This is a genomic window from Arthrobacter sp. FW306-05-C (assembly GCF_021801725.1).
Lineage (GTDB): Bacteria > Actinomycetota > Actinomycetes > Actinomycetales > Micrococcaceae > Arthrobacter.
In genome coordinates this window covers 847,536-1,076,144 of the sequence record NZ_CP084556.1, presented here as the reverse complement: position 1 = coordinate 1,076,144, position 228,609 = coordinate 847,536, and the positions used below count along the sequence as shown (strand labels likewise).

Annotated in this window: 208 protein-coding genes, 3 rRNA genes and 1 pseudogene (2 of these 212 running past the window's edge); 100 read left to right on the top strand and 112 right to left on the bottom strand. The window is 65.6% G+C overall.

Annotated features, from left to right (window positions below; genetic code table 11):
• Both LFT44_RS05050 and LFT44_RS05045 read left to right on the top strand, forming a co-directional pair.
• Positions 1-132, top strand: the final stretch of a protein-coding gene (locus LFT44_RS05050; protein WP_236801426.1) for an alkaline phosphatase D family protein. Its footprint begins 1,458 nt before the window's first position; the window shows 132 of its 1,590 coding nt (coding positions 1,459-1,590); its start codon lies beyond the left edge, outside the window; the stop codon is at positions 130-132.
• A gap of 68 nt (positions 133-200) precedes the next feature.
• The gene (locus LFT44_RS05045) at positions 201-926 is read left to right on the top strand and encodes a hypothetical protein (RefSeq protein ID WP_236801425.1); all 726 of its coding nucleotides are present in this window, start codon (positions 201-203) and stop codon (positions 924-926) included.
• Positions 927-1,029: 103 nt separating this feature from the next.
• On the opposite strand, the gene LFT44_RS05040 is transcribed toward LFT44_RS05045, so the two are convergent.
• Positions 1,030-2,289, bottom strand: a complete 1,260-nt coding sequence (locus LFT44_RS05040; protein ID WP_236801422.1) for a S8 family peptidase — start codon at positions 2,287-2,289, stop codon at positions 1,030-1,032.
• A gap of 117 nt (positions 2,290-2,406) precedes the next feature.
• On the opposite strand from LFT44_RS05040, the gene LFT44_RS05035 reads away from it, so the two are divergent.
• The 4 genes from LFT44_RS05035 to LFT44_RS05020 all read left to right on the top strand — a co-directional run bounded on the left by LFT44_RS05035 (position 2,407) and on the right by LFT44_RS05020 (position 5,536).
• Positions 2,407-2,871, top strand: a complete 465-nt coding sequence (locus tag LFT44_RS05035) for an alpha/beta fold hydrolase (RefSeq protein ID WP_236801421.1) — start codon at positions 2,407-2,409, stop codon at positions 2,869-2,871.
• Entirely contained in the window at positions 2,872-3,264 is a 393-nt protein-coding gene (locus tag LFT44_RS05030) for an alpha/beta fold hydrolase (protein ID WP_236801420.1), read from the top strand.
• 193 nt (positions 3,265-3,457) lie between these two features.
• Positions 3,458-4,099: a hemerythrin domain-containing protein gene (locus LFT44_RS05025; protein ID WP_236801419.1), complete on the top strand. Its 642-nt coding sequence runs from the start codon at positions 3,458-3,460 to the stop codon at positions 4,097-4,099.
• Positions 4,100-4,252: 153 nt separating this feature from the next.
• Positions 4,253-5,536 (top strand): right-handed parallel beta-helix repeat-containing protein, encoded by a 1,284-nt coding sequence (locus LFT44_RS05020; RefSeq protein WP_236801418.1) that lies wholly within the window; start codon positions 4,253-4,255, stop codon positions 5,534-5,536.
• Positions 5,537-5,569: 33 nt separating this feature from the next.
• Here LFT44_RS05020 and LFT44_RS05015 read toward each other — a convergent pair whose 3' ends face one another.
• From LFT44_RS05015 to LFT44_RS04980, 8 genes are all read right to left on the bottom strand, one after another.
• Positions 5,570-6,853, bottom strand: coding sequence for a S8 family serine peptidase (locus tag LFT44_RS05015; RefSeq protein WP_236801417.1), 1,284 nt, complete (start codon positions 6,851-6,853; stop codon positions 5,570-5,572).
• 67 nt (positions 6,854-6,920) lie between these two features.
• Positions 6,921-7,763, bottom strand: coding sequence for an esterase/lipase family protein (locus tag LFT44_RS05010; RefSeq protein ID WP_236801416.1), 843 nt, complete (start codon positions 7,761-7,763; stop codon positions 6,921-6,923).
• Positions 7,764-8,199: 436 nt separating this feature from the next.
• Entirely contained in the window at positions 8,200-8,952 is a 753-nt protein-coding gene (locus LFT44_RS05005; protein ID WP_236801414.1) for a GntR family transcriptional regulator, read from the bottom strand.
• Positions 8,933-10,564 (bottom strand): dipeptide ABC transporter ATP-binding protein, encoded by a 1,632-nt coding sequence (locus LFT44_RS05000; RefSeq protein ID WP_236801413.1) that lies wholly within the window; start codon positions 10,562-10,564, stop codon positions 8,933-8,935. Before LFT44_RS05000 ends, LFT44_RS05005 begins: the two co-directional genes overlap by 20 nt.
• On the bottom strand, positions 10,548-12,368 hold the full coding sequence (locus LFT44_RS04995; protein WP_236801412.1) for a gamma-glutamyltransferase family protein: 1,821 nt from the start codon (positions 12,366-12,368) through the stop codon (positions 10,548-10,550). The genes LFT44_RS05000 and LFT44_RS04995 overlap by 17 nt, the downstream gene beginning before the upstream one ends.
• A 2-nt stretch (positions 12,369-12,370) precedes the next feature.
• Entirely contained in the window at positions 12,371-13,267 is an 897-nt protein-coding gene (locus tag LFT44_RS04990; protein WP_236801411.1) for an ABC transporter permease, read from the bottom strand.
• Positions 13,267-14,217, bottom strand: a complete 951-nt coding sequence (locus LFT44_RS04985; RefSeq protein ID WP_236801410.1) for an ABC transporter permease — start codon at positions 14,215-14,217, stop codon at positions 13,267-13,269. Before LFT44_RS04985 ends, LFT44_RS04990 begins: the two co-directional genes overlap by 1 nt.
• Before the next feature lie 10 nt (positions 14,218-14,227).
• Complete coding sequence (locus tag LFT44_RS04980) at positions 14,228-15,898, bottom strand: ABC transporter substrate-binding protein (protein WP_236801408.1); 1,671 nt, start codon at positions 15,896-15,898, stop codon at positions 14,228-14,230.
• Positions 15,899-16,001: 103 nt separating this feature from the next.
• Here LFT44_RS04980 and LFT44_RS04975 point away from each other — a divergent pair, with 103 nt between their 5' ends.
• From LFT44_RS04975 to LFT44_RS04940, 8 genes are all read left to right on the top strand, one after another.
• Positions 16,002-16,730, top strand: coding sequence for a YoaK family protein (locus tag LFT44_RS04975; RefSeq protein WP_236801407.1), 729 nt, complete (start codon positions 16,002-16,004; stop codon positions 16,728-16,730).
• Positions 16,731-16,922: 192 nt separating this feature from the next.
• Positions 16,923-17,912 (top strand): 2-keto-3-deoxygluconate permease, encoded by a 990-nt coding sequence (locus LFT44_RS04970; RefSeq protein ID WP_236801406.1) that lies wholly within the window; start codon positions 16,923-16,925, stop codon positions 17,910-17,912.
• A complete protein-coding gene (locus tag LFT44_RS04965) occupies positions 17,909-19,114 on the top strand; it encodes a four-carbon acid sugar kinase family protein (protein WP_236801405.1) in 1,206 nt (401 codons plus the stop codon). The genes LFT44_RS04970 and LFT44_RS04965 overlap by 4 nt, the downstream gene beginning before the upstream one ends.
• Positions 19,114-20,115 carry a 4-hydroxythreonine-4-phosphate dehydrogenase PdxA gene (gene pdxA / locus LFT44_RS04960; RefSeq protein WP_236801404.1) on the top strand — a complete coding sequence of 334 codons (1,002 nt, stop codon included), beginning with the start codon at positions 19,114-19,116 and terminating at the stop codon, positions 20,113-20,115. Before LFT44_RS04965 ends, pdxA begins: the two co-directional genes overlap by 1 nt.
• Positions 20,116-20,243: 128 nt before the next feature.
• Complete coding sequence (locus tag LFT44_RS04955) at positions 20,244-21,017, top strand: DeoR/GlpR family DNA-binding transcription regulator (protein WP_236801403.1); 774 nt, start codon at positions 20,244-20,246, stop codon at positions 21,015-21,017.
• Between the two features lie 60 nt (positions 21,018-21,077).
• Positions 21,078-21,380 (top strand): YciI-like protein, encoded by a 303-nt coding sequence (locus tag LFT44_RS04950; protein ID WP_236801400.1) that lies wholly within the window; start codon positions 21,078-21,080, stop codon positions 21,378-21,380.
• Between the two features lie 58 nt (positions 21,381-21,438).
• Complete coding sequence (locus tag LFT44_RS04945) at positions 21,439-21,867, top strand: HNH endonuclease (protein ID WP_236801399.1); 429 nt, start codon at positions 21,439-21,441, stop codon at positions 21,865-21,867.
• A gap of 246 nt (positions 21,868-22,113) precedes the next feature.
• On the top strand, positions 22,114-23,202 hold the full coding sequence (locus LFT44_RS04940) for an IS110 family transposase (RefSeq protein WP_141160439.1): 1,089 nt from the start codon (positions 22,114-22,116) through the stop codon (positions 23,200-23,202).
• Positions 23,203-24,240: 1,038 nt separating this feature from the next.
• On the opposite strand, the gene LFT44_RS04935 is transcribed toward LFT44_RS04940, so the two are convergent.
• Positions 24,241-24,630 (bottom strand): hypothetical protein, encoded by a 390-nt coding sequence (locus tag LFT44_RS04935; RefSeq protein WP_141160440.1) that lies wholly within the window; start codon positions 24,628-24,630, stop codon positions 24,241-24,243.
• A gap of 91 nt (positions 24,631-24,721) precedes the next feature.
• Here LFT44_RS04935 and LFT44_RS04930 point away from each other — a divergent pair, with 91 nt between their 5' ends.
• The gene (locus LFT44_RS04930) at positions 24,722-24,916 is read left to right on the top strand and encodes an HNH endonuclease (RefSeq protein WP_236801398.1); all 195 of its coding nucleotides are present in this window, start codon (positions 24,722-24,724) and stop codon (positions 24,914-24,916) included.
• Between the two features lie 29 nt (positions 24,917-24,945).
• On the opposite strand, the gene LFT44_RS04925 is transcribed toward LFT44_RS04930, so the two are convergent.
• The 9 genes from LFT44_RS04925 to LFT44_RS04885 all read right to left on the bottom strand — a co-directional run bounded on the left by LFT44_RS04925 (position 24,946) and on the right by LFT44_RS04885 (position 33,721).
• Entirely contained in the window at positions 24,946-25,782 is an 837-nt protein-coding gene (locus LFT44_RS04925) for a class I SAM-dependent methyltransferase (RefSeq protein WP_236801397.1), read from the bottom strand.
• Positions 25,783-25,877: 95 nt separating this feature from the next.
• Positions 25,878-26,198, bottom strand: a complete 321-nt coding sequence (locus LFT44_RS04920) for a putative quinol monooxygenase (protein ID WP_236801396.1) — start codon at positions 26,196-26,198, stop codon at positions 25,878-25,880.
• 65 nt (positions 26,199-26,263) lie between these two features.
• Positions 26,264-27,436: a Gfo/Idh/MocA family protein gene (locus LFT44_RS04915; RefSeq protein ID WP_236801395.1), complete on the bottom strand. Its 1,173-nt coding sequence runs from the start codon at positions 27,434-27,436 to the stop codon at positions 26,264-26,266.
• 65 nt (positions 27,437-27,501) lie between these two features.
• Positions 27,502-28,323 (bottom strand): sugar phosphate isomerase/epimerase family protein, encoded by an 822-nt coding sequence (locus LFT44_RS04910; RefSeq protein WP_236801394.1) that lies wholly within the window; start codon positions 28,321-28,323, stop codon positions 27,502-27,504.
• Positions 28,320-29,474 carry a Gfo/Idh/MocA family protein gene (locus tag LFT44_RS04905; RefSeq protein WP_236801392.1) on the bottom strand — a complete coding sequence of 385 codons (1,155 nt, stop codon included), beginning with the start codon at positions 29,472-29,474 and terminating at the stop codon, positions 28,320-28,322. Before LFT44_RS04905 ends, LFT44_RS04910 begins: the two co-directional genes overlap by 4 nt.
• Positions 29,475-29,479: 5 nt before the next feature.
• The gene (locus LFT44_RS04900) at positions 29,480-30,466 is read right to left on the bottom strand and encodes an ABC transporter permease (protein WP_236801391.1); all 987 of its coding nucleotides are present in this window, start codon (positions 30,464-30,466) and stop codon (positions 29,480-29,482) included.
• Positions 30,467-30,469: 3 nt separating this feature from the next.
• Positions 30,470-31,978, bottom strand: coding sequence for a sugar ABC transporter ATP-binding protein (locus LFT44_RS04895; RefSeq protein WP_236801390.1), 1,509 nt, complete (start codon positions 31,976-31,978; stop codon positions 30,470-30,472).
• A gap of 53 nt (positions 31,979-32,031) precedes the next feature.
• Entirely contained in the window at positions 32,032-33,192 is a 1,161-nt protein-coding gene (locus LFT44_RS04890) for a substrate-binding domain-containing protein (protein WP_236801389.1), read from the bottom strand.
• A gap of 46 nt (positions 33,193-33,238) precedes the next feature.
• Positions 33,239-33,721, bottom strand: coding sequence for a hypothetical protein (locus LFT44_RS04885; protein ID WP_236801388.1), 483 nt, complete (start codon positions 33,719-33,721; stop codon positions 33,239-33,241).
• Between the two features lie 211 nt (positions 33,722-33,932).
• On the opposite strand from LFT44_RS04885, the gene LFT44_RS04880 reads away from it, so the two are divergent.
• Both LFT44_RS04880 and LFT44_RS04875 read left to right on the top strand, forming a co-directional pair.
• Positions 33,933-35,000: a LacI family DNA-binding transcriptional regulator gene (locus LFT44_RS04880; RefSeq protein ID WP_236801387.1), complete on the top strand. Its 1,068-nt coding sequence runs from the start codon at positions 33,933-33,935 to the stop codon at positions 34,998-35,000.
• A gap of 157 nt (positions 35,001-35,157) precedes the next feature.
• Positions 35,158-35,940: a GntR family transcriptional regulator gene (locus LFT44_RS04875; protein WP_236801386.1), complete on the top strand. Its 783-nt coding sequence runs from the start codon at positions 35,158-35,160 to the stop codon at positions 35,938-35,940.
• 4 nt (positions 35,941-35,944) lie between these two features.
• Here LFT44_RS04875 and LFT44_RS04870 read toward each other — a convergent pair whose 3' ends face one another.
• Positions 35,945-36,730, bottom strand: a complete 786-nt coding sequence (locus LFT44_RS04870) for an IclR family transcriptional regulator (protein ID WP_236801385.1) — start codon at positions 36,728-36,730, stop codon at positions 35,945-35,947.
• A 169-nt stretch (positions 36,731-36,899) separates the two neighbouring features.
• On the opposite strand from LFT44_RS04870, the gene LFT44_RS04865 reads away from it, so the two are divergent.
• Positions 36,900-37,718 carry a maleate cis-trans isomerase family protein gene (locus LFT44_RS04865; protein ID WP_272910880.1) on the top strand — a complete coding sequence of 273 codons (819 nt, stop codon included), beginning with the start codon at positions 36,900-36,902 and terminating at the stop codon, positions 37,716-37,718.
• Positions 37,719-37,730: 12 nt separating this feature from the next.
• Positions 37,731-39,113, top strand: a complete 1,383-nt coding sequence (locus tag LFT44_RS04860) for an SLC13 family permease (RefSeq protein ID WP_236801384.1) — start codon at positions 37,731-37,733, stop codon at positions 39,111-39,113.
• A 94-nt stretch (positions 39,114-39,207) separates the two neighbouring features.
• On the opposite strand, the gene LFT44_RS04855 is transcribed toward LFT44_RS04860, so the two are convergent.
• Positions 39,208-39,828 carry a flavin reductase family protein gene (locus tag LFT44_RS04855; RefSeq protein WP_236801383.1) on the bottom strand — a complete coding sequence of 207 codons (621 nt, stop codon included), beginning with the start codon at positions 39,826-39,828 and terminating at the stop codon, positions 39,208-39,210.
• Positions 39,829-39,870: 42 nt separating this feature from the next.
• Between LFT44_RS04855 and LFT44_RS04850 the strand changes: the two genes are divergently transcribed.
• A complete protein-coding gene (locus tag LFT44_RS04850) occupies positions 39,871-40,617 on the top strand; it encodes a haloacid dehalogenase type II (RefSeq protein ID WP_236801382.1) in 747 nt (248 codons plus the stop codon).
• Between the two features lie 31 nt (positions 40,618-40,648).
• Here LFT44_RS04850 and LFT44_RS04845 read toward each other — a convergent pair whose 3' ends face one another.
• Complete coding sequence (locus LFT44_RS04845) at positions 40,649-42,151, bottom strand: helix-turn-helix domain-containing protein (RefSeq protein WP_236801381.1); 1,503 nt, start codon at positions 42,149-42,151, stop codon at positions 40,649-40,651.
• A gap of 161 nt (positions 42,152-42,312) precedes the next feature.
• Between LFT44_RS04845 and LFT44_RS04840 the strand changes: the two genes are divergently transcribed.
• The 4 genes from LFT44_RS04840 to LFT44_RS04825 are packed head-to-tail and all read left to right on the top strand — an operon-like array spanning position 42,313 to position 45,552.
• Complete coding sequence (locus LFT44_RS04840) at positions 42,313-43,359, top strand: amidohydrolase family protein (protein WP_236801379.1); 1,047 nt, start codon at positions 42,313-42,315, stop codon at positions 43,357-43,359.
• A complete protein-coding gene (locus LFT44_RS04835) occupies positions 43,356-44,177 on the top strand; it encodes an iron-sulfur cluster assembly protein (RefSeq protein WP_236801378.1) in 822 nt (273 codons plus the stop codon). Before LFT44_RS04840 ends, LFT44_RS04835 begins: the two co-directional genes overlap by 4 nt.
• Positions 44,174-45,208: an NAD(P)-dependent alcohol dehydrogenase gene (locus LFT44_RS04830; RefSeq protein ID WP_236801377.1), complete on the top strand. Its 1,035-nt coding sequence runs from the start codon at positions 44,174-44,176 to the stop codon at positions 45,206-45,208. Before LFT44_RS04835 ends, LFT44_RS04830 begins: the two co-directional genes overlap by 4 nt.
• 26 nt (positions 45,209-45,234) lie before the next feature.
• Positions 45,235-45,552 carry a putative quinol monooxygenase gene (locus LFT44_RS04825; protein WP_236801376.1) on the top strand — a complete coding sequence of 106 codons (318 nt, stop codon included), beginning with the start codon at positions 45,235-45,237 and terminating at the stop codon, positions 45,550-45,552.
• Between the two features lie 240 nt (positions 45,553-45,792).
• Here LFT44_RS04825 and LFT44_RS04820 read toward each other — a convergent pair.
• A pseudogene (locus tag LFT44_RS04820) lies at positions 45,793-46,431 on the bottom strand (MFS transporter); the annotation flags it as partial.
• A 150-nt stretch (positions 46,432-46,581) separates the two neighbouring features.
• Between LFT44_RS04820 and LFT44_RS04815 the strand changes: the two are divergent.
• Together LFT44_RS04815 and LFT44_RS04810 are read left to right on the top strand one after the other, a co-directional pair.
• Positions 46,582-47,451 carry a ribokinase gene (locus tag LFT44_RS04815; RefSeq protein ID WP_236801375.1) on the top strand — a complete coding sequence of 290 codons (870 nt, stop codon included), beginning with the start codon at positions 46,582-46,584 and terminating at the stop codon, positions 47,449-47,451.
• Positions 47,448-47,942 carry a GNAT family N-acetyltransferase gene (locus LFT44_RS04810; protein ID WP_236801374.1) on the top strand — a complete coding sequence of 165 codons (495 nt, stop codon included), beginning with the start codon at positions 47,448-47,450 and terminating at the stop codon, positions 47,940-47,942. Before LFT44_RS04815 ends, LFT44_RS04810 begins: the two co-directional genes overlap by 4 nt.
• A gap of 277 nt (positions 47,943-48,219) precedes the next feature.
• Here LFT44_RS04810 and LFT44_RS04805 read toward each other — a convergent pair whose 3' ends face one another.
• Together LFT44_RS04805 and LFT44_RS04800 are read right to left on the bottom strand one after the other, a co-directional pair.
• Positions 48,220-51,684, bottom strand: a complete 3,465-nt coding sequence (locus LFT44_RS04805) for an ORC-CDC6 family AAA ATPase (RefSeq protein WP_236801373.1) — start codon at positions 51,682-51,684, stop codon at positions 48,220-48,222.
• A 47-nt stretch (positions 51,685-51,731) separates the two neighbouring features.
• Positions 51,732-52,894 (bottom strand): IS3 family transposase gene (locus LFT44_RS04800; RefSeq protein ID WP_236800145.1). Its coding sequence is split into 2 segments (ribosomal slippage): positions 51,732-52,613 and positions 52,616-52,894, totalling 1,161 coding nucleotides; the frame shifts between segments, so codons are not numbered across the junction.
• A gap of 230 nt (positions 52,895-53,124) precedes the next feature.
• Here LFT44_RS04800 and LFT44_RS04795 point away from each other — a divergent pair.
• From LFT44_RS04795 to LFT44_RS04775, 5 genes are all read left to right on the top strand, one after another.
• On the top strand, positions 53,125-54,453 hold the full coding sequence (locus LFT44_RS04795; protein WP_236798899.1) for an ISL3 family transposase: 1,329 nt from the start codon (positions 53,125-53,127) through the stop codon (positions 54,451-54,453).
• A 497-nt stretch (positions 54,454-54,950) separates the two neighbouring features.
• The gene (locus LFT44_RS04790) at positions 54,951-56,609 is read left to right on the top strand and encodes a thiamine pyrophosphate-binding protein (protein ID WP_236801371.1); all 1,659 of its coding nucleotides are present in this window, start codon (positions 54,951-54,953) and stop codon (positions 56,607-56,609) included.
• Positions 56,610-56,630: 21 nt separating this feature from the next.
• Positions 56,631-57,380 carry an SDR family oxidoreductase gene (locus tag LFT44_RS04785; RefSeq protein ID WP_236801370.1) on the top strand — a complete coding sequence of 250 codons (750 nt, stop codon included), beginning with the start codon at positions 56,631-56,633 and terminating at the stop codon, positions 57,378-57,380.
• 85 nt (positions 57,381-57,465) lie between these two features.
• Entirely contained in the window at positions 57,466-58,215 is a 750-nt protein-coding gene (locus LFT44_RS04780) for a hypothetical protein (protein WP_236801369.1), read from the top strand.
• A 50-nt stretch (positions 58,216-58,265) separates the two neighbouring features.
• Positions 58,266-59,813, top strand: a complete 1,548-nt coding sequence (locus tag LFT44_RS04775) for an HD domain-containing phosphohydrolase (RefSeq protein WP_236801368.1) — start codon at positions 58,266-58,268, stop codon at positions 59,811-59,813.
• A gap of 140 nt (positions 59,814-59,953) precedes the next feature.
• On the opposite strand, the gene LFT44_RS04770 is transcribed toward LFT44_RS04775, so the two are convergent.
• Complete coding sequence (locus LFT44_RS04770; RefSeq protein ID WP_236801367.1) at positions 59,954-60,202, bottom strand: hypothetical protein; 249 nt, start codon at positions 60,200-60,202, stop codon at positions 59,954-59,956.
• A gap of 534 nt (positions 60,203-60,736) precedes the next feature.
• Complete coding sequence (locus LFT44_RS04765) at positions 60,737-61,957, bottom strand: virginiamycin B lyase family protein (protein ID WP_236801366.1); 1,221 nt, start codon at positions 61,955-61,957, stop codon at positions 60,737-60,739.
• Positions 61,958-62,154: 197 nt separating this feature from the next.
• Between LFT44_RS04765 and LFT44_RS04760 the strand changes: the two genes are divergently transcribed.
• Complete coding sequence (locus tag LFT44_RS04760; RefSeq protein ID WP_236801364.1) at positions 62,155-62,643, top strand: hypothetical protein; 489 nt, start codon at positions 62,155-62,157, stop codon at positions 62,641-62,643.
• A gap of 121 nt (positions 62,644-62,764) precedes the next feature.
• Positions 62,765-63,256, top strand: coding sequence for a hypothetical protein (locus LFT44_RS04755; protein WP_236801363.1), 492 nt, complete (start codon positions 62,765-62,767; stop codon positions 63,254-63,256).
• A gap of 39 nt (positions 63,257-63,295) precedes the next feature.
• On the opposite strand, the gene LFT44_RS04750 is transcribed toward LFT44_RS04755, so the two are convergent.
• On the bottom strand, positions 63,296-63,616 hold the full coding sequence (locus tag LFT44_RS04750; RefSeq protein ID WP_236801362.1) for a GYD domain-containing protein: 321 nt from the start codon (positions 63,614-63,616) through the stop codon (positions 63,296-63,298).
• A gap of 202 nt (positions 63,617-63,818) precedes the next feature.
• Between LFT44_RS04750 and LFT44_RS04745 the strand changes: the two genes are divergently transcribed.
• From LFT44_RS04745 to LFT44_RS04725, 5 genes are all read left to right on the top strand, one after another.
• Positions 63,819-64,136 (top strand): hypothetical protein, encoded by a 318-nt coding sequence (locus LFT44_RS04745; protein ID WP_236801361.1) that lies wholly within the window; start codon positions 63,819-63,821, stop codon positions 64,134-64,136.
• A 4-nt stretch (positions 64,137-64,140) separates the two neighbouring features.
• On the top strand, positions 64,141-64,593 hold the full coding sequence (locus tag LFT44_RS04740; protein ID WP_336885640.1) for a PEP/pyruvate-binding domain-containing protein: 453 nt from the start codon (positions 64,141-64,143) through the stop codon (positions 64,591-64,593).
• Positions 64,590-64,817: a PEP-utilizing enzyme gene (locus LFT44_RS22065; protein WP_336885639.1), complete on the top strand. Its 228-nt coding sequence runs from the start codon at positions 64,590-64,592 to the stop codon at positions 64,815-64,817. Before LFT44_RS04740 ends, LFT44_RS22065 begins: the two co-directional genes overlap by 4 nt.
• Before the next feature lie 671 nt (positions 64,818-65,488).
• Entirely contained in the window at positions 65,489-66,208 is a 720-nt protein-coding gene (locus tag LFT44_RS04730) for a DUF998 domain-containing protein (RefSeq protein ID WP_236801360.1), read from the top strand.
• 167 nt (positions 66,209-66,375) lie between these two features.
• Positions 66,376-66,669 carry a hypothetical protein gene (locus tag LFT44_RS04725; RefSeq protein WP_236801359.1) on the top strand — a complete coding sequence of 98 codons (294 nt, stop codon included), beginning with the start codon at positions 66,376-66,378 and terminating at the stop codon, positions 66,667-66,669.
• Here the strand turns inward: LFT44_RS04725 and LFT44_RS04720 are convergent.
• Both LFT44_RS04720 and LFT44_RS04715 read right to left on the bottom strand, forming a co-directional pair.
• Complete coding sequence (locus tag LFT44_RS04720; protein ID WP_236801356.1) at positions 66,663-66,962, bottom strand: hypothetical protein; 300 nt, start codon at positions 66,960-66,962, stop codon at positions 66,663-66,665. The genes LFT44_RS04725 and LFT44_RS04720 overlap by 7 nt on opposite strands.
• A gap of 8 nt (positions 66,963-66,970) precedes the next feature.
• On the bottom strand, positions 66,971-67,525 hold the full coding sequence (locus LFT44_RS04715; RefSeq protein ID WP_236801355.1) for a hypothetical protein: 555 nt from the start codon (positions 67,523-67,525) through the stop codon (positions 66,971-66,973).
• A gap of 384 nt (positions 67,526-67,909) precedes the next feature.
• Here LFT44_RS04715 and LFT44_RS04710 point away from each other — a divergent pair, with 384 nt between their 5' ends.
• Positions 67,910-70,549, top strand: coding sequence for a PEP/pyruvate-binding domain-containing protein (locus LFT44_RS04710; RefSeq protein WP_236801353.1), 2,640 nt, complete (start codon positions 67,910-67,912; stop codon positions 70,547-70,549).
• 36 nt (positions 70,550-70,585) lie between these two features.
• Here LFT44_RS04710 and LFT44_RS04705 read toward each other — a convergent pair whose 3' ends face one another.
• Positions 70,586-71,095, bottom strand: coding sequence for an AAA family ATPase (locus tag LFT44_RS04705; RefSeq protein WP_236801352.1), 510 nt, complete (start codon positions 71,093-71,095; stop codon positions 70,586-70,588).
• 154 nt (positions 71,096-71,249) lie between these two features.
• Between LFT44_RS04705 and LFT44_RS04700 the strand changes: the two genes are divergently transcribed.
• Together LFT44_RS04700 and LFT44_RS04695 are read left to right on the top strand one after the other, a co-directional pair.
• Positions 71,250-72,176 carry a phosphotransferase gene (locus LFT44_RS04700; protein WP_236801351.1) on the top strand — a complete coding sequence of 309 codons (927 nt, stop codon included), beginning with the start codon at positions 71,250-71,252 and terminating at the stop codon, positions 72,174-72,176.
• A gap of 368 nt (positions 72,177-72,544) precedes the next feature.
• Positions 72,545-73,156, top strand: coding sequence for a TMEM175 family protein (locus LFT44_RS04695; protein WP_236801350.1), 612 nt, complete (start codon positions 72,545-72,547; stop codon positions 73,154-73,156).
• A 69-nt stretch (positions 73,157-73,225) separates the two neighbouring features.
• On the opposite strand, the gene LFT44_RS04690 is transcribed toward LFT44_RS04695, so the two are convergent.
• Both LFT44_RS04690 and LFT44_RS04685 read right to left on the bottom strand, forming a co-directional pair.
• On the bottom strand, positions 73,226-73,522 hold the full coding sequence (locus tag LFT44_RS04690; RefSeq protein ID WP_236801349.1) for a hypothetical protein: 297 nt from the start codon (positions 73,520-73,522) through the stop codon (positions 73,226-73,228).
• A gap of 66 nt (positions 73,523-73,588) precedes the next feature.
• A complete protein-coding gene (locus LFT44_RS04685) occupies positions 73,589-73,981 on the bottom strand; it encodes a nuclear transport factor 2 family protein (RefSeq protein ID WP_236801348.1) in 393 nt (130 codons plus the stop codon).
• 213 nt (positions 73,982-74,194) lie between these two features.
• On the opposite strand from LFT44_RS04685, the gene LFT44_RS04680 reads away from it, so the two are divergent.
• Complete coding sequence (locus tag LFT44_RS04680) at positions 74,195-74,596, top strand: YybH family protein (protein WP_236801346.1); 402 nt, start codon at positions 74,195-74,197, stop codon at positions 74,594-74,596.
• Positions 74,597-74,648: 52 nt separating this feature from the next.
• Here the strand turns inward: LFT44_RS04680 and LFT44_RS04675 are convergent, their stop codons facing one another.
• The gene (locus tag LFT44_RS04675; protein ID WP_236801344.1) at positions 74,649-74,915 is read right to left on the bottom strand and encodes a hypothetical protein; all 267 of its coding nucleotides are present in this window, start codon (positions 74,913-74,915) and stop codon (positions 74,649-74,651) included.
• 426 nt (positions 74,916-75,341) lie between these two features.
• Between LFT44_RS04675 and LFT44_RS04670 the strand changes: the two genes are divergently transcribed.
• Positions 75,342-76,403 (top strand): glycerophosphodiester phosphodiesterase family protein, encoded by a 1,062-nt coding sequence (locus tag LFT44_RS04670; RefSeq protein ID WP_236801343.1) that lies wholly within the window; start codon positions 75,342-75,344, stop codon positions 76,401-76,403.
• Between the two features lie 99 nt (positions 76,404-76,502).
• On the opposite strand, the gene LFT44_RS04665 is transcribed toward LFT44_RS04670, so the two are convergent.
• The 3 genes from LFT44_RS04665 to LFT44_RS04655 form a co-directional block, all read right to left on the bottom strand.
• Positions 76,503-77,360 (bottom strand): GmrSD restriction endonuclease domain-containing protein, encoded by an 858-nt coding sequence (locus tag LFT44_RS04665; protein WP_236801342.1) that lies wholly within the window; start codon positions 77,358-77,360, stop codon positions 76,503-76,505.
• Between the two features lie 211 nt (positions 77,361-77,571).
• Positions 77,572-78,606, bottom strand: coding sequence for a TerC family protein (locus tag LFT44_RS04660; RefSeq protein WP_236801341.1), 1,035 nt, complete (start codon positions 78,604-78,606; stop codon positions 77,572-77,574).
• Positions 78,607-78,824: 218 nt separating this feature from the next.
• A complete protein-coding gene (locus tag LFT44_RS04655; protein WP_236801340.1) occupies positions 78,825-79,694 on the bottom strand; it encodes a DUF1295 domain-containing protein in 870 nt (289 codons plus the stop codon).
• A gap of 136 nt (positions 79,695-79,830) precedes the next feature.
• Here LFT44_RS04655 and LFT44_RS04650 point away from each other — a divergent pair, with 136 nt between their 5' ends.
• From LFT44_RS04650 to LFT44_RS04640, 3 genes are read left to right on the top strand one after another with little or no spacing between them, the layout of a single operon-like run.
• Positions 79,831-80,292: a MarR family winged helix-turn-helix transcriptional regulator gene (locus tag LFT44_RS04650; RefSeq protein WP_236801339.1), complete on the top strand. Its 462-nt coding sequence runs from the start codon at positions 79,831-79,833 to the stop codon at positions 80,290-80,292.
• Positions 80,289-82,181, top strand: a complete 1,893-nt coding sequence (locus tag LFT44_RS04645; protein WP_236801338.1) for an AMP-dependent synthetase/ligase — start codon at positions 80,289-80,291, stop codon at positions 82,179-82,181. The genes LFT44_RS04650 and LFT44_RS04645 overlap by 4 nt, the downstream gene beginning before the upstream one ends.
• A gap of 20 nt (positions 82,182-82,201) precedes the next feature.
• Entirely contained in the window at positions 82,202-82,585 is a 384-nt protein-coding gene (locus LFT44_RS04640; protein WP_236801337.1) for a DUF2177 family protein, read from the top strand.
• Here LFT44_RS04640 and fdhF read toward each other — a convergent pair.
• From fdhF to LFT44_RS04615, 5 genes are all read right to left on the bottom strand, one after another.
• Positions 82,536-85,295, bottom strand: a complete 2,760-nt coding sequence (gene fdhF / locus LFT44_RS04635; RefSeq protein ID WP_236801336.1) for a formate dehydrogenase subunit alpha — start codon at positions 85,293-85,295, stop codon at positions 82,536-82,538. The two genes, LFT44_RS04640 and fdhF, sit on opposite strands and share 50 nt — an antisense overlap.
• Positions 85,292-87,040 carry an NAD(P)H-dependent oxidoreductase subunit E gene (locus tag LFT44_RS04630; RefSeq protein WP_236801335.1) on the bottom strand — a complete coding sequence of 583 codons (1,749 nt, stop codon included), beginning with the start codon at positions 87,038-87,040 and terminating at the stop codon, positions 85,292-85,294. Before LFT44_RS04630 ends, fdhF begins: the two co-directional genes overlap by 4 nt.
• Before the next feature lie 223 nt (positions 87,041-87,263).
• Complete coding sequence (locus LFT44_RS04625) at positions 87,264-87,407, bottom strand: MFS transporter small subunit (RefSeq protein ID WP_236801333.1); 144 nt, start codon at positions 87,405-87,407, stop codon at positions 87,264-87,266.
• Between the two features lies 1 nt (position 87,408).
• Complete coding sequence (locus LFT44_RS04620) at positions 87,409-88,794, bottom strand: OFA family MFS transporter (RefSeq protein ID WP_236801332.1); 1,386 nt, start codon at positions 88,792-88,794, stop codon at positions 87,409-87,411.
• A gap of 173 nt (positions 88,795-88,967) precedes the next feature.
• Positions 88,968-89,777, bottom strand: coding sequence for a slipin family protein (locus LFT44_RS04615; protein ID WP_236801331.1), 810 nt, complete (start codon positions 89,775-89,777; stop codon positions 88,968-88,970).
• Positions 89,778-89,938: 161 nt separating this feature from the next.
• Here LFT44_RS04615 and LFT44_RS04610 point away from each other — a divergent pair, with 161 nt between their 5' ends.
• A complete protein-coding gene (locus LFT44_RS04610; protein ID WP_236801330.1) occupies positions 89,939-91,615 on the top strand; it encodes an FAD-binding dehydrogenase in 1,677 nt (558 codons plus the stop codon).
• Between the two features lie 215 nt (positions 91,616-91,830).
• Here the strand turns inward: LFT44_RS04610 and LFT44_RS04605 are convergent, their stop codons facing one another.
• A complete protein-coding gene (locus LFT44_RS04605) occupies positions 91,831-92,331 on the bottom strand; it encodes a GNAT family N-acetyltransferase (RefSeq protein ID WP_236801329.1) in 501 nt (166 codons plus the stop codon).
• Between the two features lie 60 nt (positions 92,332-92,391).
• Between LFT44_RS04605 and LFT44_RS04600 the strand changes: the two genes are divergently transcribed.
• Together LFT44_RS04600 and LFT44_RS04595 are read left to right on the top strand one after the other, a co-directional pair.
• Positions 92,392-93,282, top strand: a complete 891-nt coding sequence (locus LFT44_RS04600) for a potassium channel family protein (protein WP_236801328.1) — start codon at positions 92,392-92,394, stop codon at positions 93,280-93,282.
• A 44-nt stretch (positions 93,283-93,326) separates the two neighbouring features.
• The gene (locus tag LFT44_RS04595; RefSeq protein WP_236801327.1) at positions 93,327-93,833 is read left to right on the top strand and encodes a DinB family protein; all 507 of its coding nucleotides are present in this window, start codon (positions 93,327-93,329) and stop codon (positions 93,831-93,833) included.
• 38 nt (positions 93,834-93,871) lie between these two features.
• Here LFT44_RS04595 and LFT44_RS04590 read toward each other — a convergent pair whose 3' ends face one another.
• Together LFT44_RS04590 and LFT44_RS04585 are read right to left on the bottom strand one after the other, a co-directional pair.
• Positions 93,872-94,789 carry a CPBP family intramembrane glutamic endopeptidase gene (locus LFT44_RS04590; RefSeq protein ID WP_236801326.1) on the bottom strand — a complete coding sequence of 306 codons (918 nt, stop codon included), beginning with the start codon at positions 94,787-94,789 and terminating at the stop codon, positions 93,872-93,874.
• A gap of 16 nt (positions 94,790-94,805) precedes the next feature.
• A complete protein-coding gene (locus LFT44_RS04585) occupies positions 94,806-95,855 on the bottom strand; it encodes a helix-turn-helix transcriptional regulator (protein ID WP_236801324.1) in 1,050 nt (349 codons plus the stop codon).
• A 181-nt stretch (positions 95,856-96,036) separates the two neighbouring features.
• On the opposite strand from LFT44_RS04585, the gene LFT44_RS04580 reads away from it, so the two are divergent.
• Positions 96,037-96,471, top strand: a complete 435-nt coding sequence (locus LFT44_RS04580) for an ester cyclase (protein WP_236801323.1) — start codon at positions 96,037-96,039, stop codon at positions 96,469-96,471.
• A gap of 84 nt (positions 96,472-96,555) precedes the next feature.
• Here LFT44_RS04580 and ppsA read toward each other — a convergent pair whose 3' ends face one another.
• From ppsA to LFT44_RS04555, 5 genes are all read right to left on the bottom strand, one after another.
• Entirely contained in the window at positions 96,556-98,985 is a 2,430-nt protein-coding gene (gene ppsA, locus LFT44_RS04575; protein WP_236801322.1) for a phosphoenolpyruvate synthase, read from the bottom strand.
• 146 nt (positions 98,986-99,131) lie between these two features.
• Positions 99,132-99,965 carry a pyruvate, water dikinase regulatory protein gene (locus tag LFT44_RS04570; protein WP_236801321.1) on the bottom strand — a complete coding sequence of 278 codons (834 nt, stop codon included), beginning with the start codon at positions 99,963-99,965 and terminating at the stop codon, positions 99,132-99,134.
• Positions 99,966-99,974: 9 nt separating this feature from the next.
• The gene (locus LFT44_RS04565) at positions 99,975-100,613 is read right to left on the bottom strand and encodes a LutC/YkgG family protein (RefSeq protein ID WP_236801320.1); all 639 of its coding nucleotides are present in this window, start codon (positions 100,611-100,613) and stop codon (positions 99,975-99,977) included.
• Positions 100,613-102,121, bottom strand: a complete 1,509-nt coding sequence (locus LFT44_RS04560; protein WP_236801319.1) for a LutB/LldF family L-lactate oxidation iron-sulfur protein — start codon at positions 102,119-102,121, stop codon at positions 100,613-100,615. Before LFT44_RS04560 ends, LFT44_RS04565 begins: the two co-directional genes overlap by 1 nt.
• Positions 102,118-102,921: a (Fe-S)-binding protein gene (locus LFT44_RS04555; protein ID WP_236801318.1), complete on the bottom strand. Its 804-nt coding sequence runs from the start codon at positions 102,919-102,921 to the stop codon at positions 102,118-102,120. Before LFT44_RS04555 ends, LFT44_RS04560 begins: the two co-directional genes overlap by 4 nt.
• 196 nt (positions 102,922-103,117) lie before the next feature.
• On the opposite strand from LFT44_RS04555, the gene LFT44_RS04550 reads away from it, so the two are divergent.
• From LFT44_RS04550 to LFT44_RS04530, 5 genes are all read left to right on the top strand, one after another.
• A complete protein-coding gene (locus tag LFT44_RS04550; protein WP_236801317.1) occupies positions 103,118-104,866 on the top strand; it encodes an L-lactate permease in 1,749 nt (582 codons plus the stop codon).
• A gap of 82 nt (positions 104,867-104,948) precedes the next feature.
• Positions 104,949-105,701, top strand: coding sequence for a FadR/GntR family transcriptional regulator (locus LFT44_RS04545; RefSeq protein WP_236801316.1), 753 nt, complete (start codon positions 104,949-104,951; stop codon positions 105,699-105,701).
• Between the two features lie 17 nt (positions 105,702-105,718).
• Positions 105,719-108,547: an FAD-binding and (Fe-S)-binding domain-containing protein gene (locus tag LFT44_RS04540; RefSeq protein ID WP_236801315.1), complete on the top strand. Its 2,829-nt coding sequence runs from the start codon at positions 105,719-105,721 to the stop codon at positions 108,545-108,547.
• Positions 108,548-108,652: 105 nt separating this feature from the next.
• Positions 108,653-109,291, top strand: coding sequence for a hypothetical protein (locus tag LFT44_RS04535; protein ID WP_236801314.1), 639 nt, complete (start codon positions 108,653-108,655; stop codon positions 109,289-109,291).
• Positions 109,284-109,445 (top strand): hypothetical protein, encoded by a 162-nt coding sequence (locus LFT44_RS04530; protein WP_236801313.1) that lies wholly within the window; start codon positions 109,284-109,286, stop codon positions 109,443-109,445. The genes LFT44_RS04535 and LFT44_RS04530 overlap by 8 nt, the downstream gene beginning before the upstream one ends.
• 4 nt (positions 109,446-109,449) lie before the next feature.
• Here the strand turns inward: LFT44_RS04530 and LFT44_RS04525 are convergent, their stop codons facing one another.
• From LFT44_RS04525 to LFT44_RS04505, 5 genes are all read right to left on the bottom strand, one after another.
• Positions 109,450-109,752 (bottom strand): hypothetical protein, encoded by a 303-nt coding sequence (locus LFT44_RS04525; RefSeq protein ID WP_236801312.1) that lies wholly within the window; start codon positions 109,750-109,752, stop codon positions 109,450-109,452.
• 208 nt (positions 109,753-109,960) lie between these two features.
• Complete coding sequence (locus tag LFT44_RS04520; protein WP_236801311.1) at positions 109,961-111,058, bottom strand: DUF2891 family protein; 1,098 nt, start codon at positions 111,056-111,058, stop codon at positions 109,961-109,963.
• Positions 111,059-111,093: 35 nt separating this feature from the next.
• Positions 111,094-112,065, bottom strand: a complete 972-nt coding sequence (locus LFT44_RS04515; protein WP_236801310.1) for a DUF979 domain-containing protein — start codon at positions 112,063-112,065, stop codon at positions 111,094-111,096.
• The gene (locus LFT44_RS04510) at positions 112,062-112,775 is read right to left on the bottom strand and encodes a DUF969 domain-containing protein (protein ID WP_142130864.1); all 714 of its coding nucleotides are present in this window, start codon (positions 112,773-112,775) and stop codon (positions 112,062-112,064) included. Before LFT44_RS04510 ends, LFT44_RS04515 begins: the two co-directional genes overlap by 4 nt.
• A gap of 210 nt (positions 112,776-112,985) precedes the next feature.
• Positions 112,986-113,663 carry a GntR family transcriptional regulator gene (locus LFT44_RS04505; RefSeq protein WP_236801309.1) on the bottom strand — a complete coding sequence of 226 codons (678 nt, stop codon included), beginning with the start codon at positions 113,661-113,663 and terminating at the stop codon, positions 112,986-112,988.
• 68 nt (positions 113,664-113,731) lie between these two features.
• On the opposite strand from LFT44_RS04505, the gene LFT44_RS04500 reads away from it, so the two are divergent.
• The gene (locus LFT44_RS04500) at positions 113,732-114,715 is read left to right on the top strand and encodes a prenyltransferase/squalene oxidase repeat-containing protein (protein ID WP_236801308.1); all 984 of its coding nucleotides are present in this window, start codon (positions 113,732-113,734) and stop codon (positions 114,713-114,715) included.
• Positions 114,716-114,721: 6 nt separating this feature from the next.
• On the opposite strand, the gene LFT44_RS04495 is transcribed toward LFT44_RS04500, so the two are convergent.
• The 5 genes from LFT44_RS04495 to istA form a co-directional block, all read right to left on the bottom strand.
• Entirely contained in the window at positions 114,722-116,470 is a 1,749-nt protein-coding gene (locus LFT44_RS04495) for an acetyl/propionyl/methylcrotonyl-CoA carboxylase subunit alpha (protein WP_236801307.1), read from the bottom strand.
• On the bottom strand, positions 116,463-118,142 hold the full coding sequence (locus LFT44_RS04490) for a 5-oxoprolinase/urea amidolyase family protein (RefSeq protein WP_236801306.1): 1,680 nt from the start codon (positions 118,140-118,142) through the stop codon (positions 116,463-116,465). The genes LFT44_RS04495 and LFT44_RS04490 overlap by 8 nt, the downstream gene beginning before the upstream one ends.
• Before the next feature lie 2 nt (positions 118,143-118,144).
• On the bottom strand, positions 118,145-118,903 hold the full coding sequence (locus LFT44_RS04485) for a LamB/YcsF family protein (RefSeq protein WP_236801305.1): 759 nt from the start codon (positions 118,901-118,903) through the stop codon (positions 118,145-118,147).
• Between the two features lie 434 nt (positions 118,904-119,337).
• Complete coding sequence (gene istB / locus LFT44_RS04480) at positions 119,338-120,126, bottom strand: IS21-like element helper ATPase IstB (RefSeq protein ID WP_236801304.1); 789 nt, start codon at positions 120,124-120,126, stop codon at positions 119,338-119,340.
• Positions 120,123-121,676, bottom strand: coding sequence for an IS21 family transposase (gene istA / locus LFT44_RS04475; RefSeq protein ID WP_236801303.1), 1,554 nt, complete (start codon positions 121,674-121,676; stop codon positions 120,123-120,125). The genes istB and istA overlap by 4 nt, the downstream gene beginning before the upstream one ends.
• A gap of 414 nt (positions 121,677-122,090) precedes the next feature.
• Between istA and LFT44_RS04470 the strand changes: the two genes are divergently transcribed.
• Positions 122,091-123,419, top strand: coding sequence for an ISL3 family transposase (locus LFT44_RS04470; RefSeq protein WP_236798899.1), 1,329 nt, complete (start codon positions 122,091-122,093; stop codon positions 123,417-123,419).
• A 170-nt stretch (positions 123,420-123,589) separates the two neighbouring features.
• Here LFT44_RS04470 and rrf read toward each other — a convergent pair.
• The 3 genes from rrf to LFT44_RS04455 form a co-directional block, all read right to left on the bottom strand.
• A 5S ribosomal RNA gene (rrf, locus tag LFT44_RS04465) occupies positions 123,590-123,706 on the bottom strand.
• A gap of 168 nt (positions 123,707-123,874) precedes the next feature.
• Positions 123,875-127,004 (bottom strand): 23S ribosomal RNA (locus LFT44_RS04460).
• A 506-nt stretch (positions 127,005-127,510) separates the two neighbouring features.
• Positions 127,511-129,033 (bottom strand): 16S ribosomal RNA (locus LFT44_RS04455).
• The 16S, 23S and 5S rRNA genes sit together here, the layout of an rRNA operon.
• A gap of 1,142 nt (positions 129,034-130,175) precedes the next feature.
• Here LFT44_RS04455 and LFT44_RS04450 point away from each other — a divergent pair.
• Positions 130,176-131,371, top strand: a protein-coding gene (locus LFT44_RS04450; RefSeq protein WP_236801255.1) for an IS3 family transposase whose coding sequence is annotated in 2 segments (ribosomal slippage) — positions 130,176-130,443 and positions 130,443-131,371 — 1,197 coding nt in all. Because the reading frame shifts where the segments join, the coding sequence is not laid out codon by codon here.
• Between the two features lie 184 nt (positions 131,372-131,555).
• On the top strand, positions 131,556-132,026 hold the full coding sequence (locus tag LFT44_RS04445; RefSeq protein ID WP_236801302.1) for a hypothetical protein: 471 nt from the start codon (positions 131,556-131,558) through the stop codon (positions 132,024-132,026).
• A gap of 173 nt (positions 132,027-132,199) precedes the next feature.
• Here LFT44_RS04445 and LFT44_RS04440 read toward each other — a convergent pair whose 3' ends face one another.
• Together LFT44_RS04440 and LFT44_RS04435 are read right to left on the bottom strand one after the other, a co-directional pair.
• Positions 132,200-132,961 (bottom strand): PASTA domain-containing protein, encoded by a 762-nt coding sequence (locus LFT44_RS04440; protein ID WP_236801301.1) that lies wholly within the window; start codon positions 132,959-132,961, stop codon positions 132,200-132,202.
• A gap of 66 nt (positions 132,962-133,027) precedes the next feature.
• The gene (locus LFT44_RS04435) at positions 133,028-134,413 is read right to left on the bottom strand and encodes a GmrSD restriction endonuclease domain-containing protein (RefSeq protein WP_236801300.1); all 1,386 of its coding nucleotides are present in this window, start codon (positions 134,411-134,413) and stop codon (positions 133,028-133,030) included.
• Between the two features lie 286 nt (positions 134,414-134,699).
• Here LFT44_RS04435 and LFT44_RS04430 point away from each other — a divergent pair, with 286 nt between their 5' ends.
• Positions 134,700-135,092 carry a VOC family protein gene (locus LFT44_RS04430; protein ID WP_236801299.1) on the top strand — a complete coding sequence of 131 codons (393 nt, stop codon included), beginning with the start codon at positions 134,700-134,702 and terminating at the stop codon, positions 135,090-135,092.
• On the opposite strand, the gene LFT44_RS04425 is transcribed toward LFT44_RS04430, so the two are convergent.
• Positions 135,089-135,685 (bottom strand): SOUL family heme-binding protein, encoded by a 597-nt coding sequence (locus tag LFT44_RS04425; protein ID WP_236801298.1) that lies wholly within the window; start codon positions 135,683-135,685, stop codon positions 135,089-135,091. The two genes, LFT44_RS04430 and LFT44_RS04425, sit on opposite strands and share 4 nt — an antisense overlap.
• A 65-nt stretch (positions 135,686-135,750) precedes the next feature.
• The gene (locus LFT44_RS04420) at positions 135,751-136,200 is read right to left on the bottom strand and encodes a DUF3592 domain-containing protein (protein ID WP_236801297.1); all 450 of its coding nucleotides are present in this window, start codon (positions 136,198-136,200) and stop codon (positions 135,751-135,753) included.
• A 193-nt stretch (positions 136,201-136,393) separates the two neighbouring features.
• On the opposite strand from LFT44_RS04420, the gene LFT44_RS04415 reads away from it, so the two are divergent.
• Both LFT44_RS04415 and LFT44_RS04410 read left to right on the top strand, forming a co-directional pair.
• Positions 136,394-136,855: a MarR family winged helix-turn-helix transcriptional regulator gene (locus tag LFT44_RS04415; RefSeq protein WP_236801296.1), complete on the top strand. Its 462-nt coding sequence runs from the start codon at positions 136,394-136,396 to the stop codon at positions 136,853-136,855.
• The gene (locus tag LFT44_RS04410) at positions 136,852-138,123 is read left to right on the top strand and encodes an MFS transporter (RefSeq protein ID WP_236801295.1); all 1,272 of its coding nucleotides are present in this window, start codon (positions 136,852-136,854) and stop codon (positions 138,121-138,123) included. Before LFT44_RS04415 ends, LFT44_RS04410 begins: the two co-directional genes overlap by 4 nt.
• A gap of 350 nt (positions 138,124-138,473) precedes the next feature.
• Here LFT44_RS04410 and LFT44_RS04405 read toward each other — a convergent pair whose 3' ends face one another.
• The 6 genes from LFT44_RS04405 to LFT44_RS04380 form a co-directional block, all read right to left on the bottom strand.
• Positions 138,474-138,824, bottom strand: coding sequence for a cupin domain-containing protein (locus LFT44_RS04405; RefSeq protein WP_236801294.1), 351 nt, complete (start codon positions 138,822-138,824; stop codon positions 138,474-138,476).
• Positions 138,825-138,961: 137 nt separating this feature from the next.
• On the bottom strand, positions 138,962-139,348 hold the full coding sequence (locus LFT44_RS04400; protein ID WP_236801293.1) for a VOC family protein: 387 nt from the start codon (positions 139,346-139,348) through the stop codon (positions 138,962-138,964).
• 237 nt (positions 139,349-139,585) lie between these two features.
• On the bottom strand, positions 139,586-139,909 hold the full coding sequence (locus LFT44_RS04395; protein WP_236801292.1) for a hypothetical protein: 324 nt from the start codon (positions 139,907-139,909) through the stop codon (positions 139,586-139,588).
• A 71-nt stretch (positions 139,910-139,980) separates the two neighbouring features.
• Positions 139,981-140,325 carry an iron chaperone gene (locus tag LFT44_RS04390; protein ID WP_236801291.1) on the bottom strand — a complete coding sequence of 115 codons (345 nt, stop codon included), beginning with the start codon at positions 140,323-140,325 and terminating at the stop codon, positions 139,981-139,983.
• Between the two features lie 8 nt (positions 140,326-140,333).
• Positions 140,334-140,801 (bottom strand): SRPBCC family protein, encoded by a 468-nt coding sequence (locus LFT44_RS04385; protein WP_236801290.1) that lies wholly within the window; start codon positions 140,799-140,801, stop codon positions 140,334-140,336.
• A gap of 43 nt (positions 140,802-140,844) precedes the next feature.
• Positions 140,845-141,762, bottom strand: coding sequence for a 2-hydroxyacid dehydrogenase (locus tag LFT44_RS04380; RefSeq protein ID WP_236801289.1), 918 nt, complete (start codon positions 141,760-141,762; stop codon positions 140,845-140,847).
• Positions 141,763-142,048: 286 nt separating this feature from the next.
• On the opposite strand from LFT44_RS04380, the gene LFT44_RS04375 reads away from it, so the two are divergent.
• The 3 genes from LFT44_RS04375 to LFT44_RS04365 all read left to right on the top strand — a co-directional run bounded on the left by LFT44_RS04375 (position 142,049) and on the right by LFT44_RS04365 (position 144,842).
• Complete coding sequence (locus LFT44_RS04375; RefSeq protein WP_236801288.1) at positions 142,049-143,290, top strand: MFS transporter; 1,242 nt, start codon at positions 142,049-142,051, stop codon at positions 143,288-143,290.
• Between the two features lie 253 nt (positions 143,291-143,543).
• Complete coding sequence (locus LFT44_RS04370; protein WP_236801287.1) at positions 143,544-144,197, top strand: hypothetical protein; 654 nt, start codon at positions 143,544-143,546, stop codon at positions 144,195-144,197.
• Positions 144,198-144,293: 96 nt separating this feature from the next.
• Positions 144,294-144,842: an RNA polymerase sigma factor gene (locus LFT44_RS04365; protein ID WP_236801286.1), complete on the top strand. Its 549-nt coding sequence runs from the start codon at positions 144,294-144,296 to the stop codon at positions 144,840-144,842.
• An 835-nt stretch (positions 144,843-145,677) separates the two neighbouring features.
• On the opposite strand, the gene LFT44_RS04360 is transcribed toward LFT44_RS04365, so the two are convergent.
• The gene (locus LFT44_RS04360; RefSeq protein ID WP_236801285.1) at positions 145,678-146,013 is read right to left on the bottom strand and encodes a cupin domain-containing protein; all 336 of its coding nucleotides are present in this window, start codon (positions 146,011-146,013) and stop codon (positions 145,678-145,680) included.
• A gap of 137 nt (positions 146,014-146,150) precedes the next feature.
• Here LFT44_RS04360 and LFT44_RS04355 point away from each other — a divergent pair, with 137 nt between their 5' ends.
• The 3 genes from LFT44_RS04355 (at position 146,151) to LFT44_RS04345 (ending at position 148,686) form a co-directional block, all read left to right on the top strand.
• Positions 146,151-146,558, top strand: coding sequence for a DUF1304 family protein (locus tag LFT44_RS04355; protein WP_236801284.1), 408 nt, complete (start codon positions 146,151-146,153; stop codon positions 146,556-146,558).
• Positions 146,559-146,630: 72 nt separating this feature from the next.
• On the top strand, positions 146,631-147,878 hold the full coding sequence (locus LFT44_RS04350) for a mechanosensitive ion channel family protein (protein WP_236801283.1): 1,248 nt from the start codon (positions 146,631-146,633) through the stop codon (positions 147,876-147,878).
• Between the two features lie 55 nt (positions 147,879-147,933).
• Positions 147,934-148,686: an ArsR/SmtB family transcription factor gene (locus tag LFT44_RS04345; protein WP_236802796.1), complete on the top strand. Its 753-nt coding sequence runs from the start codon at positions 147,934-147,936 to the stop codon at positions 148,684-148,686.
• Positions 148,687-148,768: 82 nt separating this feature from the next.
• Here the strand turns inward: LFT44_RS04345 and LFT44_RS04340 are convergent, their stop codons facing one another.
• Positions 148,769-150,112 (bottom strand): alpha-L-fucosidase, encoded by a 1,344-nt coding sequence (locus tag LFT44_RS04340; RefSeq protein WP_236801282.1) that lies wholly within the window; start codon positions 150,110-150,112, stop codon positions 148,769-148,771.
• A complete protein-coding gene (locus LFT44_RS04335; protein WP_236801281.1) occupies positions 150,105-150,920 on the bottom strand; it encodes a FadR/GntR family transcriptional regulator in 816 nt (271 codons plus the stop codon). Before LFT44_RS04335 ends, LFT44_RS04340 begins: the two co-directional genes overlap by 8 nt.
• 131 nt (positions 150,921-151,051) lie before the next feature.
• Between LFT44_RS04335 and LFT44_RS04330 the strand changes: the two genes are divergently transcribed.
• From LFT44_RS04330 to LFT44_RS04295, 8 genes are all read left to right on the top strand, one after another.
• Positions 151,052-152,437, top strand: a complete 1,386-nt coding sequence (locus tag LFT44_RS04330) for an L-fuconate dehydratase (protein ID WP_236801280.1) — start codon at positions 151,052-151,054, stop codon at positions 152,435-152,437.
• Complete coding sequence (locus LFT44_RS04325; RefSeq protein ID WP_142130903.1) at positions 152,434-152,862, top strand: RbsD/FucU family protein; 429 nt, start codon at positions 152,434-152,436, stop codon at positions 152,860-152,862. The genes LFT44_RS04330 and LFT44_RS04325 overlap by 4 nt, the downstream gene beginning before the upstream one ends.
• 20 nt (positions 152,863-152,882) lie before the next feature.
• Positions 152,883-153,755, top strand: a complete 873-nt coding sequence (locus LFT44_RS04320; protein ID WP_236801279.1) for an amidohydrolase family protein — start codon at positions 152,883-152,885, stop codon at positions 153,753-153,755.
• A 1-nt stretch (position 153,756) separates the two neighbouring features.
• Positions 153,757-154,728, top strand: a complete 972-nt coding sequence (locus tag LFT44_RS04315) for an aldo/keto reductase (protein WP_236801278.1) — start codon at positions 153,757-153,759, stop codon at positions 154,726-154,728.
• A 37-nt stretch (positions 154,729-154,765) separates the two neighbouring features.
• A complete protein-coding gene (locus LFT44_RS04310) occupies positions 154,766-155,611 on the top strand; it encodes a fumarylacetoacetate hydrolase family protein (RefSeq protein WP_236801277.1) in 846 nt (281 codons plus the stop codon).
• Positions 155,612-155,629: 18 nt separating this feature from the next.
• The gene (locus LFT44_RS04305; protein ID WP_236801276.1) at positions 155,630-156,388 is read left to right on the top strand and encodes an SDR family NAD(P)-dependent oxidoreductase; all 759 of its coding nucleotides are present in this window, start codon (positions 155,630-155,632) and stop codon (positions 156,386-156,388) included.
• A 54-nt stretch (positions 156,389-156,442) separates the two neighbouring features.
• A complete protein-coding gene (locus LFT44_RS04300; protein ID WP_236801275.1) occupies positions 156,443-157,738 on the top strand; it encodes a hemolysin family protein in 1,296 nt (431 codons plus the stop codon).
• Positions 157,739-157,979: 241 nt separating this feature from the next.
• Complete coding sequence (locus LFT44_RS04295; protein WP_236801274.1) at positions 157,980-158,420, top strand: hypothetical protein; 441 nt, start codon at positions 157,980-157,982, stop codon at positions 158,418-158,420.
• A gap of 66 nt (positions 158,421-158,486) precedes the next feature.
• On the opposite strand, the gene LFT44_RS04290 is transcribed toward LFT44_RS04295, so the two are convergent.
• The 5 genes from LFT44_RS04290 to fdhA all read right to left on the bottom strand — a co-directional run bounded on the left by LFT44_RS04290 (position 158,487) and on the right by fdhA (position 163,606).
• The gene (locus LFT44_RS04290; RefSeq protein WP_236801273.1) at positions 158,487-159,230 is read right to left on the bottom strand and encodes a dienelactone hydrolase family protein; all 744 of its coding nucleotides are present in this window, start codon (positions 159,228-159,230) and stop codon (positions 158,487-158,489) included.
• A 65-nt stretch (positions 159,231-159,295) separates the two neighbouring features.
• Positions 159,296-160,657 (bottom strand): MFS transporter, encoded by a 1,362-nt coding sequence (locus LFT44_RS04285; protein ID WP_236801272.1) that lies wholly within the window; start codon positions 160,655-160,657, stop codon positions 159,296-159,298.
• A 68-nt stretch (positions 160,658-160,725) separates the two neighbouring features.
• Entirely contained in the window at positions 160,726-161,676 is a 951-nt protein-coding gene (locus LFT44_RS04280; RefSeq protein ID WP_236801271.1) for a serine hydrolase, read from the bottom strand.
• A gap of 259 nt (positions 161,677-161,935) precedes the next feature.
• Positions 161,936-162,289 (bottom strand): GNAT family N-acetyltransferase, encoded by a 354-nt coding sequence (locus tag LFT44_RS04275; protein WP_236801270.1) that lies wholly within the window; start codon positions 162,287-162,289, stop codon positions 161,936-161,938.
• Positions 162,290-162,394: 105 nt separating this feature from the next.
• Positions 162,395-163,606, bottom strand: a complete 1,212-nt coding sequence (fdhA, locus tag LFT44_RS04270) for a formaldehyde dehydrogenase, glutathione-independent (RefSeq protein WP_236801269.1) — start codon at positions 163,604-163,606, stop codon at positions 162,395-162,397.
• 302 nt (positions 163,607-163,908) lie between these two features.
• On the opposite strand from fdhA, the gene LFT44_RS04265 reads away from it, so the two are divergent.
• The 4 genes from LFT44_RS04265 (at position 163,909) to LFT44_RS04250 (ending at position 171,914) form a co-directional block, all read left to right on the top strand.
• The gene (locus tag LFT44_RS04265) at positions 163,909-164,883 is read left to right on the top strand and encodes an aldo/keto reductase (RefSeq protein ID WP_236801268.1); all 975 of its coding nucleotides are present in this window, start codon (positions 163,909-163,911) and stop codon (positions 164,881-164,883) included.
• A 197-nt stretch (positions 164,884-165,080) separates the two neighbouring features.
• Entirely contained in the window at positions 165,081-166,817 is a 1,737-nt protein-coding gene (locus LFT44_RS04260) for a RecQ family ATP-dependent DNA helicase (RefSeq protein WP_236801267.1), read from the top strand.
• 37 nt (positions 166,818-166,854) lie between these two features.
• Positions 166,855-168,060 (top strand): TerC family protein, encoded by a 1,206-nt coding sequence (locus tag LFT44_RS04255; RefSeq protein WP_236801266.1) that lies wholly within the window; start codon positions 166,855-166,857, stop codon positions 168,058-168,060.
• 161 nt (positions 168,061-168,221) lie between these two features.
• Positions 168,222-171,914: a TM0106 family RecB-like putative nuclease gene (locus LFT44_RS04250; protein ID WP_236801265.1), complete on the top strand. Its 3,693-nt coding sequence runs from the start codon at positions 168,222-168,224 to the stop codon at positions 171,912-171,914.
• Positions 171,915-172,016: 102 nt separating this feature from the next.
• Here the strand turns inward: LFT44_RS04250 and LFT44_RS04245 are convergent, their stop codons facing one another.
• From LFT44_RS04245 to LFT44_RS04235, 3 genes are all read right to left on the bottom strand, one after another.
• Positions 172,017-172,328 carry an acylphosphatase gene (locus tag LFT44_RS04245; RefSeq protein WP_236801264.1) on the bottom strand — a complete coding sequence of 104 codons (312 nt, stop codon included), beginning with the start codon at positions 172,326-172,328 and terminating at the stop codon, positions 172,017-172,019.
• 96 nt (positions 172,329-172,424) lie between these two features.
• Positions 172,425-173,378: a pullulanase X25 domain-containing protein gene (locus LFT44_RS04240; RefSeq protein ID WP_236801263.1), complete on the bottom strand. Its 954-nt coding sequence runs from the start codon at positions 173,376-173,378 to the stop codon at positions 172,425-172,427.
• 261 nt (positions 173,379-173,639) lie between these two features.
• Entirely contained in the window at positions 173,640-174,701 is a 1,062-nt protein-coding gene (locus LFT44_RS04235; protein WP_236801262.1) for an adenosine deaminase, read from the bottom strand.
• A 311-nt stretch (positions 174,702-175,012) separates the two neighbouring features.
• Here LFT44_RS04235 and LFT44_RS04230 point away from each other — a divergent pair, with 311 nt between their 5' ends.
• Positions 175,013-175,669: a LysM peptidoglycan-binding domain-containing protein gene (locus tag LFT44_RS04230; RefSeq protein ID WP_236801261.1), complete on the top strand. Its 657-nt coding sequence runs from the start codon at positions 175,013-175,015 to the stop codon at positions 175,667-175,669.
• A gap of 183 nt (positions 175,670-175,852) precedes the next feature.
• Here the strand turns inward: LFT44_RS04230 and LFT44_RS04225 are convergent, their stop codons facing one another.
• Entirely contained in the window at positions 175,853-176,440 is a 588-nt protein-coding gene (locus tag LFT44_RS04225) for a hypothetical protein (protein WP_236801260.1), read from the bottom strand.
• A gap of 156 nt (positions 176,441-176,596) precedes the next feature.
• On the opposite strand from LFT44_RS04225, the gene LFT44_RS04220 reads away from it, so the two are divergent.
• From LFT44_RS04220 to LFT44_RS04185, 8 genes are all read left to right on the top strand, one after another.
• Entirely contained in the window at positions 176,597-177,517 is a 921-nt protein-coding gene (locus tag LFT44_RS04220; protein ID WP_236801259.1) for an MSMEG_6728 family protein, read from the top strand.
• A gap of 3 nt (positions 177,518-177,520) precedes the next feature.
• Entirely contained in the window at positions 177,521-178,381 is an 861-nt protein-coding gene (locus LFT44_RS04215) for an SDR family oxidoreductase (protein ID WP_236801258.1), read from the top strand.
• Between the two features lie 70 nt (positions 178,382-178,451).
• Positions 178,452-178,847 (top strand): DUF1622 domain-containing protein, encoded by a 396-nt coding sequence (locus LFT44_RS04210; RefSeq protein WP_236801257.1) that lies wholly within the window; start codon positions 178,452-178,454, stop codon positions 178,845-178,847.
• A 74-nt stretch (positions 178,848-178,921) separates the two neighbouring features.
• A complete protein-coding gene (locus LFT44_RS04205; protein ID WP_236801256.1) occupies positions 178,922-180,025 on the top strand; it encodes a DUF222 domain-containing protein in 1,104 nt (367 codons plus the stop codon).
• Positions 180,026-180,058: 33 nt separating this feature from the next.
• Positions 180,059-181,254 (top strand): IS3 family transposase gene (locus LFT44_RS04200; RefSeq protein ID WP_236801255.1). Its coding sequence is split into 2 segments (ribosomal slippage): positions 180,059-180,326 and positions 180,326-181,254, totalling 1,197 coding nucleotides; the frame shifts between segments, so codons are not numbered across the junction.
• Between the two features lie 15 nt (positions 181,255-181,269).
• Positions 181,270-182,106: an HNH endonuclease signature motif containing protein gene (locus LFT44_RS04195; RefSeq protein WP_336885637.1), complete on the top strand. Its 837-nt coding sequence runs from the start codon at positions 181,270-181,272 to the stop codon at positions 182,104-182,106.
• A gap of 34 nt (positions 182,107-182,140) precedes the next feature.
• A complete protein-coding gene (locus LFT44_RS04190; RefSeq protein WP_236801254.1) occupies positions 182,141-182,920 on the top strand; it encodes an isocitrate lyase/PEP mutase family protein in 780 nt (259 codons plus the stop codon).
• Positions 182,921-182,983: 63 nt separating this feature from the next.
• Entirely contained in the window at positions 182,984-183,790 is an 807-nt protein-coding gene (locus tag LFT44_RS04185; RefSeq protein WP_236801253.1) for a YqjF family protein, read from the top strand.
• Here the strand turns inward: LFT44_RS04185 and LFT44_RS04180 are convergent.
• Positions 183,787-184,140, bottom strand: coding sequence for a hypothetical protein (locus LFT44_RS04180; protein WP_236801252.1), 354 nt, complete (start codon positions 184,138-184,140; stop codon positions 183,787-183,789). The genes LFT44_RS04185 and LFT44_RS04180 overlap by 4 nt on opposite strands.
• 46 nt (positions 184,141-184,186) lie before the next feature.
• Entirely contained in the window at positions 184,187-186,673 is a 2,487-nt protein-coding gene (locus LFT44_RS04175) for a Tex family protein (RefSeq protein WP_236801251.1), read from the bottom strand.
• Positions 186,674-186,802: 129 nt separating this feature from the next.
• Between LFT44_RS04175 and LFT44_RS04170 the strand changes: the two genes are divergently transcribed.
• Positions 186,803-187,120: a hypothetical protein gene (locus tag LFT44_RS04170; RefSeq protein ID WP_236802795.1), complete on the top strand. Its 318-nt coding sequence runs from the start codon at positions 186,803-186,805 to the stop codon at positions 187,118-187,120.
• Positions 187,121-187,375: 255 nt separating this feature from the next.
• On the opposite strand, the gene LFT44_RS04165 is transcribed toward LFT44_RS04170, so the two are convergent.
• The 4 genes from LFT44_RS04165 to LFT44_RS04150 form a co-directional block, all read right to left on the bottom strand.
• Positions 187,376-188,446, bottom strand: a complete 1,071-nt coding sequence (locus LFT44_RS04165) for an alkene reductase (RefSeq protein ID WP_236801250.1) — start codon at positions 188,444-188,446, stop codon at positions 187,376-187,378.
• A gap of 122 nt (positions 188,447-188,568) precedes the next feature.
• A complete protein-coding gene (locus tag LFT44_RS04160) occupies positions 188,569-189,177 on the bottom strand; it encodes a PKD domain-containing protein (protein WP_236801249.1) in 609 nt (202 codons plus the stop codon).
• A 329-nt stretch (positions 189,178-189,506) separates the two neighbouring features.
• Positions 189,507-190,040, bottom strand: a complete 534-nt coding sequence (locus LFT44_RS04155; RefSeq protein ID WP_236801248.1) for a DUF6318 family protein — start codon at positions 190,038-190,040, stop codon at positions 189,507-189,509.
• A gap of 347 nt (positions 190,041-190,387) precedes the next feature.
• A complete protein-coding gene (locus tag LFT44_RS04150) occupies positions 190,388-192,115 on the bottom strand; it encodes a purine-cytosine permease family protein (protein WP_236801247.1) in 1,728 nt (575 codons plus the stop codon).
• A 187-nt stretch (positions 192,116-192,302) separates the two neighbouring features.
• Between LFT44_RS04150 and LFT44_RS04145 the strand changes: the two genes are divergently transcribed.
• Together LFT44_RS04145 and LFT44_RS04140 are read left to right on the top strand one after the other, a co-directional pair.
• Entirely contained in the window at positions 192,303-192,737 is a 435-nt protein-coding gene (locus LFT44_RS04145) for a pyridoxamine 5'-phosphate oxidase family protein (RefSeq protein WP_142130942.1), read from the top strand.
• Positions 192,738-192,756: 19 nt separating this feature from the next.
• Entirely contained in the window at positions 192,757-193,200 is a 444-nt protein-coding gene (locus LFT44_RS04140; RefSeq protein WP_236801246.1) for a very short patch repair endonuclease, read from the top strand.
• 166 nt (positions 193,201-193,366) lie between these two features.
• On the opposite strand, the gene LFT44_RS04135 is transcribed toward LFT44_RS04140, so the two are convergent.
• On the bottom strand, positions 193,367-194,548 hold the full coding sequence (locus LFT44_RS04135; protein ID WP_442863688.1) for a glycosyl hydrolase: 1,182 nt from the start codon (positions 194,546-194,548) through the stop codon (positions 193,367-193,369).
• Positions 194,549-194,827: 279 nt separating this feature from the next.
• On the opposite strand from LFT44_RS04135, the gene LFT44_RS04130 reads away from it, so the two are divergent.
• Positions 194,828-195,238 (top strand): Hpt domain-containing protein, encoded by a 411-nt coding sequence (locus LFT44_RS04130; protein WP_236801244.1) that lies wholly within the window; start codon positions 194,828-194,830, stop codon positions 195,236-195,238.
• Here the strand turns inward: LFT44_RS04130 and LFT44_RS04125 are convergent.
• On the bottom strand, positions 195,211-195,975 hold the full coding sequence (locus LFT44_RS04125) for a response regulator transcription factor (protein ID WP_236801243.1): 765 nt from the start codon (positions 195,973-195,975) through the stop codon (positions 195,211-195,213). The genes LFT44_RS04130 and LFT44_RS04125 overlap by 28 nt on opposite strands.
• 94 nt (positions 195,976-196,069) lie before the next feature.
• Here LFT44_RS04125 and LFT44_RS04120 point away from each other — a divergent pair, with 94 nt between their 5' ends.
• Positions 196,070-197,725, top strand: coding sequence for a sensor histidine kinase (locus tag LFT44_RS04120; protein WP_236801242.1), 1,656 nt, complete (start codon positions 196,070-196,072; stop codon positions 197,723-197,725).
• 82 nt (positions 197,726-197,807) lie between these two features.
• Here LFT44_RS04120 and LFT44_RS04115 read toward each other — a convergent pair whose 3' ends face one another.
• The 10 genes from LFT44_RS04115 to speB all read right to left on the bottom strand — a co-directional run bounded on the left by LFT44_RS04115 (position 197,808) and on the right by speB (position 211,801).
• The gene (locus LFT44_RS04115; RefSeq protein ID WP_236801241.1) at positions 197,808-199,061 is read right to left on the bottom strand and encodes an McrC family protein; all 1,254 of its coding nucleotides are present in this window, start codon (positions 199,059-199,061) and stop codon (positions 197,808-197,810) included.
• Positions 199,048-201,279 carry an McrB family protein gene (locus LFT44_RS04110; RefSeq protein WP_236801240.1) on the bottom strand — a complete coding sequence of 744 codons (2,232 nt, stop codon included), beginning with the start codon at positions 201,277-201,279 and terminating at the stop codon, positions 199,048-199,050. Before LFT44_RS04110 ends, LFT44_RS04115 begins: the two co-directional genes overlap by 14 nt.
• 69 nt (positions 201,280-201,348) lie before the next feature.
• Positions 201,349-201,606 (bottom strand): PLD nuclease N-terminal domain-containing protein, encoded by a 258-nt coding sequence (locus tag LFT44_RS04105; RefSeq protein ID WP_236801239.1) that lies wholly within the window; start codon positions 201,604-201,606, stop codon positions 201,349-201,351.
• Between the two features lie 79 nt (positions 201,607-201,685).
• Positions 201,686-202,102 carry an acyl-CoA thioesterase gene (locus LFT44_RS04100; RefSeq protein ID WP_236801238.1) on the bottom strand — a complete coding sequence of 139 codons (417 nt, stop codon included), beginning with the start codon at positions 202,100-202,102 and terminating at the stop codon, positions 201,686-201,688.
• 38 nt (positions 202,103-202,140) lie between these two features.
• Entirely contained in the window at positions 202,141-204,204 is a 2,064-nt protein-coding gene (locus LFT44_RS04095; protein ID WP_272910879.1) for an ABC transporter ATP-binding protein, read from the bottom strand.
• Positions 204,201-205,934, bottom strand: a complete 1,734-nt coding sequence (locus tag LFT44_RS04090; RefSeq protein ID WP_236801237.1) for an ABC transporter ATP-binding protein — start codon at positions 205,932-205,934, stop codon at positions 204,201-204,203. The genes LFT44_RS04095 and LFT44_RS04090 overlap by 4 nt, the downstream gene beginning before the upstream one ends.
• A 226-nt stretch (positions 205,935-206,160) precedes the next feature.
• Positions 206,161-208,410, bottom strand: a complete 2,250-nt coding sequence (locus LFT44_RS04085) for an MDR family MFS transporter (protein WP_236801236.1) — start codon at positions 208,408-208,410, stop codon at positions 206,161-206,163.
• The gene (locus LFT44_RS04080; protein WP_236801235.1) at positions 208,403-208,897 is read right to left on the bottom strand and encodes a MarR family winged helix-turn-helix transcriptional regulator; all 495 of its coding nucleotides are present in this window, start codon (positions 208,895-208,897) and stop codon (positions 208,403-208,405) included. The genes LFT44_RS04085 and LFT44_RS04080 overlap by 8 nt, the downstream gene beginning before the upstream one ends.
• A 146-nt stretch (positions 208,898-209,043) precedes the next feature.
• Complete coding sequence (locus LFT44_RS04075) at positions 209,044-210,732, bottom strand: thiamine pyrophosphate-binding protein (RefSeq protein WP_236801234.1); 1,689 nt, start codon at positions 210,730-210,732, stop codon at positions 209,044-209,046.
• Positions 210,733-210,736: 4 nt separating this feature from the next.
• Positions 210,737-211,801 (bottom strand): agmatinase, encoded by a 1,065-nt coding sequence (gene speB, locus LFT44_RS04070; RefSeq protein ID WP_236801233.1) that lies wholly within the window; start codon positions 211,799-211,801, stop codon positions 210,737-210,739.
• Positions 211,802-212,111: 310 nt separating this feature from the next.
• Between speB and LFT44_RS04065 the strand changes: the two genes are divergently transcribed.
• Positions 212,112-212,942 carry a DUF559 domain-containing protein gene (locus tag LFT44_RS04065; RefSeq protein WP_236801232.1) on the top strand — a complete coding sequence of 277 codons (831 nt, stop codon included), beginning with the start codon at positions 212,112-212,114 and terminating at the stop codon, positions 212,940-212,942.
• A gap of 116 nt (positions 212,943-213,058) precedes the next feature.
• On the opposite strand, the gene LFT44_RS04060 is transcribed toward LFT44_RS04065, so the two are convergent.
• Positions 213,059-213,634, bottom strand: coding sequence for a helix-turn-helix domain-containing protein (locus LFT44_RS04060; protein ID WP_018769601.1), 576 nt, complete (start codon positions 213,632-213,634; stop codon positions 213,059-213,061).
• Between the two features lie 261 nt (positions 213,635-213,895).
• Here LFT44_RS04060 and LFT44_RS04055 point away from each other — a divergent pair, with 261 nt between their 5' ends.
• Positions 213,896-215,416 carry a sodium:solute symporter gene (locus LFT44_RS04055; RefSeq protein ID WP_236801231.1) on the top strand — a complete coding sequence of 507 codons (1,521 nt, stop codon included), beginning with the start codon at positions 213,896-213,898 and terminating at the stop codon, positions 215,414-215,416.
• Positions 215,417-215,518: 102 nt separating this feature from the next.
• On the opposite strand, the gene LFT44_RS04050 is transcribed toward LFT44_RS04055, so the two are convergent.
• Complete coding sequence (locus tag LFT44_RS04050) at positions 215,519-215,746, bottom strand: hypothetical protein (RefSeq protein ID WP_236801230.1); 228 nt, start codon at positions 215,744-215,746, stop codon at positions 215,519-215,521.
• A gap of 265 nt (positions 215,747-216,011) precedes the next feature.
• Here LFT44_RS04050 and LFT44_RS04045 point away from each other — a divergent pair, with 265 nt between their 5' ends.
• On the top strand, positions 216,012-217,157 hold the full coding sequence (locus tag LFT44_RS04045) for a VIT1/CCC1 transporter family protein (protein WP_236801229.1): 1,146 nt from the start codon (positions 216,012-216,014) through the stop codon (positions 217,155-217,157).
• Positions 217,158-217,197: 40 nt separating this feature from the next.
• Here LFT44_RS04045 and LFT44_RS04040 read toward each other — a convergent pair whose 3' ends face one another.
• Positions 217,198-218,334, bottom strand: a complete 1,137-nt coding sequence (locus LFT44_RS04040; RefSeq protein WP_236801227.1) for an LOG family protein — start codon at positions 218,332-218,334, stop codon at positions 217,198-217,200.
• Positions 218,335-218,610: 276 nt separating this feature from the next.
• On the opposite strand from LFT44_RS04040, the gene LFT44_RS04035 reads away from it, so the two are divergent.
• Both LFT44_RS04035 and iolB read left to right on the top strand, forming a co-directional pair.
• Positions 218,611-219,351 carry a GntR family transcriptional regulator gene (locus tag LFT44_RS04035; protein WP_236801226.1) on the top strand — a complete coding sequence of 247 codons (741 nt, stop codon included), beginning with the start codon at positions 218,611-218,613 and terminating at the stop codon, positions 219,349-219,351.
• 17 nt (positions 219,352-219,368) lie between these two features.
• Complete coding sequence (iolB, locus tag LFT44_RS04030; RefSeq protein ID WP_236801225.1) at positions 219,369-220,262, top strand: 5-deoxy-glucuronate isomerase; 894 nt, start codon at positions 219,369-219,371, stop codon at positions 220,260-220,262.
• A 6-nt stretch (positions 220,263-220,268) separates the two neighbouring features.
• Here iolB and LFT44_RS04025 read toward each other — a convergent pair whose 3' ends face one another.
• Complete coding sequence (locus tag LFT44_RS04025; RefSeq protein WP_236801224.1) at positions 220,269-221,477, bottom strand: MFS transporter; 1,209 nt, start codon at positions 221,475-221,477, stop codon at positions 220,269-220,271.
• A gap of 168 nt (positions 221,478-221,645) precedes the next feature.
• Here LFT44_RS04025 and LFT44_RS04020 point away from each other — a divergent pair, with 168 nt between their 5' ends.
• On the top strand, positions 221,646-222,095 hold the full coding sequence (locus LFT44_RS04020; RefSeq protein WP_236801223.1) for a MarR family winged helix-turn-helix transcriptional regulator: 450 nt from the start codon (positions 221,646-221,648) through the stop codon (positions 222,093-222,095).
• Between the two features lie 88 nt (positions 222,096-222,183).
• Here the strand turns inward: LFT44_RS04020 and LFT44_RS04015 are convergent, their stop codons facing one another.
• The 5 genes from LFT44_RS04015 to iolD form a co-directional block, all read right to left on the bottom strand.
• Positions 222,184-223,620: a sugar porter family MFS transporter gene (locus LFT44_RS04015; RefSeq protein ID WP_442863766.1), complete on the bottom strand. Its 1,437-nt coding sequence runs from the start codon at positions 223,618-223,620 to the stop codon at positions 222,184-222,186.
• A 235-nt stretch (positions 223,621-223,855) separates the two neighbouring features.
• A complete protein-coding gene (locus tag LFT44_RS04010; protein WP_236801221.1) occupies positions 223,856-224,869 on the bottom strand; it encodes a Gfo/Idh/MocA family protein in 1,014 nt (337 codons plus the stop codon).
• A gap of 56 nt (positions 224,870-224,925) precedes the next feature.
• Entirely contained in the window at positions 224,926-225,837 is a 912-nt protein-coding gene (locus LFT44_RS04005) for a sugar phosphate isomerase/epimerase family protein (protein WP_236801220.1), read from the bottom strand.
• A 25-nt stretch (positions 225,838-225,862) separates the two neighbouring features.
• A complete protein-coding gene (locus LFT44_RS04000) occupies positions 225,863-227,377 on the bottom strand; it encodes a CoA-acylating methylmalonate-semialdehyde dehydrogenase (RefSeq protein ID WP_236801218.1) in 1,515 nt (504 codons plus the stop codon).
• Between the two features lie 31 nt (positions 227,378-227,408).
• On the bottom strand, positions 227,409-228,609 hold the 3' portion of the coding sequence (gene iolD / locus LFT44_RS03995; protein ID WP_236801216.1) for a 3D-(3,5/4)-trihydroxycyclohexane-1,2-dione acylhydrolase (decyclizing). The gene runs 749 nt beyond the window's last position; only the last 1,201 of its 1,950 coding nucleotides appear in the window; its start codon lies beyond the right edge, outside the window; its stop codon occupies positions 227,409-227,411.

Below are 228,609 nucleotides of genomic sequence, written 5' to 3'. Positions count from 1 at the left end.
CGCATTACCCGCGACGCGATGACGGCCGACTTCCGGGTGCTGGACCACGTCACGACGCCGGGCGCGGCGGTTTCGACCAAGGCCTCCTTCGAGATCCGCGACGGCGTTCCCGGGCTTCAGGCGCGCGCCTGACCTTTCGCGAGGCCCGGCGGGACCTTCGGCACTTTTAGTGTCGAAGGTCCCGTGGCATTTTGGCGGCTATGGCTGGACGGCTACTTTCCAGGCGGGCAGGCCGCGGAACGGGCCGCCAGAGGCGGTGGCAGTTCCTGGCGGTATCGCTCTGCGCCCAGATGATGGCTTATCTCCTGTGGCGCCCGGCCATGCTGCGGTGGGGAACCGAGGGGACGGAAGCTGTGGAGTCCCTGCCCGGCGACAACCTCCAGCCCCGCCCTGCATTCCAGAGCACCCGTGCCATCAGCATCGACGCACCGCCGGAACGCGTGTGGCCCTGGATCGTGCAGATGGGAATTTACCGGGCAGGGTTCTACACGCATGACCGGGTTGAGCGGGCCCTGTTCCACGCCCGGTACGTCGAGGGGAAGCATTCGGCGACTCGGATCCACCCGGAGCTGCAGGACCTTAAAGTGGGCGACAAGGTCCCGTACGGCGCCGGTGTTTTCGCCACCGTCTCCGAGCTTGAACCCAACAAACATCTGGTGGCGGGAGAGCAGTTCATCCTGCGGCCGCTGCCGGGTGACCGCACCCGCTTCATCATCCGGTACCGCGGCCCGGGATACCTCAGTGCCGCAGTCCGCGGCGCCGGTCCGGATGCTCCTGCGGTGACCCGGGCCCTGGCGTTCGCCCTCGAAAAGGTGCCCGGCGCGATGCTGCTGGCCCGCGCCGTCGACCTTTTCATCGGTGACCCCCTGCACCACTACATGGAGGTCGGCGTGCTCCGCGGGGTCAAGCAGCGGGCGGAGTCCTGAGGAACTCCAGGGCCTTGCCGGCCAGGACGTCGGGCCGGGGGTCGGCGATGAAGTGCCCCTCCCGCGCACCTGATCTACTACTTAGGCGGTGGCGACGTCTGCACTACTGCACCGCCTTTTGCGCGTTCACCCGGCCATAGGCCCAATACGTTCCGGTGCCTGCAACCTTGTCCGCCGTGGTTTCCAGGTCTGCCCTGATGGAGGTGTTCGAGGCCCCGGGATGCGAGCTCCACGCGAGCGCCGCCGCTCCTGAGACGATGGCCGAGGACATCGAGCTTCCGTTGCCCACGTCGTAACCCTGGGACCGGTTGTTCTGCGTGCCCAGCACGAAGGGATGGTTGGGGAAGGTGGAGTAGACATTGACGCCGGGAGCGGCGATATCCACCCAGCTGGCGCCGTACGTGGAGAACGACGCTTTGGCGTCGTTGTTGTCAGTGGCTCCCACCGCGATGACATGGGTGTACGCGCCCGGGTAGATCTTGGTCTGGTTCCCGCCGTTGCCGGCGGCCGCCACCAGCACCGCGCCCTTGTTCCAGGCGTTGTTGACCGCGGTTTCCAGTGTCCGTGATGCCCGCACACCCAGGCTCATGTTGATCACCTTGGCGCCGTTGCTGACCGCCCAGTTGATGCCGTTCGCCAGGCCGGAGCTGGAGCCGACCCCGTTGTCGTCCAGGACCTTGCCGGCCAGGATGGTGCAGCCCGGGCAGACCCCGGCCACGCCGATGGTGTTGTTGACAGTGGCCGCGACGTTGCCGGCCACGTGCGTGCCGTGCCCGTAGTAGTCCTCGGCCACGGGGTCCCCCGCTTTTGTGGCCGAGCCGCTGAAGTTGGCGCGGGCCACCACTTTGGGGGCGATGTCCGGGTTGTCGCTGGCCACCCCGGAATCCAGCACCGCGACCTTGATGCCGGTGCCGGTGGTCACGTTCCACGCTTCGACGGCGTCCACGTCCGCGTCCGGTGTGCCGGCGGGGATGGTGATGTCGCCTGCAGTGTTGGTGAATGACTGCCCGGTGTTCTGCAGCGCGTACTGGCGCGGGAAGTACTGGTCGGAGGTGAAGGCGGCCACCGGCTGGTCCGCTTCGGCGTACTCGACGGCGGGATCCCGGCTGAGCGCGTCGATGAGCCGGCCTTCGCTGCCGGCAGGCACACTGACCAGCCTGGCGCCCGTACTACCGACGTCCGCGCCGGCCTCCAGGCCGCGCCGGTGCAGGGCGCCGGCGGCAGCACCGTCGTCGTGGAACTTTACGAGGATGTGCCCGGGCTGAGTGGACGTGCCTCCCGCAGCATTGGCGGGAAGGGCAAACGGGACGGGGCCAAGCATCATCAGTGCTGCCGTGAGGCCGGCGGTGAAGAGTTTTCTCATGCGGGCCATCTTGGCCCCACATGCTCGAACCCGGTAGGGGCGGGAGCCTCGAAAGTGCTCCGTTTCCTGCCAATGACGGCTCTGGCCCACGGTCCCGGCCGAACCTACACTGGCGGGATGGAAGCGGTGGTGAGGGGTGTGCCCGTCCATTTCGTTGAACACGGCAGCGGAACGCCCGTCCTTGCGCTGCACGGCGCCGGCGTGGACCACCGGGAGATTGCCGGCGGCCTGGAACCGATGTTCGGCAACATCCCCGGGTTCCGGCGCCTGTATCCGGACCTCCCGGGGATGGGCCGTACCCCGGCTCACCGCTCGCTCAACAGCAACGACGATGTGCTGGACCTCCTGCTGCACTTCATCGACAGCACGATCGGTGATGAACCGTTCCTCATCATTGGCCAGTCGTACGGCGGGTACCTGGCGCGCGCGGTTGCCCATTTGCGGCCCCAGGCGGCCGGGCTTGCCCTGATCTGCCCGGTCGGCGCGCATGCCGGCAGCGTGCCCAAGCACCAGGTCCTGGTGTCGTCGGCCCATCCCGCCGGCCTCGACGCGGAGATCGAAGCCTCTTTCCGCAGCTATTAAGTGGTCCAGACGGACGGGACGCTGAACCGGTTCCGGCAGCTTGTGGCTCCTGCGGCATCGCTCGTCGACGAGCCGGGGTTGGCCCGTATCTTCTCGCGCTGGGAGTTGCGGGATCGTCCGGAGTCGGCAGCGCGGTATCCGCATCCCGTGCTGGTTCTGGTGGGGCGGCAGGACGCCACCGCCGGATACGCCGATGGGTGGGCACTGGCGCGGGACTACCCGCGGGGCACCTTTGCCGTGCTGGACCGCGCCGGCCACGCCCTGCTGCACGAGCAGCCCGCGCTCGTCCAGGCCTTCCTCGCCGAATGGATTGAGCGGGTGCGCGAAGACGAGGCCGTGGTGCAGGGCGTCGCCCGTTTCCCCTGGCCAGGACGACGTCGGGCACCTCGGTGAGTGCCGCCGTCGTACTTACGCAAAGCCGTTGTGCGCCGTGGTGGCCGGGGCTACGATGCTCGCGGGGAGAGGTCCTTCGTCTCAGTGACAGACAAAAATAGGGGCCCACAATGACTGACTTCTTCACCATGCAACCAGGCGAGACCGCGCCTCCGCTCCCATCAGGACCTGTCCTGTGCGCAGGGACGGCCCGATGCGGCGCATCCACCGCTTTTTCCTCTGGGCCTACGGTGAGGCCCCGGGGCTGGTGAGTTCCGTCCGTGCCGGTGACACTGCCCGGGCCGCCTATGTGGGGGAAGTGCTGGGGAACTTCGACAAGGTGCTCCACATCCACCACGAAGGCGAGGACCTGCTCATGTATCCGCAGCTGAAGGAGCGGGCGCCGGCCTGTGCGCTGCATGTGGGGCAGATGCTGGAGCAGCATCGGCAGGTGACGCAGCGGCTTGGGGCGATTGAGCCGGTGCGGCTGCGCTGGATGGACCGGGCGGATGAGGAGTCAGCGTCGGAGCTGGCCGCGCTGTATGAGGACCTGTCCCGTGTCCTCAACGTGCATCTGCGCCGCGAGGTAACTGAGATGATGCCCGTGGCGGACCGGGTGATGACCGAGAAGGAAATGAACGAGACGGGGCAGCACGGCATCCGGCAACTCGACAAGAAATTCCTGGTGGGCTACCTCGGGATGGTGCTGGCCACGAACCCGCCGGCGGACCGGAAGGAGCTGTTCAAGGAGATCCCTCCCCCGGTCCGGCTCGGCTACAAGCTGGTGGGGCGCCGGATGTACCGGAAGCAGTACGCCACCCTGTTCCCGGGGCGGCCGGTGCCGGAGACGCTTTAGCGAAGGAATATTACTCCGCTTGATGCCCATGCAGCCAGAGCAACACGGATCTAGTAAAATCTTTGGGTGCCTTCTCCAAGAAACCTCCCCTTTGGGCGCCGGCGCTTTTTGGAGTGGATAGGGGCAGCGGCCGTAACTGCCGGCCTGCCCAGCATGATTGCCCGTGCAACTGATCCGTTCCCCGCCGCCGCACCTGCCCCCGAGCCTTCCCCTGCCTACGCGAACTCCCGCTTCGTGAGCAGCAGCGGTAATGACGCCAGCCCGGGCACCCAGGACGCGCCCTGGCAATCGCTCGCGCGCGTTCGGTCGGCGCTTGAGGCCGGCGAAGTGGGCCGCGGCGACGCGGTCCTGCTCCGGCGCGGCGACGTGTTCCCGGGCTCGCTCCAAATGCCTGCCGTGAAAGGTCCCGCCGGGGTCTTCACGCTCAGCTCATACGGCACCGGGGCGCTGCCGCAGATCAACGGCTACAAGGTGAGCAGCGACGCCTGGACGCTGCACAGCCCCCAGGTGTGGAAGCTCAACCTGCGGCCAGGGTCCGGGCAGTTCAGCGGCAACACTGACGGAGCCTCCACCAACGTCGGCTTCCTGAAGGCCGGCGGTGAGATCCGCGGCTGGAAACGGTGGAGCCTGTCCGGGTTGGTGCAGGACTGGGACTTCTACAGCGACGACACCTTCGTGTACGTGAAGCTACCGGCATCTCCGGGTGCCGGGGTGGAGATCGCTGTCAAGCAGGAGGGGTTGCGGCCGGCCTCCAACACCGTCACCTCCGGGGTACACATCCTTGGCCACGGCGGCCACGGCGTCAGGACTTACGGCATCCAGGACGCAGAGATCAGCGGCTGCCTGATTGAGGAAATCGGCGGGTCGCGGCTCAAGGACACAACGCGTTACGGGAATGGCGTTGAGGTCTGGATTGGCTGCTCGAACGTGCTGGTCCAGGGCAACACCATCCGGCAGACGTACGACACGGCCACCACGATGCAGGGCAATATCGAGGGGCCCAGGGTTGCCTGGACGGACTGCCGGTTTGTGGGCAACACCATTGAGAACTGCAACCAGAGCTTTGAGATCTGGTCCCACGGAACGCCGGCTGCGGGCACCGGACACATCCGGTGCGCCTTCACCGACAACCAGTGCCGCGACGCCGGGTACTCCTGGGCGGCCAATATCCGTCCGGACCAGGCGGGGATGGGCACCCACCTGCTGACCTACGACGTGCAGCTGCCCTGCGACGTCGAGATCGCCCGGAACCAGTTCATCGGCGCCAAGGACAACTTCGTGCGCTCCAGCGGCAGCGGCCGGCAGATCCCGGCGGGCATCAGGATTCACGGCAACACCATTGCGCTGGCCAGCGGCCAGAAGATTGCGTACCAGAACCCTGAAACCATCGAGCAGCTCGATGCGTGGCGCTCGCGCACCGGCAACAGCCAGTCCTGACACCCGCCGGTACCCATTGAAGACGCGGCAGGCTCAGGGCGCTGTGCACCCCACTGCCTTGCAGGCGTTCACCCGGCCGTGGGCCCAGTAGGAACCGGTGCCGGAGATGGGATCGGCCGTGGATTCCACCTTGGTGCGCACGGATGCATTGGACGTGCCCGACGGCGTACTCCACACGAGTGCGGCAGTGGCGGCAACGATGGGCGAGGCCATGGAAGTGCCGCTGAGGATGTCATAGCCGGGTGACAGGTTGTTCTGCGTGCCCAGGACCGACGCATAGTTCGGCAGGGTGGAGTAGACCCTGACCCCCGGGGCGGCGACATCCACCCACCTGCCGTAGGTGGAGAAGGATGCCTTGGTGTCGTTGTTGTCAGTTGCTGCCACGGCGATGACGTTCGCATATGCACCTGGGTAGACCTGCGCCTGGGTACCGGCGTTGCCAGCCGCGGCGACGATCACCACGCCTTGGTTCCAGGCGTTGTTGACGGCAGCTTCGAGGGTTCGTGATGACACCTTCTGTCCAAGGCTCATGTTGATGACCTTGGCGCCCTTGCCGACAGCCCAGTCGATGCCCTTGGCAATGCCCGAGGAGGAGCCGGAGCCGCTGCTGTTCAGGACCTTGGCATCGAGGATGGAGCAGTCGGGGCATACACCTGCCACCCCAAGGGAGTTGTCCGCGGTGGCGGCCACGATGCCGGCTACGTGGGTGCCATGGCCGTACTGGTCGTAGTCCTCCGGGGTGAGGATTTGGGTGTCACTGAAGTTTGCCCGGTCCACCACCTTGGACGAGATGTCCTCGTGGTTGATGGCCACGCCTGAATCGACGATGGCAACCCTGACACCGGCCCCCTTGGTGACGGCCCATGCTTCAACCGCATCCACATCCGCATCGTTCTTGCCAGCGGGCACCGTTACCGTGCCGGCGGTGTTCGTAAAGGACTGCCCCACGTTCTGGAGCGCGTACTGGCGGTCAAAGTACGGGTCTGCTGTAGTGGCGGTGACCAATTCGTCCGGTTCGGCGTATTCGACGGCGGGGTTGCGGCTTAGTGCGGCGACGAGTTGGAGTTCCCTGCCGGCCGGGACCTTGATGAGGTGCGCGCCGGTGCTGCCGATCGGCGGGCCGTCGCTCAGCCCATGCTGGCCGAGCACCCCGGCCGCCGCGCTGTTGTCCCGGAATTTGACCATGATTTGTCCTGCTATGGGCGAGGACGGCACGGACACGTTGCCGGGAACGGCAGCGTTGCCCGGAACGGCGATCGTGATGGCGCTGAGCACCATCACGATCGCTGCGAGACCGGCTATGAGTACTTTTTTCATGCCGTCATCATGCGCCCCATGCGTAACAGCTGCATAGGGGGCAGCCCAAGACGGCTACTGCTGCGCCTTAGAGGCAGACGGGCTGGTAGGCCGGGTCCGCCGGGCCGGACGGCTGGGCCAGGGCGTTGCCCACGAGCTGGTGCACCACGGGATCGTTGGGCGTCTGGTCGTGCTCGATCACGTCCGCCGGGCACTTGTCCTGGATGGTGATGTTGGTGACCTGCCGCGTGGAGCCGTTCAGGAACTGGCTGTTGTACGGGATCACCACCTCGTCGTGGATGGTGGAGATGACGGTGTAGGCGGGGCCGGCAACCGTATCGCCGATGGAGTTCAGCTCCTGCATGAACGGCGATCCCGCCTGCTGGTCTGCACAAGCGGCACAGCCGGCGGCGGTGTAGTCCGGCGTGGGCACCAGATCCGGAGGCGGAAGGATCACGCCCTCAGTGCCGTGGTTGGATGGGGCGATGCCGACGAGTTGATGGACGTACTTCGCCCCGCCCAGGAAGCCCATGTAGTACCGGGGCATCATGCCGCCCTGGCTGTGGCCCACCAGGTCCACCTGCTTGGCACCCGTGGCGGAGCGGACGGCGTCCACGAACGGTGCAAGTTCCTTGGCGGAATCTTTGACGGGAGCCGTGGCGTAGACGCCGTTGGTCTGGCCATAGTTCAGGGCGAAGACGCAGTACCCCTGGCTCTTGAGGTACGGCGACATGGTGGACCAGTTCTTCTCCATGCTCTCGAACGTGCCCGGCACCAGGACCACGGGATACGGATGTGCTGCTGACGGTTTACAGGACCAGTCGTTGGCTCCCGGCGGCGAGACGTCAACGGCATGGGCGGGAGCGGTTACCAGGGACGTGGCGAGGAGTGTACCGGCCGCGATGGAAAGGGCCCGGGTAAGGAGTGACATGGAAACCTCTTTGTTCGTCTGTCTTCGGGGACGGCCGGAGCTGATGTTTTTGGGGGTGTCCATCAGTTCCGGCCCGGGTTTTCCATGCTGGCAGCGCTGCGGCTCCTCTGCAGCGGAAGTGCACGAACGTGCGGCGGAAAAGGTGTGGTGCTGCAGCGGCTGTCACGACTCGTTTGTGACTCGGAACACAGCGTTGTTACTGGTGAGTAGGTAGTTTGGGTAAGGCCCTGCGTTGGTCACCCTCCCACAGGCGCTTTGCACAAACGTGCACGCCGCGGCCGACCGGACGATACCTCAACCGCGAGGCAGGAGAGCTTGGCACCGGCGAAGTCGCCGGATCAGCGCGAAAGCGCCGGAACGTTCCGGCGAGCCGGTACCGTTCCGGCGATTCGAGTCCCGGCGAAGCCACCTTGAGGTGTGAGAGGCAAGCCCGGAATCAAGCCGTAGTTTCCGCGGCGTGACCATCCGACGGCGCTGCTGGCGTTGCGGGTGATGGGTCCTTTTCCTTGAACCGGCTCAGGTAGCCGGACCTGGACCCGTGGACGTGGGCTGCCATCCCCTGCTCGGCAGCCTCCGCGTTCCCGGCATCGATCGCTGCCATGATGCCCCGGTGCTCGGCCCAGGACCGGATGCCGCGGGAGTCCACATCGGAGGCGTAGAGCCACTCGATCTTGCCCGAAATCTGGCGCAGCAGCGCCGTGAGGGACGCGCTCCGGCTCAGTTCAGCGACCCCCAGATGAAAACGGATGTTCAGCTCGGGCAGCAGCTCAACCTGCCCGTTTGCCACCGCCCGATCGCCCTCGTCCAGGATCGCGGCCAGTGCGCGCCGCGTCTCCCACCATTGGGTATCCGGGCCGCCCGCGGAGAACTGGGCGGCCGCCCGCCGGGCCGCCCGGCGGGCGGTGGCAGCTTCCAGGGCCTCGCGCACCGCGAAGAGGTCGTCGGCGTCGTCCACCGGTATCTCTGACACCGTGGACCCGGCGAAGGGCTTCGACTCAACGAAGCCCTCCACCTCAAGGGCCCGCAGCGCTTCCCGCACCGGAACCCGGGAAATCCCGTATTTCGCGGCCAGGGAGGACTCGGTGATCCGTGTCCCGGCCGGGAGCTTCCCGAAGATGATGTCCCGCCGGATTTTATCCTGGACGCGGGCCCGTGGGGTGGGATCACCGCTAGCTAGCGAAGGCTGCACCGGGTATCGCTCCAAGTAGTTCCCTGGTGTAGTCGGCCGAGGGTGCCATGAAGACCTGCTCCACGCTGCCGGTTTCCACCACTTTTCCTGTTTTCATGACCACCACGTTGTGCGCGATCTGGCGGACAACGGCCAGGTCGTGCGTGATGAAGAGGTAGGTCAGGCCCAGCCTATCCTGCAGGTCCCCCAGCAAAGTGAGAATCTGCTCCTGGACCAGCACATCCAGGGCTGAGACGGCCTCGTCCAGGATCAGCAGTTCCGGTTCCAGCGCCAGGGCCCGGGCGATGGCCACCCGCTGGCGCTGCCCGCCCGACAGTTCGTGCGGCCGGCGCTGCGCCACGATGCGCGGCAGCGCCACCTGGTCCAGGAGTTCGGCAACCCGTTCACGCCTGCTCTCACGCGTCCCTACCTTGAAGATCCGCAGGGGCTCGTCGATCAGCCGCTCAATGCTGAAGGTCGGGTCCAGGGATCCGTACGGGTCCTGGAAGACGGGCTGCGCGATGCGGCGCAGGGCACGGCGCGTCTGGGGATTGCTGGTGGCGATGCTCTCCCCCTTGATCAATGCCGACCCGGAAGTGGGTGTCTCCAGGCCCAGGATGATCCGGGCAACCGTTGACTTCCCGGATCCGGATTCACCGACCACCGCCGTGGTGGTTCCCCTGTGCACGTCGAAGGAGACGTCGTCCACGGCCTGGATCCTGCGCCCGCCCTGGCCACGGAGCTTGAATTCCTTGGCCAGGTTCCTGACCGACAGCACGGGAGCCGGCCGGTCCTCTTCAGCAACTATTGGACCGGAAGCGGCGTCGGCGGAAAGGCTGGCCGACGGCGCCGCGGCCACCAGGCGCCGAGTGTAGTCCTCCTGCGGATTCAGCAGCACCTCCCATGGCGTGCCGGTCTCCACAATCCGCCCCTCGGCCATGACGATGATCCGGTCCGTGCGGTCCCCCGCGAGCCCCAGGTCATGGGTGACGAACAGCAGCGAGGTGCCCCGCGCATCCACCAGCGTCTGGAGGTGGTTCAGGATCTGCCGCTGGACAGTGACATCCAGGGCCGACGTCGGCTCATCCGCGATCAGCAGGTCCGGCTCCCCCGCAAGGGAGATGGCGATCAGGACGCGCTGCCGCATGCCGCCGGAGAACTCGTGCGGGTACTGGTTGTACCGGCGTTCGGCGTCCCGAATGCCGGCTTCCGTCATGAGCTCAACGGCGCGCTGCTTGATGGCATCCCGGCCACGCATGCCGTTGCTGGCCAGCGCGTCGGCAATCTGCGCGCCCACCTTCATGGAAGGATTGAGGTTGGACATCGGATCCTGCGGGACCAGGCCGATCTTCTTGCCCCTGATGCCACGCAGCTCTTTTTGGCTGGCATCCGCCAGGTCTGCCCCGTCGAGCAGGATGGATCTGTGGGTGATCCGGCCGGAGCCGGACAGCAGGCCCAGGATGGCGCCCACCACGGTGGACTTGCCCGATCCCGACTGGCCCACGATCGCCACCCGCTCGCCCTTCTTCAGGTCGAACGAGACTTTGTCCAGGACCGGGGTGCCGCCGTAGCTGACCTCAAGTTCGCGGACCGACAGCAGGATGTTTCCGTCGTTCCTAGCGTCCTGCTGCATAGCCCTGCGCTCCCCTCGGGTTGGCGGCGGCCTTGAGGACACCGGTTTCGGGGTCACTGACCACCGATGACAGGCGGCCGAGCGCCCAGTCCCCGGCCCGGGTCACCACGTGGCCTCGCTCTTCCAGTTCAGCGATCACGTCCTCGCCCAGGCGGTCTTCAACAACCGCGCCGCCCGGCGTCCAGGTGCGGGGCCAGAAGGATCCGGGAATGGAGGTGGTGTGGAGCGAGGGTGCGTCAACGGCCTGCTGGGGCTCGTAGCCGCCCACGATGGTGCGCAGCAGGTACAGCAGTTGCCATTGGTCCTGCTGGTCGCCGCCCGGGGAACCGAGGGCGGTCACCGCTTTGCCGTCCTTCAGCACCAGCGTGGGCGTCAAGGTGGTCCGGGGGCGCTTGCCGGGGGTGAGCGTGGACGGCGCGCCGTCCTCCAGCCAGGTCATCTGCAGCCTGGAACCGAGGCAGAAGCCGAGTTCGGGAATGGCCGGGGAGGACTGGAGCCAGCCGCCGGAGGGCGTTGCGGAAACCATGTTTCCCCATTGGTCCACGACGTCGATGTGGCAGGTATCCCCGCGGGTTTCCCCCGTGGGCATGACGGTGGGTTCGCCCACGCCGGCAAAGGCAAGCTGGCCGTTTTCCGCGAGCGACGGCGGGAGGTACTCCGTGCGCAGCGGCGGAACGAAGGGGTCGTGGCCGGGGACGTTGCCGGGCCGGAATTCGTGCGAGGCCTTTTCGCCGATCAGCTTCCGGCGCTCCGCTGCGTACTCGGGGCTGAGCAGGTAATCCATCGGCACCTCGGCGTCGCCGTAGTAGGCCTCGCGGTCCGCGATGGCGAGCTTCTGCGCCTCAAGAATGGTGTGCGCGCCGATGGCCGTGGACGGGTCCAGCCGCTCGTCGTCGAACCCTTCAAGGATGGCGAGGGTCTGCAGCAGTGCCGGCCCCTGCCCCCAGGGCCCGGTCTTGGCGATGGTGTGGCCGCGGAACTCGATGGTGGTGGCGGGTTCGTAGCCGGCCGAGAATCCGGCGAAGTCAGCTTCGGTCATGACGCCAGCATGATCGGCGCCGGACGAGTGGCGGTGGGGCGTGGCGAGGAATTTGACCGCTGCCTTGGCCACAAATCCCTCGCCCCATTCCCGGCGGGCGGCGTCGATGCGTGCTTCCCGCGACGCTGCCGCGTCCGTTTCTCCGGCGGCGACGAGCCGGTCCAGGACGCTCGCGTACGCCGGGTTCTTGATGATGTGTCCGGCGGCGGGAATCTTCCCCTCCGGCATCCAGAGGGCGGCCGACGTCGGCCAGTGCTCGGTGAAGAGGTCGGCGACGGTTTCGATGGTGGTCCCCACGCGGCCCACAATCGGGTGCCCGTTGCGGGCATAGCCGATGGCGAAGGCCAGCACGTCCGCCAGATCCCAGGTGCCGTGGTCACGGAGGAGCAGCAGCCAGGCGTCGACGGCGGCCGGCACCGCGGCGGCGAGCGCGCCGGCGCCGGGCACCAGTTCCAGCCCTTCGGCCAGGTAGTGCTCGCGGGTCGCGGCGGCCGGGGCAGGGCCCTGTCCCATGAGCACAACCGGTTCGGACGGGTTCTCCGCCGTGACGAACACGCCGGTCATGTCCCCGCCGGGGCCGTTCAGGTGGGGTTCGACGACGTGCAGGACGAAGGCGCCGGCGACGGCGGCGTCGAAGGCGTTACCGCCGCGTTCCAGCACGGCCTGCGCGGAGGCGGTGGCGAGCCAGTGGGTGGAGGCGGTCATGCCGAAGGTGCCCTGGAGGGTGGGGCGGGTGGTGAAGCTGTCTGCAGGGGTGTAAGTCATGGTTATTTCTTTCGGCTGGTGGCGGCAGGGTCCAGGGCGTCGCGCAGGGCGTCGCCGAACAGGTTGAAGGCCAGGCAGATCGCGGCGATGCCCAGGCCGGGGACGATGGCCGCTGTGGGTGAGCGGAAAAGGTACTGCTGGGCGTCGGAGAGCATGATGCCCAGGCTGGGTGCGGGCGGTTGGATGCCCAGGCCCAGGAAGGACAGCACCGCTTCGCCGATGACGGCCGCGGGCATGATCACCGTGGCCTGCACGATGAGGGAGGAGGCGGTGTTGGGCAGGATGTGCTGGAAGATGATCCGCCCGCCGGAGGCATCCATGGTCTTGGCGCCAATGACGAAGTCGCTTTCCTTGATCCGCAGGGTTTCGCCGCGGATGATCCGGATCATGGCGGGGATGTGTGCGATGCCGATGGCCACTGCGGCGTTGCCCAGGCTGGGGCCGGTGATGGCCACGAGGCCCACCGCGATGATCAGGAAGGGGAAGGCCAGGGTCACGTCGTTGAGCCGCGAAATGATGGCGTCCAGCCAACGCCAGTAGCCGGCGAGCAGCCCCAGCGGGGTTCCGATGACCACCGAGAGCAAGACCGCGAGCACCCCGACCTCGAGGGAGGAACGGATACCGAAGACCAGCCGGGAGAAGATGTCCCGGCCCAGGTCGTCGGTGCCCAGCAGGAAGCCCACCGTGCCGGGCTTCTGGAACGGGGTGGCGAAGTGGACCTGCGCCGGATCGTACGGCGCCAGGAGCGGTGCCAGCAGTGCGACCAGGACCACGAGGGCCAGCAGGATACCGCCGGCCAGGCCCAGGGGGTTTCGCCGGAGCGACTTCCAGATGCGTCCGCGGTCGGAGCCCAGGCTGGTTGCGCCCGGGGCTGCAGGGCGGATGTCGGTGACGGCCATCAGTTGCTTCCTACTCGGATTCGCGGGTTGATCACGGAGTACAGGATGTCCACCGCAAGGTTAATGAGGATGTACCCAACGGTGATGACCAGCACCACGGCCTGGATCACGGGGTAGTCGCGGGTGAAGACGGAGTCCAGGGTGAGCTTGCCGAAGCCGGGCAGGGCGAAGATGCGCTCCGTGACCACGGCGCCGGAGATCAGTCCGCCCAGCTGCAGGCCCACGATGGTGACCACCACGATCAGGGAGTTCCGGAGCCCGTAGCGGAACAGGATCCGGCCGCCGCCCAGGCCCTTGGCGCGGGCGGTTCGGACGTAGTCCGTGCTCATGGTTTCGATCATGGAGGCCCGCGTCTGGCGCAGGATGACGGCGGCGAGGCCGGTGCCCAGGATCACCGCCGGCAGCGTCAGGTAGTACAGGCCGCGCACGGGGTTCGTAGCGACGTCGACATAGCCTGACGCGGGGAACCAGCCAAGGTTGACGGCCAGGTAGAGGATGGCCAGCAGGCCAAGCCAGAAGCTGGGAACGGACGGGCCGATGAGGGCAAAGCCGTTGGAGAGCCATTCCGGCCAGCGGCCGCGGTACCGCTCGGCCACCACGCCGAGCAGGACGCCGACGACGACGGCCACCACGATTGCGTAGGCGGCAAGCCACAGCGTCACGGGCAAGGTGCCGGCGAGCAGGTCCGTGACGGGTGTTCCGGTGCGGGTGGACTTTCCCAGGTCTCCCTGCAGCAGCCGGCCGATGAAGGAGAAGTACTGGACGGGGAGGGGCTGGTCCAGGCCGAGCTGGGAGCGGATGGCGTCGAGCTGTTCAGGACTGGCCTCCTCCCCCGCCATGGCAATGGCCGGGTCACCGGGGAGTTGGCGGATGCCAATAAAGATGACCACGGAGGCGAGCACCAGGGTGATGGCTGAGTGCCAGAGACGGGTCGAGAGGTATCGGATCATGGTGGAGTCCTTATTTCTTCACGAAGGCCGCGTTGCTGAGGTGGACCACACCGTCCGCGAACGTTTCCACTCCGGCCACTTTGTTGGAGTAGGCCGTGAGGCTGTGGATCCGGTAGAGGTAGATGATCGGGTCGTCGGCCTGCACCTGCTGGACGGCTTTCCCGTAGAGGGCCGCGCGGGCTGCCTGGTCTGTGGTGGTGGAGGCGTCGGTGAGGAGCTTGTCCACGGCAGGGTTGCTGTAGCCGGAGTAGTTGTTGCCGCCGCCGGTGGCCAGGAAGTTGTACATGTTCCCGTGCGGGTCCACGCGTCCGGACCAGCCCAGCAGCAGGGCTTCGAAGCTGCCGTGGCTCTGGACGTCCAGGAGCGTGGAGTACTCAACGGGCGCGATGGTCAGGGCGAATCCGCCGTCCGCCGCGGACGCCTGGAGCGCCTGCGCATACCGCAGCGAGTCCGGCGAGTTGGTGACCTGGACCTTGATGGGGAAGGGCACCGGAACCCCGGCGTCCTTCAGCATCTGCTTGGCCTTCGCCGGATCGTAGGCCGGGCAGCCTTGGGCGGCGTCCGAAGAGAAGGGGCTGGAGGGTGCCACGGGGGAACAGGCAGGCTCGTACCAGTTGTTGAAGAGCGTGCTCACCAGGGCTTTGCGGTCGATCGACATGGACAGCGCCTGGCGGATGGTGGCGTTCTTGGCCAGTGGCGTGTTGAGGTCCCCCACCGGTTTGCCCACGCCGTTGGTGTTGCCCAGGTTGATGGTCAGGCCCTGGTAGCCCAGGGATCCCACCTGGAGCACGCCGACGCCGCGTTCCTTGGCGAGCGCGTCCACGTCCTGGGGTGCGATGGAGTCCGCCACCTGGACGTCGCCGGAGCGCAGGTTGGCGGTCCTGATATTGGAGTCGGTCATGATCCGGTACGTCACCGTGTCCAGGTGGACGTTTTTGGCGTCGTAGTAGAGCGGGTCCCGTTCCACCTGGATGGAGGTTTGCGGGATGCGCTGCTTGAACTTGAACGGTCCCACGCACACGGGGTGGTCTCCAAAGGTATCCCCTGCCGCAGCAACCGCCGTGGGCGAGAGGATCATGCCGGCCCGGTCCGCGAGCGCCGCGGTGAGGGGGGCGAACGGCTTCTTGTAGCTGATCTGGACGGTGGTGGGGTTCAGGGCCGTGATGCCGCTGATAGGGCCAAGTTCGCTCTTGCGGGCGGAACCTTTCATGGTCAGGTCCCGGTCCAGGGTGGCGCGGACGGCTTCGGCGTCGAACTTGGTGCCGTCGGCAAACACGGCGTCGTCCCGCACCTGGATGGTCACCGTCTGCCCGTTGTTGCTCACCTCGGGAAGCTTGGTGGCAAGCTGCGGAACGATCTTGCCCTCGGCGTTGATGTCGTACAGCTTCTGGCACATCGTCTGCATGACATACCGGGTGTAGAGGGACGACGACGTTGTGGGGTCCAGGCGGTCGGGTTCAGCCGAGAGGGCCATCACCAGGTCGCCGCCTTCCACCACTTTCTGGTTGCCGATGGGGGCGGAGGTCACGTCGTTATGCACTACCGCCTCGGGCAGGGGCTGGATGGGTGCGCAGGCGGTCATCGCCAGTGCCAAGGCGGCCACGCCGCCGCCCAAGGCAGCGCTTCTCGCCCTGAATGGAGTGCCGTCCGGAAGGGCCCGGGGGCGGAACGGGAGTCTCATACAAGTCCTATGATCGAGCACGGAATGTGAGATTGAATACAATCGCTGAACGAACATATCCTTGGTATACGTTTCGATTCAAGGGTGTATTGGAGAATTTACGGTGAGGAAACATTTTTTCGGCTCAGCTGAGCGACTGCATCTGGTGCTGATGCTGGCCCTGACGTTTTCCACCGGCGTGGTGGACGCGATGGGATACCTTGGCCTGGACCGCGTGTTCACCGGGAACATGACCGGCAACGTGGTGCTGCTGGGCATGGCCATGGCGGGCGGAACAAGCCTCCCCGTGCTGCGGCCGGCGTTGGCGCTGGCCTTCTTCATGCTTGGCGCGGCCCTGGCAGGGCGGCTTCTTCGGCGCAATGGCGAAGGCTGGTCGCCGCAGACCTCCGCGGCCCTGCTCGCGGTGTCGCTGGGCCTGTGGGCACTGACGGTCTTCGTGCTCCTGGCCCCCGTGCAGGCGGACCCCACGCTTGGCAGCATCGTCACCAGCGCACTCGCCCTACTCATGGGCACCCAGGCCGCGACGGCGAAACGCCTGAAGGTCGCGGAGATCACCACCGTGGTGGTCACCTCCACCATCACCGGCCTCGCGTCGGATTCGCGGCTGGCCGGCGGCAAGGGAACGTTCTGGCAGCGGCGCGCCCTGGCCATTGCCCTGATCATGCTGGGAGCCCTGGCCGGAGCGGCTGCGCTGCATGTGCACCTGGCGCTTGCACTGTCCATGGCTGCGGTGATCGCTACGGCAGTCACGGTGACAGGGCACGCCGCACATCGCCGCGCTGCCGCAGAGGCAAAGGCAGACTCGGAGAGTCCCTCGCTGGCCCGGGACTGAGGCGGCGCTGACCGGAGACTAAACCGGTCAGTGGGGCGGGACGGCGGGCACGTCTGTAACGGCCGCCGTCGGAGGGCTGCGCGATTCGCGCATCAAGCCTTGCGCTAATCGCGCATCAGTAGCTATGATCTACATCATGCTTCGGGCCCGCAGCCCGACCTCCCTCTCCCCCACACAACAATGAGGTTGCACATGTCTGTCCCCATCAAGGCCACCATGGAAAAGGTTCCTGGCGGCATGATGCTGATCCCCCTGCTCATCGGCGCCTTGCTCGGCACCTTCGCCCCGGATTCCGCAAAGTTCTTCGGGTCCTTCACCGGCGCCCTCTTCACCGGCGGCACCACGATCCTCGCGGTGTTCTACGTCTGCATGGGCGCCAGCATCGACATCAAGGCCACCCCGTACATTTTGAAAAAGGGCGGAGTCCTCTTCGGCAGCAAGGTCCTGTTCGCCATCATCATCGGCGTCATCGCAGGCCGGTTCATGGGTGAACTTCCCATCGACGGCGGTTTGCTGTCCGGCCTTTCCGTGCTGGCGATCCTGGCCGCCCTCAATGACACCAACGGCGGCATGTACATGGCACTCATGGGCCAGTACGGCAAGCCCAAGGACGTTGCTGCCTACTCCGTGATGACGCTGGAATCCGGCCCCTTCCTGACCATGGTGACCCTCGGCGTCGCCGGTTTGTCCGCCTTCCCGTGGCAGGCCTTGGTGGGTGCCATCATTCCCCTGCTCCTCGGCGCCATCCTGGGCGCCCTGGACCCGGCCATGCGCAAGTTCCTGTCCTCCGCGGCACCTGTCCTGATCCCGTTCTTCGCCCTGGCACTGGGCTTCGGCCTGAACCTGGGCCAGGTCCTGAACGCCGGGCTGCTCGGCGTGGCCCTGGGCCTGTTCGTCCTCATTGCCGGCGGCGCCGTGCTCTTCTTCGCGGACAAGCTCACCGGCGGCTCGGGCATCGCCGGCCTCGCAGCAGCCACCACCGCAGGCAACGCAGCCACCGTTCCCATGCTGGTGGCCGCCGCCAACCCGGCCTATGCCCCGGCAGCGGGCCCGGCAACCGTGCTGGTGGCCGCGTCCGTAGTGGTGACCGCCATCGGCTGCCCGCTCATGGTCGCTTGGTACGCTAAGCGCCTGAAAGCCAAGCAGCCCGTGGAAACCCCCGAGGTGGCCCCAGCAGTATGAGCACCCCCGCAGCCAAGCGCTGGGCAATCATCGCCGACGACCTGACGGGGGCGGCCGATGCCGCCGCAGCCTACGGACCCACCCACAGCAGCTCCGTCATCCTGGACCTGGACTCCATGTGGCCCGAAGCGGACATCCTGTCGGTCAACACCGAGAGCCGCTACCTTTCAGCGGAAGATGCAGCGGCTGCCGTCACCGCGGCTGTGGCACGCGCCCTGGAACAGGACCGGCAGGTTTTCAAGAAGATCGACTCGCTGCTTCGCGGCAACGTCGGTGCCGAGGTTGCCGCAGCGCTGGGCCGCGTCAGTGAAGGCCGCAGCAGGGGCCTGGCCCTTGTGGCCCCCGCCTTCCCGGCTACGGGAAGGACCACCGTACGCGGGTTGGTCCACGTCAACGGTGCGCACAACGCGCAGGGAAGCTTCGACGGCGACGTCGCGGCGGCGCTTGCCGCCGGCGGTCTTTCGACTGAACTCGTGGAGCGGGAAACGCACCCCACCCCGGAGGAACTGGCCGCGCGCCTGCGCAACGTGCAGGAACGCGGGCGTGACGCCGTCGTACTTGACGCTGTTTCCGACGACGACCTGAAACGCGTGGCTGCCGCGGCAGCCCTGCTGGACTTCCCCGCACTCCTGGTGGGCTCCGGCGGACTGGCCGGGCACGTTGCCCCTCGTGGAGAAGGGCAGGATGTTCTTCAGGAGCACGCGAGGTGCGTGACACGGACGCTGACCGTGATTGGCAGCTATTCCGGCCTCGCCCGGCAGCAGACGGACGCGCTGGTCGCCGCAGGTGCCCGGCACATCACGCTGGACCACCAGACGCTCGAGGATCCGGCAGTCGCGCGCGAAGTTGCGGCGGCGATGCTGCGGACGGACGTGGTGTTGACGCCGGATCCCATGGGCGCCGTGGATAAATCGCAGGCGCTGGTGGTGGCGGAGGCGCTGGCACGGGCCACTGCGGCCGGCGTCGAGCACTGCGAGGCGCTGGTCCTGACGGGCGGGGAAACCGCCACGGCCGTCCTAAAGGCCCTCGGCGCCGGCAGCTTCACCGTCATCGGGGAGATTGAGCCCGGAGTGGTCATGAGCCTGCTTCCGGAGCCCCTCCCCCTGCTGGTCACCAAGGCCGGTGCATTCGGGGACGCCGGCACGCTGGCCAGGACCAAACAGTTTTTCACTAGCACTACGACTGAAATGAGTAGCAAATAATGGGACGCCCGATTGTAGCCATCACCATGGGCGACGCGGCCGGCATTGGCCCGGAGATCATCGTCAAGGCCCTGGCGGACAGCGAACTCCGGTCCAAGGCGCGGATGCTGGTCATCGGCGATCTGCGCCGGATGCAGCTCGCCGCGGACATCGTGTCCAGCCCGCTGACCCTGCGCAAGGTCACCGAACCGTCGGAGGCATTGTTCCAGGAAGGCACCATCGATGTGCTGGACATCGACTGCATTCCGGAGGACCTGGCCTGGGGCGAGCTGTCCGCCGCCGCCGGACACGGTTCGTACCTCTTCATCGAGAAAGCCGTGCAGCTGGCAATGGATCGCCAGGTGGATGCCATCTGCACTGGACCGCTCAACAAGGCGGCCCTGCACGCGGCCGGACACAAGTTCCCGGGCCACACGGAACTCCTCGCCGAACTGACCGGCACCGAGGAAGTGTCCATGATGCTGACCGCGCCCAAGATGCGCGTCATCCACGTGACCACGCACATCGGCCTCATCGACGCCATCGCCAAGATCAACGGCGACCTGGTCTACCGGACCATCAAGCGCGGGTATGAGCTGCTGCGCACCTCCGGGATCGAGAACCCGCGGATTGCCGTGTGCGCCATTAACCCGCACGCGGGCGAGAACGGTCTGTTCGGCTACGGCGAAGAGGCGGAGAAGATCCAGCCGGGCATCGAGAAGGCCCAGGCGGACGGCATCAACGCGTTCGGCCCGCTCCCGGCGGACACCCTGTTCTTCCTGGCCGGCCGCGGCGACTTCGACCTGGTGGTGGCCCAGTACCACGACCAGGGCCACGGACCCGTCAAGGTCCTGGGCCTGGAGAACGGCGTCAACATCACCGTGGGCCTCCCCGTGGTGCGGACGTCAGTTGACCATGGCACGGCCTTCGACATCGCCGGCAAGAACATTGCCGACCACGAGTCGCTGCTCGAGGCGCTGCGGCAGGCAGTGGACCTGGCACCAGCGCGCGACGAGGCCTGAACGCTTCAGTAGTGAAACGGCCGGTCAGCGTAGAATTGCTGGCCGGCCGTTGCCGTCCCTGATTCGTTAGAGCCGGAACTAGCATGGGTAGCACTGCCACTGCCATACCCACGGGAAGGAGACCGGGAATGCTCAGCGCAAACGCGCGCCGCGAGGAGATCTACCACCTTGCCGTGACCACCGGCCTTGCCTCCGTGGAGGAGCTCTCCGCCAAGTTCGAGGTGACCGCGTCCACCATCCGCCGCGACCTGGCGCTGCTGAATTCGCAGGGCCGGCTGGCCCGTACGTACGGCGGGGCGATGGCGCTGGGCGCGCACCCGGAGGCGTCGCTGCGGCAGCGCACGGGTCAGGCGTTCGAGCAAAAGCATGCCATAGCCCGGTGGGCGGCGTCGGTGATCCAGCCCGGGGAGAGCATCCTGCTCGACGCCGGCTCCACGGCGGGTGCCCTGGCGCACGAACTGCGCGGGTTTGATCGGTTGTCCGTGACGACGCCGGGCCTGAATACTTTGCAGGAGCTGGCCGATTCGGAGGGCATCGAGGTGGACTGCCTGGGCGGCCGGCTCCGGGGCGTCTCGCAGAGTTTCGTGGGCCCGCTGGCCGAGGCGGCGCTGGAGCGGATGAGCTTTGACCGGGTGTTCCTGGGCGCCGACGCCGTCACCGCCGAGGACGGCATCTGCGAAGCCGACCACGCCCAGACCCGCCTCAAGGAGCTGATGGCCCGGCGGGGGCGTTTGGTTTATGTTTTGGCCGACTCCTCCAAGCTCGGACTGCGGCCGTTCCACGCCTGGGCGCGGCTGGCACTCCCCTGGACCCTGGTGACGGACGACGGCGCCGACCCCGCCCAGGTGCAGAAGTTCCGCGGCGCGGGGGTACAGGTTGAGGTGGCCTCCGTTTCCGGGTAAGTCCCGGTGGGTAGGCTATTTCTACAACGAACGAAACCCCTGAACGATATGGAGACGCGCATGCACGCCGTGCTGGAATACACCTACGCAGACGACTACCTCGAAAGCCGCGAACAGTACCGCGCAGACCACCTCCGGGCGGGGTGGGAGGCAGTCGAACGCGGCGAGCTCCTGCTGGGCGGCGCCGTTGGCGAAGTCCCCTTCAAAGGCTTGTTGATCTTCACCGGCCAAAACGCAGTGGAAGCCGCCAAAGCTTTTGCAGCCGCCGACCCCTACGTCCTCAACGGCGTGGTCACGGAGTGGACCGCCAACCCGTGGACAACGGTGCTCGGAAACGAAGCGGCGACGCCGATTCACCCCTAGATCCAATAACGTAAAGCCCAGGCCGGAAGCCTGGGTCGAACTGAAAATGGGGGAATCAATGCCGGAACTCGGCCGCATCTACTGGACCCGGTTGGGGCTTCGTTTGGCCTACTCAGCTGTGCTGGTGTGGCTTGCGGTAGCAGTGATGTCAGCGCTCATGGGGAAGGCAATACCGGCTGTCGGAGCGGGGCCGGCATCGGCGGCCGGGGTATTGCGAGGACTGTTCGACGGCGTCGTCGCTGCCGCCGCGTTTCCCGGTATTGCCGCCATCGTTCTGATCATCGCCGCGGCCGTAGTGGCGGGCCGGGACGTCCGGCGTCGCGACCCCGTCCGCCGTTTCACCCGCCAGCAGCGCCGTGAGGGAATGGCCCGCGCCGACGGCCGGTGCGAGTTGGAGTCCGGGTTCGGGCGCCGCTGTGGCCGGCCCGCCGAGCACGGCGACCACTTTTACCCATGGTCTGTAAGTCTTTACCCGGTTGCTCAGTGAGCGGCTGGCAGGCTGGTGCTGTGGCCGGGCTGGGGTGTGACTCACCCATGGGTTTGCCTCCGAGCTCAGTATTTCGGAGTGCGCTTTCTTGGATATGTCCGCCCTGGCCGGGCCCAGCATCGGTTGTGTCTACAGCGCTGGCCTGATTAGAAGCATGCCCACCCGTGCACCGGGTGTGGCCCATTACAGACCTGCCACGCCGTAACCCACCGACGCGTTTCCATTCTCGGAACTCAGGAGGAAAAGATGATTGTGGCAGAGCACTTCGGTTTCGTCGTCGGCATCGATACCCACGCCAAAACGCATACATTCGCCATCATCGAAACCGGCAGCGGTGGAGAAGTCGCGAACGAAACATTCCCGGCCACCGCAGCCGCAGGCAGTCGCGCACTGTCCTGGGTCCTGCGCCGCACCGAAGCTTCTCCTGGACAGGTTCTACTCTCTATGGAGGGAACGGGTTCGTACGGTGCCAAACTCCGGCAGCAGGCCACAGACGCCGGATTTCAAGTCACCGAAGCGCCCGTCCCGAACCAACGGCTCGGGAGATATCAGGGAAAATCCGATTCCATCGACGCAGCGCGGGCAGCACGAGGGACGCTGAGCATACCTATGGACCGCCTCCGAGAACCCCGGTCCGGGCAGAACCACATGGCACTACGGATCCTCTCCAACGCACGCCGCACCATGGCACGAGAACGCACCGCAGCCATCAACGCACTCACGGCTCTCCTACGCGTCGTAGACCTCGGCATGGACGCCCGGAAACCATTGACCGTCACCCAGACCCGTACCATCGCAGGATGGCGGGAAAGAGACGAAGAATTCGGAGTCCAAACCTGCCGCCGCGAAGCAATACGCCTCGCAAAGCAGATCCTCACACTGCAGGAGCAAATGACCAGGAATCACGCAGAACTTGAGATCCTTGTGAAGCAAGTCCAGCCGTGTCTCCTCGATGTCTACGGCGTTGGTCCGGTCCTGGCCGCAATCATCCTCACAGCCTGGTCACACACCGGAAGAGTGCGCTCCGAAGCCGCATTCGCAGCTCTTGCCGGCACCTGCCCGGTCCCGGCCTCATCAGGCGGCACCACACGATTCCGACTAAACCGCAGCGGCGACCGCCAACTCAACAAAGCGATCTACACTATCGCCCTCATCAGAATGAACCGGGACCCTGCCACCAGAGGTTACGTGACGAAGCGAACAAGCCAAGGCAGAACTAAGAAGGAAATCATCCGAAGCCTCAAGCGCTACATAACGCGGCAAATCTATCGAACCCTAAATGCCGCACAGGAATCCTTACCTGCAGCGGGATGCCCGCGGCAGGGAGTCTCTTAGATCTGCTAAAGGTCTAAAAGAAAAGGGGTCCTCGCCGCTTTCCTGAGTTGTGTCCGTCTCGACTTGAAGCCGGCGGCTTAGCCTTCGAAGCGACCGCAGCTGCAAGCCCAACGAAAGCGGCGATCAGCAGTAGATTAAAAAGTAATTCAGTAACCTCCGAACCGCGACCAAGCGCCACCAATGTGACTATAATAAAGATGACGCCACATGCAAGGCAGGAAAGACATAGAATCTTCGCCCAAACAGGCAAAAGGTTAATTCGACTTAGCATTTCTCCCCCTATTTAGTAAATAGATCTTAGCCCCCAATGGACGAGAAATCTAGGTTTACCTGGGACTGTCCGCGGGTTTGTCGCACATCGGACTGGCCCAAGTTCTCCACTCCCCTAGCCGCGGAAAGGGCTGACAGAAGCCAAGTTGGGAGCCACGCGGCAGGCGGCCCCCAACCATGGATCCTCCTCGGGCTACGTCATCCGGAACTGCAGGTAATACTCTCCGAAGGCACCGCCCACATGGGTACAGGGCGTGACGATCACCGCGTAATTGTTGAGCAACTGCTGGTACCGATCCTGACAATTGCGCTCGGCCCTGAATCTTTCGGTTTGGAGAACCCCTACCACATCAGGGGAAGGCGAAGCGGCGCTGGCGACTGCCATACCGGAGAACGCGGACCCTCCTATAATCGTGACTATGGCAGCGGCGCGCGTGATTGCATTTCTCATGATTCCCCCCAGGGTTGTTCACCGATATGGCAATGAGTTTTTGTCCGTAAGACTTCTCCGTCAAAAAATGAGACCTATATCGGAGCCCTTTGAAGGGTTTGTCCTGCGAAGTGATAAAAGCCTATCGGTAGAACACCTTAAGTCAAGAGGGATTTCGTCCCTTTTCTTGGCATTTCGGGATTGTTATTGAGCAAGGAACTTCGCCTCGTGGTCGGTCTGCCCTCGCCGTGTTCGATCTGAATACTTTGGAATGCGAGCCTGGTTTCCCCCGCGCAGGGCTGCTTGATCACCTGCCGATATCTAGAGGCCAGGCCCCACTAACCTTGTCCTCGTTGCCACCGCCAAGCGTGCCAGAACATGAGTGCGATAACGGTAGTGACGCCGATGAAGACACTTTGCGGTGCGAAGGTGAAGAGGATGTCGGCCATACTGACCCGCTGGGTCATGCTCACCTCCAAAGAGCCATTCAGAAGTGCCAACAATCCGCCCAGGATCAATACTCCTGACAACGCCCACAGGATGATGATGAAAGGATTTTTTGTCCGGGGCGAAGGCCCGATCTCTTCGGCCGCTGCCGCGGTCATGGTCGCCGGTACCGTACCGTCCCCATTGCTCACCTCACGGAAACCAATGCCTTCATGCTGCCCGCTTCCCAAGCCCGTCCCCCTATTGTTTGGCCGCAGTTCCTTTGACTGCTCGAAGCCCAAGCCTAGCTCCACAGGATGCACGGGGTGCTGGGCGCACGTTCCGGTCCTTCCCCTGCGCGTTGGGACTCCTCGGATGGAATCCAGCCGCTGCTTGACGAATATAGAAGCATCCAAGGGCGGCTCAACGAGTCTGCAGAACTTTGTTGCAGCCTGTGCCAGGTGCAACCGCGCCAAGCGCGCCCGGATCCCGTCACCCGACCAGCAGCGCCGGATTGAACGACGACGGCGGGAGTACCTGCCGCCGTCGTCCGCCTTCAGCGTTGGCGAACGCCGGCCACTTCCCTAAGGCCTGCCGGTTCAGTTGAGCGCACCGAACTACTGAGTCTTTGACAGCGTGAATATCCCGTAGCGCATCGCGCCGGTGCGGTAGGCCAGGATCATGCGGGGAATGCTCCAAAAGGAGTCACGGTTCCGGGCGCCAAGGGCGAGGCGACGGATCTTCGGATCGACGATCACGGCCTTCATCAGCCGGGCGGTACAGATTACCCAGGTGCGGGCAACGCGGCGGCTCACATCCTCGTAGCCCACGACCGCAAAGCCCGCCGCCAATGCCATCGCCTCATAATCCTCGCGCGTGCCCATCGAGGGCAGGCGCCCTTCCCGGCAGATCGGCTCCAGCAGGTGCCGGACCTTCCAGCCCCTGGCATCGGTCCCGGCGAGCCAGGCACACACGACCAACCGACCGCCGGGCGCCAGCACTCGGTGCGCTTCTGCGAAGAAGCCGGGCTTATCGACCATGTGCTCGCTTGACTCGATCGCCCAGGCCGCATCGGCCGAGGCATCGGGCAGCCCGTTGAAGAGCCAATCACGCACCTGGATGTCGACGCCCGCCGCTGGATGGGCGGCGGCATAGGTGCCCTGCTCAGCGGACAGCGTGAAGCCAGTGACCCGGACCTTGCGCGTCATGGCGAGCCGCCGTGCAGTGGCACCGTAGCCGCAGCCGATATCCACGCACACATTTCCGGGCTCCAGGTTCAGCCGGTCGGCGACGGCGTCGACCAGCGCCTCGACGGCCTCTTCGGCTGTCTCGCGGCCCGTCACCCACAACCCGTGATGAACATGGTCCCCCCACACCTGGCGGTAAATGGGATCGAGCTCGTCGTAGTGGTCCGCGACCGCCGCGGCATCCTGGGAAATATCTGGGACGATCACGGCACGACACTACAACGGCGCTCCACCGCGAAGGAAGGGAAAGGACGACGGCGGCACTTGCGTCCCGCCGTCGTCCTCCCCCACGTTGGCGGGTATCAGACCAGGGGCGTAATCGGAGATACAGAGAAGGGTACGGCCAGCAGGGACTGCACCCCGTCCACGAAGTCCTTAACATGGACTTCCTCGTTGTGGGCCTCCAGGTCCCCGCGGCGGGCCCATCCCTCAATGAGGACGTACGTACCTGGCCTTTGATCGTCTGCGAAGACCGTATATTCCAGGCATCCGGTGTCCTTCCGGCTCAGCGACTGCAGTCCGAGGAGTGCTTCCTGCAGCATGGCTTCGTGCCCTGCTTTTGCGGTGAACACCGGCATTAACCAGACTTGCGTTTCGTCTTGGCTGACTGTTGTGTGTGGCATTTTTCGTCCTCGGGTGGTCCTGGGCTTGCGGGAGGGGCGGATTCGTCGCCGCCCCTCCCCTTACGTCATGCGTTGATCTGCGGAACGTCGACCCAGGATTCTTTTGCCGCCGACTCGACAATTGCGTCGTCGATGAGGGCTACCTGATATCCGTCGGCAAAGTTCGGGCTGACGCTGCCGCCTTCTGCGATGGCCTTGAAGAAGTCGTAGGCCTCGATGATCTTCGTTTCGCCGTATCCGATGCCGAGCGCAGGGATGGGCCAGAGTGCATCTCCATGCGGGTGTGCGGGCCCGGTGTAGACGGTGCGGAATCCGCGGCGGTCGGCCTGGTCGGACGCGAAGCAGACCTGCAGTTCGTCGCGCCGCTCGTAGTTGAAGACGATGCTGCCTTCGGTTCCGTGGATTTCGAAGGTGATGTAGTTGTTCCTGCCGTGGGCGTTGCGGGTTGCTTCCACGGAACCCACGGCACCGTTGGCAAAGCGGATCATGGTCATGACTTCGTCGTCCACGTCGACCTGGCCACGGGGGCCTTCTCCGCCCCGTACGGTGCCGAGTGCGTCAGCACCTCCGGCTTGGAGCGGCCGCTCGGGGATCCAGGTGGACAGGAGGGCGTTGACGGCGCTGAACTCGCCTACAAGGTAGCGGGCCATGTCAATGACGTGCGTTGCAATGTCGCCAAGGGCGCCGGAGCCTGCGATGGATTTCTGGAAACGCCAGGAGAGCGGGGAGTTGGGGTCGGCGCTCCAGTCCTGCAGGTAGGTGCCCCGGAAGTTGAGGATTTGTCCGATGGCCCCTTCCTCGATGTATTTCTTTGCCAGTGCAACGGCCGGAGTCCGCCGGTAGTTGAAGGCGACCATGTGGACGAGGTTCTTGTCTTTCACTGCGTCGTACATGGCCTTGGATTCTTCGCCGGTACGCGCCAGGGGCTTTTCGCAGATGATGTGCTTGCCTGCTTCGGCGGCGGCGATGGCGATCTCGGCGTGGAGGTGGTTTGGCGTGGCGATGTCGACGACGTGGATGTCCGGATCATCGATGATGCTGCGCCAGTCTGAGGTGGAGTTCTCGAAGCCGAAGCGGCGGGCAGCTTCCGAAGCAAGGTCTTCGGTGGCTTCGGCAATGACTTTTCGAACCGGCATGGCTGGTGCGGGCCAGAAAAACATGGGCATGGCGGCGTAAGCCAGCGAGTGGGCCTTGCCCATGAAGCCGCCTCCGATGAGGCCGACGTTGAGGTTCTGCATGTGAATCGTGTTCCTTCCGGAAGGCAGGGCAGTTGCCGTCTGTGGCAGTCCCCGCGGTTGAAAAATTAGTGAGAGAGGAGCTTTTCGAGGTACTTCTTGCTGAGGGCCGCGGCTTCCCGGGGGTCACCGTCGTAGTTGTCGAGTTCGACCATGAGCCAGCTGTCATAGCCGCTCTCGCGGATGGCTGCGATGATGTCGGGGAAGTCGAGCTCACCCTGTCCAAGCGGCAGGAAATTGAAAGGGTCCTTCTGGAAGTCCTTGAGGTGGACATGCCGGATCCTGTCGGGGTACTTCCGGATGACTGCGGCCGGGTCCGCTCCTCCGGCTGCAAGGTGTGCGGTGTCCGGGCAGAAGCCGATCCGGGTGAGCGGCATGAGCCTGTCCAGTTCTTCCGGGCTTTCCACAATGGTGCTCAGGTGCGGGTGATAGCTTGCCGACAGGCCGAAGCTTTCCGCGATGTCCGTCACGCTGTCCAGGGCCTCACCGAGGCGGTGGTAGTCCTCGTCAGTGGTTCCGGCGGCGCGGCGTGCCCCGCCTCCCACTACCAGCCGTTCTGCTCCAAAGTTGGCAGCCAGTTCGGCGGCACGGTGGATCCGGTGCAGCTCGTCGGGAAGGATGTCAGCGTAGATGAAGTTCGCGCCGGTATAGACACTGGTTAGCTCGATGTTGTTGCTGCTGAGGATCTCTTTAAGTTCTTCGGGCTTGTCGGCGTATTCGGCCAGGTTGCCGTCGAACATCTCCACGCCCTGATAGCCAACGGAGGCGATGTCCTGGACCGCTTGCTGCATGGACCCGTGGGTCATGTAGAAAAGGTCCTTCACGCTCGTCACACCTTGCGGGTGGCCGACGACGCCGCCCCAGGTGATGGAACAGTAACCGAGTTTCATTGCTTCTGCCTTTCAGCTGCGGGGGAAGAGGTGAGTGATCCGGTGAGGTTGTCCGTTTGCGGAACCTCGACCCAGGTCTGGTGCGCGGCCGAGGTTACGACTGCATCCGTAAGGAGGGCTGCCCGTAGGCCGTCCCGGAAGGTGGGCATGCCGTCCGGTTCCTGGCCGTGGACGGCCGCATACACGTCCGCGACGAACGCGTTGAAGCTGTCCTGGTAACCCTGGGGGTGGCCCGGGGGAAGTTTGGCGTAGCGCCGGCCGCCCGGCGTCGTGAGTGTTTGCGGGCCGACCGGGATCTCGGAACTTGAGTCGCTGCGGCCGACGTGCAGGGTGTCGGGCCGTTCCTGGTTGAAGCTGAATGACGCTTCGGTTCCGTCGAAGGAGAACCAGAGTCGGTTCTTCCTGCCGGGACTGACTTGGCTGACCACCACGGAGCCGGTGGCACCCTGGTCCGTCTCGAACAGGAGCGTGGCGCCGTCCTCGGTAGCGACGGAGGACAACCGGCCGCCGGTTTCGCGTTCGTCGTATGCCCTGCTGGTCTGGGCCACAAGCCTGGTGATTCTGTGTCCGGTGGTGAACTCCATCAGGTCACACCAGTGGACGCCGATGTCGCCGAACGCCCTGGACGCTCCGCCGATCGTTGAATCGACCCGCCAGTTCGTGGCTTCCGCGCCGGCCAGCCAGTCCTGCAGGTAGGAGCCGTGCAGGAGCCAAAGCCGGCCGGCGTCGCCGCGCTGGATGCGGTCGCGGGCCTCGCGGACGGCCGGATAGAACCGGTAGACGAAGGGCACGCCGGTGACGACCCCGGCCTGGGCCGCGAGGGTTGTCAGTTCCAACGCGTCCCCAACGTTCGTGGCCAGTGGCTTTTCGCAGATGACTGCCTTTCCTGCCGCAATGGCCTTGCGGGCAAGGTCGGCGTGAGTGGCGTTCGGGGTGCAGATATGGATGACATCCACATCTGCCCGTGCGATCAGTGCTTCAGGCGATTCGGCTGCGGTTCGGGCGCCGAGAGCGGGTGCTGCGGCTTCGGCGGAAGCCTGGCTGCTCCCGGCGACTGCGACGACTTCACCGCCTGCTGCGCGGACCGCATGGGCGTGGACAGAGCCCATGAATCCTGTTCCGATGATTCCGGCCCGTAGCTGGGAAGTCACGGGTGCTACTTCTTCCGGGCGAGGGCGACGGCCAGGATGATGATCGCGCCGCGGACCACCTGCTGCTGGCTGCTGTCGAGTCCGGCGAGGATCAGCCCGTTGTTGATCAGGCCGATCAGAAGGGCGCCGAAGAGTGTGCCGATGATGGAGCCGAACCCGCCGAAGAGGCTGGTTCCCCCCAGGATGACGGCGGCGATGGCGGAGAGTTCGTCTCCCGCTCCCCACTGGAACCGTCCGGACTGCAGCCGGCCCGCGTAGAGCATGCCGGCGACGCTTGCCACCATGCCCGAGATGAGGAGCACCTGGAACTTAATGCGCTTGGTATTGATGCCGGTGAACTCCGCGGCGTTGCGGTTGCCTCCTGTGGCCAGGACCTGGCGGCCGAACCTGGTGCGGTTCAGCACGACGGCGCCGATGGCCACGAAGATGGCGCTCCAAACCACCAGGCCCGGAACAGGACCGAAGTTGCCGGATCCAAACACGATGTTGAACGTGTCGTTGAGGATGGGCTGGGGCGCCGACGCCGTGATCCACTGGGCAACGCCGACGGCTATGCCCAGCATGCCGAGTGTCACCAGGAAGGACGGGATGCCCAGGAGGCTGACCAGGGCGCCGTTGATCGATCCGACGACGAGACCGACAGCGAGGCCGGCGAGGATGCCGGGCACCAGGCCCCACTGGGAGAGCGCCATCGCAGTGCACACACTGGACAGGCCCGCCACGGATCCGACGCTCAGGTCGATTTCTGCGCACGCGATCACGTACGTCATACCGACGGCGATGACGGTGATGGTGGCGGTCTGCCGGAAGATGTTCAGCAGGTTGTTCGGCGACAGGAAGCCCTGGTCGCGGAGCAGAACGGCGAAGAAGAGGAAGACAACGACGAAGCCGATGTAGATGACGTAGCGCCGCCAGTCCAGTTCCTTGAGGATAGTGCCGAAATTACGGGGTGCCGCGGTATCCCGCGGCGCGATGGTGTTTGCCTTGCTCACTTTTCAGACTCCCTGCACTGCAAGTTGGAGATACTCCTCGTCAGCAATCTCGCTGCGGGGGATATCGCGGATGATGGAGCCGTCCTTAAGGACGAGGACGCGGTCGCTGACCGCGAGTAGTTCGGGGTACTCGGAGGAGATGACAATGACGGCCTTGCCCGCACTTGCCAGCTCACGGATCATGTCGAGGATTTCGCTTTTGGTGCCGATGTCGACGCCGGCCGTTGGCTCGTCAAGGATCAGGATGTCCGGATCGGTGCCCAGCCACTTGGCGATGACCACTTTCTGCTGGTTGCCGCCCGAGAGAAGCCGCACCGGGCGGTGGGGATGGGCTACCTTCACAGCGAACCTCTTGATCAGTGACGAGGACAATTCCTTCCCCTTCGCGCCGTCCAGGAGGGGTCCCCGCTGGATCTGGCCGAGGAGGGGAAGCAGCAGGTTGTCCTGGACGGAGTGCTCCAACACCAGGCCCTGGGCCCTGCGGTCTTCCGGGATAAGGGCAACTCCAGCGTTGATGGCCTGCTGCGGAGACCCAAGGTTGACCTTTTTGCCCCGCAGGAGGACTTCACCGCTGTCCAGCTTGTCAATGCCAAAGAGAGCACGGGCGAGCTCGGTTCGTCCGCTGCCCATCAGCCCTGCCAGGCCGAGGATTTCGCCAGGCCGGAGCGCGAACGAAACGTCCCGCACCCGCTGCCCCGCGTTAAGCCCCCGGACTTCCAGCAGCGGCGCCCCGTCGTGGGCCACATGGTCACGCGCACGATAGGAAAGCTGGCCCTCGATCTTCTTGCCGACGATGCCTTCCACGATCTGTTCGGGGGTGACGTCCGTCAGCGGCGCGGTAAGGAGGTGGCGGCCGTCGCGGAGGATGGTAATCCGATCCGCGAGCCTGTACACCTCGTCCATGCGGTGGGAAATGTAGATGATTGAGATGCCACGCTCTTTGAGGCGGTCGATCAGTTCGAAGAGCGCTTCGGACTCATGCCGGGCAAGGCTGGCGGTGGGCTCATCCATAATGAGCACCTGGGCATTCTGGGCGAGTGCCTTGGCGATCTCCGTCAGTTGCCAGTATGCGGTGCCTAAGCGTGCGACCCCGGCGCGCGGGTCGACGTCGACTTCCATCTCACTGAAAACTTCCTTGGCACGGCGCACCGCAGCACGATCGTCGATGAGCCCGCCCTTGCCGAGCGGTTCGGCGGCGAGGAAAATGTTCTGCGCAACGGTCAGGCTCGGTACCAGGCTGAACTCCTGGAAGACCATTCCGATCCCGGCGGCCTTCGCGTCCTGGATCGAGTTGATGGCGGTCGGCTTGCCTCCAATAAGGACTGTGCCGGCGTCTGCCTGGTACACGCCCTGGAGGATCTTCATGAGCGTGGACTTCCCGGCGCCGTTGCCGCCCGCCAGCGCGTGGACCTCACCCTTGCGGACATCGAAACTGACGTCTTTCAATACGGGAACGCCGTTGAAGCTCTTTGATATTGAGCGCATCTCGACGACATTGTCTGCGGTATTCATCGTTGCCCTTTCGGCGCGGTGCGGGGGCGGACCCCCGCACCGCCGGTTCTTGCCTACTTCTTGTAGGAGTCCTGGATGTCCTTCGGGGCGTCCTCGTGGTAGACCTGCTTCCACGCATCCAGGACGTTGGAGTGGTCAACCGGAAGGGCGCTCAGCGCCACATAAGCGGGTGCTTTCTTGCCGATGAGCGCTCCGGCGGCCAGCCGCGCTTCCGTGACACCCTGATCGAACGGAACCTGCGCTCCAAGGCCGACGACGAGTTCGTCCTTGGCAAGGGCAATGGCCACGTTCTTGCCAAGGTCTTCCGTGGCAATCTTCAGGTCAGGCCGGCCGGCGGCCCGGGCGGCAGCCATGACACCTTCTGCAGGAACGTCCCAGACCGCCCAGATTCCGGAAAGGTCGGCGTACTTGCTGAGCATGGCGTTCGCGGCTGCCTGGGCATCTCCAGCGAAGTCAGGGCCGGCGATTCCCTTTTCCTCGACAATCTTGATGTCCGGGTATTCCTTCGTAATCGTTTCCTTGAATCCCTGGTAGCGCTGCTTGGTCACGAAGAAATCGGCCTGGTGGAAGACAAGCCCGATCTTCCCCTTGCCACCGAGCGCTTTAGCCATCTGGTGGGCGGAGACGACGCCGTTGCCGTAGTTGTCGGCAGAAACAACAGAGACATAGTCCTGGCCGGCGGTCAATCCCTGGGGGACGTTGTCCATGAAGACGAGCTTGGTGCCGGCAGCCGCGGCTTTCTTGTAGGCGGAGGCCGTAGCCACGGGATCCGTGGGGATCGAGACGATGACGTTCGGGTTCTGCGACATGACCGTCTCGATGTCCGAGACCTGCTTGTCCGGCTTGAAGTTCGCGTCGGTGGTGGCGATGACTTTGATGCCGAGCTTTTCAAACTCGGACTTTAGGCCGTTGATCTGGGCGTTGGCCCAGTCGTTGCCGCCGTAGTGCATCACAATGGCTGCCTTGGCGTTGAGCGCCTTGACCTTTTGGATCTCGTCCGGAGTGAGGTCTGCTGCGGACGCCGGCGAGGGCGTCTCGCCGTTGGGCCCCTTGCTCAGGACCTGTCCCTTGATCTGGTCAAGGGCCTGCTGGGCCTTGCTGGACACACCGGCGTCGGGAGCATTGGACGTGGCCGTGGTCGAACTGCTGCAGGACGCGACCGAAAGGGACAGGACTGCGGCAAGGGCCACGAGGGGAAGCCTGCGGATCATCATTGTTCTCCAGTGCTTGGGGTGGGTGGGGGTGGATGCCTGGGATGGTTCAGGCGAGGGCTATAGCCAGGGCCGGCGGAACCGGGGACAGGACGAGCCCGCCGGAGGCCGAGGCTGTGCGGACGGCAGTGGCCTTGTCTGAAGCTGCCAGCAGCGCCTCTGCGTGTATTTTGTCGACGAAGAAGCCCAGGGAACACGGTCCGTGGTGGGCTTGAACCCACTTCACCGCTTCGTTGGCCGCCTTCGTCATGTCTTCGCCCGCTTCCCGGACCGGGCCGGGGATGGTGGACGCGGACGCGGGTTTGCCCGAATTGTCGACGGAGACCACCAGGCTTGCCCAGAGGCGATCCTCATCGAAGACTCCGACGACTGCCGAAGAGCCGGCAGAGACAAAGGTGCGGACAGCAGCTGCCAGATCGCCGGGCGCCGCATCTTTCAGGAGCACTTCGAGATTTGCCCACTGGGTTTGGTCGGCATCCCGAAGTCCGGCGTTCGGATCGAGCGCGAGTGCGTGGACGATCGTGTCGGGCATCGCGCTCCCTTTCTTCATTGAAATGTGTGGCTGCGTAAACGTTCACGAAGCGTTCGTAAACGTTTACGGACATCATCGTAAACGTTTACGGTGTTACGTGTCAACGGTCACATGGACAGTTATTCCAACGGATACCGGGGTACGGTCCGACGTAAGATCGAAAGGCACGGAACCCGAAAGGTTCCAACCAACGTGCAAGACAGGAGTGGGCATGGCAGGCACAACTGTTCCCCGTGAGGCGAACGGGAGAATGCCGGAAGCCTCACGGCGCCGGAAGCCCACCATCAACGACGTGGCGAGCATGGCCGGCGTCTCCTTCGGCACAGTCTCGCGGGTCCTCAACGACGCACCGGACGTAAGTGCGGCAACGCGGCAACGGGTCCTGCATGTGATCAAGGACATCGGGTACCGCAGGAACCGGGCCGCCACGGCGCTCGTCACCAGCCGGTCCACCTCCATAGGCATACTTTCCGACGGCTCCCCGCGGTTCGGCCCGGTGGGGACGCTCATGGCCCTCGAGAACATTGCACGCAGGAAGGGTTACGCCACAACCGTCATCAGCGTTGAGCGGCCCTACGGAGAGTCGGTCCAGGCCGCCCTGGACACCCTGGACGACACCGGCGTGGGGGGAATCATCGTCATCGCCCCCGTGGTGGAGATGGCCGCAGCCGTATGGAATGCCTCGTGCCGTGTACCGGTGGAGATGATCGCGGCAGGAGCATCATCGACTCCCAACGTCTTCTCATACTCGGAGAACCAGGAGTTGGGCGCACGGCTGGCCACCCAGCACCTGATAGACCTCGGCCACACCGACATCGCGCACTTCGCGGGCTCCATGGACTGGTTCGACGGCCGGGTCCGCAAACGCGGATGGGAAGCCGCGCTGCGCGACGCCGGGCTTACACCAAGGCTGTGCCTCGAAGGCGATTGGAGCCCCCGGTGGGCCTACGAGACCGCGCTCCAACTCGTGCGGGAACAAAAGGTGCCCCAGGCGATCTTCGCTGCCAGCGACCACACGGCTCTCGGGCTGATACGGGCCTTCGCGGAAAATGGGATCAGGGTCCCGGACGACGTGAGCGTGGTCGGTTTCGACGACATCGAAGGTTCAGACTATTTCCTGCCTCCCCTGACCACTGTTCGCCAGGACTTCACGGCCTTAGCGCTCATGAGCATGGAAGTTCTCCTTGGTGCCATGGAAGGGCGGGAGGTGGACCGCACCCCGATCGCGCCCACCCTTGTTGTCCGCGACAGCGCCCGCCAGGCCACCTCCCCCAAGTAGGAGGGGGACGACGGCGGCACCCGCCTCCCGCCGTCGTCCTCCACACGCACTGGTACCAGCAGCGCTAAGACCTGCGGACGCCGCTTGTCCAACAAACGGATCAGACGCTGAAGTAGGCTGGAATCCCAGAAGAAACCAACCAAAAGCGAGGCTAAACGTGCACCAGGACGCCGTCCGGTTCCTGTCCCAGCCGGTGGCCGCCCAGCCCGGCGCTCCCCTGCGCGTCGCCGTGTACTCGCGGATCGCCGAAGCGATCCGCAACGGCCTCCTCACGCCCGGCTCCATGATCCCCACCGAAACCGAACTCGGCACGGACATGAAGGTCAGCCGCACCGTGGTCCGCGAAGCCCTCATGCTGCTCGAGGAGGACGGCCTGATCAGGGCCAGGCGCGGCGTCGGACGCTTCGTCTCGGACACACTCCCCCGTATCGGCATCGAACGCATCCAGCCGTTCGAGGACGTCCTCGCCAGCCCCGGCCAGACGCTGGAGGTCAAGCGCATCCAGGTGGTCCGGCAGGCGGCCTCCGAATTCGTCGCCCCCGGCATCGGCGTCGAGCCCGGGACCGACTGCTGGCTCTGGGAATCCGTCGTCATCCGCGACGGCGAAGCGATCGCCCACCTGCAGGAAAACGTTACCGCCCAGCCGGTCAGCCTCGGCAAAGGTGCCGCCGCGCCCCTTGAGATAGAGGACGACGGCGGCGCCACCCTGCTTGCCGCGCTCACCAAGCAGCTGGGCAGGCTGGCCGGGCCGGGCGAGTGCCAGATCAGCGTCAGCCAGGTGGGGCCCAGCGGGGCGAAGCTGCTGGATCTGCGCCCGTCGGACCCGGTGCTGGTCCTGACGCAGTACGTCCGGAACGCCAACCGGCCGTTCTACCTGGCCAAGTGCCTGGTTCCGGCCCGGGCCGGGCACCTATCGGTGATGCAGCAGTTCCAGTCCTAGCCGGTCACCCGGCGGCTTGACTGCTGTCGTACCCCAATGCACGGCTGGCTTCCAGTCCCGCCCGGGCCACCACCGGCCCCAGCCGTTCAACGTCGGCAGGCCCGATCCGCTGGGTAGGGAACCCCAGGCCCACGGCGCATGCAAGCCTTCCAGTATGGTCGAAAACGGGCGCGCTGATGGAGCCCACGTCCTGGTTGCGTTCCCCGAAGGCCGCAAAGAAACCCTGCTCGCGTGCAACGGCCGCCTGCTGCCTGAGCGTCTCCATTGACACCGGCGTATCGGCCGTAAAGCCCTCGAGCCCCTGCTGGTCCAGGTCATCCCAGGCTCCGGGGTCGAATGCCAGGAAAATCTTGCCGGGGGCGCCGGCGTGCAGCGGCATGACCATGCCCACCATGAATGGCCGCATCACCACGTGCCGGGTCTCGGCCACTGCGACGATGGTCCGGAAGGCCCCGTCCCGGGCGTACAGGCAGGCAGTTTCGCCGGTTTCGTCGCGCAGCTGCTGCAGGACCGGCTTCACCAGCCGGACCACGTCCAGCCCGAACGTCCCGGGGGTAGCCCAGCGGACCAGGCCGATGCCGATCCGGTACCGGTCGCCGTCGCGGTCCAGGAATCCCTCGCGGAGCATGTTCTGGACCAACCGCTGGCAGGTGCTGGACGGCAGCCCGGTTTTGCGGATGATCTGCTGCAGCGTCGGCTCGGGCTCCTCCACGGAAAAGCAGTCCAGAATCTCCGCCACCTTGTGCAGGACCAACAGGGGCGAGGCCCCAGCTCCCGGTTCCTTCGCCACTGTCCGAACACCCTTTCACTCTGTTTCTGCCAGCCTCCAGCTTAGTGAGCAGGGAGCCGTCCCAGCATGTGATCCATTTGACATCCCATCAGAGGGACCCACATCATGGGATCAGAACCCACTTTATGGGTTTACTCGCAAATCCCCAACACAACGACGTGGAGAATCCATGAGCACCCCCGCAATCACCTGTGAAACAGCCCCCGAGCCCAAGCGCCCCGGGATGAGCCGGGTGGGACTGATCGTCCCCAGCTCCAACACCACCATGGAGACCGAACTGCCGGAACTGTTCCGGCGCCAGGCCGAGGCGACCGGCCACAAGTACACGTTCCACTCCGCCCGCGCCGGCATGAAGAAGGTCACCAGGGAAGAACTGCTGGCCATGGTGGGCAAGGCAGCCCAGTGCGCCGAAGCGGTCTCCGATGCCGATGTGGACGTCATCGCCTACGCCTGCCTGGTGGCCGTCATGGCCCAGGGCCCCGAAGCCCACGAGGGCTCCGAAAAAGTCATTGCCGACGCCGCCGCCGGCAACGGACACCCGGCCCCGGTCACCAGCAGCGCCGGCGCCCTGGTCCGGACCCTGCACGAAATCGGTGCCCGGAAGGTCGCCATGATCACCCCCTACATGAAGCCGCTGACCAAGATGGTGGTGGACTACATCGAGGGCTCGGGCATCACGGTGCTGGACGCCATCAGCCTCGAAGTTGCGGACAACCTCGAAGTCGGCTGCCTTGACCCGCAGAACCTGCCCGCACTGGCCCGCAGCCTGCAGCGCGAAGGCGCAGACGCCGTCGTCCTTTCCGCCTGTGTCCAGATGCCGTCGCTCGCCGCGGTCCAGGCAGTGGAGGACGAGCTGGGGCTTCCGGTCATCACGGCGGCCACGGCCACCACCTACGAGATCCTCAAGGCCTTGGGCCACCAGCCCGCCATCACCGGAGCGGGCAGCCTGCTGTCCGGCGCCGGCGTCCCCGCCCCGGCGCACGCATAGGCGGCGGGCACCATGTCGCTCTCACTCATAGCGTTCCTGGTGCTGGTGGCGGCCTTCGCCGTCGGCTCCTTCACCAAGATCAACGCCGGACTGCTGGCCACCGTCGCCGCCTTCGGCGTGGGCACCCTCCTGGCCGGGATGTCCATCAAGGATGTCATCGGACAGTTCCCCGCCGGACTGTTCTTCATCCTGGTGGGCGCCACCCTGCTCTTCGCCATCGTGCGGATCAACGGCACCATCGACCTGCTCGCATACTGGGCGGAACGGCTCGCCGGCGACCGGAAAATCCTGGTCCCCATCCTGATGTTCCTGCTGACCGCAGCCCTGGCTTCCGCCGGCGCCTTCACGCCGGCCGCCATCGCCATCGTCGCCCCGGTGGGCCTGGCACTGGGCGCGCGGTTCGGCATCAGCACCCTGGCCATGGGCCTGGTCATCGTCCAGGGCGCGAACGCCGGCGCGTTCTCTCCCGTCAACCCCTTCGGCGTCCTGGGCAACAAAATGCTGGACGGTGCCGGCGCTTCTGGCGAATCCTTCAAGCTCTATGCGTACTGCTTCATCTTCAACGCCATCCTGGCCGTGATCGCCTACGCCCTGGTGCAGACCATCATGAAGCGCCGGGCAGCCAAGGCGGAGGCGCGTCAGGCGGACGGCGGCAATGCCATGAAGAACGACGACGGCGCTGACGCCCCCTCAGGCGGCAGTGTTTCGGGTCCCGGCAGCGCCGGAACGGCCGTCCTCACCGCACCGCCACAGACCATTGCGGCCACCGGAACCAAAACCCGCCCGGTGAAGGTGGCCGCAACCCCCATGCGTATCCTCACGCTGGTGGGCATTGCCTCCCTGCTGGTGCTCACCACCGTCCTGGGACTCGATGTGGGAGTCGCCTCGCTGGTCATCGCCGCGGTCCTGATCGTCCTGGACTCCAACGTGCAGAAGCCGGCGGTGGAAAGCATGCCGTGGTCGGCCATCATCCTAGTCACCGGCATCGTCACCTACGTGGGCATGCTGGAGAAGATGGGTGCGCTGAAGGAGCTCCAGGAAGGCATCGCAGGCCTGGGCAACAGCTCCCTCGCTGCGCTGATCGCCAGCTACGTGGTGGCCATCGTGTCAGCGTTCGCCTCCACCACCGGAACCCTCGGTGTCATCAGCCCCGTGGTCGTGCCCATCGCCATGGATCCGCTGCTCACCCCCGTGGGAGTGGTGACGGCCATCGCCATCAGCTCCTCCGTGGTTGACGTCAGCCCCATGTCCACCAGCGGGGCCCTGCTGATGGCGAGCGCCCAGCCCAAGGACGAGCGGATGTTCTTCCGTGCCCTGCTGCTGTGGGCCATCGCGATGATCGGTGTGGTGCCGCTCCTCGTCTGGTTCGTCTTCGTCCAGCTCGGCCTCGGCTAAGAGCCCCGGGCGGACAAGGGAAAGGGACGTCCTCGCCGGGGCGTCCCTTTTCCTTTGTCTTTCCCCTTGCACGGGCAGGGCGGGCCGGCCGGCCCTAGTCCTTGGGCCGGAAGTCGCCCGGCCAGTCCTTCAGCCGGATCCGGCCGAGGTCCTGGATTTCGCCGAGGGTACCCCACTCATCCAGGCCCAGCCGGGCCAGTGGCTCCAGCAGGTCGATGCGCGGGTGGCTGCCGTCCAGCACGGCATCGCTCACGGCGGCATGGGTGACTTCGCCGAAAACCAGGGTCGAGTCCCCTATCGGCAGCACGGAGTGGAGATGGCATTCAAGCACCGCCGGTGATTCCTTGACCCGGGGGGCGGCCACGGTGAGGCTCTGCTCCCGGGTCAAGCCGGCGGCGTCGAACTCGCTGATCTCCGGCGGGAAGTTGGTGCCGGTGGCGTTGACCTCTTCCAGGAGTGCGGCGGGGGCCAGGTTGACCACGAATTCGCCGGACGCGGTGATGTTGCGGAGCGAATCCTTCTCCCCCACCGACGTGAACTGCACGATGGGCGGATTGGTTGACGCTACGGTGAAGAAGGAGTGCGGGGCCAGGTTGTCGATGCCTTCCGGGGAGACACTCGAAACCCACGCGATGGGCCGGGGCACCACCACAGCGGTGAGCAGCCGGTAGAAATCACGGGCGGACGTCGCTGAGGGACTGAAATCAGTTCGCATGCTGCCAGACTAACCGGCGCCGCAGACAGGAAGGACACGCACATGAGGTTCCAGCCGTACCGTTCACCCTCAACCGGGCGCCCGGTGCGCGCCGTCCTCTTCGACACCTTCGGGACCGTGGTGGACTGGCGCACGGGTGTGGCAAGGGAGGTGGCAGCTTTCGCGGCAGCACACGCGCATACGCTCGACGCCGAGGCCTTCGCCGACCACTGGCGGGCTCTCTACCAGCCGGCCATGGAAGCCATCCGCTCCGGAAAGCGCGGCTTCACCAAGCTGGACACCCTCCACCGCGAAAACCTTGACGAGGCACTCCGCCGGCACGGCATCGATCCGGCACAGGTGCCCAGGGAAACCCTGGAGGAGCTGAACAAATCCTGGCACCGGCTGCAGGCGTGGCCGGACAGCGTGGAGGGCCTCGCTGCGATCCGCCGCCACTACATCGTGGGCCCGCTATCCAATGGCAACACCTCACTGTTGCTGGACATGGCCAGGAACGCCGGCCTGCCGTGGGATGTGATCATCGGTTCGGACATGACGGGCACCTACAAGCCGTTGCCCCAGGCCTACCTCCGGACAACGGAGTTCCTGGACCTTGAGCCGGGTGAGGTAATGCTGGCGGCGGCCCATAACAATGACCTGCGGGCGGCGCGCGAGGCTGGGCTGGCCACGGCGTTCATCGCCCGCCCCACCGAACACGGCCCCGGCCAGTCGGCGGACCTGGCCCCTCAAGGCGACTGGGACCTGGTGGCGTCAAGCATCACGGAACTGGCGGAGCTGCTAGGGGCCTGACCGCTCTTTGGCAAGGGGACCCGAACCGGGCCTACTTCGGCGCGGTAATTCCGAGGCGGGCCATCCGGCGGTAAATGGTGGCCCTGCTCAGTCCCAGTTCGTTGGCGGCCGCGGCCACCGTGATGCCCGGCCGGGAAAGGCACCGGATGATCTCGTCCCTCTCGACGGCTTCGATCCGGGTGAGGTGTGGCCCGGCGCGTCCCACAAGCCGGGAGGGCAGATGCCGCACATCGATGGTTTCCGTCCGCATGGCCGCGTCATTGACCATGGTGAAAAGTTCGTCCACGTTGCCTGGCCACCCGTAGCCGGTCAGCGCGTATTCGGCAGCGGCCGTGAAATCCACGTCACGCATACGCGATTGGCGGGCGGCGTACCTGGCCAGGGGCATTACATCGGTGGGGCGTTCGCGCAGGGCAGGCACCGGCACCACGGTTTCCACCGAGGCGGCCAGTGGCTGCGGGACGGCGCCCAGGTCCTCCGCGGTCATGGCCCAGGTAATGGAGGCTGGGCTTCCGGCCGGTGCAGGCAATGTCTTAACCGCGGCGGCAGCCCGGGTGCTCAACTCCTGCGCTGCCCAGGCGGGCAGGAGGTCAACGTTTTCGACGATCACGGCGGTATCGGGCTTGGTCAGCTCGGGGGTCCAGAGCGACAACCACGCCTCCACGTCCTCAGGCTCCGGAGCTGCTGCACACAGGATGCGGCTCCCGGGGTGCGCCTGCCGGATAGCCTGCCCCAGCAAGGTGGCGCGCCCGGAGCCTGGTTCTCCGACGGCGGCCACGACTCTGTTTGTCGCAAGGGCCAAGGCCGCACGGTCCAGTGCCTCCGTCCAGTCCGGGGACATGGCGCGCAGCGTTCCCGCACCCGGTTCAACCCGGCCCCGCTGGACCCGGAAGACGCCGCCCTTGGGTCCCGCTTTCGGCCTGTGGCCACCCGATTTTGCGAGCATGAGGGCAGCGGTATTGCTCGCTGCCGACTGGGCCAGGGCCAAAAGCAACTCCGGTGACGACTTGGACCAGGTGGTGATGTTCACGCTGCCCTCGAGGCGTCCGCTGAGGGGATCGATCACCGGCACGGCAGCGCAGGTGTACGTCCGGAGGCTTGCGCTGAAGTGTTCCTCGGCACGAACCAGGCTCGGCGTCCGGTCCGCCAGCGCCATACCCAGCCCGCTGGTTCCCGCTTCCCGCTCGGAAAACGCGAAACCGGGAGCCAGATGGACCTTGTCGAGCGCCCGCAGCAGTGAGGTATCGCCGCTGAACCGGTTGAGGACCAGCCCGTTGGCGTCGGTGAGCATCAGGCTCAGAGGCTCGTTGGCCAGCGTCTGGTGCAGGCTGGTGAGCACCTCCTGGCCGCATTGGTAGAACAGCGAGTCACCGGCCACGGACCCGGCCCAGACGGGGTCGATGGCCTCGGCCGAGACGCCGTATTCTTCACTGCGCTGCCATGAGGCGAGAAGGCGTCTTGAGACAGTCGTCATCATGCCTTCCGGCCCGCCGGCCGGTGGCCGCGGGACGGGAACGTTCTGGTCCGGCACCATCGCCGCCCTCCTTGTCCTGGTCATTCGAGATTACGGCGTTGTGCCTCGAAAGGCGATGCCGCCCTGTCTCAAAATGAGACACCGGTCACAGGTTGACGGCGGTCTTTTGGCCATAGCGTCGTCTCTGTCGCGACTATGGCAGTCGCGGGGAGGAGAACGATATGTACAGCAAAGACGGCGAGAACTACTTCATCGTCGACGCGCACGTCGCGTTGTGGGACGCCCGCCCGGAGAACCAGCGGAATATCCAGGGCAAGCAGTTCATTGATTGCTTCTACGACTACCACCGCAACCTCGGTCCCGAGGAGGAACACTGGTCCTACGAGGAGTTCCTGTACCAGGGCGGCGAACGCCTCATGAAGGACCTGTTCCAGGACGGCTACGTGGACCACGCGATCTTCCAGCCGGCCTATCTCGGCGCGTTCTACAAGAACGGCTTCGCGCAGGTGGAGGAAGCCTATGGACTGGCCGCCGCGCACCCGGACAAGCTCACGTACAACCACTGCTATGACCCCCGGGAGGGTGAGGCAGGCCTTGACCGGCTCCGCGCCGACCACGAGAAGATGAAGTTCAAGGGGGTCAAGCTCTACACCGCCGAATGGCGCGGCGAATCCCGCGGGTACAAGCTCTCCGATCCCTGGTCCTACCGGTATTTCGAGGAGTGCCGCAAGCTCGGCATCAAGAACATCCACATCCACAAGGGCCCCACAGTCCGCCCGCTGGACCGGGACGCTTTCGACGTTGCCGACGTCGACCACGCCGCGTCCGATTTCAACGACCTGAACTTTGTGGTGGAGCACGTCGGCCTGCCCCGGCTGGAAGACTTTTGCTGGATCGCCACCCAGGAACCCAACGTCCACGGCGGCCTCGCCGTCGCGATCCCCTTCATGCACACGCGGCCGCGGTACTTCGCCCAGATCATGGGCGAGCTCATCTACTGGATTGGCGAGGACCGCATCCAGTTCTCCAGCGACTACGCCATCTGGTCACCCCGCTGGCTGATCGAGCGGTTCGTTGACTTCCAGATCCCGGAAGACATGACCGAATACGCCCCGCTCACCGTGAACCAGAAGAAGAAGATCCTGGGACTGAACGCCGCCAAGATGTATGACATCCCGGTGCCCGCAGAGCTCCAGCTCCCCAACGCGGACGAGACCAAGACGGGACCGCGGCAGCCGGAACGGGCGGACCTGGCAGGCGCGGCATGACGGCGGCGTTGACGGAGCGCACGCTCCGGCAACGGGACGAGTCGGTGACAGCAGAGGACGTCCGGCATGCGCTGGGGGCCGTGCTGGATCCCGAACTGGACGAGCCCATCACGGATCTGGGCTTCGTCCGTTCCCTCCAGATCACCGGCTCCCCGGCGGGCGCGATAGTGGTGCTGCACCTGCGGCTGCCCACGTCATTCTGCTCGCCGAACTTCGCCTACCTGATGGCGTCCGACAGCAAGGACGTGGTCTCGGCGCTGCCAGGGGTGGCGGCGGTAATGGTTGAACTCGATGACCACCACGACTCCGACCTCATCAACGCAGGCCTCGCGGCCGACGCAGGATACCAGGGCACCTTCGGCCACGAGGCCGAGCACAGCCTGGAGGAGCTGCGGTGGACGTTCCGCCGCAAAGCGCACACCGCCGCGATGGAGCGCTGCCTCACCGAACTGCTGCGGGCCGATCCCACGCTGGCGGAAGAAAGCGTCGGGACGGTGCGGCTGGGTGACTTGCCGGCCGGCCGGACCAAGGATGCTTTAGTACGACGGCGGATGGCGCTTGGGCTGCCGGCGGAACCTGCCGCCGTCGTCCTCGTAGACCATGACGGCGTACCCTACCCGCCCGACAACGTGCCGATGGCGCTGCGGCGAGCGCGCTCCACCCGCATTTCGATCGACGGCAATGCGCACTTCTGCCGCGGCCTGCTGCGGACACGCTACGCCGGCTCCGGCGTCGACCAGACGGACCGGCCCGAGGGAGCCGAGCCTGCCGACCAGCACCATCTGCTTCCGTTCACAGTCAAGGAGATCCACCCATGAACACCATGCGAGCCGTCCAGGTGGTCGGCTACCACGAAGGCCTGAAGATGACCGAGGCGCCCATTCCGGAGGTGGCCGGGGCCTGGGACGTCGTGGTCAGGATCGGCGGAGCCGGCGTGTGCCGGACTGACCTGCACATCCTCGAGGGACAGTGGGCCGAAAAGTCCCAGGTGCAACTGCCCTACACCATCGGGCATGAGAACGCCGGGTGGGTGCACGCCGTCGGCAGCGCCGTCACTAACGTCAAGGAAGGCGACAAGGTGATCCTGCACCCGCTGATCACCTGCGGTTTGTGCCGCGCCTGCCGCTCCGGTGACGACGTGCACTGCGAGAGCAGCAAGTTCCCGGGTATCGACACGCACGGCGGGTACGCCGAGTACCTCCTCACCTCCGCCCGGTCGGTGGTGAAGATCGACGATTCACTGGAACCTGCGGACGTGGCGGCCCTGGCGGACGCCGGCCTGACGGCCTACCACGCTGCGGCGAAGGCGGCCAAGCGGCTGACGCCGCGGGACAACTGCGTAGTGATTGGCGCCGGCGGGTTGGGCCACATCGGGATCCAGGTGCTGAAGGCCCTCACCCCGAGCCGGATCATCGTGGTGGACCGCAACCCGGCCGCCCTGGAGCTGGCGAAGTCGATCGGTGCCGATGAAGGGGTGCTTGCGGACGGCACGCAGGTGGAACAGGTGCGGGCCCTCACCGGCGGCAACGGCGCGGAGGTGCTGATCGACTTCGTGGGCGAAGGCGGCGCGACGTCCGAGGGCATTGCGATGCTGCGGCAGGCCGGCGACTACTTCGTGGTGGGCTACGGCGAGGACATCAGCGTGCCCACCATCGACATCATCTCCTCGGAGATCAACATCATCGGCAACCTGGTGGGTTCCTACAACGACCTGCAGGACCTCATGTCGCTCGCCGCCCGCGGGGCCGTCACACTGCACACCCAGAAGTACAAGCTGGACGATTTCCAGCAGGCCATCAGCGACCTGGACGCCGGCAAGGTCCGCGGCCGGGCCATCCTGGTGCCCTGATCCTGCCCATCCATCGAAGGAGAACCATGATCTTCATTACCGCAAAATTCCCGGTGAAACCGGAGCACGCCGACGCGTGGCCGGAGATTTCCCGGGACTTCACTGAGAAGACGAACGCCGAGGAGGGCTGCCTGTTTTTCGAGTGGGCCCGCTCCCTGGCCGACCCCAACACCTACGTCCTGATCGAGGCGTTCCGCGATGACGAGGCCGGCGGTCAGCATGTCCAGTCGGAGCATTTCAAGCGGGCGACGGCGGAGCTGCCCCCGTACCTCGCGCGGACTCCGGACATCGTCAACGTCAAGGTGGACGGGTGGTCAAAGCTCGGCGAGCTCGCGGTCGAGTAGGTCGTAGGTCGGTGCCCCGGCGGCCCGTCGGCAGCGCAAGCTGCCGACGGGGCACCCGCAATGCCGGTCCAGCAGTCAGGCGACCGACGTCGCCGACGCGAGGGCCGCCGTCGTGGTTATAAATTGTCCCAGCAGTGCAGGCAACGGCAATAAACACGGCCACAAGGCTGGAAGAAAACAACGCCGACATCACGGCACACACCAGGCTCAGCGACGTCCCCAGCCGCAAGATACGCACCCACCGCGCCACACCAGGCGGAAGATGCACAGAGCGGCGATGGCTGTGAGGACGAGCACGACGACGAAGATGGACCGGAAGCCAAGGGTCTCGGCCATGAGCCCGCCCACGTAGCCGTCCACGCCGCCCACTCCCCCGTTGATGGCGGCGATGATGCCCACGGAGGTGCCGAAGACCTTGGCCTGCAGGTTCTCGCTGAGCACGATGTAGGCGAGCGCGAACACAGCGCTGGAGACGCCCTGCAGGAACCGGCCGGTGACCAGCAGCGGCAGGGTGGGTGCGGCGATGCAGAGGATGGTGCCGGCGCCCATGATGCCCAGGACCAGCAGCAGCGCGGCGCGGCGGCCGATGAAGTCGCTCCACCGGCCGATCACGGGCCCGGCGATGGCGCCGGCCAGGAAGAACATGGACTGGACGGGGGCGGCGCTGTCCGCGCTTTCGCCGAAGCTCGCGGCGATCCGCGGCAGCGCGGGGGTGACCATGCTGGCGTTCAGCTGGAAGGACAGCACGCCCAGCAGCAGGGTGGAGATCAGCAGGGCGGCGCGCCGGCCGGAGAGCCTGGCCGCGTCGCCGTCGGGAAGGACGACGGCGACGCCTCCTTGGGCGGGAGGCGCGGCTGCGGCTGGGGTCGGGGTGTTCACATCAAACTCCTTTGTTCGAGCAGAAGGGATCGTCTTTTCGTGGAGATCCGAGTTGTTATACAACCATGTATAACTCGCAAGTACAACCATGCGCTACACTTTTTCGAAAGCCCGGCCGCTTCCGGCCCTCCCCCTTCAGAGAGTTTTCCCATGAACACAACACGTCCTGCCGTCACCGTGGTCGGCAGCATCAACCTGGACCTGATCGCCACCGCCGAGCGGCTTCCGACCGCGGGCGAAACCATCGGCGGCGCCGTCCTGTCCGAGCAGCCCGGCGGCAAAGGCGCCAACCAGGCAGCGGCCGCGGCACGGCTGGGCGGCCGCGCGGGGATGGTCGGTGCCATCGGGAACGACGCGTCTGGGCAGCGGATGCTGGACGCCCTGGCGGGTGCAGGCGTCGATACGTCCGATGTCGCCGCCCTCCCCCAGCCGACCGGGACGGCGCTGATCGTGGTGGACCGCGACGGCGAGAACCAGATCGTCGTGTGCCCCGGCGCGAATTCGCACCTGTCGCTGGACGGGGTGGAGTTCGGCCCGGACGAGACGGTGCTGTGCCAGTTGGAGGTCGGGCTGGATGTGGTGCTGGAGGCCTCCCGGAAGGCGCAGGGTTTCTTTGTACTGAACGCGGCGCCGGCCATGGACCTGCCGACGGAGCTGCTGGAACGGTGCGACCTGGTGATCGTCAACGAGAGCGAGTACGCCCTAATCCCGGCGCTGGTGGAGGCGAAGCGGGTGGCGGTGACGTACGGCAAGGACGGCTCGGCGATGTTCGAGCACGGCCGGAAGGTGGCCGAGGCACCGTCCGTTGCGGTGGCGGTGGCGAACACCGTGGGCGCGGGCGACGCGTTCTGCGCTGCCCTGGTGCTTGCGTTGTGGAGCGGGCTGGACTACGCCCGGGCGCTGGCGGTGGCCAATGCCGTGGGGGCGGACGCCGTGGGCGATCCGTCGTCGCAGCCGGATTTGGCACGGCTGGGCCACTACGTGGAGCGGACCGCCGCTGCTTCGGGCGCTTCCTTGTGACTGTTGTGTTCCGGCGGGCGGTGCCGGCGGACTTTCCGGAGGTTCGCCGCATCACGCGCGAGGCCCACCTTCGGGCCAGGCACTTCGCTGCCGATCATCCGTACATGGGCGTGCTGGAGGACGTGGAGCACCGGGCCGAGCATGCCCAGGTGTGGGTGGCGGAGGCCGCCGGGAAGGTGGTGGCGGCGGTGACGCTTACGTTCGCCGGCCAGCCGTACAGCGAGATCGCGCAGGACGGAGAGCTGGAGTTCCGGATGCTGGCCGTCGACCCTGAACATCAGGGCGGAGGCGTGGGCCGGGCGGTAGTTCGCGAGATCGTGGGGCACGCGCGGCAACTCCCCAACATCGAGGCGATCAGCATCACCAGCGCCACGTTCATGGAACGCGCCCACGGCCTATACCGATCGCTGGGCTTTCGCCGCGCGCCGGAGCGGGACTGGTACGTGCCGGGCGAGGACGTACTGCTGTGGGTGTTCCGGCTGGAGCTGTAGCTCCCGTAATGTACCTCCGCCCGACTGCTGTCGAGATCCCGGTGCACGTGCTGGGTTCCAGTCCCGCACGGGTTACCACCGGCCCCAGGCGCTGAAAATCGTCGGCCCCATCCGCTGCGAAGGGAACCCCAGGGAATAGCCATGCCCAGCATGAACGCCCGCAGCACCACGTGCCGCGCCTCGGCCTTCGCAACGTTGGTCCGAAATGTCTCGTCCCAGACATACAGCTCCTCGCGGTTCCAGGACTGGAACTTCGGTAACTACCGCCCTGAGCGCATCAGTGTGCTAGCCGAGTAGAGAGTTCAAAGAGACGAGTCTGCCCTGTTCCATGCGTGAAACGAGAGGTGTCCCGATTGAGCGGGACGGAGTAAAGGACGTTCGCCACTCTCGCAACCGAGGCAAATGCCGCGGCGCCTACTGTCTGCATTTTGGTGCCGGTTAGGGCCAGCTCAATACGATATGCATTGTCGAGGACGTATTGGTCGTAGTACTCCATGAGCAGATCGTAGGTGGCGGCGGCGTCCATTGCGCTGACGGAGCGAAGTTCACCATTCTGACTCGCAACCAGGTAGTCGCTAATCAAGCCCACCGCTCTGCTCTCGATGCCCTTCGGAGTGCTGGAATGGGTAGTCCTCACGCCGATGATCTTGTCTGTTGCGATACTCTCGAGTAGCGAGTCGAGCCGTCGATACTTGAGCGTAACGAACGCGACAAGAATTGATCGGAGAGATGCATCGAGCCATGGCTCACCCACGGACAACGGAACAAACTCGGTTCCCTCCCCTGGTGTGATCGCGTCGAGATGCTTGAGTGCTTCCGGGAACTTACCCTCCTGGAGAAGTTCCATCACGGGGTGCAATTCCTCCGGCAAGGGGTCATACGTGTGAGCCGCGCTGTGGAGAATATATACCTGCCCACGCTTGCTCAGCAGTTCCTTCGTGAAGCAATAAATCAAGGGTTTTGTGAGCGCCGAGACATCCAGGATTACGGGCCCCTGTGGCAGCGAGTTCACTGCATCACGAACAGCATCGCTTGGATCAATCCGTGAATCAGCGTCGAAGAAGTCAACTTGAGACGTAAGGGCCTCGACGGCTGCAGCGACCTCATCTGCATTTCCCTCATCGGCGTAACGTACCAACAGGAATCGATCGACTTGCGCGATTCCTCCTGAATTAAGCGCCCTAATAGAGCCTGCGGCGCGATCTTCGAATCCGACGCCTGCGATAACTGAGGCTGACTGCCAGCTAAATGTGTCTGGTCCGATCGGAAGCTCGTCAATGTTGACCCTGAGGGCGGTCCGCGGCAGCCCAGCAGCCGGACTGGGTGTCAGGAGTCCAGTAAAGTCTTCATCGAACAACGTCAGTTGCGTCTGGTCATCACCTACTGGCGGCTCAATCGATTCTTCGTCGTTCTCATCGTCTTCAATGAGCTCCCGCAACCAGTTTTTGCCCTTGTCAATCCCCGACTGCGGGAGGGGCGTGAGTCCTTCTGAACGGGGCTCCTCGAGCCATTTAGTGACCGAAGCCCCAATGAGTTCAAATCGATCCCTATTGCTAAGTGGTATGCGGAAGTTCAGCCCGAAGAGTTTTCGAAACCGCAAAGCGAACTGGTAGATGGGCACTCCGTCGACCGCCTTCGACCTCTGTCTAAACCCGATGATCACATACACACCGTTGTCAACGAGGTTCATGAGGCTTCTGAAGGCGGCCTTGTCGCTGCTATCGATTTCGACGAAGATATCGGAGTACTGGCGCAGTCGTTCTCTCTGCGCGAGCTCTCGGTGGCTTGCGTTTGCGAACGCTGCGCTGTGGTTGAAGTACCACGCGTTGTCAACGTCGAGCTTTACAAGAGAGAGGAGGCGCAATCGGCTTTCAGACACTAGAATCTCATGCTGCCGACGCTGGCTTATAACACTGCCCGGTTGAGTTCCGAAAGTCATTTTGTGAAAGATCTGAAGGACATCGCCGATGTCGCCCACGCAGACGGCAGCGAGGGCACTCAACCCATAATACGGGTACCTGTCCGCGGGCGTGCCTGGCCCAGCCGAGTACTTGATTGACTCCGCTATATTCCGCAGGCTTCGATTGCCCAATCGCTTTCGCGAGGGTACTGCCGCGCTACCGCTTACAATCTGCTGGCGGCGATCCAAAATCTGCTCAAGGAATCGCGCACCAGCCGCTCCCTTGAGGGCCTCTAGAACGTGCTCGCCAAGGTGGAAGACCTGATAATCGCGGCCTTCGAGGGCCCTTTCTCCGCTCGGTGAGTGCAGCACTTGAGTTTGCGTCTCCGTGCTGATCTTAAACCCGAACGTCTCGCTTTTGAGGCAAAACTGCGTCAGGAGGTCGGTGAGATCATCTTCGTTCACGAACCGCTTGCTTACATCGTCGAGAAGGAATAGGACGGTCTTAGCTGCCCAGATATCAACCAACGATCGGATGCCCTTCGCGAGCTCGGTGAAAGCCTCTAACGGAACGAAGGCGCGGCGCACATCGTCGGGCACATCTCGCTGTATCGCCTTACTAAGTTCAAGCTCGATGCGGGGGAGAGCCGCTGATTGCTCACCAGGCTGAAAGGTCGGGACTGTGGCAGATATGAGCTCGCAGAACCTGTCGATAGCCTCTGGCCGCGGATTGCCAAGACTGTGCACCTCGCACGTCTGAACGGCTCTTATCGCTTCCCTGGCATAAGCGAGATAGAGACGCTGAAGGGCGCCTTCACCTACTCGTTCCCGTGGAGCTCGGAGCAGATGCGCGCAAGACACGAAGAGCCCGAGGTAACTCTGACCCGCAATCCGAGAAACGGCCTGAGCTCGGTCTTCCTCGGGGGCCACCACAGCGTGCGCCGACCACTCAAGCGAGCGAAGTAGCATTGTCTTCCCGCAGCCGCGCATGCCGACCACAAGTTGAGGCCCCGCGGAAGTCATCGCCCTCGTCCATTGCCCATCGGGGTCATAAATCAAAGTCCGTGCGAACGCAGACGGGAGTGTTTGCGCATTGTAGTGGTCTTGTATGGATTGAAATTCGATCGGACGGAACTGTTCCGGATGCACCGCCATCTCGTACGCGCGCCGCACTTCCCGGAGCATGTCTGTTGCAGTGACACGTCGCGATTCCCAGTCGATTTGGGCATGTGCCTGCGCGACCCGCCGGAGCTGGGCGGAGAGTCTCACATCGCTGGCGATGATCGCAGACGACGACGCGGACTGGTCAAAGCGATCCAGCAGCCGGTGAATCTGAAGGGAAATCTGCTCCAGATCACCTAGCCGTGAAGAGTTAAGGTCTGCTTTGTCGTCTTTCGCCGCGCTACCCAAGTCGAATACCCTCACCGCTACCCCGGGATCGATGGCACGTCGCCGGTGCTTTTCGGGTGGCAGGCTAACGATGACGGCGTTACCGCCATGTAAGTCATTATGAAAGATGCTTTGTGACTGCAGCTTTTCGCTCAGCGTCAAGAGATCTTCAGCGACTTGCGCGATCGCACGCGGCGTCAGCACATTCCCGTGCGCAAAATAGTGCTCGACGGTCTCGCCTCTGACGAGTTCCATCTGCGTCCAGTACACATCCAGCGGCGTGCCGCCCAGATCGACGCAATCCTCACCCCAGTTGGCAATTCGCGCAATCTCAGGGATGTCCTCAAGCGAAGCGTGAAGACGGCATTCGCTTTCGAAGTCACGACGGTTTCCATAGCCACCGACTGTTTCGTCATTCGGAGCGGGCAGCTCATATACCGCTTTAGGGGTCACCTTCGGGACTGCTGAAGGTTTAGTTGACAGCTGTGGTTGATAATTTCTTACGCGGCTGAGGCCGCGTTTTTTATTGTCTCAAACTCGATGGGTGTCAGCCGCCCGAGGGCGCGTTGACGGCGTTTGCGGTGGTAGCTGCGCTCGATCCAGGTCGTGATGGCCAGCCGGAGCTCGGCCCGGGTCTCCCATCGTTTCCGGTTCAGGACGTTCTTTTGAAGCAGGGAGAAGAACGATTCCATCGCCGCGTTGTCACCGCAGGCCCCGACCCGGCCCATCGATCCGCTCAGCCCATAGGTGTTCAGGGCCAGGACGAACTTTCTGGATCTGAACTGGGACCCTCTGTCCGAGTGGACCACCGTGCCCGCCGGTTTCCTGAGGGCCACGGCGTGGTCCAGGGCGGCGACGGCCAGGGACGCTTTCATCCGCCCGTCCATCGAGTATCCGACGATCCGGTTTGAGTGAAGGTCCTTGATCGCGCACAGGTACAGCTTGCCCTCCCCGGTGTGGTGCTCGGTGATGTCCGTGAGCCATTTCCGGTTCGGTGCCGTGGCGCTGAAGTCCCGTTCGACGAGGTCATCGTGGACCGGAGGGCCGGCCTTGAGCCCTGAGCGGCGCCGCCGGTGGATCACCGAGAGGATGCCGTTCTCCGAGCACAACCGCCAGATCCGGCGTTCGCTGGCGGCCGGGCCGGGACCGGCGTTGATCTCATCGGCGATGAACCGGTATCCGAAGGCAGGATCGTCGCGGTGGTGGTCGATGGCCGCGTTGATCAAGTGGGCTTCTTCCCAGTCCCGGGCGGGGACGGGATTGGCGGCCCACTGGTAGTAGGCCTGTCTGGAGAAATTCAGTACCCGGCAGGACACTGCCACGGGAACCCTGATCGGGGCGTCCCTGGCAGCCAGCTCGCGGACCAGCGGGTACATCATTTTTTTGGATTGATGTCCCGGGACAGATAGGCCACGGCACGGCGCATGACTTCGGCTTCCTGTTCCAGGAGCCGGATGCGTTTGTTGGCCTCCCGCAGCTTCGCGGCGTCATCGGACACCGCCCCGGACTTCACGCCATCTTCTCTATCGGCGATCTTCATCCAGCGGTGCAGGGCAGCGGGCGAGACACCGAAGTCCTTGGCGATCTGGGTGATGGGTGCTTCGCCCTTGCGGGCAACCGCGACGACATCGCGGCGGAACTCTTCGGGAAAGGCTTTGGGCATGATGAACATCCTTCCACCCGCGAGGATCAAATCCTCACAGGCAAAGTGTCAATCAAACCTTCAGCAGTCCCTCTCTTTGTAGTTGGGCATCGTGCTGGCTCCTTGATTGGATGCGATTCGGTTGGTCAAGGAAGCCTAGCGCCTGAGTGCCATTAGCGGCTCTTCGTGGTTGGTGGGGAATTGAGTTCGTGTCGTTGAAGACAAGAGGGCCCGTGGCCCTGCTGGGATGAGTGTGTCTAGCATTCAACCTGGAACAGGACCACGAGCCTTTGAACGAGCCTACCGGGGTCGCAGCCGACGCTGCCACTATCCTCTTCAACCTGCCCGACTACCATGTCATCTCCACCACCATCACTGCCGGCCGGAGGCAGGTCATCGTTGAAACGGACCAGCTACCGGGCTGCCCGAGCTGCGGGGTCATCGCTTCCCGGCGGAAAGAGCGCCGCCTTCAACGGCTCCGTGATATTCCTGTCGCCGGGCCCGTGGAGGTCCTCTGGTCCAAGTACCGCTGGTACTGCGAGGAACCGGCCTGCGACCGGCTCTCGTTCTTCGAATCCACGCCCCAGGTCCCGCGCCATGCCCGGTCCACGAGCCGCCTTCGGGACCAGCTCGTGGACGCCGTCATCCGCTCCGGCCGGGCCGTCTCGGAGACCGCTGCCGGCTTCTCCGTGTCCTGGTGGATGGTCCGGGCTGCGGTGACCGAAGCCTGCCTGCTGCGGTTGCCCGACGTGGACAAGCTCAGCCCGCGGATGCTCGGCATCGACGAACACCGGTTCCGGTCCGTGCGCTACTTCCAGGACCCGTCAACGAAGGCGTGGACCCGGTTCGAACCCTGGATGACAACCATCGTTGATCTCGACACCGGCCAGGTCCTCGGTGTCGTCGACGGGCGGGACCACAAGGGCGTCGGGGACTGGCTGTTCGCCCGGCCCCTGGAGTGGCGCCTGGCCGTGCAGGTCGTCGCGATCGACCCCTCGGCGGCATTCCGTAAAGCGCTCCGGATGTGGCTGCCGCGCACGGCAGTCGCCGTTGATCATTTCCACCTGATCTCCCTGGCGAACCAGGCCATGACGGAGACCCGGCAGAACCTCTCGCAACAGGTCAAGGGCCGCCGCGGCCGGGCCATCGACAAGGCCTGGGCCCACCGCATGCTGCTCCTCCGGGGCGGCGACACCCTCAGCTGCAGGGCCGGCCGCCGACTCGAGGAAGTATTCACCCTGGACGATCCCACAGGAACCCTCCAGGCTGTTTGGAACGTCAAGGAACAACTCCGGGCACTACTCCGCACCGGCTCGCTCGAAGACGCCGCGACGGCCAAGACGGTACTCGAGGAACTGGTCAGGGCAGCCGCACGGCCGGAGACGAACAGGCTCTACCGAACCGTCTGCAGATGGTGGAAAGAGATAGAGGTGCTGATCATTACCGGCGCCACAACAGGGAAGGTCGAGGCCAACAACACCGCTATCAAGAACATCAAGCGAACCGCCCGCGGGTACCGCAACGCAGCCAACTACAAATCCGTTATTCTCTTACGAAGTGCCGTCCGGACGGCGGCATGACGCTCATTCCAGGGACCCGTTTCCCCACGAACCGCGAAGAGCCCCATTAGCAGCCGCTCCAAGCCCCAGTGCCTTGGGTATTCTCGTATCGGCGGCGATTGTCGTGCCGTTCCTTATGGGCTTCGTAGCTCCAACGCCCCGATCCGGGGAGGGCGTTCGGTGGAGACTACAAGCCAACGCCCGAGCGGACACGGCAGCTCCTTCAGCTCGCCGAGTTGGACCGGACAATCTAGCTGTACGAGAGTCCTCCATAACGCGATGGCCGCGGGCATACCGTGCCGCACGGAACCGCCGAAGACACGGTTGCGGCCCCAACGAACCCTTCGATGACTGCACGGACATCTTCTCAGGAGTAAGCCGCAGTCGCGTCAGCCTCATCCTTGACGATTCGCTGCTTAGGTGATCGTTCTGTCAGTTCTCATCTTCACCGCTGCCAAAAATCCCAACCAAATTTATGCTTGTTGCCGATTGTGAGGTCTGCGTCACAGGATGTCTGCATGACTTCACTTACCGTCTCAGGCCGCGTGGCAGAGGTACTCAGCAGCTATGTCAGTGACGTCTTCGGCGTCATGGGCAACGGCAACGTCTACTTTCTGGACGCCGCCGAGAAGCAGGGCCTGCGCTTCACCCCCGTCCGGCATGAGGGCGCCGCCATTGCCGCGGCCGACGCCTACTGCCGGACCTCGGGACGGCTCGCGGCGGGCACCACCACCTACGGCCCCGGCTACACCAACGCGCTCACCGCCCTCGCCGAGGCGGTCCAGGCGCAGATCCCGGTGGTGCTGGTCACCGGGGACGCACCCACCAGCGGCCCGCGCCCCTGGGACGTGGACCAGGCGGCCATCGCCGCGGGCCTCGGCACGGCCACCTTCACCGTCACCCGTGACGCCGCGGGCGCCGTCACCCGGCAGGCGGTGGAGTACGCACTCACCCGGCGCACCGCCGTCGTGCTCGCCATCCCCTACGACCTCGCTGCACTTGGGGCTGCGGACGAGGAGCTTCCGGAGCCGTCGGCACCCAAGGCGATGGACGACGTCGACGGCGGCCTTGGGCAGGTTGCCCGCCTGCTCGCCGGTGCCAGGCGGCCGCTGATCCTGGCCGGCCGGGGTGCGCACCTCGCCGGAGCCGGGCTGGAGCTCCGCGAACTCGCCGACCGGCTCGGCGCACTGACCGCCGGAACCGCCCTCGCGCTCAACCTCCTCAATGGCGAGGGGTACCTGGGCGTGGCCGGCGGTTTCGGCACCGACACCGCGGCCGGGCTCATGGGCGAGGCCGACGTGGTCCTGGTGGCGGGGGCGAGCCTGAGCCCGTTCACCATGCGGTTCGGGCACCTTCTCAACCCGGATGCGACTGTTATCCAGATCGATACCGCGGTTGAGCCGACGCATCCGCGGGTGGACGTGTTTGTCCAGGCGGACGTAAAGGCTGCTGCCTCGCGGCTTTCGTCTTCGGTTGACGGCGAGACTGCCGCTGCGGCGTGGCGCGCTGAAGCTTCACGGCGCCTGGCTGTTGGGGCAGGTCACGCTGCTGGGTTTTCTGAAACTGCTGATGGGCGGCTGGATCCACGCGCCCTAGCCTCCGCGCTCGACGCCGTGCTGCCGGAGCGCCGCACGGTGGTGCAGGACGGCGGGCATTTCATCGGCTGGGCGCCCATGTACTGGAACATCCCGCGGCCGCAGGACCTGGTGATGGTGGGGACCGCGTATCAGACGATCGGACTTGGCCTGGCCAGCGCGGTCGGGGCCGCACGTGCGGTGGAGGACGACCGCACCCTCGTGCTGGCCTCCGGCGACGGTGGTTTCCTGATGGGCCTGTCCGACCTCGAATCGCTGATCGGCGCCGCCCGCAGCGCCATCGTGGTGATCTACAACGACGCCGCCTACGGGGCCGAGATCCACCAGTACGGCTCGCAGGGCCTGACCGAGAGGCCGATGCTGATCCCGGAGGTGGACTTCAGCGGGGTTGCCCGGGCGTTGGGTGCGGAGTCGGCTGTGATCCGGTCCTTATCCGACTTGGCCGCGCTGCAGGAATGGATCGACGTCGGCGCGAAGGGAACCTTCGTGGCCGACTGCCGCATCACGTCTACCGTCCGCGCGCCGTGGCTGACCGAGTGGATGAACGCGACGCGTGCCGCGAAGGCTGCGGTGGCGGGGTAGAACCGGCTTAGGATTTCTTCCATGAAGATTGCCGTTGCAGGGGGAACCGGTACAGTGGGCCGCCACGTTGTGGCCATCGCCAGGGAGCGCGGGCACCAGGTGGTCAGTCTCAGCCGCGCCGAAGGGGTGGACTTGGTCAACGGGCGGGGTCTCGAGCAGGCACTCCAGAATGTCGACACGGTCATCGACGTCGCCGGCATCCAGACCCTGTCCACCAAGAAAGCCGTGGATTACTTCACCAACGCCACCCAGAACCTGCTGGCAGCCGGGAAGAAGGCCGGCGTGACGCACCATGTGGCGCTGTCCATTGTGGGCATCGACAACGCCCATTCAGGACTGTACGCCGGGAAATTAGTGCAGGAAGACGAGGTCAGGCACGGCGGCATTCCGTGGACCCTCCTCCGGGCCACCCAGTTCCACGAGTTCGTACCGATGTCCATCAAGGCCGCCTCGGTGGGCCCCCTGGTCCTCGTGCCCACGATGGCCACCCAACCGGTGGCAGCAAAGGAGGTGGCCGCGGCCCTGGTGGACGCGGCCGAGGCCGGGCCGCGTGGACGCATCCCGGATCTCGGCGGCCCGCGGCCCGAACAGCTGAAAAGCCTGGTCGCGGCTTATCTGGCCAAGACGCGGCAGAAGAAACGGATCGTGCCGGTGCACGTCCCCAGACCCATGGGCAAGGCCATGCGTAAAGGTGCGTTGATCCCGGCGCCGGGATCCGCCGTCGGACGCCAGACGTTCCTGGAGTGGCTCGAAGCCCTCGACGCCGCGTAAAAAGCCGGTCCCTAATGGGGCAGTTGCCCCATGCCCTTGCTGCGGCCCGCTCCTAGGCTCAGGACATGGAGAAAAGGAGGCGGCCATGAACACCTACCAGCCGCAGTCAGCAGCACAGGCAACACCGACACTTGCCGAGCTTCCGGACGACGCAGCGGAGCATTTCGCCGGCTACGCCGTCCTGGGGTTACCTTTCAGCACCGGCCATTACCTGGCTTTCCGGGATTTCCCGGTGAGCTCCGTTGGCCCCGGCTACCGCTCCGTGTGGCACCGCACGCCCGGCGGGGAGTGGACCATCTACGCCAACACCGCACCGGAGTTCAGCTGCGCACGCTACTTCGGCGCGGCCGTGCAGTACACGGTGGAGACCGACGTCGACATCCAGTGGAGCGGGCCCTTCAACGCCGTGATCACCGTCCCGGGCGTCCTTGACTGGCGCCTCCAGCTGGGCACCTCGGCTGCCACCTCGATGCTGACCGCCATGGCCGTCCGGATGCCCGAAACGCTGTGGCGCAACGAACTGGTGCTCCGCGCGATGGGAGCATTCGCCGGGCCGCTGCTCAACGCGGGCAAGATGAAAGTCTCCGGCGTGGTGCCCAACGGGCAGACATTCCAGGCCCAGCCCCGGCAGTTGTGGGTGGTCACCGATTCCCAGGCCACCATCGGGGGTGAGGATGCGGGCAAGCCCGGTCCACTCGAGGTGCAGGACCACCTGGCGGACTTCTGGCTTCCGCAACGTGGACTGTTCGGAGCCCGCGTGGGCGTGCGGTTCCCGTCCACCGCCCACGCCAGCGAGAACGGATCCGTACGCGACGGGAAGAAGCAGGCCGCATGACGGCGGGCTGAGCCTACTGCCCGCGGTGATGGCTTCCTAGAATGGCAGGTGTGAAGCAGTCACCGGCTGCACCCCGCCGCAGTGAAGTCCTGGCCGCGCTGTCCCTCGCCATCGACCTGGGCCTCGGGCAGCCGATGGAGCACATGCTGCGGTCGTGCCTGCTGGCTCTGCGGATCGCCGGCTCGGCGGGAGTTGACGCCGCGGGCCAGGGCAGGCTCTACTACGCCAACCAGGTGGCGTGGATCGGCTGCCACGCGGATTCCTTTGAACTGGCGGCGCTGTTCACGGACGATATCGCCTTCCGCGCCGATTACTACAACCGCGACCAGCGCGGACTGCCCATGTACGCCGGTATGTTCAGCCATGCCGGCACGGGCCTGCCGCCACTCGCGCGCGTTGCGTACTGGACGCGTTTCGCGGCCACGGGCAGCGCTGCTGTGCGCAACATGATTGCCTCGCACTGCATCTCCGCCGGGGTACTCGCCAGCAATGTAGGGCTCGACGGCGGCGTAGCAGGACTCCTAGCCCACACCTTTGAGCGGTGGGACGGCAAGGGCCTGCCGGAGGGAGTCGCTGGGCAAGACATTCCACTGGAAATGCGGATCATGCACCTCGCGGATACGGCCGAGGTGTTCCTGCGGCAGGAGGGCGTGGCGGGTGCAGTGGCGATGGTGCGGGCGCGCCGCGGCAGCCAGTTCGATCCGGCCCTGGCCGGGCTGTTCATCGACCAGGCTGAGGCGCTCACCGAAGGACTCCTCGACATCGACTGCTGGCAGGCGGCCCTGGACCTGGCACCCAACGACGCTCCCCTGTCCGGGACCCAACTGGACGCGGTGCTGTCTGCAGTGGGTGACTTCGCCGACCTCAAATCTCCTTACACCGCCGGGCACTCCCGCGCCGTGGCTGCCCTCGCAGCCGCCGCGGGCGAGGAGCACGGGCTGTCGGCCGACGATGTTAGTGAGCTCCGCCGTGCAGGATGGGTTCACGACCTGGGCCGGCTGGGAGTATCCAACCAGGTATGGGACAAGAAGGAACCCCTCTCCCAAGCCGACCTGGAACGCATCCACATGCACCCGTACCTGGGAGAACGGATCCTCAGCCGCGTGCCCGGGCTGAGGGCCGAGGCAGCCCTGACCGGCCTGCACCATGAGCGGCTGGACGGGTCCGGCTACCCACGCGGGATCGGCGGAACCGAGTTGGGGATCAAGCAGCGGATCCTGGCTGCCGCCGACTCCTACCATTCCTCTTTGGAACCCCGTCCGCACCGGGACGCCCTCACGCCCGCCGACGCTGCTGCCAGGCTGCGGCATGAAGCTTCAGCGGGCCGGATTAGCCGCGAGGCTGCGGACGCCGTGCTCACGGCGGCGGGACAGCAGCCCCATCACCGGCCTGCCGCTCCGGCCGGGCTCACGCCCAGGGAAATGGAAATCCTCGGCATGCTCTGCCGCGGGATGACGCCGGCCGAGATAGCCGGCAGCCTGTTTCTCGCCCGCAAGACCGTCCGCAACCACGTAGAGCACATCTACATCAAGATCGGTGCAACCAACCGGGTGGGTGCCACATTGTTCGCGGTGAGAAACGGCCTGATCGAGCAGTGAGCCGCCACTGCTCCGGCGCGCGGCGGCACCCGCCCTGCTTCCGCCGTAGCACAGAAAAGGAGGCCGACGACGACACTGGGTGTCGCCGTCGGCCTCCTTTTTGCCTCCGCGGCGGGCTAAGCCGCTGCGGAACCAGGGCTTTAAGCCGCAGGGAGCGTGAGGTAGCTGCCCTCGACAGTGTTGGCGGGGACAACGAGAGCGCCGCCCGCCGTGACGTAGCTGCCACGGGTGGAGCGGGACAGGTTTCGGCTGCCGGGAAGGGTGACATAGCTGCCGCGGCCGACGGTCGCGCTGCCGGCGGGAAGGGTCACGTAGCTGCCACCGCGCGGGGCGGGGGCGGCTTGGTTGGTGGGGAAGGTTTTTGCGGGTCGTTCGGCCAGCGTAGTCATGGGTTCTCCTCGGAATTTGGAATGAGGGGGATGAGGGCCATTCGGGTTGTTGTGTCGCTCAAGCAGGAAGGGCGGTGGCGAAGAAATCGCATGCCCTGCTGGCCCGGGAATGTTCACCGGTGCGGCACTCAAGGGCGGCGGTGACCTGTACTTAAATTTACGCGCTTATTACGATCTACTCAAAATAAAGTGGGCAGACTCACCAGCCCATAGGACCGCTGCCACAGGCTGCACTCTGGACAAAAAAGAGGCTGCGCATCGGATCGGACCCGGCATACCCCGCGACGGGGCCCAGACCGGGGTCGCACTGGTCAAGATGGCGGAGCCCCGGGTTCCGACACTGGCGCGCCACGCTGCGCTGGGCGCGGGAGGTCGCCGCGGCACCGGTACCGCTCGACCTCACGCACGCCCAGTTCGTGAAGATTGTGGTGGCCGTGAACCACGGATTCCTGATTCTTTGGGTAAATGGCGAAGGCTCCGTCCCTTGGGACGGAGCCTTCGCCGTCTAAGTTATTCCCGACGCCTCACGGAGCATCAGTCCAGCGCCCAGGCCTGGTCTGCCCGGGCCCCGTCAGCCTTCCGCCGGCGCCGCAGCACCATGATCAGGAAAGCTGCGCTGACCAGGAGCAATCCGCCCGCTCCGGCAGCCACCACGGGAAGCGCCATGTCGAAGGAAGCCTGCGCAACGACGGACTCATCGGGTGCACCGGCGTCAGGCACTGCTGCCGTCTCTCCCCCACCCGGGGCGGGCGTCGCAACAGACGCAACAGGTCCGCCGTCGAGCACTGTCAGTGACTTGCTGTGCCTGTTCACCACCACCACGGACCCGTCCGCCCGTTCGGCAAGGCGCCCGGGATCGGCACCCACCGCGATGGTCTCCGGAGCAGCCGCGCCGGGGGGGATCACCGAGACCGAGTCGCCCAGGCCGTTGGTCACGTACACCGTCCCGTCGGCAGCGGCCAGCACCTCCTGCGGCGCCTCACCCACGGGAATCCGCCGTGCCACCGTGGTGCCGCCGGGCTCGATCACCGCAACGTCGTTGGTCTTGATATTGGCCACGTAGACGGTCCCGTCCGGAGCCACGGCAATGCCATGCGGATGGCCCTGCAATCCCACGTCGACGGTGTGCGACGGCCATGCCGCACCGGCCGGAATCACGCTAACGGTGCCGGCGAGCTCGTTGGCGGAGTAGGCCGTCCCGTCCTTGCCCACGGCAAGCCGCACCGGATATGGGCCGGCCTGGATAATCCTTTGCACCCAGGCGTCGCCCTGCTTCACCACGGACACCGAGTTTTCGTCCGGATTGACCACGTAGAGCGAACCCTCCGGCCCCACCGTCAGCCAGTGCGTTCCCGGGGCCACCTTCAGGACCAGGGAGACTTCGTCCGCGCCCGGGGCCACCATCCCGATCCCGGACTGCGCGCCGTCGTATTGCGCCACGTAAAGCGTCCCGTTCGGCGTCACTGCGAGTGACGTGGGAGAGTTCCCGGTCTTGATGGTGCGGGACGGCACGGTCTCCCCCGGCTTGTAGGCGCTCACACCGCCGTCGTACCGGTAATCGCTGACATACAGGGTTCCATCCGGTCCGGACGCAATGCCCACCGGGTCGCCTGCCACGATTATCGTCTGTGAGTCCGCGGCGGACGCCGGAACAACCGCGACGGCCGTGGCCACCACCAGGGCGGCACCGGCCAGCAGCGCCCGGCGGGCAGCCAGCAGCAGCGAAGCGTGCAGGCGTGACGGTCTGGATGTCATCAAAGTTCCCCCAAAATGGCGCCGATCCCCCTCGGCAATGCTCCGATCCTACCTGCGCTCCCGGCCAGACGTTCCAGTTCAGCGCCCGGTGACATTCGACCCTGTGTTCACAGCGCATGAGTGGGCGATTCTTCTAAAGAAGGAAAGGTTCCGCATATGAAAAAGTCCCCCCGCCCCGGAGCCTGGAGGCGTATTACATGGAGCAGTTGATCCCTTGGGCGATATTCTGCACCGCGGTCCTGGTATTTTGCCTGATCAAGCCGCCCGCGGCCCGGGTCTTCGTCGGGGCGTTCTTCATCCTCATGGCAATAGGCGTCAACATCGTCCTGAGCTTCGCCGCCCCCGACCAGTTCGTAAAGCTCGGCACGGACAACGCCTTGATTCCCTTCTACGCCTGGGTGTTCCAGACTTTCGTCGCCCCCGCACCGCAAATCGTGGGGATCCTGGCGGCAGCCGGCGAGACGGCCATCGAGCTGCTGATCCTCAGCGGAGGCAGGCGGGCCAGGCTGGGCCTGGTCGGTGCCATTATCTTCCTGATCGTCATCACCCCGCTGGGAGTCTGGACGTTGCCCAATCCGATCTTTGCCGCTGGCCTTGTTCGGCTGCTTCGGGAGGAATACCCACGAAACCTGTTGCGATTGCGCCGTACACAGCACCTACCTGTTACCCCGAGTGGACACGCGTAGCGGAATCAGCCGCTGCCGCATGGAAGAGGCATCCCTCATGAACTCCGCGAACCCATCGAAGGGCGCGAAGAAGTTTGCGGACACGTCATCACCGCCCGGTCGAAGGGCGCATAGTTAGATAATGACGGGTCCATACACCCGGGGGGACTCCTACAGCAGCGAGGCCTCCCGGAAACACATCAGGCAGTCGCTGGAGAACTACGGCGCAACAGAGATCATCTTCAGCCAGCGGGGAAGCCTGGGCGCCGTCGGATTCAAGGGCGACGGCAGGCAGTTCCGGGTTGTCATGCAGTTACTGCAGTCCGAGGGAGCACTGGCGATCCGCGGAGACATCGCCGACAGCGCGCTCCGGGAAGCGAGCGCAAAGGTACTGGAACGTGTGAACCGCAAATCCTGGCACGCCCTGGCTCTGGCCATCGACGCCAAGCTTGGAGCAGCGACGGCGGGCATTGCCACCCTTGAATCGGAGTTCCTGGCCCATGTCGTTCTTCCCGGCAACCACACGGTGCTGGACCAAATCGAACCCGTCATTGCGTCTTCCTACCGGTCCGGCCAGCGTCCGTCCTTCGGCCTGTCCGCCCTTCCGCCCATAGCCAGCGGCCCGCCGTCGTAATTTACGACGGCGGGCCGCTCACCAAAGTGCCTGGCTCCCCTACTTCCCAGGTGCGCGGTACGCGGGCGTCTTCCTGGCGGCTTCGTCGATGTCCTCCACACTCATGAGCGGCTTCAGGCGGACATTGACGTTCCCCGTCGAGTTGATCAGCAGCGACAGTGCCGCGGCACTGGCGTCATCGGGCACCTCGAAAACGCCCAGGACGTCGTAGTACCCAAAGGCGTAGTAGAAGCTTTCCAGCGTCCCGCCAACGGATTTCAGGGCCTCCGTCAGGGCATCGCGCCGTTTGGTGCCGCCTTCCTGCATGAGCCCCTTGATTCCGTCGCCCACATACGTTGCTTCAAACATGTACTTCGGCATGGTCTTTTCCTTCCTGCAACGGGGCGGGTGGCCCCGACACCGCCGAAAGTATTCCGGCGGCTGCAGGCAGTCAATAAGCCCGCCTACCCAATGTTCTCCCCCGTTGTAGTGGGCCCAAAGTAGGGCATTTCTCCCCTGTCCGCCGTCCGCCGGCGCGGCTAGCCTGACCCGCATCAGCGTCCACCGCCGTCGAGGAGTTGCCATGGCCGGATTTGTGCAGATCATCGAATTCACGTCCTCCCGCATCAAGGAGATCGAAGAGCTGGGCCGCCCCTCCAGAACCGGGGGAAGCACTGCGCCCACGTTCCGCCGCATCGTTGCCACCGCGGACAGGGACCACCCGGGCCACTACTTCACCATCGCCGAGTTCGATTCCTACGACTCCGCCATGGAGAATTCCGGCCGCCCGGAGACCTCCGACTTCGCTGCCAGGATGGCCGCACTCTGCGACGGGCCGGTAATCTTCCACAACCTCGACGTGATGTGGGAGGACACCGGAGACGGTGCGGGCAGCGGCTAGGGGCATGGCTTCCACAACTCGCACACGGGAACGGGGCGGGGCCGGGACAGACCTCGTTGCCGGTCTCAGCTCCCTGGCCGGGGCTTCCCTGGACATGGTGGGCGGCAAGGCCCTCAACCTGGGCCGGCTGGCGGCAACCGGTTTTCCGGTTCCGTCCGGCTTCTGCCTGACCACCGCTGCGTACCGAATGGCCGCGCCCAGCGAACTGGACGGCATCGCCACCCGCCTTGACGGCGCAGAACAACCTGGCCAGGCAGACAGGCATGACCAGGCGGGGAGGGCCGGCCAGGCGGAAACGCACGACGGCGGCCGCGCACTTCCGGACGAAGACCGAAACCAGCTCGCATGGTCAGCCCGCGAGGCGATGGTGGCAGCACCGGTACCGCACGAGGTTGAAACCGCCCTCCGCGAGACGTATGCCGCAATGGGCGGCGGGCCGGTGGCGGTGCGTTCATGAGCCGCTGCCGAGGACCTGCCCTTTGCCAGCTTCGCCGGGCAGCAGGACTCGTTCATGGACATGGTGGGAGCCGACGCCGTCGTCCAGGCGTCATTTCGCACGGCGCAGTGGTGGCCCGGGAGTACGGCATCCCGGCCGTGGTGGGGGTCGCGGACGCCACCACCCGGCTGCGCGACGGGCAGGTGGTCGCCGTGGATGGGGCCGCGGGAACCGTCACGTGGTGACGCCTGCCCTTCCACGCCGGTGACACCCCTCGGAAGGGCTGGCAGATTAGGACTTAAGCCCTGTTTGGCGCGGCCGGTCCGGTCCTAGAATTAAAGCGCCTGCAGGTAACCATCAGATGACGCCGGGTTGTTCAGGACATGAAAATGTCCGAGCCTTCTCTTAGCGAGATCGCGAAGGTACCTGCAGGTTTTTATGTCTCCTGGCATGACCGCCCACGGAGCGGCCCGGAAGTGGACCACTGGAGCCCTTCACGAAAGCCGCGGGCACTGGTAAATGTGGCCCTTGCGGCATCGGAAAAGCAGGCGTAACACTGTTAATACGTTCTTCGAAAGAAGGACGGGAACGAACAACAAGGGAACCCTGGAACACACAGTGGAACTGGTCCACGGCGGTCTGCCGGTGACGAGGCAGGAAGCACCAGGATTTCCGCAAGTTCGGGAGATGATGTTCGTCATAACGGAATCAAACAGTCGAAGCCCCTTCAGCACTGCCGGTGGGGCTTCCCCTATTCCTGCCCCCCCTCGCTGTCGCGCGATGGGGGCCAAGGCCGTTCGGCCCTAGCGATCCCTGAGGGCCGGGATGACGCTGGAACAGTCAGGCGTCGGGCTTTCGCCCGCGTGACCGGCGCTGACCCGCTTGCTTGAGCGCGGGCTCGAAGGACATTCGAATCATGTCAGTTGCAGGAGGGCGGCTCCCCGGACGCAGGCGGGCTGTGCCGTTCCAAGGCCACCGAAGTGACGTCCTGCGCATCAGCCTCCTCGCCGGCGGGCCGCTCTCGTCGCTGCTCTACGTGGTGTTCACCGACGGCATCGCGGCGTCCCAGTGGGCCGGCTACCGCCGCACCGAACAGATGGTGAGCGAACTGTTCGCCGTCGGCTCCCCTGGTTACAGCGTCACTGCCCCATTCACCTGGCTCTACACGGTCCTGTTCACGGCCTTCGGGATCGGCGCCTGGATCTCCGTCCGCGGCAACCGCGCACTGCGGATCGGCGCCGGGCTGCTCACCGCGTACGGGCTGTGGAACATTCTGGGTGCAATCTTCCCGCTGCGGCTCGGCGACGAGTCCTCCATTCCCCCGCACATCATTGTCACCAACATCCAGCTCGCCCTCATGGTCGCGGCCATGTGCTTCGTCGCCGCAGGTTTCCACGGCTGGATGCGGATCTACTCCATCGTCTCGTTGGTGGCCGCCGCGGCCACCGGCATCATCGCGTTCATGGCAGCCCCGGGACCCAACATGGTGCTGGGGATCAGCGAACGGATCAGCATCGGGCGTTCCTGCTGTGGGCTGCCGTCCTGGCGGTGGTGCTGTGGAAGCAGCCACGGCCAGTGCAGGCCGCAGACACCGGGGCCGAGAAGTCCTGACCGGCCAAACATCGCCTGTTTTTAGGCTGCGGAAAGCAGGCAAAAATCATTTCCCTCATTGGACAAAAAACTCTCAATTTCCCACTATCCTCGTTAATTCAGACTCGTCGAGGGGGAGGACATTCTGGTGTGTGACAACGCATTCAGGGAAAACAGTGGCTGCGGCAGCCTGGTGAAGCCATAGGACCACCAATGATCGAGCTGACAGTGGAATTGGCACAAAAGCTGGACAGGGCTGCCCAAATCCTCGGCGGGCTGAGCCGGGTGGCTTCCAGGGACTGCACCTGGATCCGGAGCAGCTCCGATCTGCATGCAGAAATACTCAGGCTGCAGAGTGATTTGAGGGAGGCCGCCGCGAAGGTGACCGGCAGCAGCGATGTAAGCCTCCACTTATCGCAGGCCCGCGCGGTGGGGACGGAACTGGGCACGCTGTTCCAGCCGGAAGGTACTCAGGATCCGGCCACCGGACCATTCAGCGATCAGTAATACGTTGGCGGCAGCAGGATCATGGCGAGAACAAGGAATCCCAGAATCATTGCGACGATATTCGTGACGGACCGTTCGGCGTAGTGAAGCAGCCCGATCAGGCCCAGTACCATCGCCACAGCCGCTGTGGCTCCCCATGCGTGGCCGTAGGGAAGCACGAAGTCAGCAATCCCCCGCCCGGGCTCATAGGCCATACCGATTGCTGTGGCGGCCAGGAGTTCGACGAGAAGGAGACCGCCGAACAGAACAGCCCAGCGTCCTATCCCTGTGTGCGGTTTGATCGCAGTTGCCATGTCAGTTCCTAGTGTCCTTCGAAGACGAATTCGGCGAGGAGCCAATAGAACGCCCCGGTTGTCATCAGTGCGGTCACCGTGAGGACCAGGACCGAGCGCTCGCGGTAGTACAGGACGGCAACCAGGCCCGAGGCGGCGGCCGGAGCCCACAGGACAAGGGTCAAGTCCGTCACCGTTCGGACCAGCACCGGGTCCGCGGCAACCGGCAGGAACAACGAAAGACCCAGCGAAGCAAAGGCAGCCACTGACAGGCAAAGCAACCAGATGCCCGACGCCGTCGTCGGCATGACCTTCATCCGCTGCTCAAGGACCTGCGAGACGGCCAACGAACCTGCCAAGGCGGACGCGACCGCCGTGGCCCCGCCGAGGAGAAACAGGGTGAAATTCTCCACAGCCGGTCCTGTCGCCGTCACCAGGACGGCAGTGAAAGCCAGCGCAAAAGCAACGCGCCCCAAGCCTGTGGCAAGCGCGTCTTCCAGCAGCTGTTTCCTGGAACGTATGGCAGCCAACGATCCGAGGACTATGGCGGCAGTGAGACTGACCGAGGCAATCGGTCCGGTCACTTTGTCAAGATCGGCGAATCGCCCGTCTGCCTCGGACCGGAAGAGCGGGGTTAGGTCAAGTAGGAGCCAAAACAGAACGAGGGACGCAACGGCCCAGCGCGCCAACGATGACCGGGGGAAAAATCGCCCTGTCCTCGAAGGCGCAGGAATTTGCACTGACGAAGTCATGGGAGGAGTATGTCCGATTCGTCCCACTCGGTACAGGGGGAAAAGTACTCGACTTTACTAAAGGATCATCCGGCCGGACTGGCCGGTACTCACGGCCCCGCCTGCGAATTCAGGAAATGGCATGCCCGCCGTAGCCCTGCGTTCCGCTCAGTGCCACAATATTGCACATCCCGTTCACCCCGGATGCTGGATAGCCGGCAGCAGGGAGGCGAAGCCATGACGTTCATCAAAGGCCTGGGCGACGTGCAGCGGAGCGACATCGCCGCCGCAGGCGGCAAGGCGGTGGGCCTGGGCGGCCTCATCCAGGCCGGGCTTCCCGTCCCGCCAGGGTTCGTCCTCACCACGGACGCCTACTCGGCGTTCGTCAGCGAGAACAACCTGGGGCAGGCCATCCAGGAACTGGCCGCCCTCCCGTCCGATGCAGCGCCGGAGGACTATGAGCACGCCTCCGCCCTGATCCGGACCCTGTTCACCAAAGGCGTCATGCCCTCGGCCATCGAAGCCGAACTGAAGGACGCCTACCAGCTCCTCGGCGGTGGTGACACACCTGTGTCCGTCCGCTCCTCCGCCACCGCCGAGGACCTCGCCTCCGCCAGCTTCGCCGGCCAGCAGGAAACCTACCTGAACGTCCGGGGCCTCGAAGCGCTGAGCACAGCCGCCATCAACTGCTGGGCGTCGCTCTGGACGGCGCGCGCCATGTCCTACCGCGCCCGCGAAGGCGTGCTGCCGGACCAGGTGCGTCTCGCCGTCGTCGTCCAGCAAATGGTGGAGGCCGAGGCAGCCGGGGTGATGTTCACCGCCAACCCCGCCAACGGCCGGCGCGACCAGACGGTGATCAGCGCCGCGTGGGGCCTGGGCGAGGCCGTGGTCAGCGGGGCCGTCACCACCGATGACCTGACCGTGGACACCACCACCGGCACAGTCCTCTCCCGGCAGACGGCAGACAAGGAACTCATGACCGTCCCCACCGCAGACGGAACGTCCGAGCAAAAGGTGGCGGAAGCCCGCCGTCGTGCCCCTGTCCTGGACGATGCCGCGGCGGCCGAGCTTGCCGGCTACGGGAAAAGGATCACTGACCACTTTGGCGCGCCGCAGGACATCGAATGGGCGCGGGCCGACGGCCAGTTCTTCCTGCTCCAGTCGCGGCCCATCAGCGCGCTGCCCGAACCCGCCGCGGACGTCCCCACGGAATGGCCCGTCCCCTACCCGAAGGGCCTCTACTTCCGGGCGAGCATCGTGGAGCAGATGCCGGAACCGCTCTCCCCGCTCTTCGCCGACCTCATCGACGGCTCGGTGTCCCGCTCCATCTCGGCCCTGATGAACGACGCGCTGGGCCAGCACTCCCTGCGCGAGGGCGACGTCCGCTTCCCCACCGTCAACGGCTACGCCTATTACTACTACCGCACCTGGCCCATGCTGCGGATGACGGCCCGCACCGTCCCTGCGATGCGCGCGCTGTTCGGCGGAGACGCGCACATGGGCATCAGCGGCTGGCGCGACTATTCACATCCGCGCTACGAACTGATCATCAAGGACTGGTCCGCGAAACCGCCGGCCGAGCTTCCCGGCGCGCAGCTGCTGGCTGGCGTACAGGCACTCCTGGATGCCGGCACCGTGTACTACACGGCCGTCCAGTCCGTCATTCCGATGGCCGACATGAGCGAACTCGCCTTCCGGGGCTTCTACAGGACGGTCCGGCGCGACGGCGATCCGCCGGCCCAGGAGTTCCTGCTCGGCTTCGACAGCGAGCCAATCCGGGCGGAAAAGTCGCTGTACGACCTTGCGGGGTGGGCGCGGAACGATCCTGCGCTGGTGAAGGCTCTGCTGGAAAGTACGACGGCGGAACTCGCCGAGTGCCTGCGCACCGGTTCGGCACCGGCCGGCGTGGACGGTGCCATATGGCAGGAATGGCGGTTCACCTTCCAGGAACATCTGGCCCTGTACGGGCACGCGGTCTACAACCTGGATTTCGCCAGCCCGGTGCCGGCGGACGACCCCACGGCGCAACTGGAGACGGTGAAGTTCTACCTCCGCGGGCAGGGCACCGACCCGCATGAGCGGCAGCGGCTGCTGACCGAGCGCCGGGAGGCACTGACACGGGAGGTGGCCGGCAGGCTGGGGCCGCGGCGGCGCGCGGCGTTCTTCCGTCTGCTGAAGTGGGCGCAGGAGACGGCGCCGGCCCGCGAGGACGCGCTGGCCGACGTCGGGCTGGCCTGGCCGCTGCTGCGGCGGATGCTGCTGGAGCTGGGCCGCCGGCTGGTGGCCTCCGGTGTGATCGCTGCCGCGGACGACGTGTTCTGGCTGCGGTTCCCGGAGCTGCAGAGCGCGGTGGAGTTCGGGCTGGCAGAGGCGGAGGCCGGCGTGGCCCTTGCCGGAGCATCCCGTCCCGTCCGTGCCGCCGCCGTCGAGGAACGCCGGATGCTGTGGCGGGGCCAGGCGAAGGCTTCCGCCCCGCAGATGCTCCCGCAGAAGGCGTGGATGGAGAAGGCATTCGGCTCGATGATGCCCGGAGGCCCCCAGCAGCAGGCCGGCGACGCGATCAAGGGGACCGGCGCGAGTTCCGGCAGGGTGACGGCGCCCGCCCGGGTCCTGAGGGGTCCGGAGGACTTCGGCCGGATGCGGCCCGGCGAGGTGCTGGTGGCCCGCATGACCACTCCCGCGTGGACACCGTTGTTCGCCATGGCCTCCGGCGTGGTGACCGATGTGGGCGGTCCGCTGAGCCACAGTTCCATCGTGGCCCGCGAGTACGGCATCCCCGCCGTCCTGGGAACGGGCGTGGCCACGCAGCGGCTGGCCGACGGCCCCAAGGTGACCGTCGACGGCGACGCGGGGACGGTCACCGTTGTCAAAAGCTGACGGCACAACCTCCCGCTGAATCCTGCGCCAGTGGGTTTAGTCCCAACCGGCAGCTCGCCGAACAGCCACCGCAAGCTCAACAGGTGGAACGTCTGACGAATCCAGTACCAGGTCATCAATGTCTGCAGCCTCAAGAACGTCCGAAAGAGTGCCTACCCGATCCAGATGCCACACCAGTCCTTCAGGATCCTCCCGATGGCGGAAGTGCAGACGTGACTGAAGGACATCGGAACGAGCTACGAGACGGCAGACAAACAATCCATCAGAACCCAGCGCATCGATGTAGCGAGGTAATTCGGCTTTTTCCTCTATGACTCCTGCGATGATGAACCGTTTTGCGCCCGCAGCCCGGTAGTTTCGCGCGAGGCTTTTGAGATTGAGCAGCTCGAGTTCGTGGTTGAACCGATCCGAACTTGGCGCCGGCCTTAGCTTTCTAATTGAGTCGAGATCGATGACGGCGTGGCTACCGCGTTCAGCCGCGCTGAGCGCATCTGCCAGGGTCGACTTTCCGACGCCGACTGTTCCATTCACGAAGATCGAATCCATAGACCCGATCCTCTCAGGAAGCACAGTGGACTCGTTTGGCCAGGGTTCTTTGGAGGATCTGCAGTCCGGCGTTCAAGAGCCCGCTTGGCCATGGGCTTACGAGGGTGGAGGCCCTTCCGGCGACACCACGAGGCGCTGTTTGTAGGATCAACTGATGGTGACTGCGGTGCAGGTTGAAGCGTGGTGCCTGCGTGCATTGGGATCTGGCACGCTCGCAGAGGTGGACTCCGAGGCCGGCGGCCAGATGTCGCAACTGTTCCGTTTCGATTCCGATGAGCGAGGCCCCTGCGCGGTCAAGGTCCGGCCGGAAGGGTGGGAAAGAGTCAGCAGATGCCTTCAACTGCAGGCGATCGCCGCCGATGCGGGGTTTCCTTGTGCCCGTCCCATGACGGACGCGGCCCGGCTCGGCCCCGGGATGGTCGTTAGCGCAGAGTCTTGGCGCTCCGGCGGTGAGATGCACGTGGATGGAGACGTCCGGTTCGCTGATCGCTCGGCATCCCTCTTGGCCGACCTTGCAGCGATCCTCGAAGTGGAGTCCCCGAGGGGCCTGGGCGCGCCGCCGCCATGGATGTACTGGAATCCCCCGACACGCAGCTTGTGGCCGCCAAACCCGATCGCGGACGCGATGGACCAGGACCGGGTACCTGCGCACGTGAACGCGATTGCCCGTGCTGCGTCCAAGCGACTCGCCGCAACGTCTCTTCCTTTGGTCGTCGGCCACGGAGACTGGGAGAGCCAGAATCTTCGATGGAAGGATGCCAGCCCCTGGGCCGTACACGACTGGGACAGCCTCGTGGCACTACCGGCTGCAGCTATCGTCGGAGCAGCATCAGGGGCATTCACAAGCACCGCCGTCCCGACGCTTGCGTCCCTGGAAGCATCGGAGGAATTCATCGACTGCTATGAACGCACGAGAGGCAAAGTATTCACCTCAGAGGAGCGCGAAATCGCCTGGGCTGCCAGCCTCTGGCCGGCGCTGCACAACGCCAGAGGTGAAAGCCTCTTTCAATCGCCACCCACTGCACTGCAGGCACTCACCAGCCAAGCACCTGAAAGGCTTCGCCGCGCTGGTATCCGCTGAATGATCTTGAGCGGGGCCGCTAAAGGTCTTGGCGGCCACTGTGACAAGGGGCTGCCACCCTAGGACCAAATGGTTACAGCTCGAATCCGCTTCGCGACGCCAAATGATTCCACTTGGCCCTTGACTGCGGTGGGCCGCAAGGGCCTTCCGCCGGTGGGGGATCCCAGGGGATTGGGTCCAAGACTTTTTCGGCCACTACCATCTGGGAGGCTTCGTCGTACACGGACAAGCGCACGGCGCGGACTCCAATCCACAGGGATACGGCGCTGTCCTCCGCGACGCTATAGCGCTGTCCGGCACGGTAATCTGTGCAGGCGTCTTGGTCAGTCCGGTCTAAGCAAGCACGGCTTTGCGTGCATGATATTCGGATGAACAAGAACCGGCTTGAAGCTTTCAGCGACGGCGTACTGGCCATCATCATCACCATCATGGTGCTCGAACTGCACACCCCGGAGGAACCAACATGGGCCGGGGTCGCCGCCATCCTGCCGACGCTGTTCACCTACCTCCTGAGCTTCGTGTACGTGGGGATCTACTGGAACAACCACCACCACATGATCCACCTCGCCAGCCGGGTGAACGGCGCCATCCTCTGGGCCAACTTGCACCTGCTGTTCTGGCTGTCGCTGTTCCCGTTCACCACGCGGTGGATGGATGAGTCCGGCTTCCTGCAGGTCCCCGTGCTGCTGTACGGGATCAACCTGCTGTGCGCCGCGATCGCCTACTTCATCCTGGAACGGCGGCTCATTGCCGTGCAGGGTAGGGACGGCGCCCTCGCGCGGGCGGTCGGGAAGGACTGGAAGGGCAAGGCCTCGCCGCTGATCTACCTCACCGGCATCGCCCTCACCTTCGTTCAGCCGTTGCTGGGCGTCGCCGCCTTCACCGTCGTCGCGCTCATCTGGCTGGTGCCGGACCGGCGGGTGGAACAGTTCGTCGTCAAGGCGCACGAGGACACCGCCGGCCAGGGCCACAGCAACTGAAGGTCATAAGCAAGGGGCCGGCGCGAGAGGGCTGCAGCGCCCCGACGCAGGCGAGGCGCTGACTGGTTTTCAGGCCGCGGCGTTGCGGGTGAAATAGTTGTGCACGTCGCAGAAGGTCATCTTCGGTGGTGCCGCGAATCCCAGTTCCATGCTCAGCGGACCCATCGTGTCGCGGGCGAAGGCATCGAACTGCTCGCGGCTTTCCCAGACATCCGTGACCTGGAAGCCGTTATCGGTTGCTGTGGCCCAGTGGGAAATTGATCCCTCCGGACCAGGCCCTCCCGGGGTCAGCCCCATTCTCCTGTTGATCTCGTCATATTGTTCGAGCGTTGAACCATCGAACTCCATGATGATTGCTACCGCCATGATCGCTCCCCTTTTCTCATCGTTGTCCGATTCCCGCGAAAAATGATTTGGCCGGCCTGCGGGCAGTCAAGACCAGAAATCAGACACGAGGGTTGTTTCCTCCTGCATTTCGGTGCCCTCCGTGACTTTGCCGTCGGCGATGCTGAACACGATGACCTGCCGCATATCCATGGTCTTGCCGTCTCGCTCCGCGTGTGAGAACTGGACGCCAACCGTATATCTGTCCCCCGCCGCCACGTCCTCCACCGTGACCCTCATCGAACCGTTGGACCGCGCATAGAGTTCGCCGAAGTAGGCCAGGATCGCGTCCCGGCCCTTCTTGTCGCCGGACAACGGACCTGTGCCGCCGACATGCCAGACGGCGTCTTCAACGAACAGGTCCCGGAGCGTATCCATGTCGCCTGCGCTGAACGCTTCATAGCCCCGCCGCACCAGTGTGGCGTTTTCCTGTGGTCCCATTTCGGGCACCTCCATCCTCCTCGCCGGATCCTTGCGAGGACAGATTAGGCCCGGGCTGGGGACCGGTCGAGGGGAACAGCACCCCACATTGCCCCCTCTTTTCTGCGGCGCTGTACCTAGCAACCGGGGCGGGGTTGCTGGAAATGAAAGCGCGCGCTCATAGGGGACTTTCCGCCCTTTTCCGGGCCCACACCGCACAGGTATCTTGACGCGATGAGCGACCGCGAGGACTTTCTTCAGTGGGTCAGGACGACGCTGCACGACGCGGAAGTCGCCCTGCACAACGGAGACGCGAATCCGCGCCGTGCCCTCTGGTCCCACACCGAGCCCGTCAGCATCCTCGGGGCACTGCGCAACGCCTACCGGCTGGACGAAGTGGAGCAAAGCTTCAGGTTCCTGGAGAACAGCTTCTCCAACTGCTCGTCGTGGGAGCTGGAGCTTCAGGCGTGCGACGTTTCCGGGGACATGGCCTATACCGCAGGCATCGAGCGCATCTCCTTCCACAGGGACGGCAAGCCCACCAACCTCACGCTCCGGGCCACTCAGGTCTACCGGCGCGAGGATGGCCAGTGGAAGGTGGCCCACCGGCACGCCGATGCAGTGCCCCAGCAATAGCCAAGCGCTGCACATTCCCGCTCAGCCTGAGCAGCGCGGCTGCATCTCTGGGCTACTCCCCCATGCCTGGATGCACCGGCACGAAGTCCACCCTGTTGCCGGAGTTGGTCCGCTTTGCCGGAGCCCGGTTGAACCCTTTCGCGTCGAGCCCGTTCTTGGCCCGGAACTCGGCGAGCGCAGCGTCGTAGGCGATGTTGAGGGTCTGGCCCGAGAACTCGCCGGTGGTGCCGTCATTAAAGGCAATCCTGATTCGGACGCTGGCCGGGTAGTGCCGGTTCATGCGGACAAAGCCGTCGGCGTCCTGCTGGAGAGTTATCAAGGGAGTCCTGCTTTCGTTGGTGGGAGCAGACTCAAGTTTGCCGCAACTGCCTTGAAAACCCTTTGGCTGCCATAGCCATACTGGACGATGGGGATGACACGGCGTGGAACATGGCTGCGGTACGCACTGCTCTCGGCCCTGCTGATCGGGATCCACTTGGTCATCGCGTGGTACTTTTCCGAGGGCGTTTACCAAGGCGGAGCGAACGTCCCGCTCCTTAGATTCCCGGAGGAAGTCGACGTCATCTTCGTCCTGACGTTCACTCCAACTTTTATCGGGCTGAAGTTCCTGGCTTACGACTCCGCAGTGTACGTCCCGTTAACCTCCCCTCCAACTCGCCCCACCCATTGCGCAACCTGCCCTCCCTAGCGTGGACTGGTCACTCGCCGGCCACCCGCCGGGCCCGCCACCCCAGGAGGAACCACCATGCGCCACGTCCTGACTGCCGCGGCAGCCGCCGCCCTCATCGCTTCCATGGCGGGCCCCGCCGTGGCCGCCGAAGGCAGCCCGGCCGGCACGCCGTCGTCCAACGCTGCCGGAACCGCCACCTCGGCGATCAAAACCAACGAGCGCAACGGCTCCTTCGATCTGCAGAGCCACCGTGGCGGCCGCGGCCAGTGGACCGAGGAGTCCCTGGCCGCGTTCGGGAACTCCCTTGCCCTGGGCGTGACGACGCTGGAGCTGGACACGCACCTGACCCAGGACGGCAAGGTGGTGGTCTGGCACGACGACACCATCCAGGCCAACAAGTGCATCGACACCGCCCCTGCCACCGCCGGCGACCCCGAGTTCCCCTACGTGGGCCGCCGCGTGGCCGACCTGTCCCTGGCCCAGCTGAAGACGCTGGACTGCGGCTACAAGCAGCTGCCCGGGTTCCCGGAGCAGGACGTGATAGAGGGCAACCGGATCGCCGAGCTCGAGGACGTCTACCAGCTGGCCCGCGACCGCAAGGCTGACAAGGTCCGGTTCAACGTCGAAACCAAGGTCAACGACAGCGAGATCGGCGGCGCCGGCATGGAGTCGCTCACCCGCGCCGTGGTGGCGGAGATCGAAGCATCCGGCATGGCGGACCGCACCACCCTTCAGTCCTTCGACTGGTCCTCGCTGAACCTCACCAAGCAGATCGCGCCGGAGCTGACGCTCGTTGCGCTGTCCAGCGGCGACGCCTGGATGGGCGTGGGCAAGCCGGGTGCCAGCCCCAACCTGGGCGGCATCGACATCGACGACTACGACGGTTCCCTTCCCAAGGCGGCAGCCGCGCAGGGGTACGACGTCGTCTCCCCCACGTTCAGTTCGGTCACCCCCACGATGATCGCCGAAGCCCACGAACTGGGCCTGGCCGTCATCCCCTGGACCGTGAACACCACCGCGGACATGGCCCGGCTGATGGACATGGGCGTGGACGGCATCATCACCGACTACCCCACGCGCCTGCGCATTCTCATGGAGGAGCGCGGCCTGAAGCTGCCGAAGGCGTACCAGGGCTGACACCCTTCGACCTTTAAGGCACACAGCCGACGGCGGCACCCAAGCTGGGTGCCGCCGTCGGCCGTTGCGCACACCGGACGGTAGGGGTAACCAGGCCGCTTATCCCTCGCAGGCCACCCCGTCGCCGTCGCCGTCCAGCCCCGAGCGGTACCCCGGGGAACCCGCGTAGAGCGGGGCTGCTCCCGCTGCCACCGCCTCGGCACAGTTGGCGTAGTAGACGGTGGTGGACGCAGAGGCAGGCGCGACGGTGGTCGGTGCCGGCTGGCCGGGGCAGCCGGCCAGGATGCCGGCTATTGCGTCATGCTCGGCCTGCGTCACCCACAGGCTGTAACGCGCTTTCACGGAAACCTGCCGCGCCACGTACTCGCACCGGAAGGCCTTGGCGGGCGGCAGCCAGGTGGCGGCGTCGCCGTCGCCCTTTTGCTGGTTGGTGGACCCGTCCGTTGCCTGCAGGTTCAGCGGGTCGTTCGCAAACGCCGTCCGCTGCTCCGTGGTCAGCTGCTGGGCGCCCTTCTGCCAGGCGTCGCTGAGGGCCACCACGTGGTCGATCTGCACAGCGCTGCTGGTGGTGGTGCCACGGACGAAGTTGATGACGGTGCCCGTGTAGGGATCCGCGAGCACCCCGGTCTTGACCGTGCAGGGGACGCTGTTGACGTAGGTGATGTCGGTAAGGTCCCGGTTGAGGATGTCGTTCCGGGTGTCGCAGCCGTTTTGGTCCACGTCCGCCCATGTGGGCCCGAACAGCGACCGCTCATACCCCGTCTTGGGCGCGCGGCCCTTCACGGGGAGGGTTTCCAACAGGTCCGCGGCCTGGACTGTTGCGGCGGTGGCGCTGTCCGCGGCAACCGCCGGCAGGTTTGCTCCGAAGAGGGCCAGCAACGCGGAAAGGACGACGGCGGCGCTCCAGCGGGTTCCGGACGCAGGCGCGGTGGTGGGCAAGGACGCGTGGCTGGACATGCAGTTCCCCCGGATTGTGCACGAAAAGTTTGGTGCGTCAGCCCCCATTACGCTGACGCCACGAAAGAGCCTAGAGGCCAGAATCCGCTGAGATTGACGGTTTCAGCGCAACTGGGGCAATCCTTCCCGACTCCTGCGCTTAAGCTGCGACGGCGGCACCCAACCCGGGTGCCGCCGTCGTCCGTCCTGCATAGGTAGAGCCAGCCAGTGGCTACCGCGGCGTGCCCGCCGTGGAGTCAGTATCCTCCTGGGTCACCTCAGGGTGGACGGCTCCGCCGCCGCCCAGCCCGCCGCGGGTCTTGGCCAGGCTGGCCACCGTGGCCACCAGGATGGTTGCGCCGATGAAGAGCAGCGAGAGCCAGATGGGGATCTCCGGCACCCACAGGAGCGGCTGGCCGCCGTTGATGAACGGGAGCTCGTTGACGTGCAGGGCGTGGAAGAGCAGCTTCACGCCGATGAACGCGAGGATCACGGCCAGGCCCTGGGCCAGGTACACCAGGCGTTCCAGCAGTCCGCCGATGAGGAAGAACAGCTGGCGCAGGCCCATCAGGGCGAACGCGTTGGCGGTGAAGACGATGTAGGCCTCGCTGGTGAGGCCGTAGATCGCGGGGATCGAGTCGACGGCGAAGATCAGGTCCACGAACCCGATGGCGATGATAGTGAGCATCATCGGCGTCACGAAGCGCTTGCCGTCCAGCTTCACGGTGAGCCGGTCCCGGTGGTAGTCCGGAGTGACAGGGAGGACGCGGCGGACCAGCTGCATGAATTTGCCGTCGGCCGGGTTGGCGTCGTGGCCGCCGAAGGCCTGCTTGTAGGCGAGGAAGAGCAGCAGGGCGCCGAAGATGTAGAACACCCAGGAGAAGTTTTCGATCAGCGTGGCCCCGATGGCGATGAACCCGCCGCGCAGGACCAAGGCGATGATGATGCCCACCATCAGCACTTTTTGCTGGTACTTCTTGGGAACGGCGAACCCTGTCATCACGATGAGGAAGACGAAGAGGTTGTCGACCGACAGTGCTTTCTCGGTGAGGTAGCCGGCGAAGTACTCGCCGCCGAAGGTCCAGCCCGAGACCACGCCGATGCCGACGCCGAACAAAAGGGCGAGTCCGATGTAGAACGCGGACCAGCGGGCGGATTCGCCGATGGACGGCTCATGCGGCTTGCGGACGTGGGCGAAGAACTCGTAAACGAAGAACAGAATGGTCACTGCGAGGGTGATGATCCAGACCAGGGGTGTTACCTGCATGTGGGTACTCCAAGGGTAGGCGCTGACATTGACGCCAAGGTCTCCTCCGCCCGGTGAAAACCGGAGCCGGTGGCCCGGGATGCATCGCTGCATCCGTATTGACGGGCCGACCACAGACGGGAGTACTCCCCTTGATGGGTTAAATCGTACCTGAACAACGGGCGACGGCGGCACCCGGTTCCGGAGGCCGCCGTCGTCAATCCCTGTTTGGGAAAGCCCTACTTCAGTTTTGGTACCAGCACAGGGGTGTTCTTCTTGTAGGCCTCGTAGTCGGCCTGGCCGCCCCACTTCTTGTCCGCCTTTTTCTCAAGGGGCGGCACGCCGCTGCCCTTGATCAGGAGCAGGGCCACGAACACCGGGGAAATCAGTGCCGCCCACTGCCAGCCCCGGAGTACAGGCAGCGCGATGATGGCCACGCCCACCCAGAGCGTGATCTCTCCGAAGTAGTTGGGGTGGCGGGACTTTGACCACAGGCCGGTGTTGATGAACCGGCCCTTGTTTGCGGGGTTGTCCTTGAAGCGGGTCTTCTGCACGTCGGCCACGGTCTCGATGCTGATGCCAACCAGCCACACCAGCAGACCCACCCAGAAGAACCCGTCCAGGCCCACTTTCTTGTCCGAAGTGATGGCCACCCAGGCAAGCGCGGCGGTGAGCACCACCCACAGGCCCTGGAGGGTCCAGGTATTCAGGAAGCGGAAGAAGTCCGGCTTGAGCTCATCGAAGCGGTCGTCCTTGCCGTGCTTGCTGATCCGCAGGAACAGGAAGCTTCCCAGCCGCGCGGCCCACAGCACCACCATGGCCGCCAGCAGCAATCCGCGCGCGTCCACCCCCGGGGACGCCAGCACCAGGAACACCGTGATGGAGATGTAGGTGAGGGCGCCGGTGAGGTCGTAGAACTTCTCCGTCTGCGCCTTGAAGGACGGAATGAACACCAGCCACTGGATGACGAACGCGATGGCAACCCCCAGCGCGAAGACGGGCCACCCGGCGATCCTGGCTCCGCCCTGGCTTCCGGCGAGGGCGATGAGCACCGCCAACACCACGGCGATAACGGTACTGATGAGTGCCTTGCGGCTCTTGTCGTTCACGGACAGATTCCTTTCCCCTGGCCGGCCGCGCGCTGCTGCACGGCCGGTCCCAACCGCGCCTGCTAGTCTTTCTTGTATTCAAATGAATTTGATGACTAGAGGACAATAACTACTATAAGGCTGCTGAGGAGGAACCATGGCCCCGCCGCCCTACCACCCCGCCGCGTCCGCGCTCCAGGCTTTGTTCGACCTCGCCAACGAAACCGAGCGGGAAGTGGCCCGCTGCCTACACCTGAACCTCACCGACTACCGCGCACTCTCGGCGCTGGCCCAGTCAGGGGCAGTCACCGTCGGCACCCTTGCCGAAAAGCTGGGCGCCACCGCTGCCACCACCACCGCCATCGTCGGACGGCTGGAAGCGCGCGGTTACGCCGAACGGCTTCGCTCGGAGGAGGACCGGCGGCACGTGCATGTCAGCGCCACCCCCGCGGCCACCAAGGACATCATGGACCTGATGCGCCCCCTCATGGACGCCACCAACCAGCACCTCGAAGCCCTCCCCCGCGCCCGGCAGGACGCCGTCGCAGACTTCCTCAACATCGCACTGAACCTCATGCAGGACCACCTGCACTCCCTTTCCGAGAAGGACACCCCTTGAGAGAGTTCACCTCCCCGCCGCTGGCCGACCTGTCCGGGCACCGGAACGCCACGGACCTGCTGATGCACCGCTTCCGCACCTCCCCGGACAACGTCGCCTTCGAGGTCCGGGCCGGCGGGGCCCCCGTCACCGATCCTTGGCGACAGGTGACCACCCGGCAGTTCCTGGACGAAGTCCGCGCCCTGGCCAAGGGCCTGATCGCCGCCGGCCTGCAGCCCGGCGATTCGATGGCCATCATGTCCCCCACCCGCTATGAATGGGCGGTGGCGGACATGGCAGCGTGGTTCGCCGCCGCCGTCGTGGTTCCCATCTACGAAACCTCCGCCCAGCCGCAGGTGACCGCCGTCCTGGAAGACGCAGCCGTGCGCCTGGCGATCGCCGGCACCGCCGCGCACGCTGCCCTGCTGGAGCAGGGATTCGCCGGGAACGGCGCGGCGAACTTGGGCGTCTGGACCATGGACACGCGCCAGGGCGCGGACCTGGCTGCCCTGGTCCAGGGCGGCGCGGACGTGCCGGACGGCGACGTGGAGGAACGCCGCCTGCTGCACGACCTCGATTCGGTGGCCACCATCGTCTACACCTCCGGCACTACCGCAGCTCCCAAGGGCGCCCTGATCACCCACCGCAACTTTGTCGGCCAGATCCTCAACGTGGGCGCCGCCTACACCAGCGTGGTCCGCGAGGACGGCAATACCATCATCTTCCTGCCCATGGCGCACGTCCTGGCCCGCGGCCTGCAGCTGATCTGCGTGGCCAACGGCATGCGCATCGCGCATCTCTCCGACCCCCGCGACGTGGTGCCCGCCCTCGGCGCGCTCAGGCCCACGTTCCTGGTGGTGGTCCCCCGCGTCCTGCAGAAAATCCAGGCCTCCGCAGCCGCCGCCGCGGCGCAGAAACACCTGGGCCGCGTGTGGGCGTTGGCGCCGCGCACGGCCGTGGAGTGGGGCCGGTTTGCCGAAGCGCACGACGCCGATCCCTCCCTGAGTGCCCCGCGCGGCCTGCGGGTGCGGCGCGCGGTGTTCGACCGGCTTTTCTACGCCCGCCTCCGGGCGCTGGTGGGCGGCCGACTGGACTGCCTGCTCTCCGGCGCCGGCGCCCTGGACGCCGACCTGTCCCTCTTCTTCCGCGGCCTGGGCCTGCCCGTCATCGAAGGCTACGGGCTCACGGAGACCACTGCCCCGCTCACCGGCAACCTGCCCGGCGCCATCCATTCCGGAACGGTCGGCGTGCCGATGCCCGGCACCACCGTGCGGATCTCGGACCAGGGCGAAGTGCTGGCCCGCGGCGTGGGAGTCTTCGCCGGATACCGCCGGGCATCAGACAACGACGGCGCTTTTGTGGACGGCTTCTTCCGCACCGGAGACCTGGGCTCCCTGGACTCCGGCGGCCGGCTCACCCTCAAGGGCCGGATCAAGGACGTGATCGTCACCGCGGGCGGCAAAACCGTGACCCCCTCCATCTGGGAAGGCTACGTGGAGGGCGACCCCCTGGTGGCGCACGCCGTCATGGTGGGCGAGGGCAAACCGTACCTGGGCGGGCTGGTGCTGCTGGACCCGGAGTCCGTGGCGGCCTGGGCCGAGCGGGAGGGCATCGCCGACCTTGCCGGGCTGCGGATCCCCGATGACGGCAGCGCGGTCCAGATCGAGGACGAGCGGCTGCTGGGGGTGGTGGGCAAAGTGGTCACTGCCGCGAACGCCCGCCTGGCCCGGCCGGAACAGGTGCGAAAGTTCGTGCTGCTGCTGGCCGACCTCAACGAGTCCCACGGGCTGGTCACCCCCACCATGAAGCTCAAACGCGCCGTCTTCACAGAACGCGCCCGCCACTTCGTGGAAAACCTCTACACCGACGCAAGGAGCAGAGCACGAGCCCCCGCACCAGGAACTGGCTGACCGCCTACGTAGTCACTGCCTTGATCTTCGCCGTGCTGGACGTGGCGTGGATCCTGCTGGTGGCCAACCCGTTGTACCAGGGCCAGATCGGCGGCCTGCTGGCGCCCAAGGCGAACCTCCTGGGCGCGGTGCTGTTCTATGTCATTTTCGTGGCGGGAATGGTGCACTACGGCGTCCGTCCAAACGCCCAGGACGTCTCCGTGCGGCAGCGGGTCACGGGGGCGGCACTGTTCGGGTTCTTCACCTACGCCACGTGGGCGCTCACCGGGTTTGCCGTGCTGAAGGACTTCACCGCGCTGGTGGCCGTGACGGACATCCTCTGGGGCGCCGCGGCCTGCAGCCTGGTCACGTGGATTACCGCGACGGTCCTCCGCCGGCGGATTGGGGAGACGCAGCCAGCCTGACCGCGGTCACCTTGTACTCCGGGCAGCCGGTGGCCTCATCCCCCACCGGCGAGGTGAGTCCGTTGACCGCGGCGCCGGGGAAGTGGAAACCGGCGAACACCTGGCCCGGTTCGACGTCGTCACTGATCTTCACCTGAAGCACCGCCTCCCCGTGCCTGCTCGCCACCCGGACGGTGTCACCGTCGCCAACGCCCAGCGCCGCGGCGCCGCCCGGCCCGACGTCCACCGTCTCCCGGCCCAGCAGGCGCAGGTTGGCGGTGCGGCGCGTCATGCTCCCCGAGTTGTAATGCTCCGCCCTGCGGCCCGTGATCAGCAGGAACGGGAACTCCCCATCGCACTCCTCGCCGGGCGGAAGATAATGCCTGGCGGCGAGGTGGGCCAGCCCGTCCGGCGTCGCGAAGCGGTCCTCGTAAAGCCGGGGCGTGCCGGGGGAATCCGGGGATCCGCACGGCCAGTGCAGCGGCCCTTCACGGTCCAGCCGGGAGTGCGTGACACCGCCGAACAGGGGCGCCACGGCGGCGCACTCCGCCATGGCATCCGCGGGCGTTTCGCAGCCGAGGCCCGCCCCCATCCGGTCCGCGACGGCGTGCAGCACGGCAAAGTCCGTGCGGACACCTGCAGGGGGTGCAACGGCTTCCCGGACCCGCTGGAAGCGCCGGTCAAAGTTGACGAACGTTCCTTCCTTCTCCAGCCATGCCGCCACAGGGAATACGACGTCGGCGGCCGCGGCGGTATCGGAGAGGAACAGGTCGTTGCAGATCACCAGCGGGCAGGCCTCCAGCGCGGCGCGGACGGCGGTGCTGTCCGGGTCCGTGGTGAGCACGTCCTCGCCAATGATCCAGAGCGCCTGGAGCGCCCCGGACCGGGCGGCGGCAAACATTTGCGGGATCCGAAGCCCGGGCCGGGCAGGCACTTCAGCCCGCCAGACGGCCGCGCACCGGTCCCGCGCGGCAGGGTCACCGACCTTCTGGTACCCGGGCAGCAGGTCCGGCAGGGCCCCCATGTCCGAAGCACCCTGGACGTTGTTCTGTCCCCGTAGCGGGTTCACACCGCCTCCGCCGCCTGGTCCCGCAGCTCCGCGCAGGACTGCCAGGTTGGCCAGCGTACGGACACCATCCGTGCCGTGCAGGTGCTCCGTCACGCCCAGGCCATAGAAGATGGCCGGCGCCGCTGCCTGGCCATACAGCCGGGCCCCCCGCACAAGGTCCTCCACCGGCACCCCGCTGATCGCTGCCACCCGGTCCGGTGGGTAGTCCTCCAGCAGCACCCGCAGTTCCTCATAACCGGTGGCGTGCGCCGCCAGGAACGCGGAATCAACCATCCCCTCCCGCACCAGGACGTGCGCCAGGCCGTTAAACACAGCCACGTTGGTTCCCGGCCGGGGCCGGAGATGGACGTCCGCGTGCCTGGCCAGGTACGTCCGCCGGGGATCCACCACCACCAGGCGCGCTCCGCCCATGACCCGTTGGAAGATGCGTGAGCCCACCACGGGGTGTGCCGCCGTCGGGTTTGCACCCACCAGCAGGATCGCGTCACACGCATCCAGGTCATCAAACGGGTTGGTCCCGCCACCCAGGCCGAAGGCGGCAGCCAGGCCGGTGGCCGAGGGGGCGTGGCAGAGACGGGAACAGTTGTCCACGTTGTTGGTTCCCATGACGGCGCGGGCAAACTTCTGGGCCAGGTAGTTCTCCTCATTCGTGGCCCGTGCCGATGAGATCAGGGCGAATCCGTCCGGGTCTGCGTCCCGGACTGCGGTGAGCCTGCCAGCCACGAACCCGATGGCCTCGTCCCAGGTTGCGGGAGTCAGCGTCCCGTTCCGCCGGATCAGGGGCGTGCTGAGCCGCTCCGCTGAGTTGAGGAACCCGTGGGCAAACCGGCCTTTGACGCAGGCATGTCCCCGGTTGAGGGACCCGTTCATGGCCGGCTTGACGGTCATGATGCTGCTGCCCCGGGTGGCCACCTCCAAAGTGCAACCGACGCCGCAATAGCCGCATGTCGTCGTCGTCCGCTGTTCGCTGGGTGCCTGGTCACTGGGTGCTTGTTCGCTGGGTGCTTGTTCGCTGGTTGTCCGCTGCAGGTCCAGCAGCCCGGGGTCCGAGAGGGCCCCCGTGGGGCAGGTGTCCACGCAGGCGCCGCAGGAGACGCAATCTGATTCCGCCCACGGGCCACCCGTCCCCGGCGCCACCACCGTCCCCGCTCCCCTGCCCACCAGGGTCAGGGCGAACGTGCCCTGGATCTCCGCGCAGGCGCGCACGCACCGCCCGCAGGCAATGCAAAGGTCGCGGTCCAGCTTGACGTACGGGTGGGAGTGGTCGACGCCGCGGACCGGGAGCAGCACGGCGCCCGCCGGGGCGCGCACACCGTGCTCCGCACACTCCCGGGCCAGCTCACTCCGGTCCGCCTCCGGCCCACCTTGGTATGCGTCCAGCGCCCGCGGCGGCAGTCCCGCCACGATGGCTTCGAGTGCCGCCCGCCGGTCCGGCCGGGAGGCTTCCACCGCGATGACAAGCCCGTCTTGGGCAGGTGTGCTGCAGGCTGCCGCGAGGCCGCGGCCGGCCACTTCCACCAGGCACGTCCGGCACGAGGCCACAGTGCTGAGCCGGTCATCGTGGCACAAGGTGGGAATCGCCAGGCCGGCGGCGCGCGCGGCGTCGAGCAGGGTTGCGCCGGCCGGCACGTCCACCGGGTGCCCGTCGACGGAGAGCCTCATGCCGTCCACCCGGAAAGTCCGTAGACACGGGCGAGGCTTCGCACCGCAGCCGGGACGCGGCGTCCGAATGCGCACAGGCTGCCCACTGCCATGGTGCGCAGCACGTGGTTGCGTTGCGCGCCGCCGTCGTCCCCCTGCTGCGGGTCTTCCGGCAGGCCGGCCAGCGCCCGCCCGCGCCACGTGCCCACCCTGCAGGGCGAACACTGCCCGCAGCTCTCCTCCGCGGCGAAGTCCCAGAGGTTCTGCAGCACCTGGGTGCCGGTCAGCCGGTCATCGAAGGCGACGATTCCCGCGTGGCCCAGGGCTGCCCCATGCCGGGACAGGGCGGCTTCGCTCAGCGGGATATCGAGGTCGTCAGGGCCAAGGAAACCGCCCAACGGACCGCCTATCTGCAGCGAGCGCAGGGTGGCGCCGTCACGCAGTCCGCCCCCGAGGTCCTCCACGATCCTCCGGACGGGCGTGCCGATCTCCACCTCATAGGCGCCGGGCCGGAGGAACCGCTCGGACAGGCATGCCAGCACCGTCCCGGACTCGGTTGCAGTTCCCATCTCCGCGTACGCGGGACCGCCTTGCTGCATGATCCACGGGACGGCGCAGAGTGTCTCCACGTTGTTCACCACGGTGGGCCTGCCGTGCAGCCCGTGTTCTGTGGGGAACGGCGGGCGCGGCCGCACCACGCCGCGCAGTCCCTCGAGCCCGTTCAGCAGGGCGGTTTCCTCGCCGGACACGTAGGACCCGGCGCCAACCGCCACCCGAATGTCCAGCCGCGTTCCACTGCCCGCCGCGTCCGGGCCAAGGTGGCCGGCTTCCCGAGCTGCAGCCAGCGCCTCCCGCAGCATGGTCGCGGCACGGGGATACTCGGAGCGGACAAAAACGATTCCGGTGTCCGCGCCGACGGCGAAGCAGGCCAGGGCCAGGCCCTCCAGGACGCGGTGCGGATCCTCTTCCATCAGGAGCCGGTCGGCAAAGGAGCCCGGGTCCCCCTCGTCACCGTTGGCCACCACCACCCGGGGCGCAGGGTGCTCAAGCGCAGCCCGCCATTTCGCGGCGGTACGGAAGCCTGCCCCACCCCGACCCCGCAGTTGCGCCGCTTCCACTTCTGCCAGCACATCCCCGGGGGCTGCGGAGGCTGCGATGGCGGGCCATACCAACCACGGCTGCGCTTCTCCCAGCACCCCGGCCGTCACCACCGGCACCCGGCTGCTGCTCGCCACCGGGATGGGCGGAGCGGTCCGGGGAGCTTGTTGCGTCAGTTGAGCTGCCAGGTCCGGCCCGGCGTGTGCCTCAGTGCCGTCCAGCGCTGCCGGCCCCGAATAGCAGAAGCCCAGGCAGTGCACGGCCTGGAACGAGACGGAGCCATCCCCGGCCCGGCTCCCGGCCTCCACTCCGAGTGCCGCCTCCACGGTGGCCAGGTGCGTCCCGCCGGTTGCCGCGAAGCATGCCGCGGCGGTGCACACCCGCACGTGCCTGTTGCCGTGGGGCACCGCGAAATCGGCGAAGAAGGACGCCGGGCCTTCCACGGCCGCGGCGGGAAGGCCCAGGGTGCGGGCTATCCCGCGGGCGGTCCCCGGGCCACCCTCGGGGCCGAGCCCGGCAGCGTCCGTGCCGGCCATGGATTGCCGCAATGAGTCGGGGACACGGGTGATTTCACGCCCGAAGCGGGCGGCATACCGCCGGAACGGATCGTCCGTGGTCCAATCCCCCGTGCCATCGGGTGGGGAGCCCGGCTGCCGGGGTTCCTGCATGACCCCAACCCTCGTCGCATCGGAGCAGCCCAGGGAAGGGTCCAAAGTCCCCGCCCGCATGTGGAGCGCGGACTGGTGCACCCGGCCCCTGCCGTCGTGCCCGGCGTCACTCCCGAGCACAGACTGGCCCAGTTTTCAGGAGGAAACCGCTGAAATTCAGCGGCCCCACGGACGTTCGTCCCTGAAAACTGGGCCAGTGTGACGCACAAGCAAGCGTAGCGGACTATCCGAAGAGCGCCGCCACCTGGGTCAGTGTCTGGAAGACGCCGTAAGCCAGCGGGATCCCTACCAAAGCCCAGCCCAGGATTAGCCGGCCGGTGGACCGCTTGACCGGCTGGGCGCCGGGGGTGTGTGCAGTGCTGCTCATGTCAGGCCTCCATGGAAGATGTGTGCCGCTCGGGGCGGGGTTCGTGGAATCGGGCATCGACGGGTTTGACCAGCAGGTTGGCAATGAAGCCGATCACCAGCAGCGCCACCATGGTCAGCAGTGCGGGCTGGTAGGACGCGGCGTTCAGCTGGCCCGGCTTGCCCTGCGCGTCGAGGATCGAGTTCACGATCAGCGGCCCGGCGACCCCGGCCGCGGACCATGCGGTGAGCAACCGGCCGTGGATGGCGCCCACCTGATAGGTCCCAAACAGGTCCCTCAGGTAAGCAGGGACTGTGGCGAAACCGCCGCCGTAGAAGGAAATAATGACGAACGCCAGTGCCACGTACAGGAAGGTCGAGGTGGAGCCGGCCAGCGCCAGGATGATGTAGAGCACGGCGCCGACGCCCAGGTACATCATGTAGATCCGCTTGCGTCCGGTGACGTCGGAGGTGGCGGACCAGGCGAAGCGTCCGGTCATGTTGCCGATGGACAGCAGCCCCACGAAGCCGGCCGCGACGCTCGCGGTCACCAGGGACTTGCCGTCGGACTGCCGGAAGAAGTCCTGGATCATGGGCGCTGCCTGCTCCAGGATGCCGATGCCCGCGGTGACGTTGCAGAACAGCGCCACCCACACGAGCCAGAACTGCCGGGTCTTGATGGCGTTCTTCGCGGACACGTTATCCGTGGTCACCAGCTTTGCCGCCTTGACCTTGGCGGGGTCGAACCCGGCGGGCCGCCACCCCTCCGCAGGCACCCGGATGGTGAACGCACCGAAGAGCATGTACACGAGGTAGACGGCGGCGAGGGTCAGGAAGAGCTTGCCCACGGCATCGCCGCTGGCAACCCAGCCCTGCGCACCGGAGTTGGGGTCGTATGCCTTGAGCAGGGCCTGGGATACCGGGCTGGCGATCAGCGCACCGCCGCCGAAGCCCATGATCGCCATGCCGGTGGCCAGGCCGGGCCGGTCCGGGAACCACTTGATCAGCGTGGACACGGGCGAGATGTAGCCGATGCCCAGGCCGATGCCGCCCACCACGCCGTAGCCCAGGTACACCAGCCAGAGCTGGCGGGTGAAGATGCCCAGCGAACCGATCAGGAAGCCGCCCACCCAGAACATGGCGGCGGTGAACATGGCCTTGCGCGGGCCGTTGGTGTCAACCCAGGTGCCCATGATCGCGGCGGAGAGGCCCAGCATCACGATGGCAATGGAGAAGATGACGCCGACCTCGGTGAGGCTGGCGCCGAAGTGCTTGACCAGCGCGGTCTTGTACACGCTGGTGGCGTAGGCCTGCCCGATGCACAGGTGGACGGCGAGCGCGGCGGGCGGCACCAGCCAGCGGTTGAAGCCCGGCGGGGCGATGGAGTGGTCACGGTCCAGGAAGCCCATGGTTTGATTCCCTTTGCTTGTGGAAGACGTCAATGTCTGATCGGGCCAGAGGCCAAGGGCCTTGGTTTGGCCCGGCCCGTTGCCTTCGGCAATCATGATGCAAATCATCAGCAAACGTACTGTTGGCGCGCCGAGCGGCGGGTTTTTTGTGCCGAGCGGCGTGCAGGCGAAAGTCAGGCCGCCTTGACGGGTGACGTGCTGCCGGAGGATGCCGCCTGGCCTTCGCGGGCCAGGAAGGCGGAGAGTTCGCCAATGGTGCTCATCAGCGGGGCGGGGAAGACGACCGTGGTGTTCTTGTCCACGCCGATCTCTACGAGGGACTGCAGGTTTCGAAGCTGCAGTGCCAGCGGGTGGGCCATCATGGTGTCGGAGGCGTCACCGAGGGCTGTTGCGGCGATCGCTTCGCCTTCGGCGGCGATAATCTTTGCCCTTTTTTCGCGTTCCGCTTCGGCCTGGCGGGCCATGGCACGCTTCATACTTTCGGGCAGCTGGATGTCCTTCAGCTCCACCAGCGTGACCTCGACGCCCCATTCGACGGTAAGTACATCAAGGATTTCCCTGATGTCGGCGTTGATCCTCGCGGTCTCCGACAGGGTCTGGTCCAGGGTGTGCTGGCCTACGACTTTCCGCAGCGTGGTCTGGGCGATCTGGTCGATGGCCGCGGCCACGTTCTCGATCGCGACGACCGACTTCACGGCGTCCACCACCCGGTAGTAGGCCACCGCGGAGACGTCCACGCTCACGTTGTCCTGGGTGATGATGCCCTGGGACTGGATGGGCATGGTGACGATCCGCAGGCTGACCAGCTGCAGCCTGTCGATCACCGGGATGATGAACTGCAGGCCAGGTTCCCGAACTCCGATGACTCTGCCAAGCCGGAAGAGCACGCCCTTTTCGAACTGACGCACAATCCGGACCGCCATCCTCGCGACGATGAGCAGCAGGATGACCAGGACGATGACAACCAATGTGGTGGGGTCCATAAGGATCCCCTCCTGAATTGCTGGCGGGACCTGCCGGAACCGGGCGGCGCCGTGACAGATGTCCCGGCTCCATTCTCCCACCAACCTTGAAAGGGAGAGCTTCAAACCTGCTGTAGTTTGATGCTGAACTCTCACTTACCAACAACCGGGGCAGGGATCGCATGGACGCGGACGTCATCATCATCGGCGGCGGCCTGGCGGGGCTGGTGGCCGTCAACGAACTGGTCCGCGCGGGCAAGCGGGTGGCCGTCGTGGAGCAGGAGAATGAGGCCAACCTGGGCGGGCAGGCGTTCTGGTCCCTGGGCGGGCTCTTCCTGGTGGACACCCCGATGCAGCGCCGCCTGGGCGTGAAGGATTCCTTCGAGCTGGCGTGGCAGGACTGGCAGGGATCGGCACAGTGGGACCGGCTGTCCGGCCGCCTTCCCGAGGACGAGTGGGCCCGCCAGTGGGGCCACGCGTACGTCGAGTTCGCCGCCGGGGAGAAGCGCGCCTGGCTGCAGCAGCAGGGCATCCGGTTCACGCCGCTGGTGGGCTGGGCCGAGCGCGGAGACGGCAGGGCCGGCGGCCACGGCAACTCAGTCCCCCGCTTCCACGTCCCGTGGGGCACCGGCACCGGCGTCTCCGAGCCGTTCGCTGACAAGGCCCGCGAGGCGGCTTCGTCGGGCAGCGTCCGGTTCTTTTTCCGGCACCGGGTGGACGGTTTAACGTACGACGGCGGCACGGTCACCGGGGTGCGGGGCTCGGTACTGGCACCGGACACGTCCCCGCGCGGGGTGTCCTCCACCCGGGAGGTGGTTGGCGGGTTCGAGCTGCAGGCGCAGGCGGTGGTCATCGCATCCGGCGGGATCGGCGGCAACCACGACCAGGTGCGCCGCTGGTGGCCGGAACGGCTGGGGACGCCGCCGCAGAAGATGGTCACCGGGGTGCCGCAGCACGTGGACGGGCGGATGCTGGACATCGCGGACCAGTCCGGCGTCCGGCTGGTAAACCGGGACCGCATGTGGCACTACACGGAGGGCATCCAGAACTGGAACCCCATCTGGCCGGACCACGCCATCCGGATCCTGCCGGGCCCGTCCTCGCTGTGGTTCGATGCGCTGGGCCGGCGGCTCCCCTCCCCCGGCCTGCCGGGCTACGACACCCTGGGCACCCTGAACCTCCTGCGAACCACCGCCGACATCCAGCAGTACGACCATTCCTGGTTCATCCTCAACCAGCGCATCATCGAGAAGGAGTTCGCCCTCTCCGGCTCCGAGCAGAACCCGGACATCACCAACCGAGACCTCAAGCTGCTGCTCCGGACCCGGCTGGGCCGCGGCGCCGGCGCCCCCATCGAGGCGTTCAAGGAACACGGCGCGGACTTCGTGGTGGCGGACGACCTGGCGGATCTGGTCCGCGGGATGAACGGGCTGACGGAGGAGCCGCTGCTGGACTACGCACAGCTCCGGCGGCAGATCGGGGAACGCGACGCCGAGGTCCGGAACCCCTACTCCAAGGACGCCCAGGTGGCAGGCATCCGCAACAGCCGCCGCTTCCTGGGCGACAGGCTGTTCCGGACCGTGAAGCCGCACCGGCTCCTGGACCCGAAGGCCGGGCCGCTGATCGCCGTGCGGCTGCATGTGGTCACGCGGAAAACCCTCGGCGGGATCCAGACCAACCTGTCCGGCCAGGCGCTCGGGCACGACGGCGTTGCCATTCCCGGCCTTTACGCGGCAGGCGAGGCAGCCGGCTTCGGCGGCGGCGGCGCCCACGGCTACAACGCGCTCGAGGGCACCTTCCTGGGCGGCTGCATCTTCACCGGGCTCACCGTGGGCCGGAGCCTGGCCGCCGCGCTCTGACCTCACCCCGGCTGGCCTGCCCGGCACCCAGGCCGAACGTCCTCACTTCCCGCGAACTCAACCGCACCTACGGCACGGACGCGGCGCCCGCCGTCGTCCATAACCCGCGAGATGGCAGTTCGCAGCAATGTTCCTGTGAAGCACTGCCGTGAACTGTCATCTCGCGTTGGGCGCGCACTGCCGCCGTCGTACGCAGCTCCCGTCGCCTCCTGCTGCTAAGGCTGCGCCCGCCGCACCAGCCGGACTTCGGGCAGTTCCTCCCATTCGGGCGGCAGGGTGTTGCGCTTGCCATCCGGCCGGAACCCCTGCTTCCGGTAGAAGGCCAGGGCGCGGGGATTGTTTTCCAGCACCCACAGGTAGGCCGGGCCGGAGCCGACGGCGGCACTCACCAGGGCCGCCCCCAGCCCCGTTCCGTAGGTGCGCCGGAGGGTGTAGATAGAGTAGAGCTCCAGCGCTTCGGGGGCGTCGTCCTCCCGGCCGGGGCCGGCGTCCGCGTAGCCCACAAGCTGGTCGTTGCCGTCGAAGGCAAGGATCCGCGGCTCATCCCTGGCCAGGAACGTCCGCCGCCGCACCACCCGCTCCGGGATGCTGGCCCTGCGCCGCGCGAAGAAATCCGCCGACAGCAGGTGCTGGTAGCACTCCTCGTGCGCCTGCGTCTGCATGAGCACCACTGCCTCGGCGTCCTCCGGCGTGGCCTGGCGAAGTCGAAAGTCCATGGCGCCAGCCTAGCCAGCGGGCCGGCGTTCCCGCGCCATCCTGCGCACTTAGGATGAGGCATGGACTTCGAAGGCGTGCTTTTCACGGCGGTGGGCTTAGCGCTGATTCTGCTGATGATCGCCGACGTCTTCATGACGCTGCTGTACCCGCATGGTTCAGGTCCGGTGGGCCGGACCATCATGCGGGTGTTCTGGCGGGTGTCCAGGAAGGTCCGGGGCGGGGCCTCCTCCGTCGCCGCGCCGATGGCCATGGCAGCCGTCATCGCGGCGTGGGCTGCCCTGGCTGCGGTGGGCTGGGCGCTGCTGTACCTTCCGCACCTGCCTGCCGGCTTCTCCTACTCGGCGGACATTCCCCGGCAGGCCGACTTTGCCGAGGCGCTCTACGTTTCGCTGGTGGCCCTTTCCACCGCGGGGTTCGGCGAAATCGTGGCCATCCACCCGGTCCTTCGGCTGGTGATGGCATTCCAGGCTGTTGCGGGTTTTGGCCTGCTGACCGCCACGGTCTCCTGGATCCTGCAGACCTACCCGGCGCTGAGCAGGCGCCGCGCGCTTGCCCACCAGCTGAACCTGTTCCGCGAGGCAGCCGGTCCGTCCGGCATTGCCTCGCTGGAGGCCCGGCACGCTACGGGACTTTTGGAGTCGATGGCGGAGAACGTGGCCTCCGTGAGCATTGACCTGTTGTCCTTCAACGAGACCTATTACTTCCATGAGGTGGAGCAACGGGGGTCGCTGCCCGCCACGCTTGCCTACGCCCACCAGCTGGCATCTGAGGCCCAGGGCAGCGACAACGCCGAGCTTCGGTTCGCCGGGCGGATGCTCTACGCGGCGTTGGAGGACCTGGCCGAGGTGCTGCGCGGGAAGTTCGGCCACGAGGGAAGCACCTCCTCCGACGTGTTCGACCACTACGAGCTCCACCACCGGCACCGGCGGCCGCCGGAGCGGCGAAAGTGAGGTGGCTGCCTCCAGGGCGCTGCCCGCCTTGCTAGGGTCTGCCTATGGCACCCCAATTCCACTCGATGGACGACGTCATCAACGAACCCGAGCGCGTGCAGTTCGAGTTCTTCCTGGACGAGCACCGGGCCGCGCTCAACGAATGCCTGGACGGCCTGATCGAGGAGCAGGCGCGGCGCTGGCTGGTCGCCTCCCGCACCACGCTGCTGGGACTGGTGAAGCACGCCACCTTCGTGGAGAAGGTCTGGTTCGATGAAGCCTTCACCGGCCGCCCGCGCAGCGAGATTGGCATCCCCGCCACGCCGGACGAGTCATTCATCCTGCACGACGACGACACGATCGATTCGGTCCGGGCGGCGCATCGGGAAGCCTGTGCCGCGTCCCGTGCCGCAGCCGCCCCGCTGAATCTGGACAGCGTGGTGACTGGCAACCGACGCGGGCCAGTCCCGCTTCGCTGGGTCTACCTGCACATGCTGCGCGAGCTGGCCCAGCACTGCGGCCACGCGGACATCCTGCGCGAACAGATCCTGGCGGAGCACGGCGCGGCCTGAAGCGGAGGCGGCGGCCGGCACCGCACGCGGCCCGCAAGCTACCTCCGCCTGTGCGGTGCCCTGTGATGTGACCGGACGTTGATGGGCAGGAAACGGCGGCGGCCGGTCATCTCGCCGCGGCTCGTCAGTGCCACGGCGGCGACCGCCACCCACGTTGCGGCGGCCTGGCCCCACGGGTATACCTGCTGGGGAACTCCGGGGGTCAGCGGGTTAAGGATGAACTGGAAGGCCGCCAGGCTCGCGTGCATCAACGCCGCCACAAGCACACTCCCCGTATGTTCGTAGACCCAGACCATCAGCACCCGGTAGGCCGTCAGCTGGCCGACGAGCACCGAAACCACCCAGAGCGACATGAAGATTGCCAGCGGCACCCCGCCGTTTGTCCCGCCGCCACCCCAATAGCTCACGAAGAAGTGCCAGACACCCCAGAGCACGCCCACCAGCAGCCCGGTCCACAGAACGCTGTAATGCTGCCTGGCCTTGGGAATGGCAAACCCGGTCCACCCGATCTCCTCAAGAAATCCAGCCGCCAGACCGATGGCGAGCGCCATCAGGATGGTTCCTGCCTTATCCGGCTCCGTGACAAACCGCGGCGCATAATCCAGGGAAAACAGCCACAGCACCAGCACGGGGACCGCCAGCGTCACCGGTGCCACCAGCAGTGCGAAGAGGTACCATCGCCGGTCAACCCGCCAGACACGCAGCCGCGACCAGAGGTCCCGGTACCCTGCCCGTCCCGACACGATTCCCGTCAGAACCAGGCTGGCAGCAGCTGGTCCCAGCAGCATGGCCGGCACCGTCACGGGAACGGTGAGCTGGAACTGTTCCGGCGTGGGCGACAAGCCACCCGTGACCGCCAGGACGGCCACCACAATGGCGGCCCAGGACAGGAAGAAGGTCACGCCGAAGTACCACGGCAGCGGGTGCCTGCGCACCGATTCCGTCAAGGCATGCATGGAACCTCCCCGCCTTTCAGGCTACGAGCCGGGCCACCAACTCCCCCCGGCTGCCAACGCCGACTTTTTCGAACACGGACTTCAGGTGGTCGTGCACGGTGTGCGGGGAGATGAACAGGTGGCGGGCGATCTCTGCGGTCGGGTTTCCGGACAGCACCTCCAGGCAGACGTCCCGCTCGCGGGCAGTCACCCCGTACGCCATCAGCAGCAGGCCGGCGAGTTCGTGGGTGGTAGCGGGTTCCACAGTGACCACCATCTGCTCCGGATCATCGCCGGTAATCAGCCGGCTGGCCTGCAGCATCACCCAGTTGTTCCCGGCATCGCGCATCCTGGCCCGTGCCGTGCCGGACGCCGCGGCATGCGCCTGCGCGACCACCGCATACAGCGTCTGGCTGAAGCGGCCGGGCGCCACGTCCTCCACCCCGGCCAGCCAGGAGGCGGCGGCGAGCGTAGCGGCGCGCAGGTCACCGTGCAGCCCGGCCAGGACAATGACGGGCCCGACGGCGGCCGGCCCGGTGGGGTGCCCCACCCGGACAACCGCCCGGGTGGCCGCAGCCAGGGTTGCGGTCACGGCGGCCAGGAACTCCACCTCCCGGTCGGTAAAGTCGGGGCCGCCTTCGCGGAAGATGCTGCCCACTCCCCAGCACGCCTCGTCCACCCGGAAGGCGGCACGCAGCTCATGCTCCAGGCCGAGCGGCCTGAGCAGGTCGTTGATCCGGACACTGCGGACCACATCCCGGTGCGGCGCATCCGAAATCCTGGCGACGGGACGCTGGCGCCGCAGCAGCTCGACGAACGTGTTGGGTTCCCGGCCCGTGTACTCGGACTGGGCAAACCGCATGAAGTACTCCTCAAACTGGTGCCCGCCCACCGGCCACGGCTGCCAATTGGTGATGGAGGTCATCGCCATCGAGTCGGGGTCGACGCCGGCCCAGCACCCCTGCTCGAACGGCACCGCCCGCTGCACAACGGCAAGCGCCGCGGCATAGAGGTCCGCCAAGTCCATTCCGCCGACGGCCATGGCAGCGATCTCCCGCCGGGCACGCTCCGCGCGCTCCTCCCACATACCTCCAGTATCGTCCCGGCCGCCATTGCAGCAATCCCCTATTTTGGGGGTTCCCGCAGCACCCCGAAACCCCCATCGAGGGGGTCGCCGTGGTGCGTGCCGCCGTCGTACTTTTCCTTCACGGACGCCGCGCGGGACGCGACGCTTCGGGGACTCATCCCAAGGACCAAAGGAGGCTGAAATGGGACAGGCAAGCGATGCCATGTACCGGTTAATGGCTGCCATGGCGGCAAAAGACATTGAGGACCTGTCGGATTGCTTCGCCACTGACGCCGTGCTCCGGACTCCGGACCAAGGCGAAATCAGCGGCAGGGAGGCGATCGCGGACTACTTCCACCACTTCTGGGAGGCGATGCCGGACGTCAGGTACGAGCAGTCGGCAAGGCATGAGGCCGGGGACGTGGCCATCGTCGAGGGTTTCGTGACGGGCACGAACACCGGGTCGCTGGGCCTGCCCACCGGCGGGACCCTGCCCGCCACCGGAAAGCAGGTCCGGGTGCGAAGCTGCGACATTGCCAGGGTCCAGGCAGGCCTGATCGCGGAACACCACGCCTACTTCGACCAGATGGAACTCCTGGGACAGCTGGGACTGCTCCCTGAACCATCCAACCAGTGAGGACCAAGCAGCAAGGGCGGCCCCGTCACGGCCTTTCGGCTGTGGCGGGACCGCCCTTGGCAGCTGCGGGCTACTGGTTGTAGGTCAGGCTGCACCGGCGGCGGCAACCGCCGCGCCGTTGGAGGCAGCTTCGTGAGCATCAGACGCGCCGGCGAGCCGGATCCAGGTGTCCACCACGGTGTCCGGGTTCAGGGAGACGGAGTTGACGCCTTCCTTGACCAGCCATTCGGCGAAGTCGGGGTGGTCGCTGGGGCCCTGGCCGCAGATGCCCACGTACTTTTCCCTCGCCCGGCAGGCCTTGATGGCCATGCTGAGCAGCTTCTTCACGGCCGCGTCCCGCTCGTCGAAGCTGTTGGCCACGATCGCCGAGTCCCGGTCCAGGCCCAGGGTCAGCTGGGTCATGTCGTTGGAGCCGATGGAGAAGCCGTCGAAGTACTCCAGGAACTCGTCGGCGAGCAGCGCGTTGGACGGCAGCTCGCACATCATGATCACCTCGAGGCCGTTCTCGCCGCGGCGCAGCCCGTTCTCGGCCAGCAGTTCGATGACGCCCTGCGCCTCGTCCAGGGTCCGCACGAACGGGATCATCAGCTTGACGTTGGTCAGGCCCATCTCGTTGCGGACGAAGGACAGCGCCTCGCACTCAAGGTCGAAGCAGTCCCGGAAGGACGGCTCCAGGTAACGGGACGCGCCACGGAACCCGATCATCGGGTTTTCCTCGTGCGGCTCGTAGGCGGGGCCGCCGATCAGGTTTGCGTACTCGTTGGACTTGAAGTCGGACATGCGCACAATCACCGGTTCCGGCGCGAAGGCGGCGGCGATGGTGGCCACGCCCTCGGCCAGCCGTTTGATGTAGTACTCGCGGGGGCTGGCGTAGGCGCTGATGCGCTGCCGGATTTCAGCGGCCACATCCTCCGGCTGGCTGTCCAGGTTCAGCAGGGCCTTGGGGTGGATGCCGATCTGCCGGTTGATGATGAACTCCAGCCGGGCCAGGCCCACGCCGTGGTTGGGCAGCTGCGCGAAGGTGAACGCCTGCTCCGGCGTGCCCACGTTCATCATGACCTTAACGGGAGCTTCGGGCAGGTTGGTAATGCCGGTTTCCTCCACGCTGAAGTCCAGCAGGCCCTGGTAGATGACGCCCGTCTCGCCATCGGCGCAGGACACGGTGACCTCCTGGCCGTCGGACAGGGTATCGGTGGCGTTGCCGGTTCCGACGACGGCGGGAATCCCCAGTTCGCGGGCGATGATGGCTGCGTGGCAGGTGCGTCCGCCCCGGTTGGTGACGATGGCGGAGGCGCGCTTCATGATCGGTTCCCAGTCGGGGTCGGTCATGTCCGCCACCAGCACGTCGCCGGTCTGGAAGGAGGCCATCTGGTCGATGGCGGTGAGGATCCGGACCTTGCCGGCGCCGATGCGCTGGCCGATGGCACGGCCTTCCACCAGCACGGGGCCGCTCTCGTTCAGGCGGAACCGGCTCATGCTGCCGGGGGCGCGGCGTGACTGCACGGTTTCCGGACGGGCCTGCAGGATGTACAGGCCGCCGTCGATCCCGTCCTTGCCCCACTCGATGTCCATCGGGCGGCCGTAATGCTTCTCAATGGCGACGGCGTGGCGCGCAAGCTGCTCCACGTCGTCGTCCGTGAGGCTGAAGCGGACGCGCTGGGCCTCCTCCACCGGCACGAAATCGATGGTGCGGCCGATCTCGCTGCTGTTGGTGTACGTCATCTGCAGGGCCTTCTCGCCCAGCCCACGCTTGAGGATCGCCGGGCGCCCGGCCGCCAGGGCGGCCTTGTAGACGTAGAACTCGTCCGGGTTCACGGCGCCCTGCACCACGGCCTCGCCCAGCCCGTAGGAGGAGGTGACGAAGACGGCGTCCTTGAAGCCGGATTCGGTGTCCATGGTGAACATGACGCCGGAAGCGCCGACGTCGGAGCGCACCATCCGCTGGATGCCCGCCGAGAGTGCCACCTCGGCATGTTCAAACTTGTGGTGCACGCGGTAGGCGATGGCGCGGTCGTTGTAGAGCGAGGCGAAGACGTCCTTGATGGCCTGCAGGATGTTCTCGATGCCGCGCACATTCAGGAAGGTCTCCTGCTGCCCGGCGAAGGAGGCATCGGGAAGATCCTCCGCGGTGGCGCTGGAGCGGACGGCCCAGGACAGGTCCTCGGAGCCGGCGTGCTTGTCCACCAGCTGCTGGTAAGCCTCGCGGACCTGCGCCTCGAAGTCCGGCAGGAAGGGCGTCTCGCGGACCAGGGTCCGGATCTCCTGGCCGGCTGCGGCGAGGGCGGTCACATCATCGGTGTCCAGCCCCACCAGCCGGTCGGCGATCTTCTGGTCCAGCCCGGAATCGGACAGGAACCGGCGGTAGGCGTCGGCCGTGGTGGCGAAGCCGTCCGGGACCTGGACGCCGGCGGAGGTCAGGTTCTGGACCATCTCGCCCAGGGAGGCGTTCTTGCCGCCCACCTTGTCCAGGTCCTTGAGTCCGAGTTCAGAGAACCACAGAACGTCTGTCGTCATGTTTACTGCTCCTTTGCAGAGGGTGGCGTAGGCGTGGCCGGCCGTTCACGGTAGTGCCGGCCGGAAGGAAAACCCTGCTAACAGTTTCAGGTCTGCAGCGGAGTTTCCACATCATGTGGGCTACGCCACGTTTGTGAAATCGGGGGCTAATGCTTCAGGTTCATCCGCTGCAGGATGGTGGCCGCCATCTCCTCCACGGAGACGGTGGCCGAGTTCAGGTACGGGATTCGGTGCGAGACATACAGCTGTTCGGCGCTGCGCAGCTCAAACCCGCACTGCCGCAGGGACGCATACGGCGAGCTGGGCCGGCGTTCCGTGCGGATCTGGCTCAGGCGCAGCGGGTTGGAGGACAGGCCAAAACACTTCGACACGAAAGGCCGCAGCGGTTTGGGCAGCCCGTCCCGCTGGAAGTCCTCGTCCACCAGCGGAAAGTTTGCCGCGAAGATCCCGTGCTGCAGCGCCAGGTACATGGTGGTGGGCGTCTTGCCGCACCGGGACGGGGCCACCAGGATCACCTGGGCCTTCTCCAGCGCACGCAGGCTCTGGCCGTCATCGTGCTCCATGGCATACTCCACCGCCGCCATCCGGGACTGGTAGCGCGCGGCGTTCCCCAGCCCGTGGGCCCTGCCGGGTTCGCCGCTGGCCGGGTGTCCGAGCGCCTCCTCCAGGACTCCCACGTGGGTGCCGATCAGGTCCACCATGGCGCCCTTGCATCCGGCCAGGATCTGCCGGATTTCGCTGCTCACCGCGGTGGAAAAAACCAGCGGTCGCGGCCCGGTGGCGGCCAAGGCGTCGATGGTCCGCACCACGGACCGCGCCTGCTCCTCGGTGGTAATGAAGGGGATGGTCACGCGGTCAAAGTTATCCACCGGGAACTGGGTGAGCAGCGTATTGCCCAGCGTTTCCGCGGTGATGCCGGTACTGTCCGAGAGGAAGTAGACAGGCCGCAGGGCAGAAGTGTTCAGAGCAGCAGTGGTCATGGAAAAACTCTAGCGGGCAATGATGACATCCAGCCTGCGGGGGCCGTGGACCCCCTCCACGCGTTCCAGCTCGATGTCGCTGGTGGCACTCGGGCCGCTGATCATGGTGATGGGCCGGGTCCCGTCGATCCGGCCCAGCGCCTCGGGCAGGATGCCGGCAATATCCGCGGCCTTGACCACGCAGATGTGGTGGTCGGGGACCAGGCTGATGGCGCGGCGCCCCTGGTTGGCGCTGCCGTCCAGGATGATGGTTCCCGTCTCGGCCACGGCCACCGCGCTGCCGGTCACCACGGCGTCGGTGCCGTCCAGGTCGGCCACGCTGAGCGGTTCCGCCGGGGAGTCGACGCGACGGCGGGACCCGCCGGTGCCGGCGTCGTCCATCGCTGCCAGCCAGCCGCCGTCTAGCCCTTCCGGGACGACGTAGCTGCGCGCCCCCTCAAGGAGCGAGGCAATCGTGGCCGGCACCTCGGCGGCGGGCACCACGGCCACCTGCGCCTTGTAGTCCACCAGCCGGTCCACCAGGAGGTCAATCAGCCCGTCGGCGTCCATGCCTGATTCGGCCCGGTACTCCCGGGGGATCTGCGGCGCCTCCGGGATGTCCTGCAGCGCGGAGCGGATCCGCGAGAGGATGTCTTCGCGTGCACTCATTACTGGGTTTCCTTTTCGTCTCGTGACGGCGCGGGCGACTTGTGCTCCTTGGCCCACCAGTCCCGGAAGGACTGGGCCGGGGGCGCCGGGATGTCGCGGCTCTGGGTCCAGCCGCCGGCGATGCCGGGCAGTTTCTTGATCTTCTTGTCGCGTCCGGCGGCGAGCCGGCCCAGCGGCAGTCCTTTCTCCACCAGGCCGAGGTGCTTGCCGGAAGACAGTGCCCAGGAGGCCGCCTTCATGCCCACGTCCATCTGGCTGGGGACCTTCTTCGTCCCGCGCTTGCTGTCCACGTCCACGCTGCGCAGGTGCACCAGGATGTCGGGGATGTTGATCTTCACGGGGCAGGCGTCGTAGCAGGCACCGCACAGGGAGGAGGCGTAGGGCAGGGAGCTGTTTTCCTCCGCCTGGATGCCGGTCAGCAGCGGGGAAAGGATGGCACCGATGGGGCCGGGGTAGGTGGAGCCGTAGGCGTGCCCGCCCGTCCGCTCGTATACGGGGCAGACGTTCATGCAGGCGCTGCAGCGGATGCAGTGCAGCGCCGAGCGGCCCATTTCATCCGCGAGCGCAGCGCTGCGGCCGTTGTCCAGGAGCACCAGGTGCACATTCTGCGGCCCGTCACCCTCCGTGACGCCGGTCCACAGTGAGGTGTACGGGTTCATCCGCTCCCCGGTGGAGGACCGCGGGAGCAGCTGCATGAACACTTCCAGGTCCTGCCAGGCGGGCAGCAGCTTCTCGATGCCCATCACCGTGATCAGCGTTTCCGGCAGGGTGAGGCACATGCGGCCGTTGCCTTCGGATTCGACGACGGCCAGGGTGCCGGAATCTGCGAGGGCGAAGTTGGCCCCGGACACAGCCACCTTGGCGGTGAGGAACTTGCGGCGCAGGTGCTCGCGGGCGGCCATGGCCAGGACGGGCGGATCGTTGGTGAGTGCCGGATCGGCTCCGGGCATCTCGCGGAGGAAGATGTCCCGGATTTCGGTGCGGTTCTTGTGGATGGCCGGCACCAGGATGTGGCTGGGCTTGTCGTGGTCCAGCTGGACGATGAGCTCGGCGAGGTCCGTTTCGAAGGCCTCGATTCCCTGCTCCTCGAGGTACTCGTTGAGCCCGATTTCCTGCGTGGCCATGGACTTGACCTTGACCACTTCGGTTTCACCGGTCGCCCGGACCAGTCCGGCCACGATTTCGTTGGCCTCCCTGGCGTCGCGGGCCCAGTGGATCACGCCGCCGCGGGCGGTGAAGTTTTTCTCGAACTCCTCCAGCAGCTCGGGCAGCCTGGCCATCACCGACTCCTTGATGGCGGAGCCGGCATCGCGCAGCTGCTCCCAGTCGGGCAGTTCGGAGACCACGGCCTGGCGCTTGTCGCGGATGGTGTGCGTGGCATGGCCAAGGTTGGCCCGCAGCTGGGCGTTGCCCAGTTCGCGGTGCGCCGCCTTGGGAAAGGATTCGCCGGCGAACAGGTTGCCGGAGCCGAAGGCCGGAAGCGCGGGCATTCCCAAAAAGGTGGTCATCGGAGGGCCTTTCCGGTAGAGACGCGGACTTCGCCGGTCACGGACGCCGGTTCTTCCATGGTGCTTGCGAGGATTTCCGCCAGGTGGAGGGTGGTGGTGGAGCTGCCCTGCCGGGAGAGTCCGCCGCCGATGTGCATCAGGCAGGAGGCGTCCCCGCCGGTGCAGAGTTCGGCGCCGGTGGCTTCGACGTTGGCCGCCTTGTCCTGGAGCATGGCCGAGGAAACATCGGCGTTTTTCATGGAGAACGTGCCGCCGAAGCCGCAGCACTGGTCCGCCTCGGGCAGGTCGGCAAGGTCGATCCCCTGCACGGTCCGCAGCAGGCGGGACTGCCTGTCCCCGAGCCGCAGCAGGCGCATGCCGTGGCAGCTGGGATGGTAGGTGACCCGGTGCGGGAAGTAGGAGCCCAGCTGGGCGCCGGCGTCGGTCACGCCCAGCACGTCCACCAGCAGTTCGGACAGTTCGTAGGTTTTGGCGCCGACGGCGGTGGCGCGGGCTTCGAGCGCGGCGTCACCGCAGGAGCGGGCCACCATGGGGTGCTGGTGCTTGACCGAGGCAACGCAGGAACCGGACGGGGCGACGGCGACGTCGTAGTCCGCGGTGTCAAAGGCGGCGACGTGGTTGGCCACCACGGGGACGGCTTCTTTGAGGTAGCCGCTGTTGACATGCATCTGGCCGCAGCAGGCCTGGCCCTCAGGGAACTCCACGTCGTGTCCCAGGCGCTCCAAAATCTTGACGGTGGCCTTCGCCGTGGCCGGATACATCGCATCCACAATGCAGGTGGCGAACAAGGCAATTCTCATGGCGGCCTTCCGGGAAGGGGTAGGGATGTTCGTATGGTCTGACCACAGTAGAACACGTGATACCAGCCACTTTCAACCCCGGACCCGGTGGTGAAGCGGCTCACACCAACCGGGAATTGTGGGCTACACTTCCGTGGTCGGACCGTTGTGGTCTGACCAAACACGACCCCAACACCCCTCAACGTGGAGGAACTCTGTGGACCACTTCACCCCCAGCACTGACCCGGTGCTGAACAGCGTTGCCTGGTCGGCCATTGTCGCCCTGCTGCCGCTGCTGACCTTCTTTCTCCTGCTCGCCGTCGCCAAGACCAAAGCCCACGTGGCCGGCGGATTTGCCCTGCTGGTGGCCCTGATGGTGGGCATCCTGGCGTTCAAGATGCCGGCCGGCCTGGCGCTCCTGTCCGCAACCCAGGGCGGCGTTTTCGGCGCCTTCCCTGTGCTGTGGATTGTGGTCATGGCCGTCTGGCTCTACCAGGTGACGGTGCTCAGCGGCCGCTTTGAGGACCTCCGCCGGGTCTTCGATGTCATTGGCGGCGGCGACGTCCGCCTGCAGGGTGTCCTCATCGCCTTCTGCTTCGGCGGGCTGCTCGAAGCCCTTGCCGGGTTCGGCGCGCCGGTGGCCATTACCGCCACCATGCTGCTGGCCCTCGGCCTTCCTCCGTTGCGGGCAGCCGCCGCCGTGCTGGTGGCCAACACCGCTCCGGTCGCCTTCGGCGCAATGGCCATCCCGATCACTACCGCCGCCGGACTTACCGGGCTGCACGCGACGGACATCGGCGCCATGGTGGGCCGCCAGGCACCGCTGCTGGCAACTTTCGTCCCGCTGATCCTGCTCTTCATCCTGGACGGACGCAAGGGCTTGAAGGACTGCTGGCCTGCCGCTTTGGTCGTCGGATTTTCCTTTGCCGCAGCGCAGTTCCTCTGCTCCAACTTCTTCTCGTACGAACTCACCGACATCATGGCCTCATTGGTCGGCCTGGGCGCGGCTGTCCTGTTCTTCCGGTTCTGGAGGCCCCGCGGCACGGCGGCAGCGCGTGACCGGCTGGGCGTGGCCGCGGAGTCCGTGGCCGCCGTCGGTGCCACGGCTGGTAACGGCGGCCCGCGAAGCGCCCGTTCAGGCAGCGCGGCCACCGTGGAGGCGGCCGAGCGCGAAAGCCTCACCCCGGCACGTACCTGGCTCGCGCTGTTTCCCTACTTCCTGGTCATTGTGGTGTTCGGTATCGTCAAACTGTGGAAGCTCGGCGTCGACCTTCCTGCCGCCCTCGCCGCCACCGACGTAAAGATCCCGTGGCCGGTCCTCCACGACGCCCTGGTCAGCGCCGACGGCAAGCCGCTGTCCTCCACCGTCTACGTCTTCCAGTGGCTGTCCAGCCCCGGCACGCTCCTGCTGATCACCGGCCTGATTGTGGCGGTCGTCTACGCCCGCTTCGATGACCGCGGCCGCTTCCCCATGACGGTAGGCAACGCCGTGGCCGAAATCGGGCGGACCATCTTCAAGATGCGATGGGCCGGCCTCACCATCATCACGGTGCTTGCCCTTGCCTACGTCATGAACAACTCCGGCCAGACGGTCTCGATCGGCGTGTGGCTGGCCGGCACCGGAAGCTTCTTCGCGTTCCTCTCCCCCGTGCTCGGCTGGCTGGGCACGGCCGTGACCGGTTCGGACACCTCCGCGAACGCACTGTTTGCCAAGCTGCAGCAGACCGCGGGCGTGAATGCGGGCATCGACCCGACCCTGCTCGTGGCCGGCAACACCGCCGGTGGCGTGGTGGGCAAACTCATCAGCCCGCAGAACCTCGCCATTGCCGCCACCGCCGTGAACCTCGACGGCCAGGAGTCCGTCCTTCTGCGTAAGGTAGTCGGATGGAGCGTGGGGTTGCTTCTGGTGCTGTGCACCATCGTCTACCTGCAGTCCACCCCAGTCCTGGGCTGGATGCTCCCCTAGCCAGTACCCGCGGCCACTTCCCGCGCAAAACCGGAGTGCGGGTCCACTCGGGGCCCGCACTCCCCCACCCAGAGGATCGCCCGTGACAACCCCCGCAGCCGGAGCAGCTCCCCGCCCTCGAACCCACGACGCACTGCTGAAAGACATTGAAGCGGACCTGCGCGCCGGCAAGATCAAGGTCGGCGACCGGCTCCCGGGCGAACGGACCCTGGCGGAAAACTACGGAATCTCCAGGGCATCAGTGCGGGAGGCCATCCGGATCCTCGACGCCATGGGGGTGGTCCGCAGCTCGGTGGGGTCCGGGCCCACCTCCGGTGCCATCGTCGTTTCCGATCCGTCCGCCGGGCTCTCCTCCGCGCTCCGGCTGCATGTTGCCAGCAACCGCCTGCCGGTCGAGGACATTGTCCAGACCCGCATCCTCCTGGAAACCTGGACTGCCCGTGCAGGTGCAGAGCGTGAGGACGGCGACACGGAGCGCGAACAGGCGGCCCAGCTGCTGGAGGCCATGGACCACCCCGAGGTGGACCGGGCAGCCTTCCACGAGCTGGATGCCCGGTTCCACGTGGCGCTGAGCTCGCTCGCGGGCAACGAGGTGATGGCCACCATCATGGAGTCCCTCAGCGGTTCGATCGTCGACTATGTCAAGGGTTCCATGGACGCCATGGAGGACTGGCCGGATGTCCTGGAAGTCCTCCGCACCCAACACCACGGAATCTTCGATGCCGTCCAGTCCCGGGACGGCGAACTCGCCGCGCGCCTGCTGCGCGAGCACATCGAATGGTTCTACCAGCGGGCAGGGGACGCCAAGACGCCCCGGCCCCACACCATCACCTAAGTTTTTTGGAGTTACGCATGCGAACAGCAACGGCAGGAGCCGAATCCCCCATCGAACAGCTGGGGCTGGATACCGTCAGCACGCGGGACCTGGACCGCCATGCCATGGCCCACGACGCCTCGCACTACCTCCTCGTTCCCCAGGGGGTGGCCACTCCTCGCAATGCCGCCGACGTCGGCGCCCTGCTGCGGCGCAGCCGGGAGCTTGGGGTTCCCGCCACCTTCCGGTCCGGCGGCACCAGCTTGTCGGGCCAGGCCCTGAGTGACAGCCTGCTGATCAACACCCGCCAGCATTTCCGCGGCGTCGAGGTGCTCGACGGCGGCGCCCGGGTCCGTGTGCAGCCCGGCGCCACCGTGCGCAGCGTCAATGCCCGGCTGGCCGCCTTCGGGCGTAAGCTCGGGCCGGATCCCGCCAGCGAAATCGCCTGTACCGTGGGCGGGGTCATCGCCAACAACTCCTCCGGGATGGCGTGCGGCACCGAGTTCAACACCTACCGGACGCTGGAATCAATGGTGCTGGTGCTGCCCTCGGGCACGGTCATCGACACCGCCGACGCCGATGCCGACCGGCGGTTGCGTGAGCTGGAACCGGAACTCCACGAAGGGCTGCTGAGGCTGCGCCGCCGGGTCCTGGGGAACGACGAGTCCGTCCGCATCATCCGGTCACTGTTCTCGATGAAGAACACCATGGGCTACGGCGTGAACTCCTTCCTGGATTACGAACGCCCGGCCGATATCCTGATGCACCTGATGATCGGCAGCGAGGGGACCCTCGGCTTCGTGGCCGAGGCCGTCTTCCGCACCGTCGAGGTCAAACCGGCCGTTGCCACGGGGCTCCTGGTCTTCAACACCCTCGATGCGGCCACGGCTGCCCTACCGGACCTGGTTGCCACCGGCCTTGCCACCATCGAACTCATGGACGCGGCAGCGTTGAAGGTGGCCCAGGCTGCCGCCGACGCCCCCGCTGCGATCAGTACCCTGCCGGTCCAGGGACACGCCGCGCTGCTGGTGGAACACCAGGGCTCGGACGCCGCCGAGCTGTCCGGCAAGCGCGCAGGCTCGCAGCCGCTGTTCGACTCGCTGGACGTGGCCGCGCCCTTCACGCTGACCACGGACCCGAAAGACCGGGCAGCCCTCTGGCACGTCCGCAAGGGCCTGTACACGGCGGTCGCCGGCGCACGCCCCTCGGGAACCAACGCGCTGCTGGAGGACATCGTTGTCCCGGTTCCCGCCCTCGCGGACACCTGCGGCGAACTGACTCGGCTCTTCCACGAGCACCATTACAAGGAATCGGTGATCTTCGGGCACGCGAAGGACGGGAACGTCCACTTCATGCTCAACGAGCGCTTCGACGATCCGGCCCAGCTGCTGCGCTACCAGGCCTTCACCGACGAGATGGTGGACCTGGTCCTCGGCGCGGGCGGTTCACTCAAGGCCGAGCACGGCACCGGGCGCATCATGGCGCCCTTCGTCCGCCGCCAATACGGCGACGAGCTCTATGCGGTCATGCAGGAGATCAAGCGGCTGATCGACCCGCCCAACCTCATGAACCCGGGCGTTCTGCTCGCCGACGAACCACTCTCCTACATCGAGAACCTGAAGGTGGCCCCCACCGTCGAGGAGGAAGTGGATCGCTGCGTCGAGTGCGGGTACTGCGAACCGGTCTGCCCCAGCAAGGACATCACGCTTACTCCGCGCCAACGCATCGTGCTTCGGCGCGACATTGCTGCCGCTGAGCAACGCGGCGACCACGCCCTCGCCGCCAACCTGCGCAAGGACTATGACTACGACGGCGTGCAGACCTGCGCAGCGGACGGCATGTGCGTCACCGCCTGCCCGGTGCTGATCAACACCGGGGACTTGGTGCGGCGGCTGCGCAAGGAAAACGCCAACACCGTCGCGGCGGCCGGCTGGAACAAGGCCGCCGAAAACTGGGGCACCGTGACCGCCGCCGGCGGGCTGGCCCTGACTGTAGCCAAGGCCATGCCAGCGCCACTGCCAAAGGCCGCGACCGCCGTCGGCCGCGCCCTGCTGGGGACGGAAGCGGTGCCCGCCTACTCCACCGTGCTGCCCGGCGGGGGTTCCAGGCGCAGCGCGCGGCCGGACCCGGACAGCGTCGCCGTGTTCTTCCCCGCCTGCATCGGAACGATGTTCGGCCCGGCGGATGCTGCAGGCGGCGCCGCGAAGGGCTCGGCCCAGGCCTTCCTGGACCTCTGCGACCGCGCCGGCGTGCCGGTCACCGTTCCGGAAGGCATCGAGAGCCTGTGCTGCGGCACGCCGTGGAAGTCGAAGGGGTTTTCCCAGGGCTACGAGGCCATGAGCTCCAAGGTCCTGGACCAGTTGTACGAGGCCAGCGGCCGGGGCGAGCTGCCGGTGGTGTGCGACGCCGCGTCCTGCACGGAGGGCCTGGACACGATGAAGCGCCTCGCGGCTGCGGGCGAGGAGCGGTACGCCGGGCTGCGCTTTGTTGACTCGGTGGAGTTCGTGCACGAACACGTACTTGGGAAGCTCACGGTGACTGCCCCGCTGGGTTCCATCGCCCTGCACCCCACGTGCTCATCCACGCAGCTGGGGACAAACCCGGCCCTGCTCGAGATCGCGGGGGCTGTTACGGACGATGTGTTCGTGCCGCTGAACTGGGGTTGCTGCGCGTTCGCGGGCGACCGCGGCCTGCTCCATCCGGAACTGACCGACTCCGCCACGGACCGGCAGGCCCGCGAGATCAACGAGCGACAGTTCGACGCCTACGCCTCCACCAACCGCACCTGCGAACTGGGGATGTCCAAGGCGACCGGCCGCTCCTACCGCCACCTGCTGGAAATCCTCGAGGAGGCAACCAGGCCTTGAGGCATCCCCGCTAGACTGGCCGGGCAAGGACGGATTGGGGGATCCAGGGCGGCACTGCCGCTTGTTCCGCTGGTCGGTCGCAGCCAACGGACCCAAGGACCACCGATGACGTTCTTCCAGGACTTTCCCGTCCCTCCCCTGCCGCCCCGGCCGCGGGGAACCAGGCACGTCCCGCCCCCTTGGGTGGCTGCACCCGCCTACGAACTGCCTGCCGTTGTCCATCTGGGCAGGTTCGTGAGCCGGACGCCGGGAATGGTGGTGGCAGTCAAGGGCGCCGAGGTGTTCTCTACCGGGTGCCTGTTCAGCCTGTCCTGGCTCTTCCGCCGGACCGATCAATCCGATGAGGACTGGGACGATTTGCAGCCGCTGTTCTTCCAGCCCGGCAGGGGCATCCGTGGCAGTGGCCGGCAGGGCGGACTCCTGTTCGGCGTCGAATTTCCCGATGGTTCAAAGGCCAGCACCGGCAGCCAGGTACCCTACGGGTCATTGGAGCCGGGCACCAATCCGGAGCCTCCCGTCCTCGCCCTGAACGGCGGCGGGGGCGGCGGGGGCGATGCGGAGTTCTCCGGCAGCGGCACGCTCTGGCTGTGGCCGCTGCCGCCTGCCGGCGACCTGCGGCTGGTTGCCCAATGGACCGACTTCGGCCTGCAGGAAACGTCCATCATGCTCGACGGCGGGACCTTGCGTCAGGCGGCGGCGTCCGCTCAGCCGTACTGGCCGGAGGAGGAGCGCACTGATGGGTAACGCGACCGGACTTGTCCTGCTTGCGCTCTTCGGCGCGGTCTTCTTCTACATCCTGTACGGTGTGGTCCGCGCCGCGGTCCGCGACGGCATCCTCCAGGCGGATGAGCGGCGCAGACGGCGTGTAGCGGACGAGTCGGAACGGCTCGGCGGTTAGCTGGTCAGCAGGCGCCTACGACGTCCTCTTGTTCCGCAGCCTCTTCCGACAGCGCGGACACGATGCTGCCGTAACCCTGCACGAACATCCGCCGGCCCTGGCCCTCGTCGGTCCATACCCAGATGATGGAGTAGTCGGAGGTCACGGCGTCAACGACGCCGGTGCCGGCCAGGGTTCCCTCGGCGAAGCGGACCCTGTCCCCCACCGCCAGCCGCGGATGCCTGGCCCGCTTCCTTCGAGGCCTGGGCGTGGCTGCTTTCCCTGCCATCGCAGGGTCTGACGGGCAGGTGCTGGTGTGCTGGCGCATCGGCTTCCTCTGGCTCGCGGGCGGACGGTCAGCTCATTACAACCCTGCCCGCTGCTCCCAGGTCACGCCCCAGCGTGGTGCAGCAAGACTAACGCGGCGGTACTCCCGGATGCACAAACAGCCCCCTCGGAACGGAGTATGACTGCTCCGTTCCGAGGGGGCCGTTGACGCCGGCGGACCCCACAAGGGATACACCGGCAGGAAAGAATCAGTCCAAATCCGCCACGGATCCCAGCGCGTCCCAAGCGAAGCTGGCCAGCCAGTGGGTGGACATGAAGTCGCCGCTCTCCAGCCCGTGGAGTCCGGCTTTCAGCAGCGGATCCAGCGCCTCGACCAGGACAGCAGCGGCGGCGGAAGCCTCGGCGCTGCCGGATTCCCGAAGCGTGGCGATGATCCGGGCAACCTGCCCGGCCCGGGTCAGGTTCAGCCCGTGCAGGTGCACCAGGTAGCCGTCGGTTTCATCGGTGACGCTTACCGGCTGCAGGATGCGCGACTCCGCGGAAAGCCCCGGGAGGAACCCGGCGAACCACTCGGCGAACTCGTCCGCGGACAGCACGCGGCGCATCAGGTCCGCCTCGCTGAGTCCGGCGGACAGGAAATCCTGGCCGCTGAGCTCCCAGTCGCCCGGCCAGTCGCGGTCGTTACCGAACCATCCACGTGCCGCTTCCTCGCACGCCGTTGCAGCATCAACGCGGCCCAGTGACCGGAACGCGTCCAGCATGTAGCCCACGCCGAATGCGGCGTTGGTGTGCAGCCCGTGGCGCACGGGGTACTGGGCCTTCTGCATCCACGCAGCGCTGAGGTCCGCCACCGCATCCACCAGCGGTTCCAGCGCAGTGCCCCACTCACGCAACTGCGCATCGGTGGACGCAGAGCACGTCGCGGCCAGCCGCATCAGCCATGCCCAGCCGTAGGGCCGTTCCCAGGACGGATTGGCCAGCAGGTAGTCCCGCTCCACGGCCAGCTTGGCCGGCGTGAGGTTGGCGCCCAGGGCTTCCCGGAGCGACGCCTCTGTGGGGCCATCCACCCAGGCCGCCGGGCCGCCGTCGGACGCTCCTTCCGGTGCAGCCCCGCCAAGGGGTGACCCGGGGGTGCCGCCCAGCAGGCTGGCCCCCAGCCAGTGCATGTGCACGCAGGAGTGCCAGTCGAAGGAGGTGTAGAACGCGGGGTGGATTTGCTCCGGGGTGGGCCGGTCCTCGGCCGACACCTGCGTGTGGTGCGCCGAGTGCGGGTAGGGCTCGGAGAGGTTGCCCAGCACCACGGCCGCGTAGTCCGGGGCCGCCTGTACGCGGAGGTCGTTGTCCATCATGCTCCTTAGAAAGCCGGGGTCGGCGAAGAGGGTTAGTGGAAGGCCAGGAAGTACATCAGGGCGATGTTCACCGCCAGCAGCGGGATGGCCGTGCCCACTTGCGCCGTGATGACGCCGTACTTGTTGTTCATCTCCAGCAGTGCGGACGGCACCAGGTTGAAGTTGGCGGCCATCGGGGTGCAGAGCGTGCCGCAGAAGCCGGCCAGCATGCCGATGGCGAAGATGATGGCGGGATCGCCGTGGAAGGTCTGCACCAGCACGGGCCAGCCAATCGCCGCGGTCATGATGGGGAAAGCCGCGAAGCCGTTGCCCATGAGCACCGTGAACAGGAACATGCCGATGCAGTAGACCAGCACGCCGGCGATCAGTGAGCCCTTGGGCAGCAGGCCTGAGGCCAGGTTGCCCACGGCGGTGCCCACGCCGGCTTTGGTGAAGAGGATGCCCAGCGTGGTGAGCATCTGCGGCAGCAGCGCAGCCCAGCCGATCGATTCCAGGATGCGGCGGCTTTCGAAGATGGGCGTCGCCGGGTTCTTCGGCTTCAGGATCACAAGGGCGACGATGACGGCGGCCACGGCGCCGATGGCCAGGGCCACCAGCGTGGTGTTCTTGGGGTCGAGCAGCGGGGTGCCGCCGATGTTCAGCACGGGTGCAGCCAGCACCAGGATCACGGTGACCAGCGGCAGCGTAAGGGCCGGGATGAACAGCTTGTTGCCGAAGCGCTTGGCGTAGGACTCGCGCTCGGGGCCGGTGGACGTGCGGTGCTTGCCGTGGCCCAAGAGGCCGGTGGAGGCCAGCACCACCAGGACCAGGACTGCGACGCCCAGGATCCAGCCGGGCGCGGTGCCTGCCTGGACCCAGGTGCTGTAGAAGAAGCACAGGCCCAGGATGCCCCAGAAGGCGGAGCTGCCCCAGCGGCGGGGGTGGTTGGTGTCGGCGGCAATCAGCGATGCCCACGCGACGAACAGAATGCCGATCAGCCAGTAGACGGCTTCAACGTTGATCATTTGGCTTCTCCTGCGGCTTCCTTCGGGGCGGTGAGCTCGTACTCGCGGTATTCCTTGTCCAGCTGCTTGTCCAGGCGCAGGAGCCGGAAGCCGTGGATGAGGAACGCTGCGATGGCGGTGGGGATGGCCCACAGGGCCAGCTGGAGCGGCTCCAGGTGGAGGTGGTACGTGGTGTCAACGAACGTGGTGATCAGCAGGATGGAGCCGACGGCGACGAACACGTCCTCGCCGAAGAACACGCCTACGTTGTCCGCACCGGCGGAGTGGCCCTTGATCTTTTCGCTGATCTTTTCCGGCACGTGGCCGTAGCGGCGCAGCGCGGCGCCCTCGGCCATGGGGAAGACCAGCGGGCGGACGGTCTGGGCGTGGCCGCCGATGCTGTTCAGGCCCACGGCGGCGGTGATCTGGCGGACGGCCAGGTAACCGATGAGCACTCGGCCTGCGGTCAGCTTGGCCAGGCGGCCGATGAGGACCTTGGCCTGTTCCTGCAGCCCGAAGAACTCGATGATGCCCACCACCGGCAGCACCGCCACGAAGATGGTGACCGAGCGGCTGCTGGCAAAGCCGGTGCCGAACGCGTCCAGGATCTGCGCGGGGTTCATGCCGCCCAGCAGTGCGGTGACGATGCCGGCGACGGTGACGACAATCAGGGGGTTCAGGCGGATGGCGAAGCCAACGATCACCAGCAGCACCCCGATGAGTACAAGCATGACTATCCCTTCCCAGGGGACCCGTAAGGGTCTTTCAAAGTGGGGGCCGGCGCGTCTGTGCGGTTGGTCGTTGGGGGTGACGGCGCCGAGGGGCGGGAGCCCCGGTTGCGTTGGGACTGCAGGATTGTGTGAGCTGCAGGACAACGGTGTGATCTAAAGCATAGCTTTTTGTTCAACAATCCTGCAACCCCCTTTTGGCCGGGGTTGCTTTCAGCGGCCGACGGCGTCCAGCAGCTGGGTTTCGGCGCGGTCCAGGTAAGTGGCCAGGAAGTCCGCTGCCGCGGCTTTGTCCCCCGCCTCCAGCAGTTCCACGATGTGCGCGTTGTCCTCCACGTAGGGCTCATGGAAGGCCGGGTTGGCGGCCATGGAGTGGAACACGAGCCGCATCTCGGCCAGGACCTGTTCCATGAGGCTGTTGAGCCGCTCGCTGCCTGCCCGGTTCACGATGGCACGGTGGAAGTCCTGGTTGGCGCTGGCCATGCCGGGGATGTCCCCTTCCGCGGCGGCAGCCCTGGCCGCCTTAATGATGGCCGGCAGCGGCTCGATGGAGGTCTCGCCGGACCACAGCACGGCGGCCGGTTCCAGGAAGCGGCGCACGCGGTAGATTTCGCGGATGTCGTCGGGGGTGGGGTGGGCCACGAACACGCCGCGGTTGGGGATGCGGGTGACGATGTGCTCCGCGTGCAGAGCCGTAAACGCCTCGCGCAGGGTATTGCGGGATACGCCAAGAGCCTCGCGGAGGGCTTCCTCCGCGAGCTTGGAGCCGGGCTTGAGCAGGCCGGCCTCGATCCTGCTGCGCAGCTGGGCGGCCACCCAAAGGCCGGTTTCGGCGTGCTTTGTGGTCCTGGCCTGGGCTTGGAGATCGGCCAGTACCTCGTCAAACGTCATGGCACCACGATAACGGCAGGGCACCGGTCCCCTGTCCGCACCGGAGGGATTCCGCCATCATGGTGACCATGACGTGGCTTGACGGCCTGCGTTTCGACCCGATCGCCCCGCTGCTGTCGAGCGGGCACCCCGCGGTGCGCTCCTGGGCCGTCCGTGAGTTGGTCTCCGGGCCGGCAGGGCTGCCACCCGCCCGGGCACAGACGCCTGACGAGGCAATCTGGGATCTGCCGATCCCCCGCAGGATCGTGCGGCGCCAGGCGGCGAACGGGTCCTGGACCTATCCGGGAAGACGGCCCCGTGCCAGCACGGATTACGACCTGCTGGAGACCTACCGGCAACTCGGGTTCCTCGTCGACATGTTCGGGTTCACGCACCGGCATCCGGCTCTCGCCGCAGCCGCCGGCTATGTGCTCGCACACCAATCCGCCCAAGGTGATCTCCGCGGAATCTACGGCAACCAGGTGTCCCCCAACTACACTGCGGCCCTCATCGGGCTCCTGAGCAAAGCGGGGTACGGTGAGGATCCGCGCGTGGAACGGGCGTTCGACTGGCTTGAGGCGTCGCGGCAGGACGACGGCGGCTGGGCACTTCCGCTCCGTACGCGGGGTAGGAAACTTGACGCCCTCGACGAGCCGCAGACCATCACCGGCGACCCGGCGCAGCCGTTCTCGCATCTGATCACCGGGATCGTGCTCAGGGCATACGCGGAACATCCCAGGCACCGCGAAAGCACCTCCGCACAAAAGGCTGCGGAATTGCTGGCGGCCCGCTTCTTCGAGCCGGATGCCTATCCGGACAAGGGCCGGGCCGCCGACTGGACCGAGTTCAGCTTTCCTTTCTGGATGACAGACCTCGTTTCCGCCCTCGACGCCATCAGCATCATCCGGCCCGGGTTCAGGTCGCACAAAACCGACCAGGCGCGCGACTGGCTGGCCGCACACCAGGAACCGTCCGGCCTCTTCACCGGCCACCTGCTCCGGGACCGGTTCCACGACCTCCAGCTCTGGTTCAGCCTCGCAGTGTGCCGCGTGTTTGCGCGGATGCCCTTGTGAGGTGCGTCAGGAAATGGTGGTGAGCACCTGCCCGGGCCCGACGGCGTCTCCGGCGGCAGCGTACAGCTCACCGAGGGTGCCGGCACGATGGGCGGCCACGGCGGTCTCCATCTTCATGGCCTCGAGCACCAGCACCGTCTCCCCCTCCTCAACGCTGGACCCCGGCGCCGCCAGCCACTTCACCACGGTGCCGGCCATGGTTGCCAGCAGGTCGCCGTCGTTCTTCTCCGCTTGGGTCTCCGCGTGGCTCTCCGGAGCGTCCGCAGACCGGCGGCCGCCGCCGTCGAGCAGCGAATCCAGCAGCGCCTTGGGCAGCCCCAGCTCCATCCGCTTGCCGTCCACCTCGATGCCGATGGTCCGGCGGGGCTCCTCCGGAGCGGCGGGGCTGAATGCCGGATCCGCGTCGAGCACGGTGGCGAACTCGTTTTCGATCCACGTGGTGTAGACCCCCAGGGCATCCGTGCCGGTGAAGTCCGGGGCATCCACCACCGCGCGGTGGAAGGGCAGCACGGTGGCCAGGCCGCCGATGCGGAACTCGCGGAGGGCACGGCGGGCGCGGCGGAGGGCCTGCTGCCGGTCGGCGCCGGTGACCACCAGCTTGGCCAGCAGGGAATCGAACTGTCCGGGCACCACGGACCCCGCGCGGACCCCGGTGTCCAGGCGGATCCCCGGTCCGGTTGGCACCTCAAACTCCGTTACCGCGCCTGGGGACGGCAGGAAGCCGCGGCCCGGATCCTCAGCATTGATGCGGAACTCGAAGGCGTGGCCGCGGGGTTCCGGATCCGCCAGGATGGGAAGCTTCTCCCCTGCCGCGATGGCCAACTGGGCGGCCACCAGGTCCACGCCCGAGGTTTCCTCGGTGATGGGATGCTCCACCTGCAGGCGGGTGTTGACCTCCAGGAAGCTGAGGAAGCCGCTGCCGTCCAGCAGGTACTCCACGGTACCCGCGCCGACATAGCCTGCCTCACGGCAAATGGCCTTTGCCGAGGCATGGATTTCCGCGCGCTGTTCGGGGGTGAGGAACGGCGCAGGAGCCTCTTCCACGAGCTTCTGGTGGCGGCGCTGCAGCGAGCAGTCCCGCGTGCCCACCACCACCACGTTGCCGTGCGTATCCGCGATGACCTGGGCCTCAACGTGGCGGGGCCGGTCCAGGAACTTCTCCACGTAGCATTCGCTGCGGCCAAAGGCCGCCAGGGATTCGCGGACGGCGGAGTCGAAGCTTTCCTCGATGTCGGCCAGGTTCCGGACCACCTTGAGGCCGCGGCCGCCCCCGCCGAAGGCGGCCTTGATGGCCACCGGCAGGCCCACCTGTTCGGCGAAGGCGCGCACCTCTTCAGCACTGTCCACCGGACCGTCGCTGCCCGGAGCCAGCGGGGCGCCGGCGCGGACCGCCACCTCGCGGGCGCTGACCTTGTCGCCCAGCAGCCGGATGGTTTCCGGGGAGGGGCCGATCCAGGTCAGGCCGGCATCCATGACGGCCTGGGCGAAGGCGGCGTTTTCGGACAGGAAGCCGTAGCCGGGGTGGACGGCGTCGGCGCCGCTCTTCGCCGCGACGGCCAGGATCTTTTCGATGTCCAGGTAGGTCTCCTGGGGCCTGGATCCTGCCAGCGAGTAGGCCTCCGTGGCGGCTTGGACGTGGAGCGCGTCGGCGTCGGGGTCCGCATACACGGCCACGCTTTCCAGGCCTGCGTCGTCGCAGGCCCGGGCGATCCGGACGGCGATTTCGCCGCGGTTGGCAATGAGGACTTTACGCATGGGAGCTTTCCTTAAGTGTTTCGGGCAGTGCTGCCGAAGGTGGTGCAGCGGCGAACCGCACGGTGGTGCCCGGCGGAAGTTGGGCGGCCTTGTCCAGGTCCGCGTGGACGACGACGGCAATCACCGGATAACCGCCTGTCACCGGGTGGTCGGAGAGGAAGAGCACGGGCTGCCCTTCGGGCGGCACCTGCACGGCGCCGCGGACGGTTCCTTCGCTGGACAGTTCGCCGTCGCGGCTGCGGCTGAGTGACTGGCCCTTCAGTCGCAGGCCGATGCGGTTGGACTGCGGCGTCACGGTCCACTCCTGTTTGAGGAAGTCCTGCAGGGTTTCGCAGCTGAACCAGTCCTGCCTTGGTCCGGGAACCACCCGAAGCACGGTGGCCTGGTCCGACTCCGGGAGGGGTGACACCTCCGGGTGGCCCACCACGCTGCCAGGATTGGCCGGCTCCACGGGCAGGACGGTGCCGGCCTCGAGCAGATTAGGGCCAACGCCTGACATGGTGTCCGTGGAACGGCTGCCCAAGGCTTCAGGGCCGCCGATTCCGCCGCGGACCGCCAGGTAGGACCGCAGCCCCCTCGTCGCGTTCCCTACTTTGAGCATCTCCCCCGCCAGCAGCGCGAAGGGGGCGTCGCACTCTGGGTGCCGTGCCGGCGTCGTGCCTCCTTTGCTGGCCGGCGTGATCTCCAGCGGAACCTCCGCGCCGGTCACGGCAAGGACCTGGTCGGTGAGGGCTTCCAGCTCGAGTCCGCCGAAGAGGAGTTCGATTCCCGCTGCGCCTTCGCGGTTGCCCACCAGGCGGTTGGCGCGTCGCAGGGCTCCGCGGTCCATTGCGCCGGCGCTGCTGACGCCCAAGGAAGCGAAGCCGGGGCGGCCCAGGTCCTGGATGGTGGCCTGCAGGCCTGGCTTCCGGACGATGAGGCCCGCGCCTTCTCCTGCCGGGAACTCCTCTTCTGCCGGCTGGTCTTCTGCCGGCTGGCGGGTTTCTGCCTGCTGCCCCGCCGTCACAATGGCCTGGGCCCGGACCGCGTTGAACCTGACGGTATCGCCGGGCCGGATCAGGGCGGGGTTCTCCCGTCCGAGGTCCCACATCACGGCGTCCGTGCGGCCGATCAGCTGCCAGCCGCCCGGTGACTGCCGCGGGTAGACCGCCGAATAGGCGCCTCCCAGGGCGACGGCGCCGGCGGGCACAGCGGTTCGGGGTGACCGGCGTCGGGGAACCTCCAGGCTGGGGTTTTCGCCGGTGAGGTAAGCGAAGCCCGGTGCGAAGCCAGCGAAGGCGGCAGTCCAAAGCTGGCCTGTATGGGCGGCCACCACTGCCTCACGGCCCAGGCCGGTGAGCGACGCGACCTCGTCCAGGTCCTCGCCGTCGTACACCACATCGATGGTGACCAACGCGCTCTGGATTTCCGCAGGCGCGTCGAGGTCAAGGCCGCGGACGTGCGCGGCAAGAGCCCCTATAGCCTGCGATGATTCCGCGGTGACCAGGACTGTGGCGGCGGCAGCAATGACGTCGATCTGGCCGGACTGGGGGTGTGCGGTGAGCTGGGCCTGGAGGCTCAGCACGGCGTCCAGGGACGAGAGCTCAACCAGGATGGCCCGGTTCCCGGCGGGGCGGATGCCGGTTACTTCTGCATGCGTGGCCTTACTGGCCTGCTGCTGGATGGGGGCCATGGCTAGGCGAAGCTTTGGATCTGGATGCCGGCGTTCTCCAGCGCGGAGCGGACGGCGGCAGCCATCGCCACGGCGCCGGGGGTATCGCCGTGCAGGCAGATGCTTTCGGCCTTGACAGGGACCAGCGATCCGTCGGTGGCACGGACCACGCCGTCGCCGGCCAGGCGCAGGACATGTTCGACGACGTCATCAACCTCATGCAGCACGGAGCCGGCTTCCCGCCGGGAGACCAGGGTGCCGTCCGGGTTGTAGGCGCGGTCAGCGAAGGTTTCGGCGACGGTCCGCAGCCCGGCGGCCTCGGCCTGGCGCTGGATTTCGGAGTTGGGGAGAACCATGAGGGGGAGGGTGGGGTCCACGGCGAGGATGGCGGCGACGACGGCGCCGGCCTGCTGCGGGTGGTTCACGATCGTGTTGTACAGGGCGCCGTGGGGCTTGACGTAGCGTACGGCGGTCCCGGCGGCGAGAGCCACGGCCTGGACGGCGCCGATCTGGTAGACGACGTCAGCGGTCAACTCTGCGGGGGTCATGTCCACGAAGCGGCGGCCGAATCCTGCCAGGTCCCGGTAGCCCGGGTGGGCGCCCACGGTGACGCCGGCCTTCACTGCTGCCTGGCACGTGGCCATAATGCCCACAGGGTCGCCGGCGTGGAAGCCGCACGCCACGTTGGCACTGGACACGCTTTCAAAAATGGCGGCGTCATCGCCGAAGGACCAGTTCCCAAAGGACTCGCCGACGTCGCTGTTCAGGTCGATGCTGGGCATTGTGATCTCCGTCTCGGATTGGTGTCCTTCAAGAATGCCCTAAAAACTCAGATTGTTCAACAATCCGCAGCCCCCTATTTCCTACTCTCCCCCGACGCCCGCTCACTTTTGGCAGGTTTTCCCCCGACGCCCGCTCGCTTCTGGCGGGTTCTCCCCCGGCGCCCGCTCACGTCTGGCGGGTTCTCCCCCGGCCCCCGCTCGCTTCTGGCGGGTTCTCCGCCGGCGCCAGCTCGCTTCTGGCGGGTTCTCCCCGGCGCCGGCTCACGTCTGGCGGGTTCTCCCCCGACGCCCGCTCACGTTTGTGTCAATGGCCAGTTGTTTCTGCCCACGGACGGCCACTAAAAGTGCCCACTGGTGGCCAGTAAAACTGCCCGGTTATGGCCAATAGATCTGCCCACTGATTGGTTCGGCGGGATTGGCCATCGTTGGGTTGGTCAGTTCAGTCGGGTGACTCCTTTTCCGGCGAGGGCTTGGGTGAGGCGGATGGAATCGCCGCTGGTTTGGCAGACGTGGGCGTGGTGCAGCAGCCGGTCAACGGTGGCGGTGGCGAGGGTTTTGGGCATGAGCTCGTCGAACCCGGCGGGGTGGAGGTTGGAGCTGATCGCGACGGACCGTTTTTCGTAGGCGGCGTCCACGACCCGGTAGAGGCCTTCGGCGGCGTCGGTGGCCACGGGCAGCAGGCCAATGTCGTCGATGACCACGAGTTCGGCGCGGAGGATCCGGGCGACGGCCCGGGTGACACTGTCATCGGTGCGGTGGGCGCGGATAAGGACACCGAGGTCCTCGAGCCTGAACCACGCGACCCGCATCCCGGCTTCGACGGCCTGCTGGCCGAGGGCTTCGAGGAAGAACGTCTTCCCCGTCCCCGAGGGCCCGCAGACGACCAGGTTTTCCCGCCGGCTGATCCATTCCAAGGTCCGGAGGGCTTGCTGGGTCGGGGCGGGGATGGAGGACGCTGCCTGGTCCCACGCCTCGAAGGTTTTTCCGGTCGGGAACCCAGCTGCTTTGCGGCGGGAAGCGAGCATGGACCGGGCCCGGCCAGCGGCTTCCTCGGTGAAGAGGGCTCTGATGACCTCGGCCGGTTCCCAGCGCTGGGCGCGGGCGGTCGCGATCAGGTCCGGTGCCAGCGCCCGGGCATGGGGCATTTTCAGGGACCGCATCAACGTTTCCAGGTCTGCCGGTAGCGGAGGGGCGGCGGTGTTGGGCGTGGTGACGGGGCTCATCGGGCCTCCTCCGGGGTGATCTTGGTCGTGGTGTTGGTTGCGGTGTTCAGAGCGGGGTTACCGATCGCGGCCCACGCACCTGTTCCCTGGGTCAGCGAGCTCGCTTCGTTGGCCGCGTGAGTGGTGGTGCGGCGGATGTTGGCGTTCAGGATCGAGGCGAGGTCCTGGTGCGCGAACCGGCCATGCAGGGCGGCGTCGCCGAGGGCGCGGTCGACCTGGTTGGTGCCGGCGATTTTGGCCAGCGTGACGGCTTCGGCCATTTTCACGTTCATCCGTGCCGTTCCGGCCGCGGCGGCCTCGATCAGCCAGGTTCTGGCGCCTTCGCCGATGGCCAGGAACGCGGCCTCGTCCGCGCTGCGGGCCCTGACCTCGTAATCGCCGGGGACCCTGGTCCGGGTTCCGGGGAAGTGTTCGTCGTTGATGGCGGGGCTGCCGGGCCGGGCCCGGTCGTGGCGGGCGACTTCGACCGGACCACCGGCGCCGTGGTGGACGATGATGACCTGCTCGCCGGGCCCGGTCCCGTGGGTTCGGACGAACACCCGGGCCCCGAGCAGGTGGGCCGGGACAGAGTACTGGGCGTTTTCGAAGGTGACCATCGGGGTGTTCTCCGGAACCATGCGGGCCAGACCGAACGCGACCGTGTGAGCAGTATCCGGGATCCGGTGCAACCGCGGGGCTTCCTCGGCGAGCATGGCCGCGGGCTTCCGCCGCGTCGTCCGGTGCTCACGGTGATTGACCTCGTCCATGAACGCCTGGCAGGCGGCCTCGACTTCGGCGAACGTGGCGTATTCGTCGCGGAGATTGGTGTCTTTGGGCACGAGGTCGGCCTTGGCGAGTTTCACGGACGCTTCGACTCCGCCTTTGGTTGCCGGGTCCGCGGGCTGGCAGGTCAGCACGGTCACCCCGTAGTGCCGGGCGAAGTCCAGGGTCTGCTGGTTCCGCACCGGGACCCCGGCAACATGGGCGGTGGTGACGGTCTTCTCGTTGTCCGTGAGTACATACGTTGGTGCTCCGCCGAGGATTCGGAAGCACCGGTCCAGGGCCGCGAAGACGCTCGGCGCCGTCCGGTCTTTGAGCGGGATCACGATGCGGAAGCGGGAGAACGCCAGCCACGCCACGAAAAGGATGGTCTTCACCCCGCCGATCCGTGGCCCGTCGCCGAAGTCGTACTGCAGCCACATGCCCGGTTCGGTGATCCAGGGCCGGTGGACGCGGGTGTGACCCAGCCGCCATGCCGCCTTGACCTGAGCGATCGCCCGTCGGGTGGAGCGTTCCGAACCCGTATAGCCCAGCGCGAGGAGCTTTGCGTGGGCCTTATCGGCCCGGATCCGGCCCTTGGAGGCCTCCACCCATTCTTCGATCTTAGGCAGGTACGGGTCGGTGACCCGGCCCCGGGCCGTTGGTTCCCCGATCGGCCGGCCGGCGTCCCGGGCGGCGACGTGTTTGGCAACGGTGTGGTGCGAGCAGCCCGTGAGCTCCGCGGTGGCGCGCAACGATCCGGTCAGATCGTAGGCAGCAAGAATTTCCATGATTTCTCCGTCAGACTTCATACAGGGCCTCTTCCTGGTTCGCTTGGTGCGCTTAGACACCGTCATCAAACCCCAGGGAGAGGCTCCCGCCGCTTAAGGCGCGGTCGGTTCAGTAAAAGAAGTGGGCAGATCTCATGGCCACCATCGGGCAGTTTTACTGGCCGTCAGTGGGCACTTTCGTGGCCGCCTATGGGCAGTTTTTCATGGCCGCTAACACGTTTGGCAGGTTTTCCCTGAAGGCCCGCTCTCAAGGCATCGTTACCAGGTGAGCGGGGGTTGATCGTTTACCCGCCAGAAGTGAGCGGGGGTTGATCGCTTACCCGCCAGAAGTGAGCGGGGGTTGATCGTTTACCGGTCAAAGGGGCTCTTCGTGGTTGGTGGGGAATTGAGTTCGTGTCGTTGAAGACAAGAGGGCCCGTGGCCCTGCTGGGATGAGTGTGTCTAGCATTCAACCTGGAACAGGACCACGAGCCTTTGAACGAGCCTACCGGGGTCGCAGCCGACGCTGCCACTATCCTCTTCAACCTGCCCGACTACCATGTCATCTCCACCACCATCACTGCCGGCCGGAGGCAGGTCATCGTTGAAACGGACCAGCTACCGGGCTGCCCGAGCTGCGGGGTCATCGCTTCCCGGCGGAAAGAGCGCCGCCTTCAACGGCTCCGTGATATTCCTGTCGCCGGGCCCGTGGAGGTCCTCTGGTCCAAGTACCGCTGGTACTGCGAGGAACCGGCCTGCGACCGGCTCTCGTTCTTCGAATCCACGCCCCAGGTCCCGCGCCATGCCCGGTCCACGAGCCGCCTTCGGGACCAGCTCGTGGACGCCGTCATCCGCTCCGGCCGGGCCGTCTCGGAGACCGCTGCCGGCTTCTCCGTGTCCTGGTGGATGGTCCGGGCTGCGGTGACCGAAGCCTGCCTGCTGCGGTTGCCCGACGTGGACAAGCTCAGCCCGCGGATGCTCGGCATCGACGAACACCGGTTCCGGTCCGTGCGCTACTTCCAGGACCCGTCAACGAAGGCGTGGACCCGGTTCGAACCCTGGATGACAACCATCGTTGATCTCGACACCGGCCAGGTCCTCGGTGTCGTCGACGGGCGGGACCACAAGGGCGTCGGGGACTGGCTGTTCGCCCGGCCCCTGGAGTGGCGCCTGGCCGTGCAGGTCGTCGCGATCGACCCCTCGGCGGCATTCCGTAAAGCGCTCCGGATGTGGCTGCCGCGCACGGCAGTCGCCGTTGATCATTTCCACCTGATCTCCCTGGCGAACCAGGCCATGACGGAGACCCGGCAGAACCTCTCGCAACAGGTCAAGGGCCGCCGCGGCCGGGCCATCGACAAGGCCTGGGCCCACCGCATGCTGCTCCTCCGGGGCGGCGACACCCTCAGCTGCAGGGCCGGCCGCCGACTCGAGGAAGTATTCACCCTGGACGATCCCACAGGAACCCTCCAGGCTGTTTGGAACGTCAAGGAACAACTCCGGGCACTACTCCGCACCGGCTCGCTCGAAGACGCCGCGACGGCCAAGACGGTACTCGAGGAACTGGTCAGGGCAGCCGCACGGCCGGAGACGAACAGGCTCTACCGAACCGTCTGCAGATGGTGGAAAGAGATAGAGGTGCTGATCATTACCGGCGCCACAACAGGGAAGGTCGAGGCCAACAACACCGCTATCAAGAACATCAAGCGAACCGCCCGCGGGTACCGCAACGCAGCCAACTACAAATCCGTTATTCTCTTACGAAGTGCCGTCCGGACGGCGGCATGACGCTCATTCCAGGGACCCGTTTCCCCACGAACCGCGAAGAGCCGTCAAAGGTGAGCGGGGGTTGGTGTTTTACCCGCCGGAGGTGGGCTGGGGATTCTGGGTGGTGGTGGGTGGTTGTTAAATGTGGGAGGCCCCAACCGTGTGGTTGGGGCCTCGACCAGTTAATGATGTTCCGGCGGTGACCTACTCTCCCACACCCTCCCGGGTGCAGTACCATCGGCGCTGTGGGTCTTAGCTTCCGGGTTCGGAATGGGACCGGGCGTTTCCCCCACGCTATGACCGCCGTAACCTTTTCACCCGAACCCCCCTGGTGTTGCCGGGGGTGGGAAGACTTTGTGGTTACAACATTGGTGGTGTTGTTGTATTCAGTTGTTGGTTCCGTGCCATCGACCCGTGTTGGGGGTTGTTGGTTGGGAACCACATAGTGGACGCAAGCAGAGTTTTGTATGTTCTGTGTGGTGTAAGTTGTTGGCCTATTAGTACCGGTCAGCTTCACGAGTCGTTAGTCCTCGCTTCCACATCCGGCCTATCAACCCAGTGGTCTGGCTGGGGGCCTCTCACACCCGAGGGTGTATGGAAATCTCATCTTGAAGCGAGCTTCCCGCTTAGATGCTTTCAGCGGTTATCCCATCCGAACGTAGCTAATCAGCGGTGCACTTGGCAGTACAACTGACACACCAGAGGTTCGTCCGTCCCGGTCCTCTCGTACTAAGGACAGCCCTTCTCAAATTTCCTGCGCGCGCAGCGGATAGGGACCGAACTGTCTCACGACGTTCTAAACCCAGCTCGCGTACCGCTTTAATGGGCGAACAGCCCAACCCTTGGGACCTACTCCAGCCCCAGGATGCGACGAGCCGACATCGAGGTGCCAAACCATGCCGTCGATATGGACTCTTGGGCAAGATCAGCCTGTTATCCCCGAGGTACCTTTTATCCGTTGAGCGACGGCCATTCCACAATGTACCGCCGGATCACTAGTCCCGACTTTCGTCCCTGCTCGAGATGTCTCTCTCACAGTCAAGCTCCCTTGTGCACTTACACTCGACACCTGATTGCCAACCAGGCTGAGGGAACCTTTGGGCGCCTCCGTTACTTTTTAGGAGGCAACCGCCCCAGTTAAACTACCCATCAGGCACTGTCCCTGACCCGGATTACGGGCCGAAGTTAGATGTCCAAAGTGACCAGAGTGGTATTTCAACGATGACTCCACCCGAACTGGCGTCCGGGCTTCAACGTCTCCCACCTATCCTACACAAGCCACTCCGAACACCAATACCAAACTATAGTAAAGGTCTCGGGGTCTTTCCGTCCTGCTGCGCGTAACGAGCATCTTTACTCGTACTGCAATTTCGCCGAGTTTATGGTTGAGACAGCGGGGAAGTCGTTACTCCATTCGTGCAGGTCGGAACTTACCCGACAAGGAATTTCGCTACCTTAGGATGGTTATAGTTACCACCGCCGTTTACTGGGGCTTAAATTCTCAGCTTCGCCTTGCGGCTAACCGGTCCTCTTAACCTTCCAGCACCGGGCAGGAGTCAGTCCGTATACATCGTCTTGCGACTTCGCACGGACCTGTGTTTTTAGTAAACAGTCGCTTCCCCCTGGTCTCTGCGGCCCCGATCCCCTCCCACCAGCGATGTGGTGTTCAAGGTTGGGGCCCCCCTTCTCCCGAAGTTACGGGGGCATTTTGCCGAGTTCCTTAACCATAATTCTCTCGATCGCCTTGGTATTCTCTACCTGATCACCTGTGTCGGTTTGGGGTACGGGCGGCTAAAACCTCGCGTCGATGCTTTTCTCGGCAGCATAGGATCACCAAATCCCCCCATACGGGGGTCCCATCAGATCTCAGGCCATATGAATGGCGGATTTGCCTACCATTCGCCCTACATCCTTAGACCGGGACAACCATCGCCCGGCTCGGCTACCTTCCTGCGTCACACCTGTTAATACGCTTGCCTCCCGGGATCAGGTCCTGCGCTCCACCAAAACCCTTCACCCACAAGGGGTGTCAGGCAGGTTTCGGGCAGTTAGTATCCCCCGCTCAGCATGGGCGGTTTTTCGCCGGTACGGGAATATCAACCCGTTGTCCATCGACTACGCCTGTCGGCCTCGCCTTAGGTCCCGACTTACCCAGGGCAGATTAGCTTGACCCTGGAACCCTTGATCATTCGGCGGACGGGTTTCTCACCCGTCTTTCGCTACTCATGCCTGCATTCTCACTCGTGTAGGCTCCACCACTGGTTTACACCGCAGCTTCACCGCCCACACGACGCTCCCCTACCCATCCACACTCCTGAACCACGAAGGCTAGGACAATATGTGAATGCCACAACTTCGGCGGTGTACTTGAGCCCCGCTACATTGTCGGCGCGGAATCACTTGACCAGTGAGCTATTACGCACTCTTTTAAGGGTGGCTGCTTCTAAGCCAACCTCCTGGTTGTCTGGGCAACTCCACATCCTTTCCCACTTAGCACACGCTTAGGGGCCTTAGTTGGTGGTCTGGGCTGTTTCCCTCTCGACTATGAAGCTTATCCCCCACAGTCTCACTGCTGCGCTCTCACTTACCGGCATTCGGAGTTTGGCTGACGTCAGTAACCTTGTAGGGCCCATTAGCCATCCAGTAGCTCTACCTCCAGCAAGAAACACGCAACGCTGCACCTAAATGCATTTCGGGGAGAACCAGCTATCACGAAGTTTGATTGGCCTTTCACCCCTACCCACAGCTCATCCCCTCCATTTTCAACTGAAGTGGGTTCGGTCCTCCACGACGTCTTACCGTCGCTTCAACCTGGCCATGGGTAGATCACTTCGCTTCGGGTCTAGATCACGCCACTCACACGCCCTATTCAGACTCGCTTTCGCTACGGCTGCCCCACACGGGTTAACCTCGCGACGTAACACTAACTCGCAGGCTCATTCTTCAAAAGGCACGCCGTCACCAGAATCAGACTGGCTCCGACGGATTGTAAGCACACGGTTTCAGGTACTGTTTCACTCCCCTCCCGGGGTACTTTTCACCTTTCCCTCACGGTACTGGTCCGCTATCGGTCATTAGGGAGTATTTAGGCTTATCAGGTGGTCCTGACAGATTCGCACGGGATTTCTCGGGCCCCGTACTACTTGGGATACTCTCACAGGCGGTACAAACACATTACGGTTACGGGACTAACACCCTCTCTGGCCGGCCTTTCAAAACCGTTCACCTATGCGCGCACATCACACCCCACCAGCCCGGCAGAACTGGTATGGAAAGTCCCACAACCCCGACCATGCAACGCCCGCCGGCTATCACACATGGAACGGTTTAGCCTGATCCGCGTTCGCTCGCCACTACTAACGGAATCACTATTGTTTTCTCTTCCTGCGGGTACTGAGATGTTTCACTTCCCCGCGTTCCCCCCACGCACCCTATGTGTTCAGGTACGGGTCACCAGGCAACTCACGCCCCTGGCGGGGTTTCCCCATTCGGACACCCTGGGATCACAGTCCGGTTATCGACTCCCCCAGGCTTATCGCAGATTCCTACGTCCTTCTTCGGCTCCTAATGCCAAGGCATCCACCGTGTGCTCTTAAAAACTTGACCACAAAGATCAAAAACATTTTCGAGAGAACCACAGAAACTGTCCCGCGCACCCAAAGGCACACGAACCAGATCCAGGTTCATAATCTTGGAAATTGCTTCTTATACAAGATGCTCGCGTCCACTATGTAGTTCTCAAACAACAACCCCACACCACACACCCCACACACAACCCCCCAAAAAAAGGAGTCAAACACGTGCAGGAACGTCATGGCAGGGAAACCAGAAACAAACAAACCCGGCAAGACCCGAAAGCCTCCCCGGTCCTGTTGTCTCAGGACCCAACAGTGTGCCAAACACTAAACCACCCGGCAAACCCCCGGCCCACCGTTCCAGAACCACCAGGGTTCGTACTAAAGAAGACCAAAAGACCAGACAGCCGCTATTTGTTGATATTCCACCCTTGAGCACCCGCCACGGAACAGTCGTCCGTGCAACGGGCCTTTACTCCTGACAACACACCCACCACCAACATGCATTGGCGACGGATCATTGTAGGTGCTCCTTAGAAAGGAGGTGATCCAGCCGCACCTTCCGGTACGGCTACCTTGTTACGACTTAGTCCCAATCGCCAGTCCCACCTTCGACAGCTCCCTCCCACAAGGGGTTAGGCCACCGGCTTCGGGTGTTACCAACTTTCGTGACTTGACGGGCGGTGTGTACAAGGCCCGGGAACGTATTCACCGCAGCGTTGCTGATCTGCGATTACTAGCGACTCCGACTTCATGGGGTCGAGTTGCAGACCCCAATCCGAACTGAGACCGGCTTTTTGGGATTAGCTCCACCTCACAGTATCGCAACCCTTTGTACCGGCCATTGTAGCATGCGTGAAGCCCAAGACATAAGGGGCATGATGATTTGACGTCGTCCCCACCTTCCTCCGAGTTGACCCCGGCAGTCTCCCATGAGTCCCCGGCACTACCCGCTGGCAACATGGAACGAGGGTTGCGCTCGTTGCGGGACTTAACCCAACATCTCACGACACGAGCTGACGACAACCATGCACCACCTGTAAACCAACCCCAAAGGGGAAGGACTGTTTCCAGCCCGGTCTGGTTCATGTCAAGCCTTGGTAAGGTTCTTCGCGTTGCATCGAATTAATCCGCATGCTCCGCCGCTTGTGCGGGCCCCCGTCAATTCCTTTGAGTTTTAGCCTTGCGGCCGTACTCCCCAGGCGGGGCACTTAATGCGTTAGCTACGGCGCGGAAAACGTGGAATGTCCCCCACACCTAGTGCCCAACGTTTACGGCATGGACTACCAGGGTATCTAATCCTGTTCGCTCCCCATGCTTTCGCTCCTCAGCGTCAGTTAATGCCCAGAGACCTGCCTTCGCCATCGGTGTTCCTCCTGATATCTGCGCATTTCACCGCTACACCAGGAATTCCAGTCTCCCCTACATCACTCTAGTCTGCCCGTACCCACCGCAGATCCGGAGTTGAGCCCCGGACTTTCACGGCAGACGCGACAAACCGCCTACGAGCTCTTTACGCCCAATAATTCCGGATAACGCTTGCGCCCTACGTATTACCGCGGCTGCTGGCACGTAGTTAGCCGGCGCTTCTTCTGCAGGTACCGTCACTTACGCTTCTTCCCTACTGAAAGAGGTTTACAACCCGAAGGCCGTCATCCCTCACGCGGCGTCGCTGCATCAGGCTTTCGCCCATTGTGCAATATTCCCCACTGCTGCCTCCCGTAGGAGTCTGGGCCGTGTCTCAGTCCCAGTGTGGCCGGTCACCCTCTCAGGCCGGCTACCCGTCGTCGCCTTGGTAGGCCATTACCCCACCAACAAGCTGATAGGCCGCGAGTCCATCCAAAACCACAAAAGCTTTCCACCAACCACCATGCGATGATCAGTCATATCCGGTATTAGACCCAGTTTCCCAGGCTTATCCCAGAGTCAAGGGCAGGTTACTCACGTGTTACTCACCCGTTCGCCACTAATCCACCAGCAAGCTGGCATCATCGTTCGACTTGCATGTGTTAAGCACGCCGCCAGCGTTCATCCTGAGCCAGGATCAAACTCTCCGTTGAAAACAAACAGACACAACCACAACCACCGGAAATAACGGCGACCACGGCTGCACAAAATTTGAAACCAGCCAAAAACACCATGCACACCACGGGGTGGCGGCACAGCACAATCAACCAATCACATTACATAATCGGTATCAACAAACTTGGCACACTATTGAGTTCTCAAACAACAGACACACCCGGCACCACCCAAACCAACGTTCAGGATCGCTCCGGAGCAACTTTTCAAACTTACCCGATCCGGCCCGGCTTTGCAAACCACGTTCCCGCGTCCAAAACCACCAGAATCAGCCCCCACCCACACACAGCACGCCACAAAAGCGAACCATTTCCAGGCCGTTCAAAAAAGGGGGGTTGGCCGCTATCTTTCCGCTTCAGCGGCGGCGACTCAGAAAACAATACCCCCACACAACCCCCACCGCAAATCGGCCGTTTCATCCGCAGGATCCGCGGAATCCAGGGGCAGGAAGGGTCATTGGCGCACCCAGGCCGCGCGCCGCCGTCGTAATTCCCCTGTGTGGTCTCCGGCACACGCGCACCCCTCCGCCTGGGCCCACGACCAAGTAGCCCTCCCAGGGGAAACACGTAGTGATTACTCGAGCCGTTGGAAACGGTTCGAACCTAAAGTGATGACTGGAGCTGGCGGCGAAGGTGTTCGCCCGAGACCACGAACGCCTCCCCCAGCCGCCGCCAGCTCCGCACATGACACGGGAACAGGAAAGACGTCCCGCCAGAGCGAACCTCAAGATTGCGGCAATTAGTCCCGATATCGGACAGAGTGCCTTTCGCGTCATCCCTGACGTTCCTAGAGTGTCACTACGGCAATGGCCAGGGGACCGTCCCCAATGGACCAAGCCAAGGGGGACATATGGGCGCAGGTATTCCGAACGCCAACGCGGAAGCCTCCGTCGTGCCGCGTGCGAGGGGTGGAGTTCCTCTTCCTGCCCCGCCGAGGAAGCCCTTGGCAAGACCTCGCGCCATCCAGCAGAATTCCGCTTCCATGCGCAGGGAACATGAAGTACAGCGGCTGATCCGTGACCTCGGCGCCCTCGCAGCCTCGCATAGTCCCCATGGGGTTAGCCTCTGTTGGTGGACACCTGAAGTAGCGGGATCCTGGGATTCTGCGGGAAGGTGTTCTTGTGAGCACGACACGACGTAAATTCACTCCTGAGTATCGGCGGGAGGCGGCGCGGCTTGTCATCGATACGGGTAGGCCGGTCGCGCCGGTGGCCCGGGAACTGGGGCTGGGTGAGCAGTTGCTCGGCCGGTGGGTGGCCCAGGAGAGGGCGCGTTTGGCCGCTCCTGAGGAGTTCGCCGCGGCGGAGTCGGAGAAGTCGGAGCTGGAGCGTTTGCGCCGGGAAAACGCGCAGCTGCGGATGGATAACGAGTTCTTGGGAAAAGCCGCAGCCTTCTTCGCCTCCAAGCAGCAGAATCGGAATGCTTCGAACTGATGGAGGCCGAGAAGGCTAACTACCCCGTCCAGCGGATGGCCCGGCTGTTGGGGGTGTCCCGGTCCGGGTTTTATGCCTGGCGGAGGCGAAGCTCCGCAGCGTCGGTGCGGGCCGTTGAGCGGGCGGAACTGGACGCAAAGGTCCGGCGTGCCCATGCGGACTCGACCGGGGTTTACGGGGCACCCAGGGTCCGGGCCGTGCTGGCAAGGAACGGGACCGGTGTTGACCGGAAGACGGTGGCGTCCTCGATGCGCCGGCAGGGCCTGGAAGGGGTCTCGCCGCGGCGGTTCCGGCCGGTCGCCCCGATCGGCGGGGTCAGGGTCCATTCGATCCCGGATCTGGTGGCCAGGAAGTGGGACACCGGGGCCTTGGATGCGGTCTGGATCTCGGACATCACCTACCTGCGCACCGATGAAGGCTGGGTGTATTTGTGTGCCATCAGGGACGCCTGCTCCCGACGCGTGATCGGATGGGCGATGGACTCCACCCAAACCACCAGCCTGGTCGAGCGGGCGCTGCGGATGGCCCACGTCCTGCGCGGTAGCGGCCCGGACGGTGTGGTCTTCCATGCCGACCGGGGCACCCAGTACACCTCCACCCAGCTCAATGATGTCTGCGCAGGGCTGGGTATCCGCCAGTCTGTTGGCAGGACGGGCGTGTGTTGGGACAACGCGATGCAGGAATCGTTCTGGTCCACCTTGAAAGCCGAGTTCTACGACCGGCGGCGCTGGGCAACGAGGCAGGACGCAATCCGGGCCACCGGCCGCTGGATCGAGGAGTTCTACAACCGTGCCCGGCTCCACTCAGCCCTGGGCTACAACACCCCCGTGGAGCATGAGCTGCTGCTCACCACGGCACAATCTCAGCCGGTACAAGCCGCCTGATCAACTGTCCACGACTTGCGGGCAACCCCACCCAGACCCCCTAGGACCAAGTCCCGTACGACGCTTCCAACGCGATGGAGGCTGATAAGACCTGCCCGTCCGCCGTGTCCCGGTTCCAAAGACCCTGTTTCCCCACTTTCGCCCGCCCTAGTCTGGCGTCATCGATCACATCAAGGAGGCATTCATGCGCACAGCAGAACCAATGACCGACACCGAGCGGATCCATCGTCTCTCCGAGAACCTCCTGACTCAGTTGTCGAGGGGCAAGGAATGGGCCACGCCGGGCGTCCAGGCTGCGCTCCAGAGAGCAGTGGCCGGGCTGGATACTGGCATTGAGACTGCCTCCCCGCGCCTCCAAGCCATGTTGCGGCGGTTGGCGGATGAGCTCGCCGGAGGAGTAGAGACTCTCACGCCCCGGGTGCAGGAACAGCTGAAGCGCGTCGGCCCGAAAGTGTCCGTGCCGGCGCCAGTACAGACACGACGGCCCGCCGCCAAGGTGTGGTTGTGGATTCTCGGGCTCGCTGCCCTGGCGGCAGGGGCGGCCGTCTGGCGCTCGGCCCAGGCGTCAAAGCAGAAGCCAGCCCCGTCGAGTGAGCAGGAAGCCGGCGGCAACGATCCTAATGTCGACGCGGACCTTACCCCGGGACGAATGTAGGAGCGCCTGCTGGGGAGCCGGCAGGCGAAACCTCCGCGGGCCGCGAGGCGGGTGCCGAGGGCAACGGGTCACTGCCCACACGGACCAAGGTCGCCGGGGATGACCCTCTAACGAGACGAGCCGCGGATGTTCCCACCAGAACAGGAAGCATCCACGGCTCGTCCCTGGGGTAACTACTGACGCCAGCGCGAACGTGAATCTGTAGCCGACGGTTTGCAGGTGTACGTGGCTCCCTTGGCACTCAGCCCGACTGCACCCGCGGGTGAACAAAAAGCACCGGGTGTAACGCCCCCTGCCGGGGCGGGTGCCTGAGCAGGTCCCTGTGCGGCCTTCTGCGCCGCAGCCGCTTGCTCGGCGGCTGCCCTTGCAGCTGCGTCCCGTGCGGCTTGATCCGCTGCGGCTTTTGCCGCGGCAGCCTGGTCGGCCGCGGCCTTGTCGGCGGCCGCCTTGTCTGCAATAGCTTTGTCCGCAGCAGCCTTATTAGCTGCAGCCTTCGCGGCTGCTGCCTGTTCCGCAGCGGCCTTATCAGCCGCAGCCTTTTCGCTGGCGGCTTTCTCCGCGGCAACGTCGTCCAGGTTCTTGACGCCCAAGTGCACTGTGGATCCCTTTTCCGCCTGCGCACCGTTGGCAGGATCCTGGGTAACCACCTGCCAATTGCTCTTGACGATGATCGCCTTACCCTTGGCGCTGTCCACGGCCTCAACCTTGAAACCAAGCTTTTCCAACTGGTCCTTGGCCTTGTCCAGGGTCAGGTTCACCACGGCCGGGACCACGACTGTCTCCGTTGTTTGCGAAACGGCCGTTGCCGTTGCCGTTGCTGTCGGCTGCGTAGCCGCCTGCTTGCCGCCGCAACCGGTCAGCATGAGACCGGCCAGCACGGCAAGGGCCAGCGTCTTCTTCAACCTGCCAACTGCAGGAACTGTACTTGCTTTCACTTTTCCCCCTAGGAATGCGTGTGATGGTGATGAAAATTTCGCCCGGGTATTCCGGGAAAGACTGGCTTACTCGCAGGCGACACCGTCGGAGTCGCGATCCAGCGCGGGGCGGTAGCCCGGCTGGCCGGCGTAGATCGGTGCAGCTCCTGCGGCCCTCGCCGCACTGCAGTTCGCGTAGTAGGCAGCAGCAGGTGCCGGAGCAGGCGCAGCAGGTGCCGGGGCAACCGGTGCCGGAGCGGCCGGGGCCGGTGCAGGCGCAACGGCCGCCGGCGCGGGAACCGGGGCAACAGGCGCAGGTGCCGGCGCAACTGCCGCAGGTGCAGGTTCAGCCGCAACAGGGGCCGGAGCCGCAGCCTGCTGGTTTGTCGGGGCCAACTGGCCAGCGCAGTCGCCCAGGATCCGGGCCATAGCGTCGTGTTCGGCCTGGGTGACCCACAGCGAGTACGTCGCCTTCACGGAGATCTGGCGCGCCACGTACTCGCACCGGAAGCCCTTGTTCGGTGGCAGCCAGGTGGCCGCGTCGCCGTCGCCCTTCTTGATGTTGGTGGGCCCATCGGTGGCCTGCAGGTTCAGCGGGTCATTCGCAAACGCCGTCCGCTGTTCCGGGGTCAGCTGCTGGGCGCCCTTTTGCCACGCATCGCTGAGCGCCACTACGTGATCGATCTGCACGGCGCTGCTGGTGCCGGAGCCCCGAACAAAGCTGATGGTGGTGCCCGTGTAGGGATCCGCGAGGGTGCCGGACTGCACCTTGCACGGCACACTGTTCGTGTACGTGATGCCGGTGAGGTCGCGCTTGAGGATGTCGTTGCGGGTATCGCAGCCGTTGCGGTCAACGTCCGCCCACGCTTGGCCGAACCGCGCCCTGTCATACCCCGTCTTTGGGGCCCGGCCCTTGATGGGAAGGGTCGCCAGCACATCCATTGCTTTGGTGGCATAGGCCGGCTGCGCGTTCGGCGCCGTGGCAGTGACGCCGGCGGCAAGGACGTACGGATTCTCCGGGTCCAGCGGTTCCCCGGTTTCCTGCGCGGTGGGAGTTGGCGCGGACGACGGCGACACCTTGGGTGTTGCGGTGGGGCTTGCCTTCGCCGGGGCTGCCTTGGCCGTGCTCTCCGACGATGCCGCCTCAAGGTCCGCGCTGGCAACACGCGGCAGGGCGACGGCACCACCAATGAAGAGTGCCAGCGACGCAACGACAGCGACAGCGCCGGCCTTCCGGTTCGCGGGAAGCCAAGCCCACGAGCGGCGTCCCGTGAGGAGGACATACAGGCCGGTGAGTGCGAGTGAAATGGCCAGGACGACCAAGGCACCGCCGAATCCGCCGCTTGCTGCTCCGAGGAGCATGAACAAGGCGGTAATAGCGCCAACAATAAAAGTTGAAGCGCGGGGTTTCCGCGGCGGCTTCGGTGCCGGCGCGAAAGAGGCAAACCCGGGAAGGGTTTCGTAGTCGGACATTCATTCCCCGTTTATGAGGGGCGACAATTGCTGATGCCCCTTCATTTGCCGGGCCTGCTGCTAAGCCTGGCAAAACTCATCACCGAGGAGCCTATGCGTCCTGCGAGGCTGGAAAGCTGCGCGGCTGCGATACTCGGCGAACATTCAGCCAGTCTTGATGCGACCTTGAGGAAAGGTGTCGCAATTGGCATTCGGGGCTTAACAATTAACCGCGATGTTCACGACGGCGATGCCCCACATGTGGCTGCCATTCCCCGCAGCAAAAAGCAGGGATAAAGTGGCCCGCATGCAAATGCGCCTTGAAGTTGTCCAGGTCCCGGTGTCCGACGTCGACAGGTCCAAAGCGTTCTACACAGAAAAGCTGGGCTTCATCCTGGACCACGACGTGGAGCACATCCCCGGCATGCGCGTGGTCCAACTGACTCCCCCGGGCTCGGCCGCATCGGTGGTCATCGGCACCGGGATGACCACCATGACGCCGGGCAGCCTGGAAGGACTGCAGCTGGTGGTTCCCGACATCGCTGCAGTCCGAAGCGAGCTGGTCCGGCGCGGTGCAGATATCAGTGAGATCCAGGACCTCGGCGGCGTCCTTTTCGCCTACTTCAGCGACCCGGATGGCAACCGTTGGGTGATGCAGGGACAGACGCAGCAGCACATCCGGGACGCCCACAAGGCCTAGGAAGAATCCGCCCCAGCCTCCCGCACGTCCTGGACGACTTCGTTGTGGCGCAGGAACCACGGCTTGAACGGCGGGTCGAAGCGGGCGAACCGGGGCGGCCCCACCGACGTCAGTCCCGCCAGCGTAAGGGCGGCCTGCAGACCTTTAATGCGCTTCTCAAACGCAGAGTCGGAGCCGCCGCCAGAGAATCCCACTACTGCGGCGAGGGAACCCGGCACCCCACGCACCCTGACCTTTGGATCGGTGGGTGCAGGGGCGGTTTCAGCCGTCACGCCCGCCGGGAGCACAAAGGCCACCGTGAATTCAGCAGGCTGTCCGGAACCGGGCAGCGGACCGCTTTGGAGCACCGGGGCGGTCATGGCCAGCTTCTGCGGGCCCAACCGCGGCTCCTGCAACACGGGGGCGGTCATGACCAGTTTCTGCCGGGCAGTGTTGTTGCCGCTGATGTAGTTGAAGAGATACCGAAAGGCGGCGTTGCCGGCGCGGTCAAAGCTGGCTGTCACCGTCACCTCGGCCACGACATAGTCCGGGTAACGGCGCAGTTCAAAGTGCGGATAGCGCCGGACCAACTCATATGGCTGCTGCTCGGTCATAGTGGAGCAGAGCTTACGCCGGTCGGACGGGCGCGGCCAGGCCGAAGGACACTACCAGGCCGGGGTCACCCGACTCCCTTCGTTGCCCGCCTCCGGAAACGGCCGCGCACGGCGGAAACTCCACGCAGGACGGCAGCCAGGAGCCCAATGGCACCGAAGATCATCGTCAGGAGAACACCCACACCACGGAACCACACACCGTCACTCTCGTACCCCGCCACAATGGCCTGGCTCGGATCGTCTTCGGCATAAAGCACCGTTGCGTCGCCGCCAACTACGGGGTGTTGGTCATGTTCCACGGCCGCGAATGTCCGGTGAGGCGACCCATCCGCCGTCGTAAAATCCACGGTGATCCGCCGCTGGGAAGCCTTGGTGACATCGTCGAAATCCACGATCGTTCCGGTCGCCTGCGAACCCGTCCGCGCGAGCTCCTCATCAGCGTTGATCATCAGGCTGCCCACGACGATGAGGATTGGACCCAGGCAGAGGACCAGGACGGTCACCGCCAGGTTCACTATCCCTTTCCACGACAACTTCGATCCGCGGCCCGCGTCAGTTCTTCCCCCAGTCACGGGTCCCATTCTGCCGGAATATGTTGCCAAGCCCACGCTGCCCCCTATTGCCCTTTGGTAAGCAAGCGAAACATAATAGTTAGCAGAACTAATTAGCATTGCTAAGGAACGTCCAGCAGGAGGCGCACCCGCTTACATGCCACCCACCCAAAGCAAAAACACCGCAACCGCCGACCCCACCGCTCCCGACACGCTCGCCATCGATCTCCGCACCGCCGTGATGCGCACTTCGCGCCGGCTCCGCGTCGAGGCCACCGGCGACGCCATCACCCCCGGCCAGTACACCGTCCTCACCCTCCTGAACGGCAACGGCCCCAGCACGCTGCGGGACCTGGCCAAAAGCGAGCACGTCCAGGCACCGTCCATGACCAGGATTGTCAACGCGCTGGCGGACCAGGGCTTCGTCACCAGAAGCGCCGATCCCGACGACGGCAGGCAGGTCCGTGTGGACATCACCGACGCCGGCAGGACAGTTTTGGAAGAGGCACGGAGCCAGCGGACCGCCTGGCTGGCCCAACGCGTGGCGGGCCTCAGCGAGGAAGACCGGCTCATCCTCAGCCGCGCAGCCCGCATCATGCAGGAAATGAGCGGCAAATGAGCGCGATGTTCCGGGCCCTCGAAAACCCCAACTACCGCATTTGGGCCAGCGGTGCCATCGTCTCCAACATCGGCACCTGGATGCAGCGGGTGGCGCAGGACTGGCTGGTACTGACGGTCCTCACCGACCACTCGGGTGCCGCCGTCGGCCTCACCACGGGCCTGCAGTTCCTGCCCATGCTGTTGTTCGGCCCCTACGGCGGCGTGCTGGCGGACCGCTACCGCAAGCGCATTATTCTCATGTGGACGCAGCTGGCTATGGGGTTCACCGGCCTCGCCATCGGGCTCCTGGTGGTCACCGGCACCGCCCAGCTGTGGCATGCCTATGTGGCGGCGTTCTGCCTCGGCCTGGCCAGCGCGGTGGATGGCCCCGCGCGGCAGGCCTTTGTTTCCGAACTGGTGGGCCAGGAAAACATCTCCAACGCGGTGGCCCTGAACTCGGCATCCTTCAACACCGCCAGGCTCACGGGCCCGGCTATCGCCGGCGTCCTCATCGCTTGGGTGGGCACCGGCCCGGTGTTCCTGCTCAACGCCGCCAGCTTCGCCGCCGTCCTGATTTCGCTGTTCCGGATCCGCGTCACCCAGCCCGCCCCCGCCCCAAAGGGAGAGCGCAACAAGCACCAGGTGGCCGAAGGCGTCAGGTACGTGCGCCGCAGGCCGGACCTGATGCTGATTATGGTCCTGGTGGGCATCCTGGGCGCGTTCGGCATGAATTTTCCCGTCATCAACTCGTTGATGGCCACCACTGAATTCAGCATGGGCCCGAGTGAATTCGGGCTCCTCGGCTCGATCATGGCCGTGGGCACGCTGGCCGGAGCCCTCCTGGCGGCACGCCGCTCCGGCCCCCGGCTGCGGTTCCTGCTGGGCGGGGCACTGGGACTGGGAATCTTCACCATCCTGGGCAGCATTGCGCCAACGTTCTGGGTTTACGCCGCCATCCTGATTCCCGTGGGCTTGGCATCCATTACCTTCCTGAACAGCTGCAACACCAGCATTCAACTCTCGGTGGAGCCGCGGTTCCGCGGCCGTGTACTGGCCCTGTACCTGGCCATCCTCCAGGGCGGCACCGCCATAGGTTCACCCCTGGTCGGCTGGATCGGAAGCCAGTTCGGGGCCCGATGGTCCGTCGCGGTGGGCGGCATCGTGGTGCTGCTCGCAGGCATCGCCGCCGTTGTCGCGGTCACCAGGCGGAACCGGCTCACCCTTCGGGGCGCGCTCCGCCTGGCCTTGGGCCGGCGCGAGCCCGCGGTGCAAGGGCCGGGCAGCTGACCGACCTTAGTCCCCCGATGCCGGCAGGAGCGCTGCGCGGCGGGCGATTTCCTCGTTGACAGAAAGCAGGAGTTGATTAGCGGGGCCGGGTCCATCCGAAGGGGTGGACTGCTCCAGTGCATGCCGCAGCAGGAGCAGGTCGGCGGCCGGAACGAGCGGCCAACGCCGGAAGGCATGGAATCCCCTGCCTTGTGCGGTGGTAGCGGGTCGGATTTTTCCGGTAGGCGGTTGGCCTGCAGCGTTCATCAGCAGCTCTCATGAGTGACTTGCCAGCTGACTGCTCAACCACGGGTAGGGACAAGATAACCAGAAGAGAGCGGTCACGCCACCCATTCCTACAAGCTGTGGATTTATGACGGGTTCTTCCCCACGATGTCCACCGAGATTTCGACCACCGGGGTTGTTCCCTTGTTCTCCAACCAGTGGGTGGTGTGTCGGTCCTCCTTCCAGCCCACACCGGGCCCAAACTCGTTGACAGCGCCGTCCCGATGCTCCGTGACAGTCCCCTGCAGGACGTAGACTGTCCCGGGCCGCCCTTTATGGTCATGGAGCGGGCCGAAGACGCCCCCGGGTTCGATGGTTATCATCCGCATCCGCAACTGCCGGCCTTCCATGCCATCGATCTCGCCGCCAAGGTCGACAGTTGCCAGCAACTCCACCGCAACGCCCTTCGCGTCAGGCACCGCTTCGTCCCCGCCCATTGCCCTTCCTTTCCTTTGCACCGCTTACGACGGCGGCGCCGGCCTGCCGCTGCCACGCACCCGGGTGCGGGTGCTTGGGCGGCACGTGCCGGCGTCGTACTTCTCTGGGCTGAGCCTGCAACTGCGGGCCCCGGCCGTCAAGACGGAATCGAGGAAATGTTGAGGATATTGCCCTCGCTGTCCATGAACCAGGCACCCTTGCCCATGCCTTCCATGGTGGCGATGCCGTTCTCGGTCTTCAGGCCCGGCATGTCGTAGTCCTCAAAGACCACGCCGCGAGCCCGCAGTTCTTCCACTTCCTTTTCCACATCATCGACGCCCCAGGACATCTGGGTGTTCTTGGCGGAACCTGCGTTGTCCGTCCGGTACAGCAGGAACCCCGTTCCCTTGCCGCACCGGTAGATCAGATTCTCGTTTTCGATGGTCTGAGCCGGTTCAAGGCCCAGCTTGTCCCGGTAAAACTCCCTGGCCCGGTCAATGTCCTTGGCAGGCAGAACAGCCATGAGTTCCTTATCTTTGAGCATGACAACAAACCTCCTTGCGGTGTGATGGCGTTGCTCTCCCCCGAAGACGGCCCGGCCCTCGCCGGACCTCGTGGCCGTCCTTCCCGCCGACTGCCGGGCGGCCACCCGAAACCCCGCTTTGAAGCGGTGGCAGCAGCCATCGAACGCGGGGTCCCCGAAGTCTACGAAGCCATTATGGAACCGAAAACCGCGGGGCGAAATAGGGGATTTTTTTGGGGCTGCAGCCGGGTCCGGCGGCTATTTTCGTGCCGCGCGGACGGCCTTGCGCACCGCGGAACCCGCCGCCGAGACAAGGGGAACCAGGCATACAAGGGCAGCTATGGTGTTGGGGCGGAAGGCCGGTTTTCCGTTCACCGTGCGGTAGACGCCGAGCGGCACAACGAAGCCGCCACCTCCTCCCCCGGACGCCCCTTCTTCTGATTCCGTGCCACCGCCGAAGCCGAAGGACACCAGCGCGACGGGCACGATTTCCTCGCCACCCAGGTTCACAGGGGTTCCATAGGCGCGGGTAACGCCCATGTTCTTAAAGGACTCGGCAAGGGATGCAAGAGTGTCAGCCATGGCCTTACCTTAGGAACTGCCAAGTCCGGGGAGAAGGTCCATAAGTCCCGCCGACGCTGTCAGCTCTTCCCCTACTTGCGGATTTCGGCGATTCGAAGCCGCACGATGTCCTTCACCACGTCCTCAGGAACAGGGTGGCCGGCGGAGAAGCGGATGGTGCCTTTGGACAGCGAAAAGCCTTCAAGCCGGTCCGCCACCGCCTCAACGACGTTGCCCGAGAACGGAAAGATGGAAAGGTGCGTTGCGGCAACCGCCACCGCGAAAAGCGGCTTTCCGTCCAACTTCAGGGCGGGCATCCCGTAGCTCATGCCCTCAGTAGCGTCAGGAGCCAGGGACCGGGCAACGCCAACCATGTGTTGCAGGCAGCCGCGGTCAGGTTCGCGCAGCGCGGCCAGTGCGTCGTCCACCACGCCCATCGAAAGCGTCAGCCCTTCCTGGCCGCTACCGCAGATGCCAGCGCTGCCAGCCCCCGCTCATAGTCGGCACCCACCATCTTGTCCATGTCCATGAACAGGGCGAACACCTTGCCCAAGCCCTTGTTCTCCCCCGTCATCCGCCAGGTCACCTCCGTACCCGTGTCCACGGGGGTGAAGCTGAACGTCGTGGGATTCAGTGCCTTGAACGGCCTGGTGAACTGGAGCCGGATCCGGATCAGGCTGGCGGGTATGGATTCGGTGATCTCCATGGTGCCGCTGCCCGCCTTACGGTTGCCCCGCCACTCATACCCCGCGCCCTCTCCGGCCTGGCTGCCAAAGTAACGCCGGTTCATGGAGGGGTCAATCGTTTCCCACGGGGACCAGGCCGCCCATTCATGGAAGTTGTTGACCAGCGGAAAGACCTCCTCCGGAGCAGCAGGAATCACGGCAGTACGGCGGACTTCAAAAGCGGACATGGCCCCAGCATAGGATCGGGAGCCATCACACTGAAGCCCTTCGTTACGTAAGGACGACGTTTACCGGGTCCTTGCCTTCGAGCAGCAGCCCGATCTGCTTCCGGAGCAGCCGGACCATCCGGGGGAACATGGCAGAGCTGGCGCCGCCCACGTGCGGGGTGATGAGCACGCCGGGGGTGGTCCACAGCGGATGGTCGGCCGGCAGCGGTTCCGGATCGGTCACGTCCAAAGCAACCCGGAGGCGGCCGGTCGAGGCCTCGGCGAGCAGGGCATCGGTGTCCGCAACGGGACCGCGGGCCACGTTGACCAGCAAGGCCCCGTCCGGCATGGCCGCCAGGAACTTGGCGTCCACCAGCTTTTCGGTCTGCTCACTCAGGGGAACACTGACCACCACGATCTCGTGCAGGGGCAGCTGCTCGTAGAGCGCATCGATCCCGTAAATGGTTCCGCGTTCGTCTTCCCGCTCCCGGCTGGCCACGCGGGTGACCTCGGTTTCGAACGGCAGGAGCCTTGCCTCGATGGCCTTGCCGACTCCCCCGTAGCCAACCAGCAGCACGCGCCGGTCTGCCAGGCTGGGGCGCTGGCTATTGTCCCAGGTCCCGGTCTCCTGGTTCCGGACAAAGTCCGGAATCCCGCGCTGGGAGGCCACCATCATGCCCACGGCGAGCTCCGCCGTCGACGTCTCATGCACTCCGGCAGCGTTGGCGAAGGTGACGCCCGCCGGCAAAACCGAGGCAACGCCGTCGTACCCGATGGACTGGCTCTGCACCAGGCCGACGTCGACGCCTTCCAATGCGGCGAGCGCCGTTGGCTTGCCCATGTAGCCGGGTACCAACAGGTCAAACCGCCCTTCCGGTGCCGGCCCCGTCATGTCCCAGCGGACAAACTCGACGCCGTCCATCGGCTCGAGCGCATCGATGAGCTTTTGGTCGGGCAGGCACACGCGCAACCGGGCGCTCATGCGGCGACCATCAGCTTGGTGTTTTGTGCAGGGCGACGGGTGCTCATGCGGCCTCCAGGGTTCCGGGCCCGGCTTCTCGTATCGGGCGTTGAAGTTCCACAAACTAACCTACCGGCAGATGCTCCAAGCTCCGTCTCCTTCACCATAAAACAGGGCCGCGTGAAGCAGTGACGGGGTACCGTGTCACGTCTGTGACAGGCCTTTTGGTCCGGTAAATTTAATGGAGGAATTGTCCGGCGAGCCGAGCCGCATTCCAAGCCCTCCCCCTTGAATGGACCGCACCCCCATGTCTTCCGCGATTTCCGCGCCGTCCCCTACCCGTTTTCCCTACGCCGCGATGGTGGTCCTTGCCACCATCGCGTTTACTGCCATCACCACCGAGCTCCTCCCGTCCGGGCTGCTGCCACAGATCAGCACCGGCTTGGGCGTGTCCGAGCCGGTAGCCGGATACCTGGCTGCGGCCTACGCCGCCGTCATTGTCGTCACGGTGGTACCGGCGGCGCGTCTGCTGGGGAAGATCCCGCGGCACGCCCTGCTGGTGGGTCTGGTCCTGACATTCGCGCTCAGCAACGCACTGGTGGGACTGGCGCCGGACTTCACCTCCGCGATGATCGCCAGACTGGTGGGTGGCCTGGCGCACGGATTGCTCTGGACCACCATGGCACCGTTCGTGTCACGTGTGGTGCCGGCGGACAAGGTAGGCAAGGCCCTGGCCATCGTGTTCAGCGGCAACAGCCTGGGCCTGGCCATCGGAGCACCGGTGGGGACGGCGCTGGGCGGGTTCCTGGGCTGGCGTGCCGCGTTCATGGTGCTCGCCGGATTCGGCGTGGTCCTGACCGTTCTGGCATTCTGGCTGCTCCCCCGCGTCCAGCGCATCAGCGACGCCGCCCGCCCCTCCCTGCGCAAGGCGATCGGCCAGCCCGGCGTGAAATCAGTGGCGGTCGCCTGGCCGCTGCTGGTGCTGGCCCACTTCGCCCTGTTCACGTACATCGCGCCGTTCATCCGTGAAGCGAACCTGCCGGACTACGCCACCAGCCTCTCCCTCACCGTTCTGGGCGGGTCCGGCCTGCTGGGCATCTGGATCGCCGGGCTCACGGTGGATTCCCGTCCCCGGCGTTCGCTGTTGCTAACGACGGCGGCAATCGCCGCATCGATGTTCCTCCTGCCCCTGGCCGTGGGGAACCTTCCCGTCGCCCTGGTGTTGATGACTGTCTGGGGTGCCGGCCTGGGCGCCATCGGTATCTACAACCAGTCCGCGATCCTGCGTGCAGGCGGCGAATACAGCGAGGCAGCCAACGGACTCACTGTCCTCACCATCCAGCTGGGCATCACCGTCGGCGCCCTCTACGGTTCGGCCGCCCTGGTGGTTGGCGGACCGCTGCTGGTTCCGGCCGCCGCGGCGATCCCGGTGGTGGCGGCGTTCGTCATCACCCTTGCCGGGAAGAGGTACGCCTACCCTCCGGGCCCGCGGGAGCGGATCTGGCTGGAGCCCCGCCCCATCAACGACAAAGTCGAGGATCCCGCCTAGCCCCCGCATCGACTGCTCCCCAGGGTCTCCTGGCCTTCGCAAGCTTGCCCGGGCACCTGCATCGACTGCTCCGTAGATGTCGTTTTCAGCCTTCAGAACGACAAGTACGGAGCAATCGATGGGACATATGACAAATTAGTCACGAGATTCTTGGAAACCCGTAACCTCCATGACCTGAATTTCGATTCATTAAGTGCGGGGGCAACTCCGCGGAAGTTGAACGCAATCGCAAAATTCGTCAACGGAGGGTCTCATGTCTTTCTTCACCTTTTCAGGCAACAAGCTCGCCATGACCGTGCTGGCGGCAGGCGCGCTCGCGGTCGGCGGAACGGGAGTTGCCGCGATGGCAGAATCATCGCCGGACACGCCGTCCGTCCTTGCGGAAACGGAATCGCCGTCGCCGAGCCCCACGGCAACCGAAACTGAATCACCGTCGCCAAGCCCCACCGCGACGGAAACCGAATCCTCGGAGCCGACTCCCACGGAAACCGAGACTGAGGCTCCGGACCCGACACCAACGGCGACGGAAACGGAGTCGCCGGAGCCCGCCCCTACGGAAACGGCAAACCCTGAACCGTCGCAGACATCCACGCCGGCAGGACCGGACGCTTTCGGCCCTGCCGCCTTTGGCCTGTGCAATGCGTTTACCAATGGCGGCCTCGGTACGACGTCCACGGCCTACGCAGCCCTGGTCCAGGCAGCCGGCGGGGAAGGCAGCGTTGGCGCCTATTGCGCCACTGTTGCTGCTCCCCGAGGCGGCGAGGACGGCAGCGATGAGACTGCAACCACCGAGCAGGGCCAGGTGCAACAACAGCAGGTAAAGGAGCAGCGCCAGGCTGCACCCGCCTGGAACGGCGGCGGCCACCAGGCCGCCGGCAATGGCGCCAAGCACGGCGGACATCGGTAGCCTGCCGGCGATGTGCGGTTGCGCCGGGACTTTGAATGTTCCGGCGCAACCACCCATCCGGCGATTGCTGCAAGCGAATCTGCCGCAGGGGGGCGGATGCAGAGCATTGAGCACGAGGCAGAGCGGTCCGGCCAGACGGACGAAAGCCGTTTCTGTGCTGCCTACCGTGAATTTTCACCCGGGGTGATCAGCTACCTCCGTGCCCGCGGCGTCGAGGATCCCGAGGGCCTGACCCAGGAGGTCTTCCTTGCCCTCTATCCGCAGCTCGGCGATGTCCACGGCGGGGTGAAGGGAGTCAAATCCCTGGTCTTCTCCATCGCGCACGCACGCTATGTGGACGAGCACCGGCGGAGGCTCAAAGCGCCCCAGACCACCGATTACGACCCCGCCCAGGACCCGCGGTGCAGCAGCTCGGCAGAAGATGAACTTCTGGCGGTGGAAAACTCAGGCAACGTCAAAGCACTGCTAAACGATTTGCAGCAGGACCAGCAGGAGGTGATTGCGCTGAGGATCGTGGCTGACCTTTCGGTGGAAACGACGGCGGAAATCATGGGCAAGACACCGGGGGCCATCAAACAACTGCAGCGCCGGGCGCTCTGCCGGCTGCGCAAGCTCCGCACCTCATTACGGGAGGACCGGTCATGACAGGGAAAGAGCACCCAAAGCAGGAACGCAGGCTGGATGACGAACGCGCTGTCCAGGAACTGCTGGAAGAGGCTGGCCTCACCGACGATCCGTATCTCCGGGATGTGCTGCTTCAGGTCCGGGAGCTCAAGGTTTCCGATGTCCCCGCGCCGTCCCCACGGCTGATGGCACTACTGGCTGCGTCGGAAACGACAGGCGTGGTCCGCCTGGAAACTGGCAAGCTCCGAAAGAAAAAGCGGGTGGTGCTCACCACGCTGGCGGTGGCCGCGTCGTTTGGTATCGCGGGCGGCGCCGCGGCGGGAGACGGGGATCTCCGGCGTGGAGCTGAGGGAAGCATCAGCACCGTATTGGGGTGGTTCACCCCACCGTCGCCCGCCGCTCCCTTGCCCGTTCCGGGACCGGAACCGGAGGCAACCAGCCCGCCACCCGCCGTCGTACGTGTTTTCCCGCAAGCCCCTACGCCCAGCACTCCGCCCGTTTACGTGCCTGGCCAGGCACCGGAAACTTACCCTTCGCAGGCGGGACCCGGGGAGGTTGAAGGGCCAGCCGACCCGGCTGCAACCGGCCAACCCGACCCCGGCGCCCAGGAGGCCGTTCCCCTGCCCGGTGTGGCAAAAGGCCCTGCCAAGGGACCGGCGTCAGACGCGCCGGGACCACCAGCACAACCTCCAGCAGCAGGAGAGCCGGGAGCCGCGAGGCCGGATCCCCCTGGCCGGGCAGCAAGCGGAGGACCGGCTGGAGGCAACACCGTGGACAAGCCGGCCCCAGCCGCCGGACCCGGAAATAAACGGGCTCCAGCGCGCTAACAGCACGTGGTGGGAGCTGCCGGACCGGGTCAGTCGCGGTACTTTGCCACCGTGAACAGGAAGGTGCAGTCCTCTTCGGCGTGCAGGCTGTGCAGGCCGGGCGGGACAATCAGCAGGTCGCCGGTCTTGCCCTGCCAGGACTCCCCGGAGGCCTTGAGGCTCACGCAGCCCTGGATCACGAAGACCGTGGCGTCCCCGGGGTTCTGGTGCTCGCTGAGCTGTGTTCCGGCTTTCATGGCCATGACGGTCTGCCGGAGGATCTTTTCATGTCCGCCGTAGACGGTGTCAGCAGCACGGCCGTTGGTGGAGGAGAGAGCAGCCTCGAGCTGCTGCCGGGCCAGCGCGTCGATCGATATCTTCTGCATGCGCCCAAGGCTACCCGCGTTCTTCCCGCAGGGGACTAGGTTGGGGCCCCTGCGGTCAGCACCGCTGAGCGGCAGTGCCCGGCAATCCCCTTCCGTGGGGATGGAGCAACAGCGGCGCCGCTCCTAATCTTCGAAGCATGAACACAGCAGCACAGATCTTCGCGGTACTCGCCGCACTCATCTATATCTTCGTGTTTCCGGTGGAGAGCTTCCTTCTTCGACGCAGCCGGTGGGCGCAGAAGTTCCTGAGCACACCGCCCGAGAATGTGTCCGCCGTGATGATGTGGGCCATTCCCACCGGGTACAAAAACCTGGTGATCGCGCTGGGCGTCATCGCCGGGGTGGTCGCCGCCAACTCGGGCCAGCTCGTGGTGGGTTACACACTGGTGGCCTACTGCTGCGCCAACATGGTCCTCACCGCGCCCACCATGCTGCTGGCAGACCTCCAGGGGCATTACCCCAGGAAGTGGGAGAGCGTTCCGGGGACCCTCGCCGCCACGGTTCCAGCCCTGCTGGCCCTGCTCCTCCTGCCCCTGGGACCCTAGCGGCGGCAGTGGACACGCCACGGCAGTCCCCCGATTTCGACGGCCCGGCAACGGCTTGATAAACGTTAAGAGATGCTAGATGTCCTGAACCCCGCCCTGCCCTTTATCGCCGTGGCCTTGGCGGTGCTGGCCGGACTCGCACTGTCCTGGCTGCTCCGCAAGGTGGTCCTCCGCCTGAACCGGAAACGGCCTGAGCTGCAGGCCACCTCCCGGGTGGCCCGCCAGCCGCTGCGGCTGGCGCTGTGCCTTGTGGGCGTCCGCACTGCGCTGGGCCTGACGGCGGGAAGCGAAAGCTGGCACGCCGCCGTCGACCATTTCCTGCTGATTGCCCTCATCGGTGCCCTCGCCTGGCTGGTCATTGCGGTGCTGCTGATCGTTGAGGCCGTGGTGCTGAACCGGCACAGCGTGGACGTGGCGGACAACCGGCGGGCGCGGCGGCTGCGCACGCAGATGATCCTGGCCCGCCGGATTGCCGTGGCGCTGGTGGTGGTGCTCGCCCTCGGCAGTACCATGCTGACCTTCCCCGCCATCCAGGCGCTCGGTGCCGGACTGCTGGCATCCGCCGGCGTGATCTCCATCGTCGCCGGCCTGGCCGCACAGACGTCCCTGGTGAACGTCTTCGCCGGTATGCAGCTGGCCTTCACCGACGCCATCCGCGTGGACGACGTGGTGGTGGTGCAGAAGGAATGGGGCCGGATCGAGGAAATCACGCTCACCTACGTGGTGGTGCATCTTTGGGATGACCGCCGGCTGATCCTGCCCTCGACCTACTTCACCACCACGCCGTTCGAGAACTGGACCCGCCGCCAGTCCGAGGTGATGGGCACCGTGGAGTTCGACCTCGACTGGCGCGCCCCCGTGGAGGACATGCGCACCGAGCTTCGCCGGGCCCTGGCCGGCACCGAGCTGTGGGACGAACGCGTGGGAGTCCTGCAGATTACCGATGCCACCGGCGGGTTCGTCCGCGTCCGGATCCTGGTGAGCGCCGCGGACAGCGCCGCGCTCTTCGACCTGCGCTGCCTGGTGCGCGAAACCATGGTCACCTTCCTCCAGCAGAACCACCCGGAGGCCCTGCCGCACCAGCGCTGGGAGCAGGCAGCGGACAGGAATCCAGCGGACGACGGCGGCACGGGCAACCGGCGCCGGTCACCACTGAGCGGGCTGGGGTCCCCCGCTGCCGCGGGTTCCCGTGCAGCCGATCCGCACGAGTCGCAGCTGTTCACCGGTTCCATCGAGGCGGTGGAGCGGTCGCGCGCCTTCTCCGGACCGGGAGACGAGGTCTTCGAGGAGCGCGACAGGAACCTGGCCTCCCGAAACTGAGTTCGCCTCGAAAAACCCTTGATAGGTGACCAATTGGTCACCTATCATTGCTGCCATGGACGACGTGTTCAAGGCACTCTCCGACCCCACCCGCCGGGACCTGCTCGATGAGCTGTTCCGCGAGGACGGCCAGACCCTGAGCGCACTTGAGGCACGGTTCGACATGACCCGGTTCGGGATCGCCAAGCACCTCCGCATCCTGGAGGACGCCGGGCTTGTGGTGACCCGTCGTCGCGGACGGGAGAAGCTGCACTTCCTGAATCCGGTTCCCATCCGGCTGGTCCACGACCGCTGGGTCAGCAAATACGCAGAACCATGGGCCGCTGCCCTCAGCGACCTCAAATCCAGATTGGAAAGTCCCATGGAAAAGATCTTTGAGATTTACATCAAGACCACGCCCGAACGGCTCTGGGAAGCCATCACGGACAGCGACATCCGCAGCAAGTACCAGTTCGGCAACACCCTTGAGGCCGACTGGTCCCCCGGCGGCCGGTTTGTCATGGGCAACCCGAAGGCAGGGGCAGCGCTGGGCGAAGGCGAGAACCTTGAGGTGGACCCGCCCCGCCGACTGGTCCAGACCATGCGGGCGCTATGGGGCGAGGACGTTAAGGCTGAGGGCACGTCCAAAATCACCTGGGAAATCGAGCCGCTGGGCGATTCCTGCCACCTCACCGTCACCCACAGCGACTTGCGAGAAGGCGCCAACGAACAGCTCTACGGCGGTTGGCCGATGATCCTGTCCGGCCTGAAGACGTGGCTGGAGACCGGCGAGAAGCTCACCACGCCCGGCTCGCTGATGTACACGTAAAAGGCACGGGCATACGTGGAAGGCGCGACGGCGGCGGCCGCCCCGAGGTGGGACGGCCGCCGTCGTGGAGGTACTTCCGGGACTACGTCCGGGGAATGCGGACGATGGCAGGGCCGGGCCGGTCGGGTGACAGGGTGACTTTGAGTCCATCTGCAGCGGCCTCGACAGTTCCGCCGGGCCCCTCCACCGATGCCTGCGCCACGTCGAACCTGCCCGCGTCCAGCTTCAAGGCGGCTTCCGTTCTGTCGTCCAGCGAGTCAACGAAGGCCACCACCTCCGTTCCGCGGTCCAACCAGCGGATCCAGGAGTCATCGCCGCTTGCCCCGGGACCGTCCTGAAGCGGACGGGCCCCCACGAGGTACTGCTTGGCGGTGGCCATCCACTTTCCGAGGTCGGTCAGGGCCTGGCGCTGGATTTCGGGGATGGTGCCGTCAGCCCGCGGACCGACATTCAACAGGAAGTGGCCGCCACGGGATACGACGTCCGTCAGGTGGCGGGCCAACTGTTGGCCCGTCAACGACTGCTCCGGGCCTTCCACCTGGTTGAAGCCGAAGGAGAATCCGATGCCCCTGCAGTTCTCCCACTCGGATTCGGACTCGTTTTCCCTGGCGGCTTCGTACTCGCTGGTGCCGTAATCCTGGTGGGTAGCGCCCCAACGGTCGTTGACGACCCCGTCCGGAACAGCGGAGTAGAAGTGCTCAAACAGCGTTCCCAGCCCATGCTCGCCAAAGTGCTTGCCGGCGTCGGGCCATTCAATGTCGTTCCACAGGACGTGGGGACGGTACTTGTCCACCAGGTCCACTACGTGGTTGTAGGCGTACTCTGCGTAGCCGGCGTCCTTGGGGCGGGACGTATCGTGGACGCTTTCGCTGGTGGTGTGCGGCGGGAAGGGGCGCACGTGCCAGTCCAGGCCGCCGGAGTAGTACAGGCCCAGCTTCAGCCCCTTGTCCTCCACGGCACGGGCAATCTCGCCGATCAGGTCCTTGCGGGGACCACGGTGGACAGTGTTCCGCTCCCCCGTGCCCGGGGCGTCCCAGAGGGCAATGCCGTCGTGGTGCTGCGTGGTGGGAACCACGTAATCGGCCCCGGCGGATTTGAACAGCTCCACCCAGTCCGCCGGATCGAACTGTTCGGCCTTCCACTGGTCCAGGAAGGCGTCATAGTCCTCGCCCCCAAACTCTTCCTGGTGGTGCTGCTGGGCAGGGCTGCCGTCAATGCGGATGGTGTTGTAGTACCACTCGGCATAAGGGTTGTGCTTGAACCACTCGTGATCATCTATGGTGCCAAGGGCGCCGATCGGCTCCGCCCAGGCGGGGACGGAGTAGGCGCCCCAGTGAATGAAGATGCCGAAGGGGGAATTCTGGAACCACTCCGGGACTGGCCGGGATAGGTTGTTCCACTCTTCCGGCGTGGCGATTTCAGTCATGATGCGCTCCAACTCTTGGTGTGCTGTGGACATTCGTCGTGACGGCAGGATTCTGGAGTTCGCGGTCCGGGATGGCCGTGACGTAGTCCTCCACGGCATACAGATGGTTAGCCATTCTGGTCCGGGCACGGTCAGCTTCGTGCCGCCTCAGTGCTTCCAAAATGCCCAGATGCTCGCCATGGGTAGTCCGCAGTCCGGCAGCATCATGGATTGACCGCCACATCCGTCCGCGGACTGTCGTGGTGGAGACCGTTTCAATTAGGGCGGACAGCACATGGTTCCTGGATGACTCCGCGATCAGCCGATGAAACTCAAGATCGCATTGCATGGCTACGTCATGATCGACGGGTTTGGCATGAATGGCGGCGTGTGCCCGATCCAGGATGTGCCCAGCCTGCTCCAGTTGCTGCTCGGTAATGGAAACGGCGGCTGCAGCAGCGGCCTCGGTCTCAAGCGCGCGTCGCACTGTATGCACCTGGTTGGCCCGTTCTCCATCCTGTAGGCCCACCCAGAATTCCAGGGCGGACAGTAGGGCAGAGGGCTCCAGGGTGGTGACGAAAGTACCGGCACCCTGTCTGGTTTCCAAGATCCCCATGGTGGACAGGGCACGGACCCCTTCACGCAGGGACCCACGAGACACCTGCAACTCCGCAGCAAGGTCTTTTTCAACGGGCAGCCGGTCCCCCGGCCGCAGCCGACCGGAAGAGAGCATGTGCTTTACACCGGTGATCACGACGTCGGTTTGCGACATAGGGCCGCCGGACACGAGGTCCACTGCCCCGACGCCTCCTGCGGATCTATCATTCATACACTTTCATCCGATCTATTGGTTGGAAAACCGGGCTGCGTCCTATAGTGTCACGGAAAAGACCAAAATTCATCAGATGTAAAGGTAACCGCGGGGAAGTCACCTGGACTTTCTGGACCGGAGGGAATCGCTTGCCACAGATCACCGGATTCGATGTGTTTGACGTACGGTTTCCCACGTCGCTGTCGGCGGACGGCTCGGATGCCATGAACCATGATGCCGACTATTCCGCCGCCTACATCGTGCTGAGGACAGACGACCCCGCACTGTACGGCTGCGGGTTCACATTCACCATCGGCCGCGGCAACGAAATCTGCGCCGCCGCCATCGAACTGAGGGCCCGGCCCCTCATGGGACGTGACGCCGACCAGATCGGACTCCACCTCGGGGAGACATACCGGGAGCTCAAGCGCGATTCCCAGCTGCGCTGGCTGGGACCAGACAAGGGCGTGGAGCATCTGGCCCTCGGCGCAGTGATGAACGCCGTCTGGGACCTCGCTGCACGACAGGCAGGGAAGCCCCTGTGGCGGTTCCTGGCGGACATGACCCCGGAGCAAATTGTTGACGCCGCCGACCTGAGCTACCTTTCGGACGCCCTCACCCGGGAAGAAGCGCTGGGCCTCTTGACGCGCCTTGCCCCCACCAGGGACGAGCGCCTCCGGCAACTGACTGAAACCGGCTACCCCTGCTACACCACGTCCGCCGGCTGGCTGGGCTACTCCGACGAAAAGCTTCGACGGCTGTGCCAGGAGGCTGTGGACCAGGGCTACCGCCACATCAAGCTCAAAGTGGGCGCATCCGTGGAGGATGACATCCGCCGCCTCGCAATTGCACGGGAGGTGATCGGTCCCGACGCCAACCTGATGATCGATGCGAACCAGGTGTGGGATGTTCCGCAGGCTATCGACTGGGTGAAACAACTGGCCGAATTCAGCCCCCTGTGGATCGAGGAGCCAACCAGTCCCGATGATGTCCTGGGGCACGCCGAGATCCGCAGGGCTGTACAGCCCATCGGAGTGGCCACGGGCGAACACGGCATGAACCGCGTGCTCTTCAAGCAGCTCTTCCAGGCCGGCGCGATTGACTACTGCCAGCTCGATGCCTGTCGGCTCGCCAGTGTAAACGAAGTACTCGCAGTCCAGCTGATGGCGGCCAAGTTCGGCATTCCGGTGTGCCCGCACGCCGGCGGGGTGGGTCTGTGTGAGCTGGTCCAGCACCTCTCAATCTTCGACTTCATCGCGGTGTCAGGTGACCTGACGGGGCGGGTGACCGAGTTCGTCGATCATCTGCATGAGCATTTCGTGGACCCGTGCATCATCAAGGACGGCGCCTACGTGATGCCGGCAAATCCTGGATATTCGGCCGAACTCAAGCAGGAGACGCTGCAGGAATATGCCTTTCCCTATGGCAGCTACTGGGCAGGAACCCACAGCGGCCAGGCGGAACAGGCCTGGCGGGCGGGCAACCAACCCGGCCAGGTTGCCTTCGCGAGTGCACGGCTTGGGGCGCAGGCATGATCAACTACACCCTGACCCATCCGGGACTGCTGGCCGCGCTCGCGGAATCCGGTCACGGCTCGCAGATCCTTGTTGCCGACGCCAACTACCCGCACAACACCGGAGCACCCGCATCGGCCCGTCGCATTGCCCTGAACCTGCGGCCCGGCCTGCTGACGATTGACCAGATCCTCGAAGTCCTGGTCGACGCCGTCCCCCTGGAGGCCGCGGCAGTGATGACCCCGCCGGACGGAAACTGGACGGAGGCCGTCAAGGGCTACGAACGGACGTTGGGCACGGAAGTCCCCATCACGTCCCATCAGCGCTTCGAGTTCTATGACGCCGCACGCTCGCCCAACGTCGCCGTCGTCATTGCCAGCGGCGACACCCGGCACTACGCCAATCTGCTGCTCACCATCGGCGTGCGGCCCGACGGCACGGCCTGATGAAGGTGCCTTCACTGCAGGTGGTTGACTCACACGTCCACGTCTGGGATCCGGCCGTGCTGGACTACGCCTGGCTGGCCGAGGCTCCGGCCCTGAACAAGCCTTTCCTGCCGACGGATCTTCCGTACGACGGTTACAACACGCGGGGCGCCGTCTTCGTGCAGGCCGACTGCCGTGATGACCAGGCACTGAAGGAAGTGGACTGGGTGTCGGGCCTTCGGACGGACTGGCCCCAGCTGGCCGGGATCGTGGCGTTTGCCCCCATCAGCAAGGGCGAAGCCGTGGAGAAGGACCTTGGCCAACTTCTGGAACGGCCCCTGGTCCGCGGCGTGCGGCAGCTGTTCCAGGACCGGGACGAACCCTTTATGCTGCACCCTGACACCTTGGCGGGAGCACGGCAGGTTGCCGGCGCCGGGCTGGTTTTCGACGCGTGTGTCCGCTGGTGGCAGCTTGCAGCGCTGGCCGAATTCGCCCGCCGCGTGCCCGGCCTCGCGATCGTGCTGGACCACATGGGCAAGCCGCCCATTGCCAGCGGAGAGCTCACCGCCTGGCGCAGCGGCATGCAGGAGCTGGCCCGGTGCGGCAACGTCGTCGTCAAAATCTCCGGTGCCGGCGCAGAAGCTGACCCGGAGCGTGCCCTGGCTCCCCAGGCACTGCCGTACATCCAGGAAACGCTGGCTCTCTTCGGGGCGGAGCGCTGCATGGTCGGCAGCGACTTCCCTGTCTCCCTGTCACACCCCGGTGCTTACCTTGACTGGATCACCACTGTGGAGCACGCGATGGCGGGCGCGTCGGAGGGCGAACGCAGCAAGGTTGCGCAGGAAACCGCAGTCCGCGTCTACGGGCTGGAAACGGCAGCAGAACAGGCAAGCCCACAAGAGGAGAAGGACTGACATGCAAGCAGAAACCCGCACCATTCCCGGTACTGACGTCCAGCTGCCGGTGCTCGGCTTCGGCGGGGCACCGATCGGCAATCTCTACCGGGAGGTACCCGAACAGGAAGCGGTCGACGCCGTCACTGCGGCTTGGGAGGGCGGGGTGCGCTATTTCGACACCGCGCCGCACTACGGGCTGGGACTTTCCGAACGGCGCCTGGGTGCCGCGCTGGCAGGGAAGGACCGCGACAGCTATGTGCTCAGCACGAAGATTGGGCGGCTGCTGCGGCCCAACCCGTCGCCCCGAGGCAAGGACACGGAGGGCTTCGACGTGCCTGACAATGTCCACCGGGTCCGCGATTACTCACGGGACGGAGTGCTGCGCTCCATAGAGGAGAGCCTGCAACGGCTGGGCACCGACCGGATCGACATCGTCTACATCCATGACCCGGACGACTACTGGACCGAGGCCGTCGAAGGCGCGGCCCCGGCCCTGTCCGCGCTCCGCGACGAAGGGGTGATCGGCGCCTGGGGTGCCGGCATGAACCAGTCCGAAATGCTCCACCGGTTCGTCACCGAGACGGACATCGACGTGATCATGCTTGCCGGAAGGTACACACTGCTGGAGCAAGGCGCGGCACGGGACCTGCTCCCGGCGTGCGTGGAACGCGGCGTCGGCGTGGTGAATGTCGGCGTCTTCAATTCCGGGCTGCTGTCCAAGGAACGCCCAGCCGCCAACGCCACCTACAACTACGCACCTGCCCCGCAGGAACTGCTGGACAGGGCGAACCTGCTGGCGGACATCTGCGAATCGCACGGGACCACCCTGCCGGCGGCCGCCCTCCACTACCCGTACCAGCACCCCGCCGTGACAAGCGTCGTCCTTGGCATGCGGACGCCGGCGCAGGTGAAGCAAAACCTGGACCTCGCCGCCCAAAGCGTCCCGACAGAGTTGTGGGCTGACCTGCGCGAGCGCGGACTGATCGCCTGAAAGCACAATCACGTACTACCGAGAAAAGAAGAAACGAATGCAATTTGCGCGCATAGGTGCCACCGGCAAGGAAACCCCTGCCGTGCTCCACGACAAGAAGTACTACTCCCTGGAGCGCGTGACGCGCGACATCGACGCCGACTTCTGGGAATCCGATGGGCCAGGACGGGCGGCAGCAGCACTGGCCGCCGGTGAACTGGCGGAACTCGCCGTTGACGGAGCCCGGATCGGTGCCCCGATCGCCAGGCCGTCCTCGGTGATCTGTGTGGGCATGAACTACGCAGCCCACGCCGCGGAGTCCGGCTCCGCACCCCCTTCGGTCCCCATCATCTTCCACAAGGCCCCCAACACCGTGGCCGGGCCGTTCGATGCGGTGGCCATTCCACGCGGTTCCACCAAGACCGACTGGGAAGTGGAACTTGGCGTGGTCATCGGGCGGCGCGCCTCCTACCTGGACTCCCCCTCCCAGGCCCTCGACTACATCGCGGGCTTCGTCACCGTCAACGACCTGTCGGAGCGGACGTTCCAGCTGGAGGTATCCGGCGGGCAGTGGTCCAAGGGAAAGAGCTGCGCGGGTTTTTGCCCCACGGGCCCTTACCTGGTGACCCCCGACGAGGTGGATGCCCGCGACCTGCGGCTTCGCAGCTGGGTGAACGGCGAAATCCGCCAGGACTCCTCCACCCGCGACCTGATCTTCGGCGTGGAGCAGGTGATCTATGACCTCAGCCAGTTCCTGGTCCTGGAGCCGGGGGACCTCATCTGCACCGGCACCCCGGAGGGAGTGGCCCTGTCCGGACGTTTCCCTTACTTAAAGGCTGGGGACGTCGTCGAACTTGAAGTGGCTGGACTGGGCCGCCAGCGCCAGGAATTCTTCCAAGGCTAATCACGAAAGGACCAAACAATGGAGTTTGCGGGAATCAAGGCAATCGTCACCGGCGGAGCGTCGGGGATCGGGGCCGCCACAGCCAAACTGCTCCAGGAGCGCGGGGCTGAGGTCGCGGTACTGGACCTTAACCCTGACCACGCACCGGCGGGAGTCAAAGCCATCCACTGCGACGTCTCCGACGACGCCTCCGTCCGCCGGGCCATCGAAGAGGCTGCGGAGCAGCTTGGCGGGATCGACGTCGTGGCCAACAATGCCGGGGTGGGTGCCCAGGGCACCATCGAGGACAACGACGACGACGAGTGGCACCGGGTGTTCGACATTAACGTGCTGGGCATGGCCCGCGTGTCAAGGGCTGCCCTGCCGCACCTGCGCCGGTCCAGCCACGCGGCGATCGTCAACACCTGCTCTGTTGCAGCCACCGCCGGGCTCCCCCAGCGGGCCCTCTACAGCGCAACCAAGGGGGCCGTGTTGTCACTCACCCTGGCCATGGCCGCCGACCACCTGCAGGAGGGCATCCGGGTCAACTGCGTGAACCCGGGGACTGCGGACACTCCGTGGATCGGACGGCTCCTCGCCAGCGCACCGGATCCCGCCGCGGAACGGGCGGCGCTGGAAGCACGCCAGCCGCACGGCCGGCTGGTCTCCCCGGAGGAAGTCGCGGGAGCTGTGGTCTACCTTGCCAGCCCGCTCTCCGGGTCCACCACCGGAGTTGACCTGGCAGTGGACGGAGGGATGCAGGCACTTCGGCTTCGGCCCCGCCCTGCCGTTTCCTGAGCAGCACGGCAACAGGCACGCGCCACCGGGCCCGTAGCTCGGTAAGGTCGTGTCATGGACAGCGGTGCCCTGGTCAATATCGCGTTGGTTCTCGGTTTCGTGTTGCTGGGCGGGGTATTCGCCGCGGCGGAGATGGCCCTGGTGTCCCTGCGCGAAAGCCAGGTGCGCCGCATCGAAAAGTCGGGCGACACCGGGGCCCGGACAGCAGCCCTGGCCCGCAACCCCAACCGGTTCCTCTCCACGGTCCAGATCGGGGTGACCCTGTCCGGGTTCTTCTCGGCAGCCTACGGCGCCTCGGCGATCGCACCCGGCGTCGTCCCCCTCCTGGAAGCCCTGGGACTGGGTGCGGCGGCCGGGCCCGTGTCCTTCATCGGCATGACCCTGCTGGTGGCCTACCTGTCCCTGGTGCTGGGCGAACTGGCGCCCAAACGGCTGGCGCTGCAAAGCCCCGTCGCCTTCACCAGGGTCCTGGCCCCGCCGCTCATCAGCCTTTCAAGGATCATGCGGCCCGCCATCTGGCTCCTGTCCGTCTCCACCGACGCCGCCGTCCGGCTCTTCGGCGGGGACCCACGCGCCAAGCGGCCGGGCATCACTTCCGAGGAACTGTGGGACATGGTGGCCGAGAACGAAATGCTCGAAGAGAGCAGCCGGCGCATCCTGGCCGACGTGTTCGGTGCCGGAGACCGCACCCTGCAGGAGGTGATGCGTCCCCGCACGGAGGTCATCTTCATCGACGGCGCCATGACCATCGCCGATGCCCGCAAAATGGTCCGCGACGGCCCCTATTCCCGATTCCCGGTCATTGGCAGCAGTCCCGACGACGTCCTGGGCTTTGTGCACATCCGCGATTTGATGCCGGGCGGCGAAGTGCAGGACCAGGCGCCGGTGCGCGACATCGTCCGGGAGATCCTTGCCATGCCGGGGACCAACCGGGTACTGCCGTCGCTGTCCCGGATGCGCAGGACGAACCAGCACATCGTGCTGGTGGTGGACGAATACGGCGGCACGGACGGCGTGGTGACGCTCGAAGACCTGGTGGAGGAACTGGTCGGCGAAATTTACGACGAGTACGACACCGGCGCAGAGCATGAGGACCGCGTCAGCATGGCCAACGGCACCATCGACGTGGACGGGGGCCTGATCCTCCAGGAGTTCACCGCGGCGTCCGGCATTGCCCTGCCGGAGGGCCACTACGAGACAGTGGCCGGGTTCATGATGGACCGACTGGGCCGCCTCCCCACTGCAGGCGACAGGGTCCAGATCCCCGGCTACGTCCTGACGGTCCTCAGCATGGACCGGCTGCGGATAGCCCGGGTCCGCGTCACGCCAACCCCAAACCAGTCCGGCTGACTGGTTGAAAGGAGTACGACGGCGGCCCAAAGGTTTTTGCTCCCAGCGGCCCGGGGTGGCTCCGCCGCTCCTAAGCCGCACCGGCTCCCTCATGGGACCAATGGCCCTACGGCCGGGAGCGGGCGGCACCCACAGTTAAGGGGCGGCTGGCCGTTGGGGCCAGGAGCGGCTGGGGGCCTGTTTCCGCTGCACCATCGGGGCACAGGGCACGTGCTCCCTTACCCCGGCAGGACACATGGCCATGTTCACGAAACGTACCACCCTCATCGGCGCCGCCCTGGCCCTTGGCGCTGCGGCCTTCGCAGCCCCCGCGCAGGCCGCGGGCAGCAACGGCGCGGACGTCACCAAGTTCAACGAGTGCACGGTCTACGGCAGCTACCAGGACTGCCGCACTGGGACCGCGCTCACCCACCAGGTTTCGACCCGCAGCGGCATCCAGTCCACCTCGTCCGCCAGCAACTACACGGACACCCTGACCGCCACCAACGGCGGAACTGTTCTCACCGCCATCCGGACCCAGACGCACTCGCACACACTCGTACGGGACGGGCAGCTCATCGAGAGGGGCCAGCACTACCGGGAGCAGACCACGGACGGTAGCCGGCAGTGCTGGGAACGGGAGGACTCCCACCAGACAGGTGACAAGGTCCAATACGACCGTGAGGCACACCACTGCCACTGATCCGGGTTTCGGCAAACCCTGCTGGTAGGGCTCGTGGCCGGGCGTCAGCGCAAGCAGCCGCCGCTCCTACTCCTCCAGGCTCCGCTCCAGGAAAGCGAGCATGCGGGTCCAGGAGTCGGCGGCGGCTTCCGCGTTGTAGGTGTATTTGTTGGCGTCGTTGAAGAAGGCGTGGCCGGCGCCGGGGTACACCACCGCTTCGAAGTCCACCCCGGCTGCCCGCATCCGTGATGTCAGCCCGGGCAGCTCCTCCATGAGGGCTGCATCCTGCTGCCCGTAAAAGGCCAGGACGGGGCAATTGATCGCGCGCAGCTCTGCGTCCTTGAATTCGGCGTGCCCGTAGAAGGGGACGGCGGCGCGCAGCCGGGGTTCGGCAACGGCCAACGAGAACGTGTACGTCCCGCCCAGGCAGAAGCCCGTTGCGGCGACGCGGCCGGTCAGTCCGGCCACGCCTTCCAGGTGGTCGAAACACACGTGCAGCGCAGCGACGGCGTGCTTGGCGTACTCAGGGGAACGGATGGGCGCCATGTGCTTGCGCAGGCGCGGCTGGGCGTTGCTGCGTTGTTGGGGATCAAAGGCGGCCTCCTGCAGTTCGCCGCTGAGATCCGGCACACCCCCGGCTCCGGACAGCAGGTCCGGGGCGACCGCCAGGTAGCCTTCCGCAGCAAAACGGTCTGCCACGTCCCTGGTGTGCCCCACCAGGCCCCACACTTCGTGAACCACCACCAGCCCGCCCTTGGGCGTCCCGGCCGGTTCACTGACGTACGCCTGGACCGAGGTTTCGGCGTTGCCAAGAGTCATCATGTTTCCCATGGGCCCAGCATGGCACCCTCCCCCGGGCGCTTCCTAGGGGCCCCGGCCCCTTCCCAGGGATGGGGCTACGCCTTCTGCTGCCGCCAGAACACGGAGATCCCGAACGTCAGGGCGCAGAGCACCAGCATGGCCAGCACCATTCGCATCCAACTCTCCTGGTGCACCCCGCCGGCGGCGAACACGCCGATCATCACCGTGGCGGTAATCGCGCCCACGTAGCGGCAGGTCTGGTAGATGCCGGCAGCGACGCCGCGGTCCTGGGGCCGGGTGGATAGGAACATGCCCTGGTTGGAGGCGATGCTCACGGTGCCGTAGGGCACGCCCATCAGCGCGGTCAGGACCACCACGAACGGGATCGCCAGTGTCCCGGTCAGCAGCCACATCAGCGCCGCCACCACGGTCAAAAGGACGACGCCGGCCAGCAGCACCCGCCGAACCCCGAACCTTCCCATCGCGGAGACGGCCCACGGGGTGGCGATCACGGACATGCCCGCCAGCGGCAGCATCAGCAGGCCCACGACGCCGGGATCGTAGCCGCCGGCTTCCTGCAGCAGCTGGGGCAGTCCGAAGAAGACAAAGTAGTAGACGCTGCTGAACACGGCGAAGGCGAGGTAAATCAGCATCAAAGGCCGGTTCCGTCCCAGCAGCCGCAGGTCCAGGAACGGCTTGGCAAAGCGCAACTCCCGCCAGGCAAACAGCGCCGCGAGGACGGTTCCGGCGGCCAGCATCAGCCAGCGGTAGTCCGGCGCGACGTTCAGTGCGGCCATCATGACCAGCAGCAGGGCACCGATGAAGCCAGCGATGCCGGGAACGTCGGAGTCCCGCACCAGCTCTGCCACGCTGCCGTGCTCCCGGACCTTGTCGGGTGGCGCGGCCTTCCGCACAATCAGCAGCGCTGCCAGTGCCAGCGGAACGTTGATGAGGAACAGCGATTCCCAGCCCACGAAGCCCACCAGCAGGCCGCCGACGACCGGACCCACCGCAGCTGCGGACGTGTTGGCCATTTGCAGCCGGCCAAGCGGACGTGCCGTATCAACCTTTGCCTCGTGCGCCAGCGCCCCCACCATCACCACGGCGCTGGGATAGGCCGTGGCGGTGCCCAGCGCCATGACCGCCCGCGCGACGCAGAGCAGCGCGAAGTTCGGGGCCAGCGGAGCCAGGGCACACGTGATAGCCACCAGCGCCATGCCCAGCATGAACATCCGGCGCGGGCCGAACCGGTCTGCCAGCCTGCCCATGACCGGCTGGCCGGCGGCGGAGGCCAGGTAGAAGGAGGTAATAACCCAGGTAACGGCAGCAACGTCGAGCCCGAAGTCCGCGCGCAGCACCACCAGGGCGACAGCGATCATGGACGAATTGAGCGGGTTCAGTGCCGTACCCAGGCTGAGGCCGGCGACGGCCAGGGCAGTCCGGGGTTTGTTGCTCACGGTAACAGTCTGGCCCACAGCGCCCGCCGGGGACGACTCGGCGGCCTCCCGGCGCGGTGTGGCGTTCGCTACTTGCCGGCCAGGCCCACCGGGAACAGCGCGTCCTCCACCGCCCGGGTCAGGTCGCGGATGACCTCCGCCTGGTCCTCATCCGCCACGCCGTCCGGGTTCTCCGTGTAGATCACCAGCGCGAATGTGGACCCGCCGTAACTGAGCAGGGCTGCGTCATGCAGTTCGCCGGACACCTCCCCGTACTTGTGGTGGACGTCCACTCCCGCCCGTGAACCAGCGGGAATGAGGTCTTCGTCATTGGTGTCCTGCATGTAGCTCAGCAACTGGTCCGTGTTGTCCTTGTCCAGCAGCTCCCCCGCGTACAGCTTCTTCAGGATCAACGCCATGTCCGCGGCGGTGAGGAGGTTTTGTTCGGGGTCATACGTGACACCGATGGAGTCCGCGTAGGCGATCAGCTGCGGGTAACCCACGGCGTCCATCAGCAGCAGCCAGGAATCGTTGTTGCTGTCATTGACCATGGCCTTGAGCTGGAAAGCGGCGTCGTAGTCGCCCATGGGTGCGTCCAGGCTGGCCTGCCCTTCCTCCACCAGGTGGTAAAAGGCGGCGGCGGTCAGGATCTTCGCCGTGCTGGCTGCCGTGAAGGTGCTTTGATCCCCGAATGTCCGTTCTGCGCCGCCGGACACGTCGGCGAGCGCCAGCCCGATCCTGTATTCGTCCGCTTCACTGAGGATGTTGTCCACGCTGTCCTGCAACGAGGGCGGGGCTGCCGCCACCGGCGCCGCGGGCACGGCCGGCGGGGTGGGGAGCACTGCACCCGACCGCGGTTCCGACCGGACCACCGCCAGGGTGATGGTGCCGACGATCACCAGGACCACGATGAGCGCCAGGATCAGCAGCCGTCGGTTGCCCTGGGCCTTGCTGGAACCGGGCTTGCCGGGACCGGGTTTGCGCGGTGCGGGCGGCGGAGCATCGCGGCCTGGTGTGGGCACCAAGGGGTGCTCGGACATACAAGGGCTCCTGTCCCGCCTCGATAAATACAAACAACGTCAGCGCGGCCATGAGCGCGCTGACGTTGCCGATTAAATCACCGGAGGTTGGGAGCTTCCTGAAGGCCTGCAGGTGTTCCGCGCCACCTTGCTGAGACCCAGAGGAATCCTCAGCGACGGGCGAAATCGATGTCGACGCGCCAGTTACTCTGCGCGCACCAAATTGTGGGTGCGCGGGGGAAGATGCGCGTCGCTTGCGGCTTTGCGCGTCGAAATCCGGCTATCCGCGGGTGCGGGCAGCGAGCGCTGTCTCCAGGAACTCCAGGTGCGGCGGGGTAACTGCAGCCACGCTGCCCAGGTATTCAGGGTGCTTGGCCAGGAACTTCTTGATGAACGGGCACACGGGAACGACGGCGATGCCCGACTCCACGGTGCTGTCCAGGGCAGCCGTGGCCAGGCGGCCGGCCAGTCCCTGCCCGCCGTATTCCTCGTTGACCACCGTGTGGTAGAAAATCCGCTGCGGCGACTCCCCGCCGTCGTACTCCTTGTACGCCGCCTTGCCAATGACGTTGCCGGCGTCCAGGAGCTCGAAGCGCTCGCGCTCGGGGCTGTGGCGGATGGTGATGTCGCTCAAGGGAACTCCTTTGTTTGCGGGTGGTGCTGCCCGTGCAAAGCCTAACCCTGCACGGGCAGCGCCTATTTCCGCAAGCGGTGGTTCCCTGAAGGCACTACCGCCGGATCAGCTCAAGTAGCCGTTCGGATTGAGGACGTACTTGGTGGCTGCGCCGGCGTCGAACTCTGCGTAGCCCCTGGGTGCATCCTCCAGCGGGATCGCCTTCGCGTTGACGTTCTTGGCGATGTTGACCTTGTCATTCAGGATGGCCATCATCAGCTGACGGTTGTACTTCATCACCGGGCACTGGCCCGTGGTGAAGCTCAGCGACTTCGCCCAGCCGGTGCCGAGGCTCAGGCTCAGGGAGCCCTTCTTGGCTGCCTCGTCGATGCCGCCCGGATCGCCCGTGACGTACAGGCCGGGAATGCCCAGCGCACCGCCCGCCGCCGTGATGTCCATCAGGGTGTTCAGCACGGTTGCAGGTGCTTCCTGCGCGCCCTTGCCATGGCCGCGGGCTTCGAAGCCCACCGCGTCAACGGCGCAGTCGACTTCCGGCACGCCCAGGATCTGCTCGATCTGGTCCTTCGGCTCGCCCTGGGTGAGGTCCACGGTTTCGCAGCCGAAGCTGCGCGCCTGTGCCAGCCGGCCCTCGTTCATGTCGCCCACAATCACGACGGCGGCGCCCAGCAGGTGTGCGCTGGTGGCCGCTGCGAGGCCCACTGGACCAGCGCCGGCGATGTACACGGTGGAGCCAACGCCCACCCCGGCCGTGGTTGCGCCATGGAACCCGGTGGGGAAGATGTCCGAGAGCATGGCCAGGTCCATGATTTTCTCCATGGCACGGTCCTTGTCCGGGAACTTCAGCAGGTTCCAGTCCGCGTAGGGCACCAGGACGTAGTTGGCCTGGCCGCCCACCCAGCCGCCCATGTCCACGTAGCCGTAGGCGCTGCCCGGGCGGTCCGGGTTCACGTTCAGGCAGATACCGGTTTTGCGTTCCTTGCAGTTCCGGCAGCGGCCGCAGGCGATGTTGAACGGCACCGAGCAGAGGTCGCCCACCTTGATGAACTCGACGTCCCGGCCCACTTCCACCACTTCGCCAGTGATTTCATGGCCGAGCACCAGATTCGGCGGGGCCGTGGTGCGGCCGCGGACCATGTGCTGGTCCGAGCCGCAGATGTTGGTGGCCACCGTCTTCAGGATCACCCCGTGGTTCACCGGGCGTCCCACGTTCGCGGGGTTGACCCCTGGCCCGTCCTTGAGCTCGAACGTTGGGTAGTCAATGTCGATTACTTCTACCTTGCCCGCTTCTTTGTAGGCAACGGCTTTGTTCCCTGTCATCTATCACTCCTATAGTCAGGCGTCCGGTGGGACGGCCATGATCTGGGTAGGTGGGACACCCCTCGGGGAAACAGCCCTGGCCCGTTGGTGCTTACTGATCTTTGGCGTGGTCAGATACCGGTTCCCGGGTGGGGATTCGCCCAGTCTAGGCACGGCCCCCTAACCGGTCTAGGGGTAGGAAGCCTCTTGTTTACCGGAGTATTCACAGGGGAAGTGCCTATAGTGGCCTTCGCTGCACCAACCGGCCTCCAAGAACGCCGGCTGGCCGGTTCCCAAGCAAGTTCCACCTTGAGGAGAACGGCATGAAAACACGCACCATTGGACAACTGACAGTTTCCGCCCTGGGCCTTGGCTGCATGGGCATGAGCGAGTTCTACGGCGACGGCGACGAGCAGGAATCGATCGCCACCATCCACGAGTTCCTGGACGCCGGCGGGTCGCTGCTGGACACCGCCGACATGTACGGCCCCTTCACCAACGAAAAGCTGGTGGGCCGTGCCATCGCCGGGCGCCGCGAAAGTGTTGTGCTGGCCACCAAATTCGGCAATGAGCGCCGCGAGGACGGCTCGTGGGTGGGCATCAACGGCCGCCCCGAATACGTCCGGGCAGCATGCGATGCCAGCCTCCAGCGGCTGGGGGTGGACCACATCGACCTCTACTACCAGCACCGGGTGGACAAGACCGTTCCCATCGAGGACACGGTGGGCGCCATGGCGGAACTGGTCCAGGCCGGAAAGGTCCGGCACCTGGGCTTGTCCGAAGCGTCGGCAGAGACCATCCGCCGGGCCCACGCGGTGCACCCCATCACGGCACTGCAAACCGAGTATTCACTGTGGGAGCGTGAGCCGGAGACCAAGGTCTTTCCCGTGCTCGCGGAGCTCGGCATCGGTTTCGTCCCCTACAGCCCGTTGGGCCGCGGCTTCCTCACGGGGCAGATCCGCAGCGTGGATGACTTTGCCGAGGACGACTTCCGCAAACACTCCCCGCGCTTCCAGGGCGAAAACTTCACCCGCAACCTGGAGCTGGTGGACCGGGTCAAGGAGCTGGCCGACCGGAAGGGCTGTACACCGGGCCAGCTTGCGCTCGCCTGGCTGCTGGCGCAGGGCGAGCACGTGGTCCCGATCCCCGGCACGAAGAAACGGGAACGGTTGCGCGAAAACCTTGGCGCCGTGGACGTCGAACTTGGTGTGGAGGACCTCCAGTTGCTGGACCAACTGGCGCCCGCAGGGGCAACGGCCGGTGCCCGCTACCCGAACATGTCCACCATCGACACGTAACCATCCAGGACCCCGCTGCTGGCGGCCCGGACCCGCATCCCCGTTGAAGGCCGGCAACGGTTATGCGGATCCGGGCCGGCCACACTGGAAGGGCGCCACTGGCGGGAATTTACGACGGCGGGGCGGGGCTGGCGTAGGGTGGTTGCTACGGCTGAAGCAAGCGGCCGCTCTCTCTTCTTGCCTGCGGAGCCCGTTTCATGTCCGACAAACCTGCCCTCCGGGCCCTTGCTGAATCAGCCTTCTCCCTCCCCCACCTCCGGGACGGCCAATTGACCGGCATGGCCGCCCTCGTGGACGGCCGCGATGTCCTGGCTGTGATGCCCACCGGCTACGGGAAATCCGCCATCTACCAGGTCGCGGCACTGCACCTGCACCAGCAGACCGGACGTCCCGCCGTCGTGGTTTCACCGCTGATTGCCCTACAGGAAGACCAGCTGGACGGGCTGTCCCAGGACCTGGGCACCGATGCGGCAGTGGCAATCAACTCCTCGCACAGCGACGCCGACGTCGAAGCTTCGTGGAACGCCGTTGAGGACGGCAAGGCCGTGTTCGTGTTCCTTGCCCCGGAGCAGCTGGCTAAGCAATCAACTGTGGACCGTATCAAGGCCCTGGACATTTCGCTGTTCGTGGTGGACGAAGCACATTGTGTTTCGTCCTGGGGCCATGACTTCCGCCCGGACTACCTTGCCCTGGGCAATGTCCGCGAGCAACTGGGTAACCCGCCCGTGGCAGCCCTGACCGCCACGGCTTCCCCGCCGGTGCGGGACGAGATCGTGGAGAGGCTGGGGATGAAGGACCCGCTGGTCCTGGTCCGCGGCTTCGACAGGCCCAACATCCGCCTTGACGTTGTCCGGCACCACGAGGACAAGGGCAAGCGCAAAGCGGTGCTGGAGCAGGTTGCGGACCTGGCCAGGAAAGGACAGGGGCTCCTTTACGCCGCCACCCGCAAGGACACGGAGAAGTACGCCGCCAAGCTGGCCAAGGAGGGGCTCCGCGCCGAGGCCTACCACGCGGGCCGTTCGGCCGGGGACCGCGAACACATCCACGAGCTGTTCCTGGACGACAAGCTGGACGTGGTGGTGGCCACCACTGCCTTCGGGATGGGTATCGACAAACCGAACGTCCGCTTTGTGGTCCACGCCGACATCCCGGAATCGCTGGATTCCTACTACCAGGAGATCGGCCGGGCAGGCAGGGACGGCGAGCCTGCCTCCGCCGTCCTGCACTACCGCTCTGAGGACCTGGGGCTGCGCAAATTCTTCGGCACCCACTCCCCCGACCCCGACTCCCTCCTCGCGGTGCTGAAGGCACTCAAGGCTGCGCACGCCGCCACGCCAAAGTCCTCCCTCGCGGAGCTGACGGGGTTCAAGCCCCGCCGCGTCACGGGCCTGGTGAACCAGCTGGAGGAGATCGGTGCGGTGGCTGTTGGCAAGCGCGGCGTCCGGCTGACGTCCAAAGCCAAGCTGCCCACCTTGGTAAGTGACGCCGTCGAACTCGCCGAAGCCCGCCAGCGGGTGGACCAGTCCCGCCTCACCATGATGCGCGCGTACGCGGAGACGGACGGCTGCCGCCGGCAGTTCCTGCTGGGCTACTTCGGCGAGGACCTGCCCGAGCCCTGCGGCAACTGTGACGGCTGCGCTGCCGCTGCCGCCGCTCCCGTTGACGCAGCGAAGGAAGGCAAGCCGGACAAGAAGCAGGCGAACAAGAAGGCCGGCAGGAAACAGCAGGGTGCAGCGTCCGACGGCGGCGCACCGGCTTCCGGTGCCGGCGATGAGCCGTTCCCGCTCCAGTCAGCAGTGGTCCACAAGGAATGGGGGCCAGGCCTGGTCATGCGGCACGAGGACGATGTGATCACCGTGCTCTTCGAGCAGGAAGGGTACAAGACCCTGTCCCGGTCCGCCGTCGTGGAAAACCAACTCCTGAAGCCCGCTTAGGTAGGCTGGGGGGACCCTCCAACGAAAGGCCCCCCGCGTGGAAGTACCTGCGTTTGCCTGGACCCTGACCATTGCGGGAATCGTGGGGCTGCTGGCCTTCGACTTCTTCTTCCACGTCCGGAAGGCCCACACCCCCACTATCAAGGAATCGGCCACCTGGTCGGCGATCTATGTGGGAATTGCCGTGCTGTTCGGGCTGGGGGTACTGCTGTTTGGCGGCCCCGACATGGGCACCGAGTACTTTGCCGGCTATGTCACGGAGAAGGCGTTGTCCGTGGACAACCTCTTCGTTTTCCTCATCATCATGGCCAGCTTCAAAGTACCGCGGGCCGACCAGCAAAAGGTGCTGCTGTTCGGCATTGTGTTCTCCCTGATCGCGCGCACGGCGTTCATCTTCCTGGGTGCGGCACTGATCAACAGCTTCGCCTGGGTGTTCTACATCTTCGGGCTCATCCTGCTGGTAACTGCGGGCAACCTGCTCAAGCCGGACAGCCACGACGACGACGACTCCGAAGGCCTGGTGGTCCGGCTCGCCCGGAAGTTCCTGCCGGCGTCGCAGCACTACGACGGCGACAAGCTCTTCACTGTGGAGAACGGCAAGCGGGTCCTGACTCCGATGCTCTTGGTGATGGTGGCCATCGGCGGCACGGACATCCTGTTCGCCCTGGACTCCATTCCGGCGATCTTCGGCCTCACCCAGAACGTGTTCGTCGTCTTCACCGCCACTGCGTTCTCGCTGATGGGCCTGCGCCAACTGTTCTTCCTGATCGACGGCCTGCTGGACCGGCTGATCTTCCTCTCCTACGGGCTGGCGGTCATCCTCGGCTTTATTGGCGTGAAGCTCATCCTGCACGCCCTGCACGAAAACACCCTCCCGTTCATCAACGACGGCGAACACGTCAACGTGGTGGAAGTCAGCACCGGAGTCTCCCTGGGCGTCATCCTGGGTGTCCTGGTGGTGACCATCCTCGCGTCCATCTTCAGCCCCAAGGGCAAGGCCAAGAACGCCGTGTCCGGGGCCAGGCGGCACGCCACCGAATACCTGGACCTCAATTACGAAACAGACATGGCCGAACGCGACAAGATCTTCGCCAGGATGTGCCGGGAGGAGACCCAGATCCGCAAGCTCCCGGAAAAGTACAAGCGCCTGGTCCGCAACGAGACCGAGTTCATGGACTTGATCCGCAAGGCCCACGCGGAACATGACAAGGCCCAGGTCCGGGCAGCCGCAGCTGAAAGCTGACCTGCCGGCTTTTGCCAAGACGGGCCTGGCGTTCACGCCCGGGTCCGTTGTTGTTGAGGGCCTGCCCGGTCTTTGTCAGTCCCTCTTGCTACGTTTGTTCCAGCCACGAAAACAGGGCCACGGAAACCGTCTCCGGGTCCGGCTGTCATTGGGGAGGCCCCGTGTTTCTGCTCCACGCTGCCGGTGTTGAAACTGACTCCGGTTCGCCACCGGACCTGGTCTTTTCGGCCAGTGACCTGGTGGCTGCCTCCGAGTGTGAGTACCGCACGCTCCGGATCCTGGACGAAAAGCTGGGCCGTGCCCCCAAGGCAGAGTTCGCCGTTGACGAGATGCAAAAGCGCGCGGGTGAGCTGGGCGACCGGCACGAGCAGACGGTGCTTGCCAGCCTGGTGGCGAAGTACGGCGAGTGGGACGCCAGCCGGGGCTCGGGCGTCTACTCGCTGGAGCGCGGCGAAAACCTCCGCGGCGAGCTGCAGGCAAAGCACGCGGAAACCGAACTGGCGCTCCGGTCCGGTGCGGACGTGGTGTTCCAGGCCACCTTCTTCGACGGCGAATTCCTGGGCTACGCAGACTTCCTGGTCAACGAGGCCGCCGGAACGGGAAACCCTGGGCGGTACGAGGTCTGGGACACCAAACTCGCCCGGCACGCCAAGGCAGGGGCCCTCCTTCAGCTTGCCGCGTACGGCGACCAACTCCTGGGCATGGGGCTGGAACCGTCGCCGGTGGTCACCCTCGTCCTGGGCACCCGGGTGGGCGACGACTGGCTGCGCAGCAGCCACTCACTGCCCGACCTGCTGCCGCTGTTCCGGGAGCGGCGCCGGCGCTTCCGCCAGCTCACCTCAGACCACCGCGCGGGCGATACCCCGGTGCAGTGGCAGCAGCCCGGCATCGTGCACTGCGGACGCTGCGACTACTGCGCCGAGCAGGTCAAGCTGCACAGGGACCTGCTGATGGTGGCAGGCATGTCCGTTGTCCAGCGGCGGAAACTTCACGAAGCCAACGTCAGCACCGTCGATGAACTGGCGGCCATGCCGGCCGCGGACGCAAAGAACTCCGTGGTCCGGCTCCGCGCCCAGGCCCGGATGCAGCTGGGCCTGGATGAGCCGGCGGGGTCCCGCACCTACGTTAAGGATGGTGAACCGCACACGGTCTCCTACACCGTTCTTCAGGAGAATGTGATCGGGTCCCTTCCGACACCAAGCGCCGGCGACATCTTCTTCGACTTCGAAGGCGATCCGCTGTGGCAGGATCCTGCCACCGGCGCCTGGGGCATCGAGTACCTCTTTGGCGTCATCGAGGCCCCGGTAGCGGGGGCTGAAGACCATCCAGTGTTCCGTCCGTTTTGGGCGCACTCCCGCTCCGGCGAACGCCGCGCCTTCCTCGACTTCCTGGAGTATGTGGAGAAACGCCGCGCCACCTACCCGGACATGCACGTGTACCACTACGCCCCGTACGAAAAGACTGCGCTAAGGAACCTTTCCCTCGCCCACCAGGCCGGCGAGGAGACGGTGGATGACTGGCTGCGGCAGGGGCTGCTGGTGGACCTCTACGCCACGGTGCGGCATTCCATCCGGATCTCGGAGGCGTCGTATTCCATCAAGAAGCTTGAGCCGCTTTACATGGGAGACAACCTGCGCTCGGGGGACGTCAAGGACGCTGGAGCCTCGGTGGTTGCCTACGCCGCCTATTGCGCCGCCCGTGAAGAAGGGCGCCAGGACGATGCGGCCGCCATCCTGGCTTCCATCTCCGAGTACAACCAGTACGACTGCCTCTCCACACTGCGGCTGCGGGACTGGCTGCTCCAGCTGGGAGAGGAAGCCGGTGCTGCTTCCCTGAAGCGCGGCCGGACGGCAGGAGCGGTGGATAAAGGCGGGCTTGGTGCAGGCGCCAGTGGTCCCGAAGCCGGTCCGGCCGAACTAGCGGGCATTGCCGGTAATGCGGAGGGTGACGCTACGCCGGTTGAGGAGACACCGGAGGAGGGCAAGCTGCGTGCATACCTGGCTGCCCTGCCGGACAATCGCCCCTGGACTAATGACGAACGTGCCATTGCCATGGTGGCCGCCGCCACGGGGTACCACCGGCGCGAACGCAAGCAGTTCTGGTGGCAGCACTTCGACCGGGTCGAGGCACCGATGGATAACTGGTCCGACCAACGGAACGTCTTCGTGGTTGATTCTGCCGAAGTCGTTTCGGACTGGGCCCTGGCAAAGCCAAGGGAACGGATGCGCACCCGGCTTCTGAAGCTGCGCGGCACCATGACCGAGGGCTCTGATTTCCGCGCCGACTCCAACTGGTGCCGGCTGTACGACCCGCCGGGGCCCGACGGAATGCTTGCCCCCGATGCGCTTCCCGGCACCAGGGCCTACACCTTCGGAACCAGGATCCATGAGCTGGAGGCCGCGCCCGACAATCCCGGGCACGCCCTGATCACCATCGCCGAGCGTGAGACCGGAAAAGTTGCTGCCTACGCGCACCTTCCAGTGGCCCTCACCGAGGACAAACCCATCGCCACGGACAACATCGAGGCCGCCATCGCGGAAATTGCGCGCGCCGTCGGCTCCTCAGTCCCGTCCCTCCCCGCGCAGCCGGGACTGGATATCCTGCGCAAGCTCCCGCCGCGGTTCCGCTCCCTCAAGGGACCGGCCGACGTACTGCATGGCAGTGATGGTGCGGCCGATTACGCGGGGGCCATTACTGAATCCCTGCGGGACCTGGACAACTCCTACCTGGCGGTACAGGGGCCGCCGGGGACGGGCAAGACCTTCGTCGGGGCCCATGTGATCGGCAGGCTCATCGCTGAAGGCTGGAAGATCGGCGTCGTTGCCCAGTCCCACAACGTCGTGGAAAACCTTCTGTGCCGCTCCATCGAGACCGGCGGAGTGGATCCTCACGTGGTGGCCAAGAAACTGGTGTCCCCCCACGATGTTCCCTGGACGCTCACCTCCGAAGGCGACGTAGCCCGCCTGCTGTCGTCACCTGGCGGATGTTTGGTGGGTGGCACCGCATGGACCATGACCGGCAAGGAGGTCCCCGCCGGCTCGCTCGATCTCCTGGTCATTGATGAGGCCGGCCAGTTCTCGTTGGCCAACACACTTGCGGTCAGCCGCGCGGGTAATCGACTGCTCCTGCTGGGTGACCCCCAGCAGCTCCCGCAGGTTTCCCAAGGAGCCCACCCCGAACCCGTGGATGAGTCCGCCCTCGGCTGGCTCGCCGCCGGGCACGCCACCCTTCCCGCGGCCCTGGGCTACTTCCTCGCCGACAGCTGGCGCATGCACCCGGAGCTGTGCCGCGCCGTGTCCATCCTCAGCTACGAGGGAAAGCTGAAGTCGGCTCCGGCCGCGGCCCACCGCGAACTGGAGGGGATGGCACCGGGGGTGGAGACCGTCTTCGTCAACCACACCGGCAACACCACGGCGTCCAAGGAAGAGGCCGACGAAGTGGTGCGGCAGGTCCAACGCCATCTCGGCCTCAAGTGGACTGCCGGTGCCGGCAGCGAGGCCCGCCCCCTGGAGCAGCAGAACCTGCTTGTGGTGGCCGCTTACAACGCCCAGGTTCACCTAATCCGAAGGCACCTGGCAGAGGCCGCACTGCCGGAGGTTCGGGTGGGCACCGTGGACAAGTTCCAGGGTCAAGAGGCACCCGTGGTGTTGGTTTCGATGGCCTGCTCGGCGGTGGCCGAGGCACCTCGGGGCGCAGAATTCCTGCTGAACCGGAACCGCATGAACGTGGCTGTATCCCGTGGCCAGTGGCGGGCAGTCATCGTCCGGTCCCCGGAGCTCACCAGCTACATGCCGCACAAGCCTGCGGCCGTGGAGGAGCTGGGAGCGTTCATCGGCCTGAGCCCGCGGGAATAGCCATCGGAGTCCTATGGGCCCATCGACGAGCGCTCGGCAAGGGCACGGAATTGGCGGGACCAAGGTTGAGCGAGCCGCCTTGTTGGAGCGAGGCCGGTTCAGTCAGCCCACCCGGAAGCCGCGGAAATTCCCCTTGGCTTCGGAGATGGCATCATCCACCCGCTCCACCCGGCCGGGAGTCCGGCCCGAGTTCAGCCAGTCCAGCAGTTTATGGACTTGTGGCCGGGGACCCTCGGCAACCACGGATACCGAACCGTCGTTGAGGTTCTTTACCTCACCTGATAATCCAAGGTCCTCCGCCGTACCCATCGTCCAGTAACGGAAGCCCACGCCTTGGACCATGCCGAACACGCGGGCGTCCAGCCGCACGCTATCCTGCGTTGGGCCGTCCTGCGTGCGTTCGTGCCTGCCCATGCCGGGCCTCCTATGGAAACATCGGCGTGCCCAACCAGGCAGCGGCAGGTGCCGTTTGAATCGGCAGTAACCGCTGCCCGGTTGGGCACACGAGGCTTAGTTGATGGTGATGTCGCGGGTGGCGTGGTTGTAGCGGATGGTTACGGTGCCACCGGCGTGGTGCAGTTCGTGGTTGGGGCCGTCGAACGTGCCGAAGGCGCCGTAGTTCTCATCCCACGAACGGTTGAGGGCAATTTTGAAGGTGTAGTAACCGGCGGGAAGCTCGGCGCTCTTCTTCCACAGCTGGTCAAGGAAGTCGAACTCCATCTGGGCTTCGTCGTACTGCGGTGCCCAGTCCTCGGGCGCACCCAGGATGGTGTTGAAGTCACCGGCGACGGCCACAGCCTCGGGCTGCGGCAGGGTTTCAACATCAGGGCCCTCGAACGGCTCAGCAGCGCCGGCCGCTGGGGAGGTTTCGGCAGGGGCAGCAACAGCCTCGGTCTTGTCCTTGGCCGCAGACTTGCCCTTGCGGACGGCCTTCACCACGGGCTCCACGGCCTCTTCGAGTGCCTTGGCTGCCTTGCCCACAGCGGAAGCTGCCTTCTTCGCCGGTGCCTTCTTGGCGGCCTTCTTGGGAGCTTCCTCCTTGGCCGGAACCTCCAACGTTGCCGCAGCGGCTGAAACCGGGCGGACAAAGCCCTCGGGAGCCGTGGGAACGGGAGTGTCCGCAGGGACCGGAGTGCCGGCGTCGAGCGCTGCCGCAAAGGAGTCCACATCCGGGAAGGCAACGGTGGCCCGCATGCCATCCTCGGTGATGGTCCAGCCCGAGCGGCCCTTGATCAGCCAGCCCGCCTTGACCAGCTTGGCGGTTGCCGAGGTGAGGGTCTTGTGGCCACGCGGGATGCCGCCACTGAGGAGTTCGGCCTCATGCTCGTTGAACGGCACGCGGGCGGTTGCTTCCGCCAGGACCTGGCCAGCATTCAGTGCATCGCCGGACCACACGCCTTCGGTCAGGACATCCAGCACGGTCTTGAGCCGAAGGTAAGTGTTTTCTGCGGTGGACTTGGCCATGATTCCCCTTATATAAAAGCGATCGGTCTTAGGCATCTTGCCAACTACCCATTAAATCGCGCGACTTTAATTGGTTAACTCTGCGTGTCGTGACCGTCTGTGAAGCGGATGGTGCCGCAAGTGAGGCGGAGGTCTCGGGTAAGAGCTGGCTGCATAACCCTGAAGCGCCGACATGGGTGCTGCCTTGCACTCCCCAGACACGCCTGCGGCACCTAGTTTACCGGGCAGAAAGCCCGGCTGTTGCGCCCGACACAGCAGCCGTCAGTCGGACAGCTCCCTGCCGTTAAGTTCGGCCAGCAGTTCCGCCTTGCGCTCGTCGGAAGCAAAGGAGGAGTGGATCGAGTTCGCTGCCAACCGCGCCTTGTCAAAATCGGAGAGGTCGAACACGGCGGTCAGCTGCGCGAAGTTGTCACCCACGTAGCCGCCGAAGTAGGCGGGATCGTCCGAGTTGACCGAAACATTGAGTCCCGCCGCGAGCATGGCCGGCAACGGATGGTCCGCCAGGGTGTCAACGGCGCGGAGCCGGACGTTGGACAAGGGGCAAACGGTCAGGGGAATACGCTCGTCCACGAGGCGCTCTACGAGGTCGGGGTCGTCCATGCAGCGGATGCCGTGATCGATCCGTTCCACACCCAGGAGGTCCAGGGCTTCGGTGATGTACGACGCCGGGCCCTCCTCCCCCGCGTGCGCCGTCAACCGCAGGCCCGCTTCACGCGCCTTCGCGTACAGCCGCTCGAACTTGGACGGCGGGTTTCCCACTTCGGCCGAGTCCAGGCCGATGGCACCGATGGGTGCGTTCATGGCCAACAGCTGGCCCAGGACCTCCAGTGCCGAGTCCTCCGGCAGGTCGCGCAGGAAGGCCGCGATGAGCATGGTGGAGATCCCGTACTCCTCCTCGGAGGTTGCCAGCACCGAGGCCACGCCGTTGACGCATGCCTCCAGGGGGATGCCGCGCGAGAGGTGCGCCTGCGGGTCCATCATGATTTCGGCGTGCCGGACGCCCGCGGCAGCGGCGCGCTCCAGGTAGGCGCGCGTCATGTCCGCAAAGTCCTGCTCGGTTTGGAGCACCGCCATGTTGGCGTAGTAGAGGTCCAGGAAGGACTGCAGGTCGGTGAACTCGTACTTCTGGCGCAGCTCATCCAGTCCGGAGTAGGGCAGGGAAATGCCGTTGCGTTCGGCCAGGGCAAAGATGAGCTCGGGCTGCAGCGTGCCCTCGATGTGCAGGTGCAGTTCGGCCACCGGAAGGGGCTTGGCAGGGACCGCGGATTCCGCGAGTTCCGTTTCGGTTTCGGGCATGGTGCTGCCACCGGGAAAGTTGTCCATCCGGTCAGGATAGTGCCCGTCCCGCTTTCGCGCCTGCGCGAAAGCTTGCACCGGGTGTTAGGCACAGCATCGACGTGCTTGGCGCCACAGCCAACACGCCTGCTTCAATCTCGATTTGATAACGGCCGGGCGATGTCCTAGCGTGAAACACATGCCCGCCTGGCGGGCTCTTTGATTGCCCGGTGCTGCCTCCACCAGAACTGCCCAGCGGCAGCCACCGACAGTGACCTCGATATCGTCAGGGGTGGGCAGTGTCGCGATAACCTCCGGGGACGGAGCCAGCGTTGGTGGCCTTCAGGAGCATCACCATCATGAAAAACACCAAATTCCGTACTGCCGCGCGCCGCGGAGTCACCTTGGCCGCCGTCTCCGCGGCAGGTTTGGCCCTTTCAGCCACAGCGGCCAACGCAGCCACACCCACCTCCACCTGGGACGCGCTGGCCCAGTGCGAGAGCGGCGGTAACTGGTCTATCAACACGGGCAACGGTTTCTCCGGCGGCCTGCAGTTCACTTCCAGCACCTGGTCGGCCTACGGCGGAACGGGATCTCCCGAGAACGCCAGCCGCGAACAGCAGATAGCAGTAGCCGAGCGGGTCCAGGCTTCCCAGGGCTGGGGCGCCTGGCCGTCCTGCTCGTCCCAGCTCGGACTGAGCGGTGGCGGCGGAGCCCCGGTCCAGAGTGCACCTGTCCAAAGCGCTCCCGTTCGGAGCGCCCCGGTCCAGAGTGCACCCGTCCAGGCCACGCAGGTCCAGAGCGCTCCGGTCCAGCAGGCACCGGCGCCGCGGCACGCCACCTCCGTTGCCCTCAGCGGCGAGACCTACACCCTCCAGGCCGGAGATACCTTGAGCATCGTTGCCCAGAAGCTGGGCATCCAGGGCGGATGGCAGCACCTTGCCGACGCCAACCTGGACACCATTGCAGACCCGAACCTCGTGTTCGCAGGCCAGGTCATCCAGCTTCCCGCCTAACAGCGGACGCAGCAACACAAGCGCCCCTGGGCGCCCCGCCTTCCCAAGGCGACACAGACAGGTCGGCGATAGACAAATTCCGTTGACCAAAGCACGACGCCGGCACACCCCCACAAGGGATGTGCCGGCGTCGTTCTTTTAATTCCTCAGCCGCTGCCGTGATGGGCGGCCGTCGGCTGACGGTCAGCTGGCGGGCAGTTCGCGGACGATGCGCACCTTCCAGGCGGAGTCGTCGCTGGTGTCCAGCAGTGCCACGGTGCCGTGCGCCAGGTTCAGTGCAACCCGCTTGACGGCGAGCAACTCCAGGTAAAGGTGCTCGTTCATGCGGCTGGGGGTATCGATCATGTACTTCACGGCGTCGCGCACCTTGCGGTAGTTGGCGCTGCGCTCGCGGTGCATGTGAAGCTCCAAGGCGGACTGCTGCTTGAGTCGCGGCTCGTGCCGGTTGAGCAGTGTCACTGCGGTGTGGACTGCAACTACCAGCGCGAGCGAAACGCCGTAGATCCACCAGCCGCTGGAGAGAAGGAACAGGGGCAGGTTGGCGATGGCTACCAGTGCGATGACCACGCGAAGGGCGGCAATGCGGCGCATCGTCCGGGCGACGGCGGCCATGCCGTCGCGGAAGCGGTGCTGGTCTTTGCGTGCAGCGGCGGGATCGATGATGAATTCGTCCAGAACCAGGATGCCCTGGGCTTCCGGACCGAGCATTTGTCCATAGCGGGGAAGGGCAGCGGGGGCAGGGGTGACGGCTTTGTCAGGTGTAAATGTCATGAGAGGGCTTCCAAAACGCGGGGGTGGTTGCGGTGATCTTAGTGGTTTAACCTGGGACACGTATGCAGCCGTCCATTATTTGGACACATGCACTCTCTGCCTGTGGCCGCCGGCACTCCAATTGGCACTTCCGGCTGGGACCGTCAGACTGAATGGATGCAAACCTTTCTCCCGTACCCTGACTTCCGCCAAAGCGCCGCAGCCCTGGACACCGCGCGGTTGGGCAAGCAGCGGGTCGAAGCGCTGCAAACCCTCCGCGCCCTGGTGATTCCGGGCTACGGCTGGCAGACCCACCCGGCGATCCGGATGTGGATGGGCCACGTGCCTGCCCTCACCATGTACGGACTGGCGATGGTGGACGAATGGATTGAGCGCGGCCACCCGGACAACACCCGCGCCAACATTGCCGAGTTCGCACCGCAGGCAGCCCACCCGGACTATGCCGCGAAGATCATCATGCCGCCGTGGCTCGGTGATCCGGACTTCCACCTAAGCCACCGTTCCAAGCTGGTCCACAAGGAACCGAAGTTTTACTCCTCAGTGTTCCCGGACGCCATTCCGGACATGGACTACGTCTGGCCGGAACCCCGGCACGAATTCCTGCCGGAGGAGCCGGAAGGGGACATCCTGTGGATCCTGCGGGAACCGTATGAGGACGTGGATCCGCAGTCCCTCACCACGGTGGCACTTCCTCCGGTGAACCGAGCCGCTGCTGCCGCGGCCGCCATGTCCGCGGACGACCACGGCTACTCCCCCGTTTACGTGGACGACGACTCCCGCCGTCCGTCCCGCGCGCCCAAGAAGGCCCCGCCCAAGCCCCAGGCGAAGAAGCCCACCCGCAAACGGCTGGCACAGGAGGAAGCGTTCCGGACCCTCCCGGGAAAGACGCCGGTAGCGGTTCCGTTCGAGAACGGGGCCAGGTTCGCGGTGGGACAGGTGGTGGGCCGGCCCATCACCCTCGACGACGGCCGCTTCGGCAGGAATTTCGAGGTCACGGAAATCATCGACCGCTCCGCGTTCACGTACCCGGCCCTGCTGCAGGACCCCCGCGTGTTCTTCCCGGTGGAGGCCCCGTAGGCCATGACGATTCTCCTGGCAGGATGCGGCGACCTGGGCACCGAGGCGGGCTTGCGGTTCGCCGCTTTGGGCCACCGCGTTGTGGGGTGGCGCCGTTCCCCTGCAAAACTGCCGGCAGCCATCGAAGGTGCCGCGGCTGACCTCGCGTCTACGCAACTGCCGGCCGTCCCCGCAGACATCTCCGCCGTCGTCATTGCCGTGGCGGCCGACTCCCCGACGGAAGAGGCATACCGCTCTGCGTATGTACGCGGAATAGCAAACGTCCTGGATGCACTCGAACGCGACGGAGTGGCACCTCGCCGCATCATCTTCGTCTCCTCCACCGCGGTCTACGGTGATGCGGGTGGTGGCTGGGTCGACGAGTCCACGCCACCCAACCCCGGTGGTTTCTCCGGCCGGGTGCTGGTGGAGGCCGAAGACCTTCTGCAGGCCAGGCTTGCCGGAACCACCACTGCCGGCATCTCGCTCAGGCTGGGTGGCATCTATGGGCCGGGACGGACTCGGCTGATCGACCAGGTGAAGTCGGGGTCGGCTGTCATTCCTGAAGACGTGCGCTACACCAATCGGATCCATCGGGACGACGCCGCGGCGGCCCTGGTGCATTTGGCAACAATGGATGCCGGGCCAGCGCCCGTATACGTGGGGGTGGACAACGAACCAGCCGATCTGGGAACGGTGTTGCGCTTCCTGGCGGACGAACTAAGCCTTCCTTCACCCCGCCTGGGTGACGCCGGACCTGCCCGCGGGGGAAACAAACGCTGCGGTAACCATCTCCTTCGCAGCACGGGCTTTGCCTTCACGTTTCCCACATTCAGGGAAGGGTACAGGGATGTTATAGCGGGGAACGGCGTGCGCCATCCGTGAGTAAGTTCGCCGTTCTTTTGATCGCTGCCAGGCTGGCCATGGGGACACCTGGCCTGAGTTGAGGCAGGGCATGGAATTTCGGCAAATTATTGAGACGGTTGGGCAGCTGGTCGACTTCGCAGGCGTTGCGGTCATGGTGATCGGGGCGGTGGCCTCCCTCCCGATGGCAATCCGCGGCCACCAGCCGCGGCGGCTTCCAGCGGGGGCGGAGAAACTGAGCTTCTACCGCTCCTATCGCCAGCTGCTGGGCCGGTCCATCCTGCTGGGCCTTGAACTGCTCGTGGCTGCCGACATCATCCGTACCGTTGCCGTAACGCCCACCTTTTCCAGCGTCGGGGTGCTGGCCATCATCGTGCTGATCCGGACGTTCCTCAGCTTCTCACTGGAGCTGGAAATTACGGGGCGGTGGCCATGGCAAAAGGAAGCACCGCCAGCCCGTTCCGACTCCACCGCAACAGCAACCTAAGGCTCTTGACTGGGTTTTCCACATAGCGGTTTTGGGGTCTCTTGATTGTCGGTGATGGCTGGCAGAGTGGGGTCATGGAGGCCATTGGGGAAGATCTTGGGAGGGCGTACGACGCCGGCAGTCGGCTGCCGCGCCCGGCCCACCTTCACCCGGTCCCCAGCGAGGAACCTTTACAGCCATCAGCCTCGGGGCCCGGCCAGCAGGACGTGTTGGACGGGCTGGCCGCACAGCTGGCAGCCGCTGCCTTGGCCGCCCCCGGCCTGCTGGCAACCGCCAGCCATGCCGAAGCTGCAGATTTCGCCGCCCGGGTCGAGGGCCTTGCCCGCTCCATCGAGTACCTTCAACTCCTCGCAGCCGGGGCTGTGGATCGGGCCCGAACCCAGGCCATCAACGACGCCGCAGCCGCCAAAACCCGGGCAGGCCGGTCCCGCGCAGCCCAGTCCCGCGCAGCCTCGTCCTCCGCAGGCCGGTCCACGGGCTGGATCACCGGGTCGGACGACAACGGCGTCGAAACCCTCAACGCCACCGAAACCCCGCACACCTCCCCGGCCGATGACGGGTGCCGGAACACCGCAGAGTTCCTCCGCCTGCGCCTGCAGATCCCCATCCGCGAAGCCCGCCGCCGCCTCACCCTCGCCCACCACGTCCTGCCCGGCACCAGCATCACCGGCGAACCACTCCCACCAACCCGGCCACACCTCGCCGCCGCCCTCACCCCCACCGGGAACAACACCGAAACCGCAACCACCGTCGAGGGGACCACCATCGAAACCGGGCCGGGACCGGCGGTGTCCTCGCACGCAGCGACCATCATCACCGCCACCCTGGACCGGCTCCGCCACCACACCACCGAAGAGACCCTGGACCGGATCGAACACCACCTCACCACAGCCGCCACAACCACCGACCCCGACTTCCTCACCCGCCTGGCCCAACGCTGGACCGACACCATCGACGCCGACGGCACCGAACCCACCGAAGAAGCCCTCCGCCACACCCAAGGCGCCTTCATCCGCAAACCCCGCCACGGCCTGCACCACCTCGAAATCTTCGCCACCACCGACCAATACGAACACCTCCTCACCGTCATGAACACCGCCACCAACCCCCGCACCACCACCGGCAACACCAGCCCAAGCACAGTGGGGTTAGCCTCTGTTGGTGGACACCTGAAGTAGCGGGATCCTGGGATTCTGCGGGAAGGTGTTCTTGTGAGCACGACACGACGTAAATTCACTCCTGAGTATCGGCGGGAGGCGGCGCGGCTTGTCATCGATACGGGTAGGCCGGTCGCGCCGGTGGCCCGGGAACTGGGGCTGGGTGAGCAGTTGCTCGGCCGGTGGGTGGCCCAGGAGAGGGCGCGTTTGGCCGCTCCTGAGGAGTTCGCCGCGGCGGAGTCGGAGAAGTCGGAGCTGGAGCGTTTGCGCCGGGAAAACGCGCAGCTGCGGATGGATAACGAGTTCTTGGGAAAAGCCGCAGCCTTCTTCGCCTCCAAGCAGCAGAATCGGAATGCTTCGAACTGATGGAGGCCGAGAAGGCTAACTACCCCGTCCAGCGGATGGCCCGGCTGTTGGGGGTGTCCCGGTCCGGGTTTTATGCCTGGCGGAGGCGAAGCTCCGCAGCGTCGGTGCGGGCCGTTGAGCGGGCGGAACTGGACGCAAAGGTCCGGCGTGCCCATGCGGACTCGACCGGGGTTTACGGGGCACCCAGGGTCCGGGCCGTGCTGGCAAGGAACGGGACCGGTGTTGACCGGAAGACGGTGGCGTCCTCGATGCGCCGGCAGGGCCTGGAAGGGGTCTCGCCGCGGCGGTTCCGGCCGGTCGCCCCGATCGGCGGGGTCAGGGTCCATTCGATCCCGGATCTGGTGGCCAGGAAGTGGGACACCGGGGCCTTGGATGCGGTCTGGATCTCGGACATCACCTACCTGCGCACCGATGAAGGCTGGGTGTATTTGTGTGCCATCAGGGACGCCTGCTCCCGACGCGTGATCGGATGGGCGATGGACTCCACCCAAACCACCAGCCTGGTCGAGCGGGCGCTGCGGATGGCCCACGTCCTGCGCGGTAGCGGCCCGGACGGTGTGGTCTTCCATGCCGACCGGGGCACCCAGTACACCTCCACCCAGCTCAATGATGTCTGCGCAGGGCTGGGTATCCGCCAGTCTGTTGGCAGGACGGGCGTGTGTTGGGACAACGCGATGCAGGAATCGTTCTGGTCCACCTTGAAAGCCGAGTTCTACGACCGGCGGCGCTGGGCAACGAGGCAGGACGCAATCCGGGCCACCGGCCGCTGGATCGAGGAGTTCTACAACCGTGCCCGGCTCCACTCAGCCCTGGGCTACAACACCCCCGTGGAGCATGAGCTGCTGCTCACCACGGCACAATCTCAGCCGGTACAAGCCGCCTGATCAACTGTCCACGACTTGCGGGCAACCCCAAGCACAGGGAATGACACAGCCGACAGGGCGGGCACGGGAACTGAAGGCTGCACAGGCACGGGCACAGGCACAGGCACCGAGGGGAGCACGGCAACGGGCAGCGCAACATGGCACACCAACCTGCCGGACCTGGACCGGCGCACCCGCGCCCAAAAACAACTCGACGGCCTGGTCACCGCCGCCAAAGCCGCCCTCACCACCAACACCCTGCCCACCACCGGCGGCAACCGCCCCCAAATCATCGCCACGATCCACTACCAAGACCTATTCCCAGCCAACGCCACCACCCCCGCCGGAAAATCAGGACCAACAACAGCAGAACCCGGAACGAACACAACCACCGGGACAGCGGCACGTACAGGCGCCGGGACAGGAACCGGGACCGGCACCTTCATGTTCACCGGGCCCGTCGCCGCCGCCACCTTGCGCAAAACCGCATGCGACGCCGACATCATCCCCGCCCTCCTGGGCACCAACAGCGAAATCCTCGACCTCGGCCGCAAAACCCGCCTCTTCACCCCCGCCCAACGCCTGGCCCTCACCGCCCGCGACCAAGGCTGCGCCTTCCCCAACTGCACCATCCCCGCCCCCTGGTGCGAAGCCCACCACATCACCTACTGGTCACACGAAGGACCCACCACCATCAACAACGGCGTCCTGCTCTGCAGCCACCACCACCACCTCATCCACAAAGAACAATGGACCATCACCACCGTCCACCACACACCCACTTTTATCCCCCCACCCCACCTCGACCCCAACCAAACACCCCAACAAAACCACTACTTCAAACCACCACCACCACCCCACCCACAAAAATGAAACCTGCCCAAAGCAGTCGGGTTAGGCTTCACCCATGACTGAAACCAGCAGCGCCAAAGCCACTGAACTGCTCCGTCTGCACCAAGCCCCGGAGATTCTTCAAATGGTCAATGTGTGGGATGCCATCACTGCCAAAGTCATTACGGAGATTCCGGGAACCACTGCCCTTGCAACGGCCAGCCACTCCATCGCCGCCACCCTTGGCTACGAGGACGGCGAGAACATTCCCGTCGACGAAATGATCAGCTTCGTCGGCCGCATAGCTGCGGCCACCCATCTGCCCGTGAGCGCCGACCTTGAATCCGGTTACGGCAATCCGGGCGAGACCACGCGCAAGGCAATTGGCGTCGGAATTGTGGGGGCCAACATCGAGGACCAGATGCGGCCGCTGACGGACGCCGTGAACCAGATGGCTGCCGTCGTTCATGCCGGTGCTGCAGAAGGAATCGATTTCGTCCTGAATGCGAGGACCGATGCGTTCCTGAAGGGCAAGGACCGTGCGCCTGAAGATGTACTTTTGGATGCCATCGAACGCGGCAGGGCGTTCCTGGACGTAGGCGCCACCACGGTCTTTGTCCCGGGGCTGCTGGACCAGCCAACGATCACAGCGCTGGTAGAAGGCATCGGCTGGAACAAGATCTCGGTCATCAACGTCCCGGGTTCGCTTCCGCCGGCCAAGCTGCAGGAACTGGGCGTTGCGCGCATCTCGTACGGTCCATGGACACAGAGAGTGGCCCTGACAGCCCTCGCCGACGCAGCCGCAGAGCTCCTCGCAGGTGGCCAGCTTCCCGAGGACACGCGGCCTTTGAACTAGCTGAAACCGCAGCCGTCGAACTTCAAGCGCCAGCGGCTGATTGGAGGAAGGAGTGGTGGAACCTTGACGGAGAACTTGAGCGCCGCAGAACTGTGGCCTCGCCCGACAGAATTACCAAGGCCGGTATTCTCCGACCAGCGGTGGCTTGATGCCGTGTTCCTCCACTGGCGAATTCCGGAGGCAGTGGCGGCCAAGTTCATGCCATGTGGGGTTCAACCGGATATGTTCGACGGCAGTTCCTGGGTTGGGCTCATTGGATTTCGCATGGTGCAGGCGGGACTCGGCCACGGCCCCGGCATTCCCTACCTGGGAAGCTTCAATGAGGTCAACGTCCGGCTCTACTCCCGCGAGCCGGACGGGACCCGTGGGGTGGTGTTCCTGAGCCTGGACGCGAACCGCCTCCCAGTCGTTGTCGCAACGCGGACGGCCGGAATTCCCTACGTGTGGTCGCAGATCCGGCAATGGCCAGCCTTTCCGGGCAGCGATAACAGGCGCCAGCATGACGGCTCCAGGACCGATGCCGGCAGCACAGGTGAACTTCCTACCGAATACTCCGTCCACCGGTTTGGCAGCAGCGCTGCACAAAGCGACTTCGGGGTCGTCCCAAAGCTGCACGTCGCAGCCAGCGATCCACTATCGATCTTCCTGACTGCAAGGTTCGGCATGCACGGCCGCTTCCGCGGCAAATCCATATACGTTCCGAACAGCCACCACGATTGGCCGCTTTTTGAGGCAGACATCCACCAGCTCAGCGATGGATTGGTTGCGGCAGCCGGCATCAACGTGAACGGGCCGCCGGAATCGGTCCGCTACTCGCCGGGAGTCAGGACACGGTTTGGACGACCCCGCCTGCTGGGCGCCGGCGGCTAGAAGGTTGCGTCCTGGGGATCCGGCGCTCCCTGGGCGTCCTGCCAACCTTGGCCTTCGGTAAACGTGCTCACCAAGGTACCGACGCCCGCCTGCAGGGAGTTGGACGGGTCGAAGTAGAGGGATGCTTCCGATGCCCGGCTGTGGGTGATCAACTGCTCAGCTTCCAGCTTCGCCTCGGGCACCGTTGCGCCGATGATGCCGGTGCGGGCCGGAAGATCCGGTGTGTGCACCACTTCGGCCTTCGTCTGGGTCAGCGGGACCGTGTCGCCGGAATTGATCTCGTCGTGAGGGAACTCGAACTCGTCATCGCCGGGGGCGGCAGGAACGGTGTACTCCAGGAAATAGGTCATACCCCACCCTTGCAGAAAAGCCACCCCTGCCAAAGTCCCTCAGAAGCTACTTGCCCAACCCGGCCTTCCTCAAAGCCTCGGCCATTGCAGTGTCAATGGGCTGCGGCTTTGGGGTCGCACGGTTATTACCGCCTGCTGCACGCGGGGACTGCTTGCCTTGCTGTTGCCGGTCCTGGCGTCCGCCGCGATCAACCTTTTGGCCACCTGCTCCCCCGCCATTGCCTCGCCCTTCTTGTCCCGCACCGCCACGTCCTGCACCGGCCTGTCCACCGCTGCCATCTCCCGTGCGCCGCCCGGAACCTGCGCCGCCGCCGGCTGATTCGTCGTCGAGCCTCAACGTCAACGAAATGCGTTTCCGCTCCGGATCAGCCTCCACGACCTTCACACGGACCACCTGGCCAGACTTCACCACCTCGCGCGGATCGGACACAAAACGGTTGGCCAGGGCAGAGACATGGACCAGCCCGTCCTGGTGGACGCCCACATCCACGAAGGCACCGAAAGCGGCAACGTTGGTCACCGTTCCCTCAAGGATCATGCCCGGCCGCAGGTCCGAGATCTTTTCGATCCCCTCCGAGAAGGTGGCGGCAGCAAAGGCGGGCCGGGGGTCTCGGCCCGGTTTGTCCAGCTCTATGAGGATGTCCTGGACCGTTGGCAGGCCGAACGTGTCATCCACGAACTTTTGCGGGTCTAAGGACGACGCCGGCGCCGACCCGGCAGCCGCCCGGATCTTCCTGGCCACCGCGTACGCCTCCGGGTGGACGCTGGATGCATCAAGGGGATCCGCTCCCCCGGTGATTCGAAGGAAGCCGGCGCACTGCTCGAATGCCTTGGCGCCCAGCCGCGGCACCTTCTTGAGGTCGGTCCGCTTGTTGAAGGGGCCATGTTCGTTCCGATAGGCCACAATGTTTTCGCTCAGCAGGGGCCCGACACCGGCCACCCGGCTCAACAGTGCGGGCGATGCGGTGTTCACATCCACTCCCACGGCGTTCACGCAATCCTCCACCACTGCATCAAGGCTCCGATCCAGTTTCGAGGCCGTGACGTCGTGCTGGTACTGGCCCACGCCGATGGACTTGGGATCGATCTTGACGAGTTCGGCGAGCGGATCCTGCAGGCGGCGCGCAATGGAGACGGCACCGCGAAGCGAAACGTCCATTCCCGGCAGTTCGGCGGCGGCGAGCGCCGAGGCGGAGTAGACGGAGGCGCCGGCCTCGGACACCACCAGTTTCTGCGGTTTCCGGTCCACCTCCGGCAGCAGCTTGATCAATTCGGCAGCCAACTTATCCGTCTCACGCGATGCCGTCCCGTTGCCAATCGCCACAAGTTCGACGGCGTGCTGCCGCGCCAAACGCACCAGGGTGGCCAGGGCTTCGTCCCACTTGCGGGCGGGAGCGTGCGGGTAGACGGTGACAGTGGCTACGACCTTCCCGGTGCCGTCCACCACTGCGACCTTCACCCCGGTGCGCAGCCCGGGGTCGAGGCCAAGGGTGGCGCGATTTCCGGCCGGTGCGGCCAGCAGCACGTCGCGAAGGTTGGCGGCGAACACCCGGACCGCTTCGTCCTCCGCCGCCGCAAACAGCCTGGCACGAAGGTCAGAAGTAAGGCGGGCCAGCACGCGGGAGCGCCAAGCAACCTGGGCTGTCTGCATCAGCCACGCGTCGGCGGGACGGCCGCGGTCGGCGACGCCGAGGAACCTGGCCACCGCGGACTCGTAGCGGGCGCGCGCGGCGGAAAGGGCGGCGTCGTCCGCTGGATCTGCTTCTGCAAGATCCAACTCAAGAATGCCGTCCTTCTCCCCGCGGAACAGCGCCAGCACGCGGTGCGACGGCATCCGTTCCGGGGCCTGCGCGAACTCGAAGTAGTCGGCGAACTTCTGCCCTTCAGCCTCCTTGCCCTTCTTGACGCGTGAGACCATCCGGCCCTGCATCCACATCCGGTCCCGCAGGTTGGCTGCGAGGTCGGGATCCTGAGCCACCCGCTCCACCAGGATGGCCCGGGCACCGGCCAACGCCGTGGCGGCGTCGGCTACGGAGTGCTCGTTGTTGAGGTACTTGGCGGCTTCGCGTTCGGGGTCCAGGTCCGGCCGCTTCAGCAGCACGTCCGCGAGCGGCTCCAGACCCGCCTCACGCGCCATCTGGGCCTTGGTCCGGCGCTTGGACTTGAACGGCAGGTAGATGTCTTCGAGCCGTGACTTGGTATCGGCAGCCAGGACTGCCTTGCGCAGTTCCGGCGTCAGCAGCCCTTGCGCTTCAATCGCTTCGAGGACGGAACGACGGCGGTCCGCCAGCTCGCGGAGGTAGCGGAGCCGCTCGTCGAGGTTCCGGAGCTGGGTGTCGTCCAGCGTCCCGGTGGCTTCCTTGCGGTACCTAGCGATGAACGGAACCGTGGAGCCGCCGTCGAGCAGGTCGACGGCCGCCTTCACCTGCCACGCCTTGACCCCCAGCTCGGCGGCAATCTGGGCAAAGACCGCGTCCTCCCCTGATGCGTGGGAGGGTGCGGAAATCGGGGAAGGCGCAGGCAGTTGGGTCACCAGAACATTTTGCCTTACCGACCTGCCGGGCTCCACCGGAGGGCGTCTTCATGTGGATATCGGGGTTTGCAGAGGGTATTCCGTTAGAGCCGACGAAGTGCTGTAGTGGACATGCCGTTAGTGGCGCCGATGCTTGAGGAAGAGGCCATCATGCGGGAACTGCTTGTTGTTTTCCAGGAGGGGTTCGACGAGGCCAACATCACCGTGACCGTGAACGGCAAGGAGGTGCGCAGGGAACTGGGTGTCTCCACCAATCCACTGCTCGGCATCGCGTCGGAGGTGTCCGTGGATCTGCCGGCCAAGGGGGCACAGGTAGGAGTGGAGGTGACCAACCGGGGGCTCAAGGCGATCACCAAGGTCAGCGGCAAACCCAAAAGTGTGTTGGTCTCCATCGAGGACGGACGGCTGCGGATGCGGGAAGGCACGGGCCGGGAGGCAGTACTTTAGCGGGGTTGGCAGCCTGGCCTTGGCGGGGCTGCCGGTTGCAAAACTGGCTCTGGTAAGAGTCCATTCGTTGGAGTACCATCTGATCACCGCCGGCTTCCCGATGGAGTCCGGCGGGCCACATAAGTCGTCAGCCGGAGGTCGTCGGATGGCCTTACGGCGACGCTGCCCGGGACCAGCACCCCAGACAGCCAACGACGGCGGCACCCAACTTGGGTGCCGCCGTCGTCGTTTTTCCGGGCTGGCCGGTCAGGTGCTTTAGCCCTGGTACATAGGGTAATCCGTGTAGCCAGTGGCGCCTTCTGCGTAGAACGTGGACGCATCAGGCTCGTTGAGCGGGAGGCTTTCCTTCCAGCGGCGGGCAAGATCCGGGTTGGCGATCGCAGGCCGGCCCACAACCACCGCGTCGGCGTGGCCCTCAGCCACCAGGTTCACGGCTTCTTCCCGGGTGGTGATGACGCCGAAGCCGGTGTTGACCAGGAAGGTGCCGCCGAAGCGCGTGCGGAGGTCCTGGACGAGTTCACCCGTGGGTTCGTGGTGCAGGATGCTCAGGTAGGCGAGGCTGAGCGGCGCGATGCTGTCCACGAGGACTTCGTAGGTGGCGCGGACGTCAGCGGCGTCGGTCTCGGCGATGCCCTGGACGTTGTGCTCGGGGGAAATCCGCAGGCCCACGCGGTTCGCGCCGAGGGCTGCCACCACTGCGTTGACGGTTTCGATCACGAAGCGTGCGCGGTTTTCGGGGGACCCGCCGTAGCTGTCCGTCCGGATGTTGGAGTTCGGCGCCAGGAATTCGTGCAGGAGGTAGCCGTTGGCCGAGTGCAACTCCACGCCGTCGAACCCTGCCTCGATGGCGTTCAGCGAAGCGTTGACGATTTCCTGGATGACCAGGGGGAGTTCGTCGGTGGTCAGGGCGTGCGGGACTGGGTACGGCTGCTTGCCGGCAGGCGTCCGGACAATGCCGTCAATGGCTACGGCGCTGGGGCCGACGATGGGCAGGCCACCGGTGATGTCAGGGTGGGAAACCCGGCCGCCATGCATGATCTGGGCAAACATGCGCCCGCCTTCGGCGTGCACTGCGTCAGTAACCTTCTTCCACCCGGCGACCTGTTCCGGAGTGACGATCCCGGGCTGTCCCGGGTAAGCCTGCCCGACGGGGGTGGGGTAGGTGCCCTCGCTGACGATGAGGCCCAGGGAAGCGCGCTGGCGGTAGTGCTCGACGAGGAGCGGTCCCGGAATGCCCTTCTCACCCGCGCGGAGGCGGGTCAGCGGTGCCATCACCAGACGGTTGGGAAGTTCAAGTTCGCCGAGGGTGAGCGGGGAAAACAGCATGCGCAGTTCCTTTCGAAGGCTGAAGACGTACTGCCTCTGCCAACTGTGGGGCGCATGCAACTATTCCGGCACAGCACCGAATGCGACGGGGATCACAATCCTGCCTTAACCTGGGTCCGGCCTTACCGGGTGTCGGCACCCGGGCAACCCTGCCCCTGTGGATTGGTGTTGCAGTCGTCCGCGTAGTTGCGGGTGAGCGAGCGCCAAACGCTGACGGTTTGCGGCGGTGCGTTGAACTGCCCCTGACCCGGGATGGGCAACGGCGGGCCGGAGTTCACCGAATAGGTGCCCTGGAAGGTGGTAGTCATGACCACCTGGAAATCCCCGGTGGATGCGTAGGCGTGGCTGGTCCGGGTCTTTTCACCCCAGCGGTCCTGCGGCAAGGGCCCTCCCATGGACGGTTGAGGGCCGAAGACCGTGCCGTCACCGTAGTTCCACGTGTACTGCACGGGCGTAGCCACCACGTGAACCTTTTGACCGAACATGGTGATCTCGAACTGCTGCTCCACCGCCTCCGCGTAGATGTTTGTCTCGGCGCCGCGGAGGGTGTTCGGGCTCGGCTGCGCCGTAACTTTCCCTGCGTTTACCGGAAGGTTCTGGAACTGCCGCTGGATATCCGCGGCGATGCGAGGCAGGAGGTCCTCGGGCTTCGCGTCGAAGAAACACGTCGGGCCCGAATGATATGCCCAAGTTGGGTTAGTGATCCCGGCAGGGGCTCGGTACCAGACCACGGGGATTCCGTCCTCGCCCTCAGGACCCCCCTTACACGTCAACTCTCTGCCAAGACACGGTGTGGCGAACTCTCCTCCATCTAGGTCGCATTGGTATTCGTACTTGTACTGGTACGGATCAGCAACGGTCTTGCCATCCTCATCCTGTTCGAAGACACCGGTTGAAGGATTTGGTCGCCAACTGCCCCCGAGAGTGGCGCCGTTACCGCCCCACCCTGACCCTATTGAAGGCGACTCGTCTTCGGCTGCGGCCGGAGAAGGAGCCGAAACAAGTACTAGGCCCATCAGAATTGCCAACAGCGGACGAATCAACTCGTCAAGCCTCTTCATCACTTGACCATGTGCTCGACCGTTTGAGCCTTCCACCCCTGACCGACGTAGGCCGCCACGACGATGTCAGGTGTCGTCGGCAGTGCGGCGACTCGCCCCTTCACGCTCCCGTCAGATAAGTGGTAAGCAATAGCCTCCTGCTGGACTTGCGCAATGGCTTGGTAGGTGGATGGTTGAGACATAACGAAGTTACTGTCGACAGCATCAACGGTGATACGACCACCCTCCAGCCACCGGCCGCGTGTATGCCAGTCCGTGACCTCTTGCTTTACCTTCTTGCAGCTGGCGCATGCTGAATCCGAGATCGATTCGAGCACAGCGGCGTCTCCAGTCTCGTATGCGTAACTCAGCGCCGAGTACCAATACCTCGTAAATGCCTCGAGCCCTTCCTTCGTCTCCGTCTTAGCCACCTCGGGCAGGACGGGAACCGGGACGTTCTGGGCTGGGCCGGATGCGTCGGCCGGCTGGTAGACAGCACTCGATGTCGGGGTGGGAGTGGGCGTGGCGGTGGCGGTGGGTGTCTCGGCGGACACGGGGGAAGAAGTGCCGCCCGGACCCGGAGAACCGCCCGAGTTGCAGCCAGACAAAGCCAGAGCAAGTCCAACAACGAGGGCGGCCGCACCGGACTGCACCGTGCGTGGCGAAACAAGAGCGCGGGACGAAAAGAAGTTCTGCGATGTCATGGGCCGCTATTCCCCCAGTAGTTTCAAGACGGCTTGCTCCGGACAGTGAGTTAAGGGTAGCCCACGTCACAAGTCGCTGAGGAAGTTATCCACAGGCAGAAGGCCCCCGATGCATTGTCTACCATCCGAAACACGACAAAAGAAGTCATAAAGGAAGCCGGCGCACAAAGGTGCGCCGGCTCCCAATCAATAAACTTCTACTTCTGGGCGGGAAGCACCAGCTCCCCCGTCTTATCAGTCGACAAGGCGAGCGAAGAAACATACTGAGCGCCGCCGTCGGACGCGTCCTGTGCGGAACGCACCATGTCCGGACGCTCGAACTCCAGGCCGGTTACGTGGCACAGGAGTTTGGCGTCGCTGGGGTTCCCGTCGGCGTCGAACATTGGCAGGTCGATCCCGTCGTCAACACGCCGCAGGTAGAACCGCCCGCGGGTCAACACGGCCAGGACCGGCGGCAGCACGAGCGCCAGGCCCACCGCGAAGATCGGCGAGTAGGGCTGGATGGCGGCACCGAACGCCCCGAAGAACACCGCGATGGAAACGCCTGCGGACACCAGCATGGACACAAACCCCACCGGGTTCACGGCATACAGCATGCCGCGGCGGAACTCCGGCACCTTGGGCGAAATCTTGAGCAGGTACTTGTTGATGGCGATATCGGACGCCACCGTGACCACCCAGGCCATGGCGCAGTTGGCGTAGAACCCGAGGATGGTGTTCAGGAAGTCGAACATGTTGGCTTCCATCAGAACCAGTGCGATCAGCAGGTTCACCACCACGAACACCATCCGCCCCGGGTACGTCTTGGTGATGCGCGTAAAGGAGTTGGTCCACGCCAGCGAACCGGAGTACGCGTTGGTGACGTTGATCTTGATCTGGGAGATGACCACCAGCACCACCGCCAGCGTCATGGCCAGCCACGCCGGCATCATCTCCTGATACACGCCCAGGAACTGGTGCACCGGCTCGTTGGCGGTGGCAGAGGCGGCGGGATCCAGGGAAGCGATCAGGTAGATGGCGATGAAAAGGCCCACGATCTGCTTGATGGCCCCGAAAATCACCCAGCCCGGCCCGGCCAGGATTACGGCCCGCCACCAGGCGCCCCGGTTGGCGGCGGTGCGCGGCGGCATGAACCGGAGGTAGTCGATCTGCTCGGCGATCTGCGCCATCAGGGACAGGCATACCCCGGCGGCCAGCATCACGGATGCAAGCTTGGGGCCGCTGTCACCGGACTCGCCGGTGTAGGCAAAGAAGCTGTTGATGCTCTCGGGGTGCGAGATCAGCAGGTAACCCACGGGCACCACCATCAGGAGCAGCCACAGCGGAGTGGTCCAGACCTGCAGTTTGGCCAGGGTGTTCATCCCGTAGATCACCAGAGGAATGATGATGACGGTGGACGCGGCGTACCCCAGCCACTGCGGAATCCCCAGTCCCAGCTCCAGCCCCTGCGCCATGATGGAGCCTTCCAGCGCGAAGAAGATAAAGGTGAAGGTGGCAAAGATGACGTTGGTGACCACCGATCCGTAGTAGCCGAAGCCGGAGCCGCGGGTGATCAGGTCCAGGTCGATGTTGTAGCGGGCCGCGTAGTAAGCCAAGGGAAAGCCTGTTGCGAAGATGACGATGGCGGCCACCAGGATTCCCAGCAGCGCGTTGACCGTGCCGTAGGAGATGCCGATGTTGGCTCCGATGGAGAAGTCCGCCAGGTAGGCGATGCCGCCCAGCGCGCTGGTGGCCACCACCCCGGCGCTCCACTTGCGGTAGGAGCGCGGCGCGAACCGCAGCGTGTAATCCTCAAGGCTTTCCTTGGTGGCGTTCAGTGCCGCGCTATTGCCCGCTGTCGGGGTTGCCGGAGAACGTCCGACGACGGCGGCATCAGCAGGTGCCGCAGGTTCCAGCAGTTGCGTTGTTTCTGTGTCGTTGCCCATTGGGTGCGTCGCTTTCTTTCGCATTCAGCCGTGATGACTCTGCATGCGACGCTATCCAGCCGGAAAGACAACGCGGTCACAGGCCTGTTTCCGAAGTGTTAAGCCTTGACGGAGGTGTCACAAAGGGGCGGGAATTGCGGGTCCAAAGCCTCTGGCGCATTTCTACTTGAGGTAGAACAATGGCCGCATGATGTTTGAACACGCGGACGGCAATCCCGTCCTGGAACTCGATGATGAGCAATCGTGGCGTCTTCTGGCCGCGACGCAGCACGGGCGGCTGGTGGTCTCTGTAGCGGGGGAACCCGACATCTTCCCCGTGAACTACGTGACCTCGAACCGGAAGGTCTATTTGCGAACCGCCCCCGGGAACAAGCTCGCGCAGCTGACCATCAACTCCAAGGTGCTGTTCGAAACTGACGGCATCCTGTCGCAGGAGGCATGGTCCGTGATCCTTCGCGGGACCGCACGGGTCCTCAGCAACTCGGCTGAGCTTGCGGCCATCGAGGAACTCGGCCTGAAGACCTGGGTTCCCACCCTGAAGGACTTTTACGTGGAGATTGAGCCGAAGTCCGTCAGCGGCCGCCACTTCGTGTTCGGCGAACAACCGGAACGGGAAATCTAGGGACTCCTAGACTGGAGGAATGGCGGACAAGCCCACTGCAGACAAGCTCACCCCCGAGCAGCGCAGCTGGAACATGTCCCGGATCCGTGGCAAGAACACCAAGCCCGAACTGCTGGTGCGCGGGATCCTGCATGCCAAGGGCTACCGGTATCGCCTGCACGGCAGGTCCGGCGGCACCAAACTGCCGGGCAACCCGGACCTTGTCTTCGCCGGGCGGCACAAGGTGATCTTCGTGAACGGCTGCTTCTGGCATTTCCACGACTGCCGGGTGGGCCTGCACGCACCGAAAGCCAACGCGGAGTTCTGGGATGCGAAGCGGACCCGGACCCGCGAGCGCGACGCCGGCCAGCGCCGGCAACTGGAAGACGCCGGCTGGGAAGTGTTGACCGTCTGGGAGTGTGAGCTGAAGGATCGTTCAGCCCTCGAGTCCCAGTTGGTGCACTTCCTCGAAGCCGGCGCCTGACAGATAGCTGGCGGAGCCTGACAGTTGAATGGCACCTGACGGCTGGATCTTGAGCCAATCTTTAGCTGTTTCCGTCACCGTCCTTGATCCTGGACAGGCAGGATGGACGGGTTGCCGCGATCAGGCAGCCCACACTGGCGGTTTCGGAGCAGCTATCCCCTATCCCCTAGCTTCTCCGGGCCAGCAGTGCGGACTTGAAGGCGGACGCCGACGAGTCGCTGCTGTTGATGCGCCAGTCTGTTTCCTTCTGCATATGGAACCAGACGAAGCCCATCACATCCGGCTGGGCAGCCAGGTAGGACACCAGGTCCGTGTTCCAGGAAGCCTTGAAACCACCCAGCTCGCTGGAGGCCGTCTCGGCAATCAGGACCGGCTTGCCCGGTGCCAGGCTGCGGAGCTGGGAGATGCCGGGGGCAAAGAGATCCACCGGGGAAACCCAGCTGCTCCAGGTTTGCGAGGTGCCCCAGTTGTAGCCGTCCAGGGCCACAATGTCCACGTAGCCTGCGCCCGGGTACAGGCCGGCCAGGTCAGTCGAGCCCCAGTAGGGCACGTTCGGCGACCATACCCACTGGACGTTACTGGCACCCGTAGCGGCAACAACATCGTGAACATGCCGCCACGCAGCCACGTACTCTCCCGCCTGGTTTCCATTGACGCCTTCGGCCCACGGATACCAGTTGCCATTCATTTCGTGCGCGAAACGCAGCATGACCGGCTTGCCCCAGCCCGCCAGGGACTGGCCCCACTGGCTGATGTACGCATCAAAGTCCCCTGCGGTAATCCGTGCCAACGAGTAGGCGGGCTGATCCACTCCGCCTCCCCATGCCCACGGCTCCCAAGTGACCAAGGGTGTGGCTCCGCGCGAGCGGACGGCATCCAACTCAGTGATCGGCGGGGCCTGCAGGAAATCCTTGTAGCTCATCACCACGGAAGGGATTTCCCCTGCCAGGCTGGCCACCTCGTCCAGCTCAGTACTGGCCAGCGGTCCTCCCGGCGTTGCCACCCCGAAGCGCAGAGGGGCTGAACTGATGGTTGGCGCAGGTGCGGCCGCTGGAGCGGGAGCCGCCTGCACCACAAACGTTGCTGACGCCTTGATGGACGATGTCTTGGCAGTAATGGTGAGGTTTCCGGTGGATGCGGCCGGAATGGTGATGCCGGTGCTGAAAGCGCCGGTCGATGTGGTTTGGAACGTGAAAGTAGTGGAACCCACGATCACTGTACCCGTGGTGGCGGCTTTGAACCCGGTTCCGGTGACAGTGACGGCGGAACCGGCGGGACCGGACGCCGGATTGAGCGTGATTTGCGGTGTGGTGGCTGCGCTGGCCGGCTGGACGATGGACAAAGCCAGCCCGGCCCCGATTATGAGCGCGACAAATAAGGTCCTAAGTGTTCGGAACACGGCAATCTATCCCCAGATTGAAAAGGCGGCTATGGCCGCTGATGACGTCAATGCGAAAAAGCACTGGCATCGATCCTATGGCCCAAAAACCGCAGTCCCATCAAGAAAACCACAATTCTTCCCGAGTCTTCTGCGAGGTTGCGGGAACGGTCCTAACCTGAAACAGAACAAGATCCCCCGCCTAAACACCCTGTTTTCGGGTCCCCAAATCCAGCAGAAAGGAGTGTCGTGAGCACGTCGGATGATGCGCCAAGGCCGCTGGTGGACCAGTCCGTCCTGGACCGGCTACGGGAAGAACTCGAGGAGGAAGAAGGCTACAGCCGGATCTTCGTTGGGAATTTCATCGAGTTCCTGCCGCAACGGCTGGGCCGGTTGCGGCTTGCCCTGACTACCGGCGACCTGGACGGCTCCATGGACGCAGTCCTGAGCCTTAAGACCTCAAGCCAAATGGTGGGCGCCGAGCGCTTGGCCGGCCTGGCCCTGGAACTCGAGAACGAGATCCGCGCCGAAGCCCGCCACGCTGACATGGCGGTGGCGTTGCCCAGGCTGGCCGCCACCTACCTGCGACCCATCACCCAGTGCAGCAGGCAAACCATGCATCGGTTGCAGGCTCAGTGCTGTCCCGGCGCCAAACGGTAGCCCACCCCGCGGACCGTCTGCAGCCACCGCGGCTGCTGCGGCGAGTCACCCAGCTTCTTGCGCAGGTTTCCCATGTGGACCTCCACGGACCGTTCGTCGGCCTCGCTGATGTAGCTGCCGACGTCGTAATCCTCATCCCGGAGCCGCCGCACCAGGTCCGATTTGGTGCGGACTGTCCGGCCCGCTTCCAGCAGCGCGTACAGCAGTTCGAACTCGGTGCGCGTCAGGTTCATCTCTTTGCCGTCGACGGCGACGGTCCGCGAGGCGTAGCTGAGTTCCAGGCCGTTGTGGCTGAAGTTTCCACGCTCCGGGTGGGCCGCGCTGTCCGGGGAAGCATCAACGGCAACGTCGCCGGGGTCGGGAACGGACCGCGGCCGGCGCATCATGGCCGCAACCCGCGCCCGCAGCTCCCGCGGGCGGAACGGCTTGGTGAGGTAGTCGTCCGCGCCTGATTCCAGCCCGATGAGGGTGTCCAGTTCCTCGGTCCGCGCCGTGAGCATCACGATGTAGGCGTCCGAAAACTCGCGGATCTGCCGGGACACCTCAAAACCGTCGATGTCCGGCAAGCCCAGGTCCAGGGTGATGACATCAGGATTCAAGCTTTTGGCCATCAGGACGCCCTCGGCGCCGCCACTGGCGACAGTGACGTCAAATCCAGCCTGGGTCAGCACAGTGCGAACCAGTTCCCGAATGTCGTGGTCATCCTCGATGACCAGACCCACACGTGCCTCACTCATAGAGCCCCCTCAGTGCCAACGTCAGAAGTATAGCTGGCTGCGGATATCCTGCTGGTATGGTCTCGCACAGCCCGACGTCCGCGTCTTCCGCGCCATGATCAACCCCACGGCCTGGTCTTCCGGACGGCTGCGTTTTTTCAAGCGGCCCTTCCATGAATACCGGCTGTCCGACCGGGTGGCCCTGAGCCAAATGCCGCTGTTCGTGACCACGATCCTGACCGCCCTGCTGGTGTGGGCGTTCTTCCCGGTCACCATGAACAACCCCTTGTTCGTCGCGTTCCTCATCTCGCAGCTGGCCATCATGGCGCTTTGCTACGTCATTCCATGGGAACGGCTGCCCTACACCAGCTTCCTGGCCATCCCACTGCTGGACTTCGTTTCCATCGCGGCGGGCAGGGAGGGCGGCCAGGAAAGCCTCACGGGGATCAGTCTGCTGGCGGTGTTTCCGGTGATTTGGCTCTGCGCCTCCGGATACTACCCTCGGGCTGCCTTGTGGCTGTCCTTCCTGGGGCCGCTGGCCATCATCTGGGTTCCGTTGCTCCTGAAAGGCGACTACACCCCGCAGGACTTTGCCCGCTCCCTGCTCCTGCCCGTCATGATGCTGGGCATCGGAGTGTCGGTCAGCGTCCTGACCTTGAGCATGATGCGCCAGCAGAAGGAGCTGGAGGACAAGGACGAGCAACTTCGGGCCAGCCTGCGCACCAGCAAGCGCCAGGAATCGCTGCTGAACACCATCCTGGACACCGTGCACCTGGGCGTCCTGGCGGTTGACGCCGACGGCCATGACATCCTGATGAACCGCAAGCAGCGCGCCAATCACGAACTGGCCCGGCCAAAGAACATCGCGGATCCCAACGAGTCGCAGCTCTTGGTCTTTGGGGCAGACCGAAAAACCCTGATCCCCGTCCAGGAGCGTCCGGTACGGCGCGCCGTCCTGGGAGAGACCTTCACCGATTTCCTGGTCTGGCTCGGCGAAGGGAACGACCAGCGGGCACTGGTGACCACGGCACGCGCCATGAGGGACTCCGACGGCAAGTTCACCGGCTCAGTGATCGTCTTCAGCGACGTAACTGACCTGGTCAACGCGCTCACCGCCAAGGATGACTTTGTCTCCAGCGTCTCCCATGAATTCCGCACCCCGCTGACCTCCATCCTTGGCTATGTGGAGATTCTGCTCGCCGACGAACCGGAGGAACCGCAGCGCGAAATGCTGGAAATCATCCGCCGCAATTCCGAGCGGCTCCTGACCCTGGTTTCGGACCTGCTGTCCAGCCGGAACGGCCAGCTGATCGTCACGCCGCACCCCGTGGATGTCGCCGACCTCGTCCGGAACAGCGTGTCCTCGGCAATGCCCCGGGCGGCAGCGGCCGGCGTCGAACTGCGGGCCGAAACCCCGGAGCAGCTGGAGGCCCACGTGGACAGCGCGCGCATCTCGCAGGTCCTGGACAACCTGGTGTCCAACGCCATCAAGTACTCACCGGACGGCGGCAAAGTGGTGGTGTCGCTGGCGCGGGAGGACGGGCACCTGGCCTGCCGCGTCGCGGACACCGGTATGGGAATGACCCCGGAGGACGCCTCCGAGGTGTTTGCCAAGTTCTTCCGCACCAGCAGCGTCCGGCGCACCGCCATCCCCGGCGTGGGCCTGGGGCTGCCCATCAGCAAGGCGATCGTCGAGGCACACGGCGGCACCATCGACGTGGAGAGCACCCTGGGCAAGGGAACAACCTTTACGTTCCGCGTGCCGGTCTGATCCCCGCCTGCACCCTAACCTCGCAGGCTCGGCCAGGGAGCCCGGCAGGCGTGGGCCGACCGACGGCGGGCTGCCGGGCGCATCAGCCGTTCCGGGCTTGGCGGACCACTTCGCCCCATGACTGGCGGGCGAGTTCCTGGACTGAGGCAAGGATGCCCGACGGCGGCTGGCTGAGGTCCAGCGGGAACTCCACGATGTCGATGTCGGTGTTCAGGATGCGGCGGAGTTTCACTTCGCCCTTGCCTGCATAGATCACCCAGGCGGTGGGCACGGCCAGCGCGGTGCAGTGGGCCAGCATCTGATAATGGTCGGCCGTCAGGGACGCCCCTGCATCAGATGCCGCCCGGTACTTCGTGTTGTAGGCCACCACGGGGCGCCCGCCCAGCAGGTGGACCGCATCCGGTCTCACGGAGAGCCGGTCGGAATCGCGCACTGCCTCGCTGAGGAGCGTATTGTAGCGCAGCCGGAGCTCACCCGGGTAGGCCGCCATGGCGCTGCGCAGTGCGGTTCCCACGAAGTCCTCGAACACCTGCGCCATGTCCACCACGAACGAAGCCGTCCGCTGCCTGCCCTCACCGGCTTCCGCGGACGCGTTGCGCAGGATCAGGTCGGCCAGGCGCAGCACGGCGTGATAGCGCAGGTTCATCCTTGTTGGCTTCCACGGCGGCACCGGGGCGCCGGCTGGAAGGCGCGTGACGCCGTCGAGCTTTCCCTTCAGCTGGCGCAGCCGGCCCAGCACTTCGGGCCGCACCCCCGGCACCTGCCCCATCCGCTCGAGCGCGGCGCGCAGGATCCGGTTTTCGGCGATGTCCTCGGTGAACTCGTCATAGGAGACCTCCAAGGGAACCAGCATGCCCGGGCGCCGGGAGATCTGGTCCGAAATCCGGATCCGCCCCTTCACGGTCCGCAGGGACTCATCCACAGTGAGGTAGCCCTGCAGGAGGCCGCGACCCAGGGCGCGTTCAGCCAGCTGCGCCAGCGACTCGGCCAGCGCGCTCCACAGGTCCCGGTCCTCGGTTGCCGCCACCAAATCCGGCCGGAAGCCCTGCTCCCCCGCGTAACTGAGCAGGAACAGGAGCCGGCTCAGTCCCAGCCGGTCCTTGGGCCGGACGTCGAGCTGGACCGTGGCAGTGCGAACGGAGCCCACCTTGCCCACCGGCTCGATCCGGTACAACCCCATGCCCATCGGGGAAGCTTTGGCCAGGCCGCTGGAGTTCAGGACGGAAGCGCTTGGTGCGTCCAGCCGTTCCACCAGGCCGCTGGACAGCTCATCGAGGACCAGGTGGCGCACCGCACCGGTTGAAGTGCCGGCCGCCCGCGGATCAGCGCGCTGCAATGCGTCCCAGCAGCTGGTCCAGCCCGAACCGTTCTTCCAGCTGCGCGCGCGTCAGCTGGCCGTGGTAGTGCTCCGCCAGCAGCGGCATCAGCTCGTACTTGAAGATCCGTCGCAGCCCGGCAGGGGTCTGGGCCGCGGGCTTCATGAAGTACGACGGCCCGATCATCAGGTCCCGGTCCCACTCATCGATGGCCCCGTTCAGCGCGTCCAGCAGCAGCGCCGGGGTGGTGTCCAGCTGGCGGGCCTCAAGGAACCTCAGCAGCGACCCCTTCACCGGTTCCGTCTTCGGATGCAGTTCGATGAAGGAGAACCGGCGGCGGATGGCGGCGTCCATCATGGCGATCGACCGGTCCGCCGTGTTCATGGTGCCGATGATGTACAGGTTGTCCGGCAGCGTGAACGGCTCGTTGGGGCTGTACTGCAGGTAGATCCGGTCATCCCGGTACTCCAGCAGGAAGTACAGCTCGCCGAACACCTTGGCCAGGTTGGCGCGGTTCATCTCATCGATGATCAGGAAGTACGGCTTTTTCTCGTTCCCGGGCTTGGCGGCTTCCTCAGCCAGCCGCCGCAGCGGACCCGCCACCAGTTTGAAGGACACCTGCCCGTCGTCGGTCTTGTCCGGCCGGTAGCCCTCGAAGAAATCCTCGTAGGCGTAGGACGGATGGAACTGGACCAGCTTGACGCGTTCGTCCGTGGTGTCGTCCGCCAGCTCGGCCGCCAGGTGCTTGGCCAGGTAGGTCTTGCCGGTGCCGGGCGGGCCGTAAAGGACCAGCTGCCGGTTCTCCTCCAGCAGATCGGCGATCTCCTGCAGAGGTTCCAGCTCCATGTGCAGCGACGCGGCGAATTCCTGCGTCAGCGGACGGAAGCCCTCCTGCACAGGGAGGACGACGGCGGCAGCGTCGGTATCGCCGTCGGGCTCGGTTTCCGCCTCGGCGGGGAGCAGTGCCTGCAGCGCCTGCACCACCCGGGTGGCGTCCACCACGATGCCGGGGGTGGCCAGCTGCCGCTGGACGTGCCGGGGAAGGCTGGTGGTGGCGTGCCCGTCGTCGAACCAGCGCACCTTGCGCCGCAGCCGGCGGTTGTCGTCGTTGTACTCGGGCTCCCCCAGCACCCCGCCCAGCCGCACCGTTCCGGCGTGCTGGTAGAGCACCAGGTCGCCGGGCTTCATGACGGTCAGGAACGCAAACACGGCGGTCTTGGTGTCCTCTCGCTCCACGTAGCCCAGGTGCTTGTAGTCCTCGTCAACGGCGTGCTGCACCACGCCGGCGGTGACGCCGGGCTCCAGCAGGCGGAGGTGTTCGACGTCGAGCGTCACCTTCTCCTCGCCATGCCAGGCGGTAAGCAGCTCGGCGTTGTCGCTGTGCGTCCGGAGCAGCCAGGCACGCCGCCCGGGGTCGCCCACCTTGCGCCACTGGCTGACCAGTTGGCGGGAGTACCAGTCGATGCGCTGGCCCGCCTGTTCGTCCAGGTGCAGCCGGACACGGTGGATATCGGCGGTTATGTCCTCTTCGCTGTCTCCCCTGGCGCCGCCCACGAGCGACGCAAAGGCATCCCGGATTTCCTGCCGTTCCACGTCCGCCACCACCGGCTCGAAGTAGCTGGGCCAGGCCAGGAACTCGATGCTGCGCCGGATGGCCGGCTGGTCATCCGGCGTGGATGCGGCGAGGCGGTGGAACTGCAGCGGGTCCTTGAGGGCTGCCTGCACTACGCTGGCCGGCCGCTGCGCGACGTTCCGGACGAACCGGCACAACCACTTGAGGTGGTCCCAGATGGTCCAGTTGAATTCGGCGGTGCGGTCGCGGATGACACCGTGGTCCGTCATCCCGGCGTACAGCTCTTCGGGCAGTTCCAGCGGTGGCTCCAGCCAGCCTGCGGCCTCCGCCACCCGGGCGCGCTTGACCTTCAGCGACTTCACCTCGTGTGCCAGCGGAAGGGACTGCAGGAAGAGCAGCTCCACGGCCAACTGCTTGGCCCCGCGGGTGGCACCCTCCAGGTTCTCGCGGAGGTTGGTCATCATCGGCGCCTTGGAGTCAGCGATGCCCCGTTCCAGCCGGTCAAGCAGCTCGGCGGCAGCCGGAACGGACCACGTCCTGGTGCGGCCGTCCAGGGGTGACGCCTTGCCCTGCAGGCCCGACCCCAGCACGAACCACGCCGCATCCTCGATCTCCTTGGAGATGCCGAGGGCGCGGGTCATGGCAACAGTGGCAGTGGGGGTCATGCCCCCAAATTTACAGGGTCAAGCTGGGCGAACGCTCCACGGTGGCTGAACCGGGCACCGCCAGGCCGGCTATTTTCCGGCAGCGGAGTGCTTCCTTCCGAAGATGAAGTAGCCCATGGGCCCGATGAAGTTAACGAAGGACGCTGCCCGCCACGCAGCCTTCGGCCCGTTGATCTGGTCGGCAGGGCGGTGGGAAATGTCCCGCTGGGCGGCAACCAGCAGGGATACCTGGACGATCGCGGTGAGGATGGTGCCCACCTTCCTGCCCGGCGACATCTCCTTCCAGGTCTTCTTCTTCCGTGAGGCGCGGGTCTTGTTCTTGGCCATCGGGCTTCCTTTCGCTGTAGGTAATGGTCCAGTTCAGTGTTTCCAGTCCACTGGTTTCCGGGCAGTCCTGACCAGAGTCTTAGTGCCTGTAGGGAGCCATCCGTTCTTTTTGCTCCTGGGTGAGCCGTTGCACGCGACCCGTGGCTTCATCAACGAAGGCCAGGTGGCTGCTCGCCTTCACGCAGTCCTCCCCGGTCACGGGGTCCTGGACCACGTAATGGATGTCAAAGCTGGCGCCCTTGACGGCGCCGATCCAGACCTGGACCAGGGCCGGAACGTTGCGGTACTCCAGGGTCCGGACATAGCGGATCTTGTGGTCAACGATCAGAGCAAGCGTGCCCTCCGGGACATCGTTGAACAGCGACACCGGGGGCTCGATACCGGGACGACCTGTACCCCGCGGTGGCCCAAAGGCTGCGATCCGCGCTTCCTCCAGCATCCGCACGATCTGGACGTTGTTGATGTGGCCGTAGGCGTCCATGTCGCCCCAGCGCATCGGGACAAGGACCTCGATGCGCTGGCCACCGTGCGCGCTCAGCTGCGCACCGCCGTCGAATCATCCAACGGCATTTCCCCGGCGTCCGCACCCGCGAACTGTGACATGTAGAGGCGGTGGTAGGCGCCGCCGGCGGCGAGCAACACCTGGTGGTTGCCCTGTTCCACGATTCGTCCGTTTTCCATGACCAGGATCGTATCTGCATCGCGGATGGTGGAGAGCCGGTGCGCGATCACAAAGCTGGTCCGGTCGGAGCGCAGTGCCGCCATGGCCTTCTGCACCAGCAGTTCGGTGCGGGTGTCCACGGAACTGGTGGCCTCATCCAGGATCAGCAGCGAGGGGTTGGCCACGAAGGCGCGGGCGATGGTGATCAGCTGCTTTTCGCCGGCGCTGACGTTGTTGCCTTCTTCATCGATCACGGTGTCGTAGCCTTCCGGCAGGGCGCGGACGAAGCGGTCCACGAAGGTGGCCCTGGCAGCTGCGATGACCTGCTCCTCTGTGGCGTTGAGGTTGCCGTAGCGGATGTTGTCGTAAATGGACCCGCCGAAGAGCCAGGCATCCTGCAGCACCATGCCCACCTTGGAGCGTAGCTCTGAGCGGCTGAGGTGGGTGACATCCACGCCGTCCAGCATGATGGAGCCGGAGTTGAGCTCGTAGAAGCGCATCACCAGGTTCACCAGGGTGGTCTTTCCGGCTCCTGTGGGGCCCACGATCGCCACCGTGTTGCCCGGCTCTGCCGTGAAGGAGAGGTTCTCGATGAGCGGCTTGTCCGGGGTGTAGCTGAAGGTCACGTTCTTGAAGTCCACGTGACCGTCGGTCTTGGCCGGCAGGTGTTCGGTGGCGGTTTCGGCGTCCTGTTCGTCGGCGTCAAGGAACTCGAAGACACGCTCCGAGGACGCCACCCCGGACTGGAGCATGTTGGCCATGCCGGCCATCTGGCCCAGCGGCTGGGTGAACTCGCGGGAGTACTGGATGAATGCGGTGGCATCGCCCAGGGACATGGCGCCGGAGGCCACGCGGAGTCCGCCCACCACCGCGATGCCCACGTAGCTGAGGTAGGACACGAACTGCATGACGGGGAAGATAATCCCTGAGACGAACTGCGCGCCGAAGCTTGCCTTGTAGAGGGCTTCGTTGCGTTCTTCGAACCGCGCCAGCATGTCCGCATCCCGGCCGAAGACGCGCACCAGGTCGTGCCCGGAGAAGGACTCCTCGATCTGGCCGTTCAGCGACCCGGTGTTCTTCCATTGGGCGGCGAACAGTTTTTGGCTCCGGGCTCCGATCAGGCCGGCGGCCACGCCGGACAACGGGAGGGCGATCAGGGCAATCAGGGCAAGCTGCCAGGAGACGATGAACATCATGATCACGATGCCCAGGACGGTCAGCACGGAGTTGACCAGCTGGGCGAAAGCCTGTTGGAGTGCCTGCTGGATGTTGTCGACGTCGTTAGTCACCCGGGACAGCACATCGCCGCGCTGCCGGTTATCGAAGTAGTTCAGCGGCAGGCGGTTGAGCTTGTTCTCGGTATCGTCACGCAGGCGGCGGATGACCTTCATGACGATGCGGTTCAGGACGTAGCCCTGCAGCCACATGAAGATATTCGCGACGAAGTACATCAGCAGGACAATGGCGATGAGCATGGTGAGCTTGTCGAAGTTGATGCCCGTGCCGGGCACCAGCTCCATGCGGGCCACCATGTCGGCGAAGTTGTCCTGGCCCTGTTGGCGCAGCCCGGCAACGAACTGCTCCTTGCTGGCTCCGGCGGGCAGCTGCTTTCCCACTACCCCGGCGAAGATGACATCCATGGCCTGGCCCAGGATCTTGGGCGCAATGACGTTGAGGACCACGGAGACCACCACCAGGCCCACCACCGCGTAGATACCCAGGGCTTCGGGCTTCAGCAGGCCCATCAGCCGTTTCGCAGATGGCCAGAAGTGCTCGGCTTTCTTGGCGGGCATGCCGCCGAACATGTCCCCGTCCGCTTCGGAGGGGGTGAACTCCTCCTCGAGGAAGTCGTCGTCTTCATGCCCGGCGCCGGCAGCCACCGCGGATTCGGGGGCGGCCTCTTCCACGGGGGCGGAGTCCTTCTTGCGGGGGCTCATGCCACTTCCTCCACACTCAGCTGGGATTCGACAATTTCCTGGTACGTGGGCGAGGTTTCCAGGAGTTCCTCGTGCGTGCCACGGTCCACGATGCGTCCGTTGTCCAGCACCAGGATCTGGTCGGCCTCGGTGATGGTGGAGATCCGCTGGGCCACGATGATGACGGTGGCATCCCTGGTAATGGCCTTGAGGGCGGCCCGGAGCCGGGCGTCAGTGGCCACGTCCAGGGCCGAGAACGAGTCGTCAAAGAGGTAGACGCGGGGTCTGGTCACGAGCGCACGCGCAATGCACAGGCGCTGGCGCTGTCCGCCGGAGACGTTGGTGCCGCCCTGCGAAATCCTTGCGTCCAGCCCGTTCTTCTTCTCGCGGACAAAGGACTCGCCTTGGGCTACCCGAAGGGCATCCCAGAGTTCCTGGTCCGTCGCCTCGGTCTTGCCGAACCGGAGGTTGTGTTCGATGGTGCCGGAGAACAGGTATGGACGCTGCGGCACCAACGCAACCCTCTTGGTGATCTCGGCGCGGTCCAGCCTGTCCACCGGGACACCGTCCAGCAGCACCTGCCCTTCCATGGGGTCATACAGCCGCGGCAGGAGGGACAACAGGGAGGTTTTCCCGGCGCCCGTGGACCCGATGATGGCGATGGTCTGCCCCGGGTGGGCGGTGAAGCTGATGTTGCTGAGCACCGGAGACTCGGCGCCCGGGTAGGCGAACGTGACGTTTCGGTATTCCACCGCTCCGGTGAGAGTGGCCGGAGCCTGAGGCTGCTGGGGATCGTGGATGGAGGGCTCGACGCCGAGCACCTCGCCGATGCGGTCAGCACAAACGGAGGCGCGCGGGATCATCATGGCCATGAAGGTGCCCATCATGACCGCCATCAGGATTTGCAGCAGGTACTGCAGGAACGCGGTGAGCGAGCCCACCTGCATGGCGCCGGCATCCACCCGCTGCCCGCCAAACCAGAGCACTGCCGCCGTGGACAGGTGCAGGATCATGCTGATGGCCGGAAACATCAGGACGAACAGGGCTCCGATGCGGAGCGAGACGTCCGTCAGTTCCTTATTGGCCCCGCCGAAGCGTTCGGTCTCGAACGGCTCACGCACGAAGGCCCGGACCACCCGGATACCGATGATCTGCTCGCGCAGCACGGCGTTGATGCGGTCGATCTTCCGCTGCATGGACCGGAACAGCGGCATGAGCCGGACCACCAGGTAGCCCACCACCACGGCCAGCAGGGGAACGGAGACCCAGACCAGCCAGGACAGATTAATGTCCTCGCGCAGCGCCATGATGATGCCGCCGATGCACATGATGGGGGTGGCCACCATGAAGTTCAGCCCCATGAGGAGGAGCATCTGCACCTGCTGGACATCGTTGGTGCCCCGGGTGATCAGTGTGGGCGCGCCGAACGCGTTGACATCCTTGGCGGAGAAGCTGGTGACCTTGCGGAACACCGCATGGCGCAGGTCCCGGCCCACCGCCATGGCCGTCCTCGAGCCGAAGTAGACGCCGGCGATGGCCGCTGCCACCTGGGCGAAGGCCACCAGGAGCATCACCGCGCCGGTGCGCCAGATGAAATCGGTGTCGCCGCGTGCCACGCCCTCGTCAATGATTTGCGCGTTCAGGCTGGGCAGGTACAGCGCAGCGATGGTGGCCGCGAGCTGGAAAATGACGACAGCCAGGATGTACGGCGAATACGGTTTGGAGTAGCGCCGTATGAGGGTGAGGAGCATGGACTCAACTCTAGTGATGGGCACCGACATTTGGTCCCTCGCCGGCATCTTTTCCGCCGGTGAACAGCCTGCCGAAACCGGGTTTACGGGGAGGGCGGCACCAGGCAGAGGAAGACATCACATGCAGCAAAGCCGCCGCCCGCTCCCGGAGGTCTTCCGGGTGCGGGCTGCGGCTTTGGCGTTGCCATGGCTCCAACCATGGCGGGGAGGAACTGCTGTCCTGGCCTTACTGTCCTTGGCCCGGCTCAGAACCGGCACCGGCAGACGGCGCATCCGGCGGGGTGGCGGCGCTGTGCTTGCCACGCCCGGCCAGGTACAGCGCGGCTGCTGCCTGGATCTTGCGTTCCTTCAGGAGCTTGCGCTGCAGCCTGCTGAGCTCCGCCGCAGTGGCGGCCTGCTTGGCGGCAACGTCCTGCTGGGAGCGAAGCTGCTCCTGGATGTCCAGGACCAGGCCGCCCAGTTCCACCTGCTGGCGGGCCAGCAGGTGCTGGGTTTCCTGCAGTTTCTGCAGGGTGGCAGCGGCGCTGGCAACGGCATCGGCGATTTTATCCGCGTTATCCGCAGACCGCAGGTCCAGTCCGTCCGAACTGAAGCTCCGGGCGAAGACTTCCTCGAAGTCCTCCGTGGCTACCCGGCCGGACGCTGCTGCCGCAGCGGCAGCACCGCCGTCGTACCTCTTGGCCGCCGCAGCGGGCACTGCGGCACGTGATGCACTGCGCGTGGCCATTCCGGTCCCGGCGAGGGCGTCACCGGCGAGGGCGTCACCGGCGGGGGCATCCCCGTTCGGAGCGTCCGCGGAGACCATGGGCAGCTGGCCGGTCATGGTCGCGGTCATGCCTGCTTCACCGGCGGCGTTGGCTTCAAGCGCCTTTTCAGGGGTGATGTCAACGGTCTTGCGCAGCGGCACTTCCTTGATGAAGATGACGGCGATGAGGGCAACCACACTGACCGCGGCGGAGATCATGAAAATGCCTGCCGTGGCGTCACCGTAGGCGGCGCGCATGATGTCAGCGATCGGGGCGGGCAGGTCCTTGAGGTCCAGCGTTGCACCGCTGTTTCCGGAAGCCTGAATGCCGAGTTTCGCGAGGCCGTCCGTGGCCAGGTCCTTCACGTGGTTGGCCATGACCGCGCCCAGGACGGACACGCCGATGGCACCGCCCACGGAGCGGAAGAAGGCCACGGAGGCGCTGGCGGAGCCGATGTCCTTGGCCTGTACGGTGTTCTGGACGGCCAGGACCAGGTTCTGCATGAGCATGCCCAGTCCGATGCCGAAAATGCCCGTGTAGAGGCCGGTCTGCCAGAGTTCGGTGGTGTGGTCCATGGTGCCGGCGAGTGCCAGGCCGCCGATCAGCAGGACGGTGCCGCCGACCAGGAATCGCTTCCACTTGCCATAGCGGCTGATCAGCTGGCCGGAGACGACCGAACCGATGAGGTTGCCGGCGATCATGGGCAGGGTCAGCAGGCCGGCTTCGGTGGGCGTGGCGCCGCGGGCCACCTGGTAGTACTGGCCCAGGAAGGTGGAGGAACCGAACATCGCCACGCCGACGGCAACGGAAGCCACGATGGCCAGGGCGGTGGTGCGTTCGGAGATGATCTTCAGCGGGATGATCGGCTGGGACACCTTGGACTCAACCAGCACCAGCAGTGCGAGCAGGAGGACGCCGCCGCCCACCATCACTGCGGTCTGCCAGGACCACCAGTCGTAGTAGTCGGCCTTACCGGCGAAGGAAACCCAGATCAGGAGCAGGCTGACGCCGGAGGTGAGCAGGATGGCACCGAGCCAGTCGATCTTGGCGGGCCGCTTGACGTGCGGAACCTTCAGCGTCACCTGGAGCAGGATCAGGGCGACGACGGCGAGCGGGACGCAGACAAAGAAGGTCCACCGCCAGCCAAGGGAGCTGTCCACGATGAAGCCGCCCAGCAGCGGGCCGCCGGCAGTGCCGACCGCCATGACCGCGCCCATGTAGCCGGAGTACTTGCCGCGTTCACGCGGCGGAATGATGGAGCCGATGATGGCCTGTGCCAGGGCGGTGAGGCCACCCATGGCGATGCCCTGGATCACACGGGCGGTGAGCAGGAACGGGATGCTCTCGGAGAAGCCGGCCATGACCGAGCCGGCCACGAAGATCACGATGCTGAGCTGGACCAGGACCTTCTTGTCAAAGAGGTCGGCGAGCTTGCCCCAGATGGGGGTGGTGGCGGCGTTCGCCAGCAGCGCGGCCGTGATGACCCACGCGAAGTCCGTCTGGGTGCCCTTGAGCTCGGACATGATGGTCGGCAGCGCGTTGGCCACGATGGTGCTGCTGAGGATCGCGGTGAAGAAGGCAGCCAGAAGGCCGGTCAGGGCCTCCATGATCTGCCGGTGGTTCATGGGCGCGCCGGGTTCGTGGCGTTTGGATTGCCGCGACTCCTGTTTAGCGGTCCGCTGGCGCTGGCGCTCCTGCTCCTGGTCCGCGGCGGCGGTGACGTTAGCCATTAATGGACTCCTGCTTTTCATGTTCAGTGGTGGTTCCGGCCGCCCTTGCCCGGATGGAATTCTTCAGGGATGCGGTGAGCTTGTTCAGCATCGCGGCTGTTGCAGTGGCGTCGTCCTCGTTCCAGTCGGCGAGGTATGCCTGCAGCGTCTCCGCCCGGTGCTGCACCAGCTCTGCCAGCTTCGCTTTCCCCTGCGGGGAGAGTGCCAGCAGCTGTGCCCGGCCATCCTCCGGATCCGGGGTGCGGACCACCAGGCCCGCATCCGCCAGCTCGGCAACGTGCCGGCTGAGCACCGGCGCACTGACCCCCAGGCGCTCTGCAAGGTGCGCGGCCCGGGTCTCCCCTTCGCCGATGAACCTGAGCACGCCCTGGAGGGCGATGCCGGTGTCCTGGCCTTTGGCGTTGATCATAGTGACGCAGCGCAGCGCGCGCTGCAGGTCATAGATGTGGCTGACAAGGTCGGCTGCAGTGGCCGGTGCGACAGACATGATCCTCCCTAAAGGATTAGTTGCTGCAAGCAACTGTATCAGGAAAAGGTTGCTTAGGGAAACGAACTTGCCAGGAGGCAGGTAGAAGCAGAAACTCCCCCACTTCCAGCAGGAAGTGGGGGAGCTCCAGTACGAAAGGGTTGCGGTCAGCCGCCCAGGTGGGTGGGACCAAACATCTTCAGCAGGGTTTCAACCACGACGACGTTGGGCCCGTCGGCAGCGAATCCCGCCTTCAGCGCGTCCCCTACACCCTCCGGCGCCACCCGCATGGCCGGCACGCCAAAGGATTCAGCGAGCTTCACGAAGTCCGGCCGGGCGAGTTCGGTGGCAGTGGCTTTGCCGAACGCGCCCACCATGTACTCGCGCAGGATGCCGTAGCCGCCGTCGTCCACTATCAGCCAGGTGACCGGGGCATTGTGCTGCCTTGCCGTCGCCAGTTCCGCGATGGAATACATGGACGAACCGTCCCCGGAGACGGCAAGTACCCGTGCTGGCTTGCCCAGTGTTTCCAGCCCCACGGCCGCGCCAATGGCACCGGGGAACGCGAAGCCCAGGCCGCCGGCACCCTGCGCGGAATGGAACTGTCCCTGCCGCGCGTCCCAGCAGGACCAGCCCCAGTACGCGGCGATGGTCATGTCCCAGAAGGTCTGCATGTCCGCCGGAACGGCCTCACGGATGTCGGCCATGAACTTCAGTTCCTTGGCCAGGTCCTGCGATTCCAGCCGTGCGCGGACCTTGGCGAGGGATTCCCTGATTAGTTCTTCCGGGGTACTGCCATGCCAGTCCGGCACTGCAGTCCCTCCGGGCTGCAGCGCTTCATCGAGGGCCGCGAGCGCCTGGCCGGCGTCGGCCCGAATACCCAGCCCCGGCCTGTTGGACTCCAGCACGCGGGGCTCAGCGTCGATCTGGATGATCCTGCCCCGGGGCTCGAAGGTGAAGTAGTTGGAGGTGACCTCGCCAAGGGACGAGCCGATCACCACCAGGACATCGGCGTCCTCCAGGACGTCGGTCATGTAGCGGTCCTCAATCCAGGATTGCAGGGACAGCTCATGGTTCCAAGGGAAAGCGCCGTTGCCGCCTGGGGTGCAGATGACCGGTGCGCGCAGCTTCTCTGCGATCGAGAGCAGCGACTTCTCCGCCCTCCCGCGGCGGGTCCCGCCGCCGGCGATGATGGCCGGGCGTTTTGCTGCTTCCAGCCACTTCACGGCCTCGCGCACCAGTTCGATGCGGGGCGGGTTGTCCGCCGCTTCGGCAAGGGCATCCTCCACCGGCGGAACCATGATCGGATCCAGGAGCACATTCTGGGGGATCTCCAGCCATACCGGCCCCTGGGGCGAGGAGATGGCCTCGGTCCAGGCGTCCTGGATCGCGGAAGGGATGCCGGATGCGTGCTGGATGAGCCGCTGGCTCTTGGTGACGTTTGCCGCGGAGGCTTTCTGGTCGTCCAGCTGGTGCAGCATGCCCTTGCGCCGCGCGCCCAGGCCCTCCAAAGGAATCTGGCTGGCCACCACCACCATGGGCACACCCGTGGCGTAGGCCTCCTGCAGGCCGGCGAGCGAGGTCAGCGCGCCGGGGCCGGTGGAGAGGAACAGCACGCCCACTTCGCCGGTGGCGCGGGAGTACCCGTCTGCGGCAAAGGCGCTGTTGTTTTCCACCCGGGAGGAGACGAAATGCAGGTTGCCGCGGCCCATGGCGTCGAAGAGGCCCAGGGCGTGTTGGCCCGGGATGCCGAAGACCGTCTTGGCTCCCAGCGCTTGGAGGGTCTCGACGACGAGGTCCCCGCCATTGCGGACGCCGCTCCCCTGTGCCGGGGCGGGCCCGTCCGATGCCGTCACGGCCCTACTCCTTGGTGGCGGCCGCGAAGCCGGCGGGGCGGCGGGCTTCCTGGCCAAGAGCCTGCGCCGCGTATCCGTTTTCCGCGCCAATACGGCTTCCGGGAGCGGCGTTGTCCGCCATGAGGGTCACCAGTTCGTAGGCGACGTGGCTGGCGGCAACGCCGGTGATCTCCGCGTGGTCATAGGCGGGAGAGACTTCGACGACGTCGGCACCCACCAGGTTCATGCCGCGGAAGCCCCGGATGATCTCCAGGAGTTCGCGGCTGGTGATGCCGCCGGCCTCGGGAGTGCCGGTACCCGGAGCGTGGGCGGGGTCCAGGACGTCGATGTCCACGGAGATGTAGAGCGGGCGGTTGCCGATCCGGTCCCGGACCTTGGCCACCGTCTCCAGCACGCCCTGGTAGTAGACGTCCGCGGAGGTGACGATGCCGAACCCAAAGCGGTGGTCGTCGTCGAGGTCCTTCTTTCCATAAAGCGGGCCGCGGGTGCCGATGTGGCTGATGGCCTCGGTGTCCAGGATGCCTTCCTCCACCGCCCGGCGGAAAGGCGTGCCGTGCGTGTATTCGGCGCCGAAGTAGGTGTCCCATGTGTCCAGGTGGGCATCAAAGTGGAGCATGGCAATGGGTCCACCCGCACGTTCGGCGGCGGCGCGCAGCAGCGGCAGGGCGATGGTGTGGTCCCCGCCCAGGGTCAGCAACTTGCTCCCCGCGGCGGTGAGGTCCAGCGCGTTCTGCTGGATGGTCTCAATGGCGTCGTTGATGTTGAACGGGTTGACCGCCATGTCCCCGGCATCGGCCACCTGGATGTTTTCGAACGGGCTCACATCCCAGGCGGGGTTGTAGGGACGCAGCAGGCGGCTCGCCTCGCGGACATGATTGGCGCCGAAGCGGGCTCCCGGACGGTAGGAAACGCCTGAGTCAAAGGGGACGCCCACTACCGTGACGTCGGCTTTGTCCACCTGGTCCAGGCGCGGAAGGCGGGCATACGTGGCAGCTCCGGCGTAGCGGGGAATCCGGGATGAATCGATGGGGCCAAGGTTGCCGTTGGCTTCAATGCGCAGCTCTTCCAATGGAGGCCTCTCCTTCGAGGAGTTGAGGGGACTGGTGTGACTGCCATCATACACCCCTGTTTCCCTGTGAGCATCAGGTGTTTACCTCCTGCTCGGCGCGCAGAGGTTCCGATGGTACTTTCCTCCCCAGTTACTTCCGGCGCCGCGCCACCTTGGAATTCGCGCTCCGCGAGTTTCCAGCATTTCCGACGCTGGAGCCAGGCAGGCGGAGAAAGTAAGTGGGCGGGAACGCACCCGGCACCGCACGGGGTTGCCCACATAGGGACGGCGGCGGGTTCCAGATGTCCTCCCACGCGCCTCAAATAACCTGGTGGACATCATCGAATACCTGCACCAATGCGGCGGTGTGGCCAGGTCTGGCCAATTCGTCGAGGCAGGGTTCCCGCGCCGGGACCTGCTGAAACTCAAGGATCTCGGCGTCGCCCAGCCCAAGAGGGGCGTATTCGCCCTGCCGGGCTGCGACCCCCATCTCCTGGTGGCCGTCATGCACAATGCCAGGCTGAGCTGTGCCAGCGCCGCCGCCTATTACGGCCTGTGGCTGCGCAACCCACCCGAACGCCCGCATCTGGCGTGCAATCACGGACACGGCAGCGGCTTCATCCGGCATCGCACGGTCAGGTTCCAGGGCAACCCTTTACTCCCCGTTGCAGCCATCGAGGACGTAGCCCTGCATGCCCTGACGTGCCTGGCGCCACCGGCGTCCACCGCGCTGGCAACCTCAGCGATCAGGCTGCACGGAGTGCCCCGCGAACTGCTGGCGTCCCAGCTGCAGGCAGACCGCTCCGGAACCGCCCGCCGCATCCTGCGCGGGCTGGATCTGCGGGCAGAATCCATTGTTGAGGTCGATGCCCAACACCTGTTCCGCAGCCAGGGCATCGACTACGAACCACAGGTCTTCCTCCCGGGGATCGGTCGCGTGGACTTCCTGATCGCAGGGTTTCTGATTGTGGAGATTGACGGCTTTGCCTTCCACTCCAAACGCACCGATATGCTTCGGGACCGGAAGCGCAATAATGCCGCAGCCGTCAGCGGTTACGCCGTCCTTCGCTTCATGCCGGAGCACATCTGGTTTGATCCCGGCTCGGTCGTCAGGGAAATCAGGACGGTACTGGCGGGAGGCCAGCGGAGCCCGCGCCGATAAGGGGGCAGTCCAGCCCAGTTACCCCGCCCCATGGCCCTGCGCATCAGGGCATTCCGCAGAAACCGGGCAGCACTACTGCGGAGGCACGGCGGCAACCGGGCAGGAGTGCACAGAGATCAGCGGCTGGCCGCGGGGACCAGGACCCAGAGCACCTCGACCGGCTTATCCGTGGGGTTGACCCAGGTGTGGGGTTCGCGGCCGGGGAAGGTAACCGTGTCGCCGGTGCTGAGGTCGTATTCCTCGTTGGTCAGGATCAACTTGATGGACCCCTTGATCACGTGCAGCACATCCACGTCGCAGTCCACGGCGTAGAGCTCGGACTCGCCACGGCCGTGCGGTTCGATGACGGCCTGGATGATCTGGACCCGGCGTTCCGAGCGGGCAGTCAGGAGGCGTTCCACGATGCCCTGGCCGCCCAGCGAAATCCGCGGGCCGTCGTTCCGCTTGGTCAGGTGGGTTTCAGGCGCGGCAAAGAGGTCGCCAATGGAAATGGACAGCACTTGGCACAGCGTCACCAGGGAAGCAACGGAGGGCGAGGTCAGGTCCCGCTCCACCCGGCTCAGGAAACCCTTGGTCAGCCCGGTGGCGTCGGCTACCTGCTCGATGGTGAGCCGCTGGGACTGCCGGGCGGCCCGGATCCTGGAGCCGATGGCAACCGGGACGTTGCTGGGCTCAACTGGCAGTGCCTTCATCTACGAACCTTTCATGGCCGGCAGCCCGGCTCCACTCTCGAGCCATACTAATGGCCGCCGCTTATGTGACGCGCGGATGCCACACGGGCAATCCCCAGCCACTGGCGCCCCTTGACTGTTGCAGCCGTCACACTCTAGTCTGTGGAAACTCCTGTTGCCTATAGGGCAATTCCAGGAGCCGTTTCCGTTCGTCCGCGGCGGTTCCGGGCGCCGTCGCCCCCGGTCCCACACCCGGCGCCCAGCTGCTCCAAGGAGCCATCTATGGATGCACGTGCCATCAACATCGCCATCGTGGTGGTGTACCTTCTCGCAATGCTGGCCTTCGGCTGGTGGGGCAAGTCCCGTACCAAAAACAACAGTGACTTCCTGGTGGCAGGCCGCCGCCTTGGCCCGTTCCTCTACACCGGAACCATGGCCGCCGTCGTCCTCGGCGGAGCCTCCACCGTTGGCGGCGTGGGGCTCGGCTACAAGTTCGGCATCTCCGGCATGTGGCTGGTGGTGGCCATTGGCGCGGGCGTCCTGCTGCTGAGCCTCCTCTTCGCTGGCACCATCCAGAAGCTGAAGATCTACACGGTGTCCCAGATGCTCTCCTTCCGCTACGGGAGCAGGGCAACCGAAGCCTCGGGCATCGTCATGCTGGCCTACACACTGATGCTTTGCGCCACCTCCACCGGCGCCTACGCCACCATCTTCGTGGTGCTGTTCGGCCTGGATCGGGCGCTGGCTATCGCCATCGGCGGCGCCATCGTGCTGGTGTACTCCACCATCGGCGGCATGTGGTCCATCACCTTGGCGGACCAGGTGCAGTTCGTCATCAAGACCGTGGGCATCTTCTTCCTCATGCTCCCGTTCACCCTGAACGCCGCCGGTGGCCTGGACGGGATCCGCAGCCGGGTGGACGCCAGCTTCTTCCAGATGGACGGCATCGGCGTCCAGACGATCATCACCTACTTCGTGGTCTACACCCTTGGCCTGCTGATCGGCCAGGACATCTGGCAGCGCGTGTTCACCGCCAAGACGCCCAAGGTAGCCCGCTGGGGCGGCGCCACGGCCGGCATCTACTGCATCCTCTACGGCGTGGCCGGGGCCCTGATCGGCATGGCCGCCAGCGTGGCCCTCTCCAACGTCAAGATCGCCGCCAAGGACGACGTTTACGCAGAGGTGGCCCAGAACCTGCTCCCCGTCGGCATCGGCGGGCTGGTCCTGGCAGCCGCCGTCGCCGCCATGATGTCCACCGCTTCCGGCGCCCTCATTGCCGCTGCCACCGTTGCCCGCGCCGACGTCCTCCCGTTCGTGGCCGGCTGGTTCGGCAAGACGGTCAACACCGGGGACACCGAGAACCCGGAGCATGACGTCAAGGCCAACCGCATCTGGGTTCTTGCCCTGGGCATTGTGGCCATCGTCATCGCCATCATCACCAAGGACGTGGTGGCGGCCCTGACCATCGCCTACGACATCCTGGTGGGCGGGCTCCTGGTGGCCATCCTGGGCGGACTCGTGTGGAAGCGCGGCACCGGCCTGGCCGCCGCGGCCTCCATGGCCGTCGGCTCCGTCGTGACCCTGGGCACCATGATCATCCTCGAAATCAACGCCAAGGCGCCCCTGGACGGAATTTACGCCAACGAGCCCATCTACTACGGCCTGATTGCCTCCGCCGTTGTCTACATTGCGGCGTCACTGCTCACCCGGCCCACGGACCCCGCAGTTATGCAGGCGTGGCAGCGCCGGGTTTCCGGGCAGGAACCCGAGGACGCCCCGGAGGAAGTCCTCGCCGGCCGCTGACAAATAGAATCCCCGGCAAAGATATAACGCACGACGGCGGCACCTCCTTTCGCTTTACCGCGAAAGGAGGTGCCGTCGTCGTAAGTCCTACTCCTCCATGTCCTAGCTCTCAGTGTCGCGGGGCTCGTCGTCATCCAGCGGGACCTCGCGGTCCTCGGCATCGATGACCACCGGCGGCGACTGGACCACCGGCTCCTCCTCATCAATCAACGCGTCCTCCGCGTCCCAGTCCGCATCGTCTACCGGTGCATCCTCGGCGTAATCGTAGGCGGGGTCCGCTTCCACGGCGTCCAGGTGCGGCATGTCCGGGTGCTGTCCGGTGGTGCTCATGATTCAACCTCCGTAGGTTCGCCTGACGTGCTCTTTCGGGAGGGCGCAGCCTGCGCCACACCTTCATCACAGCACCGGCCGGCCGGACGGGTCAATAGCCGCCGGAGCCCGGGAAGAAGGCCGGGAACGCAAGCGCCAGGGGCCCTTGGTTTAAGGCAAACCGAAACTTTGCAGCGAGGTTTGCCAGCCAAAAAACCGCGGAAATCCGCAGTAGGCTGGCAGGGCAAAGGCGCGAAAACATGCCCTTTCCAGCCCAGGAGTATCAGTGTCGCAGCACGCCCAATCCAATCCGCATGCCATACCCCAGGAGGCCCCGCACACCGTGCAACCCCAGCCCTCGCCGTCGAACATCAAGCGGTGGCGCCAGTACCTGGCCGATGAGCGCGCCGAAGCCGCCGTCTACCGTGACCTGGCACAGAACCGCGAGGGGGAAGAGCGCGCCATCCTCCTGGCCCTGGCCGAGGCCGAAGGCCGGCACGAGGCACACTGGCTGGCACTGCTCGGTGAGCACGCCGGCAAACCCAGGAGGGCATCCACACGAAGCCGGTTCCTGGGGTTCCTGGCCCGGCACTTCGGCTCCGTGTTCGTGCTGGCCCTAGCCCAGCGCGCCGAGGGCCGCTCCCCTTACGCCAAGGACCCCAACGCCACCCCGGCCATGGCCGCCGATGAGCAGATCCATGAGGAAGTGGTCCGAGGCCTGGCAACGCGCGGCCGCAACCGCCTGGCCGGTACGTTCCGCGCGGCCGTCTTCGGGGCCAATGACGGTTTGGTCAGCAATTTGTCCCTGGTGATGGGCATGGCCGCATCCGGTGTGGCCAGCAGCGTGGTGCTGCTCAGCGGCATCGCCGGGCTCCTGGCCGGCGCCATGTCCATGGGCGCAGGTGAATTCATCTCCGTCCGGTCCCAGCGCGAATTGCTGGCCGCCACCCGTCCAACGCAGATCACCCTGGCGGCGGCGCCCAAGCTGGACCTCGAGAACAACGAACTCCTCCTGGTGTATTTGGCCCGCGGGATGTCCCGGGAAGCGGCGGAACACCGGGTTGCCGAGCGCACGGGCCAGTTGTCCTGCGACTGCGATCCCAGCCTGTCCCTGCAGCCGGAGCTCGCGGAGGAAGACGACCGGCACGAGGCAGTGGGCACGGCGTGGGGAGCCGCATTGTCCAGTTTCTGCTTCTTCGCCTCCGGCGCGGTCATCCCCATCCTGCCCTTCGTGTTTGGCATGACCGGCGTCGCAGCCCTCGTCGTGGCAGGGGCCCTGGTGGGCATTTCCCTGCTGGCGACCGGCGCCGCCGTCGGCCTGCTGTCCGGCACGTCCCCGCTGACCCGCGGGCTGCGGCAGCTGGCCATCGGCCTGGGCGCGGCCGCCATCACGTACCTGCTGGGCATGCTGTTCGGCACGGCGGTGGGCTAGCAGCCAGCAGCGGCTTTTCATGGAGGTCCTTCGGCAACGTTCAGCGTTCCCGGAGGACCTCCACTGCTTCGTCCACCGTGTCCACCAGGAAAATGTAATCCGCCATGGCCCGGCCGGCCGCGAGGCTGCGCAGCATGGGCCAGGCCGGGTATTCCTGCTCCCAATGGCGCCGCCCCACCAGTACCATGGGCGCCACCTTTTCGCGGGCGCCGTAGTAGTTCTCGCAGGCGTCCTGGAAGATCTCCTGCACTGTGCCGGCGGCGCCGGGCAGGAAGACAATCCCGCCGTGGCACAGTTCCAGCAGGATTGCCTCCCGGATGGCGTTGGCAAAGTATTTGGCGATGTGCGTGGCAAAGTAGTTGGGCGGCTCGTGCCCGTAGAACCAGGTGGGGATGCCAAGCGAGGGCGTCCCGTCCGGATGGCGTTCGACGACGGCGGCGGCCGCACGTGCCCACGCCGACACCGAGGGGCGGAACCCGGGAACAACGGCGAGCGTGGCCAGCGCTGCCTGCACGTCGCCGTCGGACGCCTGGCTCAGGTAGGCGCCCAGGTTCGCCGCCTCCATGGCACCCGGCCCACCGCCGGTAGCCACCGAATGGCCGTCGAGGGCCAGCAGCCTCCCCAGCCGCGCCGCCTCCGCGAACTCCCGACTGCCGCGCGGCGCCGCGTGGCCGCCCATGACGCCGACGATGGACCGTCGGGTCCAGGTCCCGGAGCGGGTCAGCTCGTCCAGTGCATCACCGATGGCATGGTCGTGCAGGGCAGAGGCCAAGGTTGAGTCCACCCGGTGCCGCTGGCCCGGCTGGATGCTCCAGTGGTAGATGCGCGCGTCCGGCACCTCCTCATACGGGGACGTGGCCAGTCCGGCGTACAGCTCAGCCGGGGAATACAGGGCCGCCCGGTAGGGATCGAACGGGACACCTTCCAGCCTGGGGAAGATCAGGGCTCCGCGGCTCCGGAGGTAGCCCTCCATGCCGTCATCGAAGAGGCAGCCCAGGAACATCGCGCCCTCGACGCTCACGCTTTTCAGTGCTGCCGACCGGCCCCGCAGGTCCAGCGACTGCGCATGCCAGCCGTGCAGGTTGACGGCGCCGCCGGCCACCAGGCGGTCGAAGCTGGCCAAGTCCTGGACCTCGAGGGTGCGCGGGCGGGGACCAAGGCTACCGGCAAAATTCATGATTGTTGTCCTGCGGCCCACGTCATGGTGCCAGCCTAGCCACCCAACGCAAACGCGGGGGCGGGAGGAGGCGTCCTTCTCCCATGCGTCCCTACAACAGGACAACCCTCCGCTCCTGTATCACAGCAGCCGTGGAGCACCCTTGACCGTCCCGGTGCGACTGCTACGATCGAGAAGGGACTATGTCCTATCAAGAGAACATATGGCGGCAAAGTGCCCCCAGCGCGCCTGTCCCGACCGGGCGGCGCTGCATCAAACCGACACAAGGGACGCATCGTGGCGAACAATCTGGGACTCACCATCGACCGCTCCTCCCCCGTGCCCCTGTACCACCAGGTGGTCCAGGGTATTGAAGCGGCCATCTACAGCGGCGCACTGGAACCCGGCAGCCGACTGGACAACGAAATCGACCTGGCGGCCCAGCTCAACCTGTCCCGGCCCACCATGCGCAAGGCCATGGACGAACTGGTCCGTTCCGGCCTCCTGGTGCGCAAGCGCGGTGTAGGAACCCAGGTGGTCTCCAGCCAGGTCCGCCGCCCGCTGGAACTCTCCAGCCTCTATGACGACCTCACCAACAACGGCAAGAAGCCCACCACCGACGTCCTGAGTTTCTCGCATGTGGAGGCGGATGACGCCACCATCGCCACGCTGCAGCTGCCGGCAGGCTCCAAGGTGTACCACTTCACCCGGCTCCGTAAAGTGGGCGGCAAGCCGCTGGCCCTCATGGAGAACTGGGTGCGCGACGATATCGCTGACATAGATGAGGCCATGCTGCGGGCCGAGGGGCTCTACTCCGTCCTGCGCCGCGGCGGTGTGAACTTCCGGCTGGCAACCCAGCGCATCGGCGCCAAAACCGCCGATGATTACCAGGCCTCCATGCTGGACACCGCGGCCGGGTCTGCGCTGGTCACGATGGAGCGCACCGCCGTGGACGATACCGGCCGCAGGGTTGAAACGGGCCACCACGTGTACCGCGCCGATTCCTACAGCTTCGAAATGACACTCGTCCAGCGCTAATCCAAGGAGCCAACTCCATGACCAACTGGGTCTACCCCCTGGGCACTGCCGGCCATGGCAAATGGGACATTTCGATCGGAACCCCCGATTCCTCCCTGACCGTGAACGGGTGGGCACACACCGGACTGAAGGTGGCCACCCTGGCCGCGGGCGCCGCCGTCGAACTTCCCGCCGCAGACGAGGAACGCATCGTGGTGCCCCTTACCGGGTCCTTCACGGTTAGCGTTGACGGCAGGGACTACCCGCTGGCAGGCCGGGCGTCGGTCTTCGCAGGCCCAAGCGACGTGCTCTACTCGGGCACCGGACGTGCGGTAAGCATCAGCTCCCCCGACGGCGGCAGGGTTGCCGTGGCCACCGCGCCGACCAAGGCGTCCTATCCCACCCGACTGGTATATGCAGCCGAAACCCCCGTCGAACTGCGCGGCGCCGGCAACTGCTCGCGCCAGGTCCACAATTTCGGCACGCCGGCAGCGCTGGAAGCCGACCGCTTCATCGTGTGCGAGGTCCTCACCCCCGCCGGCAACTGGTCCTCCTACCCTCCGCACAAGCACGATGAGGAGAAGGACGGCGAGACCTCCCTCGAGGAGATCTATTACTTCGAGACGCAAGTGGCGGCCGGATCAGGTGCTCCCTCCGACGCCGACGCAATCGGCTACCAGCGTGTCTACGCCTCCGACGAGCGGCCCATCGACGTGACGGCCGAGGTGCGCACCGGCGACGTCGTCCTGGTCCCCTACGGCTGGCATGGCCCGGCCATGGCAGCTCCCGGATACGACCTTTACTACCTGAACGTCATGGCGGGACCCGGTCCGGTGCGGGAGTGGCTGATCAGTGACGACCCGCACCACGGCTGGGTCCGGCAAACCTGGGAGAACCAGGACATCGATCCGCGTCTGCCGTTCCGCCCCTGAGCCTGGCTAGGACCGGACAAGCCCAGGCGTGTCAGTGGATGCCGCCACTACCTTGTGCTGCTTCTCGCTCCGCTTGGCGCCGGCCGCAGCGAAGGCCATGACGGCAAGGCCCGCAAAGGTAATCACTGCGCCGGCCCAGATGGGCGAGGTGTAGCCGAGCCCGGCGGTGATGGTGACGCCGCCCAGCCAGGCGCCCAGGGCGTTGCCCACATTGAAGGCACCGATATTGGCGCCGGAGGCCAGCGTGGGAGCCCCGGAGGCGTACTTCATCACGCGCATCTGCAGGCCCGGTACGGTGGCAAAGCCGAAGCCTCCCATCAGCACCAGGGAAATGACGGTGAGGACCGGGTCGGCGGCTGCCAGGGCGAAGGCCACGAGAACCGCGGTCAGCGCGGCGAGCACTACCAGGAGCGTGCGGTCCACGTTCCGGTCTGCGGCCTTGCCGCCCACAGTGTTTCCCACGAAAAGACCCACCCCGAAGACGATGAGCAGCCACGGCACGGTTGACACCGCGAAGCCGGAGACCTCCGTGAGCGTGTAGGCGATGTAGGTGAACGCGCCGAACATGCCGCCGTAACCGAGGATGGTAACAACGATGGACAGCCATACCTGACCGGACCGGAAGGCTCGAAGTTCGGAGCGAAGGCTGCCGGCTTGCTCTGCCGCACCTGCCGATTTGGGGACCAGCGCCAGGATCCCGGCGAGCGCGGCCACGCCAATTGCTGTGATCGCCCAGAACGTGGCACGCCACCCTGCGGCCTGGCCCAGCAGCGTTCCAAACGGCACACCCAGGACATTGGCCGCGGTGAGGCCGGTGAACATCAGCGCGATCGCACCGGCCTTCTTGCTGGGCGGGACCATGCCTGCCGCCACCACAGCGCCGATGCCAAAGAAGGCGCCATGTGAGAGGGCGGCAATGACGCGGCCCAACATCATGGGCCAGTATCCCTCCGCAGTGGCCGAGAGCAGGTTTCCTGCGATGAACAGCACCAGCAGTGCGGCCAGGACCGGCTTACGCTGGAAGCGCGTGACGGCAGCAGTCAGACCCAAGGCGCCCACTACCACGGCCAGCGCGTAGCCGGAGATGAACCAACCGGCCGAGGCCTCACTGACGCCGAAGTCCGCCGCGACCTGCGGAAGGAGCCCGGCAATGACGAACTCGGTAAGTCCAATGCCAAACCCGCCGAGGGCGAGTGCTATCAAGCCAACAGGCATGCGAATGCTCCTTTGAGCTATAGGTGTCGTTGTTCCCTTGACGGGATAGCGCCTAAGATAGTTGCAGACGCGGTATTTATTGTTGCACATGCAAATATACCGCGCAAGCAACTATCTTCGACCGCAGCTAGTGGTCGGGTTGCCGACCCTCTTGTAAGGAGTAAAAGCATGGGCATCAAGGACGACGCCGTCGAGGTCCGCGCCCAGGGCTGGCGAACCCTTGCAGCCCTGCACGGGCTGATTGAAACCGAACTGGAGCGCTCGCTGCAGGCAGAGTCGAAACTCTCAGTGGTGGAGTACACGGTGCTGGATGCCCTCAGCCGGCAGGATGGATGGCACATGCGCATGCAGCAACTGGCCCGTGCCACGGCTTTAAGCCCCAGCGCCACCACCCGGCTGGTCAACCGGCTGGAGGACCGCGGCCTGCTCACCAGGATTTTGTGCGACGACGACCGGCGCGGGATCTACACCGAGTTGACTTCCAGCGGGAGCAGTTTGCTCGCGGAAGCGCGGCCGGTGCACGACGCCACCCTGGAACGTGCCCTCGATGAGGCCATGGCCATCCCGGAACTGGCGCCGCTGGTGGATGCCCTGCCCCGGTTGCACGCCAGCACCTGAGCCCGCCGCACGCGCCGAAACGCCCCTGGGGATTCCCTCGGGGGGCGGTGCGGGGCGTTGCGGCGTGGAACAGGTGTGCCCGTTTGGGTTAGGAGAGCTGGGCTTCGGTGGTTGGGGCCTTGCTGCGCGCCACGTTCTTGAAGTAGTGCTCCAGGTCCTCGAGGCTCTTGTCCTTGGTCTCGGGAACGTACTTCGCGGCGAAGGCAATGGCGGCGACGCCGAGGACTGCGAACACGAAGAACGTGTTGGAGATGCCGATCGCCGCCAGCAGCTGCGGGAAGCCGAACCCGATCAGGAAGTTCACGATCCACAACAGGAAGGCCGACGCCCCCATGCCCAGGCCGCGGATCTTCAGCGGGAAGATTTCCGAGAGCATCAGCCAGGTCACCGGTGAGATGGCGCCCTGCTGGAACGCCAGGAACGTGACGGTGAGCGCCAGTATGACGAAGCCGCGGGCTGTGCCTTCCGGCAGGATCAGGGAGAAGAGGCCAATCAGCAGCAGCGCCGTGGTGGTTCCCACCTGGCCCGTAATCAGCATCCTGCGCCGGCCCACCTTGCCCAGCAGCCAAATTCCCACGAACGTGGCGAGGACTGAGATGACGCCGTTGGCGATGTTGGCTGTCAGCGCCGCTTCACGGCCAAAACCTGACTGGGAGAGGATCTGGGTCCCGTAGTACATGATCGAGTTCACGCCGGTGATCTGCTGGATCACCGCCAGGCCAAGGCCCACGAAGAAAATCCGGCGAAGCCACGGGATGCCAAGGTCCTTCCAGGACCCCATCTTGGACTTGTAGTCCTCCACGGCCATGGCCTTGACTTCCTCGAACTCCCTCCGCGCCTCTGCCTGTGACCGGATGCGCTTCAGGACGCTGAGCGTCGCCTCGAAGCTGCCCATGGAAGCCAGCCAACGGGGGCTTTCGGGCATGTAATTTATCCCGATCCACAGCGCGACGGCCGGGAGGGTGGCGATGACCAGCATCCAGCGCCAGACGCCGTGGGACTCACCGAACGAGTTGCCGAGGTAGGCGTTGAAGATAAATGCCAACAACTGCCCTGTAACGATCATGAGTTCGTTTTTGGTGACAATGCGTCCGCGCCGGTTGCTGGGCGATACCTCGGCCAGGTACACCGGAACAGTCACCGATGCCCCGCCCACGGCGAGCCCCAGGATGAACCGGGCGGCGATCATCACTTCCGTGCTGGGTGCAAAGGTGCAGCCCATAGTGCCCGCGAGGAAGATGAGAGCCAGCACCATGAGCATCCGACGGCGACCGTGACGGTCCGCCAGGCGGCCGCCGAACAGGGCGCCGAAGGCGGCACCAAACAACAGGGACGAGGTGACCAGGCCCTCGGTCAGTGGTGTCAGGCCCAGGTCCTCCTGCATATAAGGCAGCGCCCCGTTGATCACGCCGGTGTCGTAGCCGAAGAGCAGGCCGCCCAGGGTGGCGGTGACGGTGGCAGTCCGCAGTGCCCACTTGTGGTTCCCCGGCTCCCTTCCTGCCGTCCCACCGTGAAGCGAGGTCACGGGCGTCCTCATTGGACGCACCATTTTCCGGCCTCCGGCTGGTAGCGGAGGACCTTGGCTCTATTCTCGTTTTCGGCACAGACGCTGGACACCATCCCAGTATTCTGCCCGCCCGGGACGGCGATCTCGTTCCAGTTCCCAGGGAACGCGTCTGGAATCACATCCACGTCGCCGGGGACCGGGTGTCAGAGGATGGCCAACTCCTCCCCCTTTCCCGCAGCCTACTTATAGCGGCCTACTTGTAGAGGTCGGGCTTGGGGTTCAGCTTTACGGTGACCTTTTCGCCGTTCTTCTGCGCTTCGACGCCTGCTTCGCAGCACGCAGCGGTGGCGTACCCGTCCCAGGCGGAGGGGCCGCCGATGTCGCCCTTGACTGCTGCGTCCACCCATGCCTGGATTTCGACGTCGTACGCCGGGCCGAAACGTTCCTCGAAGCCCGGGGTGACGTTGCCGCCCCAACGGCCGGCGCTGCGGGTGTACGGGCCCTTGTCGCCGCCGATGCTCACGATGCCGTCCTCAAAGGAGGCCTGCGTGGCCACCTCGTAGCCAAACTTGGCGTTGACGTAGATTTCGACGTCGGCCAGGACACCCGACTCGGTTTCGATCAGCACGTGCTGGGGATCGTGCTGGCCGTTCGGGGCATTGCGGGTGGCCTTGCCCAGCCGGACCTGGACGCTGATGATTTCCTCGCCGGTGAAGTACCGGATCGCGTCAAACTCATGGACCACGGAGTCGTTAATGAGCATCTCGTTGGTAAAGCCCGGGGGCGTGTTGGGGTTGCGGTGCTGGTGGTGCAACATCAGCAACTCGCCCAGTTCATGGTTGCGGATGATCGAGCCGAACGTGGCGTATTCGGCGTCGAAACGGCGCATGAAGCCCACCTGGATGCGCTTGTGCCCCAGTGCCACCTCGGCTTCGACAATCTTCCAGGAGGATTCGGCGTCGGGCGTGAGGGGCTTTTCGCACAGGATCGGGATGTCCCTGGCTATTGCCTTCAACAGGATGTCCTGGTGCAGGAAGCCGGGGGTGGCAATCAGGACGGCATTGACGTCGCCATTGTCGAGGGCCTCTTCGGCGTCCGCCAGGGCCACTGCGCCCGGGATGCCTTCGACGGCGGCCTGGGCGCGGGCGAGGTCGACGTCGACGACGGCGGCAACTTCGGCTCCGTGGATGCGCTGGTTGAGGCGTTGGATGTGGTCTGCGCCCATACGGCCTGCGCCGATGACGGCAACGCGGAGGGTTTCAGTCATTGTTCTGGTCCTTTGGGTTCTGGGACGGTGCCGTGCTGGCTGTCAGTGCTGGTCCGTCAGCTGACGGTCGTGCGGGAGCCGCAGGACAGCAGGTAGTTGCGGGTGCGCTTGGCGATGGGCATGGGAACGTCGAAGGCCACGGGGTACATATCCTGCTCCACGATGCCGAAAATGGGCCGGTTCAGTGCTTCCACAGCTTCGATGACCGCGCGCAGGTCCGGCAGGCCGTTGGGCGGCTCGGTCATGACGCCGGCCAGGTTCGCGGCGGCCCACGTCATGTTTTCCTCGTTGACTCGTCTGAGGATCTCCGGGTTGATTTGCTTTAGGTGCAGGTAGCCGATGCGGTCCGGGTAGTTCTTGATCAGGTCCAGGCTGGAGGCGCCGCAGTATTCGGCGTGTCCGGTGTCCAGGCAGAGGTTGAGGTACTGCGGATCCGTGGCGCCCAGCAGCGTTTCGATGTCCTCCTGCGCGCCAACGTGGGAGTCGGCGTGGGAGTGGAACTGCTGCTTCAGGCCGAAGTCCTCCAGCAGGGTCTTGCCCAGGCGGTTGTGGCCGGCAAAAAGGTCACTCCAGGCTTTGTCGGTCAGGGTCCCGCTCTCCACCGCTTCGCCGGTGACGTCGTCACGCCACATGGCCGGAATCACAACCATGTGCTCCCCGCCCATGGCTGCGGTAAGTTCGGCCACCTTGCGTGCCGGCTCCCAGGCAGTTTCCCACTGGTCCAGGCCGCGGTGGAACGCCGTGAAGACTGTTCCGGCGCTGACTTTGAGGTCGCGCTGCGCGAGTTCCTCCGCCAGGCGGGCGGGGTCCGTGGGAAGGTAGCCGTAGGGGCCCAGTTCGATCCACTTGTAGCCGGACTCGGCTACTTCATCCAGGAAGCGTTCCCACGGGGTCTGCTTTGGGTCGTCCGCGAACCAAACACCCCAGGAGTCCGGTGCCGTGCCGATGATCAGCTTGTTCTCAGTCATGACAGCGTTGTCTTTCTTCTGGGGATTAGTTGGAGGGGAAGTTGTAGGAGGCGCCGGAGGCGTGGTGGGTTTCGGGCCAGCGGGAGGTGACCACCTTGCCGCGGGTATAGAAGCTCACGCCTTCGGGGCCGTAGATGTGCTTGTCGCCGAAGAGGGAGGCCTTCCAGCCACCGAAGGAGTGGTAGGCCACCGGAACCGGAAGGGGCACGTTGATGCCGATCATGCCCACGGTGACGGAGCGCTGGAACTTGCGGGCGGCGGCGCCGGAGGAGGTGAAGATGGCGGTGCCGTTGCCGTAAGGGTTGGCGTTGATGAGCTTGATGCCGTCTTCGAGGGTATCGACGCGGACCACGACGAGGACGGGTCCGAAGATTTCCTCCTTGTAGGCGGTCATTTCGGTCTTGACGTGGTCGATCACGGTGGGGCCGACCCAGAAGCCGTTCTCGTGGCCCGGGACCACGAGGTCGCGGCCGTCCACGACCATGGCGGCGCCGGCGGTTTCGGCTTCGGTGACGATCCTGACGATGCGTTCCTTGGAGGCCGGGGTGATGACCGGGCCCATTTCGGCATCGGGCTCGGTGCCGTTGTTGACCTTGACGGCTTCGGCGCGTTCCTGGACTTTCGCGACCAGGGCGTCGGCGGCGTCGCCAACGGCCACGGCGACGGAGATGGCCATGCAGCGTTCGCCGGCGGAGCCGAACGCGGCGGCGGCGAGGTGGTCGGCGGCGTTGTCGAGGTCGGCGTCGGGCAGGATGATGGCGTGGTTTTTCGCCCCGCCCAGGGCCTGGACGCGCTTGCCGTGCCTGGTGGCGGTCTCGTGGACGTACTGGGCGATCGGGGTGGAGCCGACGAAGCTGATGCCGTCCACGTCGGGGTGGGTCAGCAGCCCGTCGACGGTTTCCTTGTCGCCGTGCAGGACTTGGAACACACCGTCCGGCAACCCGGCTTCCTTCCAGAGCTTGGCCAGCAGCAGCGAGGCCGAGGGGTCACGCTCGGAGGGTTTGAGGATGAACGCGTTGCCGGTGGCGATGGCCATCGGGGCCATCCACAACGGCACCATGACGGGAAAGTTGAACGGCGTGATGCCGGCGACGACGCCGAGGGGCTCGCGGAAGGAGAAGACGTCGATGCCGGTGGAGACCTGGTCCGAGTAGTCACCCTTGAGCAGGGTGGGGATGCCGCAGGCGAACTCAACGACTTCCAGGCCTCGGCCGATCTCGCCCTTGGCGTCGGAGAGGACCTTGCCGTGCTCGGCGGTCACGAGCTGGGCGAGTTCGTCCACGTGCGCGGCGACGAGTTCACGGAACTTGAACAGTACCGCGGTGCGCTTGGCCAGGGCGATGTCGCCCCAGGTGTCGGCGGCCTTGCGGGCGGCGGCGACGGCGGTGTCCAGGTCGGCGCGGTTGGCCAGGCGCAGGGTGGCGGACACGGCACCGGTGGCCGGGTTGTACACGGGCGTGGTGCGGTCGCCTTCGCCGGCGGTTTCGGCGCCGTTGAGAAAGTGGTTGATGACGGTGGCCTGGGTGGTGGTGGCAGTCATGGGACTCTTCCTTGAGTAGTGAAAAGCGTGATTAGCCGAGCAGTTTGCGCTGGCGTGACTTGTGGTCGGTGTAGGCCCGGAAGGCCTGCTTGGTGGATTCCAGTTCGGCCACCTGGGAGACGGGGACGTCCCACCAGGACTCGGAGGACGGCGCGTCCAGGAGCGGATCTGATTCGACGTGGATCAGGATGGGGCCGCTGCCTTCGGGCGCGGCCTTTGCGTCGCGGACGGCCTGTTCGAGTTCTGCGATGACCTTCTCGCCGGGTTCGATCCGGATGACCTTCACGCCCAGGGACTGGGCGTTCAGGGCCAGGTCCACGGGCAGGGTCTCGCCCTCATCAAAGCTGTGCGCCTCTTCGTTCAAGGCCCGGTACTTGGTTCCGAACCGCTGCGAGCCGATGGATTCGGAGAGCGAGCCGATGGAGGCGAAGCCGTGGTTCTGGATCAGGACCACGATCAGCTTGATGCGTTCTGCGACGGCGGTAACCAGTTCGGTATGCATCATCAGGTAGGAGCCGTCCCCCACCATGACGACGACGTCCCGCACCTGATCGCCTGATCCTCCGGCCGCCGTCGTACTTGCCGCTTCGGCGATCACGGCGCGCTTGACGCCCAGGCCGCCGGGGATCTCATAGCCCATGCAGGAATAGGCGTACTCAACGTGGTAACCGAACGGGTCCCGGACCCGCCACATCTTGTGCAGGTCACCGGGCAGGGAACCGGCGGCGCAGACCACCACGTCGCGGGCGTCCATGGCCCGGTTGGTAGCGCCGATGATTTCGTTCTGCGCCGGCAGCGGGGTGTAGCGGGTGTCGAAGGCCTCGTCCACGGTGGCGTTCCAGCGCTTCTTCTCGGCCTCGATCTTCTGCTCAAGGTCTGCTCCCACCCGGTACCCGCCAAGGGCTGCGTTGAGCTTGACCAGTGCCTTGCGGGCATCGGCGACGATCGGAAGCGTGGTGCCGTGCTTGTAGGCGTCGATCGGGGCGACGTTGATGTTCACGAACTTCACGTCCGGGTTCTGGAAGGCGGTCCGGGACGCCGTGGTGAAGTCCTCGTAGCGGGTGCCGATGCCGATGATCAGGTCCGCCCCGGCGGCGATGGCGTTCGCCGCCGTCGTGCCCGTGGACCCGATGGCGCCCAGGGAGTACTTGTGGTCCCAGGGCAGCACGCCGACGCCGGCCTGCGTGTTGCCCACCGGGATGCCGGTCAGCTCCACGAACTTCGCGAGCTCA

Coding starts and splice junctions, on each gene's coding strand:
- LFT44_RS04865 (WP_272910880.1), top strand. CDS start 36,900: ATGAGCACCCCCGCAATCACCTGTGAAACAGCCCCCGAGCCCAAGCGC.
- LFT44_RS04610 (WP_236801330.1), top strand. CDS start 89,939: ATGGACGCGGACGTCATCATCATCGGCGGCGGCCTGGCGGGGCTGGTG.
- LFT44_RS04520 (WP_236801311.1), bottom strand. CDS start 111,058: ATGGACAACGACCTCCGCGTACAGGCGGCCCCGGACTACGCGGCCGTG.
- LFT44_RS04530 (WP_236801313.1), top strand. CDS start 109,284: ATGGGTAACGCGACCGGACTTGTCCTGCTTGCGCTCTTCGGCGCGGTC.
- fdhF (WP_236801336.1), bottom strand. CDS start 85,295: ATGAGGCTCTCCGTCGACGGGCACCCGGTGGACGTGCCGGCCGGCGCA.
- LFT44_RS05025 (WP_236801419.1), top strand. CDS start 3,458: ATGCGGCGCATCCACCGCTTTTTCCTCTGGGCCTACGGTGAGGCCCCG.
- LFT44_RS04665 (WP_236801342.1), bottom strand. CDS start 77,360: ATGTCCAGCCACGCGTCCTTGCCCACCACCGCGCCTGCGTCCGGAACC.
- LFT44_RS04215 (WP_236801258.1), top strand. CDS start 177,521: ATGACGATTCTCCTGGCAGGATGCGGCGACCTGGGCACCGAGGCGGGC.
- LFT44_RS04365 (WP_236801286.1), top strand. CDS start 144,294: ATGCAGAGCATTGAGCACGAGGCAGAGCGGTCCGGCCAGACGGACGAA.
- LFT44_RS04095 (WP_272910879.1), bottom strand. CDS start 204,204: ATGAGCCCCCGCAAGAAGGACTCCGCCCCCGTGGAAGAGGCCGCCCCC.
- LFT44_RS04690 (WP_236801349.1), bottom strand. CDS start 73,522: ATGGCGGTAGCAATCATCATGGAGTTCGATGGTTCAACGCTCGAACAA.
- LFT44_RS04970 (WP_236801406.1), top strand. CDS start 16,923: ATGTCTGTCCCCATCAAGGCCACCATGGAAAAGGTTCCTGGCGGCATG.
- LFT44_RS04740 (WP_336885640.1), top strand. CDS start 64,141: ATGGCTTCCACAACTCGCACACGGGAACGGGGCGGGGCCGGGACAGAC.
- LFT44_RS04955 (WP_236801403.1), top strand. CDS start 20,244: ATGCTCAGCGCAAACGCGCGCCGCGAGGAGATCTACCACCTTGCCGTG.
- LFT44_RS04295 (WP_236801274.1), top strand. CDS start 157,980: ATGTTCACGAAACGTACCACCCTCATCGGCGCCGCCCTGGCCCTTGGC.
- LFT44_RS04555 (WP_236801318.1), bottom strand. CDS start 102,921: ATGAGAATTGCCTTGTTCGCCACCTGCATTGTGGATGCGATGTATCCG.
- LFT44_RS04670 (WP_236801343.1), top strand. CDS start 75,342: ATGCGCCACGTCCTGACTGCCGCGGCAGCCGCCGCCCTCATCGCTTCC.
- iolB (WP_236801225.1), top strand. CDS start 219,369: ATGACCAACTGGGTCTACCCCCTGGGCACTGCCGGCCATGGCAAATGG.
- LFT44_RS04290 (WP_236801273.1), bottom strand. CDS start 159,230: ATGGGAAACATGATGACTCTTGGCAACGCCGAAACCTCGGTCCAGGCG.
- LFT44_RS04510 (WP_142130864.1), bottom strand. CDS start 112,775: ATGCTTGTACTCATCGGGGTGCTGCTGGTGATCGTTGGCTTCGCCATC.
- LFT44_RS04625 (WP_236801333.1), bottom strand. CDS start 87,407: ATGAGCAGCACTGCACACACCCCCGGCGCCCAGCCGGTCAAGCGGTCC.
- LFT44_RS04000 (WP_236801218.1), bottom strand. CDS start 227,377: ATGACTGCCACCACCACCCAGGCCACCGTCATCAACCACTTTCTCAAC.
- LFT44_RS04785 (WP_236801370.1), top strand. CDS start 56,631: ATGAAGATTGCCGTTGCAGGGGGAACCGGTACAGTGGGCCGCCACGTT.
- LFT44_RS04985 (WP_236801410.1), bottom strand. CDS start 14,217: ATGATCCGATACCTCTCGACCCGTCTCTGGCACTCAGCCATCACCCTG.
- LFT44_RS04880 (WP_236801387.1), top strand. CDS start 33,933: ATGGCAGGCACAACTGTTCCCCGTGAGGCGAACGGGAGAATGCCGGAA.
- fdhA (WP_236801269.1), bottom strand. CDS start 163,606: ATGACAGGGAACAAAGCCGTTGCCTACAAAGAAGCGGGCAAGGTAGAA.
- LFT44_RS04305 (WP_236801276.1), top strand. CDS start 155,630: ATGGAGTTTGCGGGAATCAAGGCAATCGTCACCGGCGGAGCGTCGGGG.
- LFT44_RS04090 (WP_236801237.1), bottom strand. CDS start 205,934: ATGCTCCTCACCCTCATACGGCGCTACTCCAAACCGTATTCGCCGTAC.
- LFT44_RS04755 (WP_236801363.1), top strand. CDS start 62,765: ATGACGGGTCCATACACCCGGGGGGACTCCTACAGCAGCGAGGCCTCC.
- LFT44_RS04845 (WP_236801381.1), bottom strand. CDS start 42,151: ATGGTGCCGGACCAGAACGTTCCCGTCCCGCGGCCACCGGCCGGCGGG.
- LFT44_RS04355 (WP_236801284.1), top strand. CDS start 146,151: ATGAACACAGCAGCACAGATCTTCGCGGTACTCGCCGCACTCATCTAT.
- LFT44_RS04860 (WP_236801384.1), top strand. CDS start 37,731: ATGTCGCTCTCACTCATAGCGTTCCTGGTGCTGGTGGCGGCCTTCGCC.
- LFT44_RS04080 (WP_236801235.1), bottom strand. CDS start 208,897: ATGTCTGTCGCACCGGCCACTGCAGCCGACCTTGTCAGCCACATCTAT.
- LFT44_RS04325 (WP_142130903.1), top strand. CDS start 152,434: ATGATCAACTACACCCTGACCCATCCGGGACTGCTGGCCGCGCTCGCG.
- LFT44_RS04650 (WP_236801339.1), top strand. CDS start 79,831: ATGGCCCCGCCGCCCTACCACCCCGCCGCGTCCGCGCTCCAGGCTTTG.
- LFT44_RS04190 (WP_236801254.1), top strand. CDS start 182,141: ATGACTGAAACCAGCAGCGCCAAAGCCACTGAACTGCTCCGTCTGCAC.
- LFT44_RS05040 (WP_236801422.1), bottom strand. CDS start 2,289: ATGAGAAAACTCTTCACCGCCGGCCTCACGGCAGCACTGATGATGCTT.
- LFT44_RS04170 (WP_236802795.1), top strand. CDS start 186,803: ATGCTTGAGGAAGAGGCCATCATGCGGGAACTGCTTGTTGTTTTCCAG.
- LFT44_RS04345 (WP_236802796.1), top strand. CDS start 147,934: ATGGACGACGTGTTCAAGGCACTCTCCGACCCCACCCGCCGGGACCTG.
- LFT44_RS04425 (WP_236801298.1), bottom strand. CDS start 135,685: ATGACCGAGCAGCAGCCATATGAGTTGGTCCGGCGCTATCCGCACTTT.
- LFT44_RS04110 (WP_236801240.1), bottom strand. CDS start 201,279: ATGACCCCCACTGCCACTGTTGCCATGACCCGCGCCCTCGGCATCTCC.
- LFT44_RS04180 (WP_236801252.1), bottom strand. CDS start 184,140: ATGACCTATTTCCTGGAGTACACCGTTCCTGCCGCCCCCGGCGATGAC.
- LFT44_RS05020 (WP_236801418.1), top strand. CDS start 4,253: ATGATTGCCCGTGCAACTGATCCGTTCCCCGCCGCCGCACCTGCCCCC.
- LFT44_RS04535 (WP_236801314.1), top strand. CDS start 108,653: ATGACGTTCTTCCAGGACTTTCCCGTCCCTCCCCTGCCGCCCCGGCCG.
- LFT44_RS04385 (WP_236801290.1), bottom strand. CDS start 140,801: ATGTCCGCTTTTGAAGTCCGCCGTACTGCCGTGATTCCTGCTGCTCCG.
- LFT44_RS04235 (WP_236801262.1), bottom strand. CDS start 174,701: ATGGACAACTTTCCCGGTGGCAGCACCATGCCCGAAACCGAAACGGAA.
- LFT44_RS05000 (WP_236801413.1), bottom strand. CDS start 10,564: ATGCAGCAGGACGCTAGGAACGACGGAAACATCCTGCTGTCGGTCCGC.
- LFT44_RS04265 (WP_236801268.1), top strand. CDS start 163,909: ATGAAAACACGCACCATTGGACAACTGACAGTTTCCGCCCTGGGCCTT.
- LFT44_RS04245 (WP_236801264.1), bottom strand. CDS start 172,328: ATGGGCAGGCACGAACGCACGCAGGACGGCCCAACGCAGGATAGCGTG.
- LFT44_RS04750 (WP_236801362.1), bottom strand. CDS start 63,616: ATGCCGAAGTACATGTTTGAAGCAACGTATGTGGGCGACGGAATCAAG.
- LFT44_RS04335 (WP_236801281.1), bottom strand. CDS start 150,920: ATGAATGATAGATCCGCAGGAGGCGTCGGGGCAGTGGACCTCGTGTCC.
- LFT44_RS04100 (WP_236801238.1), bottom strand. CDS start 202,102: ATGCGCTGGGGCGACATGGACGCCTACGGCCACATCAACAACGTCCAG.
- LFT44_RS04390 (WP_236801291.1), bottom strand. CDS start 140,325: ATGGGCGTGGTGGACGACGCACTGGCCGCGCTGCGCGAACCTGACCGC.
- LFT44_RS04940 (WP_141160439.1), top strand. CDS start 22,114: ATGATTGTGGCAGAGCACTTCGGTTTCGTCGTCGGCATCGATACCCAC.
- LFT44_RS04410 (WP_236801295.1), top strand. CDS start 136,852: ATGAGCGCGATGTTCCGGGCCCTCGAAAACCCCAACTACCGCATTTGG.
- ppsA (WP_236801322.1), bottom strand. CDS start 98,985: ATGACGACAGACGTTCTGTGGTTCTCTGAACTCGGACTCAAGGACCTG.
- LFT44_RS04910 (WP_236801394.1), bottom strand. CDS start 28,323: ATGAAACTCGGTTACTGTTCCATCACCTGGGGCGGCGTCGTCGGCCAC.
- istB (WP_236801304.1), bottom strand. CDS start 120,126: ATGAGCCCCGTCACCACGCCCAACACCGCCGCCCCTCCGCTACCGGCA.
- LFT44_RS22065 (WP_336885639.1), top strand. CDS start 64,590: ATGAGCCGCTGCCGAGGACCTGCCCTTTGCCAGCTTCGCCGGGCAGCA.
- LFT44_RS04140 (WP_236801246.1), top strand. CDS start 192,757: ATGGCGGACAAGCCCACTGCAGACAAGCTCACCCCCGAGCAGCGCAGC.
- LFT44_RS04490 (WP_236801306.1), bottom strand. CDS start 118,142: ATGGCCCCCATCCAGCAGCAGGCCAGTAAGGCCACGCATGCAGAAGTA.
- LFT44_RS04825 (WP_236801376.1), top strand. CDS start 45,235: ATGATCTTCATTACCGCAAAATTCCCGGTGAAACCGGAGCACGCCGAC.
- LFT44_RS04210 (WP_236801257.1), top strand. CDS start 178,452: ATGGAATTTCGGCAAATTATTGAGACGGTTGGGCAGCTGGTCGACTTC.
- LFT44_RS04105 (WP_236801239.1), bottom strand. CDS start 201,606: ATGGCCAAGAACAAGACCCGCGCCTCACGGAAGAAGAAGACCTGGAAG.
- LFT44_RS04220 (WP_236801259.1), top strand. CDS start 176,597: ATGCAAACCTTTCTCCCGTACCCTGACTTCCGCCAAAGCGCCGCAGCC.
- LFT44_RS04515 (WP_236801310.1), bottom strand. CDS start 112,065: ATGATCAACGTTGAAGCCGTCTACTGGCTGATCGGCATTCTGTTCGTC.
- LFT44_RS04415 (WP_236801296.1), top strand. CDS start 136,394: ATGCCACCCACCCAAAGCAAAAACACCGCAACCGCCGACCCCACCGCT.
- LFT44_RS04380 (WP_236801289.1), bottom strand. CDS start 141,762: ATGAGCGCCCGGTTGCGCGTGTGCCTGCCCGACCAAAAGCTCATCGAT.
- LFT44_RS04700 (WP_236801351.1), top strand. CDS start 71,250: ATGGTGACTGCGGTGCAGGTTGAAGCGTGGTGCCTGCGTGCATTGGGA.
- LFT44_RS04165 (WP_236801250.1), bottom strand. CDS start 188,446: ATGCTGTTTTCCCCGCTCACCCTCGGCGAACTTGAACTTCCCAACCGT.
- LFT44_RS04360 (WP_236801285.1), bottom strand. CDS start 146,013: ATGCAGAAGATATCGATCGACGCGCTGGCCCGGCAGCAGCTCGAGGCT.
- LFT44_RS04060 (WP_018769601.1), bottom strand. CDS start 213,634: ATGAAGGCACTGCCAGTTGAGCCCAGCAACGTCCCGGTTGCCATCGGC.
- LFT44_RS04920 (WP_236801396.1), bottom strand. CDS start 26,198: ATGCCACACACAACAGTCAGCCAAGACGAAACGCAAGTCTGGTTAATG.
- LFT44_RS04540 (WP_236801315.1), top strand. CDS start 105,719: ATGCGAACAGCAACGGCAGGAGCCGAATCCCCCATCGAACAGCTGGGG.
- LFT44_RS04705 (WP_236801352.1), bottom strand. CDS start 71,095: ATGGATTCGATCTTCGTGAATGGAACAGTCGGCGTCGGAAAGTCGACC.
- LFT44_RS04445 (WP_236801302.1), top strand. CDS start 131,556: ATGCGCACAGCAGAACCAATGACCGACACCGAGCGGATCCATCGTCTC.
- LFT44_RS04485 (WP_236801305.1), bottom strand. CDS start 118,903: ATGCCCAGCATCGACCTGAACAGCGACGTCGGCGAGTCCTTTGGGAAC.
- LFT44_RS04855 (WP_236801383.1), bottom strand. CDS start 39,828: ATGCGAACTGATTTCAGTCCCTCAGCGACGTCCGCCCGTGATTTCTAC.
- LFT44_RS04605 (WP_236801329.1), bottom strand. CDS start 92,331: ATGGACTTTCGACTTCGCCAGGCCACGCCGGAGGACGCCGAGGCAGTG.
- LFT44_RS04085 (WP_236801236.1), bottom strand. CDS start 208,410: ATGGCTAACGTCACCGCCGCCGCGGACCAGGAGCAGGAGCGCCAGCGC.
- LFT44_RS04395 (WP_236801292.1), bottom strand. CDS start 139,909: ATGGCTGACACTCTTGCATCCCTTGCCGAGTCCTTTAAGAACATGGGC.
- LFT44_RS04685 (WP_236801348.1), bottom strand. CDS start 73,981: ATGGGACCACAGGAAAACGCCACACTGGTGCGGCGGGGCTATGAAGCG.
- LFT44_RS04525 (WP_236801312.1), bottom strand. CDS start 109,752: ATGCGCCAGCACACCAGCACCTGCCCGTCAGACCCTGCGATGGCAGGG.
- LFT44_RS04580 (WP_236801323.1), top strand. CDS start 96,037: ATGGGACAGGCAAGCGATGCCATGTACCGGTTAATGGCTGCCATGGCG.
- LFT44_RS04260 (WP_236801267.1), top strand. CDS start 165,081: ATGTCCGACAAACCTGCCCTCCGGGCCCTTGCTGAATCAGCCTTCTCC.
- LFT44_RS04050 (WP_236801230.1), bottom strand. CDS start 215,746: ATGAGCACCACCGGACAGCACCCGGACATGCCGCACCTGGACGCCGTG.
- LFT44_RS04995 (WP_236801412.1), bottom strand. CDS start 12,368: ATGACTTACACCCCTGCAGACAGCTTCACCACCCGCCCCACCCTCCAG.
- LFT44_RS04680 (WP_236801346.1), top strand. CDS start 74,195: ATGAGCGACCGCGAGGACTTTCTTCAGTGGGTCAGGACGACGCTGCAC.
- LFT44_RS04570 (WP_236801321.1), bottom strand. CDS start 99,965: ATGACCACTGCTGCTCTGAACACTTCTGCCCTGCGGCCTGTCTACTTC.
- LFT44_RS04950 (WP_236801400.1), top strand. CDS start 21,078: ATGCACGCCGTGCTGGAATACACCTACGCAGACGACTACCTCGAAAGC.
- LFT44_RS04840 (WP_236801379.1), top strand. CDS start 42,313: ATGTACAGCAAAGACGGCGAGAACTACTTCATCGTCGACGCGCACGTC.
- LFT44_RS04790 (WP_236801371.1), top strand. CDS start 54,951: ATGACTTCACTTACCGTCTCAGGCCGCGTGGCAGAGGTACTCAGCAGC.
- LFT44_RS04615 (WP_236801331.1), bottom strand. CDS start 89,777: ATGGACCCCACCACATTGGTTGTCATCGTCCTGGTCATCCTGCTGCTC.
- LFT44_RS04630 (WP_236801335.1), bottom strand. CDS start 87,040: ATGCAGGAACCCCGGCAGCCGGGCTCCCCACCCGATGGCACGGGGGAT.
- LFT44_RS04815 (WP_236801375.1), top strand. CDS start 46,582: ATGAACACAACACGTCCTGCCGTCACCGTGGTCGGCAGCATCAACCTG.
- LFT44_RS04310 (WP_236801277.1), top strand. CDS start 154,766: ATGCAATTTGCGCGCATAGGTGCCACCGGCAAGGAAACCCCTGCCGTG.
- LFT44_RS04145 (WP_142130942.1), top strand. CDS start 192,303: ATGATGTTTGAACACGCGGACGGCAATCCCGTCCTGGAACTCGATGAT.
- LFT44_RS04505 (WP_236801309.1), bottom strand. CDS start 113,663: ATGACGTTTGACGAGGTACTGGCCGATCTCCAAGCCCAGGCCAGGACC.
- LFT44_RS04010 (WP_236801221.1), bottom strand. CDS start 224,869: ATGACTGAAACCCTCCGCGTTGCCGTCATCGGCGCAGGCCGTATGGGC.
- LFT44_RS04760 (WP_236801364.1), top strand. CDS start 62,155: ATGGAGCAGTTGATCCCTTGGGCGATATTCTGCACCGCGGTCCTGGTA.
- LFT44_RS04770 (WP_236801367.1), bottom strand. CDS start 60,202: ATGACTACGCTGGCCGAACGACCCGCAAAAACCTTCCCCACCAACCAA.
- LFT44_RS04280 (WP_236801271.1), bottom strand. CDS start 161,676: ATGTCCGAGCACCCCTTGGTGCCCACACCAGGCCGCGATGCTCCGCCG.
- LFT44_RS04830 (WP_236801377.1), top strand. CDS start 44,174: ATGAACACCATGCGAGCCGTCCAGGTGGTCGGCTACCACGAAGGCCTG.
- LFT44_RS04240 (WP_236801263.1), bottom strand. CDS start 173,378: ATGGCCAAGTCCACCGCAGAAAACACTTACCTTCGGCTCAAGACCGTG.
- LFT44_RS04585 (WP_236801324.1), bottom strand. CDS start 95,855: ATGTGGGAGGAGCGCGCGGAGCGTGCCCGGCGGGAGATCGCTGCCATG.
- LFT44_RS04990 (WP_236801411.1), bottom strand. CDS start 13,267: ATGGCCGTCACCGACATCCGCCCTGCAGCCCCGGGCGCAACCAGCCTG.
- LFT44_RS04765 (WP_236801366.1), bottom strand. CDS start 61,957: ATGACATCCAGACCGTCACGCCTGCACGCTTCGCTGCTGCTGGCTGCC.
- LFT44_RS04430 (WP_236801299.1), top strand. CDS start 134,700: ATGCAAATGCGCCTTGAAGTTGTCCAGGTCCCGGTGTCCGACGTCGAC.
- LFT44_RS05045 (WP_236801425.1), top strand. CDS start 201: ATGGCTGGACGGCTACTTTCCAGGCGGGCAGGCCGCGGAACGGGCCGC.
- LFT44_RS04780 (WP_236801369.1), top strand. CDS start 57,466: ATGAACACCTACCAGCCGCAGTCAGCAGCACAGGCAACACCGACACTT.
- LFT44_RS04230 (WP_236801261.1), top strand. CDS start 175,013: ATGAAAAACACCAAATTCCGTACTGCCGCGCGCCGCGGAGTCACCTTG.
- LFT44_RS04895 (WP_236801390.1), bottom strand. CDS start 31,978: ATGAATACCGCAGACAATGTCGTCGAGATGCGCTCAATATCAAAGAGC.
- LFT44_RS04405 (WP_236801294.1), bottom strand. CDS start 138,824: ATGGGCGGGGACGAAGCGGTGCCTGACGCGAAGGGCGTTGCGGTGGAG.
- LFT44_RS04300 (WP_236801275.1), top strand. CDS start 156,443: ATGGACAGCGGTGCCCTGGTCAATATCGCGTTGGTTCTCGGTTTCGTG.
- LFT44_RS04720 (WP_236801356.1), bottom strand. CDS start 66,962: ATGGCAACTGCGATCAAACCGCACACAGGGATAGGACGCTGGGCTGTT.
- LFT44_RS04560 (WP_236801319.1), bottom strand. CDS start 102,121: ATGACCACCTTTTTGGGAATGCCCGCGCTTCCGGCCTTCGGCTCCGGC.
- LFT44_RS04205 (WP_236801256.1), top strand. CDS start 178,922: ATGGAGGCCATTGGGGAAGATCTTGGGAGGGCGTACGACGCCGGCAGT.
- LFT44_RS04590 (WP_236801326.1), bottom strand. CDS start 94,789: ATGCATGCCTTGACGGAATCGGTGCGCAGGCACCCGCTGCCGTGGTAC.
- LFT44_RS04835 (WP_236801378.1), top strand. CDS start 43,356: ATGACGGCGGCGTTGACGGAGCGCACGCTCCGGCAACGGGACGAGTCG.
- LFT44_RS04660 (WP_236801341.1), bottom strand. CDS start 78,606: ATGCAGGTAACACCCCTGGTCTGGATCATCACCCTCGCAGTGACCATT.
- LFT44_RS04040 (WP_236801227.1), bottom strand. CDS start 218,334: ATGAATTTTGCCGGTAGCCTTGGTCCCCGCCCGCGCACCCTCGAGGTC.
- LFT44_RS04025 (WP_236801224.1), bottom strand. CDS start 221,477: ATGCCTGTTGGCTTGATAGCACTCGCCCTCGGCGGGTTTGGCATTGGA.
- LFT44_RS04965 (WP_236801405.1), top strand. CDS start 17,909: ATGAGCACCCCCGCAGCCAAGCGCTGGGCAATCATCGCCGACGACCTG.
- LFT44_RS04340 (WP_236801282.1), bottom strand. CDS start 150,112: ATGACTGAAATCGCCACGCCGGAAGAGTGGAACAACCTATCCCGGCCA.
- LFT44_RS05010 (WP_236801416.1), bottom strand. CDS start 7,763: ATGTCACTCCTTACCCGGGCCCTTTCCATCGCGGCCGGTACACTCCTC.
- LFT44_RS05015 (WP_236801417.1), bottom strand. CDS start 6,853: ATGAAAAAAGTACTCATAGCCGGTCTCGCAGCGATCGTGATGGTGCTC.
- LFT44_RS04315 (WP_236801278.1), top strand. CDS start 153,757: ATGCAAGCAGAAACCCGCACCATTCCCGGTACTGACGTCCAGCTGCCG.
- LFT44_RS04725 (WP_236801359.1), top strand. CDS start 66,376: ATGATCGAGCTGACAGTGGAATTGGCACAAAAGCTGGACAGGGCTGCC.
- LFT44_RS04620 (WP_236801332.1), bottom strand. CDS start 88,794: ATGGGCTTCCTGGACCGTGACCACTCCATCGCCCCGCCGGGCTTCAAC.
- LFT44_RS04730 (WP_236801360.1), top strand. CDS start 65,489: ATGTCAGTTGCAGGAGGGCGGCTCCCCGGACGCAGGCGGGCTGTGCCG.
- LFT44_RS04055 (WP_236801231.1), top strand. CDS start 213,896: ATGGATGCACGTGCCATCAACATCGCCATCGTGGTGGTGTACCTTCTC.
- LFT44_RS04500 (WP_236801308.1), top strand. CDS start 113,732: ATGACGTGGCTTGACGGCCTGCGTTTCGACCCGATCGCCCCGCTGCTG.
- LFT44_RS04370 (WP_236801287.1), top strand. CDS start 143,544: ATGTCTTTCTTCACCTTTTCAGGCAACAAGCTCGCCATGACCGTGCTG.
- LFT44_RS04435 (WP_236801300.1), bottom strand. CDS start 134,413: ATGTCCGACTACGAAACCCTTCCCGGGTTTGCCTCTTTCGCGCCGGCA.
- LFT44_RS04495 (WP_236801307.1), bottom strand. CDS start 116,470: ATGCGTAAAGTCCTCATTGCCAACCGCGGCGAAATCGCCGTCCGGATC.
- LFT44_RS04980 (WP_236801408.1), bottom strand. CDS start 15,898: ATGAGACTCCCGTTCCGCCCCCGGGCCCTTCCGGACGGCACTCCATTC.
- LFT44_RS04890 (WP_236801389.1), bottom strand. CDS start 33,192: ATGATGATCCGCAGGCTTCCCCTCGTGGCCCTTGCCGCAGTCCTGTCC.
- LFT44_RS04600 (WP_236801328.1), top strand. CDS start 92,392: ATGGACTTCGAAGGCGTGCTTTTCACGGCGGTGGGCTTAGCGCTGATT.
- LFT44_RS04595 (WP_236801327.1), top strand. CDS start 93,327: ATGGCACCCCAATTCCACTCGATGGACGACGTCATCAACGAACCCGAG.
- LFT44_RS04745 (WP_236801361.1), top strand. CDS start 63,819: ATGGCCGGATTTGTGCAGATCATCGAATTCACGTCCTCCCGCATCAAG.
- LFT44_RS04945 (WP_236801399.1), top strand. CDS start 21,439: ATGCCGGAACTCGGCCGCATCTACTGGACCCGGTTGGGGCTTCGTTTG.
- LFT44_RS04150 (WP_236801247.1), bottom strand. CDS start 192,115: ATGGGCAACGACACAGAAACAACGCAACTGCTGGAACCTGCGGCACCT.
- LFT44_RS04005 (WP_236801220.1), bottom strand. CDS start 225,837: ATGACTGAGAACAAGCTGATCATCGGCACGGCACCGGACTCCTGGGGT.
- LFT44_RS04915 (WP_236801395.1), bottom strand. CDS start 27,436: ATGCAGAACCTCAACGTCGGCCTCATCGGAGGCGGCTTCATGGGCAAG.
- LFT44_RS04020 (WP_236801223.1), top strand. CDS start 221,646: ATGGGCATCAAGGACGACGCCGTCGAGGTCCGCGCCCAGGGCTGGCGA.
- LFT44_RS04885 (WP_236801388.1), bottom strand. CDS start 33,721: ATGCCCGACACGATCGTCCACGCACTCGCGCTCGATCCGAACGCCGGA.
- LFT44_RS05035 (WP_236801421.1), top strand. CDS start 2,407: ATGGAAGCGGTGGTGAGGGGTGTGCCCGTCCATTTCGTTGAACACGGC.
- LFT44_RS04565 (WP_236801320.1), bottom strand. CDS start 100,613: ATGAGTGCACGCGAAGACATCCTCTCGCGGATCCGCTCCGCGCTGCAG.
- LFT44_RS04850 (WP_236801382.1), top strand. CDS start 39,871: ATGAGGTTCCAGCCGTACCGTTCACCCTCAACCGGGCGCCCGGTGCGC.
- istA (WP_236801303.1), bottom strand. CDS start 121,676: ATGAAGTCTGACGGAGAAATCATGGAAATTCTTGCTGCCTACGATCTG.
- LFT44_RS04225 (WP_236801260.1), bottom strand. CDS start 176,440: ATGACATTTACACCTGACAAAGCCGTCACCCCTGCCCCCGCTGCCCTT.
- pdxA (WP_236801404.1), top strand. CDS start 19,114: ATGGGACGCCCGATTGTAGCCATCACCATGGGCGACGCGGCCGGCATT.
- LFT44_RS04400 (WP_236801293.1), bottom strand. CDS start 139,348: ATGCTCAAAGATAAGGAACTCATGGCTGTTCTGCCTGCCAAGGACATT.
- LFT44_RS04120 (WP_236801242.1), top strand. CDS start 196,070: ATGATCAACCCCACGGCCTGGTCTTCCGGACGGCTGCGTTTTTTCAAG.
- LFT44_RS04350 (WP_236801283.1), top strand. CDS start 146,631: ATGCTAGATGTCCTGAACCCCGCCCTGCCCTTTATCGCCGTGGCCTTG.
- LFT44_RS04375 (WP_236801288.1), top strand. CDS start 142,049: ATGTCTTCCGCGATTTCCGCGCCGTCCCCTACCCGTTTTCCCTACGCC.
- LFT44_RS04125 (WP_236801243.1), bottom strand. CDS start 195,975: ATGAGTGAGGCACGTGTGGGTCTGGTCATCGAGGATGACCACGACATT.
- LFT44_RS04710 (WP_236801353.1), top strand. CDS start 67,910: ATGACGTTCATCAAAGGCCTGGGCGACGTGCAGCGGAGCGACATCGCC.
- LFT44_RS04695 (WP_236801350.1), top strand. CDS start 72,545: ATGAACAAGAACCGGCTTGAAGCTTTCAGCGACGGCGTACTGGCCATC.